Here is a 226,562-nt window from a genome sequence, read left to right on the forward strand (position 1 = left end):
GTGGCCTCTCGGCTCTCGGCCCTGGGCTCAAGGTGGCGACTCCACCGGGGCTCAATGAAACACACGTAGCAGGAACAAGTTTTGCCGCAGCATTAGTATCGCGGCAGGCCGCACGCCTTCACGATGTCGTCGAGGAAATCACGGCGAGAACCCCCCTAACTCGCCGCCAGCGAGCGGCGGCGATAAAGGCATTGCTGGTGCATGGCACTGCGTGGCCGCCCGATCTGGCCTATGACCCTCTATCCCCGGAGATCGCCATCGGAAATGGCGTCGTATCACGGGACTATGCTGACGGATGTGCGAGTAACGAGGCAGTGATCCTCTACCTTGGCTCGATTGGCGCAGCAGAGGAGCAAGAGCTGTTGTTTCCATTGCCTGACGGGCTTAATGTTCGTGAGACAAAACGGATCGATGCGACCCTTGCCTGGCTTACGCCAGTCAACTGGCGCAGCCGCCAGTACCGTTGCGCAAGTTTATCTTTCGTCACACCAGGCGGTGCCATACCGACGCTTGGTAAGCCAGCTGGCCATCCATCGGCAGTTACCACTCGCGGCGCAGCTACCGTACAGCACCAAACGTGGGAACTGGAAAAGACATTCGCTTCGGGGCAAGGAAGCGATATGAACATTCGGGTGAAGTGCTATGAACAAGCTGGCGGACTCGGTGGACGCGCTGTGGACTTCGCCGTAGCAGTCTCACTGTGGGTGGCCCCAACTATCAACGTCGACGTCTACAGCCAAGTCCGCGATCAGGTCGCTGCGCGCGTGGCGGTACGACCTCAATGAAGCGCGCTGACCAGGCGTAAGTCCGCAGTTGCCGCACTCTCGTAGGAAATGAAGCGTTTCGTGAGACAAACGGCGCCGCCTCCGTCGTGAGACAAACTGAATACCTCCAGGTCAGCGGCGTGGGCAGATGCAGCCGAACGTGAGAACCTACACGACCGCGGCGGCAATGACACCCGCAGGTTCCCACTTCTGGTTTCGTCACCACACCTAATTTCCTCGTGCCGATTGGGATCGCGGGAGTGGGTATGGGTCGGGCAAGCCTAACGTTCTCGCGGTCGTGCCCCCGGTGCCGCGGTGACCGGCAGCGTGGTGGGTCCTGTGACGCCGGTGAGTTTCTTCCACGGTGATGCTCCGGTGCGGTGCAGCCGAGGACAGCGCGTGGTGAGGGCGTGGAGGGCTTCGGTGAGTTCCAGGCGGGCCAGATGCGCCCCGAGGCAGTAGTGGGTGCCGCCGCCGAAAGTCAGTATGGGACTGGGGTTGTGGCGGGTGATGTCGAGGCGCTCGGGGTGATCGAAGATGACGGGGTCGCGGTTGGCGGCAGCGGTGTTGGCGAACACCAGGGTGCCGGCGGGGATGGTGACTCCAGCGATGTCTACGTCTTCGGTGGCGTAGCGCATCGCCCCGAACACCGCCGGAGCGTAGCGCACCAATTCCTCAACGGCCCGCCCGGAAAGGTCGGGTCGGCTGGCCAAGAGTTCCCATTGGTCAGGTCGGTCGACTAGGGCTTCGACGGCGGCGGCGAGTTGGTTGCGGGTGGTGTCGGTGCCGGCGGCCAACAACGATCCCGCGAGCATCAACAGTTCGCTGTGGGTGAGGCGATCGCCATCGTCTTCGGCGCGGATCAATTCGGAGATGAGATCGTCGGTCAACGTGGAGCGGCGTTCGCCGACCATGGCGTCGAGGTAGTCGTCGAGTTCTTCCCAAGCAGCTTTGATTACCGGGCCGTCGTGCTCGATATTCCAGTCGAAGATCTTCATGATCGCGTCAGCCCAGCCGGAGAAAAGGTGCCAGTCCCGGGGCGGGGCTCCGAGCAGCGCGCAGATGATCGGGGTGGGGTAGGGATGGGAGAGGTCGGTGACGATGTCCCCGGATCCAGCGGCCGCTAAGGCCTCGACCAGCCCGACGGCGGTCTGCTGAACCAAGCCTTGCATGCGGGCGACCGCTCGGGGAGAAAAGGCCTTGGCGACCAGTCGACGCAACCGGGTATGGGCGGCCCCGTCGATGGCGAGGATGCTGGCCGTGGCGCGCTCCCATAACGGCCCAGACGTCATGCCCTGGGTGTCCAAACCCAAGGCCGGCGGGTTGATGAACCGGGAATCGCGCAAGACGGCGCGGACCTCGGCATAGCGGAGGATCTCCGGGCCGTAGGGGCCCAGCCCGAAAACCGACTGGGTGCGTGCGCTGGCCAGACGGGCATGGGCCTCGGTTGGGTCGCTGAGGTCGCGGTAGTCCAGCACTGGCAGGTCGGCGTCGAACACGCTTGCCGGCCGTGTGGTGGCGGTGGTCATGAGGTCCTCCCTTGAAGTTGGCTGCTTTCGACTCTGCGCCCCGGCAGGCAGGAAGAAGATCCGCCGGACCGCGTAGATCGCCAGCCCGCAAGGTCGTACCTCTGGGCGGCTACGTACCGCTGGCCGACGGATCTACGCGGTTGTGCTGATGTTGTGCCTACTGATGGTCGGAATGCTGGCTAGCATGAACAACCACGCGGAGATTGTGCGCTGAACTGGGGTGATCTGGCCGTGAGCGAGTTGCCGACCGGCACGGTGACGCTGCTGCTGGCTGACGTCGAGGGCTCGACCCGGTTGTGGGAGACTCAGCCGCAGGTGATGGCTGCGTCGCTCGCCCGGCTGAACACGGTGGTTTCGGAGGTCGTGCCTCGCCACGGCGGGGTACGGCCGCTGGAGCAGGGCGAAGGCGACAGCTTCGTGGCGGCCTTCGCCAAAGCCAGTGACGCGGTGGCATGCGCCCTGGCGCTGCAGCGGGCCGATCTGGGCCCGATCAAGCTGCGGATCGGTGTCCACACCGGCGAGATCCAGTTGCGCGACGACGCCAACTACGCCGGACCGACGATCAACCGCACGGCGCGGCTGCGCGATCTGGCCCACGGCGGGCAGACCGTACTGTCGGGGGCGGCCGAAGCGATGGTGCTCGACCGGCTACCCGACGGCGCCTGGCTGGCCGATCTGGGTTCGCATTCGCTACGCGATCTGCCGCGCCCCGAGCGGGTGCTGCAACTCAATCACCCCGATCTGCGTGGCGACTTTCCGCCGTTGCGGGTGGCGACCGCGCCCCGTCAGTCACGGCTTCCGGCCGAGCTGACCAGTTTCGTCGGACGCGCCGAACAGGTCGCCCTTGTCGCAGAGTTGTTGCGGGACAACAGAATGGTGACCTTGACCGGGGCGGGCGGGGCTGGCAAGACCCGGCTGGCGATCCGCGTCGCGGCGGCTACTGAACCCGAGTACGACGGGAACGTGTTCTTCGTCGACCTGGCGCCCATCAACAATCCCGCGCTCGTGCCGGTCACGGTCGCCTGTGCGCTGGAGCTGACCGAACAGCCGGGCCGTACGACGAGGGAGACGATCCAGGAATTTGTGAGGGACCGCAAAGTGCTGGTCCTGCTGGACAATTGCGAGCATCTGCTTGAGGCGTGCAGCCAGCTGGTGATGGACATCCTGCAGGCCGGCCGTCGGGTCACGGTCTTCGCAACGAGCCGCGAGCCCTTGGGTATCGCCGGGGAGCTGACGTGGTCGGTCCCGTCGCTGTCGATCGACGACGATGCCGTCGCATTGTTCGTCGACCGCGCCCAACGTGTGCGGCCGGGCCTTTCCCCAACACCGGAACAGCGCAGGACGGTCATTGAGATCTGCCGGCGCCTGGACGGGATGCCGTTGGCGATCGAGCTCGCTGCCGCGCGCACTCGGACACTGTCGATCAACCAGATTCTCGACAGCCTGCGCAGCAGCTTTCGGCTGCTGACCGGAGGAGCCCGCACCGCGGTGCGTCGCCAGCAGACCCTGTCCGCCTCCATCGACTGGTCGCACTCGTTGCTCACCGAGACCGAGCGAATCCTATTGCGTCGCTTGGCTGTATTCGCCGATGGCTTCGATCTCGATGCTGCTGAGGCGGTATGTGCCGACACCGACGCCGAACGCGCCCAGCTGATTGATGTACTGGGCCTGCTGGTGGAGAAGTCACTGGTCGTGGCCGACGACTCTGGCGAGAGGATGCGCTATCGCCTACTGGAAACCGTGCGCCAATACAGCATGGAAAAGCTCGCCGCCTCCGGCGAAGCCGACACGGTGCGCAACCGCCAACGCGATCACTACGCGACCACGGCGAAGCGCCTGCACGCCGAGATGGATGGCGACGGCTTGCCGTTGGTTCCCTGGGCACAAACAGAGTTGGATAACCTGCGTGCGGCGTTCGCGTGGAGTTGCGAGAACGCCGACTTCGCCACCGCGTTGACGATGGTATCGACGTTGCAGCAATTCTGGGGACGCCGTGGTCGCTCCGGCGAAGGGATCGCAGGGTTTGAGGCTGTCTTCAGCGACCACCGCTTCCAGACCGGGGAGGTGCCGGCGGAGATCTGGATTGAAGCTGTCGTTGACCAGGCTCAGCTGGCGGCGTGGCGGGATGTCCCGGCCAGCGCTTCCCGAGCCGAGGAGGCGCTCGCGGCCGCACGCATCCTCGGTGATGACCGCCTTACTTCGCGGATTCTGTACACCTGCGGAATCACCTTCTCAGCGGACCGTGAGGCCGCGGCGCGATATTTCGAGGAGGCGCTCGCCCTCGCGCGGGACTGCGGAGATCCCGTCTGGCTGATGGAACTGCTGAGCTATCTCAGTTACACCCTGCTCCATTTCACAGGACTTCCCGAGCAGTCACGGGCCGCCGCCGAGGAAGGCTGGCGATTGGCAGATCAACTCGGCGACCGCTTCATGTCACGCTTCTGCCGCGTGTTCCTGGGCGCGGCGATCGCGTGGCTTGGACGGCCGGACGAGACCATCGGCATGGGACAGGATGTGGTCGACGAGGCTCGTGGCGATGATGACTTCGTCATGGAGGCTCTCGGCTGGAGCGACATCTGCATGGGGTGCATTTACACGGGGGATTTCGATGCCGGTCATTCGGCTGCATCCGTCTCGATGGGCGTCGTCTCCGACGTAGCTAGTGTGCAGCCGTTCAGCTGCGCGACATTAGCCCATGCGGCACTCGGGCACGGCGACCCGGCCGCAGCGCGCCGGCACTGCGAAGACGCTGCAACCACCACGAGAAACCATCCGCGCAGCCAGATGCGCAACTCTGCGGTGCTGCGCGCCATCATTCCGATGTCGCAGGCGGCCCTCGGCTGCGGCGACCTGGCCGCTGCGCGGCGCTGGGCCGATCAGACCGTCACCGATACCGTCGGTGCACCCCGAGTGATGGCGTTGGCCACACGCGCGCGGGTGGCGATCGCACAGGGTGAGCCCGCCCAAGCCGAACGCGACGCCCATGAGGCGCTCGCAGTCGCCGCCGCGTGCGGCTCGGTTCTGGCGGTGCCAGAAGCACTGGAATGCCTTGCGGCGACGGCCGACGATGACCCGCAGCGGGCGGCGCGCCTGCTCGGAGCCGCACACGGCATCCGGCGCCAAACCCACGAAGCTCGCTGTCCGGTGTTCAACGACTCCTATGACCAGACCGCCGCGTATCTACGTGACACGTTGGGGGAGAACGTTTTTGATCAAGCATGGTCCGACGGTGAGTCGCTGAGCTCCCATGAGGCGATCGCCTACGCCCAACGCGGCCGCGGCGAGCGTAAGCGTCCCACCTCCGGCTGGGAATCGCTGACCCCCGCCGAACTCGACGTCGTCCGACTCCTCACCGAGGGGCTGTCGAACAAGGAGATCGCCGCGCGGCTCTTCATCTCACCGCGCACCGCGCAAACCCACCTCACCCACGTGTACAGCAAGCTGGGCCTTTCCTCCCGCGTGCAAGTTGTTCAAGCAGCAGCCAGGCACACCAGGGTCGCTAGAAAATGATCGGTTCGTGAGACAGAACCACGTGAGGCAACCGAAGAGGGGTAGGTCAGAGAACCCCCGATACGAGACGGAATTTGAGTACCTACACCGGATGAAGTTTGTAGGTTGCGCTGGTGCGGTGCCCCGATGGCACAGCGGTGCTGGTGCTGATCATCGAGGACGACGACGTACCACCGTTCCAGAGCCGCAGATGGCGGATCGGTGATTCCCCACGCGGACGCAAGCCAGATCGATTGCACCATTTCGCGAATCTTCGCGATCTGCTGCGTGTTTCGCCGCCGCAGGCGGTTCATGTAGAAGATGTGCATGGTCATCTCGAGAAGCGTCGAGATGAGCGCAGGCACATCAGGGGAGACCGGACGGGCCAAGCCCTCATCCTGGTCTTTCAACACCTGCTTGGTCAGGACCTCGGCGAGTCGCAGAATCCATTCCTGCCAAAGATCGGCCAACTGCTCGTCGAGGGGGATGGCCTGTACCGACGCCATCAGCACACCCTCGTGATCGCGCCACAGGTCGAGCGCGATGCCGGCCGTCCTGGCGATGAACTCGGCCGGAGACTCGTCGGCGGCGCGCGCGAAGAAACGCGCGCGGTCCATGAACTCAGACCAGATCTCAGAGGTGACCACCGCCAGTGCCGTGTACTTCGACTCGAAGTAGAAGTAGAAGCCCGAGCGCAGCACACCGGCCGCCGACGCGATCTCACTGACGCTGAGCTCGCTGATGGGACGCTTCGCCAGAAGCTCGGGTAGGCAGTCCAGGATGGCGCGGCGTTGGCGCTCACCCTTACTTGGCTGTCGGCGATCGCCAAGCAGAACAGCATCGCCATCCGCGCCGGGCTTCGGTTCCGGCATGACTCCGATCCTAGTCGGTCTGCCTGCCCAGGTAGCGGCACGACCGAGCCGAGGGCGAGGACAGCGGAGACCAGACACCCTTCCCCACCTCACTATATGGATAGGTGGGGGGCTTGCGGCAAGACCCCCTTGGCGCGGCACAATCTTGCGGCCAACCAACCCGAGGGATGGAGGTCCACGTGTCGAGTCCGCCGACGCCCTTCGAAGTGCACGAGTCCGGCGCATACCTGCACGGCACCAATGCAGACCTCTCCGTGGGCGATCTGCTCGTACCCGGCCGCTTCTCGAACTACGAGGAAGGCCGCGTGATGAACCACGTCTACGTGACGCAGACATTGGACGCGGCTGTGTGGGGAGCCGAGCTGGCCAAGGGCGACGGTCGAGGCCGCGTCTACATCGTCGAACCGCTGGGCGCTCTGGAAGACGATCCGAACGTGACGGACAAGAAGCTGCCGGGCAACCCGACCCGCTCGTACCGCACCCGCGAACCCGTGCGCGTCGTCGGTGAGATCACCGACTGGACCGGACATACCGACGAGCAGATTCAGGCGATGCGTGAAGGCCTTGAGGATCTAAAACGACGAGGGCTGGACGTCATCTACGACTGAGCCCCACCAAAGTTGCCTGCGGCGAAATCCCTGCGGCGCGGTGCCCCTACCAACCGGCGGGTCCCCATGGTCCGTGGCCCATGCCCGGGCCGTGCCCGTGGCCCATGCCGGGGCCGTGATGCCCTTCGCCCATCCACGGCCCATCGGGGTGCATCTGGCCACACGCGGGGTTCCACGTGCTATCGGGCCACCAGCAGTGCGGCCCCCACGGTTGGGCGGTGCTCGCAGGGGCGTCGACCCCGAACCCGCCAAGGGTGACCGCTGAAGCCAAAGCCACCGCCGCCAAACCAGCAAGCAGTGCGCGCCTGGTGAACATGCTCATCACCCTTTACGTATCCAGTCAGCTCCAGAGCTGTGATTGCACTCTCGCATCGAATGGCACCGTCCCACTAGGGTCTTTCGGCCTCACCTGCCTTAGCGGATTAGGCGACTTCGCGCGCCGCCCGAGGACTGCCGGGGGTCGGCCACGGGGAGGGCGTTGGCCGCGCTCGTACTCGATGCGGCCACCAGAACCAGCGCCCGAGCAGTGTCGCGATGGACGGGGTCATGAAGGCGCGCACGACCAACGTGTCGAAAAGCAACCCGAGGCCGATGGTTGTTCCGATCTGGCCCAGCACGCGCAAGTCGCTGAACACAAAGGAAGACATGGTGGCGGCGAACACCAACCCTGCGGCGGTTACCACCGAACCTGAACCGCCCATCGCGCGAATCATGCCGGTGTTCAACCCGGCACCAATTTCTTCTTTGAGCCGCGAGATCAGCAACAGGTTGTAATCGGAGCCCACGCCCAGGAGTACGACGACGGCGATCGCAAGCACGATCCAGTACAACTGGATGCCGAAGATATGTTGCCAGACAAGAACTGACAGGCCGAAGGAGGCGCCAAGGGAAAGCGCTACGGTGCCGACGGTGACCAGTGCGGCGACCAGACTCCGGATGATGAACAGCATGACCAGCAAGACCAGGGTGAGGGCGGCTATTGCGGCGATCATCAAGTCGTATTTGGCGCCCTCCTGGATGTCCCGGTACGTCGAAGCGGTGCCGGCCAGATAAATCTGCGACCCCTGTAACGGGGTGCCCTTCAGAGCGTCGATCGCTGCCTGTCTGATCGGATCGATATTCGAAATGCCTTCAGGCGTGGCGGGATCACGGGTGTGGGTGATGATCATCCGGGCTGCTTTGCCGTCCGCGGACAGAAACATCTTCAGTCCACGCTGGAAGTCGCGGTTGTCGAAAGCCTCCGGCGGCAGGTAGAAGAAGTCGTCGATCTTGGCTGTGTCGAACGCCCGGCCCATGGCAGTGGGGTTCTCGGTCATTGCCGCAAGTTGGTCGTAGATTCCGGACAGGGTGGAGTAATTCGACAGCGCCAGCCCGTAGTTCGCTTCCTGGCCGGCGATCTGGTCGGGAATCAATGCCACCAGCTCCGGCTGGATCGCGGCCAGTCGATCCAAAGTATGACGGACGCTCTCCAACTGTCCGCTGAGTTTGTCGATGCTGTCGAGTGAATCAAACACGGACCTGAACGCAGAGCAGGCCGGAATGTCGTAGCAGTGTTCTTCCCAGTAGAAGTAGTTGCGGATCGGCCTCAAGAAGTCGTCGACGTTTGCGATGTTGTCGCGCAGCTCATTCAACGTGGCGATCGTCTCCTGAAAACTCTCTGCTTGGTCGCGGGTTGTCGCCGCGAGCTCTTGCTGCAACTCGTACTGGCGTTTCAACCTCTCGATTGACTTCGCAAGCTCGTCGGCTTGCGTCAGCATGTCGGCCGCGCGGTCTTGCTGGTACTTCAGGTTCATTACCTGACCGGTGTTCTGCATGCTGATTTGAAAAGGTATCGACGCGTGGTCGATCGGTGCTCCGAGCGGCCGAGTGATGGACTGCACCCCAGCGATGCCCGGCAGATGAAAGATGCTCCGGGCGACCCGATCCAAGATGAGCATGTCCGCTGGATTGCGCATGTCATGGTCGGCTTCGAGCATCAGGAGATCGGGATTCAACCGAGCGGGCGAGAAGTGACGCTCTGCGGCGGCGTGGCCGATATTGGCCGGCGCACTGGCTGGAATGTAGTGCCGCACATCGTAGCTCGTTTCGTAACCGGGAAGGGCAAGCAGACCGACGAGGGCCAGCGCGAGGGCGACTGTCAGGATGGGGCCCGGCCAGCGCACGATCGCGGTACCGATCCGCCGCCATCCGCGAACGCGCATCATCCGCTTGGGTTCGAAACGACCGACACAACTGCCCACGGTGACCACCGCGGGTATCAGGGTGAGAGCTGCGGCCAACGCAACGAGAATGCCGATCGCGACCGGTGCTCCGAGGCTGTGAAAATACGGCAATCGGGTGAAGCTGAGGCAGTACACGGCACCGGCGATGGTCAAGCCGGAGCCCAGGACAACGTGCGCGGTCCGGTGAAACATGGTGTAGTAGGCGGTGTCCCGGTCCTGGCCGGCCAGGCGGGCTTCCTGATAACGGCCGACGAAAAAGATGGCGTAGTCGGTACCGGCTGCGATGATCAGCAACGTGAGCAGGTTCGTCGCGTAGATCGACAGGCCGATGACTCCCGAGTCGGCCAGCAGCGCGATGATTCCGCGGGCGGCAGCGGCCTGAACAAGGACAATGAAAAGCACCAAAAGCACGGTGGTGACCGAGCGGTAGACGAAAAACAGCATCACGGCGATCACGAGAAGCGTGATCAGCGTGACGTGTAGGGCACCTTTGCTGCCCACTCCGAACTGATCGGCCAGCAGGGGCGCTGGACCTGTCACATAGGCCGTGACCCCGTCGGGGGCGGGGGTATGAGCCACGATGTCGCGGACCGCAGCCACCGACTCGTTCGCCAATGCTTCGCCTTGGCTACCGGCAAGGTACACCTGAACGAACGCGGCCTTGCCGTCGGCGCTTTGCACCCCCGCAGCGGTGAGCGGATCCCCCCAGAAGTCCTGGATGTGCTCGACGTGTGTGGTGTCCTTCCACAGTTTCTCGATCAACAAGTCGTAGAAGTGGTGGGCGTCGTCGCCGAGGGGCTCATCGCCCTCCAAGACGATCATGGCCGCACTGTCGGACTCGAACTCGTCGAACACCCGGCCGATGCGCTTCATCGCCTGCAGCGACGGTGCATCTGCTGGACTCAATGCCACATTCCGTTCTTCGGCAACCGCTTCCAACCGTGGAACGGCGATGTTGGTTGTGGCGGCGATGGTCACCCAGAAGAGAAGGATCGGCACCGACAGTCGCCGGATCATTCTCGATGACGTTGTCCGAGAGCGCATTCCGCTGCTCACGAGGATTTGTCCAAGCAGAAGGTGTAAGCGGCCACTCTGTTGACCACTCTTTCGTCGGTGACGACACCGTTGACGTTGATGCGGCAACCGATGAATGCGTTGTCGCCCTGGGCCACCACGTTGGCGATGACCGCGGGCTGCGTCGTCCTGATCGTGTACGACCACGGCAGGGTTGCGTCGACGACTTGGTGGGGCGCGGCGTTGACGTCCAGGTAGTTGATCGTCGCCACGGCTCCGGGTGTGCCGAAAACCTCGAGGACCACTTCCTTCGGGTTGAAAGGGGTGATCTCGCTGGAAATGTCGCTGTCGATCGATTCGTCGTGGTGCGAGCCGAACATCCCGTGCAATCGATACACGCTGAACCCGGCAACCGCTACGACGATCACGGCGACCAGCAGCAGCCATCCGCGCATGATCAGCCCGCGGACCGAAACCTGCGTCACCCGTGTGACTTTCGACAGTCGACGGCCGGCCGGGGCGGCGTCATGGTGCTGGGCACGACGGCTGGATCCTTTCGCGTGAGAGAACTCCAACACCGTGACCCGGGCAAACGTAAAATATCAACTGTGATGAATTATTCGGCCCGGCGGCGCGGGCGCAGGGTGGGAAAGCCCGATACCCGGACGAAGATCCTCGACGTCGCTCGACGACGCTTTCTCGACGGCGGGTATCAGGCCGTGACCCTGCGATCCGTCGCCGCCGATGCGGGCGTCGACATCGCTCTCATCAGCTATTACTTCGGCGCCAAGCGGGGCTTGATCAGTGAAGCCCTCGCCCTGGCCGCCAACCCCGCCGATGTCATCGAGGGCGCCGCCGCCGAGGCCGACCCCGCCACATTTCCGCAGCGTGTCTTGTCAGGGCTGCTTGCGCTGTGGGAGGAGCCGGAAAGTGGCGCACCGCTTCGCGCGCTGATTTCCGGTGCCGCCCACGATGAGGCCCTGGCAAGCCTGGTGAAGGAGATGGTGGATCGAGAGATCGTCGACAAGCTTGCCACCAGGATCGGCGGAGCAGACGCCCGCAAGCGTGCCGGCATGTTCTGCGCACAGATCGTGGGCCTGATCGTGTCGCGCTACATACTGAAGCTCGAACCGGCCTGTTCGATGACCCATGATGAAATAGTCCGGCAGTACGCACCTCCGCTGCACCTCTCATTGCGTCCGCGCGCCGGTGCGCGTTGAGCGTTGCCATCCGGGAACGCGCGCCGATCCGAGAGGGAGGAGTGGACAGGGAGGAGTGGACATCATCAAGACCACTTCGTAACCTGTCCGGGGTCGTAGAAGCTGGACCGGAGTCGGTCCTTGCAGCGAAGGATCGTGGCAATCCAGATGGTCGGGGCGCGGCGTGCACTGCGGCGAGCGGTGTTCGGTTTGGCGACGGCTGTCCTAGTGCTCGCGGTGTCGATGACCCACGTCGCCGCCGACCCGGCGGCTGACGCACTATCCAAGCTCAACGAGTTGTCGCGCCAGGCGATCGAGGCGCGCGAGGCGGTCACGGCCGCACAACGCGACCTCGACGAACGCGTCGCTGCCCAAGAAGCGGCCGAAGACCGCCACCGCGCCGACCTCGAGGCCCTTGCCGCCGCGAACGCCCAGCTCGCCCCCTATCAGGAGGCGGTCGACCGGCTTGCGGCGATGAACTACATGGGTGGCCGCGACGGTGCGATGGCCACGGTGTTGACCGCGGCCTCGCCGCAACAACTGATCGACCGGCTGTCGGTGCAGCGGGTGGTGGCCGCCACGACGGCCGAGCAGATGAAGAACTTCAGGGCAGCATCCGAGCGCGCGGCCGCCGCCGCCCAGGCCTCGGAGAAGTCCGCCGCCGACGCCCGCGCCGCGACCGAGAAGGCTGCCGCGGTGCGCGCGGACGTGCAGGCCAAATGGAAGGAACTGCTGCGCCAGATCGCCGCCGCCGAGGCGCAGTACGCGGCGTTGACACCCCAACAGCAGGCGGCGGTCGACAACGCCGCCCCGCCGCCCCCGAGTGCGCCGCCACCAGCAGACCCCGCGATCGTCGCGATGCCCGGCCCGCCGGCCGCCGACCCGGTCCCCTCGCTGGTCGCCGCCCAGATCGACATCCCCGAGGCGCTGCCCGTCGGCGTCGCGAACGAGGCCGGTCTGCAGCGAAACTCCGTCCTGGTCGCCCGGGCCGTCAGCGCCCGCTTCCCCCAGGTCTCGACCATCGACGGGGTCCGACCGGACTCGAAGCCGTGGCATCCACGCGGCCTGGCGATCGACATCATGATCCCGAACCACAACAGTCCCGAGGGCATCGCGCTGGGCAACGAGATCCTCGCGTTCGCGATGGCCAATGCCGGCCGGTTCGGGTTGCAGGATGTGATCTGGCGCGGCACCTACTACACGCCGGCCGGTCCGCAAGCGTCGGGTTACGGCCATTTCGACCACGTGCACATCACCACGTTGCCGCGCTGATCCCGCCCGTCAGGGATGAAAGTTCCACTGGCCGCAATCCTGGGCCAGCACATCGTTGACGTCGACGCGGATGCCGCCGACCACCGGTCCCGGATTCGACGCCGTGTCGATGATGCGCTGGTAGAGCACCGCGTGCGGAAAGATCTGCCCGTTCGACCAGGACCGGGTCTGCCAGGCCCAGACCCGGCCCGGCGTTTGTGATCTGCCGATGACGCCGTCGGCGGTGGCCCACTGACATGGCCGGATGCCGGCGTAGATGCCGGTGCGCATCACCCCGATGACGGAGTTGATGCCGCGAAACCACGGCAGTGCCAGGTCATTCCAGGTTTGGCGGTCGATGTCGTCGTCGACGCTGAAATAGATCGGGGCGGTGCGGCCACCACCGGCGGCGGTGTGCAGGTGCCAAGCGGCTTTCGCGTCGGCGACGCCGCCGGGATATCCGCGGGTGAAGTCCGACGGGGCCGTCCCGCCCGGCTTGCCGTACTGGTAGTTGCTGACGATCACCAGACCGGCCGCGGTCAGCGACTTGGCGTAGGGCAACGTGATCGGCTTGGCGCCGAACGACGAGCCGGGCCGTGACGTCGAGACGTAGTTGATCACCCCGGCGTGACCCGCGGCCCGGATGGCCTCCGCCGGAATCTGGCGCATCGCGAAGTCGATCAGTGTCGGAGAGGCGGCCGCCGCCGCAGGCGCCTGCTTCCCCGCTGCGGCACCCAGGGCAGCCGAAGCCGACACCGCGGCGGCGCAGCGCAGCACGTCACGCCGGGATACGGGCACCGCGCGAAGTTACCAAAGTGACTGTCGTGACGGGCGTGTCGACGCGCGGACGACGCCGTTTGTATTAGATTCGTTGCATATATCGCGCGGGTGGCTAACGCCGTCGTCGCCAGCGCCGATGACAGGGCATGACCTCGCTCCGTGTTGCCGGGGCCCTCGCGGTCGCCTTGACGGCGCCCTGGGCGTCGGTGGCGACCGCCCGGGCCGACGCGTTCGCGCAGTTCGGCGCGGTTTCGGTGATGGCATCGCCGTCGTGCGCGGGAACCGTCAGCGCCGACGCCCAGGTGACACCGGTGCAGGTCGACGACCGAGTGGAGAACGGCGTCCGCGTCGCGATCCACTACGACGCCGGCGTCTACGACGGTTCGTGTGCACTCACGGTGACCGCCTCATGGGCGAACCTCGACACCGGCGCATCGGGACGCGACGACGTCACCGCGGTCTCGATCATCGACGGCCACTACGGGTTCATCGGCTACGCCAACACCACATTCACCACCGGGACCGGGACGGTCGTCGTCACGCTCAGTACCCACCCCGGTGCGCAGATGCGGATGACCATCTGAGCTTGTCGGTGGCCGCGCGCATGCTGATCGCACCACGACAAAAGGACGCACCATGTGCTGGCGATGCGACAACCCCCACAGCCCCATCGAGGACTATCTGGACGAGCTCAGGGCCATCATCAGAGACCACGGCTGGGCGGTCCAGTGTGTCGAAGACGAGAAACGGCCTTTCGCGTACACGGTCGGCCTGCACGGCCCGGGTGCGCCGGAACTGTTGATCAGCGGCGTGTCACCTCAAGGCGCGAGCCACGTGTTGAACTCCGTGGCGCGCGGGATGATTGGTGAGGGCACCATAGTGGCCCCGGCGATGCGGATCGACTGCCGGGACGGTCCTCTCATCGAAGTCGTCGAGGTCGAGCACCCCGATGTGCACCTGAAGTTCGCGATCAGACTGTTCGGCCCGCGGGTTCGCGCCCTGCAACTGGTGTGGGCCGATGAGCGCGGGCGCTGGCCGTGGGACCCCAGTTGGCGGCACGGTCGTCGCCGCCAACCGGTTCTCGGGCTTCGAGGCCGATGATTTCGCTCTTGCCTAGAGTGATGAGCTCGAACTGCAGAGGGTGAAGGAGGCAGCATGACGCTGGCGGAGCAACTGTGGTCAGAGAACGCTGACGTGGTGGCCGAGGTGCTGGACAACCCGTTCGTGCGCGGCATCGGAGACGGCTCACTGGACCGAAAACTGTTCGCCGGCTACGTCGCTCAGGACGCGTACTTCCTCGAATCGTTCGCCCGTGCCTACGCGTTGGCGCTGGCACGCAGCCCCGACACGGCGACGCTGCTGACCTTCGCCGACCTTCTCGCCGGGGTCCGTGAGGAACTGCGGTTGCACGAGTCGTACGCGTCGTCGTGGGGCATCGACATGGCCAACGTCGAGCCCGCCCCGGCGACCTTGGCCTACACCGAGTTCCTCTTGGCCACCGCCGCGACCGGCAGTGTGGGGGTGGTGTGCGCCGCGATGACGCCGTGTATGCGGCTCTACGCCCACGTCGGCACCGCGCTGGACGCCGACACCGCCGGGCCGTACCGCCAATGGGTGGAAACCTACGCCGACCCTGGCTTCGACGAAGTGGCCGCGCTGCTGGAAAAGCTGCTCGACCAACACGTCGACGACCTCACGGCCGCGCGGATGGCCTACCGCCGGGCAATGCGGCTGGAGCTGGCGTTCTTCGATGCGGCCCTCAAGCCGGGCCCGTGAGACGGGCCGCTGCGCGCCGGAACGGCCATTCACATACGGGCGGCGCTTAAGCTAACGTCGAAATGAGTGCCCTTTACTTCGACGATGGGATTGCCGTATGACTGTCACCGGTGAGCGTCCAGAAATCCTCCTGGAGGATGTCGAGTTCAACCGCCGCGCTCATCCCGACAAGCCGCTGCGCCCCATCCCGCCGGGTCGCGACCATTTCGCCGCCCAGTGGCGGCAGATGCGCGAGTTCATGTTCGGCCAGTGGATCGACATCGACAAAGAGGTCGAACCCAACGCCCTCACCCGGCTGCGCGACGACTACTTCTGGCAGGGCGACGAGTACATCATCGGCGTGGTCGACGCATTCGAGCGCCTCGGCTACGAGAAGGGCCGCGCACTCTACGAACAGGCGCTGACCCAGGGCATCGACTCTCTCGACGATCCGCCCCGTGAGTTCGTCGAGTTCTTCGAACACCTCGATCAGCTACCGAGCCAGTTCGATCTCGAGGCCGCTGAACGCGGCCGCATGCTGGCGATGTCGGCCACCAAGACCGCCACCATGATCATCCAGGGGTGGGCGTTCTACGAGACCGCGATGACCGGAGATATCTCCGCATCCACCGGTGCCACCGGTCGCTTCGCCGACGACGGCCCGCGTCGCTTCATCGAGACCGCACGGGTCTTCGCGGAGTTCACGCTGCCCGACATCTTCGACCGGCATTCGGAAGCCTTCCAGGATGTGATTCGGGTGCGGTTGATGCACGGGCTGGCCAGCCGCGGCTTGCGCCGCAAATGGGGCGACGACGTCTATCTCAAGTTCGGCGAGCCCATCCCGGTCACGTCGCTGCTCGGGTTCGGCAGCGGGATGCTGCTCGGCCGGCTCGTCGACCACGCGTTCGGACGCAAGCTGACCCACCAGGAACTCGAGGACCTCGCCGAGTACTCGTCGTACTCGGGACGGCTGTGGGGCGCGCCCGAGCGGCTCTACTCCCCGACCGGCCTGGAGCTGATCAAGTCGTTGAACTACGTCCTGGCCAGGGGCGGTAACCCGTCGCCGTGGCGCGCCGAACTCGTCGACGCCATCGCCGGTCCCGCGCACCTGACGACCCTGACCGACGCCCTTCCCGGCGTCGTCAAGAAGTTGGTGGCCCGGCACGCCAACCAGCTCACCGCAACCCTCGCGCTCGTCCCGGCGGGCGCGGTGTTCGGATACCAGCAGATCGAGGCGATGGTCGCCGGTAGCTTCTTCGAGCCGCTGGGCTACAACTACGAGCGCCGAATCCGGATCTTCAAGGAGATTGCCAAGCTCAACGTCCGCATCGCGATGGTGGCCGACAAGCTGCCGTGGTCCAACCCGATCCGCGAGCAGAGAAAGAAGACCGGCGCGGCCGCGCGCGAGCGGATCGCGATGCTGGACAAGATCGCCAAGAATCGCCAGATTCCATTGACCTACACCAGCCACGACCGCTCGACAAAAGGTGAGGGGTTCACCGGCTAGGCGACCACCCCGATCGCACTGCCCGCCAACGCCTCTGCGCACTGATCGCAGCCCAACTCGGGAACGAACGGGTGCCCGCACGCGGTGTGGGTGAACAACAACGCCGGTCCGTCCGGGGCGCCGAGATAGGTCTCACCCCAGTGGATCGCGGTCGCGATGACGGGATAGAACGCCAGACCCTTTGGCGTGAGGTGGTATTCGGACCAGTCCGCGCGACCGGGATGCGCGGCGGCCTGTAGGACGCCGATGTCGCAGAACAGTCGTAGGCGGTCGGCGACCACCGCCGCGGGGGCCGACAGCCGGGTCTGGAAGTCGGTGAATCGGCGGGTCCCGAGAAAGGCGGCCCCCATGATCGCCGACGCCCACCGGTTGCCGAAGATCGCCATGGTTTCGGGGAACAAACCCGCGTCGGGCGGCGCGTCAGTGCGGACGCGGCGACGGGTGACGGCGCGTGGGACCGAGCGACGCCAGCCGCCGCTGGGTCCCCAGGAGGCGTCGATGTGAACGACGTGGACCGGTTGCCGGCAGTGCCCGCACCGCAGAACCGGCGAGAAGTCCTGGCCGCATCCCTGGTGGCGCATGGCCGGCAACGACCGGATGTGACCCTCGACCCAGGTGCGTTCCCAATGCCATATCGACACCAGCACCGGCCACAGCGCCCGGCAGGGCTCGGTCGGGTGGTAGTCGGCGCGCGGAGGCTGGTCCTGGTAGACGCGGCGCTCGAGCAGACCGTCATCCACCAGCGACCGCAACCGATTGCTGAGCACGGCGTTGGAGATGGGCAGCGCGGCGAAGTCGGTGAAACGGCGTGCGCCCAGCAGAGATTCGCGCACGATCAACAGGGTCCACTCGTCGCCGAGCAGCGCGAGCATCCGCCCTACGGCATTGGCGTCGTCGGGTCCCGTCACTGGGGCCGGGGCCAGCGGCGCAGCTCCTCGCCGGAGACCCAGGTGGAATGCGTTCCGCTGCAGATCCGTTCGGGCAGGCGCAGTTTGCACACCGGTCCGTCGACGACCCGGGCGGCATCGAACACCAGGCAGTAGGAGGCGTCGTCGTTCATGTCCGTGGTGAGGGTGACGAGATATCCGTCGTCCTCGGCGCTGCCCCCGGGGCGCGGCGCCATCGCGGTTTCACTGCCGAACACGCCGTCGCCGAGCGAGTACCGTTCCTCGATGCCAGTGTGCAGGTCGTGTTTGACCAGACCGTCGAACAAGAACCACCCGGGCTTGCCGGTGGCGGCGTAGACGTAGCGGTAGGGCCGGGTCTGGAAATCCCCGTTGAGCATGCCGAATTCGGTGAAGTCATCACTGAGCCGCTGTTCGGATGCGGCACCGGTGGCGAGGTTGAAACGCCAACGGTGCAGATGGGACTCGAAGCCGTCGAGCGCCAGGTAGCGAAAGGCCGCCTCCTCCAACGACCGAGCGCCCTCCGTCGACGGCGACGGGTTCGCCTGGAAGAACCCGTCGAGGACGATCTCGTCGCCGTCCTCGAACGCGTTGACGAAGTGCAGGGCGTAGGTCGGCGCGGCCTCGAACCACCGCACCTGCGACTGATCGCCCCGCCGGGGCAGTACGGCGAAGCGTGACGGCAGGTCGGGGTGAAAGACCGGCGCGTGAATATCCCGCTTGAGCAACGAGGGTTCCCAGAACAGCGGAAAGTCGTTGAGGATCACGTAATTCTCGGTGAACGCCATGTCGTGGGGCATCCGCGGCCCCGGCAGCGGGACGTCGGTCTGGTGCACCAGGTTGGCGTCCTTGTCGACCACGCCGTAACGCAAGTAGGGCGCTTCCTTGCTGTAGCTGAAGAACAGCAGTTCGCCGGTGACGGGATCGACTTTGGGGTGCGCCGACACACCCCAGGCCGGGAACTGTCCGTGCCAGGTCTCCTTGCCGATCGTGTCGGCGGTGTAGGGGTCGACCTGGTAGAGGTCGCCGCACAGGTAGAAGCTGGTCAGCGCCATCCCGCGGTGCACGATGACGTCGGTGCTCGACGCGTCCTTCATCCGGGTGCGCGCGCCCCAGCCGTCGTCGCGTTTGGCGGTGGCGGGCATCTCGATGAACCCTGCCCACAGCGAACCGCCGGCCTCCTGTTCGGCGAGCAGGCCGTCGGTGCGCACGAACCGGTTGCGGTAGTGGGCTTTTCCGTCGCCGAACTCGACGATGTGGATCATCCCGTCGCCGTCGAACGGGTGGTAGTTCGTGATCGCCGGATGCAGCGGGTTCTCGGTGTTGCGCAGATACATGCCGTCCAGGTCGGCGGGTACCTCACCGTCGACGACGTCGAGGTCGTCGGCACGCCACTCGTTCACCTGGGGCCGCCACGGACCGGTCCGATAGGGATGGTCGTCATCGCTCGGCAGCGTCGATGTCCACGTGTCCAGCAGCCGTACCCGCATACCGCGGAAGCTACAGTTGACAGAGTGACTCTGTCAACTGAACTATACGTCGTATGACGTACGTGTGGATCCTCGGCGGCTACCGGACCGATTTCGCCCGCAATCTCACCCGGGAGGGCGGCGCATTCGCCGACCTGACCGACGAGGTGGTGCACGGCACGCTGACCTCCGCCAGGGTGGACGCGTCCGCTGTCCAGGTCATCCACGTCGGCAACGCCTTCGGTGAATTATTCGCTGCCCAAGGACATCTCGGTGCGATGCCCGCCACCGTCGACAGCGCGCTGTGGGGAGTGCCTGCGGCGCGCCACGAGGCGGCGTGCGCGTCCGGCAGCATCGCGGCGCTGGCCGCCATGGCGGATCTGCGGTCGGGGGCCTACGACGTGGCGTTGGTGGTGGGTCTGGAACTGGAGAAGACCGTGCCCGGCGACGTCGGGGCGGCCCATCTGGCCGCGGCCGGGTGGACCGGGCACGACGACCCCGGCGCCACGAACATGTGGGCGGACACCTTCTCCCGGGTGGCCGACGAGTACGACCGCCGCTACGGCATCGACGACGCGCATCTGCGCGCGATCGCCACGCTCAACTACGCCAACGCCCGTCGCAATCCCCATGCGCAGACCCGCAATTGGCAAATTCCCGACCTCGCCGCCGACGGAGACGACGACGAGGTCAAGCCGCGCGTCGACGGTAAGCTGCGCCGCTACGACTGCAGTCAGCTCACCGACGGAGGGGCCGGCCTGGTGCTGGTCTCCGACCGCTACCTGCGCGATCACCCCGGCGCCCGGCCGATCGGGCGCATCGACGGCTGGGGGCATCGCACCGTCGGTCTGGGGCTAAAGCAGAAACTGGATCGCGACGCCGACTCGCCGTACGTGATGCCCCACGTGCGCGACGCGGTGCACGACGCGTTCCGCCGGGCCGAGGTCACGCTGGACGGCGTCGACGGCTTCGAGGTCCACGACTGCTTCACGCCCAGCGAGTACCTGGCCATCGACCACATCGGGCTGACCGGGCCGGGGGAATCGTGGAAGGCCGTCGAGAACGGCGAGATCGAGATCGACGGCCGGCTGCCGGTGAACCCCAGCGGCGGGCTGATCGGGGGTGGACATCCGGTGGGCGCCACGGGTATTCGCATGCTCGTCGACGCTGCCAGGCAGGTCAGCGGCGCGGCGGGGGACTATCAGGTCGAGGGTGCGCGCCGGTTCGGCACGCTCAACATCGGCGGCAGCACCGCCACCACGGTCAGCTTCGTCGTGTCGGCAGGGGGTTGACAACGTACAACCAATCGGTTGTATGTTGGGCCTGTGGCCGAGCAGGACGAGGACCGAGCGGACGCGTTCTTCCACGCCCTGGCCGACCGGACTCGGCGGGACATCCTGCGCCGGGTGTTGGCCGGAGAGCACTCGGTCACCGCGCTCGCGGCGAAGTACGACATGAGCTTCGCCGCGGTGCAGAAACACGTCGCCGTGCTGGAGAAGGCAGGCCTGATCTCCAAGCGTCGCGAGGGGCGAGAGCAACTGGCGAGCGGCGATGTGGATGCGGTGCGATCAGTCGCCTCCATGCTCACCGAGCTCGAAGACGTCTGGCGTGGCCGCATTGCCCGCATCGACGACCTACTCAGCGAGGAATAACCATGCCTGTCACCGATATCCGCAAGAACATCGACGACCGCACCCTGACGATCACCGCGGAGTTCGCGGCGCCCGTCGAGCGGGTCTGGCAGATCTACGCCGACCCGCGCCAGCTCGAGAAGATCTGGGGTCCGCCGGGCTTTCCGGCGACCGTGGTGGAGCACTCCCTCACCCCGGGCGGCACCGTCACGTACTACATGACCGGGCCCGACGGCGCGAAGTACGGCGGCTACTGGAAGGTCACCGCCGTCGACGAGCCGCGCAGCTTCAGTTTCGAAGACGGCTTCGCCGACGACGAGCTCAAACCGGCGGGCGACATGCCGGTCGCGCACAGCACCTACACGTTCGAGCCGGTCGGCGACGACGCCACCAGGGTCACCTACGTCAGCAAGTACGAGTCGGCCGAAGGCCTGCAGAAGGTCCTCGAGATGGGCGTCGAGGAAGGTTCGAGGGAGGCGATCAACCAGATCGACGCACTGCTCGCGAACTGACACCCGGCGACCGCTGGCGCGCGTGCGATACTCGCGGGCGTGGTGCGCAAGAGGTCGACCGACTCGACAGCGCGGGAGCTAGCGATCATTCAACGCGCCACCAGCGATCTGGTCGGGGTGGCCCTGCGCAGCGTCGAGGGCCTCGAAGTCTCGCTTCCGCAGTTTCGGCTGTTGCGCGTTCTTGACGAGTTGGGTGCGGCCAGCGCCACGCAATGTGCGCAGGTGCTGGGTGTCGGGGGGTCGTCGATCACCCGGTTGGTGGATCGGCTCGACGCGTCGGGACATCTGGTTCGTCGGCCGGATGCCGGTAACCGCAGCGCAGTCGTGCTGGCTTTGACCGACGAGGGCCGGCGGCTGGTCAACAGGGTCGAGGCGCGTCGGCGGCGCGAGCTCGGTAATGCGCTGGCTCGGCTCGAACCCGACGAGCGAGCCCAGTGCATTGCGGCGCTGGAGCGGTTGCACGAGGTGCTGGAAGCACCAGAGGACCCGCGGATCCCGTACTGACACAGGGCCGTCCGAACACCCACCGAATTGCCGAATGCAAGACTTGTCTTGCGCAAGACAATAATCAGCGGTAATCTTGGCGCACTCCAGAAACGAGGAAGCGATGCAGAGCGCCAAGGACAAGCTTCGCGCCGCCGGCCTCCGGGTGACCCGGCCGCGCCTCGCAGTTCTTGCCGAACTCGAGAACCATCCCCACGCCGACGTCGAGACAATCGCCACCGGCGCCCGGGCGCGCCTGGGCGCCGTGTCGACCCAGGCGATCTACGACGTCGTGCACGCGCTCACCAGGGCCGGGCTGTTACGTCGCGTCGAACCGGCGGGCAGCCGGACCCTCTTCGAGATCGAGACCGGCGACAACCACCACCATTTGGTCTGTCGCAGCTGCGGCGTGATCGTCGACGTTGCTTGTGCGACAGGCGAAGCGCCGTGCCTGCAGGCCAGCGACGACCGAAACTTCAGCATCGACGAGGCCGAGGTGACGTATTGGGGCCTCTGCCCGGCATGCCGAGCTGTGTCAACCGAAACCACCAATTGAACGGAGCATCGCAGATGACACAAATTCTCGACCGCACCGCCGTCCGGGGCCCGCAGAAACTCGGGCCGCTGACCCCGCTGGTAGGCGAGTGGGAGGGCAACGGTGGCGTCGACCTGAGCTATCACAACAACGACGACGTCACCGGCGAGACAACCTATTTCGAGACGGCCGTCTTCAAACCGATCCCGATCCAGGAGAACGGCCAACAGGTGCTCTGGGGGCTCAACTACTCGATGACGGCCTGGCGGCACGGCGAGGAGGCCATGGACCCCTTCCACGACGAAATCGGTTTCCTGCTCTGGGACAAGGCCAACGGACAGGTGATTCGCAACGTGGTGTTCGGCCGGGGCATCGCGATCCTGGCCGGCAGCGACGCCGCGGTCGGCGACCGCACCCTGCATTTCAACGCGACACCCGGCGACCCTTGTTACGGGGTGCTACAGAATCGCTACCTGCTCGACCGCGCTGAGATCAAGGGCTTCACCAGCAGTTTCACGTTCAACGACGACGGCACCTTCAGCTACAAGTCCGATCTGCAGTTGCGGCTGAGCGCCATCGGCGGCGAGATGCACCACACCGACGAGAACACCCTGCACCTCGTCAAGCGGTACCACCCGGGTAGCGAGGCCTGAGGCGACGCAAATCGGGCCGACGACAACGCCAGAGACGTTGCCGTCGGCCCGATTGCGTGCGACCTAGACCGTAACCGGTTGTGGGGTACGGGCCTGGTTGGCCGCGTTGCCGATGAAGGTCGGCCCGACGATGAGCGCCTGCGACGGATCCTCGGGATTGGTCGGAATACCATCACCGGGCTTGACGCCGCCCTCTTCACACATCTTCTGCCACATATTCATTCGAGTGGTACGGCTGGGCGTGAACTTGCCGTAGAGGAAGACCCGCCACAGCGTCCAGCGCGGCGCGGGCAGATGGTCGGGTCGCCCGACGAGGCGGTGCAGGACGACCATCCAACCGACCATCATCGCCATCATGATCGTGGTCGCCACCCAGCGCATCCACACGGGCATGGTCGAGTTGAGGGCCAGGATGTGGATGGATCCGACCCCGAAGTAGGCCACCATCATGCCGAACGGTGCGGCCAGCAGCAGGAGCAGCTTGCTCCAGCCGTGCAGACGCGGCACCGCGAACGCCAAGACCGCGCCGACCGTGACGAACGAACCGCCGTTGATGAAGCCCCACCAATACGGGAAGCCGAGGAACTCGTAGGGCTGCACGCCGTAATAGAGGTACACGCCGAGGTTGATGCCGATGGTCTCCATCAACGCGTCGGTGGCGATACCCAGGCCGAGCAGCATGAAGAACACATTGCGGTGAGCGCCGTTGCGGATGACGAAGTAACAGAAGTAGGCCTCCAACCCGAGGAAGGCCACGTAACACAGCGGGATCAGTGCAGGCACCGTGATACCGAAGTTGGTGAACGCGGGCGTGAGGTTGCTGGCCCAGTGCAGATGGCCGAGCAGGTCCAGCATCGGTTCCAGCAGGCTGCAGATCAGGCCGCTGCCGAGCACGATCAGCGGAATGTAGTTCTTGGCGCGCACCGCGGCCCGGATCGCCCACGGGGTGGCGAAGATGACCACCGCGGCGCCGGCTATGAAGAAGAACACGATCTCGGCGGTGAGGCTGGCCTCGAAGTGGCCGGGCGCCGGCTGCATCTGGGGCGGCCACCCCTGCTCGTCGCTGACCAACGGCCACCAACTGGTGGCGAGTATCCGATCCATCGCGTCTGACCTCCTCAGAGAAACAGTGGCCGGGCATCACCTGCGCAAACGCGCGTCGGTGGCGCGATCTGTCAATCACGACCACGTGTGGACTGGCTCACATTAACACAGTGTCCGTACACTGTGTACACCCAATTCGAATTCAGATTAAACGCGGTACCGGCCCGGCGGGTGTGGACCGCCCGGGAAGTATGGTCGGGGACATGACCGAGACCTCTCGCCGCTACGCCAAGCGGTTCAGGTCGGTGGAAACAGAGGGCGTGCGGCCGGTAGATCAGATCCTTACCGCCACGCTGGGGCTGCTCGGCCAGAAGACCTTCGACGAGATCAGCGTGGCCGACATCCTGGCCGAGTCGAAGGTCTCAAGAACGACCTTCTATTTCTATTTCGCCTCCAAGTTCTCGGTCCTGAGCGCATTGCTCGAGCGCGCGATGAGCGACATCTTCGAGACGGTTCAACCCTTTCTCAGCCGCGCGGAGGAGGACTCGCCCGAGGAGGCCCTCGAACGCAGCATCCGGGCAGTCACCTCGGCGTGGCACCGCCATCGCAGCGTCCTGCAGGCCGCGGCTCATCATTGGCACTCGAACCCGGAGCTGAATGCGCTCTGGCTACAGATCGCGGAACGTTTCATCAGTGCCGGCGCCGAGGAGATCGAGCGCGAGCGCGCGGCGGGCAAGATCGCCTCCTCGGAGTCGAGTCGGGCGTTGGCCGCGGTGCTCTTCTGGGGCACCGAGCGGGTCCTGTACGCGGCGGGTCTTGGTGTGGAGCCGTCGCTGGTCGACGAAGAGGGCGCCGTCGGGCCGCTGGTGGCCATGTGGCACGGTACTCTCTACAGGTGAGCAACCGGCTATCGAAAACCGTTGTGGCAACCGCCTATTCGGACCGATCGGCACCGAGGCCGGTCCGTACCAGTATCTGAGCCGTTCTCACGACGCTGTCTACCGTGCCTCGACTCGGATCCCACCACTCGGCGGCCCAGTTGAGGGCGCCGATCACGAGCAGCCGGGTTATCCGAGGATCCACGTCGGCTCGGAGCTCGCCGTCGGCGATCGCATCGGCGAACAGGCGCTGCCAGATACGGCCATAGACCGCTTCCTCCCTCTTCTGCCGGGCGCCCAGGTGTTCGGGAATCTGACCGGAGTTGCGGATCGACGCGGTGGTGTAATCGGACAGCTCCAGTTCGTGCCGCAGATGCGAATCCACCGCGGCCATGATCCTGTCCATGGCCGTGGCATCAGGCGGCAGCTCGTCGAGCTTCTGCTCCAGGCGTCGTCGCATATCGCTGATACCGCTGTACATGACCTCCTCGATGAGGTCTTCCCGCGACGGAAAGTAGTAATAGATCGCCGGTGCCTGTAGTTGCGCGTACTCGGCGACATCCGTCAACCGGGTACCTGCAAAACCCTTGACGCTGAGCACATGTGCGGCGGCGTCCAGGATCCGAACACGGGTGCGGTGTGACTTCGAATCACCGCTCTCGCCGTTCGCGGAGAATGCGCTGAACTTCTTGGCCATCACCCGATCACACGTCGTGGGCGTAAGGGCCGAAGCGACGCTGCGTCACTCTTGGCCCGGGAAAGGATCGTTCGGCCCGGACGAATAGGGGTCGTCGACCAGTGCCGCCCGCCTGCGCTCGCGCCGGAGTCGATCCTTGAGGGCGCCCAGGCGTCCGCCCTTGTCCTCCAGCCGGAATTGCTTGAGCATCGTCCTGGCGGCGTTCTGGCCGGGCATGCCGCTGATGCCCGCGACGGGGTGTGTGCCCGACCCGGTGAGGAACAGTCCCTCGACGGGGGTGCGGTAGCCGGCGAAACCGGCAACGGGTTTGTTCGGCCCGAAGCGGCTGATCGTGGGATCGACGTGGTAGACCGAACCGTCGATGGCCCAGAACCGCTCCTCGATGTCGGGCAGGACCAGCGGCCGCACTGCCACCTGCAGATCCTCCACGCCTTTGTAGTACTCGTCGGCGTCCTTGATGATGCTGTCGGTGATCTGCTTGCGCGCGACGTCCCACCCGTCCTCGGGAAACGAGGGGGTCAGGCCGGTCCAGAACCACCAAAGATCCTTGCCCTGCGGTGACATCGACGGGTCGAACGCGTTCGTCACCTGTGCGAGGCCGGGAATGGCGTCGGGTACCTTCCCCCTGACGCAAGCGCGCGCGGCGGCCTTGGCCTGCTCGTAGGTGTGGTAGCAGTTGCAGGCGATGCGCAGGTCGATCCCGTCGCCGCGCCACTTCTCGTGCTTGGACATGTCGATGCGTCCGGACAGGGCCACGTTGATCTTGGCGTCGGCAATGCCGCGCTTCCGGGTCGGGATATGGTCGGCGGCAACCTGTTTCTTGTGCTCGAGAACGCCGCGGGGCAGCAGGCGGGTCAAGGTGGTTTTCGGGCTGCACGCGGTCAGGACCCCGCGGCGAGCCCGGATCTCCTCGCCACCGCGGACCCGAACGCCCGTGCATCGCGCGTTCTCGATGAGGAGTTGCTCCACGGGGGAACTGGTGATGATGTCGCCCCCGTTGTCCTTGAGCACCGCGATCAACGCATTGGGCAACGACCCGGTGCCGCCGTGGAACATGGCGACGCCGTACTTGGAGAGCACGCCGAGATAGATCAGCGACCACCCCGACAGATCCGCATCGAACGGCATGAACGGCAGCGAGGTCAACAGCGGCGCGCGGATCATGTCGTGCTCGAAGCTCTCCTCGACCGCCTCGACCTGTGAACTCGACATCCAACGCCCAAGTGCGATGAGGTGCCTGCGATTCTTGACCACCCCCTTGGCGGCCGTGAGTATCGCCTTGATGTCGGGCTGCATGACGTTGGTCTGCATCATCGGCAGACCCATCGCGACCGCGGCATCGATCACCTCGTAGAGCTCGAGGAGCGCGCGCGCGTCCTTCTTGGAGAAGTACTCCAGTTCGGCTGCGGTTTTGCGGGGATCTCGCCAGAGACCCAGTGAGCTGCCGTCGGCTGCCAGTTGGAAGTGAGCCGGGTCAATCACGGTCTGCCGCAACCCGTAACGGCTCGACAGCTCGAGGTCTTCGTTGATGGTCGTGGTGCGAAACAGCGACGCCTGAATCGACGCCTCGTTGATGGTGTATTCCGGGGCCTCCGGCGCGAAGGAGCTCGTCGACGTCATGCCGCCGGGGGTGGCGGCCGCCTCGACGACGAGCACGTCGAGCCCGGCCTTCGCCAGATACGCGGCGGCAACCAGTCCGTTGTGGCCGGAGCCGACAACGATGACGTCCGCCTCGCGTGGTGTCTTGGCGGCAATGTTCGAACGGGCCTCTTCCGGCATGGCAACCCTTCGATAGAATTTTTATTCTAGATTAAAGCTCATCCTCGGTGCCCTGTCGCGTCGTGTCAAGAGCCGACAGGGGCGGTGGCCATCGTCAGGGAGGTCATCACGAAACGCTCGATGAGATCTCGCTCCTGCTGCTGAGGGATGTTGTGCCGCAGGATGATGGAGGCGTAAACCGTGTGAAGCCAGTCGGCGAGATCCTGGTTGGACAAGTCGTCACGCAGCAGGCCGTGACTGCGGCCGTAGTCCAGCCACGGGCGCCAGAACTGCAGCGCGCGGTCGGTCAGTTCGGGTGTCCACAGCGCTTCGTGGGCGGTGATCGGGCTGCCCTCTCCCCACAATGCGGTCAGCTCGGCGTCGTTCCGCAGCGCTTCGATGATGGTCACCGACAGTTCGATGAAGGACTCGTGAAACTTTCCGCCCGGTACGGTGGCGTCAGCTGCGGCGTCATCTGCGATCTCGAGGATGCGGTCGTTGACGGCAGCCAGGAGCAGCTCCCGGCGGTCGAAGAACACCTTGTAGACCATCTGCCGGCTACAGCCGGCGACGCGCCCGACCTCCGTCATCGTCACGCTGCGAATTCCCTTGGTGCGCAGAAGGTTGCGTGCCGCATCCAGAATGCGGCGGCGCACTTCCGCGCGGGTCGATCGCGTCACCTCGGCAGATTACCCCGACGTCGGTCGTCTATTGACAAACAACAGCGATGTAGACATTATCCCCCTAGCATATACATCAGAGCTATTTTGTAATCAAAGGGGCACAGATGTCTCTGACCGTGCGACCAGGGGGAAGCCTCCACGAACCGCATCCTCGGTCCGAACCGCCGCCGCTGGGCAGGCAGGGGCCGGCCACTTTCCTGGCGCTGATCGGCGCCGTGTGGTTCGTCTTGTGCGTCTACGTCATCGCACGCTGGGTGACCTCGGAGGACTTCACCCCTGCGCCCCGTATCGGCCCCGATGTCATGGAGGACTGGCGGCTGATCGCCCTGCGGGTGTTCGAGGCGATCAGCCTCGCGGTGATGGCCGCGTTCGTCTGGTACTGCGTCGTCAAACCCCTGCGGGAGACGGGACGGCTGAGCCTCGACGGAAAGTTCGTGATCGGCGGCATCATCTGCTTTGTCGCCGACGCCTTCCTCAACGTGCAGCAGTATCTGTTCGCGTGGAACAGCGCCAACGTCAACCGCGGGGTGTGGGTGCGGTTCCTGCCCTTTCACAATCCCGATGCCCCCACCCGGTATGCGGAGTCCCTCGTCTGGGGCCCGCCGATGTACATCTACTTCTGCGCGGGCGTGGCGATCGTGGCCTGTCATGAGGCCAAGCGGGTACGTCGACGGTGGCCGAACATCACCAAGTTCCGCCTGTTCGTGTTCATCTTCATCTTCGAGTTCCTCTTCGACTTCATCGTCGAGAACATCGTCATCAGGACCACCCATGCCTATGCTTTTGCGAAAACGTATGAGCCGCTGACGCTCTGGGCTGGCGAAGTGCACCAGTTCCCGATCTACGAGTCCGTTCTGGTGGCCTTCGTGGGCTGCGTGTTCACCTGGGCTCGAATCGAGGCCGACGACCGACCCGTCGGGTTCTCACCCATCGAAGTCGGTGTCGAGCGGTGGCGACCGTCGCTGCAGCCGCACGTCCGCAACTTCGCGGTGCTCGGCTTCTGCATGGTGACGCTGGTGTTCGTGTACCACCTCCCGTTCAACTGGTTGGGGATCATCGGTACGTCGTATGCCGACCTACCCACTTATCTGTTGCCGGGCTGACCCGGAGCACCGACGATGCGGTATCCCCAGCAGACATCAAGCACTGCAACACAGTTCGAGCGTCGACTTCCCACCGCGCACCGATCGCCCCGATTCGGCCGGCCCCCGGCGAATGGGTTGACGCACTATGACCGAGGTCATACCATCAACCCCCAACTCAGGCGGGACGTCGCTTACCGGGGGTGCGCTGAGCGTCACAAGGGCTCATGGAACGACAGGGGACCCGCATGGCCGGCGGGGTAGCTGCCAGTGCCTTCGGGTTGACGGGAGCTTTTGGGCTCCGGAAAAAATTTTCGGTGGTAATTTTAATTCTAATTAGAAGTAAGTAGGAGACCGTCGATGGTGTTGGTGCCGGATTCAGGGGGCGATCGTTGACCGATCGCGACCAACCTCCGGTTGACGGCATGGACCGCGCCGGGGCGCATTCGAGGTCCGTCGCCGTCCTCGAGCGTCCAGGCGCCGACGCGAAACCTGGCGAGGGTGGCGCGGCCGGCGGCCGGCTGCACGCCTCGACCCGCGCGGTGCGGGCCGGGCTCGGCAAGGCCGCGGCGAAAGCGGGCTCGATCCCGACGACGAGCGTCGCCACGACGGGACGCGGTGTACTCCTGGCGGCCAAGGTGCTGCGGTACGCCGTCACCGACACGCTCACGCTCAGGTTGCCGTTCGGTGAGCTCATCATCCAGGCCTGGACGCTGTTGAAAGTCACTGCGCTACCGGCGGTTCTGATGGCCATCCCGTTCGGGGCCATGGTGGCGGTACAACTGTCCGGCCTCGTCAACGAGGTCGGTGCCAACTCCTTGGTCGGCTCTGCCACCGGCGTCGCGGTCCTTCGTCAGGGCGCACCGGTGACGGCGGGTCTGTTGATGGGAGGCGCAGCGGCGGCGGCCATCGCGTCCGACTTCGGGGCGCGCGCGATCCGCGAGGAACTCGATGCACTGCGCAGTCTCGGCGTCGATCCGGTGCGGCGACTTGTGGTACCGCGGTTCCTGGCGTTGATGCTCATCACGCCGATCCTGGTCGTGATCGTCATCGCGATGGGGGTCGGAGCCGCGTTCCTCATCGCAACAGTCGTCAACGACGTGACGCCGGGTAGCTTCTGGCTGTCGTTCGGGGCATTCGCGAAGATGGTCGACGTCTGGTTCACCCTGGCCAAGGGGTTCGCGTTCGCGGCCATCGTCGCCGTGATCTCGTCGCAGCGCGGGATGGAGGCCAAGGGCGGGCCGCGTGGCGTGGCCGACGCGGTCAACGCGTCGGTGGTGCTGAACGTCCTCTTGATCGTGATCGTGAACCTCGCCATCACGCAGTTGCAGACGATGTTCTTTCCGATGGCGGTCGCGTGATGGCCACGTCCACCAGTCACGCGGCCGCGGCGCCGTCGAAGCCGCTGCGCCTGCTGCGTGCACCCGTGAACGCGCTGGTGCGGGCCATGGAGAACGCGGGGCAGTGGCTGACGTTCGTGGTCCAGACGTTCTGGTTACTGCCGATCACGGTTCGCAAGTACCGCCGCGAAACGATGGCGGTGATGAACAATCTCGCGTGGGGTCGCGGATCGATCATCGTCGACGGGGGCGTGGTCAGTGTGCTGGCGATTTTGGGGGTCACGGTCGGCGCCATCGTGGCGATCGAGGCCTACGCCACGCTCAACCTGATCGGACTCGGTGCCCTCGCCGGTGTGATCGGCGGTTGGGGCAACGTGCGCGAAATGGCGCCCCTGGTGGCGGGGGTGGCGTTCGCATCGCAGGCCGGATGCCGAATGACCGCAGAGATCGGTTCGATGCGGATCGCCGACGAGATCGATGCCACCGAAGCGATGGGGCTGCGAGCCATCCCGTTCGTCGTCGGCACCCGGGTCGTCGGCGGCCTGTTGTGTGTCATCCCCGGATTCCTGCTCACCCTCGCGATCAGTTTCGTCACCTCGAGCACCATGATCAAGGTCTTCTACGGTCAACCGGGTGGCACGTATGACCACTACTTCGTGCAGTTCCTCACGGTCACCGACTTGGGCTACTCACTGTTGAAGGCCGTCGTGTACTGCACGGCGGTGACCGTCATCCATTGCTACTACGGCTTTTTCGCCGCAGGCGGACCCGTGGGCGTCGGCGAGGCATCCGGTCGCGCGATCCGGACCAGCCTGGTCACCATCATGGTCTTGGATCTCGCGACGACCATCCTGCTGTGGGGCCTGCGCCCGGAATTCGTGTTCAAGGGGTAGAGGGTAGCCACGGTGCTGTTTCGAATGTCCGCGGAGGCCGAGAAGCGGCGGCTGGCCATCATCGGCACGGCACTGACGCTGTGCGTGACGGTGGGGGTCCTGTTCGCCGTGCTCAACCCCTTCGCCGGCCGCCCGGCCGGGCAGATCGATGTGGAGTTGGTGCTGCCGTATGTGGGCCAAGGGGTCTCGCCGGGAACCGCCCTGCTGCTGCACGGCGTCGAAGTAGGACGCGTGACCGGGGTGTCGAACCTGCCCGGCGGCGCCGTTCGCCTGGACACCGCACTGCAGTCGGCACCGACCGCAGGGCTGACGGACTCGCTGGTCGTGGACTTTCGGCCGGCCAACTACTTTGGGGTGACAGGTATCAATCTGTCTGCCGGACAAGGGGGTACACCGCTTCGGGACGCCAGTCGGATCACCACTGCCCCGAAGGGCAACTTCACGTTGCAGACCCTACTGGCCCGTCTTGGGGAGGTCACCGACGGTGTGGTGACACCACAGTTGATCAACGTCATCCACAAGGCCACCCGCTACACCGACGCACTCAACCCGCTCCTGGAGACGATGGTGACCACCGCGGAGGCGGTCACCAAGGTGCAAACGGTGAGCACCGAGCGACTGTTGCGCAACGCGACCGGGATCAGCGTGGTGTTCCCCGGCTTTGTCGACGCCGCGACCGCGGCCGGTTACGGCTTCAACCAGCGCAGCGGGTTCGTGACGTTCAATGTGTCCGGCGCTCCGGCCCTTCCGGGCAACGGGGAGGTCCCGGTTCCCGGACAGCCACAGTCGGAGGAGTTCTGGCAGACACGATCACGCACGACGCTCGACCTGCTGGCCAGTTCGTTCTTCGGTGCGGTGGGCAAGGTCTTGTCCTCACATCCCAACGATCTGTTGCCCGCCGTGGGTTTGGTCAAGACGATCAGCGACACCGTCCCGGGCCTGGTAGCGCCGGCCGGAATCGGCGACGCGATGGTGGAGTTGCGAACGCGGTTCGAAAAGCTCTACGCCGGCTCGCCGGAACAGCGCGCACTGCAGGTGCACATCCTGCTCGACGGCCTTCCAGCGGTACAGGCCCCCGTCAACGCGATGGGAGGACCGTGATGAAACCATGGGGCGCGCTGTGGCGCTTTCTGCTGAGCGCCGCCGTGGCCGGACTCATCTTCATCGTGATAGTGAACGTGCTGCGGCAACCCGTCGCCAGCGAGACCCACTCCTATACCGCGGAATTCACCGACGTATCGGGGCTGCATGTCGACTCTGACGTGCGCGTGCGTGGAGTGCGCGTGGGCAAGGTGCAGGGAATCGACCTCGAACGCAAGGCCGGTCAAAGCATCGCCCTGGTCAAGATCAGCCTCGACAGCAATTACGCCGTGGTGGAATCGACCCGACTGGCCGTGAAGTATCAGGCCTTGACCGGCCTGCGCTACATCGACGTGATCGATCCGGCCGAGGGGGATTCGCCCGCGGGGGCCGTGAGCCACGTGCCGCTGACCCAGACCCAACCGTCGTTCGACATCACCACCCTGTTCAACGGGCTGCAGCCCGCGCTCGCCACCCTGAGCCCGGAGGATATCGACATCTTCACCGAGAATGTCGCGTCCTTCCTGTCCGGTGACGGCAGCGGCCTGGGGCCGATGCTCGACAGCGTCCGGAAGTTGACCCAGTTCGTCTCCAACCGGCAGGAGGTGGTGGCCACGCTGATGCGCAACCTGTCGACCCTGGCTGAAACGTTCGGCGGGCACTCCGCGGATTTCGTTCAGGTGTTGGAGTGGCTCAACCGCCCGATAGACGCGGCGTTGACCGTACTGGACGAGTTCCGCAAATCCGAACTGTACGGACCGCCGTTCACCTCCGCTGCGGTCCGGCTACTGCACAACATGGGATTCCAACCGGGGCAGGCCGACATCGACGAGGGCATTGACCGCGCGATCACCGTCTTCGATGACTACAGCGACGCCTTCAAACGCATCCCGGTGATGTGGGACAACGTGCAACCCGCGGCCGCGCCGGATACGCCGCTGCCATGCTCACGGGGTCAGGCGCAGTTGCCGGAATCGCTCGACATCCTGCTCAACGGACAGCGGGTGATCTTGTGCAATCCCTGAAAATCCTCTCCAGCCAGATGTTCTGGGGCATCACCGCACTGATGACGGTGGCGGCGGTGGCGGTCGCCGCGGCGGTTGTGTACATCAGCCCACCCGGACAACAGACGATAACCTTCTACACCACCGACGCTGCCGCCATCCGCCCCGGCGACGACGTACGCATCGCCGGCATCACTGTCGGCAAAGTCAAGGACCTCGCGATCGAGCCCGAACAGATCAAGGTCCGCGCCTCGGTCGATCGAAATGCGTTCGTGGGGGACCAGTCGCAAGTTCAGGTGCGCATGCTCACGATCGTCGGCGGCTACTACGTCAACCTCATCTCACTCGGCGACCAACCGTTGGGGGACAGGCCAATACCCGCTGAGCGCGCCGCCGCGCCCTACAACCTCATGCAGGCACTGACCGACGCCACGAAGGTCACCGACCGCGTCGACCCGAAGCCCATCAACGAGTCACTGAACCAGATTCAAGCGGGCCTGACCGGAACCAACGTCGACACCCTCTCCGCGATCATCGACGCCGGCAACGCCCTGACGACCACGATCGACAAGCAGCGCGGCCAGATCGCCGAGATCCTCGCCATATCCGACGAGTACATCCGCGAGCTCAGCCAGTTCAAAGGGAGGCTGCAAGAACTCGTGTCCAAGATCGCCATCCTCGAGCAGACCCTGGTGGTCTACGGCAAGGGCTTCGGCGGGGCGCTCAGCGGTATGGGCGACATCGGAGACGCCTTTCTGGAACCGTTCGGGCGCTTCTGGGTGAACCACCGCGAGGAATTCATCGAGAAGGTCCGCGAGTGGCAGGACAGGTTCAGACGATGGGCGGACCACAACAGCCGAATCATTCCGCGGCTGCGGCGCATCAGGGACAAGATCGAGCGGGTCCTCGACGCGCAGAACGCCAGACCGGAACTGCTTGCTACGGATCTGTGCATCCCGATGCCAGGAAGTCCCTGCTGATGGACAGCGCACGGAAACGCCACGGGGCACGCGCCGCGTCGACACTGATCGCGGCCGTGACGCTCGCCGCCGCCGGAACATCATGTGCCGTCGGCGGTCCCGCGCACGTCGCATACTGCGCGATGATGCCGGACAGTATCGGGCTGTATGTCGGCAACCCCGTCACCCAGATGGGCTACCAGATCGGAGAAGTCACCGCCGTGTCGGCCGGGCCGGAAAGTGTTCGCGTCGACTTCTCGGTCACCGAGGAACGGCCGCTGCCCGGCGACGTCAAGGCAGTGATCCGATCCCCGTCGATTCTCGCCGACCGTTCCCTGGAACTGGTCGGCAATTACACCGGCGGCACGCGGCTCGAGCACGGCCACTGTGTGCCGCTGGACCGCTCGATGTCGCCGAAAACGCTTTCGGAGGTCATCGGTTCGGCCGACACGTTCATCGACGCGATCAATCCCGACGGGTCGACGAACATCGCCGACACCGTGCGCGGTCTCGATCAGCTCGCGCACGACAACGGCGCCGACGCGGGCGAGTTGGTCACGAGGACGTCGGCCCTTCTGGACAGCCCGGACCAGTCGATCAGCGACATCGGCTCGATCATCCAGAACCTCGCCGAGTTGACGACGGCGTTGAAGGACATGAGGGGACCGTTGAAGCAGATCCTGCTGGACGCGCGAACCACCACTGGCGACATCGCCACGGCGTTGGACGGAACGGCGCGACTGGCGGGGCTGACCGACATCGGCAACCTGGGACCGTTGATCGAGGCGGTTGCCGTGATCGAGACTCGCCTCGGCGACGAAACGCAGCTGACACTGGACACGCTGAGTGCGACCGTTCGCAAGGCCAGCCCGCACGCCAATGCCTTCGCGGCGCTTCTGGATCCGGTGCCCTGGTGGATCAATTCCGTCGCCAACCATTACAACGACCGCCACCTGAACATCTTCAACATCGCCTATCGGCCACCGATGTTCCGGGTCCGAGCGCACAACGGGTTGGCGCTCTGCGGCTTCTTGAACAGCTCGATGCCGGGGAGTTGTGCCGATGTCAACGGCATACCGTATGCCGTCGATGTCGCACTGCTGCAGTACGTCCTGATGCAGGCGAACCAACGATGACGCAGCGGATGTGGACAACGGTCGTCGCTGCGGCGCTGGCCGTGCTGCTGTCGTCGTGCGCGTCCATCAGCGTGAACTCGTTGCCACAGCCGGGGGCCAAGGGGTCGAACGGCTATGAGGTCGTGATCGAGTTCGACAACGTGTTGAACCTGCCGGACCGGGCCAAGGTGGTGCTCGACGGGACGGTGGTGGGGACCGTCGACCGTGTGCAGCTTGCAGGCAACCGGGTCGACGTCGTCTCACGCATCGACGAGAACGTCGTCGTGCCCGCGGATATTCGTGCGACACTTCAGCAGTCGACGGTGCTTGGCGACACCTATGTGGCTCTCGAGCGCACATCGTCCGGAGACGCTACCGTTGCGGCCCTGCACGCCGGGGAGCGAATTCCGTTGACGCAGACCACTTCACCACCCCAGCTCGAGGACACGATCGCCAACCTGGCCAATTTCGTCGGTAGCGGCTCGATTCAGCGGATTCAGAATTCCATCCTCGAGGTCAACAAGGTGACTCCCGCCCGCACCGAGGAACTGCGCGCGATGGTCGAACGCGTAGCGGTGGACTTGTCCGACCTCTCGAACAACATCGAGACGGTCGATCTCTGGCTCGACGGCGTGGCGGGCACCACAGAGGTCATGCACCGGAACCAGTCGGTGTACGACTATTGGCTGTCTCCATCGGGCATGGTCGGTTTCGACCGGGCCACCCAGACGGCGGGCTACATCGGGACCGTGCTGCCCTCGATCGGCAGCATCTACAGCGGGGGCTACTGGCTGGTTCCGTTGTTGAACTCGCTCGCCGACGCGATGGGCGCGGTTCAGCAGACGAAATGGAACGTCGAATCCGAAGTGCCCGCATGGCGGAAGCTGTTCCTCGAGTACTGGCTTCCCCAGGACAAGAACCCGGCGATCGACATCACCTCGATAAAGACGCCGGATGGTCGCGAACTGATCGGAAACGTCGAAGACGTCCTGCGGATCCTGGGGGCAATGCCATGAGGACGGTGAAAAACGCACTCTCGTTCGCCGCGTTCGCGGTGATCATCGTGGTCACGGTCGGCTACATCGCCAGCTTCAGAGTTCATGCGGCGGCCCCGGACAACCGGCTCGACATCTCCATGGACGTGCCGGACGTCAAGGGACTGGTCGTCGGCTCGCGCGTGCTGTTGCGCGGCGTCCCGGTAGGCAAGGTCACCGCCGTCGAGACCTCCGTCGACGCCGCCACCGTCCACTTCTACGTCGACGGGCGACACCGCGTACCCGTCGACAGCCAAGTCCGGCTGGACAATCTGTCTGCGCTCGGAGAGGCCTACATCGGATTGGTGCCCCGGACCGACGATGGTCCAGTGCTCAAGGACGGACAGCACATCTCCACGGAGTCGGTCGTGGTTCCACCGTCGATCTCCGAGCTGTCCACCAGCGTGGTCCGTGTCCTCAACCAACTCGACCCGGGCAGCCTCAAACGCACTGTGGAGGAGGCCGATGTGGCACTTCCCGATCCGGATCGGGTGCTGCCGAATCTGGTTCGAGCCAGCCAGCTGCTCAGAAACATGACGGTGAGCATGAACGGCAGGGGGCAGGAGGTGCTCGCCAATTTCCAGACCCTGCTTCAGAACGCGGACTGGGTGGGCCCGGCGCTGGCCGACATCGGTCCCGATGTCCGGGCGGCAGGTGACGGTATCGCGGGCACATTCTTCGGGATGATGAACACCATCGCGTGGAACAACCCGGAGAACATGGATCTGTTCGGCAACTTTCTTGCACGGATCCAGGCGTTTCTGGATTCGCGCGGACCCGACGTGAAGGTCCTGGCGCAGGCGTTGACCCCACAGTTCACCGGAATCGGGGGCGCCCTGATGAATATCGACACCGGCCGGCTGTTGGCCAACGCGCTGTCCGGCATACCGGAAGAGGGGGCGATCACGCTCCGCGTCACCATCCCCGACCGCTGAAGCAAACCGACAGACCCACCAGCCCGCAGGAGAGCCAATGTCGAGCAACGAAACTGAGAAGCCCGAGCACACCGCCCCGGCGCCAGCCGAAAGAGTGGAGCCCGAATCCGGGCATGCCCCGGGTGACGCCCCGGACAAGGCGAAGCAAACGCCGCAAATCGCGATTTCGCTGAAAAGCCTCGCCGTCGGGGCGGTGATCGCGGTCCTTGTGGCGGTGGTCGGCGTGCTGACGTGGTTGTACATCGGCGAATCGAACAAGGTGAGCGCCGAGGCCCGCGCGGACGAGAAGCGCACGCAGGCCGAAGATGCGGCGCTGGACTACGCGGTCAACGCCGCACAGATGGACTACCAGGACCTCGAGCAGTGGAAGATCGAGCTGGTCAACGGGACCTCGCCGGAGTTGAACGACAAACTGACCACCGCCGCGGGGTCGATCCAGGAGATCCTCACACCGCTGCAGTGGAAGTCGAGCGCCCGTCCGCTCGCCGCGAAGGTGCGTTCGGAATCCGGGGGTATCTACGTGGTCGACGCGTTCGTCAGCGTGCTGACCAAGACCATGCAGGCACCAGACGGTCTGCAGTCCACTGCCACTTACAGCGTGACGTTGGACAGCAACAACGATTGGCAGATCACCGATGTGGGCGGTGTCGACGCCGCCCTCGGAAAGTAGCTGCGGTGGGTGGGCGTTTCCGGCGCGCGACGGTGGCTTTCGTCCTGACGGGAGCGTTCGTCCCTGCCGTCACGGTCGGGGCCCAGCCGCTTCCGGACCACGACGGCATGCCTCAGCCCCTTCCAGTGGTGGTACCCGCTCCCAGCGAGTGGGAGCCCAAGTACCCATTCCCGTACGACCAGTTTCGGCACTTCGTCACCGAGCGGGACGTCACGGCCGAACGGGAGATGTGCCAGTGGTTCAATGCGCAGTTCTTCGAACTCAAAGACCAGATCGAGGCCCTGAACAACGCCATCATCCGGCACAACGGCAGTTTCGATGCCCCCGAGGTGCGGCAGCGCTTCGACGTCGTCACGGCCAACCTCGACCAGTCGCTGGCATTCCTCGGGCCTCGGGCCCAGGCGCTGACCCAGGCCTACGACTCGGCGGGAGACATGTACTTCCCCATCTACCAGGGCGATGCCTTCTACGCCCTGTGGCAGCAGTTGTCGAACGTGAGCAACGGATTGAAGGCCCGCCAACCGACATGGTTCACGGGGCCGTCGTTTCTGCACGCGCAACGCATGGGTAACAAGATCAGTAGGTCGAATGTCTGCGACTAACGCTCGGTGGCCGGTCGCCATCGCCGTCATGTTGGCCGTCGCGGGTTGGCTGGGAGTGCCGGCTGCGGTGGCCGAGCCACACCCGGCGCTGGCCCAAGCGATCAAGTCGGCGCGGGCCGGTACGGCATGCGACACCCTGCAGTACAGCCCGAAGGCCGAGCTGGCCGCAGAGATTGTCAACCGATCGACGCGCGACTATGTGAATTTCACCGCGGAATACGTGCCCGCGGACGACCCGCATCCGACTGCGATCGCCAAGGACGTGGGAATCGAGGGCACCAAGGTGATGTCGCTTCAGGGTGCGGCCAAGACCGAGATCGACGCCATCAAGGGTCTGCTGCTCCAGGGACATCAGGCGCTGTCCGACTGCGGATATACCGACTACGGGGTCAGCATGCTCCACGAGCCGCAATCGGGTTACAGTCTCGCCGTTGTCGTGATGGTCGGCCCATGAGCCGACCAGGGTTGCGGGCCGTGTCGTGGCTCATGAGCGCACTAGCACTGTGCGCCAGTAGCATCGGCGCATCCGCTACTTGCTGGGCCGACGACACGGCCACTGACGAGTTGATCACCTACGAGGTCGTGTCCGATCGGATCGGCGCGGCGAACATCCAGTGGCAGGACAACACCGGGCGGCGATTCGCGTCATGGGCATCGCTGCCGTGGCGCGCGGACGTGCGGATGCGGGAACCGCTGTCACCGCCGCCGGGCGGTAGCCAGGTGCGCGCCGACTGGCGGCCGAACGCCTATCCCGCCAATTGGGTGACGGTCCGGATCATCTACCGGGGCGAGGTGATCTGCCAGAGCACACTCGATCTCGGCAACGCCGCCTGCTACGGCGCCACGCGGCGGGTCACATGATCACGAACTCGACAGATTGCGGAGGTGTTCAGCTGTGAAGCTGGTATTGGCCATCGCCGGTGCGCTCGCGGCGGCTCTGGTACCGGTGGGCCCTGCGCTGGCCGGGCCGGAAGAACCTGTGCCCCAGGCAGATCCGTGGCCGGACATCCGATACTACGACCGGCTCGAGGCCAACGCGTTCGTGCTCCCCGGCGGGATATGGTTCAGGGCGCCGACGGGGCAGTCGTGCGGCATCTGGGGCCTGGGCAGCTTCGGCTGTGCAGGACCGATTCCCGGCGCCCCGGCCGGGACCACCCACATCGGCTGGATCGACGGGGACCGCGCGGTGCACTACGACTGGTCGATGGCCGTGCGGTTTCCGCCGACACAAGCCCAGCGGCCGTTGCCGCCGCGCAGTTCCGTCACCCATCAGGGGACCACCTGCGCCGTGACGCCCGACAGCTACACCTACTGCGAGCGCGGCCCGCTGCGCTTTCTCATCGAGCCCACCAGAACCTGGCTGTCACCGCCGTGGATGGACCTCAGCTGGCAGGTGCTGGGACCCTCGTCGTGCAGTCCACCCGGTGGCGGACCCTGCTACAGCTGACCGAAAGTACCCGGCGAATTGCGCCATCACACAACGCAACCGACGCTCTTTCACCGGTTGCCCACGAAGCTCTGCGTTTCCCCTTCGGGCGCGGGCAGATCGAGCAACCGCGCCAGGGTCTGGCTCGCGGGGTTGGAAATCCGCATCGGCGCACCCGGTGGAAGAAGGCCGGCCTCCACCATCATGTTGCCGGCCCTGTGCATCAGGATGGACAACCGGGTCGCGGCGAACACTTCGTAGAACGCCACCAGGCCGTGGTCGACGGCGACGCCCGCAAGCTCGCTGTAGCGAGCGAGAGTCTGTTGCGCTGTGGGGAATCCCGGCAGCGGCGGTGCGCCGATCCCCTCCGTGTAGTACCGCTGCAGAAACTGCCACCAGCCCAGGTCGAGTTCACGCGGGCTCACCGAGAGCATCTCCCAGTCCAGCACCGCGGCAGCCCGAAGCTGGTCGTCGAAGATGATGTTGCCGATCCGCGCGTCGCCCCAGTTGAGCACTTCGGACCCGGAACTCGTGGGCCGGTGTTCGCGGATCCAGGCCAGCGCCTGCTCGACAGTCGGATTGGACTCGCCGTTGGCCGCCCATGCAAAGGTGTTTTCCCAGAACCGAAGCTGTCCGTCGAAGCCAGCCTCGGGGTGGTCGCGCAACTTGGCCAGTCCCGCCGCGTCGATATCGACGGCGTGGATGGCCGCGACCTGCGACAGCGCGTTCTCGTACAGTGTCGCCTGCCGTTCGGGTGTCAACCGGAGGACCCAGCCTTCCGTGGTATGCGGCGGATCGTCGGACGGTACCCGGCCGCTGACGCGCTCCATCACGATGAAAGGAGCGCCGAGCAGCGCAGCATCCGGTTCGCTGAACAGCATCCGCGGCACCGGTACGGAGCTGTGCTCGCCGACCGCGCGCATCACGTCGAACTCCAACTGCAGGTCATAGCGCGGGAATACGGCCGGTCCCGATGGCTGGACGCGGGCCACCAGGGCATGTTGGTCACCATCCCACGTCGCGTCGAAAAGCACCGTTTCGCCGGACATCCCGTTAGACCGGGGGATGGTCACACCGGTGACCTCGACCGCAGAGGTGGGGGACACATGTCGAGTGATGGCCTCGGTGAGTTGACCTGCCGCCCACTGCGGGTCGGTCTGATTCTGCAGCGCCATAACGCTCCTCGGACTAGTAGGGCTCGGTTGCGTGTTCGGTTTCGAGGCCGTCACCACCGCGACGGCAGAAGGTAGGACGGAAGTAGGCTGGTGACGTCGGAGTCGACCGACACCGACAGCCAACTCCATGGCAGAAAGTAGGTGACCGCGGCCCAGAAGGCGCAGAAGCCGATGAGGGCAAGCTGTCGAATCAGGAACCGAGCACGTGGACGGACGCGGTGGAGGCCCCGCTCTACGAAGCAAAGACCGTGCGGGTCGTCGTAAGCCGACATGCGCAGCAAGGTGAAGCCCATGGCGTAGGCGGTGACGAACACGCTTTCGTAGATCGGGAACTGGTACTGGCTGCCTGCGAAAAGGGTGAAAGCCTGAATCGTTCGCGGGTAAGCGTATATCTCGGCCAGGATGAACAGGTACTCAATACAGATATCCACCAGGAATGTCAGCGCTCCAGCGATACCGAAGGCTTTGACATTCGAGATTGTCGGAAAGCGTTGGCGCAGGGTAAGGATCACCCCACATTCGATGATCGCGAAACCCAAGCCGAGGTAGACGTATTGGGGGACGAACCACACGAACCCCTCGGCATAGTGGGGTGTACTCGACAGCGGGAACAGATGGCCCCACGACCCCCAATTGACGGCATGGGCGTTCCAGGCGAAGGTCCAATGAAAATAGTTGATCAGCGGGTCGATGGGCGCCGCCAGCGTTGCGGCGATGAAAAGCATGCCGTCGAGGCCAATCCGACGATGCCGTAGCCATGGCCGGACCAGGCAGTACCAGGCCATCGAGACCATGATGGCGATGCTGAGTCCTTCGACCACCCGCATCGCGATCAGCCGCCACAAGTCGTACTCGTCGGGGCCCGGAATCGTTGCGGGACCGAACGATCCATCCGTACTGGTCATCCACCGGACGAACACCTGGCCGATGAAGACCAGCCACAGCACGCCGAGGCAGGCCCATACGGTGACCGCGCCACCGCGGCCGGGGTCAGCGGTCGAGGCGCCGGCTCCAGGCAAGAACTGTGGCCGCGAGATCCCGATAAAGGACTTCGCCACAGCCGTGACAAGGCCGTGTTCGCGACCGTCGTGATCGGCACCGATCACGTCCGTCGCACCCGAAGCCGGTCGCATCTCTCTACTTCCCCTGGTCCCGCAGGGCCGTCTGCGCGGCGAGCTTGCCCGGCAGCCCACACACGCCACCGACCGGATGGGTGCCTGCGCCGCTGAGGTAGAGACCGGCGATCGGCATGCGGTAGGCGCCGAGCCCCGGCGCAGGCTTGAGAGGGCCGAACCGGGTGATCAGCGGATCGACGTGATAGACGTTGCCGGCGGGCGCGTTGAACCGCTCTTCGATATCGGGACCACCGAGCACCGCGCGATCGATCTCCAGGGTGTCGAGCCCCTCGTAGTACTGGGCGCAGTCGCGCAACACCGAATCACCGATCTTGTCTCGGACGTCCTCCCACGGCTCCCTCGGCGTCACCGGAATCACCCCGGACCACAGATAGAACGTGCTGCCGTCCTCGGGCGCTTGGGAGGGGTCGACCGCGGACGGAATCATGGAGCAGCTCACCGGAACCGGGTCCGGCCAGTCGCCGCGGACCACCGCGTTCCAGGCGGCGTCCTGCTCCTCGAGGGTGTGCCACGCGGCGAGATGGCGACGCAGATCGAGATCGTTGCCGCGCCATTTCTCGTGACGTTTCATCGACACGTGACCGTCGAGGGCGACGTTGATCTTCAGCGATGTGGCGTGCGTCTTGCGAAGCGGGATGTCCTTGGCACGCACGGCAAGTTTGCGCTCCAATGCCCCGTCGGGCAGGAGTTCGTTGAGGGTGATGACCGGGTTGCAGGTGCTCAGCACCCCCTTACGCGGACGGATGAGTTGATCGTTGTCCAAACGCACACCGGTGACCCGGTTGCCTGCGACCACGATCTCCTGCACCCGGCAGCTGGTGTGTACCGCGCCGCCGTGGGCGGTCAGGCAGCGGTGCAAAGCGGCTGGGAGAGAGCCGGTTCCACCCACTGGCATCATGTTGGGCACCTGCTGCACGACGCCCAGGTAGATCATCGCCCACGCCGTCATGTCCAACCGCATCTGCGAGAACGCCGCCATCGCGGCCAGCGCGCCTTTGGGCAGCTCCGACTCGAAGGTTTCTTCCAGGAACTCGGTGTGTGACGCGGTGGCTAAGTGCCGCAGCGACCACAACCGCTTGGGATGGCGCGCCGCGCCGGCGATGGCGGCGGACATCTCCTTGGTGAACGGGCGCAGCGGGTGGGTCTTCATGTAGGCCACTACGATTTTCATCGCCGGAGCCAGCGCGTTGGCCAGGTCCAGCCAGGCCCGGGCGTCCTTGGCGGAGAAGCGCCGCAGTTCGTCGGCGGTCTTGCCGGCGTCTTTCCAGATGGCCAACGAGCTGCCGTCGGGCGCGAGTTGGACGTGGGCCGGGTCGACCGAGATCATCCGCAGGTCGTACTTGTGCAGCTGCAGTTCCTCGGCGATACCGGACAGCCCGAAGATTCCCGTCGCTTGGATGGCGCCCTCATTGAACAGGTGGTTGGGCGCCTTCTCGAGGAGGGCGTTGGTGGTCGTCATGCCGCCGATCGACGGCGAGGCTTCGACAACGATCACCTGGTGACCGGCCCGGGCCAGGTAACAGCCGGCGGTCAGCCCGTTGTGACCTGCGCCGATGATGACGAAGTCGACCTCACGGGGCACCGCGGGCGCGGGAGGTGTGGTGGGGGGCATAACGCAATCTGACACCAACACGATTCGAAAATCAATAACGATTGGTAAATCGAGTTTAGGCTCAAGCTCAGTTAAGCGCCGGTCGTCCGCGGGCAGGGGTCAGCCCCGGGGGATGTCGCGGCGCAAACGATCTTGAAGGTGTTACCGGGGGGCGTCGATGTCCGGCAGTTCGTCCCAGGCGATCTCACGTGCGGCCGTGGCGTCGACGCCGAACCCGCGCAGCATCATCTCCGCACCCCGAGATTCCGTCGTCGGGCCCGGTGTGATGAGCCCGGACAGGATGGCGCGGATGGCGGCCAGCGCCGCAGCGCTGATCGACACCAGCGCAAGCTCGACATCCTCGATCTTGAATTGGCCGCTGGCGCAGCCGTGTTCAAGGGTCTCGCGTGCCCATGGTCGGACGGCCTCTTCGAACGCGGCATCGGCGCGATCGAGTTCGACGACCACGCGCGCCAATTCGGGCTCTGCGGTGGCGAACCGGAGGAACCGGCGGTACGCCTCCGCCGCCGCCCGGGCTGCATCCGGGGCCGCCACAGCGGTGGCACCGATAGAGCTGGCGAGTCCGGCCAACGTGTCGGCGACCACGGCCTCCACAAGCGCTTCCTTGGACTCGAAGTACGTGTAGAACGTGCCGAATCCCAGATCGGCACGGTCGGTGACGTCGCCGATGCGCAACCCACTGACCCCGCTCTCGGCGATCAGCTGTCGCCCCGCGGTAAGCAACTTCTCTCGAGCGCGGGCCTTGCGACGCTCGCGTCGGCCGACACCGATTGGTTCCGCAGTCACCCGACCATCGTCGCACGGAGCCATCACACCGTCGGGGCCGGCGCCCGCGTACTGAATTAACATTCATCATTGATAGTTGAATCGAACAGCGATAGTGTGTGCGCGTCACCTTCAGTTCGCGCGCCGGGTAATGCATCCGTGAGCAGGCGCCAGATCAGATAGAGGATCTCCTCGGATGACTTCGCAGACGATCTACGAGACCGTGTTGGCCGCGCCGCCGGTGCCCGCGCACCCCACCACTCAGGTGCCGTTCATGGCCGAGATCCTGTTCACGATCTTCCTGGGGCTTCCGGTGGTGGTCGGCGTCTTCTTCGCGATCAAGCACCTGGTCACCGGGCGCGGACCACTGCTGGCCTTCTGCCTCATCGGTGGCGGGTTCGCGTGCCTGTTCGAGCCGATCGTCGACACCCTGGGCCTGTGCTACATCCGCGAGGGCGCGACGCTCACCACGTTCTCATCGATGGGGCGCGACTTTCCGCTGTACATCAACTTCGTTTACATCTGGTACGTCGGTGGGCTGGCTTACTTGGCCTACCGGGTCTACAGCACCGGCGTGACGAGGAAAGGGTTGTTCCAGCTCTACCTGATCGACGTCTTCATCAATATCTTCCTGGAGAGCCCCGGCGTGCTGATGGGGGCCTACGAGTACTACGGCCCGCAGCCGTTGAACTTCTGGGGGTTGCCGCTTTGGTGGGTGTGCGTGAACCCGATCATGCCGATGACCGCCGGCGCGCTCATCTATCGACTGACGCCATACCTGCCGGGCTGGCGGATGGCACTGGTCATCGCATTCATACCGATGGCCGACGGCATCGCGAACGGTGCGACCGCCTGGCCTATGTGGACCGCACTCAACCTCGACGCGCCGTTGGTCGTGACCCACTTGGCGTGGTTGGTCACGCTGGGACTCGCGTTGACCGCGGTGTGGATCCTGTCGTTCGTGGTAAGCCGGCCCGACGACGAGGTATTCACCACCTCCAAGGCGGCGCTACTGAAGGCGGCGATCTTCGGGGTTCCCGACGACCGTCGACCGGCCACTGCCGGAGTCAATCATGTTGCGGCGCGACATAAACCGGTGGCCGATGTCAGTCGTTGAGTGTTTCGGCCACGCGGGTGACCAGCGTGAGGGCTTCGTCTGGGCGGAGGCCCAGAGAGCACAGCACGTGGCGGGCGAACGCGGCTTCGGCGTACGGGCCGTGGCGGCCGTCGAGGATCTCGCGGATCAGCGCGAACGCCCCGCCGATCACCGCGGTCAGCAGGACCTCGACGTTGGCCACCATGAACCGGCCGGACACGATGCCGCGTTCCACGGCCATCCTGGCCGGGGGGTGCACCGCATCACTGAACAAGGTTTCCGAATGCGCGATGTTGACGATCAACCGGGCCAGGTCGGGCTCGCGACGCGCCAGGCCCACCACCCGCAAGGTGGCGACGGCCACTGTCTCCGCAGGGTCGGCGTCGTCGTCCAGACCGGTTACCGTCTCGGCAGCCAGATCAGACAGTGTCTCGCTGATAACAGCTTCCACCAGAACATCTTTGGAGGAAAAGTAGTTGTAGAAGGACCCGAGCGCGACGTCGGCGCGTTCGGTGACGTCCTGCACACGAAGGCCGACGACACCATTGGCGGCGATCAGGTCCCGGCCTGCGTCGAGCAGTCGCCGACGGGTGCGCTGCTGCTGACGTTGGGTGCGGGTCAGGCCGGAAGGGGACTTCTCGGAGGCCATGGTCACATTCTTGTCGGTTGAGCACCTGTTCAGCACCGATATTACGTTCACGAGCGCTTGCGGCGGGAGAGCGCTCGCGCCGATCGAGCGACCCGCGATCGTGAAACAGCGGATCTTGTTGAAAGGGGCTGTGCGACATGGCTGTTCATACTCATCCCGGTAGCACCGATCTGTTGCTTCCGTTGCCATCCGCCGGCGAGAGCTGGGATCCGCACACGATCCACACGCACTACTTCGGCTTCTCCGTGCCCGAGACCGCCATCGGCGCGTTCATCTATGTGCGGTACATGCCCGCGTTCCCGCTCACACAGGGCGGGGTATGCGTGTTTCAGGGCACCGATAACGTCGAACACGCCGACATGGCCTTCCTCGACTACGAGATGACCATGCCGTGGCCCACGATCGAGGACGGCGCCATCACCACCGCCAACGGGCTCACCATCGACTTCACCGAACCCGGCAAGACCGCCGCCCTGCGCTACCGCGCCTGTGAGAACCGGATGTCGTTCGACCTGGTGGCCGAAGCCGTCACGCCCCTTTTGGCCCGCGGCCACGTAATGCCAGGGGAGGAGGACCATCATCACGCAGGCACTCAGCCCGGCGGCAGTGAACAGTTCGTGCACATGACCGGGCAACTGGTGCTGGACGGCACGACCTACCCCGTCGACTGCTATGCACCGCGCGACAGGTCGTGGCGGCAGGTGCGGGTGGAAAAGCGAGGCGCCGTGCCGGTTCCGCCGGTGGGGTGGTCACCGATGTACTTCGGGCCCGACCTGATCTTCAACCAGATCAGCTTCGAGCCCTTGGATACCGAACCGGCCTGGCGGGGTTTGTACGACGTCGGGGACCGCCCGTCGCACCACTTCGCCTGGGTCCAGCGCGGCGAGGAAACCCGGGGGATCACCAAGGTCCGCCGCAATGTGCTCGAATACCATCCGCGACTGCACATGGCGCTGCGGCAGGAGATCAGCGCGGTGGACGAGACCGGCGAAGAGTACTTCTTCCGAGGCGAAGCTGTTGCCGCGGCTTCGATTCCGGCGTGGCCGAACTGCTCGTTCCGCGACAGCGTGTTCCGGTGGGAGGACCCGCATGGTCGCACCACGTATTCGACCTACCAGGAGATCTGGTTTGATGCGTACCACCACGCGATGCTGCGCCGAGCCGCGCGAACCGCGCACGCATGAAGCGGACGCTCACCCGGACAGCGAAAGTGGCGTATCTTCAAGACCCGAGGAATTTAACTAAGAATAGATTAAGGTGAAGCCATGGCTTGGATGGCACCGGTAGTCACCGAGGGAATCGATTCGCCGGTCAGCGAGATCGGCCAGTGGGTCGCCACCGCGCTGACCTGGGGACTGGCGGCGGTGGTCGCGGTCTGGGTGATCACCGTCGCCCGGCGGGAACGGTCCATCTGGCCGCTGTGTGTGGCGGTCAGTGGCACTTTGGCCTGCCTGATGGAGCCGTTGTTCGACCACGTCTACGGGCTGTGGTTCCTGGAGGAGGGGCAGTGGAATCTGTACACCACCTTCGGTAGCTCACAACCGATTTGGGTTCCGGCCGCCTACCTGACGTTCTACGGTGGGGCCACGGTGTTCATCGCGCGATACCTGCAGCGCCATCCGAGCATGCGCTCCGTCTGGCGGATGTACGCCTTCATCGTGGTGATGGCGATCGCGGCCGAGATGACCTACGTCAGCATCCTCGGCGTCTACACCTATCAGGACAGCCAGCCCTTTGTGGTGTTCGGTTACCCGATCTTTCTCGGCTTCACCAACGCGATGTCGGCACTCGTCAGCGGCATCATCGTGTTCCGCGTGGTGCCGCTGCTGAAGGGCGTCGAATACCTGTCGCTGATCCCGATCGTGCCCATGGCGTTCGCGGCCGGGCTATTCGGCACGGGGATCCTGTACCTGTCGGTGCGACACGGCATCGAGGATCCGCCGATGCTGCTGGTGCATGTCGCCGCGCTGACCGTTGTGGTCGGCATCGCCGGCACAGTCGCGCTGTTGGGCAAGCTCCTCGTGGTGCCCCTGCAGAAATTAGAGGGGCCCAAACCCGGCGGTGCACACCTTCGGCAGCCCGATCACGGCATGGTGTAGCCGCCGCTGACCGAGATCATCTGACCGGTCACCTGCCGTGCCGCCCGCGGCGAGGCGAACCACAATACCGCCCGGCCGATGTCCTCGGCGATGGTGAGCCGGCGCATCGGGGTGTCCTTGAGCATGAAGTCGATCTGCTTCTCGTTGAAGACGTTGTCCTGCCCGACCGACCACAGGCTCTTGGCTCCCACGGCGTCCGGGCCCTCCGGGATCACCAGTCCCGGGCACACGATGTTGGAGCGGATCCCGTGCCGGCCGTGCTCGCGCGCGGTGGTGCGGGCCAGCGCCACCATCGCCGCCTTCGACGCGCCGTACACACCCTGACGGATCTGACCGAACGCGGCATCGCTGGCGATGAAGACCAGCGCGCCCTCGCCGGCGTCCTTCATCGGCCCGATGGCCGCCTGGGTGGCGGCCAGCGCGCTGAAGAAGTTGATCTCGATGGTGCGTTGCCACTTGTCGCGGTCGGTGTCCGACGCGACGAAACCGGGCACGCTCCATCCGGCGTTGTTCACCAGGACGTCGATGCCGCCCCACTCCTCGACCGATGCCTGGACCACCGTTTCGGCGGAACCCGGTACGGTCAGGTCGGCGACGACCACCTGCACGTCGGCCGCACCAAGTTCCAGTGCTTCGCTGCGCACCTTTTCGGCCTGCGGTTCGTCGATGTCGTTGAGGACGATCCGGGCACCTTCGGCGGCGAACTCATGGACGATCCCGCGCCCGATGTTCGATGCCCCGCCGGTTACGACAACGCGTGCGTCCTTCAGTCCCAGGTCCATATCCGCTGCTCCTCACCGGCGTGGTTGAGTGAACCACCATCGTTGGTTTAACCTAGATTAGAAATTTGGATTAAATTTGTCCACTACGGTGCAGGGAGCCCAGATGGCATTGCTCGGCGGCGGGAGGCACAGGTGAATGCCGTTGCGCTCGCGGTCGACGGGCCGATCGGCCGGATCACCCTCAATCGGCCAGAGCGGATGAACTCGGTCACCGTCACGTTGGCCACCGAACTCGAAGACGCTCTGCGTGAGCTGGGCCGTCGTGACGATGTCAACGTCGTGGTGCTCCGCGGTGCCGGTGGAAACTTCTGTGCGGGAGGTGATTTCGACGAGGTTACCCGGCTGCGTGCCGCAGGTGCCGAGGCTCTCGAGGCGCTGTTCGTCGCGTTTCGTCGTGCCTGCGCCACCATCGCCGACATCGCCGTGCCCGTCGTCGCCGCAGTTGAGGGGGTTGCGGCGGCGGGCGGGTTCGAGTTGATGCAGACGGCGGACATCGTGCTGGTGAGCGAAAGCGCGCGGATCAGCGACAACCACATCCGCTTCGGGATGATCCCCGGTGGCGGCAGCACTGCCAGGCTGCCCAGGCTCATCGGTCGCCAACAGGCAATCGCCACCCTGCTGTCCGGAGACCGACTCACCGGCAGCGACGCCGTCACCCATGGCCTGGCCTATCGCGCATACCCGCAGAACGTCTTCGACGAGCGGGTCGAGGCCTTCTTGACAGCGCTCGCCGGCCGCAGTCGGCGCGCCGTCACCACCATCAAACACCTCGTCGACAGCGGACTGCGCGGCACCCTCGAGCAGGCTCTGAACCGCGAATTGGAGGCGGTCGTCGACCACATCATCGACGACGGCGCAACCAGTGCCGCGGCATTCGATTCCAGAAAGGCGAGTTCGTGACCACCAGCGCCGAAACGCACGTTCTGCTCGACGTCGACGACACCGGCATCGCCCGGTTGCGCCTCAACCGGCCCGACATCTCCAACGGGCTCAACGTGGAAGTCCTCAAAGCGCTGCATGATGCCGTGCTGCGGTGCCATGCCGACCCGTCGGTACGCGTGGTCCGGTTCAGCGGCGCCGGCCGGAACTTCTGCGCCGGCGGTGACATTCACACCTTCGAGTCCAAGGGCGCCGCGCTCCCCGACTATCTGCGGGAGGCGACCACGTGGCTGCAACTTGCCACCGCTGCGCTCATTCAACTGCGGGTTCCGGTCGTCACCTCGGTGCAGGGGTTCGCCGCAGGCGGAGGCGGGCTCGGCCTGGTGTGTGCCTCCGACATCGTCGTCGCGGCCCGCTCAGCCAAGTTCTTCTCCGGCGCGGTGCGCGTCGGCATGGCGCCCGACGGCGGCTCCTCGGTGACCCTCACCCAACTTGTCGGGCTGCGCCAGGCGCTTCGCATCCTGCTGACCAACCCGACCCTGGACGCCGAGGAGGCTGCGGCCATCGGGCTCGTCACCGAGGTCGTGGACGACGAACTCTTCGCCGAACGCGCCGACGAACTGGCCACTTCCCTGGCCGGTCAGCCCCCGCTGGCACTTTCGGCGACCAAACGCCTGGTGTGGACGGGCCTTGGCGCGCCGGTGGAAGCGCGGTTGGCCGAGGAGTCCCGCACCGTGTCGGAGCTGTCCGGCACCGCAGACGCATTGGAAGGTCTGCGCGCTGTGATCGAGCGCAGGCAGCCGAGGTACACCGGGAAATGAGCGTGCTCATCGAGGACCGGGGCGCGGTCAGGATCCTCACGATCAACCGCCCCGAGGTTCGCAATGCCATCGACATACCGCTGCGGATCGCACTGCGTGAGGCTCTCCGGGCGGCAGACGCCGACCCATCGGTGCGGGCCATCGTGCTCACCGGCGCGGGGCCGGTGTTCTGTTCCGGCGGGGACATCTCGACCATGGAGCGGATGGGCGTCGAGGCCGCCACCGAGCGCGCCGAGCTCGCACAGGCGGTGATCCGTGCGATCTGGACCACCCCCAAACCGGTCCTGGCCGCCGTTGAAGGTGCGGCCTACGGCGCCGGCGCATCCCTGGCCGCCGCGTGTGATCGCGTCGTCGCCGCCACCGACGCCCGGTTCGCCACCACGTTCACCAACGTCGGCCTGGCCGGCGACATGGGGGTGTTCGCCTCATTGCCCCGGCGCATCGGTATACCGAGGGCGCGTCAAATGCTCACGCTGGGAACGCCTGTCGATGCGCGGCAGGCAATGGACTGGGGTCTGGTCGACGCGGTGGCCGAACCCGGTGGGGTCCTCGACGCGGCGCTGGCCGACGCCCGGCAGCTGGCCGAAAAGCCCGCCGCGGCGCTCGGGGTGATCAAGGCGATGCTCGCCGAGGCCCCCTCCCTGAACCCCCTCGACGTCCTGCCCCGGGAGGTCGAGCACCAGGCGCGGCTGTTCGGCAGCGACGACTTCGCAGAAGGCGTCGCAGCTTTCCGGGAGAAGCGTCGTCCCATCTTCGGGCAAACTCAAGGAGAGGGCTCATGACATCGGTAATCGGGAGCCGGTACGACCAACTGATCCAACGCGACCGGGTACACGGGTCGCTGTACACCGACCCCTCGGTCTTCGCCGAGGAGCTCGAGAAGATCTGGTACCGCAGCTGGGTTTTCGTCGGTCACGAGAGCGAAGTCGCGCAACCCAACGACTACGTGCGCAAGAGGCTCGCGTTGCAGGACGTCATCATGACGCGCGACAAGGAGGGGCAGATCCATCTGCTGCTCAACCGGTGCTCGCATCGGGGCAGTCAGGTGTGCGACGACGCGAAGGGCAACTCCGGAACGTTCCGCTGCCCCTATCACGGCTGGACGTTCCGCAACGACGGGGAGCTCGTCGGATTCCCCTTCTTCAAGGGTTACGGCATACGCAAGCTTGACCTTCCTCTCGGCCGGGTGCCCAGGGTGGACTCCTATGCGGGTTTCGTCTTCGGCAGCTTCGCCGCCGACGGGCCCAGCCTCATCGAGCATCTCGGCGACGCGGCGGGCGAGATCGACCGGTTGACCCGGCTCGCCCCTGAAGGCCGCATCGAGCTGAACGCCGGTTGGTTGCAGCACATCTCACGAGCGAATTGGAAGTTACTGGCCGAGAACGAAACCGACGGCTATCACCCGCAGTTCGTGCACGGCTCCATCTTCGGGGTGACCGGCAGCACCATCGGCCCGCTGTACAGCGACTCGTCGACAGCGGTCACCCGCGATCTCGGAAACGGGCACAGCGAGAACGATCTGCGCCCGGAGTTCCGCAAGTTCGCGCAGCCGATGCGCTGGTTCGGCACCACCGAGGCCCGGGTGCCCGACTATGTCGCCGCCATCCGGGCGAAGCATGGTGCAGACGCCGAGCGGATCCTCATCGAGGGCGCACCGCACGTGATGATCTTCCCGAACCTGTTCATCGCCGAGATTCAGGTGTTCAACATCCAACCGGTTTCGGTGAACGAATGCGTCCAATATTCCACCGCGGTACAACTGGCGGGCGCGCCGGAACTGAACCGGCGCATGGTCTCTCAGTGCATCGGCTCGGTGGGGCCGGCCGGGATGCTGTTGGCCGACGACACCGAGATGTACGAGCGGAACCAGAAGGGCCTCGAGGCGCTTACGCCCGAATGGCTGGACGTCCGGCGGGGACTGAACCGCGAAACCATCGACGAACGGGGGCATCCCGTCGGCGCCGCCACCGATGAGACCGGAATCCGGGGATTCTGGTCGCACTACAAGACCATGATGGAGAAGCCGTGAGTACCGCATTGGTAACCGAATTGGGCGCAGTCCCGGAAGGATTCGACCGCCACGAGGTCGAGCAATTCCTCTACCGCGAGGCCCGCTTCGCGGACGAATGTGACTACGATGCCTGGGAAGCGCTGTGGACCGACGATGCGCTGTACTGGGTCCCGGCGGGTGGCGCGGAGATCGATCCGGCCCGCCAGGTGTCGATCATCTACGACAACCGCAGCCGTATCGCCACGCGGCTGAAGCAGGTACGCACCGGCAGGCGTTACGCGGCGGCTCCGCCGTCCAATCTGCGGCGACTCCTCTCCAATATCGAGTTCCTCGGTGGGCGCCCCAACACCTTCGGCGGGGTCGACCTGGAGGTCGCGGCCAACTTTCTGGTCCTCGAGTCGCGCGCTCGCGGAAATCAGTTGTGGGGCGGACGCACCACCTACCGGCTCCGGCGCGACGGTGCGCACCTGAGGCTGGCGTACAAGAAGGTGGTGCTCGTCGACAACGACAAGCCGATCCCGACCATGGGCTTTTTGATCTGAGGCTCGACATGGGCATTCATCACGATCCGTCACACGGGCCGGTGATCGGCAGCGAGTTCGCCGAGGTCGCGGTGACCTTCGATGTCGCAGGCAACTCGACACGGTTACGCCTGGAGGACCTGCGCACCGGCCGCGTGCGGTTCCTGGACGCGCTCGAGTTGGAGAGCATCATCTGGCTGTCCGACCAGCGGCTGGAAAGTTTGATGGATCCGTCGGCCGAACGTTGGCGAGGAGACGCATGAGACGCGCCGCGATCGTCACGCCGTTACGGACCGCTGTCGGGACCTTCGGTGGCACGCTGCGTCCGCTACGCGCAGAGGACCTGGCTGCCGCGGTCGTCAAAGCCGTTGTCGAGCAGAGCAGTATCGATCCGCAGCGCATCGAGGACGTGGTGTTCGCCCAGTCGTACGCCAACTCCGAGGCGCCGTGCATCGGCCGCTGGGTGGCACTGCACGCCGGACTGCCGGTGAGCGTGCCGGGCCTGCAGATCGACCGGCGCTGCGGAGGCGGCCTCCAGGCCGTCATCACGGCGGCCATGACGGTGCAGACGGGCGCCGCCGACGTGGTGCTTGCGGGCGGTGTCGAATCGATGAGCAATATCGAGCACTACACCACCAGCATGCGGTGGGGCGCCCGGTCCGGCAATCAGATTCTCTTCGATCGGCTCGATCGCGGCCGTGAGATGTCGCAACCGGCATGGCGTTTCGGACCGATCAGCGGAATGATCGAAACCGCGGAGAATCTGGCGAACGATTACCGGATCAGCCGTGACGCGGCCGACGAATTCGCGGTCCGCAGTCATCGGCGCGCCAGTGCCGCGCAACGCTCCGGGGCGTTCGCCGACGAGGTCGTGGCGGTGGAGGTACCCCAGCGGCGCGCAGAGCCGATCATCTTCGGCACCGATGAAGGGATCCGCCCGGACACCGACGTCGAGACGCTGTCGCGGTTGCGCACGGTGGTTCCCGGCGGCACCGTCACGGCGGGCAACTCCAGCCAGCAGAACGACGCGGCCGCGGCCTGCTTGGTGGTCGCCGAAGACCGCCTCACCGAATTGGGGCTGGAGCCGATCGGGTTTCTGGAAGGGTGGGCCGCTACCGGCTGCGAACCTTCCCGCATGGGGATCGGGCCGGTTGGTGCGGTCGAAAAGCTCTTCAGCAGAATCGGGTTCGGGTTCGACGACCTGAACCTGATCGAGATCAACGAAGCCTTCGCCGTGCAGGTGCTGGCCGTGCTGTCCGGGTGGGGCGTCAAACTCGACGAGGTCGACGACCGTCTCAACGTCAACGGGTCCGGGATCTCGCTCGGGCACCCGATCGGCGCCACCGGTGTGCGGATACTCACCACGATGCTGCATGAGCTGCGTCGGCGCGGCGGCGGACTGGCCTTGGAAACGATGTGCATCGGCGGCGGGCAAGGTATCGCGGCACTGTTTCGGGGTGTGGCATGAGCGTCGGGCTGCTGAGCTATGCCAGCTACCTACCCCGCCACCGGCTGGGCCGTCGGGTGGTGGCCGGCTATGACGAGGACTCCACCACGATGGCCGTGGCCGCCGCTTCGACGGCGCTGATGAATCGGACCTCTCCGACGACGGTGCTCTTCGCGACGAGCAGTCCGGCCTACGCGGACAAGACCAACGCCACCGCCATCCACGCCGCGCTCGGACTGCCCGAGCAGGTGCTGGCCGCAGACCTCTGCGGCACCGGCCGCAGCGGTTTCGCCGCGATCCGGTGGGCCGCGGAGGCGGGTGGGTTGGCGCTCTGTGCTGACGTGCGGGTCGGCCGGCCGGGGTCGGCCGACGAGAAGCTCGGCGGCGACGGGGCCGCGGGGTTGCTGTTCGGTGACGGTGAACCCATCGCCGAGGTATTGGGCACCGCATCGCGTACCGAGGAGTTCCTCGACCGTTGGCGCTCACCGCATTCGGTGACGGGACAGCAGTGGGAGGAGCGGTTCGGGGCGCAGCGCTACTCGCGGCTGATTCGGGCGACCGCTTCGGACGCGCTGAATGCCGCCGGGCTCGCCGACGCCGACCACGTTGTGCTGGCCTGCCCGAACACGGCGATCGTGAAGCGCGCCGCCACCTTGGTCAAGGGGCAGAAGTCGGTGGTCACCTCGCCGATCGGCTTCAGCGGCGCGGCCGATGCCGCGATCGCGCTGTGCGCTGTCCTCGACACCGCCGAACCCGGCGACACGATCCTTGTCCTCTCGGCCACCGACGGATGTGACGCCATGACGCTACGGGCTTCCGATCGTCTGCCGGGGGCGCGCCAGCCGGCACCGGTTGCGCAGCAGCGCGACGGCGGGCTGGCGGTATCCGCGCTGACGTACTTGTCCTGGCGCGGCCTCGTCGAACTCGAGCCTCCACGCCGCCCGGAACCCGACCGGGTGGCCGCGCCGCCGTCGTCGCGGTCCGTGTCGTGGAAGTTCGGCCTGACCGGAACACGGTGCGGCCAGTGCGGTTTCGTGCACCTTCCGCCGGCCAGGGTGTGCCGCAGGTGCGCCGTCGTCGACCGGATGAGCCCCACTCCGGTGGCGGGACTGAGCGGAACCGTCGTCACCTATACGGTGGACCGGCTTGCCTACTCGCCGTCGCCGCCGATGGTCCAGGCGGTCATCGATGTTGACGGCGGCGGCCGGTGCACGGTGGAGGTCGCCGACACCGAACCGGACGCGCTGCACGTCGGTGCCCGGGTGAGATTCAGCCTGCGCCGCCTCTACACCGCATGCGACGTCCACGACTACTTCTGGAAGGCGGTACCCGATGGCCAGTAACGGCATCGCCGGGCGGGTCGCGGTAATCGGCATGGGCTGCAGCCGGTTCGGAGAACGGTGGGACGCATCGACCGAGGACCTGATCCTGGAGGCCCACACCGAGTGCCTCACGGCGGCCGGCATCACCCGCGACGACGTGGATGCCTATTGGCTGGGCACACTGAGTTCGGGAATGTCCGGGCTCACCCTGAGCCGTGCGCTCGGCTCCGACGACCGACCGGTCACCCGCGTGGAGAACATGTGCGCCAGCGGTTCGGAGGCATTCCGCAACGCGTGCTACGCGGTGGCGGCCGGGGCGTACGACGTCGCCATGGCGGTGGGCGTGGAGAAACTCAAGGATTCCGGGTTCTCCGGCCTGCTGCGCCAGGATCCGCCCGGCGACGGCACGGCACCGGAGATCTCGATGACCGCCCCCGCGGCGTTCTCGCTGCTGGATCCCGCTTATTGCGCCAAGTACGGAACCCACCCCGACGCGATGCGCGAGGCGATGACCCACGTGGCGTGGAAGAACCACGACAACGGCTCGCGGAACCCGAAGGCGCAGTTTCGCTCACCGGTCGACAAGGACACGATCACCAACGCGCCGAAGGTCGCGGGACGGCTGGGCGTGTTCGACTGCTCGGGTGTGTCCGACGGTGCGGCATGCGCCCTGATCGTGCCGGCCGAACGGGCCCACGAATACACCGATACCCCGGTGTACATCTCGGCACTGTCGTTGATCGCGGCGTCGGGCCTTGGGGCGATGGATCCCGAATACGACTACACCAGCTTTCCTGAAGTGATCCGGTCCGCCAAAGATGCCTACGCCCAGGCCGGTATCGATGATCCCCGCACTCAATTATCGCTGGCCGAGGTGCATGACTGTTTCACCCCGACCGAGATCGTGCTGATGGAGGATCTCGGCTTCACCGATCCCGGCCAAGCCGTCAAGGACGTGCTGGCAGGCGAATTCGACGCCGACGGGCGGCTGCCGGTCAACCCTGACGGCGGGTTGAAGAGCTTCGGCCATCCGGTCGGGGCCAGCGGGCTGCGCATGCTCTACGAGGTCTGGCTGCAGTTCCGCGGGCAGGCCGGGGAACGCCAGCTGCCCGACCCGCACACCGCGTTGACCCACAACCTCGGCGGCCGCCCTGGCGGCTGCGTGTCCTTCGTCTCGATCGTCACCCGCGAACGCAACCACTAGACCCATTCACAGACAAGGGAGTTCAGCAGTGCCCGGAGTAGCAGACAAAGTCGTCATCGTCACGGGAGCCGGTGGTGGACTCGGGCGTTCCTACGCACGGTTCCTTGCCGCCAACGGTGCGCTGGTGGTGGTCAACGATCTCGGCGGTGCCCGGGACGGTACAGGATCGGGCACCAACATGGCGGATTCGGTCGTCGACGAGATCCGCGGTGCCGGTGGGCGCGCCGTAGCGAACTACTCGTCGGTGGCAACCGCTGACGGCGCCGCCGAGATCGTCGACACCGCGCTGGGCGAGTTCGGCGCCGTGCACGCCGTCGTCAGCAACGCTGGAATCCTGCGTGACGGCGCCTTCCACAAAATGTCCGACGAGAACTGGGACGCGGTGCTGAAAGTGCACCTCTACGGCGGATTTCACGTGATCCGCGCCGCGTGGCCGCACATGCGCGAGCAGACGTTCGGCCGGGTGGTGGTGGCCACCTCGACCAGCGGGCTGTACGGCAACTTCGGGCAGGCGAACTACGGCGCCGCGAAAGCCGGACTGGTCGGCCTGATCAACACCCTGGCGATCGAGGGCGCCAAGTACAACATCACCGCGAACGCGATCGCCCCGCTGGCCGCCACCCGGATGACCGCCGACATCGCGCCGCAGGAGATGCTCGACAAGCTCGACCCCGAACACGTCGCACCGGCCGTTGGCCATCTGGTGTCGGAGGAGAACGGCGACACTGGGTCGGTGTTCGTCGTCGGCGGCGGACTGGTGCAACGGCACGCGCTGTTCCAGAACGACGGCGTCACCTTCTCCACACCGCCGACGCTGGAGGAGATCTCCGGCCGGTGGGGTGAGATCAGCGATATGGCCAACGCCAAGCTGGGCCGCAACCCGGTGTAGCGGTGCCCGTCGAGCGTCTAAACCTGTGAGAACCACAGCGGAAATCGACGCCTGCAGGCAGGAACTGCGTGACCGGTTGCCCGTCTGGCAGCCTCGCACCCTCGCCGGTTGGCTCGATGAGTGCGCACAACGGTACGGGGCCCGGCCCTTCGTCGTCACCGACGACGTGACACTCAGCTACGCCGACGTCGCCGATCAGTCGCGGCGCATGGCCGCGGGTCTGGTAGCGCTCGGTGTCGAACCGGGCGACCGGGTCGGAATGGTGATGGCGAACTATTCGGAGTTCGTCACTGTCAAGTTCGCCATCGCCCGCGCGGGGGCGATCGCGGTTCCGTTCAACTACCTGTATCGAGCCAACGAGCTCGGTTTCGTGTTGGCCGACTCCGGCTGCCGCGTCCTGGTGACCATGACCGGCTTCGAGGGCCTGAACTATCAGGACATGTTGGACGAGATTGCACCGCAATGGGATTCGCCGGGCTTCAGCCGGCGCGCACCGGACCCCGATTTCGCATTGCGGTATGTGGTGTTGCTCGACACCGATGGAGCCGCCCGACCGGGCGTGCTCACCGTCGGCGACCTGATGGCGAGTGGCGAGCCGGCGCCCGAACTCGATGTCGCGCCCGCCGGGCCGGGAGACATGCTCTACACCTCGGGGACGACCGGCTCGCCGAAAGGCGTGTTGGTCGCCCACGACAGCGTTCTTCGTACCGCCTACGCATCCGCGCTCACCCGCGGCTATCAGGACGGGCGCCGGATTCTGTTCTCGCTGCCCTGCTACCACATGTTCGGCTACGTCGAGGGCATCCTTTCGGTGATGTTCGTCGGCGGCGCCATCGTCCCGCAGCCGTCGTTCTCCGTCGAGGGCTACTTCGCCGGAATCCAACGACACCGCGCCGACGACATCTTGTGCGTGCCGACCATGGCGGTCGCGATGGTGCAGGCGCCGGTTCGACACGACTACGACCTGAGTTCCCTGACAGCAATCCTCTGTGGTTCGGCACCGGCGCCGGTCTGGTTGTGGCAGCAGGTTGAGCGCGAGTTCGGGGTGGGCGAGATCGTCACCGGCTACGGGATGACCGAATGCGGTGGCGCGATGACGCTGACGCTGCCCGAGGACCCGCTGCTCCTGACGTCGGAGACGGTGGGCCGTCCGAAGCTCGCGGGTGCCGCGTCGGTCCCTGGTACCGACGCGTTGGTCGTCTACAAGACCGTGGACGGCGAACTGGTATCACACGGGCCGGCCACGATGATCGGCTACTGGAAGCGGCCGGCGGAGACAGCTGCGGCGCTGCGGGACGGATGGCTGTTCTCCGGTGACCTCGGCGTGATACGAGAAGACGGCTATCTGGAGTTGACCGGCCGCAGCAAGGAGTTGTACAAGAGCGGCGGTGAGCTGGTGATGCCCAGGGAGATCGAAGAACTCCTCGAGGGCCACCCCGCGATCAGTCAGGCGTTCGCAGTCGGGCTGACCGACGAGCGCTGGGGTGAAATCGGGTGTGTCGTGGTTGTTCCTGCCCCGGGCGCTGCCCTGTCCGAGGCGGAGGTACTGGACCATTGCCGGGCCAACCTCGCGCGGTTCAAGGTTCCCAAGCGGGTGGTGTTCTACGACGCCGATGCGCTACCGACCACGCCGACCGGCAAGGTGCAGAAGTTCCGGCTCGTCGAGCGGCTCAGCCAACTGTGAAGCCGCCGTTTCCCCGCAGTGATCAATTGCGGTGTCGCACCGCTGTTTTGCTGGGATCTGAAGCGCAAAACGCCTGGTGTGTCCCACCAGGTCAGGGCACGCTCACATCAATTTAATGCAGACTAGAAAATGTGCTAGCGTGGTCATTGTCAGCCGCGGTGGCGGCCAAATCTCAAATTCGATAACAAGATCAATCGATGGGAATCTCGTCTTGTGGTCACAGGGGATCACGTCCGCGCGGGAATGGGCACGGCCGCGGTGATGCGCCATGTCGCGTGAGGTGCTCGACGACGCCAGGGCGCTCGCGGCGCGTCGCCTCTATGCGGCGCTTGCCGCGGGTGACCGCGACGCGTTGAGCGCCCTTCTGCATCCCGACTTCATCGGCCATGCCGCCGAGGGGCTGCCGCTCGGCATGGGTGGCGAGCACGTCGGCGCCGAGGCCATGCAGTCCAAGCTGTGGTGGCGCATCGGCGAACACTTCCGGGTGCGTGCGGATGCCCGGCAGTTCGCGTCGCTCGAGGACGGGCGGCTTCTGGTCAGCGGCAGCTACGTCGGGACGTCTCGTCGCACGGGCAACGCCTTGGACGCGGAGTTCGTACACATCATCGGCTTTGCCCCCGATGGCCGCATCACCTCGCTGCGACAGTTCACCGACACAGCCGCCTGGCATGCGGCGCTCGACGGCCCCGAGCGTCTTCAGACGATCGACTACTCGGTCACCGACGGCGTCGCGACGATCTGTCTCAACAGGCCCGACGCGCGCAACGCGATCAATATGACGATGGCGCGGGAGACCTTCGAGGTGGCTCGGCGTATCGCCGCCGACGACAGCGTTCGTTCGGTGCTGATCTGCGGCAACGGCCCGTCGCTGACGGTCGGCGGTGACATCGACTTCTTCCAGGAGGGGCGATCGGAGGCCTTCGGGGATCTCATCCAGTCGATGACCGTGCCGTTCCATCAGGGCTTCGATGTGCTCAGCCGGCTCAACGTCCCCATCGTGACGGCCGCGCACGGCGCCGTCGCCGGCGGTGGGTTGGGCTATGTCTACGCGGCCGACCTTGTGCTCGCAGCCGAAGGCACCCGCTTCCTCACCGCCTTCGCCGGCCTCGGGGTATCCGGTGACGGCGGTGGAACGTGGCATCTGCCGCGGCTCATCGGTGTGCGTCGCGCCGCGCAGGCCTACCTTCGCAACACCCCGATCACCGATACCGAGGCACTGGACTGGGGCCTGATCAACGAGATCGTGCCTGCCGACGAACTGCGGGATCGGGCCCTGGCGGTGGCCACCGAATTGGCCAATGGGCCCACCAAGGCGTACGGCGCCATGCGGCAACTCCTGCGCGAGAGTTGGGGCAACGATCTGCCGAGCCAACTCGCCGCCGAGACGCGCGTCATCAAGTTCACCGCAAACAGTGCCGACGCAGCGGAGGCGATCACCGCGTTTCCGCAGAAGCCCCACTTCACGGGAGGGTAAGCATGGGACTTCTACGAGAATCCGACGAGCACAAGGCAATCCGTGACAGCGTCGCGAAGATCGCCGAACGCTACGGCGTCCAATATTTCGTCGAGCGCGGTCGCAGTGGCCGGGACATCGACGAGCTCTGGAAGGACCTGGGAGCCACCGGCCTGCTGGGCGTGCATCTGCCCGAGGAGTACGGCGGCGGAGGCGGCGGGATGACCGAGGCCGTTGTGGTCGTCGAGGAACTGGCGGCCCACGGCATGCCGCTGCTGATCTGGGTGATCTCGCCGGCGATCTGCGGCAGCATCCTGGCCCGCCACGGTTCGCACGAGATGAAGCAGACCTGGTTGCCCGTGATCGCCGACGGCACCCGCAAGATGGCGTTCGCCATCACCGAACCCGACGCGGGGTCCAACAGCCACAACGTGAAGACGACCGCCACCCGTACCGACACCGGATGGTCGATCTCGGGATCCAAGTACTACATCTCGGCGGTGGACCAGTGTGACGCGATCCTGCTGGTCACCCGCGACGCGGAGCATTCGACGCCGGAGAAATCCAGGCTGTCGCTGTTCGTCGTGCCCACCGATGCGCCGGGGTTGACGTTCCAGCAGATCGACACCTCGATCGTGTCTCCCGACAAGCAGTTCACGGTCTTCCTCGATGACGTCCAGGTCGGCGACGACGCCCTGATCGGCGCGGCGGGAAACGGCCTGCGCCAGGTGTTCGACGGCCTCAACCCCGAACGCATCCTCGTCGGCGCCCTGTGCGGGGGTATCGGGCGGTACGCGATCGCCAAGGCGGCCGCATACGCCAACGAGCGGCAGGTGTGGTCGACGCCGATCGGAGCCCACCAGGGCATTGCGCATCCGCTGGCCGAGTCGCACATCGCCGTGGAGCTGAGCCGAATGGCGACCGCCGAGAGCGCTCGCCAGTTCGACGCGGAAGAGGCCGCCGGCGAGGCCGCCAACATCGCCAAGTTCGCCGCATCCGAGGCTGCGCTCAAGGCACTCGACCAGGCGATCCAAACCCACGGAGGCAACGGGTTGTCCCACGAGTACGGACTGTCCGAACTCTGGTTCGTCACCCGGCTGATGCGCACCGCGCCGGTCAGCAGGGAAATGGTGCTCAACTTCGTTGCTCAGACTTCACTGGGCTTGCCCCGGTCCTACTAGGAGAAGCTATGTCAGACAACAACTTCGATGTGGTGGTAGTCGGTGCGGGCGCCGGCGGGCTGTTCACCGCGGCACGACTGGCACACCAGGGATTGCGCACCCTGGTCGTCGAACGTCTCGACAAGATCGGCGGCCGCGCCTCCACCGACGACATCGACGGCTTCAAGGTCAACAACGGCGCCATCGTGATCGAGGTCGGCGGTATCACCCAGCAGACGTGCGAAGAGGTGGGTGCGGCCTTCGACATTCGCGAACCCAAGCCGCCGATCCTCTACCGCATCGCAGGCAAGGACGTCGACGTCACCGGAGGAGGATGGGGGCTTCTGCTGGGCAAGCTGACGCGGCAGGGGGCGAAGCTGGTCAAGGGCATCGGGGCCGCCCGCAACGATTCCGGACTGCCCGAGGACGAGCTGTCGACCACCGACTGGGTGTCGAAGTACACCAAAAACGAAGGCGTGCACGGCATCTTCCGCAACATGTGCGCGTCGGTCTTCGCGGTCGGATCCGAGGATCTGCCGGCACGGGTGTTCCTCACCTACTTCACCCGCAAGAGCGCGTTCAAGCGCTTCGGATTCCACCCGGACGGCACCATCGGGCTGTGGCGATCTCTCGCGGCCGCGTTCGAGCGGCACGGTGGAACCATCTGGCTCTCCAGCCCGGCCACCGAGATCATCACCGACGCGGGCAGGGTCACCGGCGTCGAGGTGATCCGGGACGGGCAGACCGTACGGGTTGATGCGCCGGTGGTCGTCAGCGATATCGGACCGGCCGCCACGGTCGCGTTGTTGGGTCCCGAGAAGGTGCCGGCCGACTACCTGGACCGGGTGCAGCGCGGGGACCGACCCACCTCGATGATCTCGGTCAACTTCGCCAGCCGGGAGCGACTGGTGGACGTCCCCGGGATGCTGAGCTTCGCCAGATCGCGTCGGCTGGCCTACATCGCGAACTTCACCGATGTCTGCCCGGAGATGGCTCCGGAGGGTTGGAACCTCTACGTCGGAACCGCGGTGCCCGCGAATCCACTGGGGGACTTCGACGAACAGGCCGAGACGGAGACTCTGCTGCAGGACCTTCGGGACAACATCGAGAACTTCGACGCGCGGGCCCGCATTCTCAACGTCGCGGTGACCCGGGACGGCTGGCCACCACAGCGCGCGGTGGCCGGCTTCGACCTACCCCACGACACACCCATCACCGGGCTGTGGAACGTCGGCGACGGCGTCAAGGAATACGCCAACGGCGGGACCACCGCATGCGCTGAGACGGCAAAGCTGGTGGTGGACAAGATCGTCGCGACGTACCAACCGGCGTCATTGCGCTGATCGCCTGCCATCACGGTGCTAGCGTAAGTTGACTTATGGCGGCGTCGGTGTGACCATGGTCATACCTTGTTTTGAATATAGAATAAATTAAGGAGAGTGATGGGGTTCACCAACTCTGCCGAGGTCACCCGGTATATCGGCGGGATCTTCGAGTCGGCGTTCGCTGATCCCGAGATCGGGCCCAAGCTCGTCGACACCGGTCTGGTGATCGCGTTCGACTTCACCGATCCGGAGGCGGTGGTGGTCGTCGACATGGCCGACAAGTCCGTCCGGGAAGGCGTGGAGGGCGGCGCGGCACCGACCGCGACCATGTCCATGGCGGCAGAAACCGGTAACGCTTACTGGCAGGGCAAGGTCAACCTGCCCCTCGCGATGGCGAAGCGGAAGATCAAGGTCGAGGGCGACGTGGGCAGCCTGCTGAAGCTGGCCCCGCTGGGAAAGAAGCTCTATCCGGTCTACATCGAGCGGCTCAAGAGCGACGGTCGCGACGACCTGCTGGTCTGAACCGACGTGTTCCCCGGTACGCACGCGTCCACCAGGCCCGACCACCCGGCGATCGTCATGGCCGGTTCCGGGGCGGTCACCACCTACGCGGAGCTCGACAAGCGGTCAGCCGCGGTGGCATCGGCGTTGTACGACATGGGATTGCGACGCGGCGATGTCATCGCGCTGCTCTCCGACAACGCCGCGCCTGCTCTCGAAATCTACTGGGCCGCGCTTCGCTCGGGCCTTTACATCACCGCGGTCAATTGGCACCTTGCACCCGAGGAAGCCGCGTACATCGTCAACGACAGTGGCGCGCAGGTGTTGTTCGCCTCGGCGGGTATCGGCGATCTCGCCGCCGACCTCGTGGCGCTCACCCCGTCGGTGCGGCGACGTTATGCGTTCGGCGGGTCGATCGTCGGCCACGACGCCTACGCGGGCCTGCTCGACCGGGACTGGCCGCCGCTTCCCGCTCAGCCGCGCGGAGCGGAGATGCTGTACTCGTCGGGGACCACCGGGCGCCCCAAGGGGATCAAACCGCGCCTGTTGGACATTCAGGTCGATGAGCCCGGCGATCCGATCGTCGGCATGCTGGGACATGCGTTCGGGATAACGCCCGGCGACGTCTATTTGTCGCCTGCGCCGATCTATCACACCGCGCCGCTGAAGTGGTGTGGCGGCGTTCTCGCGCTCGGCGGCACGGTCGTGCTGATGGAGCGCTTCGACGCCGGGGCGGCGTTGGCGGCGATCGAGCGGTACCGCGTGACGGTGACCCAGATGGTCCCGACCATGTTCATCCGGATGTTGCAGCTACCCGACGAGGCGCGCGCGGCCTTCGACGTCTCCTCGCTGCGGCTGGCGGTGCACGCCGCGGCGCCCTGCCCGCCCGACGTCAAGGACGCCATGATCGCCTGGTGGGGGCCGATTCTCGTGGAGTACTACGGGGCCACCGAGCAGCACGGCACGACGCTGATCACCACACCGGAGTGGCAGCGCAAACGGGGCTCGGTCGGCAGGGCAGCGCTGGGCGTCATCCACATCTGCGATGACGGCGGCGTCGAGTTGCCCAACGGTGAAGTCGGCACCGTCTACTTCGAACGCGACACCACCCCGTTCGAGTACCACAACGATCCCGCCAAGACGGCCGAGTCGCGGCATCCCCAGCACGACAACTGGTCCACGGTGGGCGATATGGGATACGTCGACGACGAGGGATACCTGTTCCTGACCGACCGCAAGGCGTTCATGATCATCTCCGGCGGCGTCAACATCTACCCGCAGGAGATCGAGAACGTGTTGGCGTTGCACCCGTGCGTCGCCGACGTGGCGGTGATCGGGCTCCCCGACCCCGAGATGGGGGAGCAGGTCAAGGCCGTCGTCCAACTGCGCGAGGGGATCACCGGCTCCGAAGACCTCGCCCAGGAGATCATCGACTATGTGCGCCAACGGATTGCGCACTACAAGGCGCCGCGCTCGGTGGACTTCACGGACGAACTGCCGCGCACACCCACGGGAAAGCTGGCCAAACGGCTCCTCGTCAACAGATATCTGGAGGTCGCACAATGACTGCAGTACAGGCCACGACCGAGCGCCCGCCATACGATCCGGTCAGCATCTCGTCGGTGGAGTTCTGGGCCAAGAGCTTCGACGAACGCGAGAAGGCGTTCAAGATCCTGCGCGACGAGCGCCCGGTCAGCTGGCACGCGCCGCTCGAGGGCTCGATGATGGAGCCCGAGATCGACGGGGTCTGGGTGGTCACCCGCCACGAGGACGTCGCCTACGTCAGCAAGAACCCCGAACTGTTCTGCTCGGGGCAGGGCATCACGTTCGAGGCGGTACCCGAGGAGCTACTGGCCGCAACCCAGTCCTTCCTCGGCATGGACGGTGCCGAACACGCGAGCCTGCGCCGGCTCGTGAGTTCGGTGTTCACGCCTCGGCGGGTCGCCAAGATCAAGGACCAGATCGAGCGTCAGGCTCGCCTCATCATCGACGGCCTGCTGGAGACGAAGGAGGGCGACTTCGTCGAGCAGGTGTCCAAGCGGCTGCCGATGTGGACCATCTACGAAATGCTGGGCCTCCCCGAGGAACAGCGCGACGAAGCCGCGAAGCTGGCCGAGGGCATGGTGGCCTGGGCTGACCCCGACGTCGCCGCCGGCCGTGAACCCAGTCAGGTGCTCACCGATTCCCTCGTCGGCCTGCTCGACATCGGTATCAGCCTCGCCCAGGCCCGGCGGGAGAAACCGGAGAACGACCTGATGACGTCGTTGGTGCAGGCCGAGGTGGAAGGACGCCGGCTCACCGACGACGAACTCGGCCCGTACTTCGTCCTGCTGTCGGTGGCCGGCAACGACACCACCAAGACCACAACCACCTTCACCACGATCGCGCTGGACCGGTTCCCCGAGCAGAAGGCGTTGTTGCAGAAGGACTTCGACAAGCATATCAACGTCGCCATCGAGGAATTCGTTCGGTGGGCCACCCCGGTCATGACGTTCCGGCGCACCGCGACGCAGGACACCGAGTTGCACGGCAGGCACATCCGCGAGGGCGACTGGGTCGCGATGGTCTACTCGTCGGCGAACCGTGACGAACGGGTGTTCCGCAATCCCCACGAGTTCGACATCACCCGCACACCGAACCCGCACGTCGGATTCGGCGGCGGCGGCCCGCACTACTGCATGGGCGCGTTCCTGGCGAAGATCCAGCTGGAAGCCATCTTCCGGGAGCTGATCCTCCGCGCACCGAACCTGCGAGTCGGCGAACCAGAGTACCTGACCGGCAACTTCATCACCGCGGTGAAGTCGCTGCCCTACACCCTCGACTAAGGAGCCGCCCCACATGTCCGAATTCGCCGGAAAGCGTTATGTCGTCACAGGTGCCGCGTCCGGGATCGGCGATGCGACCGCGCGCAAGCTGCTCGACGCGGGGGCGTCGGTGTACTCCCTGGACCGAAACGCGCCCTCGGCGCCGGTCACCGCGCACATCGGTGTCGATCTGGCCAATCCCCGCAACATCGACGCCGCACTCGAACAGCTGGACGGCCAGTTCGACGGCCTGATGAACATCGCGGGCATCCCGGGGACGGCTCCCGCCGATCTCGTGATGGCGGTCAACACGTTCGCGGTGCGACACCTCACCGAGGCCTTCTTCGAGCGCCTGGCACCGGGCGGAACGGTGACGATCGTGTCCTCCACCGCCGGCTTCGGCTGGCCGCTGCGGCTCGAGGCGATCCGTGATCTCTTGGCCACCGACACGTTCGAGGAAGCCCAGGCGTGGTTCAAGGCCAACCCGCAGCAGGGCAACGCCTACAACTTCTCGAAGGAGGTGACCACGGTCTACACCATGACCATGGGACTTGCGTTGGCGCAGATGGGCTTCCGGATCAACGCGGTGCTGCCGGGCCCTGTGGAGACACCCATCCTGGCGGACTTCGAAGCCTCGATGGGCAAAGACACCCTCGACGGTGTGAAAGAACTGCTGGGCAGGCACGCACAACCCGACGACATCGCCGACGGGATTCTCTTTCTGGCCTCCGACGCGGCGCGGTGGATCAACGGCCATCCGCTCATCGTCGACGGCGGGATCAGCGGCGCCGTCGCGTCCGGTGTGGTTCCCGCACCCGAAATCTGAGGAATGCCATGACTGTTCACGCGGCGGCGCAGACGGCCGACACCGTGGTGACGGGGCTGCGCGAGGTGTTCGAAACCGCCAGAACCCGCCCGCTCCGGTGGCGCCTCGACCAGCTGGCGGCCATCGAACGACTTTGTGACGAACAAGAACCGGCGATCGCGGCCGCACTGGCCGAGGACTTGGGCCGGTCGGCGGCAGAGGCGTGGCTCGGCGACATCACGTCGACGAAAGGCGAAGCGGCCTACGCGCGTAGGCACGTTCGTAAGTGGATGCGTCGCCCACGTCAATCCTTGCCACTGGCCCAGCTGCCCGGCCGAGGCTGGGTGCAGTACGACCCGCTCGGGGTGGTCCTGATCATCGGACCGTGGAATTACCCGGTCTATCTGAGCCTGGCTCCCCTTGTGGCTGCTGTCGCGGCGGGCAACTGCGCGGTCATCAAGCCCTCCGAACTGGCGCCGGCGACGTCGGCGCTGCTGGCCCGGCTGGTTCCGCGGTATCTGGACAGTGACGCCATCCGCGTTGTCGAGGGCGATGCGCAGACCACCCAGGATCTGCTGGCTCAGGGGTTCGACCATGCGCTGTTCACCGGCGGTACGGAGGTGGGCCGCAAGATCATGGCTGCCGCGGCCCCGACGCTCACGCCGGTCACGCTCGAGCTGGGGGGCAAGAGTCCGGTGATCGTGACGGCCGATGCCGACCTGGACGTGGCGGCACGCCGGTTGGCGTGGGTCAAGATGCTCAACTCCGGCCAGACATGCATCGCACCGGATTATGTGTTGGCCGACGCGGCGATCGCCGACGAGCTGGTCGCAAAGATCGTCGATGCGATCGGCAGGTTTCGCGCGGGGGAGCCCGACACGTCTTTGCCGATCGTCAACCAACGGCAGTTCGATCGGCTCGTCTCACTGCTCTCGAGCACAACGGGACATGTTGTCGCAGGCGGCAAGTGGGACACCGGCCGACTGCGCATCGAGCCGACGGTCGTCGTCGATCCCGCGCCGACCGACCCGGTGATGGGCGAGGAGATCTTCGGTCCGATCCTGCCGGTGCTGCGGGTGGATTCACCCGAAGCAGCGATTCGCTTCGTGAACTCCCGTCCGAAACCCCTGGCGTTGTACGTGTTCACCGGCTCCCAGCGACGAGGCCGGAAAATCATCGACGCTGCACCGTCTGGCGGTGCGGTGATCAACCACATCGCCATGCACTGTCTGGTCCCCCAGTTGCCGTTCGGCGGAGTCGGGGCCAGCGGGATGGGCGCCTACCACGGCCGGTGGGGATTCGAAACGCTCAGCCACCGCCGCGCGGTGCTCGCCAAACCCGCGAAACCCGACCCGTCGTTGATGTATCCGCCGTACACCGATCGAGCACTGAGCATCATGCGGAGGTTGATGTGATGAAGGTTCGTGTGGACCGCACCAAGTGTCAGGGCATCGGGATGTGCGAGATGACGGCGCCGACGGTCTTCGAGGTCGGCGAGGACGGGGTGTCCGTCGTCATCAACGAGAACCCGCCGGAGTCAGATCGCGATCTCGTCGAGAAGGCGGTCGCCAACTGTCCGACGGGTGCGCTGTACTTCGCCGACTGATCAGGCCACCACGTCGCGGCCGATGATCTCCTTCATGATTTCTGTTGTCCCGCCGTAGATCGTCTGCACGCGGGTATCCAGATACGCTCGGGCCACCGGATACTCGGTCATGTACCCGTAGCCGCCGTGCAGCTGCAAGCACCGGTCGAGAACCCGCTTCTGCAGCTCGCTGACCGACCATTTGCCCTTGGCGGCATCAACCGCGGTGAGCTGGCCCGCGTTGTACGCGAGCACCGACTGATCGACATAGGACTGCGCGATGTCGATCTCGGTCGCCATCTCCGCCAGTTCGAACCGCACGTGCTGCTTGTCCGTCAGCGGCGCACCGAAGGCATGGCGTTGCTTGCAGTACTCGACGGTCTCGTCGAAGATGGCCCGCGCGGTGGCGATCGCCATGGCGGACACCCCGAGACGTTCGCGGGGCAGATGGCTCATCAGATATTGGAGGCCGTAACCCTCCTCACCGATCAGGTTGGCGCCCGGAACCTCGGCGTCACGGAAGTACAGTTCCGCGGTGTCCTGAGCGGGCAGCCCGATCTTGTCCAGCTTTCGTCCGCGCTCGAAGCCTGGCGTGTCACGTTCCACGACAAACAGGCTCAGGTCACGTGACCCGCCGGTGGTGCCGGTCCTGGCGGCGACCACCACCACGTCGGCCATGATCCCGCTGGAGATGAAGGTCTTCTGCCCGTTGAGTATCCAGCGGTCACCGTCGCGTTTCGCAGTGGTGCGGATGCCGCGCAGGTCGCTGCCCGTTCCGGGCTCGGTCATCGCCAGCGCCCCGATGGTCTCCCCGGTCGCGAAGCCGGGTAGCCAGCGTCGGCGCTGTTCGTCATTGGTCAGGTCGAGCAGATAGTGCAGGACCAGATCATCCTGCAAGCTGACCGTCAGACCGAAGGAGAGCGCGTTGATTCGCGCGACCTCCTCGCACACCACCATGCGGTAGCGGTAGTCGGATTCGGCGGAGCCGCCGTACTCCTCGCCGATCTGCAGCCCGTAGATGCCCGCTTTGGCCGCGCGGCCGAACACCGTGCGGTCGATCCACCGCGCCCTGTCCCACTCATCCTGATGCGGCGCGACCTCGCGGGCGAGAAACTCGCGGACGGTTTCCCGGTAGGCCTCGTGATCGGGACCGTACAGACTGCGATGCATCGTGTCAGATCCGTTCGATGATGGTGACGTTCGCCTGACCGCCGCCCTCGCACATGGTCTGCAGGCCGAAGCGGCCATTCGTCCGTTCCAACTCGTACAGCATCGACGTCATCAGCCGGGCGCCGGTGCAGCCGATCGGATGCCCGAGCGCAATGGCGCCGCCGTTGGGATTGACCTTGGCGGGGTCGGCACCGAGCTCGGCGAGCCAGGCCAGGACCACCGGCGCGAACGCCTCGTTGATCTCGATGACGTCGGCGTCGTCGATGGACATGCCGGCACGCTTGAGTGCGTGCTGGGTGGCGGGGATCGGGGCGGTCAGCATCATCACGGGATCCGCACCGCGGACCGACATGTGATGGATCCGGGCGCGGGGAGTGAGGTTGAAGCGTTTCACAGCCCCGGCAGAGGCGATCAGCAATGCCGCTGCGCCGTCCGAGATCTGGCTGGCGACCGCTGCGGTGAGAACTCCGCCGTCGATGAGGGTCGGCAGCGACGCCATCTTCTCCAAGGAGGTGTCGGCGCGGGGGCCCTCATCGACAGTCGCGTCTGCGAATGGGGTGATCTCCCGCTCGAAGCGACCGTCCGCGATGGCCGACACCGCCCGCCGGTGACTCTCCAGCGCGAAACGTTCGTTGTCTTCGCGTGACAGCTTCCATTGTGCAGCAATCATTTCCGCACCTCGGAACTGGGAGATCTCCTGGTCCCCGTACCGGGTCTGCCAACCTTCACACCCGGTCCACGGATCGCTCGCGCCGAACGGCTCTCCGGCCCCGAACGCCGAGAGGATCGGGTACTGGCTCATCTTCTGCACGCCGCCGGCAACGATCAGATCGGCGGTGCCGCTCATCACGCCCTGGGCGGCGAAATGCACTGCCTGCTGGGCTGATCCGCATTGGCGATCGATGGTGACACCAGGAACCGATTCGGGTAGCCCCGCGGCCAACGCCGCGGTACGCGCGATGTCGCCTGCCTGAGAGCCGATGTTGTCCAGACATCCGAGAATGACGTCGTCGATGGCGGCGGGATCGATGGCGTGGCGGCCCACCACCGTTCGAATGACGTGCGCGGCCATATCGGCAGGATGTGCGCCGGACAGCCCCCCGCCGCGCTTACCGACGGGGGTGCGGACAGCGTCGACGATATAAGCTTCGTTCACTCGCTTAATTTAACATAGAATCAAAACTACGAGCTACGGCTGGGGCCGTCAGCGTCGTGAACCGCTGCCGCGCCTACGGCGAGCCGGTGCGCTGGCCGGACTCAGGCCTGCGCGCACAAAGCTTTGGGCGTTGGCGACCACGGTGTCGACCGAGGTGCGTCGGGGATTCCACCACTCCGCGGTCCAGTTGAGCGCGCCGAGAACCAGCCCGAGCGCGACACGGATCTCGAGGTCGGACCTGAGCTGCCCTGCGTCGGCGGCCTCACTGAACAACCGCAACCACAAGGCGTTGTAGGCGTTGGTTTCCTTCTGCTGGCGGGTGCGCAGGCGTTCGGGGATCTGACCGGAGTTGCGGATTGAGGCCGTGGCGTAATCGGACAGCTCGAGTTCGTGGCGAAGATGTGCGTCCACCGCCGCCAGGATCTTGTCGATGGGCTCGGTCCCGTCGGGCAGCTCGTCGAGCGCCTCCTGAAGATGGCGACGCATATCGGCGATGCCCGCGAACATGACCTCCTCGATCAGGTCCTCGCGGGACGGGAAGTAGTAGTAGATCGCGGGGGCCTGCAACCCCGCATAGTCCGCGACGTCAGACAACCTGGTCCCGGCATAGCCCTTGACGCTCAGGACATGTGCGGCGGCGTCGAGAATGCGTGCGCGGGTGCGCTGGGACTTCGAGTCTGCTTCGTCGGGGATCTGAGCGCTGCGGCTGCCACGGGCCATAGTCAGATGCTAGTGCGCGCAGAAGGTCGGGCACGCCAACGCCTGTCCGTTTCGGCGTGGTCTTACGACCGGCATTCGCAGGTTTACTGCGCATTAAATTTCTGCGGCAGCGACAAAAGACGTTGGATCTCTTCCGGAGTCGTCATCGCATCTCAGCCCCCGCGCGACGTCAGCCATTCCCGCACGAGATGGCCGTCGTCCGCCTCGACCGACCGCAGCTCCGTCAGCGTCGGGTGCCCGGCATCGAGCAGGGCGCTGTCGGTGTCGGCCTCCGGCCGGTCGGTGACCTCGACCTCGCTCAGGCGCACGTTGCCGTCGCGGACCTCCTCGACGCGGGTCTGCACGGCTCCGCCGCGGGCCAGCCGCGCATGCCGGAGCGGGCCCACCTCGGTGGCGGGCCGGTCCGGCACGTTGAGGGAGAGGACGGTGCCGTCGGGGGCGGCGAGCAGCAGCTCCAGCACCGGCGTCAGCAGCCCGGCTGCCGTGTTCCAGTGCCGCTCGCCGGTGGGCCGCAGCGCGACGTCCAGCGACACCGCCAGCGCGCGGGTGTCGCTGATCTTCGCGGTGAGCGCCGCGCCGACCGTCCCTGAATGCAGGATGGCCCGCCCGACGTTGGCGCCGTGGTTGATCCCGGACAACACGAGCTCCGGTCGCGGATCGAACCAGCCGTTGAGCGCGGCGGCGACGATGTGTCCGGGTTGGGCGTGCACCGCCCACGCCTCGACACCGTTCAGGCCGGGCAACTCTCGGCGTTCGACGAGGGTGCGGCCATCGCGGCGCACCGCGCTCAGCGCCGCGCTCGCGCCGCTGGCCTGTTCGACCGGGGCCGCCACGACGACGTCCAGTCCCGCCGCCCGCGCCGCGTTCACCAGCGCGTGCAGGCCGGGCGAGTCGATCCCGTCGTCGTTGGTCACCAATGCGCGCCGCATCCTCCCCCTATCCCCACGGCCGCAGTTGCACCCGTTCGGCCAGCGTCTCCACCGCCCTCGCACCGCCGGTGCCCAACCCGTGCCGCACGACGTTGAGCGCCCCGCAGGCCGCGCCGACCTGCAGCGCCTCGCGCAGCGAGCGACCGCTCGCCAGCGCGGCGACGATGCCGGCCGTCATGGAGTCACCGGCGCCCGCGGAATCGGCGGGCTCCAGCGTCGGCATACAGACCTCGATGACGTCGTCCTCGACCAAGGCCAGGGTCGGTGCCGCGCCTGCCCGCGACACCACGATCGTGCAGGCACCCTCGTCACGCATGGCACGCATGGCCTTCACCAGGTCCTCGGCGTCATCGGACTTCGCCCGCCCGTCGTCGAGCAACTCCTCGTGGCTGACCTTGATGAAATCCGGTTCGCCGGCCAGCACCGCCTCCAGCCGCTCACCGGCGAGGTCGGCGGCCACCTTGCATCCGTTGGCGCCGAGGTCGCTGGCCAGCCGCCGGTAGAGGTCGGCGGGCACCACCTGGTCGCCCTGCGGCCCGGACAGCAGCACCCGGCCGTGCGTCAGGCCCTCAGTCAGGGTGAGCTCGTACAGCGAGTCGAGTTCGTGGCGGTCCAGGGGGGTGCCTGCGGTCTCGGCGACGACTTCCCTGCTGCCGCTGCGACGATCGTGCACATACGCACCGTTGCGCGCGTTGATGGGGACGGTCCGCACGGTGACGTCGCGCGCGGGCAGCAGATGGCCGAGGACGTCGCCGGTCTCCCCGCCGAGCGCGGCGCACAGCACCACCGGCACCCCGAGCGAGGACATCATGCGTGACTGCCACACCCCCTGGCCGCCGGCGTGGACGTGGATGTCGGACTCCCCGGAACGGTCCTCGACGGTCACGGTGAGCATGGGCAGCGGGGCGAAGACGACGACGGCCCCGTCGGGGCGGTCCGCTCGGGACTGCGTGTCGGTCATGGCCGACGGATACCCACCGGAGCGGGCTTTGCCACTAGGTCTCTGCGTCGGGTTGTCCCTCCGGCGGCGGGGTCGAGTAAGCGGGGGTCGCAGGCGGGACATCGACGAACGACGAATCCTGCTGTCCTTCAGTGTCTTTCGGTTCTGGTGAAGTCATGGCTCCCCTTCGATGTCAGGTATTCACGCAGGGGTACCCGCATCCGCCACCGCGAATCACCGGGAGTGCCCGGCCGCGGTGCACTACCGTTTCACCAGTCCGATGTCCGATGTCCGATGCGATTGCGGCGGTGCGATGACGACTCTCGACAAGATCCTCGGTGAGGCCAGCAGCTTTATCTGGGGACCGTGGCTGCTGATCCCGTTACTCCTGCTGACCGGCCTGTACCTGACGGTGCTGCTGCGCGGGATCCAGGTGCGTCGGTTCCGGCTCGCGTTCTGGCTGGCGTTCGTCAAACGTAAGGACCTCGGGGCCGACGGCGACATCTCGCACTACCAGGCACTTTCGACCGCGCTAGCCGCCACGGTCGGCGTCGGGAACATCGCCGGTGTCGCGACCGCGATCGCGCTCGGCGGTCCCGGCGCCGTGTTCTGGATGTGGTTCACCGGCATGGTCGGCATGGCGACCAAGTACACCGAAGCGTTCCTCGGCGTGAAGTTCCGCCGCACCGACGCCGCCGGCGAGCAGTCCGGCGGCCCGATGCATTACCTGCGGCGCGGCATCAAAGGTCCACTCGGCGTCTTCCTCGGCGGGTTCTTCGCGGTCGCCGGTGCGATCGCCGCGTTCGGCATCGGCAACATGACCCAGGCCAACACCGTCGCGGCCAACGTCACCGAGGAGTGGGGGGTGGCCGCGCCGATCAGCGGTGTGGTCATGGTGGTGCTGGCGGCCGCGGTCATCCTGGGCGGCATCAAGAGCATCGGCCGGGTCACCAGCCTCTTCGTGCCGGTGATGATCGTCATCTACATCGTCGGGGCGGCGGCCCTGCTCGCCTTCAACATCGGCGAAGTGCCCGCCGCGCTGGGCCTCATCTTCACCGACGCGTTCACCGGCACCTCGGCCACCGGCGGGTTCGCGGGAGCCGCCGTCGCCGCGGCGATCCGGTACGGCGTCGCCCGTGGCATCTTCTCCAACGAGTCCGGTCTGGGCACCGGCGGCATCGCCGCGGCCGCCGCCAAGACCACCCACCCGGTCCGGCAGGCGCTGGTCTCGATGACCCAGACGTTCATCGACACGCTGGTGGTGGTGAGCTTCACCGCGTTGACGATCATCGTCACCGGCGTGTGGAAGGAGGCGGGCCCGGACGAGGCCGCCAGTTTCACCGCACGCGCCTTTGCCGAGGGCCTGCCCGGGTCGTGGGGCAGCGTGATCGTCACGCTCAGCGTGATCTTCTTCGCGTTCTCGACCCTGCTCGGCTGGTCGTACTACGGCGAGCGCTGCGTGGAGTACCTCTTCGGACGAAAGCTCGTGGTCCCCTATCGGATCCTGTTCATCATCGTGATCTACATCGGCGCGACCACCGCGCTACAGACGGTGTGGACCTTCTCGGACGTGATGAACGGCTTGATGGCCCTGCCCAACCTCATCGGCCTGATCATCTTGGCGCCCATGGTCTACCGCGAGACCCGCGCCTACTTCCGCGGCGAGGAGTACGCGGAGGAGATGAAGGCACGCAGCGGATTATGACTCCGGACGACGAGGGCGCCCCGATGGCTCAACCGCCGATGGACTGGGACGACATGTACCGCCAGGACACGCTGCCGCCGTGGAGCATCGGTGCGCCGCAGCCCGAACTGGCCGCGCTGATCGAGCAGGGCAGCAAGCAGGGCAAGGTGCGCGGCGAGGTGCTCGACGCCGGCTGCGGCCATGCCGAGCTGTCGCTGGCGCTGGCGGCGCGGGGTTATCGGGTCGTCGGGCTCGATGCCAGCCCGACGGCGGTGGCCGCCGCCACCGCCGCGGCGAACGACCGCGGCCTGAACTCGGTCACGTTCGCCCAAGCCGACATCACCGAATTCAGCGGCTACGACGGCCGGTTCAACACCGTGATGGACAGCGGCTGCCTACACGCGCTGCCGGTCGAGCGCAGGCAGGCCTACGTCGAGGCGGTCTATCGGGCGGCCGCGCCCGGCGCCTCGCTGTTCATCCTGGCTTTCGCCGAACGGCCGTTCGGCGAGGATGTCCCCGGCCCCAACGGCTTCACCGCCGAGGACCTGCGCGACACCGTCGCGACCCGGTGGACCGTCGACGAGGTGCGGCCGGCGACGTTGTACGGCAGGGACTTTCAGCCTCCCGACGGCACAGCGCTGCCGCGCAACGCCGAGCGCAGCGCCGACGGCCTGCTGATGATGCCGGGATTCCTGCTCAGCGCGCACAAGGACGCGCGGCACAGCTGACCGTCAGATGCCGGTGAGCGCACGGCCTTCGGCCTGCCACGCGCGCATGCCGCCGCGTAGTTCGACGACATCGGTGTAGCCGAGATCGCGGAGCGCTTGGGCCGCAACGGTACTCATCGGCCCGGAGCGGCAGTAGATGGCCAGCGGGGTGTCGCGATCGGCTGGGAGACGGTCGGCCTGCGCCGCGATCTGGTCGAACGGGATCGACAGGTCGGTACCCGGAATGTCCCCCTCGAAAGGCACGTGGACGTTTACGGCCAAGCGATCGGGTTCGGCGATGGCCGCGGCGAACTCGCCGGGGTCGACCAACCGTGCGGCGCTCGCTGGCAGAGCCTCCTTCTGGGCGCACGCACTCGACACGATGACACTCATTGCCAGCAGGAACGCGGCAAGCGGTCGTGCTACCCAACCAGCCATACCCGCAGGCTACCCCCAGGGGTACGCGCTGCCCCGGGCTGACGATCTGGCTGGTTTGCTGAAAGCGGCGCGAGCCGGGGCCCGCGCGCCTACCATCCGGTTCTGGGATGGCGGCTCGGACGTTTGCGTTGAGTCTGGGAGTTGCGACAGCAGCGCTCACGGTTCTCCTTGCGCCTCCTGCCTCAGCCACCGAGGACGAATTCCTCGACGGCCTACGGGATCGGTACACCTTTCTGAGCGACGATCAGCTGCTTTCGGAAGGCCGGCGGGTGTGCTCAGCCACGCGCGGCGGGGTACTCGCCCCCGATGCGGTCGTCATGGTGCGAGACGACCTCGGGGTGTCGACGGACGCGGCGTTGAAGATCGTGACCAGCGCCTTGCTGGACTTGTGCTGACCGGGTGACAGCGCTCAGCGGAACCGGATGTTCATGGTCGCCAGGCCGAAGATCTTCTTGCCGCCGGATTTCGCCGCGACCACGACAACCCCCGAACGCGTCGCCGAATCCAGCGACTTGATCCGGCCGCTGAACTCGATGTCGGCTCCCTCCGCGGCCGAGACGACCGCGGGCGCCGACAAGCGCACCGCGTAGCGGGTGACCGCGCCGGGATCCCCCGACCATGCGGAGACGAACCCGGCGCCCAGCCCCATGGTGAGCATGCCGTGGGCGATCACATCGGGCAGCCCGGCCAGCTTTGCGATGCCCTCGTCCCAGTGGATCGGGTTGGCGTCGCCGGCCACCCCGGCGTAGTTCACCAGGTCGCCGCGGGACAGCCGGGTGTGGCGCACCGGCAGCGCGTCACCCACCGACAGGTCATCGAAGGACGGCGTGCCGGGCACTCGGGTCGAGCCCCCGTCGGCGATCCGGATCTCGCCCTCGGGGCGGACCGTCTTCTGGTACTCGGAATCCAAGGTGCCGACCCCGGAGAAGTCGACGTCGTGCATCATCGCGTTCTGCACGGCGGTCTTCACCGCGGCATCGACGTCCTCGGCGGTGACGCCGACGACGGTGGTGTGCAGGGTGTGCACCCGCTCGCCCGCGGTGTCGGTGAACGTGTTGGTCACGGTGATGAAGTCACGGCCCGCCGTTCTGCGCACCGAGGTGAGCTCCACGTCGATCACCAGTTCGTCGCCTGCCACGATCGGGCGGTGCTGCTCGAAGACCTCCTCGGTCTGCAGATAGGTGTCGTAACCGACGACGATCTCTTCGAACATCCGCCGGTTGCACTGCATGCCCGGGGCCGACGTGAACGTCAGCGGCGCCACCACGTCCGGATAGCCCAGCCCGGCGGCGGCGGCGACGTCCCAGTGTGCGGGGTGATAGTCCTGCACCGCGCGGGCGTACTCGCGTAGCTTCTCGCGGCCGACCAGGTAGGTGCCGTCCATCTGGTACCAGTGGCCGACCCGCGCTTCGAGCGCGGACGTCTCTGCTGATGCGGTCATGTGTTGCCCAACTCTTCTGTCGGCTCGTTGCTGAAGACCGACCCAAGCACACTAACGCGCAACCAGTGCATGAGCGGCGCGGCGGTGGGTACTCGCGATTGCCCCTGCCACCGAGAGCCGAGGACCCACGTGAGCAAGACGAGTCAACGCGAGCTAGGCGAGTCGGACAGTCCCATCGAGGACGAGTTGGAGGGCGCCTTCCAGAGGATGATCGGGGAGGGTACCCAGCGCCTGCACCGCAGCTGGCGAGAAGTGCTGGTCACCGGGTTCTTCGGCGGCACCGAGGTGGCGGTCGGCGTCCTCGCCTATCTCTCGGTGCTGGCGGTCACGCACAACCACTTGATCGCCGGGCTCGCCTTCTCGATCGGCTTCCTGGCGTTGCTGCTCGGCCGCTCCGAACTGTTCACCGAGGGGTTTCTGGTGCCGGTCACCACGGTGGCCGCCAAGCGCGCCAGCGTGGGTCAGCTGCTCAAGCTGTGGAGCGGAACGCTGATCGCCAACCTCGCCGGAGGCTGGGTGATCATGTGGCTGATCATGACGGCCTACCCGAAGCTGCACGCGCAGACGATCGAGTCGGGCACCCACTTCGCCACCGCGCCGCTGTCGGCCGAGACGGTCGCGCTGGCGCTGCTCGGCGGGATGACGATCACGTTGATGACGCGCATGCATCACGGCACCGATTCGACGTTCGGCAAGATCGCCGCGGCCGTCGCGGGCGGGTTCCTGCTCGCCGGGCTGCAGATGTTCCATTCGATCCTCGACTCGCTGCTGATCTTCGGGGCGCTCATCACGGGGCAGGCGCCGTTCGGCTACCTCGACTGGCTCGGCTGGTTCGGCTACACCGCGGTCGGCAATGTGGTCGGCGGGTTGCTGCTCGTGACGCTGCTGCGGGTGTTGCGCAGCAAGGAGCGGATCCGGGAGGAACGGCAGGACGCGAAGGCGTCTTGAGTGGCGGTCAGACGACCGCCCTGCGCGCGGCGGCCGCGGCTGTGAACCGTCGTAGCGGACAGACGTCGAGGCGGGTACAGGCCAGCGTCGCGCCCGCGGCGATCACGGTGAGCACCGCGGCCGCGATTCCCACGCTCAGGTGGATCTCCTGGGCCAGGATGACCGAGGACATCGCGAGCACGAACCAGCCGAAGGCCTGCCTCAGCGACTCGGGGTTGACCATCGCGGTCGCTCGGGCTCCGATCAAGGCGCCCACCACGGCCGCGGCCGTCACCGCCAGCGCCACCGGCCAGTCGATTTGAACGCTGGACAGATAACCGCCCAACCCGGCGAACGACTTCATCGCGATCACGATGAGCGAGGTGGCCACCGCGACCGGCATCGGTAGGCCGCCGAGCAGCGCGAGGGCGGGCACCACGAGGAACCCGCCCCCGGCCCCGACCAGACCGGTGACCAAACCCACCACCAGCCCCTCCGTCACGATCTTCGGTATCGGCAGGGAAAAGTCGCCGTCGCTTGCGGTTTCGACGTTCCTGCGCCCGCGCAGCATGGCGACAGCGGTGCCGATCATCATGACGGCAAAGCCGATGAGCAGTACCGGGCCCGGAATGTACCGGGCCAGCAGTCCGCCCGCGTACGCACCGGCCATACCCGCGCCGCCGAAGATCAGACCGGTGCGCCATTGCACCCGCCCGGCCCGTGCGTGCGAGATCGCGCCTATCGCACTGGTGACGCCGACGACCAAGAGCGACGTCGCGATGGCTTGTTTGGCGTCCATCCCGGCCACGTAGGCCAACAGTGGCACGGTCAGGATGGAACCTCCGCCGCCGAGCAAACCCAGTGCGACACCGACGAATACGGCGAGACCGATCGTGAGCCCGATCATGATCGGCCGTCCGGCTCTTCGGTTGCGGAGGTTGCGTCGACGAGCTGGGCCACGATCGTCTGGGCATCGCAGGTGACGCCGCGGTTGTAGGGCAGCTTCGACAGCATCATGCCCATTGCGCAGGTGTTGGACAGCGCCGCGAATGTCAGGCCGCCGCCGATGGCAGCGGCGACCCACTTGAGCTTGGGCACGGCGATGCTGCCCAAGACGCTGGCGAACACGAGGCCACCGGCGACCAGGCGGACCTGCCGTTCGAGATCCCAGCGTTCGGCCCCGCGCGTCACCGCGAATCCCTTGGCCTCCCAGGCGGTGATCCCGCCGGCGAGGATGTGCACATTGGTCAGCCCCGCGTTGCGCAGTGTCTCCTCCGCCTGGGCGGCGCGCTGACCTGACCGGCAGACAAGGACGACGTCTTGGTCGAGGTGTCGGACGATCTCGTCGCGGTGTTCGCGCAACAGATCCAGCGGCACGTTGTAAGCGCCGGCGATGTGGGCCGTCTCAAACTCGCCCGGTGTCCGGACATCGAGCACCCGCGGCGGGGTGGGCGAGTTGAGCAGGCATTCGAGGTTGTCGCAGTCGATCGTGGCGGGTGCGGTCATGTCGGTGTCCTCTCGCGTTCAGCAGGGTGTTGAGTTTGATACCCCATGGGGTATATTGGTCGCCATCGTACACATACCCCCGGGGGTAAATGCAAGGACGGAATATCCCGACCCGCAGAACCCTTGACATACCCGTAGGGGTATATGTGCCGTCGCATGACCCGAACCGAAGAAAGGACCGCCGCCGTGAAATTCATCCAGTACTACCTGGACTGCCTGTCCCACGCGTCGTACCTGATTGCCGACGAAACCACCGGGCGCGCAGTGGTTGTCGATCCGCAACGGGATGTTTCCGAATACCTCTCCGATGCCGAGGAGCTCGGTTTGACCATCGAGCTCGTCATCGAAACGCACTTCCACGCCGACTTCCTGTCCGGCCACTTGGAGCTGGCCGAGGCCACCGGCGCGAAGATCGTGTACTCGTCGGTCGCCGAGACCGAGTTCGAGTCGATGGGCGTGGCCGACGGGCAGCGCTACTCGCTGGGCGAGGTGAGGCTGGAGTTCCTGCACACCCCCGGCCATACCCCCGAGTCGCTGAGCATCGTCGTCTACGAACAGCCCGACGACGAGGTGCCCTACGGGGTGCTCACCGGCGACGCGCTGTTCATCGGTGACGTGGGCCGCCCGGACCTGTTGGCCTCGATCGGGTTCACCCGCGAAGAGCTGGCCGACAAGCTCTACGACTCGCTGCACACCAAGCTGATGACCCTGCCCGACGCCACCCGGGTGTATCCGGCCCACGGCGCGGGTTCGGCCTGTGGCAAGAACCTGTCGACCGATCTGTGGTCGACCATCGGCGAGCAGAAGGAGACGAACTACGCCCTGCGCGCACCCGACAAGGAGACCTTCATGGCGTTGGTCACCGAAGGGCAACCGCCTGCACCGGGCTACTTCGTCTACGACGCGATCCTCAACCGCAAAGACCGTGAACTGCTGGACGAGACCAAGATGCCGATGGCGATGACCTATGAGCAGGTGCGCGACGCGATGAACGCCGGCGCGATCCTGGTCGACGGGCGTGGACCGGAGGAGTTCGCCTTGGGGCACCTGCGCGGGGCGATCAACATCGGGCTCGACGGCCGCTACGCCGAGTACGCCGGATCGGTGGTGCCCACCGACGTCGACATCGTGTTGTTCACCGAACCCGGACAGGAACTGGAGGCAAAGACCCGGCTGGCGCGCATCGGCTTCGACCGGGTGATCGGCTACCTCGAGCGTCCGTACGAGGCGATGTTCGCACACCGTGACGACGTGCAGGTGGCCTCGCGGCTGACGGCCAAGGCGTTCGACCAGCGTGCCATGGAACTGGCCGACCTGCAGATCGTCGACGTGCGCAACCCGGGTGAGACCGCCGCGGGGACGATCCCGAATGCGGTCGAGATCCCGGTGGCTCAGCTGACGAGCCGTCTCGGCGAGCTCGATCCCGCCAAACCGACCGTCGTTTACTGCGCGGGCGGCTACCGGTCGTCGGTGGCGGCAAGCCTGTTGCGGCAACGCGGGTTCGCTGATGTCAGCGACATCCTGGGTGGCTTCGGCGCCTGGGAAGAAGCCCGGCAGAACGCCTGAGCCGACGAATCAGAAAGGAACAGAACGCTTATGGTTACCGCGAAGCACCGAATCGTGATCGTCGGCGGCGGCACCGCCGGAATCTCGGTGGCAGCCCGCCTTCTTCGGCGTGGCCACTCCGACGTCGCCGTCATCGAACCGTCGGACACGCACTACTACCAACCGCTGTGGACCCTGGTCGGCGGCGGGCACGCCAAGGCGTCGACGACGGCACGGCCCGAGGCGTCGGTGATGCCCAGGGGCGCGACCTGGATCAGGAACGCGGCGGCGGCAGTCGATCCCGACAACAACACGGTCACCTGCGTCGACGGTGCCGTATACGAGTACGACGTGTTGGTGGTCAGCCCGGGCATCCAGCTGGACTGGGACCGTGTCGAGGGGTTGGCGGACGCGCTCGGCTCCGGCGGGGTGTCGTCGAACTACCGTTTCGACCTCGCCCCGCGGACATGGGATTTCATCAAGAATCTGCGTTCGGGCACAGCGGTGTTCACGATGCCCTCGGGACCGATCAAGTGTGCCGGGGCGCCGCAGAAGATCGCCTACCTGGCCAGCGACTACTGGCGGTCACAGGGCGTGCTGTCTGACATCGACGTACATCTGGTGGTGCCGACACCGCGGTTGTTCGGAATCCCGGCGATCGCCGACAGTCTCGACGCGATCGCGGCGGACTACGGCATCACGGTGCACACCAACGCCGAGGTGACCTCCGTCGACGCCGACGCCCACAAAGTGGGCGTGACAGCGACCGGCGGTGGGGGATCCGACACCATGCTGTCCTACGACGTGTTGCACGCCGTACCACACCAGTCGGCACCGGACTGGATCAAGTCCGGCCCGCTGTCAACCGGTGACACGGGCGGTTACGTCGAGATCGACAAGCACACCATGCAGCACGTGCGCTACCCCAACGTGTTCAGCCTCGGAGACGCTGGATCCTCACCGAACTCCAAGACCGGTGCCGCGATCCGCAAGCAGGCCCCGGTCGTCGTCGCCAACGTCGAGGCGTTTCTGGCGGGCCGGCCGCTGCCGGCCTCCTACAACGGGTACGCGTCGTGTCCGATCGTCACGTCCTCGCACGCGATGCTGCTCGCGGAGTTCGACTATGACCTGAACATCACGCCGTCATTTCCGTTGCTCGACCCGACTAAACCGCACCGCAGCTACTGGTACCTCAAGAAATACGGGCTTCCGTTCATGTACTGGAACCTGATGCTCAAGGGCCTTGCATAGGAGAACGAAAGGAAACGATCATGGCAACCAGAAACCTGACCTTCGACGACTTCGAGTCCACCATCGTCGACAATCCGATTGTGCTGGTGGACTTCTGGGCATCGTGGTGCGGCCCGTGCCGTGCCTTCGCTCCGATCTTCGAACGTTCCTCGGCAGCACATCCGGACGTGGTGCACGCCAAGGTTGACACGCAAGCCGAGCGAGATCTGGCCGCCACGTTGGAGATCCGCTCGATTCCGACGGTCATGGCGTTCCGCGACGGTGTCCTGGTGTACAGCCAGCCCGGAGCGATGCATCCGGCGGCGCTCGAGGATCTGATCACCCGGGTGAAGGCGCTCGACATGGCGGAGGTCCACGCCAAGATCGCCGCACGCAAGGCGGCGTCAGCCTCGCACGGTTAGGCCGGGCTCCTACCGCCACCGGCGACGGTCGGCTGGCCGCCGGGAAATGCGCAATTGTTGTGCGGTGGCAAACAATTTAAGCTGTTTAACGGCCGCTCGTTCCGCTGGATCGAGGGAAATCCGGGAACGGAGCGCAAAATCCAGCGAACTTTCGCGGCGGCCTGTTCGGATGACGACCTAGTCGAGCCGGCCCACGGCGACGACGCGCAGCACCGCGGCGCCTACCTCGTCGGAGGCCGCCAGGTCCACCTCGGCGGTGAAACCCCAGTCGTGGTGGGCAGCGGGATCGTCGAAGATCTGCCGCATCCGCCACGTCTCGGCTGCGCGGTCGATGATCAGCAGCGCCGGGCCCCGCGCGTCGGCGCCGGTGCCGACGTCATCGTGCTCGTCGAAGTACTCGTCGCCGACCTGCGCCCAGCGCTGCGCCGTCCAGCCCGAATGGGTATCGAGCGCCCCGAGTTCGTCCCAACGCCGACGGGCGAACAACTCGACCCGACGGAACAACGCGTTGCGCACCATCGCGGTGAACGCGCGGTCGTTTCCGGTCACCGGGCGCGGCCGGGCCGGCACCGCCACAGGCGTGTCGTGCGGCTTGTCCGGGCTGGTCAGCTGTTCCCATTCGTCGAGCAGGCTCGAATCCACCTGGCGGACAAGCTCGCCGAGCCATTCCACGATATCGGTGAGCTCCTCGGTCCTGGCCGGGGCGGGCACCCCGGAACGCAGCGCCTTGTACGCGTCGGACAGGTAGCGCAGCACCGCACCCTCGGCGCGGGTCAGCCCGTAATCGCTGACATACTCGCGGAACGTCATTGCGCGTTCCCACATTTCGCGCACCACCGACTTCGGTGACAGCTGCGCGTCGGCGGCCCACGGGTTGCTCTGCAGATACACCTCGAAGGTGTGCTCGAGCAGTTCTTCCAGCGGTTTGGGGTAGGTGACGTCGTCGAGCAGTTCGATGCGTTCGTCGTACTCGATGCCCTCGGCCTTCATCGCCGCCACCGCCTCACCGCGGGCCTTGTTCAGTTGCGCGGCCAGGATCTGACGCGGGTCCTCCAGCGTCGCCTCGATCACCGAGACCACGTCCAGGGCAAAGGTTTCCGACGCCGGATCGAGCACGTCGACGGCGGCCAGCGCGAATGTCGACAGCGGTTGATACAACGCGAAGTTCGGGGGCAGATCGACGGTCAGCCGGTAGCGGCGCCCGTCGGGATCGGGTTGGTCGAGTCGTTCGATCACCCCGGCCTGCAGCAGCGACCGCGCGATGCCGACGGCTTCGCGGATGTACTGCAGCTGCCGTTTGCGCGGCTCGTGGTTGTCGGTGAGCAGCCGCCGCATCGCCTCGAACGGGTCACCGGGACGGGCCACGACGTCCAGGATCATCGCCGTCGACACCCTCATGTTGCTGGTCAGTGGCTCGGGGGCGGCCCCGATCAGCCGCTTCATGGTCGACTCGCTCCACGGCACCATGCCCTCGGGCACCTTGCGGCGCACCAGCTTCCGCCGCTTCTTCGGGTCATCGGCGACCTTGGCGAACTGCTTGAGGTTCTCCACCTCGTGGTCGGGTGCCTGCACGACGACGGTGCCCGCGGTGTCGAAGCCGGCCCGGCCCGCCCGGCCCGCGATCTGATGAAACTCCCGCGCGTTGAGTAGTCGGGTGCGCACACCGTCGTACTTTGACAACGCCGAGAACACCACGGTGCGGATCGGCACGTTGATGCCGACGCCGAGCGTGTCGGTGCCGCAGATCACCTTGAGCAGCCCGGCCTGCGCCAATTGTTCGACCAGCCGCCGGTACTTGGGCAACATCCCGGCGTGGTGCACCCCGATCCCGTGCCGCACCAGCCGCGACAACGTCGACCCGAAGGCCGTGGAGAACTGGAACGCGCCGATCATCTCCCGGATTTCGGCCTTCTCCTGTTTGGTGCTGACGTTGACGCTCATCAACGCCTGCGCGCGCTCCAGCGCCGATGCCTGGGTGAAGTGCACGACGTAGATCGGGGCCTGGTTGGTGTCCAGCAGGTCGCCGATCGTCTCGTGCATCGGCGTGGTGGCGTACGAAAAGAACAGCGGCACCGGGCGTTCGGCGTTGGCAACCAGTGCGGTGGGCCGCCCGGTGCGCCGGGTGAGGTCGTTCCGCAGGAACGTGACGTCGCCCAGCGTGGCCGACATCAGCAGGAACTGGGCGTTGGGCAACTCCAGCAGCGGCACCTGCCAGGCCCAGCCGCGGTCGGGATCGCCGTAGAAGTGGAACTCGTCCATCACGACCAACCCGATGTCGGCATTCGCGCCCTCGCGCAGTGCGATGTTGGCCAGCACCTCCGCGGTGCAGGTGATGATCGGCGCGTCGGCGTTGACCGCGGCGTCGCCGGTCAGCATGCCGACGTTGACCGCGCCGAAAACTTCGCAAAGCGCGAAGAACTTCTCACTGACCAGCGCCTTGATCGGCGCGGTGTAGTAGCTGCGCCGCCCGCCGGCCAGCGCCGCGTAGAGCGCGCCGGTGGCCACCAACGACTTTCCGGAACCGGTGGGTGTCGCGAGGATGACGTTGGCGCCGCTGACCAACTCGATCAGCGCCTCCTCCTGCGCTGGGTACAGCGCGGTGCCGTTGGCCTCGGCCCAGGCCGCGAACGACGCGAACAGCTCGTCGGGGTCGGCGCCCTTGGCGCGCAGCGCCGACAGATCGTCCGGATCGTCCAGCAGGGGTGCGCTGTCGGTCATGGCGCCGAACGGGGCATGCGGTCAGCTCCGACGGGCCTGTCGGAACGGGATGTCGCGGTCGGTCTCGGGTTCCTTGGGCAGACCGAGGACCCGTTCGCCGATGATGTTGCGCTGAATCTGGTCGGTGCCACCGCCGATCGAGGTGAAGAACGCGTTGAGCGTCAGGAAGTTGACGTCGTCGGCCACCGGGTTCTCGGGGCCGGCCAGCAGCGCCTGCGCGCCGATGATCTGTGTCTTCATCGCGGCCTCGGTGTGCAGGATCTTCGACATCGCGAGCTTGCCGAGCGACATGATCGAACTCGAGGTCCCCTGTGTCGTGGCGGCTTTCGCGCGGGCGTTGTTGAGCCTGTTGAGCTCCCGCAACGCCAGCACCTTCGCCAACCGGTAGCGCACCGCAGGGTCGTCGAGCACGCCGTGTTCGCGGGCGAGGTCGATCAGGCTGTCGGCCTTGCGGCTTCGGGAACCGCGGGCGCTGTCGCCCATGATCGAGCGCTCGTAGGCCAGCGCGGTCTGCAGCGCCCGCCAGCCGTTGCCCGCACCACCCAGCAGGTAGTCGTCGGACACCCGCGCATCGGTGATGAACACCTCGTTGAAGTGCGACTCGCCGGTGATCTGCACCAGCGGACGGACATCGATGCCGGGCTGCTTCATCGGCATGATGAACAGGCTCAGCCCTTTGTGCTTGGGCACATCCCAGTCGGTGCGGGCCAGCAGCAGCGCGTAGTCCGCGCTCAACGCGCCCGACGTCCACACCTTCTGCCCGTTGACCACCCACTGGTCACCGTCTTTGACCGCGGTGGTGCGCACGGCCGCCAGATCCGAGCCCGCGCCCGGTTCGCTGTAGAGCAGGCAGGTGCGGGACCGCTCGACCAGGAAATCGCGCAGCAGGTCGGTCTTGAGCTTCTCGCTGCCGAGTTTGAGCGCGGTGTTGGCCGGGATGTTGTACTTGTCCTGCCGGGAGCCCGGCGCCTTGATCGCCGAGAACTCCTGACCGATGACGGCCGCCAGGTCGCTCGGATATCCGCGACCGAACCACTCGGTCGGATAGGTCGGCACCGCATAGCCGGCGTCGAGCACCCTCTCCAACCACGCGATCCGCTCCGGTGACGACACCCACGGGTCATCGGATTTCGGAAGCGGAGACCAGTTGTCGCGCAACCATTCTCGAACCTCGGCACGCAACTCCTCGGGGCTGGGCAATTTCGTCGCCATGTCAGGCACCTTTCGCGACGAGGTAGCGTTCGCGGTGAAGGCGCGGGTCGCCGAACAACTGCAGCCCGGTGCGCGCCCGCCGCAGATACAGGTGGGCGGGATGTTCCCAGGTGAACGCGATACCGCCGTGCATCTGGATCGCGTTCATCGCGACGGTCTCGTAGGCCTCGGCGCAGGTGAAACCCGCCAACGCGATTGCCCCGCTGACGGTTTCGCTGCCCGCGGCCATCTCCGCGGCGGCGTGCTGGGCGGCCGACGTCGCGTTCTCGAGTTCGAGCAGCAGGTCGGCGGCCATGTGTTTGAGCGCCTGGAAGCTGCCGATCGCGCGGCCGAACTGCACCCGCGTCTTGAGGTAGTCAACGGTCATGTCGAAGATCGCGCGGGCACCGCCGACCTGTTCACCGGCGCAGGCGATCACGGCGTAATCCAGCGCCTGCTGCACGGCGTCCCACCCCGCGGTGCCGAGCCGACGCGCGGGCGTGTCGGCGAACGTGAACGTCGACAGCCGTACGGTCGGGTCGAAAACCGTTACGGCCGTGCGGTCGAACCCCTCGGCGTCGGGTGCGACCTCGAAGACACCGATGCCGTCGTCGCTGCGGGCGACGACGAGCACCACGTCGGCCACCTGGCCCCACGTGACGTAGTGCGCGGCGCCGGTCAACGCGCTGTCGGCACCGACTCGGACGTCGACGCTGTCTGCCGTCCAGGACCCCGACGGGCCGGTGATTGCGACCGTGCCGATCGACGTGCCGTCGGCGAGCCCGGGCAGCAACCGCTGTTTGTCGTCGTCGGAGCCGGCGGCCCGCACGAGCGCGGCGGTCAGCACCGCACTGGCGATGAACGGCGCGGGCAGCAGTGCGGCACCGGTCTCCTCGGCGACCGCCTCCAGCTCCAGGGCACCGAAACCCAGCCCACCGTGCTCGTCGTCGACGAGCATGCCGAGCAGACCCTGCTCGGCGAGCCGGCGCCACAGCTCACGGTCGAAGCCCTCCTCGGTGCCCATCACCCGTCGCACGTCAGCCTCCGTGCACTTCTCGCGCAGCAGCTCGCCGACCGCGGCGCGAAGTTGCGCGCGCTCGGCCACACTGATCGTCATCGCCAACCGCCTCTCTTGGCCCGCTGCGTTCACCACAGAGCATGCCCTGCACGCCGCGGGCGTCCACCGGTGGGTTTGAGAGGCGGCGCGGCTGGAAATGGCTCGATCATGCCCACGCCACGAGTTGCGACGTCGATCCTCGCGGTCAGCGCGCTCGCCCTGACCGGGTGCGCGGCGTTCACGAACAAGGCCGCGACCAGCTCGGAGACGTCGACCACGCAGGGTTCGGCGGCGGCACCGCGCACCGAGGCGGTCACGCCGGCGCCCACCCCGCCGCCGTCGACCACCGGGGTGCCGCCGACCGGCGACGTCTCGCTGGCGATCGACGACCGTGGCGATCTGGGCGAGATCGTCGTCGACAGCTCCGGACGGGCGCTGTACGCCTTCTCAGCTGACCGACCCAACCAGCCCACCTGCTACGACACCTGTGCCGAGACCTTCGTGCCGCTCCTGGCCGACGGCAATCCGGCGAGCGGCACCGGCATCGACGTGGCCGCCGCCCAGACCGTGCCGCGGCGCGACGGCGGAAACCAAGTTACCTACAAGGGGATTCCGCTCTACCGGTACGCCGGCGACAGCGGCGACAAGGTCGCCCATGCCCAGGGCCTGGACATGTTCGGCGGCCAATGGCACGTGCTTGCCAAAAACGGCAGGCCACTGGCCTGAGGAATTTGAGGAATAGCCTCGCATCAAGCGGCGTTACCGCGCCCGGACGGCAGGTAGGGGAGCGCATGGAATTCGGGATCTCCACCTTCGTCAACGACGACACCATCGACCCGGTGTCGCTGGCGCGGGCGATCGAGGAGCGCGGGTTCACCGCGTTGGCGGTCGCCGAACACACCCACATCCCCGCGAGCAGGCAGTCGCCGTATCCGGGCGGTGGGGAGTTGCCCGACGTCTACTACCGCACGCTGGACCCCTTCGTCACGCTCGCGGCCGCGGCGGCCGTGACCTCGAAGATCGAGCTGGTCACCGGCATCGCCCTGCTCATCCAGCGCGATCCGATCATCACCGCCAAGGAGGCCGCCAGCATCGACCTGATCTCGGGCGGGCGGTTCGTGTTCGGCGTCGGCGCGGGCTGGAACCTCGAGGAGATGCGCCACCACGGCACCGACCCGAGGACTCGCGGCGCGCTGCTCGACGAGCGCATCGAGGCCGTCAAGGCGCTGTGGACCACCGAACCCGCCGAGTACCACGGCCGCTACGTGGACTTCGACGCGTCCTACCTGCGGCCCAAGCCGGTGCAGAAACCGCACCCGCCCATCCTGATCGGCGGCGACTCCGACGCCACCGTCAAACGCGTCATCCGCCACCAGGCCGGGTGGATCTCCAACCCGCTACCGGTGCCGCGGCTGACCCGGCGCATCGAGCAGATGCGCGCGGGCGCAGGCCACGATGTGCCGCTGACGACGTTCGGCACCCCGATCGACCCGGACTACTGGCAGGCCATGGAATTGCTGGGGTACCGGCAGGCGAACCTGCTGTTGCCGACGAAGCCGCTGGACGCATCGCTGCGGCTGCTCGACGAGTACGCCGCGGCGGTCGCGAAGTACCGCGGCTAGCCCCGCCGCGTCTCGACACCTGTCGAGTTCCTATTCTGGCTGCATGAGCAATGACGCTGATGCCGAGCGGGTCGCCGAACTGGCGCGCAAAGTTGTCGCCGAGGCCGACCCGAAGAAGGTGCCCATCCCGGAGTTCCTCGGCGCCTGCTACGACGCCGGCCTGTCCTGGGTGCACTTCCCCGAGGGCCTCGGCGGGCTTGGGGTGTCCCGCGGGTTGCAGGCGGTGGCCGACCGGATCCTGCAGGGTGCCGGCGGGCCGGTGCCGCTGGGGCTCAACCCGATGGGCTACGGCATGGCGGCGCCGACGATCCGCGAGCACGCCCAGACCGAGGACGTGAAGCGGCAGTGGCTGCGACCGCTGGCCACCACCGAGGACCTGTGGTGCCAGCTGTTCTCCGAGCCCGGCGCCGGGTCCGATCTGGCCGGGCTGGCCACCTCCGCGGTGCGCGACGGCTCGGGAGAAGGGGAGTGGGTGATCAACGGGCAGAAGGTGTGGACCAGCCTCGCCCACCGCGCGCGCTGGGGCCTGCTGCTCGCGCGCACCAACCCCGACGTGCCCAAGCACAAGGGCCTGACCTACTTCGTCATCGACATGCACGGCGAAGGGGTGGAGACCCGCCCGCTGCGCCAGATGACCGGCCAGGCCGAGTTCAACGAGGTCTATTTCTCCGACGCGCGGATTCCCGACAAGCACCGCCTCGGTGAGGTCGACAACGGCTGGGCCGTCGCGATGACGACGCTGATGAACGAGCGCACCGCGCTGGGCGGCAGCGGCAGCAGGCGCGGCGCGGGCACCATCTCCGATGCCACCGGCCTGTGGGCCTCGCGGCCCGAACGGCACACCCCGGTGCTGCGTGACCGGCTCACACAGCTGTGGTTGCGCTCGGAGGCGCAGCGCCTGACCGCGGAGCGCTCGCGGGCCACCGCCACCGTCGGTGGTCCCGGCCCAGAGGGGTCGATCGGCAAGCTGGTCGGGGCCGAACTCAACCAGGACATCTACCAGTGGTGCATGGATTTCCTTGGGCCCGAGGGGCTTCTGTACCACGGATATCAGCAGGGCCCGCGTACCGGGGACGAAGACTGGCAGGGCCCGATTCAGCAGCGGTACCTGCGCAGCCGCGCCAACACCATCGAAGGCGGCACTTCCGAAGTGATGCGCAACATCCTCGGCGAACGCATCCTCGGGCTGCCCGGTGATCTGCGCGCCGACGCCGGGATGCCGTGGAAGGAGATCCCCCGTGGCTGAGAACGTATCGGGCACCGAGTACAGGTTCACCGACGAACAGAACCAGTTACGCGACGCGGTAAGGAAATTCAGCATCGAGCACTTCTCCGAGGAGAAGGTGCGCGAGGTCATGGAGTCCGACCCGGCCTTCGACCCGAAAACGTGGGCGCGGCTGGGCGGCGAGCTCGGCGTGCTCGGCCTGTCGGTGCCCGAGGCCGACGGCGGAGTCGGCGGCACGCTGGTAGACCAGGCCGTTGCGATCGAAGAGCTCGGCGCGCGGCTGGCGTGCGGGCCGCTGTTCGGCACGGTCTACCTGGCGATCCCGGCGCTGGTGGCCGCCGGTTCCGGCGCCGCACGGGATGAGCTGTTGGGCGACTTGATCGAGGGCACCCGCACCGCCGCGTTCGCCGTCACGGATCGGGCCGGCGTCTTCGATCCGGCCGCTGTGACGGTGGCCGCATCCGGAGATACTTTGTCGGGCAACGTGTCTCAGGTGATCGACGCAGGCATCGCCGATGTGCTGCTGGTCGCCGCGAACGGCGCCGACGGGGTGGGCTTGTACACGGTCGACACCTCCGCGACCGCAGTGCAGCGCACCCCGTTGGCGACCCTGGACCTGACCCGGTCCGCGGCCAACGTCACGCTCACCGACGCGCCCGCGCAAAGAATCGCCGGGCCCGACGAGACCGAGCGGGTGCTGAACCACGCGCTGCAGGTCGGTGCCGCGCTGCTGGCCGTCGAGCAGGTCGGCGCCGCCCAGCACCTGCTCGACCTGTCGGTCGAGTACGCGAAGTCGCGGCTGCAGTTCGGCAGGCCGATCGGGTCGTTCCAGGCGGTCAAGCACCGCCTTGCCAACCTGCTTGTCGATGTCGAGCATGCGAGATCGGCTGCCTATCACGCGGTTTGGGCGTTAACCGACGGGTCCGACGAGCCGGCGCTTGCGACCAGCATCGCGCAGGCGGTGTGTTCGGCGGCACTGACCCACGTCGCCGCCGACACCATCCAGGTGCACGGCGGCATCGGGTTCACCTGGGAGCACCAGGCGCACCTGTATTACAAGCGCGCCACCACCGACGCCGCGCTGCTGGGCAGCGCCGAGCAGCACCGCGACCGGGTCGCGTCGATGGTGCTGGACGGCGCCGAACCGGCCCGGGTGCCGCGGGTCGCCGACGGCCTACCCGTCTGAGACGACCCGTGATCGTCACCGTCGCCAAGGTGGAGGACTTCGACCAGTTCCTGAAGACCTTCGCCACGGCCGGCGTCGAAAAGCGCCGAGAGCACGGCTGCCGGGGCTCACGGGTGTTCCGGGATCCCGACGATCCCGACAAAGTGTGGGTGGTCTTCGATTGGGACATCGAAGATTACGAGGGGTTTCTCGCCGATCCTGACATTCCGGCGATCGCGCGGCAGCTCGCCCTGAAGGAACCTCCGGTGGAGGCGAAACCCGTCGCACAGTACGACGCCTGAGGCGGTCCGCCCCCAGCCCCCGACTGTTCTCAGACGGAGATGATCCGTACGGTCGGGCTCATGGACGTTTACGCCCTCGCTTTCGAATGGACGGACACGAACCGGCACTGGCTCATCGAGGTTCCGGTGCGAATCGCCATCTATCTGGTGGTTGCGCTGCTCGTCCGCTACCTGCTGCATCGGATGATCGACCGGGCCACCACCGGTAGGCGCCGTAACAAGAGTCGTGACGAGGAACGGCCGCAGGAGCAGACACGGCCGCAAGAACAGGCAAAGCCGCCGCTGCTGCGCCACCTGCGCGACAAGGTGCCGAAGGTCGCCAGCAGCCAGCAGATCGCCGAACGGCGACAACAGCGTGCGAAGACCATCGGGTCGGTGCTCAAGTCGATCGTGTCGATCGTCTTGCTCACCTGGGTGATCCTGGCGATCCTGAGTGTGCTCGGGGTGAACATCGCGCCGTTCATCGCTTCCGCCGGTGTGGTGGGTTTGGCGATCGGCTTCGGCGCCCAGAACCTGGTCCGCGACTTCGTCAGCGGCATGTTCATGCTGTTGGAGGACCAGTACGGGGTCGGTGACATCGTCGACGTCGGCGAGGTGATCGGCGAGGTGGAAAGCGTCGGGCTGCGGATCACGAGGCTCCGAGACATCGACGGCACCCTCTGGTACGTGCGCAACGGCGAGATCGTGCGCGTCGGCAACATGAGCCAGGAGTGGGCCTACGCGCGGCTCGAGCTGCCGGTCTCCCTGTCCGCCGATGTCGAAAAGGCCAAAGAGGTCGCCCTCGAGGCCGCGGCGGAGGCGGTCGCCCAGCCGTCGATGGCCGCCAAGGTGCTCGGTGAACCGGAGATGTACGGAGTCCAGGAGGTCGCGCCGGACCTGTACACGCTGCGGATCCTGTTGAAGACGCGCCCGAACGAGCAGTGGAGCGTCCAACGCCAACTGCGCGCCGAGATCCTGCGTGCGTTCGACGAGAACGGCATCGACCTGCCCTACCCGCGCGGGCGCATTCACGCCGTCGTCGGGGGCTGACGGAGCCGTCAGCGCCCGAAGCCGGCCTTGCGTAACGCGTCTGCCATCGAACCGGTGGGCGCATCGGCCGGTGGGCGTCGCTGCGGGCGGCCTTTGCGCCGGAAGCTGCGGTCGGGCCGCTCACCCTTGTCGGCCGGTTCGTCGTCGAGCCGCAGGCTCAACCCGATCCGCTGACGCTCGACGTCGACGTCGATGACCTTCACCCGCACCACCTGCCCGGAGCGCACCACCTCGTGCGGGTCTGACACGAACCGGTCGGCCATCGCCGAGACGTGCACCAAACCGTCCTGGTGCACGCCGACGTCGACGAACGCCCCGAACGCCGCGACGTTGGTGACCACACCCTCGAGCACCATGCCGAGCTTCAGGTCGGCCACCTTCTCGACCCCCGCGGCGAACGTCGCCGTGGAGAACGCCGGCCGCGGGTCGCGCCCCGGCTTCTCCAACTCGGCGAGAATGTCGGTGACGGTGGGGATGCCGAACCGGTCGTCGGCGAAGTCGGCGGGTTTCAGCGACTTCAGCGCCCGCTCGTTGCCGATGAGCTCAGCCAGCGTGATCCCCGAGCGATCCAGGATGCGGCGCACCACCGGATACGACTCGGGGTGTACACCGGAGGCGTCGATGGGATCGTCGCCGCCGCGGATCCGCAGGAAGCCGGCGCACTGCTCGAATGCCTTGGGCCCCAGCCGCGGAACGTCGAGGAGCGCCTTGCGGTCGCGGAACGGCCCGGTCGTGTCGCGGTGGGTGACGATGGCCTCGGCCAGCGACTCCGACACACCCGACACGCGGGCGAGCAGCGGCACCGACGCGGTGTTCAAGTCGACGCCGACCGCGTTGACCGCGTCCTCGACGACTGCGTCGAGGCTGCGGGCCAGCGTGCCGGGCGTCACGTCGTGCTGGTACTGCCCGACGCCGATCGACTTCGGGTCGATCTTCACCAGTTCGGCCAGCGGGTCCTGCAACCGTCGCGCGATCGAGACGGCGCCCCGCAACGTCACGTCGAGCGTGGGCAGTTCGCGCGCGGCATACGCGGATGCCGAGTACACCGAGGCGCCGGCCTCGCTCACCATCGCCTTCGTCGGCGCGTCGGCACCGGCCGCGCGGATGTCGGCGATGAGCTCCGCGGCCAGCGCGTCGGTCTCCCGCGACGCGGTGCCATTGCCGACGGCGATCAGCTCGACACGGTGACGCGCGACGAGCGCGGCCAGAGTGGCCTTGGCCGTATCCCATTGGCGCTGAGGCTGATGCGGAAAGATCGTCGCGGTGTCGATCACCTTGCCGGTGCCGTCGACGACAGCCACCTTGACGCCCGTGCGGTAACCGGGGTCCAGGCCGAGCGTCGTGCGGTTTCCCGCCGGCGCAGCCAGCAGCAGGTCCTTGAGGTTGGTCGCGAACACCGCGACCGCCTGTTCTTCGGCGCGGTTGCGCAGCCGTATGCGGGCGTCGACCTTCGCCGAGATCATCAGCTTGGTCCGCCATGCCCATTCGACGGTGCCGACCAGCCACGTGGTCGCGGCGGCGTTCGCCGTCATGTCGATGCCGAGGGCCTTGGCGATCATGGCGTGGTACTGCGCGTCGTCGCCGCCGTCGAAGCTCAGCGCCAGGATCTCCTCCTTCTCGCCGCGCATCGCGGCGAGCACCCGGTGCGACGGCATGGTCTCCAGCGCCTCGCGGTAGTCGAAGTAGTCCCGATACTTCTGTGCTGCCGCGCTTTTGGCCACCTCGGCGGACCAGGGCGCGGTGTGCAGCGAACCCGCCTTCCAGAACTGCTCCCGCACGGCGCCCACCAGCTCGGCATCCTCGGCGGCGCGTTCGGCGAGGATGTGGCGGGCGCCGTCGAGCGCCGCCGCGGCGTCGGGAACGTCGGCGCCGACGAACTCCGCGGCGGCCTTCTGCGGGTCGAGGGCCGGATCGGCGAGCAGCCGAACGGCCAGCGGCTCCAGGCCCGCCTCACGGGCGATCTGCGCCTTGGTGCGCCGCTTGGGCTTGTACGGCAGGTAGATGTCCTCGACCCGCGATTTGGTCTCGGCCGTCATCAGCGCGGCCTTCAGCTCGTCGGTGAGCTTGCCCTGCTCCTCGATGGAGGCCAGCACGGCGGCGCGACGCTCATCCAGTTCGCGCAGGTACTGCAGGCGTTCCTCGAGCGTGCGCAGCGCGGTGTCGTCCAGGCTGCCGGTCGCCTCCTTGCGGTACCGGGCGATGAACGGCACGGTCGCGCCGTCGTCGAGCAGCCGGACGGCCGCGGCGACCTGCGCCTCGTCGACGGCCAATTCCTCAGCAAGACGGGCATTTACAGACTTCAGGCTAAAGCTCTGTGGCACGCGGCGACTCTACAGGCCGGGCCCGACAGCACCGAAGGTGTGCCGGGGCCGCGTCGCGAGAAGTCAGCGACGCAGGGGTGCGGCGGCCTCGAACGCCGCCGCCTTGCCGTCGGACTGCCACCGCAGCCAGTTCTCCCACCGGCTGAGGTTGGCCTGCTGCCATCGGCGGTCCACCCAACCCGAAGCACGCCGCGCCAGCTCGAGCGCCAGGATGAGCGGAGACCGCAACAGCAGCAACAGGATTCCCGGCACCGCCGACGGCAGGCGGTAGCGGCGCCGGTTCCACGGCAGCATGTACAACCCGAGATAGCCGGCCTGCACCCGGTAGTGGTACTCGGCGCGCAGTCGCGCGAGGCCGCGCTGCGCGGGTGCGGGCGCGAAGGCGGGAACGAATGATTCGACGAGTTCTGTGCCGCTGTCGGCGCTGTCGTAGCTGCGCGCGGCGTCGGCCATGAACAGGATGCGCCACGCGTCGGCGACGGTCTCGGGAAAGTAGCCGTCGCAGCGCACGCCGACCAGATGGCCGCAGTAACGGTTGAAGTGCAGCACCGCGCGCACTTCCCGCGCGGAGGTGAGGTGGCCCAGCAGATACAGGCCCAACGCCGGCGCGACGCTGCCGCCGAGCAGCGTCAGCAGCATGGCGGACTGGCTGATCGGCAGCCCCCAGCGTTCGGCGTCCCACTCGGGGTGCTGCTTGACCCGTTCACGGACGCTGACATGCATGATCCGCACATGCATGGAGATGTTGCGGCCCAGCGAGCCGGGTGTGAGGACGGCGCCCGGTCGGCAGACCTCGATCCACCACCGCGACGTCTCCAGGTAGCGGTGCAGTGCCCGCTGGCCTGCATAGCCGCCCGAGAGCGACAGCGGCACCGCCAACCAGCCCTCGGTGTAGGTGTCGTTGGTGCCGGCGTTGCCCAGCGCTCCGAGCGCGTACGCCCAGCGCCGCCACACCGCGGCGCCTTCCTCGACCAGCTCCGGGTCGACCCACCCGGGTAGTTGCTCGAACTCCGCGAACAGCGCCCGCATCGACTCGGGCGCCTCGGGCACGCTGTCGATGCTGTCGCGCTGCGCCCGCTCGACGAGCTCACGGGCTTTTCTGGCGCCGAGCTCACCGTGGTAGGTCTCGGCGACGAACCGCTCCGCGACGGGATCGCCCTCGGTCAAGCCGGCGATGAAGGCCCGCGCGACGGCGTCGGTGGGAAAGAGGTCGACGCCGGTGAGCCGCTTGACCAGGTTGCGCAGCCCCACGCGCCGGCCGTTGCACTCCGGATAGCGGAAGGCGGTCGGCGCCCCCGGCGGTCGCGGCGAGGGTTCGGGCATGGCTCTGTTGTACCGCCCCTGTGGGTCAGACTGCGTGCCGCCTGGCCGTGACGAGCACCGCCAGCCCCAGCACCGCCGCGGTGACCGAGGCGGCGATTAACACCGACGTGGTCTCGTGCAGCCGCACCGCGATGCCGACCAGCGCCCAGACGATCACCAGCGCGTAGGCGATGTCCCGGTGGCGCAGGCACATCACCAGGCCCAGCGCGCCCGCCACCGCGACCATGATCACGCCCCAGGTCGGCTCGGAAAGACCGAAGCCCGACCAGCCGGCGTCGTCGAGGGTGATCGTCGCGTTGGCGATCGTGGCGACCGAGATCCAGCCCAGGTAGACCCGGAACGGGATGTGCACCGTCCACCGTTCCACGGTCGAGGCCGGTGGATGGGCAGCCTGGATGCGGTAGATGACGATCAGCGCGCCCAGCAGCACGACCATCAGCAGCATGCTCAGCGGGAACCGATTGTGGTGCCACGCGAAAAGCCAGCAGCAGTTCGCCGCCGCGGTCAGCACGTACCAGGGCGCGATGGCCCGCGCGGCGCCACTGTCGGTGCGGCCCTGGGCCAAAGTGAGGCTCAGGTAGACGCTGTAGGCGATCACCCCGAAATAGATGAGGCTCCAGATGGAGAACACGTAGCCGGCCGGCGCGAAGTACACCTCGCTGCGGCGGGTGACGTCGCCGGTGGTCTGGCCGTTGATCGGCAGCGCGTTGGCCAGGTAGTTGACCACGAGGGTGGCCACCGTCGCCAGGGTGACGACGAGCGGCAGGAGCAGCGTCGTGATCGAACGGCTACCGACGGACCTGCTCACCACGGGGGCTCCTTCGTGCCTGATACGCGATACGTGCCCGTTCACCGGGAATTCTAACCCTTCGCGGCGCCGGGCGACGTGAGACCGAGACGCGTCGCGTTGTCGAAGTCGTCGTCGATGAGAACGACCTCGTGACCCGCGCGGTCGAGAAGCGAGGCCGCGATCGACGACCGATAGCCCGACTCGCAGTGCACCCAAACCGTCGAGGCGGGAACCTCGCCGAACCGCTCCGGCAGTTCGTGCAGGGGAATGTTGACCGCCTCGGGGATGTGGTCCTCCTCGTACTCGTTGCGCTGCCGCACGTCGAGCACCGTCACGGCACCGGCGCGGCGCTCGCCGGCCAGCGCCGCGAAGTCGGCCACCGGATAGGAGCCGAGCGGACGCCCGTCCCGCAACTCGTCGATGTCACCGGCGGCTGCCCCCGCCAACCGGTCCACACCGATCCGTACCAGTTGCCGCCTGGCTTCGGCGATCTGCTCGGGAGATTCACCGATCAGCGTCAACGGCGCGCCCCAATCGTAGAGCCAGCCGAAATAGGTGACGAACGAGCCGGACAGCTCGAAACCCAACGCTCCCTGCAGATGTCCGGCCGCGAACGCCGTCCGGTTGCGCAGATCGACCACCCACTCACCGGCCTCGAGCCGACGGCGAAGCTCCTTCGGGTCGACGGGCTCGGGCGGCGTGAGATCCACCGGAGCCGGGCCTTCGCGATTGATGACGCCCATGTGCGCGTAGTAGGCCGGGTACGCCGACAGGCCCGCGATCAGTTCATCGACGAAGCTCTGTTCATCCTGGGTCAGCGCCGGATTACGTTGCCGCTCTTCACCGATCGTCGACGCATCACCGGAGGCCGGGGTGGCCGAACAGAAGCTGCCGAAGCCGTGGGTGGGGTAGATCGGGACATCCGCGGGCAGCCGGTCAGCGAGCTTTCGCACCGAGCGATACTGGGCGCGGGTGAGCTCCTCGGTGTCCTGCGCGCTGATCAGATCGGTGCGTCCGGTGGTGCCGAACAGCATTGAGCCGCCGGTGAACACGCCGTGGATCGCGTCGTTCTCATCGCGCAGCACATAGCTGACGTGGTGGTGGGTGTGGCCGGGGGTGTGCATCACCTCCAGCCGGATGGGTCCCGCGTCGATGACGTCGCCCTCGGTGGCGGGGTGCCGCGGATAGTTCACCTCATCGCCGGCGGGCACCACGTATCGGGCGCCGACGATGCGGGACAGCTCGAGCCCGCCGGTCACATAGTCGTTGTGCAGGTGCGTCTCGAGCACATGGGTGATACGGGCCCCGTGGGCACCGGCCAGCATGAGCACCCGGTCGATGTCGCGCTGCGGATCGATCGCCACGGCGACGCCGCCGTTGGTGACCAGATAGCTGCGGTCACCGAGTCCGGAGGTTTCGATGATCGAGACGTCCATGAGATTCTCCTTCGATCAGCGTAAGACGATCGTGTCGACGAGCACATAGGCGGCGACGGCGAAGACCAGGTAGGCGAACCAGCGCTGCAGGCGTGCGGTGTCGATTTTGGTGCCGAAGTAACCGGCGACCAGCGAGGCGAGCATGGCGGCGCCGACGAATGCTGCGGTGATCGACCAGTCCAGGCTGACGCCGTTGAGATGCGAGAAGAGCCCGGCTATCGAGTTGGCGACGATGATCAGCAGCGAAGTGCCGATCGCCGTGGACATCTCGACGCCGAGCACCACGACGAGCGCCGGAATGATGAGGAACCCGCCGCCGACGCCGAACAGACCGGTCAGCAAGCCGACTGCCAGCCCGGCGCCGAGAGACCGCGGTGCGCAGCGGCGCCAGTTGACCCGGCCCTCCCTGACTTCACAGGCGGTGCCGGTGTTGCTCTGGTCGGCCAGCATGCGGATGCCCGCGACCACCATCACCACCGCGAACCCGATCAGCAGCGCCGAATCGGGCAGGTGCCTGCTGAGCGTGCTGCCGACGATGCTGCCCGGGATGCCCGCCGCCGCGAAGATGGCGGCCATCCGCCAGCGGATCTGTCGCGCGCGGATCTTCGGCAGCGCCCCGACGGCCGAGGCCGTGGCGACGACGACCAACGACATCGGAATCGCCTCTTGCACACCGAGGTTCATCCCGTAGACCAGTGCGGGGACGGCGAGGATCGAGCCGCCGCCGCCGAGCAGGCCCAGCAGCACGCCGATCAGCGCACCGAGCCCCAGGCCCATCGCCACAGTCATGGATCGCCGTCGTTCGGTCTACCGGCGCCAGAACCTGCCGAGAGTGCGCCGCGGCGGCTCGGTCACCTTTTCGCAGCGGCACTGCTGCGCGGCGGGCACCGACGCCATCACCTCGTCCACGTGCTGGCCGCAGCCCTCCCACGTCGTCTTACCGCAGGACGGACATCGAACCGGGTAACACATTGTCACACCTTTCTTTTCGGTTCTCCTCGGCCCGATCGCTCAGACCATGGCGCGGGCGGTTGCCCACTCGTCGTATCCTCCCAGCAGGTCGGTCACCTGTTGGAACCCGTTGGCGCGCAGCAAGGATGCCGCGACACTCGACCGCCAGCCGCCCGCGCAGTGCACGACGATCGGCTTGCCATTCGGCACGTCGCCCATCCGGACACGCAACTGCGCGAGCGGGATGTGCACGGAGCCCGGAATGGCGCCGCTTGCCCGCTCACCGGCGTTGCGGATGTCGATCAGCGTCACCGCATCCCGCGCCAACAGGTCGTCGAGCTCGGCGGCCGTCGTCCGCGGAGCCGACTGCACGAGGTCGGCCAGTTCGGCGGGGAAGTGCCCGTCGCGGCCGACGTTGAGGTAACCGACGGTGTTGTCCGAGCCGATCCGGGCCAGCCGCAGCGCGGCCTGCTGCTCCTCGCCGGGGTAGGTGATCAGGACGATCTGCGCACCGACCTCGGCCACCATCCCGCCCGTCTCGGCGAACCGGCCGTCGAACCCGACGTTGACCGACCCGCGCAAGTGGCCGGCGGCGAAGTCCTCGACGCTGCGGGCGTCCAGCACGCGCACGTCGGCGGCCAGTGCCGCCCGGATCTGCGCCGGCGTCATCTCCGGGACCGTGCGGTCCTGGCGCAGCAGCGGATGCACCCGCTTGTTCATCGCGGCGTCGGACGCGAAGTAGGCGGGCGCGGCGGGCTGGCCATCGGTGATCAGCTCGACGAACGCGTCCTCGCTCATCGGCTGCACCGAGGGGTTGGTCAAACGCTGTTCGCCGATGGTCGAGGTGAGCTCGGCGGACAGGTTCTTGCCGCAGGCCGAACCGGCGCCGTGGGCGGGCAGCACCTTCACATGATCAGGCAACGTCAGCAGCTTGGCGTGGATCGTGCGATACATCGCCCGGGCCAGATCGGTCGTCGAGCTCTCCCCGATGTTGACCAGATCCGGCCGGCCGACGTCACCGATGAACAGTGAGTCGCCGGTCAGCACGGCTACAGGCTCGGCGTCGGCACGTTCACGGACGAGCACGCTGATCGACTCCCAGGTGTGCCCGGGAGTGGACATGATCTCCAGCTCCACGGTGCCGAGCGAGAGGCGTTCACCGTCGGCCAGCCTGCGGATCGGGTAGTCGGTCTCGGCGGCCTCGCCGAAGCCGATCCAAGCGCCGGTCGCGTCGACCAGCTCCAGGTGCCCGGAGACGAAGTCGGCGTGGAAATGCGTGTTGATGACGCCTTCGATCGTGAGGTTGAACTTCCGCGCGTCGGCGAGGTACTCGGTGATGTCGCGGCGCGGATCGACGACGACCGCGCGTCCGGTCGACTCGTCACCGATCAAGTATGACGCGTGCGAGAGGCACTCGATGTAGTACTGCTCGAGGATCATCCCCGGACTCCTTCCCAGTCGTCGGGACATCGATGCTGATACCCCGGCGGGTATGAAAGACAATACCCCAGGGGGTATATAATCCACAAATACCCCGCCGGTATAGTGGGCGGTGAGAGAAAGAAGGACGACCATGGTTGGTGACCAGGAAGCCATCGACGCGGTGCTCAACCGGCTGCGTCGGGCTCAAGGCCAGCTCGCGGGGGTGATCGCGATGATCGAGCAGGGCCGCGAATGCAAGGACGTGGTGACTCAGCTCGCCGCGGTGTCGCGGGCATTGGACCGCGCCGGGTTCAAAATCGTGGCGACCGGGCTTCGGGAATGTATGACCGGCGACCAGAACGGTAACGAGAAGCCGATGACCGAGGCGGAACTCGAGAAGCTCTTCCTCGCACTGGCCTGAGACAAAACGACCGAGGGAAGGAAGTCATCATGGGAATCGCGCTATCCACCAGTTTGAAGGCCCCGTTCGATGAAGCGGTGACGCGGACCCGGGAGGCGCTCGCCGACCAGGGTTTCGGCGTGCTCACCGAGATCGACGTGAAGGCCACGTTGAAGACCAAACTCGACGAGGACATGGAGAACTACCTGATCCTCGGCGCGTGTAACCCGCCGCTGGCGCACCAGGCGCTCGGCGTGCAACGCCAGATCGGGCTGCTGCTGCCGTGCAACGTCGTGGTCCGCAGCGACCCCGACGACCAGGAGACGACGCTCGTCGAGGCGATGAACCCCGAGATCCTCGTCGACGTCACCGGCGAGTCCGGGCTGAAACCGGTCGCCAACGAGGTCACCACCAAGCTGCAGGCGGCGATCGACGCGCTATCGAAGTCCTAGGCCAACGACGCCAGCGCCGTCTGCGGGTCATACCCGCCGAACTTGTGGAGTTCGTTGGCGCGCAGGCGATTCACCCACGCCGGGTCGGCCAGCAGCGCACGTCCGATCGCGACGATGTCGAACTCCCCGGCGTCGAACTGCTCGACGAGGCGGTCGACCGGCGCGGGCTGAATGACCTGCCCGCGCCGTTCACTGCGAAACTGTGTCTCCAACCCGACCGAGCCGACCGCGATGACAGGCACTCCCGCCGCCTTCTTGGTCCACCCGGCGAGGCTGAGTTCGCTGTCGTGGTCGGGAAACGCGGGCAGGTAATGCCTGCGCGTCGAGGGGTGCAGGACGTCGACGCCCGCCTCGACCAGCGGTGTCAGCAGTTGCTGTAACTGCGTCGGGTCCCCGGCGATGGAGGCGGTGTAGTCGGTGCCCTTCCACTGCGAGAACCGGAAGATGATCGGATAGTCGGGGCCGACCGCCCGACGCACCGCGGCCACCACCTCGGCGGGGAACCGGGTCCGCTCGATCAGCGAGCCACCGTAACCGTCGGTTCGCAGATTCGTCCGTTCCCAGAAGAATTGGTCCAACAGATAGCCGTGCGCGCCGTGCAGTTCGACGGCGTCGAAGCCGATCTCGCGCGCGGTGGCCGCGCTTCGCGCGTACAGCTGCGCGAACCGGCTCAGTTCGTCGGCCCGCAGCGCACGCCCCTTCGGCCGGCCGTGCCCGTCCACCCCCGACGGGCTGACCGGCGCCACGCCGTCGGCGTCGCCGCGTTCGGCGCCCTGATGCCACAGCTGTGCGGCGATGGTGGCGCCCTCGGCATGGACCGCCGCGACGACACGTCGCCAGCCGTCGAGCACGTTCTCGCCGGCGAGGGTCGGAATGCTGGACGGGTAACCCGCGGTGGGGTCGGGCAGCCGAATTCCCTCGGTGATGACCAGCCCGACGCCGCCGGCTGCACGCCGGCGGTAGTACTCGGCCACGTCGGCGCCCGGAACGCCGTCAGGGGAGGCCTGCCGGGTCATCGGCGCCATCGCGAAGCGGTTGGGAACTGTCATCGAGCGAACCGCAAGCGGTGTGAACAGATCGTCGAGGGCCATGCACGCCTCAACGCCGCGGCCCCGACGGGCATTCCGGGCACAGATCACCGGCTGGGACAATGCGGACATGGTCGAGCAGAGCATCTGGATGCAGAAGGTCACGGCCGATCCCGGACATTCGCACTGGTATATCGAGCGTTTCCGGTCCATGGCGCGCGCAGGCGAGGACCTGGTCGGCGAAGCGCGGCTGGTGGACGCGATGGCGCCGCGCGGCGCGCGCATCCTCGACGCCGGCTGCGGGCCCGGCCGGTTGTGCGGGTATCTGTCCGCGGCCGGGCACCAGGTGGTCGGGGTCGACGTCGACCCGGTGCTCATCGAGGCCGCCGAGCAGGACTATCCGGGCCCGCGCTACCTTGTCGGCGACCTCGCCGAGCTCGACCTGCCGGCACGCGGCATCCCCGAGCCGTTCGACGTCATCGTCTCGGCGGGCAACGTCATGACGTTCTTGGCACCGAGCACCCGGGTCCTGGTGCTGAGCCGATTGCGCGCCCACCTGGCCGCAGACGGCCGCGCGGTGATCGGGTTCGGCGCGGGCCGCGACTACCCGTTCGACCGGTTCTTCTCCGACGTGGCCGAGGCCGGGCTGGCGCCCGACCTGCTGTTGTCCACCTGGGATCTGCGGCCGTTCACCGAAGACTCCGACTTCCTGGTCGCGCTGCTACGGAGGGCGTAGGCGCAAGCCTCAGCGCGCCAGCGGTTTGTAGAACACCAGCCCGTTGCCCTTGTTGTCGTACACGACCGCGCGGCGTTCGTGCGCGTCGTCGTAGGGGCCCTTGACGATGCCGCCGCCGCTGGCCTCGATCGCCTTCGCGGCGCCGTCGACGTCAGCGGTCTTGATCCCGACGACAACCTGGCCGGGGATCGGGTGGTCGACCGCGGTGGCCAGCGCCAGGGTGACGGAGCCGCCGTCCAGCGCGGCGAAATGCGCACCGTCGCGGAACTTCAACGACATCCCGAGCGTCTCGGTGTAGAACCGAATCGACTCGTCGAGATCGTCGGTCGACAGGATGATCATCCGGACGTCATGGTCGCTCACATTTCCTCCTCGTTGTACTCCATATCACTTGTTCAGTGACGTCGGTGGCGCAGGTCGATCGAGATGTCCGAACCGCCGCTGCCTGCCCACACCCCCATGCCGTGCAGTGCGACCGCGCGGCTGATGTCGGACGGCGAGACGATGCCGACGAGGCGTCCGTGGTCGAACACCAGGGCGCGGCCGTCGGTGCACCCGCTGAGCCGCGGCAGCAGGTCGCTGAGCGGTTCATCTGGTGTGGCCGACGGGATGTCCTGCGGCGGGCAGGCCACATCGCGCAGCCGAACCACAGCGTGGTCGCGGACCGGAACGCCGCGCAACCGGTTGAAGGTGACCAACCCCTCGACCCGGCCGAAACCGTCGACCAACGGAAAGGCGGAGTGGCGGCGCAGCAACACCACGTCGCGCAGAAAGTCGGCGACGGTGCGGTCACCGGAAACCGTCTCGGGGTCGGCGGTCATCACGTCGCGGACCCGCACCCCGGACAGCATCGAGGTGGTGCGGGCCTGGTGCTCTTCCGCGCTGGCCATCGTCACGATGAACAGCCCCAACAGAATCCACCACAATCCGCCCGTGCCGTAGATGACCCGAAGCAGACCCAGGCCGATCATCACGAAGCCGAACAGCCGTCCCGCGCGGGCGGCCCAGACCGTCGCCTCGAACTGGTCGCCGCGCCACGCCCAGATCGCCGCCCGCAGGATGCGGCCACCGTCCAGCGGCGCAGCCGGAATGAGGTTGAACACGCCCAGCACCACGTTGATCAACGCCAGGTAGGACAACACCGCCACGGTCAGCGAACTGAGCCCCGCGCCGTCGGCGAGCATCGCCGCGACGCCGAACACCGCGGCGAGCAGGAAACTGGTGAGCGGGCCCACCACCGCGATACGGAACGCCGCGCCCGGCGTCAACGCGTCGCCGCGCAGCCGCGCCACACCGCCGAGCAGCCACAGCGTGATGTCCTCGACGCCGACGCCGTTGCGTCGCGCCCACACCGCATGCGCCAACTCGTGCGCCAGCAGCGACAACACGAACAGCGTGGCGGTCACGACCGCGGCGAGCACGTACTCCCAGGTCGCATAGCCCTCGGCGAGCACCCGGAACTGTACCGACAGGCCGATGACGAGCAACAGCACAATGCCCAACACGCTCCAGTGCACCCCGACGGACACACCGGCTAGCCGTCCCAGCCGTACCGTTGCCTTCACCATGGCTCCTTTCGTGGTTGACCCGGGATCCGCGGGCGGGATGGAGAAACCGCAGGTCCCATCGCAGTCGAGTATCCGTTACCCCGGCGGGCCGGCAGCCGGAATCGAGGTGACAAGATCGGCCTCCCAGAGCGCCTCGACGATCGCGAGCCGGTTGAGTTGGTTGGTGCCTTCGTAGATCTGGTTCAGCCGCGCGTCACGCAATCGCTTCTCGACGCCGCCGGCGGCATGGGCGCCGTCGTCGCCCAGCAACTCCACGGCGCGCGCACAGACGGCGACCGCCCGGTCACCGCAGTAGGTCTTGGCCGCGCTCGACACCGCCTGCGTCGGCGGGACGTGGCGCACGCCCTGCCAGACCATGGCCCGCATGGCCATCGTTTCCAGCCACAGGTCGGCCAGCGCCAGCTGGACCTCCTGGTAGGAGAGCAGCGGTTTGCCCCCGAGCCGGGTCTGTCGACAGTAGGCGGTCGCCGCTTCGGTTGCGCCGCGGGCGATGCCGACCGCGATCGCCGCGACCGGTAGCCGGGAGTAGTTGAGCACGTTGCGGTTCAGCGCCCAGCCCGACCGCTCGGCGCCGACGCGGTTCTCGGTCGGAACGAACACGTCGTCGAAGAACAACTCCGTCGCGTCCGCGGCGCGCTGGCCGAGTTTGTGTTCGCTGCGGCCGGTGCGAAAGCCTGGGGTGCCGCGTTTCACGACGAAGCAGGTCCAGTCCCGGTCCACCCGGGCGTGCCCGCCGTCCTCGGGTTCCAGCGTCGCGAACACGGTGACCAGGTCCGCGTGCGCGCCACCGGTGATGAACACCTTCTGCCCGTTGAGCACGTAGCCGCCCGCGGCGCGACGCGCGGTGGTGCCGAACCTGGCCGCCGGCGCGCCCGCGGAGTCTTCGACGTCGGACCCGGCCGCGGGTTCGGTGATGGCGAAGGCGGCCAGCCGGGCTCGGCCGGCGCGGTTGTCGCGGGTGATCGGCACCAGCCAGCGACGCACGCTTGCCAGGTCGCCGCTGAGCTGCAGCGGCGCCAGGCCGAGACCGTGTGCCAGCACGCTCAGCCCGAGCCCGGCGCACACGCTGGACAGCTCCTCCGCCTTGAGTACCTCGTGGAACAGCGTCCCGTCACCGAGGAACGCGCCCAACGGCATCGTGCCCCAGGGCGGGGGCAGCTGTTCGGACTGCAACCCGGCCCTGGCCGCGGCGGTGAGCAGCGGGCGCGGGTCGTATCCGGCCGGGTCGGCGTCGGCCCGTTCGAGCAACGGTGTCAGTTCCCGGCGGGCGAAGTCGCGATAGGCCCGGCGGCGGCGCGCCAGCCGGCGCGGCAGCGTCTTGGTCTCACGCTCCCACAGGCTCACGTCGTCAAGGTCGATCAGCACGCGACCGACGGGCTTGAGCAGTGCTGCCGAGCGCCGCAGTTCGGTCGAAGTCATCGGGCACCTCCCAGGCTGTGGCGCAGGAGCAGCAGCTGGTCGGGTCCGCCGTGCATCGCCCGCAGCGCGGTGAGATCGCGCAGCCGCTTCGAAAGGCCGTACTCGTCCATGTAGCCGTAGCCGCCGAGGGTCTGCAGCGCGTCGGTGACGGCCCGCGTCGCGTGCTCGCCCGCCGCCAGCCGCGCATCCGCGGCCCAGCGCAGCAGTTCGGTCGGATCGAGGTCGGTGACCGGCGTGGCGGCGTGGCGGCGCAGCACGTCCGCCAGCACCGCGGTGTCGTGTTCGGCCTTGCCGAGAAGCAGTTTGACCGCGGCGTGTTCGATGATCGGTGCGCCGCCCTGTATCCGGGTGAGGGCGTACTGGGTCGCGTCCGTGACGGCGTGTTCGGCGGCGCCGAGCGCGATCGCCGCCTGACCGAGCCAGTCGCATGCGACGGCGCGCCGTAGTTGTCGTTCGGCTGCTGGGCCCGTGGCGCGCACGTGGGCATCGTCGAGGCGTACCTGCTCGGCGTGCACGTCGGCGACGCCGCAGGCCCGCAACCCGATCCGCGTGCCGGTGGGCAGCAGACGAACACCGCCCAGGTCGGTGGGCACGACGACGACGGCCCAGGTGTCGTCGGTCGCGGGGCCGGTGCGCGCGGCGAGCACCAGCGCGTCGGCCCGCTGGGGTACAAGTGCGAAACGGGCTGTGCCGGAGAGCACTTGATCGCGCAGCATCAGGCCGTCACCGAACGTCCGGGCGTCCAGCGCGATCCCGACGGGCGGGCCGAACGCCGCGGCCAGCCGGGCATCGCCCGCGATGCCAGAGGGCGGCGTGGCGCCGCCGAGCAGCACCACCGCCACGCCCTGTGCGTGGATCGCGGTGGCCAGCCCCGCGCACACGTGGCCGAGGCGGCGCAGCATGTCCAGCGATGTTGCGGCACCGTCGGTTTCGATGTGTTGGCCCCACACTCCCCAGCGGCCGGTGTCCGGTTCGGTGTCGGCGAGAAGCCCGAGCGCTGCGGCATCGGCCAACAGTGGTTCGACGGCGGCTAAGTCGCCGTCGGGCGATTCTTCGGCGAACAACCGCTGCCGCGCTTTCGCGCCGAACCGCTCCACCGTGTCCAGCAGGAGGTCGGTGTCGTCGACGGCGGTCATCGATTCGCCGTTTCGCTCACCACCCGATCCGGGCTCGCCGCGCTGATCAACCGTTCCGTATCGTGGTCGTAACGCACTGTGTGCTCACCGAATTCGCGATCGGCACCCGGATAGCCGGCATACGGGCGATCGGACGGGCCCAGGTCTTCGCCGGCCGGGAGGATGGCGGTGTGGGTCAGGTAGGTCCGAGTGACGAGCGGCGTGGTGTCGAGGTCGAGATCGGCAAGGCCGCGGGCCACCGAATGGGTGCCCAGCGCCAGTTCGCCGCCGCGCAGTCCGGTCGCCACGTATGCCCGGGTGGGCACGATGGTGCGGATCAGCCGGTTGTCCTTCACCGTGAAGGTCGTCAGCGGCGTGCGTTCCAGTGCGACTCGACCGGACCGACGAACCTCGAGGTGCAGGATTTCCTCGCCGCTTTCGCGCAGCGTGACCGATTGACGTTCGGGGAAGCTCTCAAATGCCATGTCGGCCACGAACTTCGGATAACCCCAGATACGTCGCCCGGCTTCGCAAGCGATGGCCGAGGTCACCGGCAGGTGCGCGACGAAGCCGCCGAACCCGTGCAGATAGCCGCTCGCCAGACCCAATACCGGCGGTGCGTCACGGTCCATCGTGCACAGCGGGCTGATCCCGATCTCCCCGTAGGGGCCTACGCTGGTCTCGAGGTAGTTGTACGCCACCACGGCGACCGCGGCGCGGCCGCGAGGGAGTCGCACCGGCCGCAACCGGTCAGACGGCAGAAGCGCGCGAACCGCGTCCTGGTCGGCGGTGAACACCCCCATGAAGCAGTCGGTGCGCCAATACCGAATCGGCAGATCGATGCTGGTGACGCCGATGTCCACGCCACGTTCGCTCGGACCGTCCCAGGCGAGAAACGAAGCCGACGATTGGCGCCGGCGGAACCGTGTTGTCATCGTCGAACCTCCCACAGCCGTGAACAACTGGGACATATGTCGAAATTACGTCGGCACAGCGCGTCGACGTAGGGCCGAAAGACGTCGAAATAGGGCCGAAAGGCCCACGAGAACCTCGGGTGGCCGGGCATGTCGAAAACGACGAGACGGCTCCGTCTCACAGATGAGCGACCAACTAGGGTCGCCACTTGCGAAGGGAGAACCTCATGGCCAAGTACCTGCTGCTCAAGCACTACCGGGGTGCGCCCGCCGCCGTCAACGACCTGCCGATGGATCAGTGGACACCGGCCGAGGTCGAGGCGCATCTGAAGTACATGAACGACTTCGCGGCCCGTTTGGAGGCCAGCGGCGAATACGTCGACAGCCAGGCCCTGGCGCCCGAAGGAACCTGGGTGCGCTACGACGGCGAAGGGAAGCCACCGGTGACCGACGGCCCGTTCGCCGAGACCAAGGACCTGATCGCGGGCTGGATGATCATCGACGTCGACTCCTACCAACGGGCGCTCGAATTGGCAGGTGAGCTGTCGGCGGCGCCGGGCGCGGGCGGCAAGCCGATCCACGAGTGGCTCGAGGTGCGGCCGTTTCTGGGCGCGTCGCCGACGATCACCGAGTAGGTGGCGGTCGCCGGCATGGACTCAGCGGACGAGGCGCAGCTGCGGGACGTGATCCCCGGTGTGCTGGCGACGCTCGTCCGCCGCGGGGCCGACTTCGCCACCGCCGAGGATGCGGTGCAGGAGGCGCTGGTCCGGGCCATCGAGACCTGGCCGGACCAGCGCCCCGACGATCCCAAGGCCTGGCTGATCATCACGGCATGGCGCCGGTTCGTCGACCTGAGCCGGGCCGATGTGGCCCGTCGTCGCCGCGAGGCCCGGGTGTCGGCGGATCCGCCGCCCGGGCCCGCGCCCCGCACCGACGACACCCTGCAGCTGTACTTCCTGTGTGCGCACCCGAGCCTGACCCCGGCGTCGGCGGTGGCGCTCACGCTGCGTGCCGTAGGCGGGCTGACCACCAGGCAGATCGCACAGGCCTGTCTCGTCCCCGAATCGACGATGGCGCAGCGGATCAGCCGGGCCAAGCGCACCGTGAGCCAGGTACGGCTCGATCGTCCGGGGAATTTGAGCACCGTGCTGCGCGTGCTGTACCTGGTGTTCAACGAGGGGTACACCGGCGATGTCGACCTCGCCGCCGAGGCGATCCGGCTGGCCCGTCAGCTCGCCGCGGCCGCCGATGACCCCGAGGTCGCCGGCCTGTTGGCGCTCTTCCTGCTTCACCACGCCAGGCGTCCGGCCCGCACCCGCGCCGACGGCAGCCTGGTGCCCCTGGCCGAACAGGACCGCAGCCTGTGGCGGCGCGACCTGATCGCCGAGGGAGTGGCCGTGCTGCAGGCCGCGCTGGCCCGCGACCGGCTCGGCGAATATCAGGCGCAGGCCGCGATCGCCGCGTTGCACGCCGACGCGCAAACCGCCGATCAGACCGATTGGGTGCAGATTGTCGAGTGGTATGACGAGCTCGTGAAGCTGACCGATAGCCCGGTCGTGCGGCTCAACCGCGCTGTCGCCGTAGGGGAGGCCGACGGACCGCACGCCGGCCTGGCCGCGCTGGCCGGGCTCGACGCGTCGCTTCCGCGCTACACCGCGGCCGTCGCCTATCTCCGGGAGCGCGCAGGCGACCTCGCCGAGGCCGCGCGCCTCTACAGCGAGGCGGCTTCGCAGGCGCAGACTCTCGCCGAGCGCAACCACCTCACATTGCGGGCGGCCACTCTGCGCCAACGTCTTTCGAGCCGGTGATGCGCCGAGCGCTACGGTGCCGCCCGAGCCTTGACGAACGAGCGCACGTCGGCGACGAGGTAGAACGGAAGAGCACTACGAGGCGTGGCTCGACCCTGTCGACGGCGACTACGGCTGCCGGCGCGGTTGACCGTCGCCATGGTCGACCAGGCTGTCCAAGGCGTGCTGCCATTGGGCGGAGCGGATCCGGTTGCACAGCCCCCTTGTGATGACGACAACGGCTGCCATCGCGCTGACGACACCGACCAGCACCGACGCGCAGATGGCCACTGCTTCGACGGCCGCGCTGCCGATCGGCTGCACATGGCCCAGCCGCCGCTGAGCCGCACCATCAGGCAGCTGGAGCATCAGCTGGGCACCCGCCTGTTCGACCGCAACACCCGCACGGTGCGGCTGACCGCCAGCGGCGAAGCCCTTGTGACGCCGGCGCGGGAGGTTCTGGCCGCGGTGCGCCGTGCCGAGATCGCAGTACGCAACGCCGGTGGCGGAGCGGCCGGGGTGGTGCGGATCGCCTTCGCCGGCATGTCGACGCACCCGCACGTCGCCCGGCTGGCACGCGTCGTGCGCTCCCGGCGCCCGGGCATCCGCCTCGAGTTGTCCAGCCAGAACTTCGCGCAGCCGGCGATGCAGAAGCTCGTCCGCAACGAGACCGACATCGCGCTGGGCCGCTGGGATGTGATTCCCGCCGACATCGACTCGAGGGTCGTGATGGCCGACGAGCTGGTCATCGCGCTACCCGACACCCACCCGCTGGCCGGAGTGGACCGGATCTCGGCCCACCAGCTGGCCGACGAGGGTTTCGTGTCGTTGCCCGCATACCAGGGCTCGGTGCTTCCCGACCGGTTACGCCTACTCGCTCAGGCCAGCGGCTTCGTGGCCGACGTGGTCCAGGTCGCGCCGGACACCCAGACCGCGCTGGCGCTGGTCAGCGCCGAGGTGGGGTGCCATCTCACCTTCGCCTCGGTGGCGCGCAACGCCGTCGACCCGCGCGTGGTCTTCGTCCCGATCGACACCACCGCCGTGCCTGACCTCGATGTGGATCTGCGCGCCGCGTGGCGGCGTGCCGATCGGACGCCAGCATTGCGCGAGGTGTTGGACTGCCTGTTCGACCCGCACGACGGCGGCTGAGCACACGTCAGAAGTTTTTCGTCTTGCGTTGCGGGGGATAAGGGGCAAGCTGGCAAGTATCGACGTTGGAGGCCCCCATGCAGCCGATTCTCCCGACCGACGCGTTGTTCCTGCTCGGTGAATCCCGCGAGCACCCAATGCATGTCGGCGGCCTGCAGTTGTTCGAGCCACCCCAGGGCAGCGGGCCGGAGTTTCTGCGCGCGCTCTCCGACGCCCTGCTGACCCAGACCGACCTGACGCCGACGTTCCGTAAGCACCCGGCGTTCTTGGGCGGGCTGACCAACGTGATGTGGTCCTCCGACAAGAACGTCGAACTCGACTACCACCTGCGCCGGTCCGCGCTGCCTGCGCCGGGCCGGGTCCGCGAGCTGTTGGAGCTGACCTCGCGGCTACACGGCACGCTGCTCGACCGGCACCGTCCGCTGTGGGAGGCGCATCTCATCGAGGGGCTCGACGACGGCCGGTTCGCGGTTTACACCAAGTTCCACCACTCGTTGATCGACGGCGTCTCGGCGATGAAGCTGATGCAGCGGGTGCTGTCGACCGATCCCGCCGACAGCGAGGTGCGCGCACCGTGGAGCCTGCCGCCCAGGCGCAAGCCGGCCGACTCCGGGCCGTCGCTGTTGCGCACGCTGGGCCAGGTCGCCAGTTCGGTTGCGGGCCTTGCCCCCAACACGCTCTCGCTGGCGCGGGCGGCACTGCTCGAGCAGGAGCTCACGCTGCCGTTCCGGGCGCCCAAGACGATGCTGAACGTCCGCATCGGCGGGGCCCGGCGCGTCGCCGCACAGTCCTGGGCGCTGGAGCGCATCAGAAACGTCAAGGCCGCGGCCGGGGTGACCGTCAACGACGTCGTGCTCGCGATGTGCGCGGGCGCGCTGCGGGCCTATCTGGCCGAGGAGGACGCGCTTCCCGCTACCCCGCTGGTGGCGATGGTCCCGGTCAACCTGCGCACCGCCAACGATGCCGACGGCGGCGGGAACCTGGTCGGCGCGATCCTGTGCAACCTCGCCACCGACGTCGAGGACCCGGCGCGCCGCGTCGAAGCCATCGCCGCGTCGATGCGCGACAACAAGAGGGTGTACTCGGAGCTGCCGCGCGTGCAACAGCTCGCGGTGTCGGCGTTTCTGATCAGCGGCCTGGCGTTCGCGCTGCTGCCGGGCTTCGTGCAGACTGCGCCGCCGCCGTTCAACATCGTCATCTCCAACGTGCCCGGCGCGCGGGAACCGTTGTACTGGAACGGAGCCCGCCTCGACGGCAACTATCCGCTGTCGATCCCGCTCGACGGCCAGGCGCTCAACATCACGATGGCCACCAACGCCGACCAGCTCGACTTCGGCCTGGTCGGGTGCCGGCGCAGCGTTCCGCACCTGCAGCGGCTGCTCGGTCACCTCGAGACGTCGTTGAAAGACCTCGAGCGCGCCGTGCGCGCATGACGGCGACACCGCCGCTCGCTCAACCGAATTCCAACAGCGTGTAGGCGCCGCGGAAGTTCTTGGTCAGCCGCAGCCGCCAGAGGGCGGGGAACACCTTCTCGAAGAAGAAGCCGCGGCCCCGCGGCATCGGGAGGTCGTGCACGGCGCGAATGCCGGGCACGGTGTCGGCCAGATCGGCCAGCTGTGACGCCGACAGGCTGAACGGCATCGGCGGGACACGGTACCGACGGGAGGACCGCATCCCTTTCGGCGCGAACTTCTTCACCAGCACCGGCGGCAGGTCGAAGATCATCTGCCCACCGGGAAACCGGGTGGGGCACTCGGTGATCAGGTCCATGGCCTCCTCGGGCTGCAGGTACATCAGCAGACCCTCGGCGGTGATGAAGACGCCGGCGCTGGTGTCCACCGCATCCATCCAGCCGTAGTCCAGCGCCGACTGCGCGATGTTGGTGATCCGCGGCGACGACGGTAACAGCTTCTTGCGCAGAGCGATGATCGGCTCGAAATCGACTGTGATCCAGCGGAAGTCCGCGTCGGGTAGCGCCTTGCTCAACCGCCAGAAAGTGGTCTGCAGTCCCTCGGCGAGGGCGACCACGGTGGCCGACGGGTGCGCCGACAGGTATTCGATCGCGGCCCGGTCGAACGCCAACGAGCGCAGCGCCATCTCCTGGCCCTTGCGGCCGAACTTGTCGAAGTCGAAGTCGATGGCCTCGACGAGGCGGATCGCCATGGGGTCGTCGATGATGGCCTTCGGGTGGCGGGCCTGGTGCGCGCGCCCGTTGAGGGTCAGCAGCGCTGTCTCCGAGACCTCGGTCAAGATGCTGGCGTCGGCGTCGACGGGTTCGGCGGGTTCCACCACATCAAACCTACCTGGGCAGGTGCACAGCAGCGGGCGCAGTCAGGCGTATACGGTCCAGATATGAATCGAGTTGCGGTGATCACGGGCGGCGCGGGTGGCATGGGTCGGGCGACGGCGGAGGTCGTCGGACGCGACCACACGGTGGTGCTCTGCGATGTGCGGGCCGACCGCCTCGACAGCGTGGCCGCAGCGCTGGGCGAACTGGGTATCGAGCCGACCACCGTGCACTGCGACGTCACCGACCGGCAGGCGGTCACCCGCCTGTTCGAGACCGCCGGCGGGCTCGGCGTCCTGGCCTCAGTCATCCACACCGCGGGGGTGAGCCCGAGCATGGGCGACGCCGAGTACGTGATGAGGACCAACGCGTTGGGCACGGTCAACGTCAACGAGGTGTTCTACCAGGTGGCCGGCGAGGGTTCGGCGATCGTCAACGTCGCCTCGATGGCCGCCCACATGCTGCCGGACGAGATGATCCCCACCTCGAAGTTTCCGTTGGCGCTCAAGGACGAGGACGCCTTCATGGCGGACATGCTCTCGGCCTGCGAGATCGTTCCGGAGGAGGCACGTTCCGGCATCTCCTACGCGCTGAGCAAGAGCTTCGTCAGGTGGTACTCCACAGCTCAGGCCGAACGGTTCAACGGCCGAGGGTTGCGGGTCGTCTCGGTTTCCCCGGGGTCCATCGACACCGAGATGGGTAGGTTGGAGGAACATGCCGGCGCCGGCGCCATGGTCGCCGACGCCGCGGTGCCCCGCTGGGGCCGACCGGAGGAGATGGCGGCGCTGCTCGCCTTCTGTGCCAGCGACAAAGCCGGCTACCTCACCGGGACGGATATCTTGAACGATGGCGGAGTGATCGCCTCCATGAAGGAGCGCGCGAGGAAGGCCGCCGAGGAAGGGTGAACCCGCGTGACCGACGAACGCCAACCCGGCCGTGACGCCTCGGCGCCGCGTGCGATCCGGCGTCCGACGGTCGATGCGGCCACCGAGCGGGCCTTCGGCCGACCCGACGGTGACGGCGCTGCCGACCCCACTGCCGACCGTGATCAGGGCGCGTACACCCCGACGAACCAGGAACCCGGCCCGGTGCTCGCCGCCGCGTTCGGTGCGCCAGCCGACTCCGACGATTTCGGCGATTCCGGTGACGACGCGATCGACTTCGACGGTGAGGCCGCCCCGGCTCCCGCGCCCGCCCCTGCCGCCCCGCCGCCCACGCCCGCCGAGAAACTCGGTGTTCGCGACGTCCTGTTCGGCACGCGACTGAAGCTGACGGCGCTGGTCACCCTCGCGGTCATCGCGTTGGTTCTCGGCCTGGTCGGCGGCTGGGTGGGCCGCAAGACCGCCGAGGTCATCGAGGCGTTCACCACGTCGAAGGTCACGCTCTCGACCGGTGACAGAGGTGACCTGCCCGAGGGCCGGTTCGCCAAAGTGGCTGCTGCCGTGGCCGATTCCGTTGTCACCGTGGAAGCCGTCAGTGACACGGAGGGCTCCCAGGGCTCGGGGGTGGTGGTCGACGGGCGCGGATACATCGTCACCAACAACCACGTGATCGCCGACGCCGCCTCGGCTCCCGACCGGTACCAGATCTCGGTGATCTTCAACGACGGCAAAGAGGTGGTGGCCAACCTCGTCGGCGCCGACCCGAAGACCGACCTGGCCGTCCTCAAGGTCGACGACGTCGACAACCTGACCGTCGCGCGGCTCGGCGACTCCGACAAGCTGCGGGTGGGCGACGAGGTGATCGCCGCGGGCGCCCCTCTGGGCCTGCGCAGCACCGACACCCAGGGCATCATCAGCGCGCTCGACCGCGCGGTGCGGATCCCGGGTGAGGGCTCCGACGAGATCGTGATCGCGGCCGTGCAGACGGACGCGCCGATCAATCACGGCAACTCCGGCGGTCCGTTGATCAACATGAACGCCGAGGTGATCGGTATCAACACCGCGGGCAAGTCGCTCTCAGACAGCGCCAGCGGCCTGGGCTTCGCGATCCCGGCCAACGAGATGAAGCACGTCGTCGAGAACCTGATCCGCACCGGCGAGATCAGGCACCCGACCCTCGGGCTGACCGCGGAATCGGTCAGTGACCCCGACCCCACCGGGGCGCGGGTGACCCGCGTCGTCTCGGGCGGCCCGGCCGACCGGGCCGGGGTCAAGGAGAACGACGTCGTCGTCAAGATCGGTGACCGTCCGATCGACGGCGTCGACGAGTTCGTGGTGGCGGTTCGGCGCCTGTCGGTCGGTCAGGACGCGCCGATGGAGGTGATCCGCGACGGCCAGCGTGTCACGCTGACCATCAACCCGGAGCCCGACAAGAACCGCTAGCCCGCGTCAGATGCGGGCGGGCAGGTCGCCGGTCAGCTTCGACGGCCGGCAGCACAACGTCACCACGATGCACAGCACCGCCGCGACGGCGAAGGCCGCCTGCACGTTGAACGCGTCGGCGGTTCCGCCGAGCAACGCCGCGGCCAGCGGCCGTGATCCGAGGAACCCGACCAGCCACAGCGCCATGATCCGGCCGCGCAACTCCTCGGGAGCGCGTTCCTGCACGACGGTGCTCAGCCCGGTCATCGCCCAGCCGAAACCGAGGCCGGCCAGCGCGAACCCGATCATCGCCACCGCGGTCACCGGCGTGACGACCAGAATCGCGCATCCGGCGCCGAGCCCGGCCAACCCGATCGCCGAGACCTTCGCCGAGGCCATCCGCCCGCGCATCAGCGCCAACATCGCCATGCCCGCCGCCGCACCGATGCCGAATACCGCCGACAGCGTCCCGACCAATTGAGCGCTGCCGCCGAGTTCGTCGGCCATCGACGGGGCCAGGGTGATCGACGAGTCGGACGCGAAACCAACCGCGCTCACCGCGAGCAACGCCAACAGCAACGGGCGGTCACGCCAGACGTACCGAAGCGCGGCGCGGACCCGGTAGTCGGCGTCTGCCTGGCGCGCCGGCGGCGCGGGGAAGCGCACGGCGATCAGGAAGAACGCGAACACCAGGTGCAGGACGGCGCTGACCGCGAACGCGGCGCCCGAGCCGAAATGCGCGGCCAGGTAGGCGCCGGTGGCCGGCCCGAGTATTCGACCGAGGGTCATCGGAATGCTGTTGAGCGCCATGGCCGTTGACAGCTCACCGTCGCGAATGAGGTTGGGCACGATCGACTGCATCGCCGGTCCGCCGACGACGAACCCGAAGCCCACCAGCAGGGTCCCGATGAGCACCGGACCGGCGACCGCCACGCCCTGCTGGTCCGGATCGAGGATCAGCCACACCGCGGTGAAGCCCGAACCGGCCACGCACAGCACCCGGCCGAGCAGAATCTGGCGAGCCGGATCGCCTGTGTCGGCCCACTTTCCGCTGGTGGGGCTCAAGATGAGCTGCGGCCCGAACTGGACGACGCCGACCAGACCGACCATCAGCGCCGAATGCGTCGCCTCGAACATCACGATCGCCGCGACGATGCCGTGTGTCCACACCGCGACGACCGAGAACATCTTGCCCCAGAACAACGCACCGAACACCGGGTCGAACATCAACCCGAGCGCGCCGCGCGCCTGCGGTCGGGAAACGGGTGCGGTGGTCTCTGCCGTCACCGGGAACCCGCGGTTTCGAAACGTTCGGTGAGCCGGGCCAACAGGGAGACCAGGGTGTCCACGTCGGTGTCGGACCAGTCTTCGACCATCTCGGCGACCAGATCACGGCGCCGCTCGGCCACCGTCGCCAAGGCCTTTCGGCCCTCATCGGTGAGCATGAGCGCGCAGCGCCGCTGATCGTCGGCGGCGAACGTCTTCGTCAGCAGCCCCGCCGCGACGCCCGCGGTGACCGCCCGGCTCGCGGTGGAGTGTTCGACGGCCAGAAAATCGGCGACGTCGCGCACCGACGCGCCGCCGCCGGCCTGCTGGCACTCTTGAACCGCCCGCAGCGTCCGCAGCGTCGAGGGGTTCGTCACCGGGGCGCTGCCGTCGAGCACGCGGCCGCGCCAGCTGGGCCGCTGACGGGCGATCGCGATCCGCGTCAGCAGCTCGTCGAGTTGGTCGTAGCGGGACTGCAGCACGAATATATGCATAGCACATAGATATTTATGGGGCGAATCCGCTGCTGAGGGGCCAGGCCCGCAGGTGCGGGGTTAGGCAGGCTCGGCCCGCAGGCCGTACATGTAGGTGGTGAGGTACTCGTCGATCACCGGGGTCCGAATCTGCTTGGACTCCGGCATCGTGATCAGCAGCGCATAGAGGCCGACCAGAAACGACACCCCGTTGAGCATGACGTCGACCTCGGCGGGTATCTCGCCGCGCTCCTGTGCCCGCTGCAACTCCTCGACGACCGCGACGATGACCGGGTGGTTGGTCCATTCCTCCGATGGTGGTCGTGTCGTCGAAAAGTGCAGGGCCAGAAAATCTTTGAACAGCCGATTGCCGAGGCGACGCTCCAGCGCCTCGAGCACCCGCACCGACTCGGCGAGCGTGTCCCGCACCCCGTGTGGCTTGGCGAAGAACCGGTTCAGCTCGGCGGCCATCCGCTCTTCCTCGCGCCGCTCCAGCTCCACCAGGACGTGCTCTTTGGTCGGGAAGTGAAAGAAGAAGGTGCCGTGCGCCACCCCGGCCGCCGACACGATCGCCCCGATGTCGGCCGCGGCCATGCCGTCTCGCTTGAACTCGGCCACCGCCGCCCCGAGTAGCCGTTCACGCGTCTGGCGGCCCTTGGTCCCGCGCTCCTGAGGCTTGTCGCTGCGCACTGTCATCCGTTCCGCCGCCGTGCACCGGCGCGCCCGAACAGAGCCTACGCCAGAAACCGACTGAAGTCAGAATGGGTCTTCCGTTCGCATCGCTCAGCCGCTACCGTGCTGCAGGAGCGATTTCAGTTGGTATTTCGGTAGAAACACCGCATCACAGGGGCTTATCCACGCCCGCGTGAAATGCCGGCTACCGCTCGTGAAACCTGACTGAAGTCAACTTGGAGGCGCGGTGCAGATCCTCGAGCAGGTGCAAGACCTGCCGAAAGCCGGGAACATCAAGGCCCAGTGGGTGAGCCTGTGGACCGGGCCCGCGGTCGGTTTCGTCCTACTCGTCGCGCTGCTGGCATTCCCCGGTTTCTGGCCGCCGATGTCGCCGACGATGACGGCCGGCCAGGTGGCGTCGTTCTACGCCGAGAACACCGCCTGGATCCGCTTCAGCCAGGTGACGTTCAACCTGTGCGGCATCATGGTCCTTCCGTTCTTCATGGTGATCGTGGTCCAGATGAAGCGGATGAAAACCCAGAGCCACGTCTTGGCGTACTGCTATCTGACGGCGGTGGTCAGCGGCGCGACCATCTTCGCGCTGTCCAACATCTTCTTTCTCGTCGCCGCGTTCCGGCCCGACCGCAGTCCCGAAATCATCCAGGTCCTCAACGATCTCGCGTGGATCGTGTTCATCGCGCCGGTCGGCATGGTGGTGGCGCAGTTCGTGCTTCTGGCCGTCGCGGTCTACTTCGACAACGGACCGCACCCGGTCTTTCCCCGCTGGGTGGGCTACTACTCGGCGGCCACCGCCGTGGCCATGATCCCCGCGGCCGGCGCCGCGGTCTTCCACACCGGGCCGCTGGCCTGGGACGGCTTCCTGTCGTTCTGGGTTCGCAACGGCGCCTTCGCGCTGTTCGTCATCGTCATGTTCTTCGTGCTGCGCCGGGCGGTGTATCGCCAAGCCATCGAGGAAGGCGTGATAGAAGGTGTCGTCGAGGGCGGCCGGCAGGGCGCGCTGCAGTGAGCACCCTGACCCCCGACCGGCCCGCCGAGGCACCGGATCACGCTCCCGGCGGCAAGCCGGATGTGCGGCTGGTGTGCTGGTTCTTCCCGATCTGGTACGCGGTCTTCGGCGTCATCATCTGCGTGCTGGCGCGGGTGACACCACCGCCGCGGCCCGACGTGTCCGCCGCCGACAAGGTGGCGTTCTTCGCCGCCAACGGCACCACCATCCGGATCGGGTTCTGCGTGCTGCTGATCCTGCTCGGCGGCGCGGCGATCACCAACGGGCTGGTGGCCTATCAGATGAAGCGGATGTCGGTCGGCTCGGTCTTCGCCTACGCATACATCGGTGGCATGGGGGTCGGCGCGCTGCCGGGTTTCCTTCTGGTGGCGGTCTGCTTCTTGACCGCCGCGTTTCGCGCCGACCGCGACCCCGAGATGGTCAGCCTGCTCTATGACCTCGGAATGCTGAGCTACAACGGGTCGCTGGGCTGCTTCTCGGTGGCCTACCTGGTGCTGGCGCTGGCGATCCTCTACGACAGAAACGACATCTTCCCGAAATGGTTTGCCTACGTGAGCATCTGGCAGATCATCACCGAGGTCATCGCGACCCAGATGTTCGTCTTCTACTCCGGACCGTTCGCCTGGAACGGGTCGCTTGCGTTCTGGTGGTCGGTCGTCGTCTTCTCGGTCTGGCTGGCGGTGCTGATCATGCTGCTGCGGCGGGCGACCCTGCGTGAACCCCTCGACGCCCCGCCCGTGGACTGAGGAACAACGCCATGACGCAATCGGATTCGCTTCAGACCACACCCGAGACGAGCACCGGGCCACCGGCCCACCTGCCCGGCGACATCCACATGTGGGTGATGGTGCTCGGCGATCTGGTCATCTTCGCCGGATACTTCGTCATCTTCATGGTCTACCGCACCCTGAACCCCGAGGAGTTCCTCCAAGCTCAGCAACACCTCGACATCAACATCGGCGTCGTCAACACGCTGATCTTGTTGACCAGCTCCTGGGTGGTGGCCCGCAGCGTGCTCGCGGCGCGCGAGGGCCGCCACCGCGACGCGATCCGGCTCACCGTCGCCGGCGGCTTCGGCGGGGTGCTTTTCATCGTCTTCAAGACCTATGAGTGGGGCGCCAAGATCAGTGCCGGCCACACCAACTCGGAGATGTTCTACTCGTTCTACTACGTGCTCACCGGCGTCCACCTGGTGCACGTGCTGATCGGCCTCATCGTGCTGGGGGTCGTCGTCCGTGAACTGCGCAATCCCGCCCGCCGCAGGGTTTCGATGGTGGAGTCCGGTGCCGTCTACTGGCACATGGTCGATCTGCTGTGGGTCATCATCTTCGGCCTGCTCTACGTGATGAGGTGACCGTGACCGACACCGCCGACACCCGTTCCCGCACCACCACGGCGCGCGCGATGACGTGGGCCTGGGTGCTGTTGACCGCGATCACCATCGGATCGTGGTGGCTGGCGCCCGCACACTTCACCGAAACCGTGCACGCCAGCACCCCGGTCACCGCGTTGGTGCTCGTCCTCGCCCTGGTCAAGTCGAGGCTGATCATCCGGTACTTCATGGAGGTGCGCACGGCGCCGCGGTGGCTCAAGCGCTCCACCGACGCCTGGCTGGGCGTGCTGTTCGCCGCCGTGTTCGTGATCTACCTGTTCTGAGGCACTCCGTAAGCTCTACGCCGTGGCACGCGTGCTCTCGGTGAACATCGCTCACGGCTACTCGGACGGACCGTCGGGCAAGACCGGCTTCGACAAGCGCCCGACGACCGAACCCGTCGCGGTGCGGGCACCCGGACACCGGCGCACCGGGCTCGGCAGCGGCCTGGCCGGCGACCTGATCGGCAACCGCAGGTATCACGGCGGCGACGACCAAGCCGTGTACGCCTATGCGCGTGAGGATCTGGACGACTGGGAGATCAGCCTGCAGCGACCGTTGACCAACGGCATGTTCGGCGAGAACCTCACCACCGCAGGGGTCGACGTCACCGGCGCGGTGATCGGCGAACGGTGGGCGGTGGGATCGGACGGTCTGGTCCTGGAGGTGTCGCGGCCTCGCACGCCGTGCCGCACCTTCACCCGGTTTCTCGGCATCCGAGGCTGGATGGGCGCGTTCACCCGCGCCGGGAAACCGGGCGCATACCTGCGGGTGATCACGCCCGGTCAGCTGCGCGCCGGAGACGGTGTGACCGTCACCGACCGCCCCGACCACGGCATCACCATCGGCTACGTCTTTCGGGCCATCATGACCGAACCCGAACTGCTGCCCGACATTTTGGTCGCCGACGCCCTGGCCGAGGAGGTCGCCCGCCGCGCACGTCGACGCCTGGCCGGCTGAGCACTCCTGTACGCTCGTATAGCGTCGCGGGTGGGCAGAAGGGTCACGGCATGACGAAATACGACTACATCATCGCGGGTGCGGGCTCGGCAGGGTGTGTGCTGGCCAACCGCTTGTCGGCCGACCCGAAGGTCAACGTCCTGCTGATCGAGGCAGGCGGCGCCGACCGCAATCCCCTCTACCGCATTCCCAAGGGGTCGGGAATGTTGTTCGAGAGCGAAAAGCACATGTGGCATTACGAAACCACGCCGTTCGGACCCAATCCGCACACCGAGCAGTGGCTGCGCGGAAAGGTGCTGGGCGGGTCGAGCTCGATCAACGGCATGATCTACAACCGCGGCAACCGCGCCGACTACGACGGTATCGAGCGGCTCGGCAACAAGGGCTGGGGCTGGGACGACATCCTGCCGATCTTCAAGCAGTTCGAGGACAACGCCTTCGGGCCGTCTCCGACGCGCGGCGTCGGTGGGCCGCTGCACATCTCGGTGCCCCGTGATCCCGATCCGCTCTGCGCCGAGATGCTCGACGCCGCAGCGGCAACCGGGCTGCGGCGGGTGCAGGACATCAACGAATCCGATGACGAGCGGATCGGATACGCCACCGCCACCATCAAGGACGGGCGCCGGGTCAGCGCCGCCACGGCGTTCCTCAAACCCGCACTGCGACGCCCGAACCTCACCGTTCGGACCCGCACGACGGTGCGCAGGCTGCTCTTCGACGGCGGCAGGGCCGTCGGCGTGGAGGTCGACGCCAAGGGCGCCACGGAGCAGATCAAGGTGAGCCGTGAAGTGATCGTGTCGCTGGGCAGCCTCAACAGCCCGAAGTTGCTGCAGCTCTCGGGCGTCGGACCCCGTGACGTGCTCACAGCGGCGAACGTCGCCGTCTACCTCGAGCGCGACAACGTCGGCCGGGGACTTCACGAACACCGCTGCGCCACCCTGCGATACCAGCTCAAGGAAGACCTCGGCTACAACCGTCAGCTTGCCGGCAACCTGGCCCAGGCCGTCACCGGCGTCAAGTACCTCGCCACGCGCAAAGGGCCGCTCGCCGCTCCGTCGTTCGACATCGTCGGGTTCGTCAAGGCCCAACCCGACGCCGAACGCCCGGACGGACAGGTCATGCTCGGGCCGTGGACGATACCGCCGTACAACACCGGTGAACCCGTCGCGATCCCCCGCCAGGCCGGGGTCTCCTGTCTCGGCATGGTGCTCCGTCCGACGGCACAAGGATCGATCGAGATCACCTCCGGCGATCCCGATGCGCCGATACGGATCGATCCGAACTACCTTGGCACCGACTACGACCGGCAGGCGACCGCCAACCTGCTGCGTAAGATGCGCGCCATCTTCGAGCAGTCGCCGATCGCGGAGCGCGTCACCCACGAAACCTTTCCGGGACCGGACGTCCAAAGTGACGATGAGCTGGTGGATTCGGTGCTCGACGGCGGCTACTGCGGTTACCACGCCGCGGGCAGCTGCGCGATGGGTCCCAGCGACGACCACGTGGTGGACCATCAGCTGCGCGTGCGCGGGATCGACGGCCTGCGGGTGGTGGACTGCTCGGTGATGCCCACGATGGTTGCGGGCAATCTCAACGGGCCGATCATGGCGATGGCCTGGCGCGCCGCCGATTTCATCCTGCAGGATCTGTAGCGCCCCCGCGTTCAGGCGACGACGGCGGGCATGGTGTCCCAGCCGCGCACCGTCGATGTCCGCGACCGTCGCGCACCGCTCATGTCGATTTCCCACTTCGGAAACCGCTTGAGCACTTCCTCGAGCGCCACCCGGCCTTCCAGCCGGGCCAGGGGCGCACCGAGGCAGAAGTGTGTGCCACGGCCGAACGTCAAGTGCCCGCCGGGTTTGCGGTGGATGTTGAACGTGTCGGGATCGTCGAAGTGGCGTTCGTCGCGGTTGGCCGACGCGAGCATGAGCAACACCGCCGAACCCGTGGGCAACGTCTGGCCGTGGAATTCGACGTCAGCCTCGGCGACGAACCGGGCGACGTGGGGACCCGGCGGTTCGTAGCGCAGCAATTCCTCGATCGCCGCCGGAATCAACGACGGATCCTCGACGAGTACCTGGCGTTGGTCGGGGTGCTCGGCGAGCACCTTGCCCATCCAGCCGAACAGCCGTCCGGTGGTTTCCACCCCGGCACCGGCGATGACGGCCAGAAAGATCAGCAGCTCCTCGGTTCTCAGATGCCGCGTCGTACCCGTCTCGTCCTCGAACTCGACGTTGAGGAGTTCGGTGATCAAATCGTCGGAGGGGTTGTTCTTTCGCCAGGTGACGTAGTCGCTGAACATGTCGCCGTCGAAGTAGTGGTCCTTTTTCACCGGCAGCGGTTCGCCCGGCTTGTTGCGCAGCACGGCGTGGGCCCGCGCACGCACCGACGGCTGATCGGCGTCGGGTATTCCGACCAGCATTCCGATTGTGCGCATGGGCAGTTCGGCGCCGAGGTCCTGTACGAAGTCGAAGCGGTCACCCCCGATGAGCGGATCCAGGCAGGCCGCGCAGAAGGCACGGACCTTGTCCTCCAGCGCGCGCATCTTCTTCGGCGTGAAAGCGCGCGCCACCAACGCGCGGTGGATGGTATGCAGCGGCGGGTCCTCGTTGATGAAGACCCCGGGCGGCATGACCGGGTCGGTCTTGACCACCTCGAGGATGTCGCCCTTGGCCGAACTCAGGCGCTGCGGGTCACGCAGGGCCGCGTCGACGTCGGCGTAGCGGCTCAACCCCCAGAAGTCGTGGCGTTCGTTGTAATACAGCGGACGCTCGTCGCGCAGTCGGCGGTACGCCGGGTACGGATCGATGTCGATGTCGACATTCCACGGGTCGTAGTACAGGTCGTCCACCGCGCCTCCTTGCCACCGATGCGCACCAGCCTATCGCAGATGCTGTACGCTCGTACAGCGATAGTCGGTTCGAGCGAGGAGACGGTGGTGTGAGCCGAGTAGCGGTGGTGACAGGCGGAGCGTCCGGGCTCGGGCACGCGATCTGCACCGGGTTGAGCAACGACGGTCACCGGGTCGCCGTCCTCGACATCGACGCCGAAGCCGCCGATAAGGCCGCGGCCCAGCTGCAGGCCAACGGGACCGCGGCTGTCGCTGTCGGCGTGGACGTCTCCGACGAGCACGCCGTCCAGGCGGCGTTCGACAGCGTGCGAACCCAATTGGGCGCGGTCGAAATCCTTGTCACCAGCGCCGCGATCGCCGGATTCACCCGGTTCGATCGGATCACGCTGGACGAGTGGAACCGCTACCTCGCCGTCAACCTCACCGGCACTTTCCTGTGCCTCCGCGCCGCACTGCCCGACATGGTGGCCGCGAAATGGGGGCGGATCGTGACGATCTCCTCGGCCGCAGGCCAGCAGGGCGCCCGGCGGCAGGGCCACTACGCGGCGACCAAAGGCGGCGTGATCGCGCTGACCAAGACCGTCGCGCTGGACTATGCGAACAAGGGCATCACGGCCAACACGGTCCCACCGTTCGTCGTCGACTCCCCGATGCTGCGACGGCAACAGGAGGAGGGGAAACTTCCTGCCGCCGAATACCTCACCCAGGTCATTCCGGCCGGACGATTGGGGGCGGGCGAGGACGTCGCCGCGGTGTGCTCGTTTCTGTGTTCGGAGGCCGCAGGCTACGTCACGGGTCAAGTGATCGGCGTCAACGGCGGGGCGGTGATCTAGTGGCCAGACCAGTTGCCGTAGTCACCGGGGCCAGTCGCGGTGCCGGGGCGGGCATCGCACACGCGCTGGGCAGCCACGGCTGCACGGTGTATGTCACGGGCCGCACCGAAAAGGGCGACACGGCCGGGCTTCCCGGAACGATCCACGAAACCGCCGCACGCGTGACAGCGGCCGGAGGCAAGGGCATCGCCGTCCGTGTCGACCATGCCGACGACGATCAGGTCAAGGCCTTGTTCGAGCGGATCGAACGCGAACAAGGGCGGGTGGACATCCTGGTGAACAACGCCGCGATCATCCGCGACGAGATGATGGGCCGGACGAAGTTCTGGGAGGAACCCCTCGCTGTCATGGACACCCTTCGGGTTGCGCAGCAGCTACGTCGCCACGGTGTACGCCACGCCGCTGATGCTGCCCCACCGTGACGGCCTCGTCGTGTTCACCTCGTCGTCGGGCGGGGTGCACTACGCGTTCGGGCCCGCCTACGGCGTGCCCAAGGCCGGTACAGACAAAATGGCCGCCGACATGGCCGTGGACTTCAAAGACGTCGGCATCACCGCGGTCTCGATCTGGATGGGATCGCTGCTCACCGACCGGGTCCGAACGATCATCGCCGGCAATCCGGACAAGTTCGGCCACATCCTCGAAACCGCAGAGACTCCCGAGCTCACCGGTCACGTCGTCTGGGCCCTCTACATGGATCCGCGCCGGATGGACGTCAGTGGGCAGACGCTGATCGGGGCCGAACTGGCGGTCAAGTACGGCATCAAAGACGAGGACGGCCGTCAACCACCCTCGTACCGCCAGCTTTTCGGTGTGCACCCGCACCAGCAGCAGGCGCACGTCATGCGCTAGCGTCCCGGCCGGGCACCACGGCCGTAGGTGATGTCGGCGCGCTCGGGATCCCACCGGTCACGAAAGACGACGTCGACCACCGGCCGTCGTCGCACGGGGCCGTGTTTCCCGCGCGGCCAGCCGACCACGACATGTCCGGCCAGAAACCACTCGTCGGGCACACCGACCGCCTCGCGCAGCACCGTCTCGCCCTCATAGGACGCCCAACTGGTGAAGCAGGCACCCAGACCCTGTGCGCGGGCGGCGAGGTAGAAGTTCTGCATCGCGGGGTAGATCGACCCGCCCTGCAGGTACTCCGATGCGAACTCGTTCTTGAATGCGGTGAACAACACCGACGTGTGTTCACCGGCGCGATCGTGCAATTCGTAGGTGGCGCGGTTGTTCCGGGCGGCGCGGCTGTCGTCGTCGGCCGCGGGTCGGCTCATCCCGTACACGGATTCGATTGTCTCCAGGGCGATTCGGGCCGCCTCGGCGACCGCTGCGCGCTGTGGCGGTGCATCCAGCACGATGAAGCGCCACAGTTGTGCGTTCGCGCCGTTCGGCGCCCACGTCGCCGCCTCCAGGCAGCGGTACAGCGTCTCGTCGTCCACCGGCTCGTCGGTGAACCGGCGGATCGAGCGCGCGGTGGAAAGCACTTCCCAGACGTCGGTGGTCGGATGCGGCATTCCATTGGTGTACTCGACGACCGCGAAGTTGTCGAGTGCCATCCATCATGCTGTACAGTCGTACTGCAACCCGAGCGGGATAGGAAGTGGTGCTGTGAACGACAGGTTCTCGATGGACGGCCGCGTCGCCGTCATCACCGGTGGGGGAACCGGAATCGGACGCGCCTCGGCGCTCGTGCTGGCCGAGCACGGCGCCGACGTCGTGCTCGCCGGTCGTCGCGCCGAGCCGTTGAAATCCACGGCGGCAGAGATCGAAGCCCGCGGGCGACGCGCGTTGGCGGTGCCCACCGACGTCACCGACGCCGAGCAGTGCCGCGCGCTGGTCGACGCGACGGTCGCCGAGTTCGGCCGGCTCGACGTGTTGCTCAACAACGCCGGCGGCGGTGAGACCAAGTCGCTGATGAAGTGGACCGACGACGAGTGGCACCAGGTGCTGAACCTGAACCTGTCCAGTGCCTGGTATCTGTCGCGCGCCGCGGTCAAGCCGATGATCGAGCAGGGCAGGGGCGCGATCGTCAACATCTCGTCCGGCGCGAGCCTGCTGGCGATGCCGCAGGCGGCGGCCTATGGCGCGGCCAAGGCCGGCCTGAACAACCTGACCGGATCGATGGCGGCGGCGTGGACCCGAAAAGGCGTGCGTGTCAACTGCATCGCGTGCGGCGCCATTCGCACACCGGGCTTGGAAGCCGACGCGCAGCGACAGGGGTTCGACATCGACATGATCGGACAGACCAACGCGTCCGGCCGCATCGCCGAGCCCGAGGAGATCGGATACGGCGTGCTGTTCTTCGCCTCTGACGCCTCGAGCTACTGTTCGGGGCAGACTCTCTACATGCACGGCGGCCCCGGCCCGGCGGGGGTCTGACATGGACGTCAGCCACTTCGGTCTACGGGTACGCGATCTCGACAAGTCCAAATCCTTCTACGAGGCACTCGGTTTCGCCGAGGTGAAACGGCTGACTGTGCCCGACGAGATGGCGGCGGGGTTGCTCGGACTGGCGCCGCCGATCGGGTTCGAGGCGGTCTACCTGCAGAACGCCGGTGTCGTGCTGCAGTTGTTGACGTTCTCGGGCTACCCGGCGCCGAACGAAGCCGAGCGCGACATGGTCTCCGCGGGCCTGACGCACGTGTCCATCGCCGTCGACGACATCGCCGAGGCGCAGGCGGCGGTGCAGGGAGCCGGCGGCACCGTCGTCGCCGATCCCGGCGGAGGATATGCGTGCATGGTGCGCGATCCCGACGGTCAACTGCTCGAGCTGGTGCACTCGCGGGTGCGCCCAGTGCCGCGGGGCTGAACTCAGGCTCGGAGTTCGTCGACCATCGCGGCGTAGCGGTCGAGAAACGACACCGTGGCCGACGGGTCGCTGCCGTCGCGGCGTCCACCGCCCAGCACGGCACGGTTGAACCCCATGTCGCGGTACGACAGCAGCTTCTCGAGCTTGGGATCGCCCCACGCCATGATCGTGAGATCGAGCGTGGCGGGGTCACGACCGGCGTCCTCGGCCTTTCGACGGAAGTCGTTCAGGGCGCCCGCCACGTCGGGGAACGCGGCGTCGCCGGGAAGCCAGCCGTCGGCCCACGCGACGCACTCGCTGACCGCCTTGGGGCCGGTGGCGGCGGCCAGCAGGGGCGGTCGCGGTCGCTGATGCGGTTTGGGATACGACCACACCGGGTCGAACTCGAAGAACGGACCGTGGTGCGCGGGCTCGTCGGCGGTCCACAGCGCATCGAGCGCGGCCACCATGTCGGCCAGCGCACGGTACCGGTCCGACCAGGCGATGGGCCGGGAGACCTCGAACTCGGGGCGGGCCCCCACACCGACCCCCAGCAGGAGACGGCCCTGGCTCATCTGGTCCAACGTCGCGACTTGCTTTGCCATCGTGAACAACTCACGCTCGAGCGGAAGGGTGACCGCGGTGCCCAGGCGCAGCGTGGTCGTCGTCGTAGCCGCCGCGAGCAGCGACAGGAACGGGTCCCACATCTGCTTCTGCACGTCGAGAAGGCCGCGGGGGAACCGGTCGGCGGCCGCCACCGGGATCTGCGGATGCTCTCCCACCCAAATCGACTCGAAGCCGCGCGTTTCGAGCTCGACGGCCAGCACGGCCGGTGCGAGGTCCCGCAGGGTGTTGAGCGAGACGAATCCCAGATCCATTGACTCTCCTTCGGCCGAGCACGCGTGCTGTACGATCGTACAGGTGGCTGACCTGTCCTACGACCCCTACGACGTGGCGATCGACGCGGACCCGTATCCGGTGTACAAGCGGCTGCGGGACGAGGCGCCGGTGTATTACGACGAGAAGTTCGACTTCTGGGCGCTGAGCCGGTTCGCCGACGTCGAGTCGACGCTGCGTGACGTCGAGAACCTCAGCTCGGCCAAGGGTGACATTCTCGAGGTGGTGAAGGCCGAACCGGTCATGCCGTTGGGCGTTTTCATCAACGAGGATCCACCGCTGCACACCGTGCACCGGCTGCTCGTTTCCCGCGCGTTCACGCCGCGCAAGATGCAGGCCATCGAGGATCAGGTGCGTGCGTTCTGTGCGGCCTGTCTGGACCCGCTGACCGACGGCGACCGATTCGACTTCACGCTCGACCTGGGGGCCGAGATGCCGATGCGGGTCATCGGGATGCTGGTCGGTATGCCGGACGAACTGCAGCGCAGCGTCCGCAAGGTGGCCGGCCGCAGGTTGCGAAACAAGCCGGGGGAGCCGCTTCCGGTCAGCAAGGACAACTACTTCGACGGCGACATGTTCCGCGACTACGTCCAGTGGCGTGCGCACAACCCGTCCGACGACCTCGTCACCGAACTGCTCAACGTCGAGTTCGAGGACGTCTCCGGAGAAGCGCGGAAGTTGAGCACCGACGAACTCCTGGTCCTGCTCGGGGTGATCGCCAACGCTGGAACCGAGACGGTGGGGCGCCTGTTCGGCTGGCTGGGCAAGGTTCTCGGCGAGCACCCCACGGAGCGACGGGAATTGGTCGAGAAACCGGAATTGATCGCCGGTGCCGTCGAGGAGGTGCTGCGCTACGAACCCCCCGTGCACAACATCGCCCGATATGTCGCCAACGACGTCGAGTATCACGGGCAGGTGATTCCGGCGGGCAGTGCGCTTCTGCTCATGGCGGGATCGGCCAACCGCGACGAGCGGAAGTTCGACACGCCTGACGCCTTCGACATCCACCGCAACGCCAACCATCTGTCGTTCGGCAGGGGAACGCACTTTTGCCTGGGCGCCTCGCTGGCGCGGCTTGAAGGCCGAGTGGCGCTCGAGGAGATCATCAAGCGCTGGCCCGACTGGACCATCGACATCGACAACGCCGTCCGTGCGCCGACCGCGACCGTGCGCGGTTGGGACAGCATGCCCGCGATCGTCGGCTGACCCCCTAGGTCCTGGTCGCCGACACCGGCATGTTGAGCCGGTGGTCGGCGGATGGCACATCGGCAAAAGCCATGGGCCAGGGTGGCTTTGCGTGCTGGACGACCCAGCAGGTCCCGGTGTCGGCCAATGGTGCGGTGGCGGCGGTCAGTACCGCGTCGGCGACGGCGTCGGGCTCCATCACGGGAACCCCGATCCGCTCCACGAGTCGACGCCGGTCGCCGAGCACGCCGGTGTCGGTGATGCCCGGACAGATGGTGTGGACGGCAATGTTCTCCGGCGCGAGGTTGGGGGCGATCGAGCGCATGAAGCCCACCACACCGTGCTTGCCGAGTGCGTAGACCGCGTCGGGATGCCAGGGCACGAGCCCGGCGAGCGACGCGGTGGCCAGGATCGCTCCCTCGGCCGCATCCTTGCGAGCTCGCAGGGTGCGCACGGCCGTGACGGCGCCGAACACCACCCCGTCGAGGTTCACGCCGACCGATCTTCGATACTCGGCCAGATCGAGCGCGCCGATGTCGCCGGACCATCCAATGGTGATGCCCGCGTTGAGGAATGCCAGATCCATGCTGCCGAACTCTGCGACGCACGCCGCGAACGCCGCGTCGACCTGCTCGGGATCAGAGACGTCGCACCGTAGACCCAATCCGCCGAGAGACGCGGCGACGGTCTCGGCGGCGTCGCCGTCGACGTCGACCACACACACCCGCATACCCTCGGCGGCGAACCGCTGCGCGGCGGCGCGGCCGATGCCGGAACCTCCGCCGGTGATCAACGCGACACGGCCGGCCAACTTCACGGGGTCACCACCGCTCGACCGGTTCGCTCTCCAGTGTCAGCGGGCGCAGGTAGGAGGCGTCGGTCTTGTCCCACTTGCCCTTGATAAAGCCTTTTACCGCACCGGAATTCAGCACGGAAGAGTCGCCGCTCATCATCCACTCGATGGTGCATCGCCGCAGCGCGATCTTCCACACACCGTCGCGGCGCTCGAGCCGGTCCAGGTAGCGACCACCCATCAGCGACACCACCTTGCCGCCCTTGGACCGCATGGCGCCCATCACGTAGCTCTCGGCGTGGGCCACATCGCCGTCGATCTCACAGGTGTGGGTGGTGATGTTGTGCAGATGATCCTCGAACACGGCGCTGTGCGCGGCGTTGGCCCATTCGCCGTACTCAGGACCGGGCTTGACGGTCGGGCCGTGCTCATCGACCCCGTCTTCCCAGTACACGCTGCCCATCAGGTCGGCGTCGTGGCGGTCGTGGCCGCGCGCCTGGTTCATCACGCAGTCCAGGATCGCGGCCCGGTCTTCGAGGTACTGCAGGCGCTGCCGCAACTGATCGAGTTCATCGGGCATCGTCATCGGTCCTTCCGAGGTGCATTCGAGGGCGTGTCGTTTGTACGACTGTACAGCACGCTCCCTAGCGGTCGGACGACTTGGTGCGCCTGCGCGATGCCGACGTGCGCTTCGTCTCTGCCGCAGGCGGTTCCACCGAGTCCAGATAGCGTTCGAACGCCTTGGTGACCTCCGCGTGCGCGGTCTTGACGCCGATGCCCTCCTCCAGGTTGAGGAACTTGGGAAGCCCCGAAATCAACAGCAGCAGCGCGGGTAGCGACAGATCACCGCCCAGCCGCGCGTTCTTGCCGAACTTCGCGGTGAGCGCCTTCAGCTGCACCTTGCGGACACTCTCGGTCGCCGCGGCGATCTCGGCCCTGATGGACTTGCGATGGTTGCCCAGCGCCATGAACTCCGTCATCAGTGCGCCGGAGGCCTCGTCCCAGCTGTACTCCCACAGCGCCCGCAGCGGATCGTCGGCGCGCTTCTCCAACGTCTTGTTCAGAAACTCGAGGTTGCGCGCCGAGTAGCGGCGGATCGCGGCGATGAAGATGTCGTCGAGGGTGGGAAAGTAGTACTGCACCAGGCTCGGGGTGACGCCCGCCTTGGCAGCCAGCGCGCGGTATGTGACGCTGGCGTAGCCCTCGTCGAGCATCATCTTCTCGACGCAGTCCAGCAGCGCATCCCGCGTCTTGGACGTCTCGGCACCCACGCGGCGTGCAGATGAGGCCATGGTCTCCTCGTTCGATCGGCTGCGCACATTCTGACACCTCTCGCGCTGTACGTCCGTATGGTGGCGCGGCCGTCCGTGGAGCCGGGATGAGTTCACGAGCTGCCATCCGTTCTGGTCGTCATGAACATCGTCGTCATCGGAGGCACCGGCCGCATCGGAACAGGATTGGTGCAGATGTTGACCGAGCACGGCCACGACGTCGTGGCCGCGGCGCCGTCGACCGGGGTGAACGCCGTCAACGGCGAAGGCGTTACCGACGTGCTGCACGGTGCCCACGTCGTCGTCGACGTGTCCAACTCGCCGTCCTTCGAGGAGGCCGCGGCCACCGAGTTCTTCACCACGTCGACGGCGAACCTGTTGCGCGCGGAGACACCCGCCGGGGTAGGACATCATGTCGTGCTGTCGGTCGTGGGCACCGAACTCCTGGCCCGCCAGAGTGGATACTTCCGCGCGAAGCTCACGCAGGAGAACCTCGTCGCCGCAGGACCGATTCCGTACTCGATTGTGCGCGCAACGCAGTTCTTCGAGTTCCTCGGGTCCATCGCCGATTCGGCGACGGTCGAGGGCACCGTTCGGCTGCCCGACAAGCTCATCCAACCGATGGCAGCGGTCGACGTCGCCGAGGCGGTCGCCATCACCGCGGTCAACGCGCCGCGCAACGGCATCGCCGAAGTGGCCGGCCCCGAGCCGTTCCGGCTACCCGACCTCATCCGCACCGCGCTCACCGCACGCGGTGACGGACGCGAGATCGTCACCGACCCGGCCGCGCGGTACTGGGGCGTCGACCTCGACGAGCGCACCCTGGTGCCCGCGGCCGGTGCGACCCTGTTCGACACCCGTTTCGAGGATTGGCTGTTGCGAACGGCCGCCAAGGCCTGACCTACCCGGCGCCGCTACTATCAAGATCGCACCGGGCCTGTAGACGGACGGCGAGTCGTAGGGTCCACTGAAGACATGTGCGGTGGAGACTATGGCGGACCTGGGTCGGGAACACGGCCTGCTCGGTCGCGCCGCTGAGTGCGCCACGCTACGCAACCTGCTCGCTGACGTCGCCTCCGGCACCAGCCGCGTCCTGCTGCTACGCGGCGAGGCGGGGGTGGGCAAGTCCGCCCTGCTCGAGTACGTGGTTTCGCAGGCGGCGGACCTTCACCGCGTCCAGGTGGCGGGCGTGGAATCCGACATGGAACTCGCGTTCGCCGGCTTGCAGCAGCTGTGCGCACCGCTGATGACCCACGCCGACGAGTTACCGAAGCCCCAGAGCGATGCGCTGGCCGTGGCGTTCGGCCGCGGGGTGGGGCCGACGCCGGACCGCTTCCTGGTAGGGCTGGCGGTGCTGAGCCTGCTCGCGGCCGCCGCGAACGCTCGACCGTTGTTGTGTCTCATCGACGATGCGCAGTGGCTCGACGAAGTCTCGATCCAGACATTGGCTTTTGTTGCGCGACGGCTGATGGCCGAACCGGTCGCGCTGATCTTCGCCGCCCGGCACGGCACCGCCGAAGCGCTGGCCGGACTTGACGAGCTGCCCATCAACGCCCTGTCGAGCAGCGACGCGCATGCCTTGCTCGATTCCGTTCTCAGGGCGCCGATCGACGAACGTGTGCGCGACCGCGTCGTCGCCGAGACCAGAGGCATCCCACTGGCTCTGCTGGAGGTGCCGCGCAACGTTCCCGCAAGCGAACTCGCCGGCGGTTTCTGGAACCCCGGACTGCGCCCGTCGGCCGGACAGATCGAAGAGGGGTTCGTCCGCCGAATCCAGGCGCTGCCGGCGCAGACCCGCCGGCTGCTGTTGGTCGCGGCCGCAGAGCCCGTCGGTGACGCGGCGCTGTTCTTACGAGTGGCCGCGCAACTCGGCATTCCCGTCGACGCATTGGCTCCTGCCGAGGCCGCGGGAGTGATCGAGTTCGGGCCGCGGATGCGGTTCCATCACCCGCTGGTGCGGTCGGCCGCATACCGCGCCGCCGACCTGGCCGACCGCCGCGCCATCCACGCTGCCCTGGCCGAGGCCACGGATCCGCAGCTCGACCCGGACCGGCGGGCCTGGCACGCCGCCAACGCCGCCGCCGGACCCGACGACGCGGTGGCCGCCGAGTTGGAGGCGTCGGCAGGCCGGGCGCAAACCCGTGGCGGCGTCGCAGCGGCCGCGGCGTTTCTCGAGCGTGCAGTGGGGCTGACGTCGGACCCGGCGCGCCGGGCGGGACGGGCGATCGCCGCCGCACGGGCGAAGTGGGATGCGGCAGCGCCGGAGGCCGCTCATGAGCTGCTCGCGGTCGCCGAGCTCGGTTCGCTGTCAGAACTGCAACGGGCGCAGGTAGCCCGGCTGCGGGCACAGATGGAATTCGCCCGCAGTCGCGGAGGCGAGCCAGCAGCCCCGCCCCTGGTTGAGCCCGCCAGGCAGCTGCTCGACGCCGCGCGACGAATCGAAGACCTGGACGACGAACTGGCCCGAGACGCCTATCTCGAGGCGCTCGCCGCCGCCATGTACGCCGCGCGCCTCGGCGAGCCGGACGTGATGACCGCGGTGGCCGACGCGGCATGTGTCGCGCTGCGCCGGGCGCCGAAGCTCGACCGCCCGACCGATCTGCTGCTGAGCGGCATGGCGAATCGGATCGCCGGCGGCGTAGCTGCCGGCACCGACCCGATGCGCGCCGCGCTGGAGCTGATGTGCGCACACGAACAGCAGAACCACGGCCAGTCGTTGCGATGGATGACGTTGGGGCTGGCCATCGTTCAGGAGTCGGCGACCGGCGAACTGTGGGACGACGAGCTCTACCTCCAGCTGGCCAGCGACGTCGTTCGGCAAGCTCGCGACGCAGGCGCGCTGGCGGTTCTTCCGCCGGCCCTTGCCTACCGTGCTGGAGTCCACGTGCTGGCAGGCGAATTCACGACGGCGGCAACGCTTATCGAGGAGGCCGCGTCGATCACCGCGTCGACGGGTTACGCCCCGCTGCGATACCACGCGTTGTCCCTGGTGGCGTGGCGGGGAGATCCGTCGGCTGCCGGTGTGCTCGAGTCGGCCGCCGCGGAAGCGACCGCCAGGGGAGAGGGGCGGGTGCTGGGGCTGACCGGTTACCTCGCCGCGATCCTGTACAACGGTCTGGGCCGGTACGACGAAGCGTTCGCCAGCGCGCAGCGGGCGTGTGAGTTCGAGGATCTCGGGTTCTTCGGCTGGTGTCTGATGGAGCTCATCGAAGCCGCGGTGCACACCGGAGCCCAAGAGGTCGCCACAGCAGCGCTGGACCAAGTGCGTAAGCGCACCGAATCCAGCGGAACCCACTGGGGGTTGGGCGCTTTGGCGAGCGCGCAGGCACTGCTGGCCGACGACGCTTCGGCCGACCGACTGTTCACCGAGGCCATCGAACATCTGGAGTGCACGCACATCGCGGTGTTCCTGGCCCGTGCGCACCTGCGCTACGGCGAATGGCTGCGCCGAATGAACCGCCGCGTCGACGCCCGCATCCATCTCAACGAGGCACATGAGATGTTCACCCGGATGGGCGCCGAGGCCTTCGCCGAACGCGCCCGCAGGGAGCTCACCGCCACCGGCGAGAAGACCCGCAAGAAGGCGGGCAAGACCGGTGACGACCTGACCGCACAAGAAGCCCAGATCGCGCGGCTGGCCAGTGAAGGCCTGACGAACCAGGAGATCGGCGCACAGCTGTTCATCAGCACGCACACCGTCGAATGGCACCTGCGCAAGGTGTTCGTCAAACTCGGCGTCACGTCACGACGACAGCTTCGCAAGATCTCCTGGGCCAGCTAGGGCCCGGGCAGACCACGAGAATTCAAGGGCTCGATTTCGGGCCGCAGTCACCATGCTGAAAAGCATGGACGTTTACCGAGCAGTGCAAAGCAGGCGGGCGGTGCGCGGCTTCCTCGATCGGCCCGTGCCGGCGGAGGTTCTGCAGCGTGTGCTGGCCGCCGCTGCCTGGGCGCCGTCGGGCTCCAACCTTCAGCCGTGGCACATCTACGTGGTCACCGGCGCGCCGTTGCGTCAGCTCAAGAAGCTGGCCACCGAGCGGGTGGCTGCCGGAGACCCTTGGGACGAGCGGGAATTCGAGATGTACCCGCCCGAATTGAAGTCGCCTTACGCAGAGCGGCGATCGGCGTTCGGCCGGGAGCGCTACAGCGCGCTGGGTATCGAGCGCGAGGACTGGGAAGCGCGCCAACGCGCGGCGATCGCCAACTGGGACTGCTTCGGTGCCCCCGCCGCCCTGTTCTGCTACATCGACCGCGACCTCGGCCGGCCCCAGTGGGCCGACGTCGGCATGTACCTCCAGACCGTCATGCTGCTGCTGCGCGCCGAAGGACTGCACAGTTGCCCACAGATGGCCTGGTCGCAGGTCCGCAAGACGGTCGAGGAAATCGTGTCACCCCCGCAGCACCTGATGCTGTTCTGCGGCATGTCGATCGGCTATGAGGATCCCGCCGTCGAATACGTCCGCACCGGTCGGGCGTCGCCGGCCGAGACGGTCACGTTCATCAGCGACTGACTACGGACTTCCAAGGGTTCGGTTCGCCTTCATCAGGACGAGTCTGATCTTGACACACGAGACACGGGAGGCTCCCCATGACGGATCAAGACCTGGGCGCGCGCTTCACCCGGGAAACCGAACCGCTCTACGAGGCGCTGGCGCGAGGCGCGCGGCGGCTGGCCCGCAGCGACGCCGACGCCGACGACCTGCTTCAGGACACCCTGTTGCACGCATACGCCGGGTTTCACACCTTCCGGGAGGGCAGCAACCTCAAGGCGTGGCTGTTTCGCATCCTCTACAACCGATGGGTCAGCGCGCACCGGGCCAAACAGCGTCGCCCCCCAGAGATTTCGGTCGATGCGCTCACCGAGCACGAACTGGCCTACCAGGCCGTTCGGCTGCCCCACAGCCAACGGTCCGCGGAGACCGAAGTCCTCGATGCGTTGCCGGACATCGACATCGAGACCGCCATGGCTGCCTTGCCCGAAGGGTTCCGCGAAGTGGTCTACTACGCCGACATCCAGGGCTACACCTACGCCGAAACCGCCGAGCTGATGAACATCCCGATGGGCACGGTGATGTCGCGGGCCTCGCGGGCCCGCAACCGGCTGCGCACCGCCTTGACCCAACCCGCGTGTATCGCCTGAGGAGGCAATGGAAATGGAACTGACAAACCACACCGTGTTGATCACCGGCGGCACCGGCGGCATCGGCTTTGCCTGCGCACGCTTGTTCGCCGGTGAAGGCGCCTCGGTGATCATCACCGGCCGAGACCACAACCGCGGACAGGCGGCCGCGGAGGCGACCGGAGCGCGCTTCATCCAGGCCGACCTCTCGGATCTGGACTCCGTGAAAAGCCTTGTGCGCCAAGCAGGTGTTGTCGACATCCTGGTCAACAACGCCGCCAGCTTTCCCGGCGCACCGACCCTCGAACAAGATGTCGCCGCATTCCAGAAGACGTTCGACACCAACGTCCGCGGAGCGTACTTTCTCGCCGCCGGTCTGGTGCCGGGCATGCTCGAACGGGGCCACGGCTGCATCGTCAACGTCACCAGCATGGTCGCGTCCAAAGGTGTGCCCGGCGCATCCACCTACAGCGCGTCAAAAGCCGCCGTGGAGTCACTGACCCGCACGTGGGCCGCCGAGTTCGGCAGCCACGGCATCCGCGTCAACAGTGTGGCGCCCGGACCCACCAAAACCGAAGGCGTAGCGGCGGAGTGGGGCGAGACCAACGAGGAACTCGGCCGCGCCCTGCCGTTGGGCCGCACCGCAGATCCGGAGGAGATCGCCGACGCGGTGCTCTTTCTCGCCTCGCCGCGCGCCAGTTTCATCACCGGCTCCACCCTGCACGCCGACGGCGGCGGCAGCGCTATTTGAACCAAGGAGGTAGTACCGATGTCCAAGCAATACGACGCGTCGTGGCAGAACGCGCTGACCGTGGTGCAGGAGGCCACGCCGCCGTTCATCCCACAAGGCGCGCACGCCATGACCGTCGTCGTCGAGTACCCGCCGGGCAGTGCGGGCGCCCCGCCGCACCGCCACCCGGGTGGCCCCGCCTTCGGCTACATGCTCGAAGGCGAGATGCTGTTCGAGCTCGAGGGCGAGCCGCCTCGGGTGATCAAGGCCGGCGAAGCGTTCTGGGAACCCGGTGGCGACGTCATCCACTACTCGGATGCCAACAACCGCGACGACATCGGCAGCCGGTTCGTGGTCACCATGCTGTGCATGCCCGATCAGCCGATGCTGGTTCTCGTCGAGGACGACGAACTCGTGGCCCGCAAGCACCTGCGCATCGGCCGGAACTGATCGCGATGTCGAAAATACTTCTGCAGACCACGATTTCGGACTGCTTCGACGATTGGGGCATCGACCGGTTCGCGCTGTTGGCCGGGAAGTTGCGGACTGCGGGCCATGAGGTCGTGGCGCGCAACCGCTCGGACAAGAGCGGTGACGACCCAATACTGAGCCGTCTCGACGAACTCGGTTTCGACCAGCTGTGGCTGATGGCTGTTGATTCGGGCGACGGCCTGACCGCCGCCGACGCCGAAGCGATCCTGAGGTTTCGGTGCAACGGTGGCGGGGTGCTCACCGCCCGCGACCACCAGGACCTCGGGTGCTGCGTGCTGCGGTTGGGTTCGCTCGGCCGGGTCAACCAGTTCCACGACCCGACCGTCGACCAGCGCCTTCTGTGTGACGACAAGGACACCCCTTCCATCTGCTGGCCCAACTACCACTCGGGCGCCAACGGCGACTACCAACCTGTCTTCGCCGAGGAACCCCCGCACGAACTGCTGCGCACCAGCCGCACGGAAAGCGGGCGCATCGAATGGTTTCCGGCGCACCCGCACGAAGGCGCGGTGTCCGCCACGGTGCCGTTCGCGTCCGTGCTCGCCCAAGGCCGCAGCACCGCGACAGGCCGCCGGTTCAACCTCGCCGTCGCGATGGACGGTGAAACCGGCCCCGACGGGCGTCCGATGGGGCGCGCGCTCGCCGAGTCGACGTTTCACCACTTCGCCGACTACAACTGGGACGTCGACCGCGGTGCGCCGTCGTTCGTGGCCGAGCCCCCCGGCGGCCAGATCAAGGCCGATCCGTCGCGGCTGGCCGTCTTCACCGACTACGTTCGCAACCTCGCGAGTTGGCTGCATCCGGCGGCGGTGGCGGCCGCGGAAGCCGACGATGAGTTTCGGTCGCTGAGCCGGTCATAACCTGCACCCGAAACGCAGGAGGATTCTCAATGAGGTTGTCAAGCCGCTGCGGCAGTAGGCGTGGTGGGTTGATAGGTCGTGTGGTCGCGCAGCATTGCCCACAGAACATTGAGACGCCGACGTGCCAGGGCCAGGACGGCTTGGCTGTGGCGTTTGCCTTCGGCGCGTTTGCGGTTGTAATACGTGCGCGAGACGGGGTCGGATCGAATGCTGGACAGCGCCGACAGGTAGCAGGCGCGCAGCAGGCGCCGGTTGTAGCGGCGGGGTCGTTGAAGGTTGCCGCTGATGCGGCCGGAGTCACGCGGTACCGGAGCCAGGCCGGCGACGCCGGCGAGGCGGTCAACGGAGTCGAAGGCACTCATGTCTCCGCCGGTGGCAGCGAGGAATTCGGCGCCGAGCGTGACGCCGAAGCCCGACATGCTCACGATGATTTCGGCGTGGCGGTGGCGGCGAAATCGCTCCTCGATCATCGCATCGGTGTCGCCGATTTCGGTGTCGAGGGCCATCACCTCCTTGGCCAAGCGGGCAACCATGGCCGCAGCGAGTTGTTGTCCGGGTATGACGGTGTGTTGAGCGTGAGCGGCCTGCAGGGCTTTGGCCGCGACGGCGTCGGCGTTGCGGGCCTTGCGTTTACCCAACCAGGCTGCCAGTCGAGCAGCACCGGCTCGTCGCAGCCCATCGGGAGTTTGATAGCCGGTGAGCAGCAGCAACGCGGCCTTGCTGGTGCTGTAGTCGAACGCGCGTTCCAGGGCTGGGAAGTATTCGAGCAGCTGGGCACGCAGTCGGTTGATCGTGCGGGTGCGATCAGCCACCAGATCGGTGCGCCGGCTGGTGAGAATGCGCAGCTCCACTGCGATGTCATCTCCGGGGCGCAGTGGTTGCAGATCGCGGCGCATCCGGGCCTGATCGGCAATGACGGCGGCATCTTTGGCGTCGGTCTTACCCTCCCGCGGTAGCTGCCCGAGGCGTGGTGCACGGTGCGGCCGGGGATGTAGAGCAGCCGCTGGTCAGCGGCGATCAGCAGCGTGATCAGCAGGGCCGCACCGCCAGCGTTGAGATCGATGGCCCAGGTGACCTCACCGCCGTCAGCCATGGTTGCGACAGTGCTGATCAACTTCAACAGAGTCGCTTCGTCGTTGGCTACCCGCTGCGACAGCAGTCGCTTTCCCTCAGCATCGATGACCACGCAGAAGTGGTCCGATTTCCCAGCATCGATACCCGCCCAAACAGCTTGTGTCACTACCGCCTCCGTGCTCATCACCATTTCCACCAGCCCGGCAGACGACCACGCCGTCGTGTCCTTACACAGCGATCGAATCGCATCTCTCAATTAGCGGTCGAGTCGTCGCGGGACAGCGGGCGGCCAATCCTCCTCGGCCATCAAGGGCTGACCAATGAAAGCCATACCCGCTGTCCCTGGGTGAATCGAAGCCTAACTAAGGCCAGCGGCCCCGAACACCCTCCAAGAAAGGTAAGGAGACCGATGACGACGAACCCCGTCTCGGCGAATGCGCTGCCACCCGTCGTCGACCAGCGGACCTGGCGTGCGGCGCTCGACCAGCTGCGGCAGCGCGAGAAGGCAGCCACCCGCGAGCTGGACGCGATCGCCGCGCAGCGCCGGCGGCTGCCCATGGTGCAGATGCCCGACTACACCTTGATCGGTGAGCACGGACCGGTGCGGCTGGCCGACGTGTTCGAGGGGCGCTCTCAGCTGATCGTGTACCACCACATGTGGACCGACGGCGCCGAGTGGCAGTGCGGCGGCTGCACCGGGTTCACCTCGCAGTTCACCCGGTTGGAGTTCCTCGACAGCTACGACGCCCGCTTCGTCGTCGTCACCAACGGCCCCATCGAGGACGCGCTGGCCTACCGCGCCAAGGTCGGCAACCGGATGGACTGGTACTCGTCGTCGCTGAGTTCGTTCGGCGCCGATGTCGACGCCCCGCCCGGCGGGGGCTTCGCGGTCAACGTGTTTCTGAAAGCGACGGCGCCGTCGGGAGGAGACGCGGTGTACCGCACCTGGCACACCAACGGCCGCGGCACCGAACAACTCAGCCACACGTTCGCGCTCATCGACCTGTTGCCGTGGGGCCGCCAGGAGGAGTGGCAGGACTCGCCGCCCGGCTGGCCGCAGGGCCCGACGTACGCCGGGTGGCTGGACTCACCCGACATCGCCCGGGCGTACGGATCCGGCTGACGGCCCGTCGCGACGGGCGCGAGTGTGCGGTCTCATACGCTCGCCGCGGCGTGTCGCGGATGAAACTGCGCAGTCGGCTCAGGGTGGGCCCGCTGATCCCGAACGCCGCAGAAATTCGACGAGCAGCCGCGCCATGTCCGGGATCGCCTGGCGGGCAATGACTTCGTAGCCGTGGGTGCTCAACGTCGGCAGGCACAGCAACCCGGCCCGTGGGGTGAGCCCGCTGCCCTTGGCGTGTGAGGCGTCGGATTCGAATGCGCCCAGCACCGCGGCCTGAGGCGACATTCCCAGGTCCGCGCCGATCCCCATCAGCGTGTCCGCGACATCCTTGTCGTAGACGCATTCCGCGTCGCTGTAGCCGACGATCGGGCCACCGCCGACCGTGGTGCCGTACTCGGCCTCCGTCGGGCCCACCTCGAGTGCGAGGGTGAGGTCGCCGGGCAGCACCCGGCTGGCATAGGAACCGCCCACCCCGCCGATCTCCTCGCTGGTGGTGCACACCAGATAGACATCGTGGGCGGGTCGCCGCTCGGGCAGCACCCGCGCCGCTTGCAGCAGGGCGGTCACCGGGGCCCGATCGTCCAGAAAGTAGCCGCCGAGGTAGCCGTCGCCGGCATCGACGAGGGTGCGCTTGCTGCGGTCGATGCACACCCGGGTGCCCGCCTGCACGCCGGCGTCGGCCAACTCCTCCGGGGTGTGCCCGGTGAAGACGTAGACGTGCATCCAGTCCAGCGACTTGTCGCCCTGGTCGGGCTTGGTTTCCCAGATCCGCCGGCTTTCCTTGGTGGTGTGCTCGGAGCCCAGCGTCAGCACGGCGCACACCGGCCGGCGGTTCCCGAGCACCGCGACCGGGCCGAGCCCGAAGTTGGCCGGATACATCGTGCCCAACGGCGTCAGGTGCAGGCTGCCGTCGGGTTCGATCCGCTTGACCAGCATCGACAGTTCGTCCATGTGTGCCATCACCCGAATGGCCCGGTCGTCGTCGCGGCTCTGCCCGCGGATCAGGCCGACCAGGTTTCCGGCCGGATCCACCCACGCCTCGTCGACGTGCGGTTCGAGTTCTCGACGGCACACCTCGCGCACCGCCTGTTCCTGGCCGCACGGCCCGTACGCCCACAGCAACTCCTGCAACAGGTCGCGGCGCAACTGATATTGATCGGTCACAGCCGAGGAGTTACCGAAGCAGCCCCGGGGTAACCGCCGGTCCCTACTGGATCGGCGGGTGCGGGAACGGCGGAGGCGCGGGCACACACAACCCGGTGTTGACGTCGAGCGCCTTGCCCGGCACGCAGAACGGCGCGCACCCGTAGATCACGCCGGTCTCACCCGGCGCGCAGCCGACGTTGCCGGGCTGGGCCACCGAGGCGGCCGCAGAGCACGGAGCAGCCGCCAGGGCGACCGCGAAAAGCGCCGCCATCATCGCCCGTCGCAGGGAAACCATGACCGGCAGTCTAGGCCGCCGGTCAGGTCCCGCAGAAGGTCTGATACCGCCCGAAGTCCTCCGGTGCGGGCTCGGCGTAGCGCTCCAGGCCGGGCCGTTGGTCGTACGGCGCGGTCACAGCGACGAGCAGTTGCTCGACGGGGCCCAGATCGCCGTCGGTCGCCGCGGCCAACGCCTCCTCGACGAGGTGGTTGCGCGGGATGTAGACCGGGTTGACGCGGTCCATCAGTTCGGGGTCGGGCTGCAGCGCGCGCCACCGGCTCAGCCACGCGTCGAAGGCCGCGAGATCGAGGAACAGCCCCCGTGCCGGTTCGGTGTCGCCGCGCGCCGCGGCGCCCAGATGCCGGAAGAACGACGTGAAGTCGACGTGGCTGTCGGCAAGCTGCTGGAGCAGCTCGTTCATCAGCGGCGCCTGCTCGGCCGGCTCGCCCGTGAGCCCGAGCTTGGCCTGCATGCCGCCGGTCAACTCCTGCTGGAACCGCACGCTGAAGCCCTCGAGCCGGTCCTGTGCGATCGCGATCGCCTGATCCTGATCGTCGGCGAACAGCGGCAGCAGCGCCTCGGCGAAGCGGGCGAGGTTCCAGCCCGCGATCGACGGCTGGTTGCCGTAGGCGTAGCGACCCCAGGAGTCGATCGAGCTGAACACCGTCTCGGGGTCGTAGGCCTCCATGAACGCGCACGGACCGTAGTCGATGGTTTCGCCGGAGATCGTGGTGTTGTCGGTGTTCATCACCCCGTGCACGAACCCGACCAGCATCCACTTCGCGACCAGCGACGTCTGCACCCTGATCACCGCGTCGAACAGAGCGACGTAGGGGTTGTCGGCCTCCGCCGCGCCGGGATGGTGGCGGGCGATGGCGTGGTCGGCGAGACGGCGCAGCAACGCCGAATCGCCCGTCGTCGCCGCGTACTGAAAGGTGCCCACCCGCAGGTGACTTCGCGCGACCCGGGCCAGCACAGCGCCCGGCAACAACGTCTCCCGGGTGACCGTGCGCCCGGTGCCGACGACGGCCAGCGACCGCGTGGTCGGGATGCCGAGGGCGTGCATGGCCTCGCTGATCACGTATTCCCGCAGCATCGGGCCGACGGCGGCCAGCCCGTCACCGCCGCGGGCGAACGGGGTGGCCCCCGAGCCCTTGAGGTGCAGGTCGCGCAGCTCGCCTTCGGCGGTGGTCAGCTCGCCGACCAGCAGCGCGCGGCCGTCGCCGAGGCGGGGCACGAACCCGCCGAACTGGTGCCCGGCGTAGGCCTGGGCCACCGGCGCCGCGCCGTCGGGCACCAGGGTGCCGGTGAGGAACCGCAGGCCGTCCGGGCCGCGCAGCCAGTCGGCGTCGAGGCCGAGATCGGCCGCCACCGCCTCGTTGAGCACGAGCAGGCGCGGATCGGGTGCCTCCTCGGCCCGCCACCCGACGGCCAGCTCCGGCAGTTCACGGGCGAAGCGGTCCCCGACGGAAATGGTGCTGGGTGCGGCGCTCACTACACCAAGGGTACGGAGACCGCGGGTGTCTGTATGGTGAGGCTTTCTAGATAAGTGCGGACGGTGGTCGTCGCGACCTGCCGCGCAGCGGGAAGTAATCGTCGGATCGAGGAGCAGCCCGGTGACGCTGAACACCATCGCGCTCGAGCTGGTGGCGCCCAATGTGGACCGCGGCGCGGAGCAGGCGCGCGAGGACGCGCAGAAGGTGTTGCGGTACTCGGCGCAGAGCGGTCTGGCCGGGCGCATCGGGCACGTGATGATCCCCGGGATGATCGAAGAGGACGACGACCGGCCCGTCGAGATGAAACCGAAGATGGACGTGCTCGACTTCTGGCAGGTCATCCAGCCCGAGCTGCCCGGTGTCCGGGGGCTGTGCACGCAGGTCACCTCGTTCATGGACGAACCGACGCTGCGTCGCCGCCTGACCGAGCTGTCGGCCGCCGGATTCGAGGGCATCGCGTTCGTGGGGGTGCCGCGCACGATGGCCGACGGCGAAGGCTCCGGCGTCGCACCGACCGACGCGCTGGCGTTGTTCGAGGACCTGGTCCCCAACCGCGGCGCGATCCTGATCCCGACCCGCGAGGGGGAGCAGGGCCGGTTCAAGTTCAAGTGCGACCGCGGCGCCACGTACGGCATGACCCAGCTGCTCTACTCCGACGCGATCGTCGGGTTCCTGCGCGAGTTCGCCGCGACGACCGAGCATCGGCCCGAGATCCTGCTGTCGTTCGGGTTCGTCCCGAAGATCGAGAGCAAGGTCGGGTTGATCCACTGGTTGATCCAGGACCCGGGCAACGCCGCGGTGGCCGAGGAGCAGGAGTTCGTCAAGCGGTTGGCCGCCACCGAGCCGACCGAGAAACGCAAGCTGATGGTCGACCTGTACAAGCGGGTCATCGACGGCGTCGCCGACCTCGGTTTTCCGCTTTCCATCCACCTGGAGGCCACCTACGGGGTGTCCGGCCCGGCGTTCGATACGTTCGCGGAGATGCTCGCGTACTGGTCCCCCGACGCTTAACGCATGTTGTGATTTGTGCCCAAGGGGACACATGGGCGACAAAGTGCGAGTAGATCCCGCCGTTTCGTCGATCTCGGCGGGTGAGCTGCGCAGGCGCCTGGATGGGCTGACCGTTCGCGACGCCGCCCGGTTCGGGCGTCGCCTGCGGCAGCTACGTGGGGCGAGCCCGGAGAAGATCGCCAAACTCGCCGAACAGATCGCCGCCGCCGAAGCGCTGGTGGCCACCCGGGCGGCGGCGGTGCCCGCGATCACCTACCCCGACCTTCCGGTCAGCGAGCGCCGCGCCGAGATCGCCGAGGCCATCACCGCCAACCAGGTGGTCGTCGTCGCGGGGGAGACCGGCTCCGGCAAGACCACCCAGCTGCCCAAGATCTGCCTGGAGCTGGGCCGCGGGGTGCGCGGCACGATCGGGCACACCCAGCCGCGGCGGCTGGCCGCGCGCACCGTCGCCCAGCGCATCGCCGACGAACTGGGCAGCCCGCTCGGCGACGCGATCGGTTACACGGTCCGTTTCACCGACCAGATCAGCGACCGCACGCTGGTGAAGCTGATGACCGACGGCATCCTGCTCGCCGAGATCCAGCGGGACCGCCGCCTGCTGCGCTACGACACGCTCATCCTCGACGAGGCCCACGAGCGCAGCCTCAACATCGACTTCCTGCTCGGCTACCTGCGTGAACTCCTGCCGCGGCGACCGGACCTCAAGGTGATCGTCACCTCCGCGACGATCGAGCCCGAACGCTTCGCTGAGCATTTCGGTGGTGCCCCGATCGTGGAGGTGTCAGGCCGCACCTACCCGGTCGAGATCCGCTTCCGTCCGCTGGAAGTTACAGTGGCGGTTGACGATTCGGATGACCCCGACGATCCAGACCACGAGATCGTGCGCACCGAGATCCGTGACCAGACCGACGCGATCGTCGACGCGATCAAGGAGCTGGAGAGCGAATCGCCGGGCGACGTGCTGGTCTTCCTCTCCGGTGAGCGTGAAATCCGTGACACTGCGGAGGTTCTGCGCGGGGCGTTGAACAACACCGAGGTGCTGCCGCTGTACGCCCGGTTGCCGACGGCCGAACAGCAGCGGGTGTTTCAGCCCAGCCGCGAGCGTCGCCGCGTGGTGCTCGCGACCAACGTCGCCGAAACCTCGCTGACCGTGCCCGGGATCCGCTACGTCGTCGACCCTGGCACGGCGCGGATCTCGCGCTACAGCCGACGCACCAAGGTGCAGCGGTTGCCCATCGAGCCGATCTCACAGGCCTCGGCCGCCCAGCGCGCCGGCCGGTCGGGCCGCACCGCGCCCGGCGTGTGCATCCGGCTGTACTCCGAGCAGGACTTCGCGACGCGGCCGCGCTACACCGATCCGGAGATCCTGCGCACCAACCTCGCCGCGGTGATCCTGCAGATGGCCGCACTGAATCTCGGTGACATCCAGACCTTTCCGTTCCTCGACCCACCCGAGAGCCGCAGCATCCGCGACGGTGTGCTGCTGCTGCAGGAACTCGGCGCCTTCGACAGGGACGGCAGGATCACCGAGATCGGCCGTCGCCTGGCGCAGTTGCCGGTCGATCCGCGGCTGGGCCGGATGATCCTGCAGGCCGACGCCGAGGGTTGCGTGGCCGAGATCCTGGTGCTGGCCGCGGCGCTGTCGATCCCCGACCCGCGCGAGCGCCCGGCCGACCGCGAGGACGCCGCGCGGCAGAAGCACGCCCGCTTCGCCGACGAGCACTCGGATTTCGTGTCCTACCTCAACCTGTGGCGGTATCTGCGCGAGCAGCGACAGGCACTGTCCGGCAACGCGTTTCGCCGGATGTGTCGCGACGAGTTCCTGCACTACCTGCGGATCCGGGAGTGGCAGGACCTGGTGGGGCAGCTGCGCGCCATCGCCCGCGACATGGGAATCAGGGAGTCCGGCGAACCCGCCGACCCCGCGCAGGTGCACGCTGCGCTGCTGGCCGGGTTGTTGTCGCACGTCGGCCTGCGCGACGACACGAAAGGCCGCGAGTCCCGCGAGTTTCAGGGTGCGCGCAACTCGCGGTTCGTGCTCGCACCGGGTTCGGTGCTCACCAAACGCCCGCCGCGCTGGGTCGTCGTCGCCGACCTCGTCGAAACCAGCAGGCTCTTCGGACGTATCGCCGCGCGGATCCAGCCCGAGGTCGTCGAACGGGTCGCCGCGGATCTGGTGCAGCGCAGCTACAGCGAGCCGCACTGGGACACCCAGCGCGGCGCCGTCATGGCCTACGAGCGGGTGACGCTCTACGGCCTGCCACTCGCGGCGCGCAGACGCGTCGGATATTCACAGGTGGAACCGGAACTTTCGCGTGAGCTGTTCATCCGCCACGCGCTGGTCGAAGGGGACTGGCAGACCCGCCACCACTTCTTCCGCGACAACGCGCGGCTGCGAGAAGAGCTCGAGGAACTCGAGGAGAAGGCGCGACGGCGCGACCTGCTGGTCGGCGACGACGAGATCTTCGCCTTCTACGACGCCCGTGTTCCCGCAGACGTGTTGTCGGCGAGGCACTTTGACGCATGGTGGCGAAGACAACGGCACAAGACACCCGACCTGCTCACCTTTACCCGCGACGACCTGCTGCGCACCGACGACACCGACGAGCAACCCGACGCCTGGCGCGCGGGCGACCTGGCGCTGCCGCTGACCTACCGCTTCGAGCCCGGTGCCGAGGACGACGGCGTCACCGTGCACGTTCCGGTCGAGGTGCTGGCCCGTCTCGGCGGCGACGAATTCGCCTGGCAAGTACCGGCATTCCGGGAGGAGCTGGTCACCGCGCTCATCCGCAGCCTGCCGAAACCGCTGCGCCGCAACTTCGTTCCCGCCCCGGACACCGCCCGCGCGGTGCTTGCCGCGATCAGCCCAGACGACGGCGCGCTGCTGGAGTCGGTGCAGCGCGAACTGCACCGCCGCACCGGAGTGCTGGTGCCGATCGACGCGTTCGACCTCGACAAGCTGCCGTCGCACCTGCGGGTGACGTTCGCCGTCGAATCCCCCGACGGCACCGAACTGTCCCGCGGCAAGGACCTCGAAGTGCTGCAGCACGAACTCGCCGGGCCGGCGCGCCGTGCCGTCGCCGACGCGGTCGCCGGGGAACTCGAACGCAGCGGGCTGCGCGGATGGCCCAACGACCTCGACGAGCTGCCCCGAACCGTCGAACGCAGCATCGGCGGCCACACCGTGCGGGGCTACCCCGCGTTGGTGGACGCGGGCGCGGCCGTCGACGTGCACGTGTTCGCATCCCCGGCCGAGCAGGCGAGCGCGATGGGCCCGGGTATTCGTCGGCTGCTGCGGCTCACCGTGCCCACTCCCGTCAAAACTGTGGAGCGCCAACTCGATCCACGCACCCGCTTGGTGCTCAGCACCAATCCCGACGGCTCGCTGCCAGCGCTGCTCGAGGACTGCGCCGACGCCGCGATCGATGTCATCGCACCGGCACCGGTGTGGACCCGCGCGGAGTTCAGCGCCCTGCGTGACCGGGTCGCCCGCGACTTGACGCCCACCACACGCGACATCGTCGCCCGCGTGCACAAGGTGCTCTCCGCCGCGCACGACGTCGAACGGGCACTGCCCACCGCGCCGACGCCCGCGCAGGCCGACGCGATCGCCGACATTCGCACCCAGCTGGACACCCTGCTGCCCGAGCGGTTCGTCACCGCCACCGGCGCCGCCCACCTGGCCGACCTCACCCGCTACCTCACCGCGATCGGCAGGCGGTTGGAGCGGCTGCCGCACGCGATCGGCGCCGACCGGGAAAAGATGGCCCGGGTACACGCCGTGCAGGACGCCTACGACGACCTCGTCGCCGCGCTGTCACCGGCGCGCGCCGCCGCCGACGTCCGCGACATCGGCCGCCAGATCGAGGAACTGCGCGTGAGCCTGTGGGCGCAGCAACTCGGCACCCCGCGCCCGGTGAGCGAGCAGCGCATCTACCGCGCGATCGACGAGGTGCGGCCATGAGACCGACCTTTCCCGTACGCGACAGCCACCGCTGCGGTAGGTATTAGCTCCTATGCGCGCATCCGACACCGCACGCCGGCTCGTCACCCGGCTGGCCACGCTCGTGCTTCTCGTTGCGGCCGGGTGCGGCCCGCTGCCGCACGCCGACAGCCAACCCGCGCCCGACAGCGCCCCCGCCCCGGTGATCACCCCCGTCGTGCTCGCGGAGATACCGCACGATCCCGAGGCGTGGACCCAGGGCCTGGAGTTCGACGGGTCCGCGCTGTGGGAGGGCACCGGGATCGCGGGCAAGTCACAGCTCCGCCAGCTCGACCCCGCCACCGGCGCGCTGCTACGCGCGGCGCCCGCGCCCCACGACTACTACGGCGAGGGCATCACCGTCGTCGGCGACCGCATCTGGGAACTGACCTGGCGTGACGGTGTGGCGGTCGAATGGGACAAGGCCACGCTGACGCCGGTTCGGGAGGCGCCCGTCGACGGCGAAGGGTGGGGGCTGTGCCACGACGGCGAACGCTTCGTCCGCAGCGACGGAACCGACCGGCTGCGGTTTCACGACCCGGTGACGTTCGCCGAAACCGGTTCGGTCACCGTCACGCGCGACGGGATCCCTCAGGCCGCTCTCAACGAGTTGGAGTGCGTCGACGGGCAGGTCTGGGCCAACGTCTGGAAGACCGACACGATCGTGCGCATCGATCCGTCGTCGGGCAAGGTCAACACGGTGGTCGACGCCGCGGGGCTCTGGCCGGGGCAGGCAGGCGACAGCGTCCGGGTGCTCAACGGCATCGCCCACCTGGGCGCCGACGAGTACCTGCTGACCGGCAAGAAATGGCCGTCGATGTACCGGGTGCGCCTCGAGGCACGGTGAGCCTGCCGTGTCAGCGACGCGGGATCTCGGTGGTGATCCGATCCAACAGTGCGCCATAGCGTTTGGCCTCGCGGTGCGGCCCGGGCTTTCCGCTGCTGATCAGCCCCGCGGCCAAGCCGCGCTGCGGATCGGCCCACACCGCGATGTTGGTCAACCCGGTATGGCCGAACGCCGCGGGCGCATTCCGCCCGAACGGTCCGAACCGCTTCGACCCCAGCATGTACCCCGTCCCCCACCGCAGCGGGGCCAGGCCGACCGCGACATCGGGCCGCAATCGCCGGCACTCGGCCGTCGCCGCCCGCAACGTCTCCGGCCGCATCACCCGGACCCCGTCGAGTTCCCCACCGCGCCGCAGTAATTCGGCGAACCGCGACAGCTCGAACGCCGTCGACACCGTGTTCGACGACGGCAGCACGCTGGTCAGATAGCGCGGCGAATTCGAGAACGGGATGATCTTGTCCAGCGAACCGCCGACCGCCCACCGGAACACCGTGGCGCCCGGCTCGGGTAGCGGCTTACCGGTGGCGTGGCTGGGCGCCACCTTCGCCACATCCTCCGGTGCCACACCGTAATTCGTCCACCGGAAGCCGAGCGGCTCGAGAATCTCGGTGGCCAGGATGTCGCGGATGTTTCGGCCCGCCGCGGCGCCGACGATCTCGCGGATCAGCGGACCCCACGTCAGGCCGTGGTACACGTGCACCAGCCCGGGCCGGTACAGCGGCTTGAGCTCGCTGAGCTGGGCGACGGTGTACTCGCTGTCGTCCATGCGGTTCAGGTCCGGCCGCGGCCCCCGATGAATGGGAATACCCGCGCTGTGCGTCATCACGTGCCGGATGGTGGTGCGGTGCTTGCCGTGGCTGGTGTAGCCGGGCAGGTAGTCGCAGACCCGGTCGTCGAGCGAGAAGTAGCCGCGTTCGACGAGCATGTGCACGACCGTGGAGGTGATCGCCTTGGCCGCCGAGTACGCGCAGAACGGCGTTTCCGTTGTGACGGGGATCTTTTCGGTGTCGGGCGGATCGGAGGGACCGTTGCCCCAGCCGTGCCCGATCGCGCGGTTGAGCACCACCCTGCCCTTGTGGCGCAGACACAGTTGGATCGCCGGATGCATGCCGGCCTCATACCAGTGCCGCGCGGTCTGCCAGATCCGTTCGACCGCACCGGGGTCGAGGTCTGAAGGTTCTTCCTCGCCGACGGTCGTGATGGCGTCGAGGTCGGCCGGGATCTGGACCATGCCGTTTGCGGTCATCGGCGGCTCCGGTGCAGGGTGGCGCTCAGATGATGTTGCAGAGGCTGTCCGACCGCGGCCATCTGCAGCGTGTAGGTGAGTTCGTCACCGCGGACGCGCAGGGACCGGGTCAGCGCGGTGACCTCCTTTGCGGTCGAGGTGAGCCCGACAGTCGTCGAGGCAAGCTCGATCTCGAGATCGTCGGCGCCGGACCTGACGATGGTGCCCTCCTGGATCTCGGTGATTCCCGTGGGGTGGGCGAGCACCCATTCGGCGCGCCCGGATGACGGTGCCCGCAGGTACCCGACCTCGGAGTGCAGCGGCCGCCCGTCGGTGTCTGCCGCGGTGCGCTGACGATAAGTGAGAAACGGCTTGCCGACGTGATCGAAGGTGATCTCTTCGGTGTAGCCGAACGGCTCGATGGTGGGATACTCGCCCGCGCCGTGGCCCGCCCAGGTACCCAGCAGCGGGGCGAGCACGACGAGGTCCGGATGCAGGTCGGCCACGTGGCCAGGGTACGGCGACGTCAGGAGGGGGGTGGGCCGCTGAGAATGCCCGAGCCGATGAACGACCCGAGCTGGCCGAGCAGGTCGTGCGGCGCGGGCGTCGGCGGCGGTGCGGCGTCGGTGAGTTGCCAGGTCTGGCAGTCGTTCGTGGTGAACGTGGTGTCCTCGGGCTTGATCTGCACCACCTGCGGCTTCTTGGTCAGCGCGTTGTCGACGAGCTTTCCGTCGCTGGTGCGCTTCCAGTAGCAGACGCCGTCGGTGATGGGGCCGGCCGAGGAGTAGGTGCCCGGCACGATGTCGACGCCGACGGTGTACGTGCCGTCGGCCTCGATGGACGATTGCGGGTCGGCAGGCGCCTCGGCGTCCGACGATTCCTCGGGAGCCTCCGTCGGCGTCGGCGTGGGAGCCGGCTCCGGCTGGGCATGCGCGACGCCGGTGACCACTGAGCCGGCGGCGATGAGGATTGCCGCGGCGAGGGCGGTGAATCGGGTCGGGCTCATGGGTAGCCAGTCTAGGTGTCGGCGGGAGATGGGAAAACCCGCCGCCACAGCGGGGCTGCGACGGCGGGTCTCCAACAAAGCGGACGCTGGCCTCAGCCGGCCATGAACTCGTTGTAGGCCGAGGCCAGGTCCGGCGGCAGCACCGCGACGTTGCACTTGCTCTGCACCTCACCGATCGGCGCGAGGATGCCGCGCAGGTCGTAGTACTCCTGCGGGTTGTCGGTGAAGTATCCGCGCAACGTCGCGGACGCGTCGGGACGCGGCTGGTTGAACGCGGTCGTGACGGCCTGGTTGGCGCCGGGATGGCTGTCCAGGTACGCCCGTGCCGAGCCCGTTACGGAGCTGACCGTGCCGGACACCGCGCTGGCGTTGCATTCCGGCGTGGCCGCCGCCGACGGCGCGGCGATGGTTGCTGCGGCCAGGCCGCCGAGCACGCTTGCTGCGCATGCGCCGGCGATTCCCCGGCGCGTGCTGATACCACTGAACTTCATGTGTTTCTTCCTTTGGATACGTATTCGTCGCTGATTCCCCCGGCCCCGAAAACCAAGGTAGCCGAACGTGAACAGTGCAAATCGGCGTCGTTCGTTCGTTTATCGGACAGCCGTCGGCGTTACACCGAATCGGCGTGATCTATACCGCAAAACGAGCCGATTTCGATAAGTGAGCGACCAGAACAGGCGCGCATTCTCAGAATTTGCCCACGGGTCTTAAATGATCGTGATGTCGACGGTGACCGAATCGTTATCGAACGCGGTCCGTCCTCGGCGCCCCAGGACCTCTTTAAGGTGGGGCCATGTCGATCCCCGCGGAGACGCAGACCTGCTACCGGCACCCCGACCGGGTGACCTATGTCCGCTGCTCTCGGTGCAACCGCTACATCTGCCCGGAGTGCATGCGCAACGCCGCGGTGGGTCATCAGTGCGTGGACTGCGTGAACATCGGCGCCAAGACGGTCCGGCAGCCGCGGACCCAGTTCGGCGGGCGCCCGTCGGCCGGGCCGGTCGTCACGTATGTGTTGATCGCCGTCAACGTGGTGATGTTCGTGCTGCAGAACGTGTCGCCGGACCTGCAGCGGGCGCTGGTGATGCACTCGGGCGCCGTCGCGGGCGGTGACCTGTACCGGTTGTTGACCTCGGCGTTTCTGCACTATGGCCTCACGCACCTGCTGTTCAACATGTGGGCGCTGTATGTGGTGGGCCCGCCGCTGGAAGCCGCGCTCGGCAGGCTGCGGTTCAGCGGGCTCTACTTCCTCAGCGCGCTGGGTGGATCGGTGCTCGTGTATCTGTTGTCCCCGGTGACCGCGGCCACCGCCGGCGCGTCCGGGGCGATATTCGGGCTGTTCGGCGCCACGTTCGTGGTGGGCAAACGGCTCAACCTCGACGTCCGCTGGGTGGTCGCGATCATCGTGCTCAACCTGGTGTTCACGTTCATCATTCCGCTGTTCACCTCGGTCAACATCAGCTGGCAGGGCCACCTGGGCGGGTTGATCACCGGCGCGGTGGTCGCCGGGGCCTACGCCTATGCGCCACCGAAGACGCGCAACGTGGTGCAGGCCTCGGTCACCGCCGCGCTGCTGCTCTTGTTCGCGGCGCTGATCTGGTGGCGCACCGAATCCCTGCTGCAGTTGTTCGGGGTGGCCTGACCGCGGAACCGTCGCCCGGCGTTTCCCGGAGGATCACCGCGTCGTCACCGCGACCTGTCAGCGTTGACCCGTGTGGGCCGAACCGACGCCCCGTGTTCTCGGGGCGGTCGAGCGGTTTCACCGGTTCTGCGTGCGAGTGGTCGCCTGTCTGCCGTTCGGGTTGAATTCTGTTGTCGCGCCGACTTTTCTGGGTTTCTGCCTGATCAACGGCTTCACATTCGGGGTCGATTTGGCGTTGTTGACCGGGCTGCACGGCGGCCTGGGGGTCGCGCTGCCGGTCGCCTACGCCGGCGCCTTCGCGCTGAGCTACGCCCTGAACCGGGTGTTCAACTTCCGGTCGCACGCCCCGGTGGGCCCGCAGTTCGCCGGTTACGTCGTGGTCGTGGTGGTCAACTACCTGGCGTTCATCCTCGGGCTGACCAGCGCCCTGACGGCGCTGGGTGTGGAGTACCACCTGGCGCGGATCGCGGCAGGCGGCGGCGAGGCGGTGTACATGTACAGCGCGATGCGGTGGCTGATCTTCCGGCGGTAACCGGCAAGATGGGCCGGTGATCGCGTACGTGCTGGCGGTGCCGCTGACCGTGGTCGCCGCGCTCGCCGTCGCGGGCACCCTGCTAAGCGACGTCCCGTACGTCGGCTTGGCGACCGCGTACGTGCCCTGGTTCGTCATGTGGTTGATCGTGGCGGCCGCCGTCGGCGCGGTGTTGGCGGGCTACCGCTGGTGGCGCGGGCGCGGCTGGTTCGACGCGGCGCTGACGGTGGCGGCCGTGCTCGCGCTGGCGGGCGCATCGGTCATCACCGCGCGGATGACCGCCGCCGTCGAGGCCGCGGGCGCCGACATCGACCTGGTCGACATGTTCGGCATCGGGTCGGCCAATTCGGCACCACCCGACGACGAGGCGACCTATGCGACGTTCGACGGCGAGCCGCTGCGGGTCAGCATCTACCGTCCGGCCGGGTCGACGCGGACGTCGCGCGCGCCGGTGCTGGTCTACATTCACGGCGGCGGGTGGGTCGCAGGTGACCGGCACTCGCGCGGCACCGATCTGCGGTGGCTCGCCGACCAGGGCTGGCTGACCATCAGCGTCGAATACCCGCTGTCATCCGACGACCGCCACCTCGCCGACGTCACCCAGAGCCGGCTCGGCTGTGCGCTGGCCTGGGTGGCGGCCAACGCGCACAACTACGGCGGCGACCCGGCGCGGCTGTCGCTGTCCGGCCATTCCGCGGGCGGAAACCTGGCGATCAACACCGCCTACCTGGCGGCCGCGGGCACCCTGTCGTCGTCGTGCGGGGGGCGGATACCGGCGGTACACGCGGTGTCGGTGATGTATCCCGCCGTCGACCCGGCCGGCATGTACCACAACCCCGACCCGGTGACGGGCAGCTACGCGCGCGACATGGTGACCGCCTACACCGGAGGGTCACCCGAGCAGTTTCCCGAACGCTACCAACGCATTTTGTCGGCCAGCCACATCACCCCCGCCGCACCGCCGACGCGGATCATCCTGCCCGCCGCCGACCATCTGGTCCCGGTTGCCGGGACCTACCGCTTCGCCGAGCAGGCCACGGCGGCCGGCGTCGACGTCGACCTCGTCACCGTCCCGTACGCCGACCACGTGTTCGACGCCCGGCCCGGCAGCCTCGGCCAACAGGCCTACCGGCAGCTGACCGCGCGCTGGCTGCGCGACCATGGACAGGGGCCCTGACCCGCGAACCGGTAGGGAGGACGCATGGACCCGCTCGACGAGCTCTACGCCGCCCCGCTCGAGGACTTCACCGCCGTGCGTGCCGAACTCGTCGCGGCCGCCAAGAAACGCGGCGCCACCGACGAGGCCAAGCGGATCTCGGCCGCGCGCAAACCCACCACCGCGGCCTGGGTGGTCAACCGGCTCGCACACGCCGACGACGCCGTGCCACGGCGCCTCACCGATCTCGGCGCACGGTTGCGCGAGGCGCACGCAGAGACGGACGGCGCCCGCATCCGCGAACTCACCGCCGAACAACGCCGGCTCATCGACGACCTGACCCGCGCGGCGTTCGAGGAGGCCGAGCTGCCCAAGCCGTCGGCGTCGCTGCGCGACGACGTCACCGCGACCCTGCAGGCCGCCGTCGCCGACCCCGATGTCGCGGCCAGGATCGGCCGACTGACCAAGGCCGAACAGTGGTCGGGCTTCGGCGGGTTCGGCGACAGCGCTGCGGTCTTCACGCCGAAGACCGAACCCAAACCCGCCAAGCGCGACAAGCCCGCCGCCACGGAGGATCGGCGCGAGCGCGACGAGGCCCGCGCCGAGTTGGCGGCCGCCGAACGCGCCAAGGCCGAGGCCGACGAAGCGCTGGCCGAACTGCAGTCCGACCTGGCGACCGCGCGGCTGCGGCACCACGATGCGCGTCGACGGCTGGATGAGGCCGAGGCGGCGCTGGCGGCCGCCGAAGACGCCTACGACAAGGGCAAACAGGCCAGCCGCGAGGCCGCTCAGCGGGTTCGGCGCGCCAATCGGCGCTGAGCGGCGGTTACCGCGCCGAAATCGCGAGACTGCTGCCAGGATGGGGGCAGGGTCATGGCCGGTTTCGACAAGGCGACACAGCGCGTGATCGCGGTCATCGCGCTCATGATCCTTGCCGCGTGGTCGCTGCGCGGATACGTCCCCGGCGCCGCCGAGCGCTCCGTCGAGCGCGGACCACCGGAGAGCAACCCCGCCGCGCTGGCCGCGGTCGTCGCGATGCTGACCGCGGCGGTGGCGATCATCGGTTTCGCGATCATCGTGCGGTTGCGCGACCGGCGACCGAGGCCGCCGTCGGCGGGGGCGCTGCCGCGAAGCCCTGGCACGATGGGTCGGCCGACGTGGCGGTTCTCGTTGATCGCGCTGGCCGCCGTCATCGCGTGGCTGCTGCTGATCGTGGTGTTGAGCCGGGTCGCGGGCCCGGAGCCGATCGAACCGCCACCGCATGCCGGGCCAGACACCGATCCGGCCCCGGGCGTGACCAGCTCACCAGCGCGGCTGCCCGACGAGGTCGACGGCGACGGCTCGGGCGGCTCGGGTGTGGTCGAGTACCTGATCCCGCCGATGCTGATCCTGATGGGCCTGGTGATGCTCGGCACGGCGATCGCGGCGCGGCGCCAACGACGCGGCGGGCAACCCGACGCGTTCGCCGACGAGTACCTTTCGGCTCCCGCCGCGCGGAAAGCCACCGATTCACTCGCCCGCGCCGCCGAGATCGGGCTGGCCGAGATCGGTGACCTCAGCCGCGAGCCGCGCGAGGCGATCATCGCCTGCTACGCCGCGATGGAGCGCGAGCTGACCCGGGTGCCCGGCGCCGTCCCGCAGGACTGCGACACCCCCACCGAGGTGCTGGCCCGCGCGGTCGACCGCCACGCGTTGCCCGCAGACAGCGCAACCGAACTGGTGGAGCTGTTCGAGGAGGCCCGGTTCTCCCCGCATGTGATGACCGAGGCGCACCGGGACGCGGCGGTGCGGGTGCTGCACCGGGTGCTTGCCGAGTTGGCTGAGCGCGTTCCGGAGGTACCGGCATGAAAAAGCTTGCCGCAGCGGGGTTTCTGTTGGTCGTCGGCGCCGAGCTGATGGTGTTGGCCGCGCCCGACCGCAGCATGGCGCTCGTCATCTCGGGAATCGCGTTGGCGGTGGCGCTGCTTGGGTTGCGGTGGTACCTGACCCGTGAAGCGGTCTCCGGCGCGGACGAGGAACCCATCGACGATGCCGCCGAGGCGCTGCGGCGCTGGATGTCTCGTACCGAGACGCTGATCAGCAGGGCGGACTCGACCCGGAGGGACTGGGATCGCCACCTGCGGCCCATGCTTGCACGCCAGTTCGAGATGGCAACGGGGCAAAAGCGACTCAAGGACCGCGCGGCATATCACGCCACCGGGCAGATGCTCTTCGGCGCGCAACTGTGGGCATGGGTGGATCCGGAGAACATCGCGCGCAACGATGCCAACGAACCCGCCCCCGGGCGCGCGGCGCTCGACGAGATCCTGCAACGGCTGGAGCGGATATGACCATGGGCCTCCCGGCGGCGACCACCACAGCCAACTGCGAGACGGTGCTCGACGAGATCGGGCGCGTCGTCGTCGGCAAGCGTGGCGCGCTCACCCTCATCCTCACCACCGTGCTGGCCGGCGGGCACGTGCTCGTCGAGGACCTGCCCGGGCTCGGCAAGACCCTGATCGCGCGGTCGTTCGCCGCCGCGTTGGGCCTGCAGTTCAAGCGCGTTCAGTTCACCCCGGACCTGCTGCCCGCCGACCTGCTCGGCTCCACCGTCTACGACATGCAGTCGGGCCGGTTCGAGTTCCGCCCCGGACCCATCTTCACCAACCTCTTGCTGGCCGACGAGATCAACCGCACCCCACCCAAGACCCAGGCGGCGCTTCTGGAGGCGATGGCCGAACGCCAGGTGAGCATCGACGGCGTCACGCACAAACTTCCCGCCCCGTTCATCGTGCTGGCGACCGACAACCCCATCGAGTACGAGGGCACCTATCCGCTGCCCGAGGCGCAACTCGACCGGTTCACGATTCGCCTCGAGCTGAACTATCTCTCTGAGCCGGAAGAGGTTTCGATGCTGCGCCGCCGCATCGACCGGGGCTCGACGGAGCCGACCGTGCGGCAGGTCGTCGACGCCGACGAACTGATCGCCATGCGCGAGTCGGTCGAAGAGGTGACCGTACACGACGACGTGCTGCGCTACGTGGTGTCGCTGGCCGCCGCCACCCGCCAGCATCCGCAGATCGCCGTCGGCGCCAGCCCCCGCGCCGAACTCGACCTGGTCCAGCTGGCTCGCGCCCGCGCACTGCTGTTCGGCCGTGACTATGTCATCCCCGAAGACGTGAAATCCCTTGCGGTTCCGGCGATCGCGCACCGCATCAGCCTGCGGCCGGAGATGTGGGTGCGCCGGGTGCACGGCAGCGACCTGGTGCAGGAACTGCTGCGACGCCTGCCGGTGCCGCGGGCCGAGGCGTGACGCGCCATGCCCGAATGCCGCAGTACCGAAGCCGAATTGACCTGGCGCGCATCACCTCTCACGCAGGCACTGTTGACGTGCGCGGTGGTGGCATTCGTGGTGGCGGTCCTCGGCGGGTACTGGCAGCTGGTCGCGTTCGCGGCGCCGCTCGTCGGGGTGTTGTGCTCGATCGGCTGGCAGCGCCCGGTACCGTCGGCGCGGGTGCACGGCAGGCCCGGATCCCAGCGGTGTTTTGAGACCGAACGGGCGCGCGTCACGGTGTGGGCCGACGCCGAACCCGACCCGGTGAAGTTCGTGGTATCCGCACCCGACGGAATGCAGTGCGACGTCGTCGAAGTCGGCGCCGGGCAGCGGCAGACCGTCGAGGTGACCGCGGACCGGTGGGGGCGCTACCCGATCCGGGCGCACCTGCGGGTCACCGCCCGCGGGGGCCTGCTCGAGGGCCGCGGCGTCGCTGACGCCGCCCACGTCTACGTCTTCCCCCAGGCCCCGCCGCAGTCGACGGCGATACCGCGCACCGAACTGCTCGACCGGCTGGGCACGCACCTGACCCGCCACATCGGGCCTGGCGTCGAGTACGCCGACGTGCGTCGCTACGTGCCCGGCGACCAGCTGCGCACGGTCAACTGGCCGGTCAGTGCCCGGCGCGGCAGCCTTCATGTCACCCAGCGGCTGACCGACCGCGCCGCCGACGTGGTGGTGCTCATCGACAACTATCCGCAGCCGGCGGGGCCCGCGACCGAAGCCACCGACCGCACCGCGCGGGGCGCGGTCCAGGTGGTGCAGAGCGCGCTGCGCGGCGGGGACCGCGCCGGGGTCGTCGCGTTGGGGGACAAGCAGCCGCGCTGGCTCGGCGCCGACATCGGGCGTCGCCAGTTCTACCGCGTGCTCGACGCCATGCTGGCCGTCGACGACGGTTTCGAGACCACCCCCGGCACGCTGGCACCGCGCGCGGCGGTTCCGCCCGGCGCGATCGTCGTCGCGTTCTCGACGATGCTCGACACCGAATTCGCCTTGGCGCTCATCGACTTACGCAAGCGTGGACACACCGTCGTTGCCGTGGACGTGCTGGAGAGCGCGCCCTTCGCCGACGACACCGACCGTCTGGTCGCGCGAATGTGGGCGCTACAACGTTCGTTCATGTATCGGGACATGGGCACCGTCGGTGTCGACGTGGTCTCCTGGCGCGCGGTCGACACGCTGGACCAGGCGATGCAGCTGGTGCCCGACCATCGACGCCCGGTGCGGGGGCGGTGGTGACATGACCGGGGTCGTGCAGTCCCGCGCCGTCTCGGCGGGGTTCGGGTTGGTGATGGTCGCGGCCTCGGCGGTGCAGGCCGACGACGCCGCGTTGATGGTGGCCGGGATCGCCGTGCTGGCTGTGTTGGTGGGCAGCGTGTTTCGGCCCTGCGCGACACTGGCGGCGCTGTTGGCGGGTGCGGTGCTGGTGCTCTCGGACGCCGCGCCGATGCTGGCGTCGCTGTGCGGATTGGCGGCGGCCGGCTACCTGGTGCTGCGGCACGCGGACAACGTGACAGCACCCACGGTCGTTGGGGCGTTGGGGTTTACCACCGTCGGTTTGGCCGCCGTCTCGATTCCCGTGGAGTTGCCGTGGGTGCCGCTGCTGGCCCCGGTCGCGATGCTGGCGCTGGTGGTGCTGGCCACCCGCCCGTTCTGGGTCGACGGGTTGGCCCGGGTTCGCGGCAGCACACGACGCCCGTGAACCCGCCCGGCCCGCTATCTTTCTAAGGTGCTTACGAGGTGGCAGTGGCGGCCGCGTAAGCGAGATGATCAGCGGGACGCTTAAATTCAGGGAGCAGCGACATGCCGTCCGATGTGCGTAAGGCCATCACCGGGGCGTCGATCGGCAACGCCGTCGAATGGTTCGACTTCGCGATCTACGGCTTCCTGGCGACGTTCATCGCGGCCAACTTCTTTCCCGAAGGCAACGAAACCGCCGCTCTGCTCAACACATTCGCGATCTTCGCCGCCGCCTTCTTCATGCGGCCGCTCGGCGGGTTCGTGTTCGGTCCGCTCGGCGACCGGATCGGGCGCCAGCGCGTGCTGGCCATCGTGATCCTGCTGATGTCGGCCGCCACGGTGACCATCGGGCTGCTGCCGACGTATGCCTCGATCGGTGTCGCGGCCCCGCTGCTGCTGCTGGTGCTGCGCTGCCTGCAGGGGTTCTCGGCCGGCGGCGAGTACGGCGGCGGTGCGGTGTACCTGGCCGAGTTCGCGTCCGAGAAGCGCCGCGGGCTGACGGTCACGTTCATGGCGTGGTCCGGGGTGCTGGGCTTTCTGCTCGGCTCGGCGACCGTGACGCTGCTGCAGGCGCTGCTGCCGACCGCCGCGATGGAGAGCTACGGGTGGCGTATCCCGTTCCTGATCGCCGGGCCGCTCGGCCTGGTCGGTCTGTACATCCGGCTGCGCCTCGACGACACCCCGCAGTTCGCCGAACTGAGCAAGACCGACCGGGTGGCCAAGTCGCCGCTGCGTGAGGCCGTCACCACCGCGTGGCGGCCGATCCTTCAGGTGATCGGGTTGTTCATCGTGTTCAACGTGGGCTATTACGTGGTGTTCACGTTCCTGCCCACCTACTTCATCAAGACGTTGGAGTTCTCCAAGACCAGCGCGTTCGTCTCGATGACGTTGGCCAGCCTGGTGGCGCTGATCCTCATCCTGCCGCTGGCGGCGCTGTCCGACCGGATCGGCCGCAAACCCATGCTCGCCGGCGCCTCGGTGGCCTTCGCGGTGCTGGGCTATCCGCTGTTTCTGCTGCTGAACTCGGGGTCGCTGGTGGCCGCGGTGATCGCGCACTGCTGCCTGGCCGCGATCGAGTCCGTCTACGTGTCGGCCGCGGTCTCGGCCGGTGTCGAACTGTTCGCCACCACCGTGCGCTACAGCGGCTTCTCCATCGGCTACAACATCTGCGTCGCCGCGTTCGGCGGCACCACGCCATACGTGGTCACCTGGTTGACCGCCGAGACCGGCAACGACATCGCACCCGCCTTCTATCTGATCGTCGCGGCGGTCGTGTCGCTGGCCGCGGTGTCCACGATGCGCGAGACGGCCGCTCGCCCGCTCCCGCAGACCACCGATCAGCCGATGCCCGCTGCACTGCCTTAGGGTTGTGGCCATGAAGGTTCGGGTGTTGCCTTACGTCTCGGTGGAGATCGACGACCGTCTCCGCCACCGGCTGCGCGCCGCCGGCGACCGATTCCGGATCAGTATCCGGGCCTACCTGCGCAGCGCGGCCGACGACGTCGATGAGGCCAGCGACCGGGTCCGCGGGTTGTGCGACCGCGCGGTCACCCGGGTGGACACGGTCGTCGCCTCGGTCAACGACAAGATCGCCCCGACACCCGAGTCGCCGCCACACCTGCGCGTGGTCGGCGGTCGGGAAGCCAGTTAGCCGGTTCGCGCGCCGCCGGTGCGGCTGCCGACGAAGAACCCGCCGACGAGGATCACGAGCCCGATGATCGCCACCGGAATGGCCCAGGTTCGCCGCTGGGACACCGCCGCCTCGCACTGCTCGACGTAGTCGGTGTGCGGAACCAGTTCGTTGATCACCGGCAGGTTGACCGGGTTGCGCTCGTCGATGTTGCGGGCCTCGGAGTAGTCCGCGACGATCGCGTTGCCGCAACCGACCTTCTGATTGTCGGGTCCCGCGGTCGATACGGGTACCAGAAGACCGATGACACCCACGACCAACACGATCGCACCTACCAGCAACACCAACCGTCGCATGTTCATGATCGATCAATGCCCACTCGGGCCGCGGCCGAAACTTTCCGGCCGTCGACGCGGTCACACCGCCCGCACGGCCCAGCGGCGAATATGGTCTGCTTGTTCAGTGCGCCGACCGTGGTCTGAAGGGAGTGGAACGCCTTGGTAAGCCATGGTCTGGCCGTGCTCCTGGCCCTGCTGGCCGCGGTGTTCCTCGCGATCGGCATCGTGGTCCGCCAGCGCGCCACCATGGACGTCGCCCCCGAGCACAGCGTGAGCAGCGTGATGGTGCTCACCCTGCTGCGCAGGCCGCTGTGGTGGGCGGGCACCGCAGCGGCGGTCACCGGGTTCTGCTTTCAGGCGTTCGCGCTGGTGTTCGGCTCGTTGTTGCTGGTCCAGCCCATCCTGGTGTCCGCGCTGCTGTTCGCCCTGCCGCTGAGCGCCCGGCTCGCCGATCGCCGCGTCACCCGCAGCGAATGGCTGTGGGCGTCGATGCTGACCGTCTCCCTGGCCGTGTTCGTCGTGCTGGCCAAGACCCGCCCCGGTGACTACGAGGCCTCCGCGCCGCTGACGGCGGTCGTCGCGGTGGTGTGCGTCGCCGCCGTGACGGCATGCGTGGTGGTCGCGGTCCGCAACCCCGGTTGGCGACGCGCGGTGCTGCTGGCCGTCGCGGTCGGCGTGCTGTTCGGCGTCGTCGCGGTGCTCACCAAGGTGGTCATGCACATCCTCACCCACAACGGGCTATGGGCCGTGCTCAGCACGCCGATACCGTATCTGCTTGTGCTGCTGGGGGTTATCGCGGTGTTCCTGCAGCAGTCCGCCTTCCATGCCGGCTCCTTGCAGACCTCGGTGCCGACGATGCTGGTGCTCGAACCCGTCATCGCCGTGGTACTCGGCGCGGTGGTACTCGGTGAGCACATGACCGTGGACGGCGTCAAGGCCGTGGCGATCACCATCGCGGTCGTGGCGATGACGGCGTCGACCATCGCACTCGGCCGCGACGAGGGCGCGATCGAGGAGGAACTCGAGGCCGCCGCAGCGGTCGGCCGCCCGAACTAGTCGTCGCGATCCTGTGGGCGCACGGACTCCGTCATCGCCGACCACAGCAGCCGGGCCGCGGTGCGCGCGGGCTGGTCGGGAGCGATCCGCGTCGGCGTGCGCGGCTGCTCGGCCGGTGCGCCGCTGATGTGCTCGATCAGCGCCACCGCCAGCTCGCGCAGCTTGACGTTGAACTGCTGGCTGGCCCGGCGCAGGATGTTCCACGCCTGTTCGGCGTCGCAGCCGACCCGGCCCATCAGCGCGCCCTTGGCCTGTTCGATCGCGCCGCGCGACTGCAGCACCGACAGCAAATCGGAGAACACGGCGGCGTGCTTGGCGGCGGTCGAGACGAACGCGGCGGACACCAACTGCTCGTAGTTGATCAGCGTCGTCATGGTCGCGGCGGTGGCCGGTTCTGTCAGCGTGCAGGCCACCACGACGGTGGCGTCGTCCTGCCAGACGCCGGGCGCGGCGGCGGCGCCGTGGATGCGCTCCCAGCTGGCTCGAAGTTGCGGCTCGCGGGCGGTCATCGCGTCCAGCGTCAGATCGGGCCACCGCTCGTCGGTCCACAGGTCCAGCGACAGCACCGGAACCTGGTAGGAGAGCGCGTCGGCGACCGGCCCCCCGAGCCCGGACAGCTGGGCGCCCACGAGTTCCTCGCCGACCCCCAGCGCGGTGATCACCGACGGGCCCTCATCGCCGTGTTTGTCGTGCACGCACACGCTGATGCCGAGCGCGTCGGACAGATCCGCCTGCATGCGCTCGAGGATGCGCTGCAGGAGTGCGATCAACTGAGGGTGTTGCCGGGGATGAAATCGTGGTGCGGACAATAGAATTGAGCCGATCAGTCGACAACTTGAACCGTCGCGACCTGATCCAGACCGGAGATCTTGAGCAGCGTTGTGATCGGGCCCTGCGCGGGCACCACCAGCGTGAGTTTGGTGCCGACCGCGACCGAGAACAGTTCCCGCAGAGCCGCACTGTCGCAATAGCTGACCCGCACCAGGTCGACGGTGATCGCGGCCTGGTGGGTGGCCGCGCGCGACAGTGCGGCGCCGAACTCGTCGATGTTGGCCAGATCGATCTCACCGGCTGCCGTGACGACCGGAGCCTGCTCGGCTTCGGCGGCGGTCAGCTGAAACTGCGCTTTGGTCATGGTGTCGGATGCGAGGCGGAACCGCTCAGGTGTTGGCCAGTGCCGAACGCTGGTCGGGTCATCGCACCTCCCGCAGACCGAAGTCACTGATCGCCGAAATGAAGTAATACCACGCCGACGGCGGTGGTGCGCTGGGCATTCTGATTTTCATTCATCCGGGTAGCCGAAACGACATCTCGACCGTCGTGCCCGCCGGTGTGCCTGCCAGATCCACCCCGTCGCTGACCGCGCGCATCAACAGCAAACCCCGGCCCCTGGTGCCTGGATCTTCGGGCGGGGTCTTCCATGAACCCCCGTCGATGACGCTGATATGGACCGCGTTGGCGCGGATGTCGGCTTCCACCCGCATCCGGCCGGGATCGCGGCCGCGGTAGGCGTGTTCGACGCAGTTCGAGCATGCCTCGTTGACCACCAGCACGATGTCGTCGGCGAGCTGGGCGGGCACGCGGTTGCTGCCCAGCCATGCGGCCAGCCGGTGCCGCACCTCGCTGAGCCGGGTCGCCACCGCTTCGATGTCGATGCGTAGCGCTGCGGGGTCGCAGCGGTACAACACCATCGCGACGTCGTCGTCGAAGCCGTTGTCGGGCACCAACTTAGCCAGCAACGTGTCCGCGACGGTTTCGATGGGTTGCTCGGTGGTTTCGGCGAGCACCTGTGCGAGGCGGTCGATCTGGTGGTCGATCGCCTCGTCGCGCCGTTCGACCAGCCCGTCGGTGTAGAGCATCAGCGTTGACCCCGGCGTCAGCGTACGGGTCGCCTGGGGACGCGGCTCGTCGCACTGCACCGCCAGCGGCACCGACCGACCGTCGGTCAGCAGCTCAGGCGACGACGAGCCCGCGACCAGCACCGGCGGCACGTGCCCCGCGCTGCTGTAGTGCACCGACTGGGTTTCGGTGTCGATGACCGCGACGAACACCGTCGTGCAGAACGCATCCGGGATCAGCTCGGCCACCGAGTCGAGGTGTTCGAGCACCGTCGACGGCTCCGCACCGGTCAGCAACAGTGCCCTCGTGGAGGCCCGAAGCTGGCCCATCACCGCCGCGGCCGACAGGCCACGGCCGACGCAGTCGCCGACGACCACGCCGATCCGGTGCTCGGCGACGGGCAGCACGTCGTAGAAGTCGCCGCCGATCTCCAGCGGTGGGACCGCCGGTTCGTAACGCACGGCGAAACCGGCCGGAAGCGCGGTGGGCGCCAGCATAGAACGCTGCAGCGTCAGCGAGGTCTCCCTGGCGCTCTCGAACTGACGGACGTGCTGCATCGCGAGACCGAGGTGGCCGACCAGGGCGCTGACCAGCCGCCGGTCCTCGGTGCTGACGACACGCGGATGTCGGTGCTCGAGGCAGACGACGACGTCACGTGTGCTGGAGAGGACCGCGGCGAAGCCGCGCGTGGTTCCGGCGCTGGGCGCGGCGCCGACGGGGCTGACGGTCAGCGGCACCCAGTTGCGGGCGTCGTCGAACGTGCGGCGCCAGTCGGAATCCAGTTCCTCCCAACTCGACACGGCCGGGTCGCCGGCCACGTGCACCGCCGGGTCGCCTTCGGTCTGGGGCCAGACGACGGCGATCACCCGAGCGACGTCCAGCGCAGAAGCGCACTGCGCCAACGTGATCAGCAGCACTTCGTCGACGTTCTTGGCGACGCTGACCGCGGTGGCCAGCCGGGCCATCGCGGCGTCCCGTTCGGCCGCCGCGCGCGGCGCGGTGATGTCACGGATCGTGCCGACGTAGGCGGTGCGCTCCGATGCGTGCTCGGCGACCATGTTCATGCTGAGCGCCACCCACCGGTGTCGGCCGTCGCGGTGCCGGATCGCGATCTCGGCAGTGCCGGCACCCTGCCGGACCACCTCCATCAGGTGTTCGTTCGCCGTGACCGGGTCCTGCACCCAGGGATGGGGCATCGGGTAGGGCAGGTCTTCGGCGTTGTAACCGGTGATGTCGGCGAACGCGTCGTTGATCTCCACGATGGTGCCGGTGTGGTCGGCGACGAAGAAGCCTTCCTGAAGCGAGTTCACCAGCGCGGTGCGGAACTCGTCACGATCGGCCAGGTCGTCGGCGCGGGCCCGCTGCTGGGCATAACGTCTTGTGCCGTCGAGGAATCCGCGGGTCGCCATGTCGATCGCCGCCAGCGTCTGCAGCAGGAACTGCAGCGCGCGACCGGTGGCCGCGTCGGTGTCACGGCCGATGTCGCTGACCAGTCGCGAGTGGTTCTCGATGATCTCGAGCACGCTCATCCGGTCGCGCAGCGCCTGGCGGCCGAGGTCGTGCCCGAGCGCCAGCGCTGCTTCCTCGCCGGTGCGCAGGTAGGTGTCGAGCGCTTCGGCGTAGCACGCGTAAAAGGTGTCGGGTTCGGTCATGGCGAGCCTCGGTGAGGTGCGTCGGGAACCCACTTCCACATCTCGATCAAGGTTCCCTTGCCGGGCTTGGATTCAACGTGTACGCGGTCCATCAGCCTGCGTGCGCCCGGCAGCCCCAGCCCCAGCCCGCGCCCGGTGGAGTAGCCGTCCTCCATCGCGCGTTCCACATCGGGGATCCCGGGTCCGTTGTCCTCGGCATGCACCACCAGCGCCTGCCTGCCGTCGCGGATCTGCACGCCGATACGGATCTCACCGCGGCCCGTGTAACTGATTATGTTGCGGGCGATCTCGGATATCGCGGTGGCGATCATCGTGACGTCGGTCAGCGAGAACCCGAGTTTCCTGGCCAGCTCGTGCCCCGCCTGGCGGGCAGCGACGATGTCGTCGGGGTCGCCGATGGCAACGACGAAGTCAGCCGCCACTGTCACTCGGTGTCAGCCGGCGGACTCGCCGTCCGCGGAATTCGTCCGGCCCCGCGCGGTCCAGGTCAACGGACGGATCGGGCATCCAACCTCCCAGCTCAGCACTAACGGGCGCGCGCCCTACCGCGACACTAGCCTGCGGCCAGCTGACGCAACCGGTGAAGCATTGATCTACGTTTGGTGGCCAAGCGTTAAGCTCTGCGCACTGCCGTCGCCAGAGGCGGCGCCCACGAGACGAAGGACCGCCGTTGCCAGGTAATGACCCGATCACCACGTCGGTGACCCACCAGGATGGGGTCGCCGTCGTGTCGGTGAGCGGCGATGTCGACGTAGCCACGGTCGCCGCTCTCGAAGCGTCGATCAACGAGGCGTTGGCCGCCAAGCCCACCGCGCTGATCATCGATCTGTCCGACGTCGACTTCCTCGCATCGGCGGGCCTGCAGACCCTGGTGGCCACCAACGAAGCCGTCAACAAAACCACCGCGTTCGCGGTCGTCGCCCACGGTTCCGCCACCAGCAGACCCATCCAGCTGACGGGCCTGGACCAGGTCTTCGCGCTGTATCCGACGCGGGCCGAAGCGCTCGCCGCGGTGGGCGCCGGATCGCAGAACTAGCCGACGCGCGCTCACCAGCACATTCCCGTAAAGTTTCGAACGTCGGGTGGTGATCTTGGTACGCCCCTGGCGCTGGGTCGGGACAGATGGGACGAACTATGAGGCCAGGTCTGCTGAGGCGTCGTGTCGCGGCGTTTGCCGGCGGAACCGCGGTCGCGGCGATGGTGCTGCTGACCGCGTCGTGCGCCGGCGAAGAGGAGTCGACGCCGGACGACACCACCACGACAACCACGACCACCACCACGACACCGCCGGACAGCCCGCCGCCCGCTCCCGGCGAGCCCGGTGAGCCGACGGAGAAGGCGCCGCGCATCGATCCGGGCCCCAACCCGTTCTCGCCGACGGTGAAAGCACCACCCGCGCCGACGGCCATCCCCGGCGATCACTGAGCGCCGGTCTGATCGGCTCGGACCGAGGTCCGTGGGGGTGCGGCGGTTCGGCGTGCTCGCCCTTGTGGCGGCGAGCGTGTTGGTGTTCGCCTCCGACCTGAGTTCGACCGGCCCGCGCGCGGGCACCATCACCGGGCCGTACGCCTACCTGTTGGCGAGCTCGACCGATCTGGGGCCGTCCCGTGACGGCGACGCCCAACTGACCCTGGCCCTGCATCGCCGCGACCGGCCGGCCGCGGTGTTCGACTGGGCCGACCGCCACGACCTGTCCGTCGCGTGGCAGCCGGGGCACAACTGGGCGGTCGTGAAGGGACCGGCACAGCACCTGGCGCACGCGTTCGACGTCGAGGTGCACGACTACCGCGGCAGGCGCGGGCAGGTGTTCTACGCGTCCCCGCAGCAGCCGCGGGTTCCCGACGCGCTGCGCAGCGACGTCGACGGGCTCGGCAGGATTCTCGGCTATATCCCGCACCACACCTCGCACCTGCCGATGGTGCCGTTGGACGTGCCCGACAAGGGGTTGTCACCGGCCGCGCTGAGGCACACCTACAACGTCGACCCGCTGACCGCCGAGGGCTACACCGGCAAGGGCATCACGATCGTGTTCTTCGCGTTCGACGGCTTCGAGCAGGCCGACCTCGACCTCTTCGCCGACACGTTCGGGCTGCCCCGGTTCACCCCGGAGGTAATCGGCGGCGAACTCGACGCCCCGCGCGGGGAGACCACCATGGATCTGCAGGTCGCCCACGCCGTCGCGCCCGACGCGCGCAAGGTCGTCGTCAGCGCCCGCCCGACCGTGGCCGGAGACGGCACGTTCGTCAAGGTCGGGGAGATGTTCGCCGACGCCGACCGGCGATACCCCGGCGCGGTGTGGAGCCTGTCGATCGGCTGGGGTTGCGACAAGCTGATCACCGCCGCCGACCTCGCGCCGGTGCGGTCGGCGTTGGCGGCCGCGCAGGCCAACGGCACCACGGCGTTCAACGCCAGCGGCGACCTCGCCGGGCTGGAGTGCAAGGGCGGCGACGAGTGGTCCGCACCGCCCGGGGAGGACGACATCGGCCTGGACTCGGTGGCGTCGTTGCCGGAGATCACCGATGTCGGCGGCACGACGCTGTCCACCGACGCCGACGGCCGGTGGCTGGCCGAGCAGGCCTGGTTCGACGTGCCGCTGTCGGTGGGCACCGGCGGCGGGGTGTCGGCGTTGTTCGACCGGCCCGAATGGCAGCGCGGTGTGCTGCCCGACGAGAGCCCCGACCGCAGGCTGACACCGGATGTCGCCGCGGTGGCGGACCCGTTCACCGGCGTGCGCATCGTGTTCCAGCAGACCCCGCTCGTCGGCGGCGGCACCTCGCAGTCGGCGCCCATCTGGGCGGGCTTCGCCGCGGTGATGAACCAGTACCTGCTCGCCAACGGCGGGCAGGCCATCGGTGAGCTCAACCCCAAGCTGTATCGCATCGCGGCGGGCGCGGCGCTGCCGGCGTTCCGCGACGTGACGCTCGGCGGCAACGTGGTGGCCGACGCGGCGCCGGGCTACGACCTGGCGACCGGGCTGGGCACCCCCGATATCGCCAACCTGGTGCGTAACCTGTTGGCGTTGCAGGAGTCTGGGGCATGAGCGATCCGGAGCAGGTGCCCACCACGGAGTGTCGGATATGTCAGACCGACGTCCCCGCGGGCCGGTACTGCGGGCTGTGCGGATGTCATCTGACCCCGCGCCGCGCCGAGGGGCCCGACTGGCTGCGGGTGCGCGACTTCGGCGCCGCCAGAGACGAGCATCTGCTCCAGCCGGCGCTGACCAGCTCGCTGTTTCCGCATCTGCCGCAGCGCTCGCGCAGTGCATTCCGGTTGGGCCTCGCGGCGGTGCTGGCCACGTTGGTCGCGTTCACGCTGCTTCGCCTGCCCGCCGCGTTGGTGACCGTCGCGGCGCTGGGCCTTCCGGTGTTGTTCCTGCTCTATCTGCGGGAGTCGGATGCGTTCCGCGACTTCGGTGTTCGTACCCTGGCCGTCACGACGGTGCTGGGGGTCGGGCTGGGTTTGGGATGGGTGCTGCTGACCGAGGCGACCATCGCCCGCTCCTACGAACTGGGGCTGACCGGTGGCCCGGACTGGGACCGCATCCTGCGCGACGGCATCGCGGTACCGCTCGGCGGTGTGCTGCTCATGCTGCTGCCCGCGGTGATCGTGCGGCTGGCGCGGCCGCCGACCCGAGAAGCGTTGGACGGCTTCATCGTCGGTGCGCTCGGCGCGCTCACGTTCACTGCCGCGTCCACGTTGGCGCATCTGGCGCCGCAGTTCGGGACGGGGGTGGTGAGCGGGCAGCCGATGGAGAGCCTGTTGGTGGAGGCCGGGATCCGGGGCGTGGCCGAACCGGTGACGGCGGCCACCGCGGGCGGGTTGATCGGTGCGGCACTGTGGTTTCGGCGTCCCCCGAGCAAGCAGAACCAGCGGCCCGTTCTGGTGCGCGCGGTGCTCGTCGGGTTCGCGGTCGCGGTGCTGACGGTGTGCCTTGCGCTCGGGGTGATCGATGCCGCCGCGCCCACGCAGCTGCTGATGTTGGGGTTGCATCTGCTGTTGGCCGCGGTCGCGTTGCTGTTGCTGCGCATCGGAATTCACCTGGCGTTGCTGCATGAGGCGCACGACGAGATCCAGGCCGATGAGCCGCTGCTGTGCCCACATTGCGGTCATGTGGTGCCCGATATGGCGTTCTGCCCGGCCTGCGGCGTGGCGACCCGCGCGTCGTCACGGTCGTCGCGCCGGTCCCGGCGTGCGGCACGCCCGGTTCGCGCGGCAGAGCCGGACGCCCCGTGAGCGCGCCGACGGATCTCTTTCCCGGATACGCGGTTCCGGCCGGCACCTACGCGGCCCCCGCGCCGCGGCGCACGTCGCGCAGACGGCTGGTGGTGACGTGGTTGCTGGCCATCGTCGTCGTGGCCGCGGGCCTGGTGGCGCTGTCCGCGGCGATCGACAAGCCCGCCGCACGGTATGTGTGCCCGCCGGACTGCGGACGACCGCCCACCGGCACCCCGGTGGAGGTCAACCCGCGCTTCACCGCACCCGACGGCGCGTTCTCGGTGAGCCACCCGGTGGAGAGTTCGGCGTATCGCATCACGACCGAACCCAGTGGGGTGACGGCGGAGTTCTTGGCGGGCGACGGCGGCGTGATGCGGTTGTTCAGCGAGCCGGCGGCCGGCCGATCGGCACAGGAGATCGCGAAAGCATTGGTGAAGGCCACCTTTCCCGACACCCGCACCGCGTACGAGATTCCCAACGCGATGGTGGGCTATCAGCCCGGCTACGGCGAGGTCGCCGACTGTTGGCCGCAGGGCGCCAACACCAGCTACGCGAGGATGCGGGTGATGGTGATGGCCGCGGTGAAGAACGATCTTGCGCTGGTGGCCGCCGCGGTGGGGCCCTATCACGAGTTCGGGCCGGACTTCGGATTCGGCAAACCGTCGGGGGCCAATCTCCAGATCGCTTTGGATATGGGCAAATACGTCAACAGCTTCAGCTGGCGCGGCGACCCGCCACGGTAGATGTCGCCGAAACGGACGAAATGGTCGATTCGTGGGGGAGAGAGAACCGACCAAAACGTCGGTCTCGGCGAGCTTCTAGACGGCGCCGTTGAACAGGCACAGCCAGGTGACCACCAGCGCGAAGAGCCCGAGCAGGATGGTCACGACGAAATGGCGAAGCAGATGAGTCCGGTCTTGCACAGCGCCCGACGGTAGGAACGCCGCCTGAGAATGTCCTGACAGCCGCCGCAGAATCCGCTGTTCTCAGGCCGACGCCAGGACCTTGGCGGCGGCGTGCTCGGGCATCGGCTCATAGCGGGCGAAAGACCTGGTGAACGACCCGGCGCCGTGGGCCATCGAGCGCAGGTCGATGGCGTACCTGGTGAGTTCCACCTCGGGGATCTCGGCCCTGACCAGCGTGCGGTCGTCGTCGACCTTCTCGGTGCCCAGCACCCGGCCGCGACGGCCCGCCAGATCGCCCATCACGGTGCCCACCAGGTCGTCGGGCACCAGCACCGACACCTCGTCGACCGGTTCGAGCAGGTTCACCTTGGTGGCCGCGGCGGCCTCACGCAGCGCCAATGCGCCGGCCGTCTGAAACGCGAAGTCCGACGAGTCCACGCTGTGCGCCTTGCCGTCGAACAGGGTGACCCGGATGTCGACGACCGGATAGCCGGCGCCCACCCCCTTCTCCATCTGCGCCCGGATCCCCTTCTCGACGCTGGGAATGAACTGTCGCGGCACCGCGCCGCCGACCACCTTGTCGACGAACTCGAACCCCGACCCCTCCGGCAGCGGCTCCACCTCGATGTCGCACACCGCGTACTGGCCGTGCCCGCCGGACTGCTTGACATGCCTGCCGTGCCCTTTGACCTTGCCGGCGAACGTTTCTCGCAGCGGCACCCGCAGCTCGACGGTGTCGACGGCGACCCCGTAGCGGCGCTGCAGCCCGTCGAGCACCACGCCGGCGTGGGCCTCACCCATCGTCCACAGCACGATCTGGTGGGTCTCGCGGTTCTGCTCGATGCGCAGCGTGGGATCCTCGGCGGCGAGCCGCTGCAACCCGACCGACAGCTTGTCCTCGTCGGTCTTGGCGCGCGGCTGCACCGCGATCGGCAGCAGCGGCTCGGGCATGATCCACGGCTTGAGCACCAGCGGGTCCGACTTGTCCGACAGCGTGTCACCGGTTTCGGCGCGGCTCAGTCGTCCGATCGCGCAGATGTCGCCCGCGATCACCGACGCCGCGGGACGCTGCTGCTTGCCCAGCGGGAAGGACAGCGTCCCGATGCGCTCGTCCTCGTCGTGATCTTCGTGGCTGACGGCCGAGCCGTTGTGGCCCGGCTCGCCGAAGAACGACGTGAAGTGGCCCGACACGTGCACGGTCGCGTCCGGATTGATGGTGCCCGAGAACACCCGCACCAGGCTGACCCGGCCCACGTACGGGTCCGACGTCGTCTTGACGACCTCGGCCAGCAGCGGGCCCTTCGGGTCACAGGCCAGCCCCTCCCGCGGCTTGCCCTGCGGCGTGAACACCTCGGGCAGTTTGTGTTCGGGCGGCGGCGGGAAGGCGCTGGTGATGATCTCCAGCAGCTCCTGGGTGCCGACGCCGGTGCCGCTGCACGCCGGGATCACGGGGAAGAAGGAGCCGCGCGCGACGGCCTTCTCCAGATCGTCGATCAACACCGACTGGTCAATCTGCTCGCCGCCGAGATAGCGCTCCATGAGCGTCTCGTCCTCGGACTCCTCGATGATCCCCTCGATCAGGGTGCCCCGCATCTCCTCGATCGCGTCGGCGTAAGAGGCGTCGGGCTCGTGGGTATCGGTGCGCTCGCCGTCGGAATACTCGTAGTGCGTCTGCGTCAGCAACCCGATCAGGCCCGTGCACGGCGAATTCGCGGGCAGATACAGCGGCAGCACCTTGTCCCCGAACGCCTGCTGGATGCCGGCCAGCGCGGTGTCGTAGTCGGCGCGGGCGTGATCGAGCTTGGTGATCACCACCGCGCGCGGCATGCCGACCTGGCTGCACTCCTGCCACAGCGCTTTGGTCGGCTCGTCGACGTGTTCGTTGGCCGCGATCACGAACAGCGCACAGTCCGCGGCGCGCAGGCCGGCGCGCAGTTCACCGACGAAGTCGGCGTAGCCGGGGGTGTCGATGAGGTTGACCTTGATGCCGTCGTGCTTCAGCGACGCCAGCGCCAGCCCGACCGAGCGCTGCTGGGCGATCTCGGCCTCGTCGAAGTCGCACACCGTGGTGCCTTCCACGACCGAGCCGGCCCGGTTGAGTACTCCGGAAGCGACGAGCAGGGCTTCGACGAGTGTGGTCTTGCCGCCACCCGATGGGCCCACCAGCACCACGTTTCGGATGGCGGCCGGACTGTCCGCGGTGGGGGCGGCTCCGGCACCACCGGAAGTTGTCGTCTTGTCAGCCATGGCAGTGCCTCCTGACGGTGGTGTGTACCCCACCATTCCCCGAACCGACACCGAGCACAAGGGATCCGGCGACTTTTGCGGCGTGGGGCGTTTACCGCTGTGCCGTCGACAGGTTCAGCGCGTCGATTTCTTCACCAGGGTCGTGCTCAAGGGCCGTCGGGCAGCCCTCACGCAGAAGTCGGCGCCCGAGTGGGCAGGCGTGAGGCTTCAGGCGCGCCAGGACGTCCACCGGTCGACGGCCACGGTCACCACCGGCCCGTCCAACGCAATCCGTTGGTACTGAGGGTATTTGCTGCGCAGCAGCGCATAGCCGACGGCAAGAGCCTCGCCGCTGTAGTGCACCTCGGCCAGTCCGTCGGCGCGCACCCACCACAGCTGCGTCCAGTCCTCGTCGTAATGATCGACCAGCATGCTCACCCGGGGGTTGGCCTCGATGTTGGTCAGTCGCCGCAGCCGTTGGGTGGACTTCCGCTTGGCGTCGACGGCCGTGTAGACGACGCCGTTGTGCACGCCGAACACCACGGGCACCAGGTGTGGCGCGCCGTTGGCCCCGACGGTGGCCAGCATCGCCACCGGCGACTCCCCGAACATGGCCGCGGCGTCCTCGAATTCGGCCATGGGCCCAGCCTATTCCAGGCTGCGCCAAGCGCTAGGGCCGTCGCGGTGCGACGCTGATCGGCCTGCGCGTCTCCTTGGTGCGCGTCACCCCGAACTCGGGTTCCTTGGTGACCCGCGTCGGCGACGCCACCTCGGCGGTGCGCGCCGGCGGCGGTACGACGGGCTGGGCGGTCACCTCGGCGGGCGCAGGGGGCGGCGCGACCGGGGGCGGCGGCGCGGACGGTCCGGCGCTGGTGGCGACGGGCGCCGACGACGGGGCGGGGCGCGGCGCGGACGTCGCGGTCGGACCCTGCTCGACGACGACGTCGGCGTCGGACCCGTCGAACAGCAGCAACGCCCCCGACACGACGATGGCCACCGCCGCGGCGGCCACCGCGAACAGCGCCGCCATCGCCTGCCTGCCTCGATACCACGGCGTGGGAACGGGTTCGAAGCGCCAGGTGCTCGGGTCGAAGGCGTCGAACGACGCGACCTCGCGCTCAGCCATCCACCGATGCTATCGCCGGTATGAGCACCGTCGACGGCCGTCGCGCAGCATCCGCGACCGCGATAGGGTGCGAGCGCGCTCACCCGACTCGGAAGGTTGGCAACGATGAAATCACGCCTGGCGGCCGTCACCGCGTCCGCGCTCCTGCTCGTCGGCTCGGCGGCCTGCGCCCCACCGGAGAAGGACAGCGGAGGGGAGCAGACGCAGTCCGGGGTCAAGGCCGGCGAGGCCACCTCGGCGGCCGATTTCGGCGGCATGGACGGGCTCATCGAGGCGGCCAAGAAGGAAGGTGAGCTCAACGTCATTGCGCTGCCGCCGGATTGGGCTAACTACGGCACCATCATCTCGACCTTCGAGGACAAGTACGGCATCAAGGTGAACTCGTTGCAGCCCAACGCCTCCAGCCAGGAGGAGATCAACGCGGCCACCCAGCAGAAGGGCAGATCGACCGCGCCCGACGTCTTCGACCTCGGTCAGGCGGTCGCGCTGGCCAACACCTCGATGTTCGCGCCCTATCGGGTCACCACCTTCGACGACGTCCCGGCGGCCTTCAAGGACCGCGAGGGCACCTGGGTCAACGACTACGGCGGCTACATGTCGATCGGGTATGACTCGGCCAAGGTGCCCGAGGTGACCAGCGTCGACGACCTGCTCAAGCCGGAGTTCCGGGGCAAGGTCGCGCTCAACGGCGATCCCACCCAGGCCGGCGCGGCCTACTCCGGGGTGCTGATGGTGGCGCTGTCGCAGGGCGGTTCGGTCGACGACATCGCTCCGGGCGTCGAGTTCTTCCGCAAGCTGAACCAGGCGGGCAACTTCCTGCCGGTCGACCCGACGCCGGCCACCATCGAATCGGGCCAGACGCCGGTGGTGATCGACTGGAACTACCTCAACGCCGCGCAGAGCCAGAAGTTGCCGTCCTGGCGGGTGTTCGTGCCGCCGTAGTACCCCGTCGCGGGCTACTACTACCAGGCGATCAACAAGGACGCCCCGCACCCGGCCGCGGCCCGGCTCTGGCAGGAGTTCCTCTTCAGCGACGAGGGCCAGAACCTGTTCGCCGCCGGCGGGGTCCGGCCCGCGCGCGCCGACAACATGATGACCGACGGCACCCTCGATTCGGCCGCGGCCGCGACCCTGCCCATCATCGACGGACCGGTCACGGTGCCCAGCCCGGAGGAGACCGAGAAGGCGACCGCTTATCTGGCCGAGCACTGGGCCGGCGCGGTCGGCTGACCGTCCCATGCCGGGACCAGCGATGCGCAGGCGATTCGGCGAGGCGCTGCCGCTGTTGCCGTTTCTGGCGATCGTGGTGACGTTTCTTCTCGTCCCGACCGTGACGGTGATCGTCAACGCGTTCTTCGCCGACGGGGCGTTCTCGCTTGGCCAGATCCAGGCGCTGTTCTCGGGGGCGGCGCTGGCGGCGCTGTCCAAGAGCCTGCTGCTGTCGGGTAGCACGGCGATCATCGGCGCGGTGTTCGGCACGGTGCTGGCCTGGTTGATCGCCAGCAGCCCACCCACCTCGATGGTGCGTCGCGGTGTGCTCTCGGTGTGCAGTGTGCTGGCTCAATTCGGCGGCGTGGCGCTGGCTTTCGCGTTTCTGGCGACGGTGGGCCTCAACGGTGTGCTGACGCTGTGGCTGCAGCAGGCGTTCGGCTGGAACCTGGCGGGCTCGGGCTGGCTGTACAGCCTGACCGGGCTGATCCTGGTGTACTCCTACTTCCAGATCCCGTTGATGGTGCTGGTTTTCCTGCCTGCGCTCGACGGGCTGCGGGTGCAGTGGCGGGAAGCGGCGGTCAGCCTCGGCGCAACGCGGTGGCAGTACTTCCGTTGGGTCGCGGTGCCGCTGTTGACGCCCGCGTTCCTCGGCGCGACGCTGTTGTTGTTCGCCAACGCCTTTGCCGCGTACGCGACGGCGGCCGCGCTGGTCAGCCAGGGCAGCCCGATCGTGCCGCTGCTGATCCGGGCGGCGCTGACCAGTGAGGTGGTGCTCGGCCAGTCGGGGTTCGCCTACGCGCTGGCGCTCGAGATGGTGGTGGTCGTGGCGGTGGTGATGGTGGCCTACAACATGCTGGTGCGACGCAGCGCGCGGTGGCTGCGATGAGCCGGACGACGCTGGGCCGCAAGCTCATTCGGGCGCTGCTGTGGCTGCTGTTCGGGACGTTCTTCCTGTTCCCGCTCTACGCGATGGCCGACTTCTCCACCCGCGATCTCGTCGCGGGCGGGCGAACCTTGCGCGCATGGGCCAACCTGATCACCGACGACGCGCTGTACTCGGCGATCGTGATATCCCTGCTGCTGGCGGTGTTCACCGTCACGGCGATGCTGGTGCTGCTGGTGCCGACGATGATCTGGGTGCGGCTACGCGCACCGTGGGCCAAGGGCATGGTGGAATTCCTGTGCCTGTTGCCGTTGACCATCCCGGCGCTGGTGATCGTCGTGGGCCTGCGCAACGTGTATCTGTGGGTGACCTATCTTCTCGGCGAATCCGCCCTGACGCTGACGTTCGTCTACGTCGTGCTGGTGTTGCCGTTCGCCTACCGCGCGCTGGACGCGGCGCTGTCGGCGATCGACCTGCAGACGCTCACCGAGGCCGCCCGGTCGCTGGGTGCCGGGTGGACCGCCACGATCCTTCGCGTCGTGGTGCCGAACATCTGGTCGGGGATCCTGTCCGCGGCGTTCATCTCGATCGCGGTGGTGCTGGGCGAGTACACCATCGCGTCGCTGTCCGGCTTTGAGACGTTGCAGGTGCAGATCGTGGCGATCGGCAAGAACGACGGCCCGACCTCGGTGGCCGCGTCACTGGCCGTGCTCTTGTTGGGTTTCGTTCTGCTGCTCGCGCTTTCGCTGCTGACCCGCGGGCGGCGGCGCGTCGAGGGTGTGCTGCCGTGAGCGTCTCGGTCGACTTCACCGACGTCACCCGCAGCTACGGCGCCGTCAAGGCACTCGACGGTTTCACGCTGCACATCGCACCCGGGGAACTCATCGCCCTGCTGGGGCCCTCGGGCTGCGGCAAGACCACCGCGCTCCGCATCCTGGCCGGCCTGGACGACGCCACGTCGGGTTCCGTTGCCGTCGACGGGCGCGACATCAGCGACGTTCCGGCGAACAAGCGCGACATGGGCATGGTGTTTCAGGCCTATAGCCTGTTCCCGCACCTGACCGTGCTCGACAACGTCGCGTTCGGGCTCACGATGCGCGGAAACTCCAAGAGACAACGGCTTTCTCGGGCCGCCGACATGCTCGACATGGTCGGGTTGGCCGAGCACCGCGACAAGTTCACCAGCGAACTGTCGGGCGGTCAGCAGCAGCGGGTCGCGCTGGCCCGCGCGCTGGCGATCGCGCCGCGCGTGCTGTTGCTCGACGAACCGCTCTCGGCGCTGGACGCCAAGGTGCGTGCCGCGCTGCGCGACGAGATCCGGCGAGTGCAACTCGAGGTCGGCACGACGACGGTGTTCGTCACGCACGATCAGGAGGAGGCGCTGGCCGTCGCCGACCGGGTCGGCGTGATGAGCCAGGGCAGGCTCGAACAACTGGCACCGCCTGCCGAGGTGTACGCCCGCCCGGCGACACCGTTCGTCGCCGAGTTCGTCGGGCTCACCAACAAGGTGCCCGCACAGGTGTCGGGCGGACACGCGCACGTGCTCGGCGTCTCGGTGCCCACCCTGCCGGGCTCGGTGACCTCCGGGCCCGGGCTGGCGATGGTGCGTCCCGAGGCGATCACCGTCGTCGCCGACCCCGCGGGCACGGCGACCGTCACCTCGGTGGCCTTCCTCGGGCCGATCTCGCGGGTATATCTCACGCTGCCCGACGGCCTGGTGCTCAGCGCGCAGATGGCCAGCGCGCAGGCGCGGGCGTTGACGCCCGGTGACGCGGTGAGCATCGGCGTCGAATCCGGCGGGGTGCTGGTGGTGCCCGCCTGATCAGGTCGTGCGGGGCCACATCAAGGCGAGAAGCCGGGCCTCGTCCTCGGGTTCGCCTGCCGCCGAGGCGAACGCCCCCATCGCCGCGCCGACCGCGCTGCGTTCGGCGGGCGTCATCGTGCGAAGCACCCGTTCGATCTCCTCGCGCCGCCGCTGGGTCAGCTTGTCGACCAGCCGCTGCCCGGCCGGGGTCAGCGTCAACGTGATGTTGCGCCGGTCGATGGCCGATTCCCGCCGGTTGAGCAGGCCCGCCTGGATGAGCCGTTCACAGGTTCGGCTGGCATTGGACGGGTTGACCGCCAGCCCGGCGGCGACCGCCCCGAGGTTCAACGGGCCCCGGGTGTGCACCATCACCAGCACCCGCAGCTGCGGCACGGTGACGAGTTCCTCGACACCGGCGAGCGAGGCTGCGACCATGCCGACGATCGCCCGAGACGCCCGCAGCACCTCGTCGACCTGGCCGGCCAACGCGTCCTCGCCGCTGTCGGTCGGGGTGTCGGGTACTGAAGTCATACCGAGGATCCTGCCGACAAGGGTTGCGCCGACGCAACTGGAAGTGGGCAAGATGTGCGGGTGACGATGCTGACCCGAACTGGCGGGAAATGACACGGTCGACTGGCACGATCACCGCGGCGGGCGCAGCAGTGCTGCTGCTGGGGCTCGGGGCGTGCGCCGAACCGGCGCCGCCCACCGGCACGCCGCCTGCGACCAGTTCCGCCGACAGCCGGCCGCTGGGCGCGTCCACCAGCGGTCAGGCCCCCGCTCCGACGCTGACCGTCGACGATGTGCTCCGCGCGCTCAGCCGCGCCGGGTTGCCCGCTCCGCATCCGGTGGACACCACCGCGCAGGAGTGCGGCGCCGCGCAGTGTGAACAGTCCGTGGTCACCGACACGCTGCGGGTCAAGTCGTTCGCGTCCCCGGCGTTGGCGGCACAGTTCGCCGTGCCGCGCGGGCTCAAACACATTGGCCCGGTGACGGTTTCGTTCCCACCGCATATGCCGAAACCCGAGCAGCAGCGGTACTGGTCGGTGATTATCGCGCTGGTGCGCTGAGCTAGACGTCCTTGACCGGTTCGATGCCCAGGTCGCGATAGGTGACCAGCGCGACGAACGGCACCCCGCGCTTGGCGAAGCGGGCCGAGGCGACGTCGCCGCGGTCCACCATCGGGATGACCCCGGTGACGACGGCCCCTGCGGCGGTCACCCGGTCGAACGCGATCTCGGTTGAGCCGCCGGTGCTGATCACGTCGTCGACCAGCAGCACCCGGGTGCCCGGCTGTAGCCGGGTCCCTTCGATCCACTGCTCCCGGCCCCGCTTCTTCTGTTCCTTGCGCACCGAGAACCACGCCTTGCCGGTCACCATCGCCACACCGTGTGCGAGCGGGTCGGCGCCCATCGTCAGCCCGCCCACCGCGTCGAACTCGATGCCGTGGCCGGCGGCCAGGTCGGCGACCGCGCGGCTGACGATCGTGAGCCGTTCGCCGGTGTCGATCGCGTACTTGCCGTCGATGTAATCGTGGCTGAGCTGGCCGCTGGCCAGTTTGAACGGCTCGGCGCGGTGCTCGTAGCCGCGGGTGCGGATGAGGTCGAAAGCCGCTTGCCAGGTGTCGGGGCGCCGGGACATGGGGTGATGGTATTTCAGGGCTGCCGGGCCCGGCGGGCCAGCTCGACGGCGGCCGAACGCAATTCGTCGGCCGAATCGATGGGGGCGGCGTAGCCGACCCGGGTGTAGGCGACCCCCCGGTCGGTGGTGACGCGCAGGTCCAACCCGTAGCGGTCGGCGCCGGTGCAGGTCGCGGCGACGGTGTCGGGGTAGCCGCCCAGCACCTTGGCCATCGCGACCAGCGTGTCGGCGTGGTCGGCGTTGAGGTGAGCGACGGCGCCTGCGGCATGGGGTGCGACGGGATCCGGTTCGGCCGCGGCGTAGGCCTCACCCGTCGCCGAGTCCATCCGCCCGTATCCGCCGACCCAGCGGACCCGGTTGACCCGCAGCACCCACAGCGTGAAGTCGCTGTAGTCGATGTAGTACTTGGCCGACGCGACGGCCGACAGGTGCGCCTGGCGGGCCGCGGCCAGTTCGTCGCCCGTGGGGATCTCGGCGACTCCCGCCAGGGTGACCCTGCCGCTGGCCAGCGGGTCGGGTTCGGCGTCGGGTGCGACGATCGCGATGCTGGCCCTCGGGTCGTGGCCCAGGTTGCGGCCGTGCTCGGCGAGGTTGGAGACACACAGCACCGGAGCGCCGCCGAGCAGCCCGTAGGTCACGAACGACGCCCACGGGTCGCCGTCGACTGTCAGGGTCGCCAGCGTGCCGACGTTGGTGGAGGCGGCGATCGTGCGGGCCTCCTCGGCCGCGGACGGGCGAGCGGCGTTCACCACGTCTGTCAGCGGGGGAGGAACCGAGGGCGCGTCGCCCGGGTCGCCGTGATCACGGAGGGCCACGTCGGCACCTTACCGCCCAACAGGTTCAATCCCGGCGGACTGGGTACGTTTGAACTCGGTATGGATCAGCGCAGCGGTGTCAACGAACACGACCCGTCCGAAGGCAGCCATGTCGAGGAGGGTCCGGACGGCAGGACCGTCGAGCACCCCACCGCCGAGGACTTTGGCCACGCCCGGGTGCTGCCCGAGGACCGCACGTGGTTCAAGCGCGCGGTCTTCTACGAGGTGTTGGTGCGTGCCTTCTACGACTCCAACGCCGACGGCATCGGGGATCTTCGCGGGCTGACCGAACAGCTCGACTATGTGAAGTGGCTTGGCGTGGACTGCCTTTGGCTGCCGCCGTTCTACGACTCGCCGCTGCGCGACGGCGGCTACGACATCCGCGACTTCTACAAGGTGCTTCCCGAGTTCGGCACCGTCGACGACTTCGTCGACCTGCTGGACGCCGCGCACCGCCGCGGCATCCGGGTCATCACCGACCTCGTGATGAACCACACCTCGGACTCGCACGCGTGGTTTCAGGAATCGCGCAGGGATCCCGACGGCCCCTACGGCGACTACTACGTGTGGAGCGACACCAGCGAGAAGTACAAGGACGCCCGGATCATCTTCGTCGACACCGAGGAGTCCAACTGGACGTTCGACCCGGTGCGCAGGCAGTTCTACTGGCACCGGTTCTTCTCGCACCAGCCCGACCTGAACTACGACAACCCGGCCGTGCAGGAGGCGATGCTCGACGTCCTGCGGTTCTGGCTCGACCTCGGCATCGACGGTTTCCGGCTGGACGCGGTGCCTTATCTGTTCGAGCGCGAAAACACCAACTGCGAGAACCTCCCCGAGACGCACGCCTTCCTGAAGCGCTGCCGCAAGGTGATCGACGACGAGTATCCCGGCCGGGTGCTGCTGGCCGAGGCCAATCAATGGCCCGCCGACGTGGTCGAGTACTTCGGCGACCCCGCAACCGGCGGCGACGAGTGCCACATGGCGTTCCACTTCCCGCTGATGCCAAGGATTTTCATGGCGGTGCGGCGCGAATCACGCTTTCCGATCAGCGAGATCCTCGCGCAGACACCCGACATCCCGGAGATGGCGCAGTGGGCCATCTTCCTGCGCAACCACGACGAGCTGACGCTGGAGATGGTCACCGACGAAGAACGCGACTACATGTACACCGAGTACGCCAAGGATCCGCGGATGAAAGCCAACGTCGGCATCCGCCGGCGCCTGGCGCCGTTGCTGGAGAACGACCGCAACCAGATCGAGCTGTTCACCGCGCTGCTGTTGAGCCTGCCGGGCTCGCCGATGCTGTATTACGGCGACGAGATCGGCATGGGCGACATCATCTGGCTCGGCGACCGCGACGGGGTGCGCACCCCGATGCAGTGGACACCGGACCGCAACGCCGGTTTCTCCACCGCCACGCCGGGACGGCTGTATCTGCCGCCGAACCAGGACGCGATCTACGGATACCAGGCGGTCAACGTCGAAGCCCAGCGGGATGTCTCGAACTCGCTGCTGAACTGGACGCGCACCATGCTGGCCGTGCGTCGTCGCCACGAGGCGTTCGCCATCGGCACCTTCCACGAACTCGGCGGCTCGAACCCGTCGGTGCTGACCTATGTCCGGGAGATCAACCGCGATGACGGCACCGACACGGTGCTCTGCGTGAACAACCTGTCTCGGTTTCCGCAGCCCATCGAGCTGAATCTGCAGGCCTACAGTGGGTACACCCCCATCGAGATGACCGGATACGTCGAGTTCCCGTCGATCGGTCAGCTGCCATATCTGCTGACCCTGCCCGGCCATGGGTTCTACTGGTTCTCGTTGCGTGCGCCCGAACCCGAACCGAAAGACCAGCCATGACCCTGCCGTTCGACGAGTGGCTACCGCAGCAACGGTGGTACGCCGGACGCAACCGCGAGTTGGCGTCCGCCGAACCCGCCGTGGTGGTGGCACTGCCCAGCCGTGTCGAGTCGGGCTCCCAGCTGGACCTCGAGCTCATGCTGCTCGAGGTCGCCTACACCGACGGCCCGACCGAGCGATACCAGGTGCTGGTCCACTGGAACGCCAACCCGATCGAGGAGTACGCCGATCAGGCGCGGATCGGCCGCGACGGCGAACGCACCGCGTACGACGCGCTGTACGACCCGGTCGCCGCTCGGGCACTGCTGGCGCTCATCGACAGCTCGGCCACGGTGGGCGATGTGCGGTTCAGCAAGGAGCCCGGCGTCGAGCTGCCGCTGGCGGCGGCGCCGCGGCTGTCGAGCGCCGAACAGAGCAACACCAGCGTGGTGTTCGAAGAGCACGCCATCCTCAAGGTGTTTCGGCGCATCACCCCGGGCGTCAACCCCGACATCGAGCTGAACCGGGTGCTGGCCACCGCGGGCAACCCGCACGTGGCCCGGCTGCTCGGCGCGTACGAAACCCGCTGGGACGGCGAACCGTACGCGCTCGGCATGGTCGCCGAGTTCGCGGCCAACTCCGCCGAGGGCTGGGACATGGCGATGACCAGCACCCGCGACCTGTTCGCCGAAGGCGACCTGTACGCCGACGAGGTCGGCGGCGACTTCGCCGCCGAGTCCTACCGGCTCGGCGAGGCGGTGGCGTCGGTGCACGCGACGCTGGCCGCGGAACTGGGCACGTCGACCGTTCCCTTCCCGACGGACACCATGGTCAAGCGGCTGCGCTCGGCGGCGGAGGCGGTTCCCGAGCTGCAGCAGTACGTGTCGTTGATCGAAGAGCGCTACCACAAGCTCACCGACGAACCCGTCACCGTGCAGCGCATCCACGGCGACCTGCATCTCGGTCAGGTGCTGCGCACCCCGGAACGCTGGTTGCTCATCGACTTCGAGGGGGAGCCCGGCCAGCCGCTCGAGGAGCGCCGCCGCGCCGACTCGCCGCTGCGTGACGTCGCCGGAATCCTGCGATCCTTCGAATACGCCGCCTACCACCGGCTGATGGATCAGACGTCGAGCTCAGGCGCCGAGGACCGGGACCGCCAGCTGGCCGCCCGCGCGCGCGAGTGGGTGGACCGCAACGCCGCGTCGTTCTGCGCCGGGTACGCCGAGGTCGCCGGGGCGGATCCGCGCGAATCGGCGGCGCTGCTCGCCGCCTACGAGCTGGACAAGGCCGTCTACGAAGCCACCTACGAGGTGCGGCATCGCCCGAGCTGGCTTCCGATACCGCTCAAGTCGATCGCCCGGATCGTGGGTTAAGCCAGGCTGCGCATCACGTCGGCGGCCGGCTTGGGCGTCCAGTCCGTGCGGTAGACGCCGTAGTTGTCCTGCGGGTTGGGGCTGCCGGTGGCGCGGTCCCTGGTGGTGTAGATGAACGCGGGCCCGGCGCCGTCGAGCGTGCGCCACGTGACGATGAAGTCGCGGATACGCTCGGCCTGGGTGGCCTCGTCGACCTTCGACGTCGCCTCACCGAACTCCGTGGCCCAGATCTGCTTGCCCCCGTCACCGTTGGCGGCCATCTGCTGGCGCAGCGCGTTGTACAGGCCGCGCGGCGAGTTGGCCTGACCGGTCGAGAACCGGGACGCGGCGTTGTTGGTGAACAGGTACGGGTGAAACGCCAGCGCATCGAAGAAGCCCTTCGCCCCCGCGGCGTACATCCGCTCGACGTAGGTCACCGGGTTCATCGTGACCGAGAAGAAGTTGATGGTCGGGCTGAGCCCGCCCGCGACGACGGTGGCGTTGGGGTCGGCCGCCTTGATCGCCGGATAGGCGGCCTTGAGCAGGTCGGCGAACCGGTCGGGCTGCGGGCCCTGCGGACCCGCCCAGAACTGCACGGCGTTCTGCTCGTTCCACAGCTCGTACGCGGCGATCCGCCCGGCGAAGTGCGACGCCATCGCGCCCGCGAAGGCCCCGTACGCCTCGGCCGCCGCCGGCGGCGCGGCGATGGCGGGCCCGCCGCCGGTGGCCCAACCGGGCGTGGAGTTCAGCAGCGCGACGACGGCGATGCCCCGCGCGTTGGCGGCGTTGACGATGAGGTCGGCCTGGCCCCAGTTCCACTCGCCGGGGTTCGGCTCGATGCCCGCCCACGGCATCATGATGCGCGCGCTGCGCACGCCGGTGTCGACCATCAGATCCAGCTGGCGGTTCACGTCGTCGGGCGACAGGAACCACAGCCACGAGTCAGCAAACCCCAGCGAGGATACGGCCGCCGTCTCGGTGACGGGAATGCTGCGGCTGTGGCCCGAGTCGGGACGGAGCATGTGGGTGAGGCTCGCGGACACCAGCACCACGGCCGCCAGCGCGACGACCGCCTTGAAGAGTTTGCGCACGATTCCCCTATCTCCGGCCCGGTCTTGGTGATGTATCGGGATTGCCCAGCAAAAAGTTAACCAAAACCCCGCCGCCGGGATTCGGGCGGACGACGATGCAGATGCGATTGACGGGCCCGCAGATTTCCGGGCGCGGAGGCAAACTCCTATCTGCGGAGCATGAGGTCGAGAACGCGCTCGCCCAGCGGCGCCGGCACGTCCCGCCTGGACCCCGACCCGTGCAGCAGGCCGACACCGGCGGCGAACAACACCGTCGAGCGCAGGTCGGCCTCGTCCGGTTCGAACCCGTAGTCGATGAACGCCTGCCGCACCGCGCACCGCACGCGCCGGTCGCTGTGCTGAACGCTTGCCAGCACGGACTCGTCGGTCAACGCCCAGATCCGCATCGCGCGTTCGAGCGCCCAGTGCTCGGGCCGCATCAGCGTCCGCAACATCGTGGCCAGCCGCTTCCGTGGATCGGGTTCGGCGCTTTCCTCGAACCGGCGTCGTTGTTCGTCGTGCAGGTCCCCCCAGGCCTGCGCGAGCGAGGCCCGATACTCCCGCATATCGGTGAAATGCCAGTAGAAACTGCCCTTGGTGACCGAGAGCCGATCGCACAGCCGGCCGATGCGCAGCGCGGCCGGTCCCCCCTCCGCCAGAACCGCGAATCCGGCCTGAATCCAGTCGTCGGCCGTCACTCGCCGGCCAGCACCGGTCGGCGCCGTCATGGGGGCAGCATACGCCGCTAATTGACACCAGCGATGATTTTGTTTTGAGGCAACCGCGGCCGCCTGGTAGGCGCCGCCGCCCGTCGGCTCCTACTCCGGCCCGCCCGACCGGAGGCACATGTGATCAAGGCCCGTGCCAGCGCGGCGGCCACGGTTGCTATGAGCGCGACCATACCATACAGGCTGGTATGGAAAGTGAAAGTTCGATCCGGAAGTCCGCTGGCGCGCAACGTTTCTGACGCACGCTTCGGATACGGAGTTTAACCGTGGCGGCAGTGGGGCAACCGGAGGGGCGTGGAGCCCGAGAACCCCGAGAACATGGAATTCGACGCGTCACCCAACGACACCGGCGGGGTCGAGGACACTCTGCGCCCGATGGAGGCGACGGATTCAGACGACGTCCGAAACGAGGACGGCGACGAGGTCGTCGATCCACCGGAGCAGTGGGCCGCCGCCGACCACATCGCTGCCGAGCCCGAAGGTGAGTCGCTCGACGAGAAGTTGGCCGCCGAGCGACCCGAGGACGGCAGCTCCGAGGACGACGGCTCGATCTTCCCCGTGGTCGAGTAACGCCCGCGTCATTCCAGCGGTGCGTGCAGCACCAGCACCGAGCGTGCCTCGACGCTGACCTTCTCACCCGCCGCGACTTCTGACTGCTCGACCTCGCCCTCGGCGGCGGTGTCGATGACCCGAAGCCACGCTGGTGCGAAATTGCTTGGCGGCGCCGCGAACTCGATCGGCTCGTAGTGGGCGTTGAAGCACAGCAGAAACGAGTCGTCGATCACCCGCTGACCGCGCATGTCCAGATAAGGGATGCCGTGGCCGTTGAGGAACACCGCGATCGACTTGGCGAACCCGCTGTCCCAATCCTCGTCGCTCATGTCCGAGCCGTCCGGCGCGAACCAGGCGATGTCGGGTAGCCCCTCGCCGCCCCCGCGGCCGCGCACGGTGTCCCCGGAGAAGAACCGTCGGCGCCGAAACACCGGGTGCGCGGCGCGCAGCGCCGAGACCGTGCGGGTGAACTCCAACAGCTCGGTGTCGGCGTTCGGCCAGTCGATCCACGACAGCTCGTTGTCCTGGCAGTACACGTTGTTGTTGCCCTGCTGGGTGCGGCCGAGCTCGTCGCCGTGGCTGATCATCGGCACGCCCTGCGACAGCAGCAGCGTGGTCAGGAAGTTGCGCTGCTGGCGGGCCCGCAGCGCGTTGACCTCCTGGTCGTCGGTCGAACCCTCGACGCCGCAGTTCCAGGACCGGTTGTGGCTCTCGCCGTCGTTGTTGTCCTCGGCGTTGGCCTCGTTGTGCTTTTCGTTGTAGGACACCAGGTCCCGAAGCGTGAAGCCGTCGTGTGCGGTGACGAAGTTGATGGACGCGACGGGCCTGCGTCCGGTGTGCTCGTAGAGGTCGGACGAGCCGGTCAGCCGATAGGCGAACTCGTCGAGCGTGGCCGGTTCACCGCGCCAGTAGTCGCGGACGGTGTCGCGGTACTTGCCGTTCCACTCGGTCCACTGCGGCGGGAAGTTGCCGACCTGATAGCCGCCCGGCCCGACGTCCCAGGGCTCGGCGATCAGCTTGACCTGGCTGACCGTCGGATCCTGTTGCACGAGTTCGAAGAACGTCGACAGCCGATCCACGTCGTAGAACTCGCGCGCCAGCGTCGAGGCCAGGTCGAACCGGAACCCGTCGACGTGCATCTCGGTGACCCAGTACCGCAGCGAATCCATGATCAGCTGCAACGAATGCGGGTGCCCGACGTTGAGGCTGTTGCCGGTGCCGGTGTAGTCCATGTAGTAGCGCTTGTCGTCCTCCACCAGCCGGTAGTAGGCGGGGTTGTCGATGCCGCGGAAACTGGCCGTCGGCCCCAGGTGGTTGCCCTCGGCGGTGTGGTTGTAGACGACGTCGAGCAGCACCTCGATGCCGGCTTCGTGCAGCGCGCGCACCATCGCCTTGAACTCCTGCACCTGCCCGCCCGGGTTGGGGCTGGAGCTGTACTTGGAGTCGGGGGCGAAGAAGCCGATGGTGTTGTAGCCCCAGTAGTTGGTGAGGCCCCGCTCCAGCAGCGTGGAGTCGTTGGCGAAGTGGTGTACCGGCATCAACTCGAGCGCGGTGACCCCCAGCTCGGTCAGGTGTTCGATGATCGCCGGATGCGCGACGGCGGCATACGTGCCGCGAATCTGCTCGGGGATGTCGGGGTGCGTCTGGGTCAGCCCCTTGACGTGGGCTTCGTAGATCACGCTGTCGGCGTACTCGTAGCCCGGCGAGCGGTCGTTACCCCAGTCGAAGAACGGGTTGATGACGACGGACTTGGGCATGCTGGCCGCCGAGTCGTCGTCGTTGCGGCTGTCGGGGTCGCCGAAGGTGTAGCCGAACAGCGACTGGTTCCAGTCGAAGTTGCCGTCGATGGCCTTGGAGTACGGATCCAGCAGCAGCTTGTTCGGGTTGCAGCGCAGCCCCTCGGCCGGGTCGTAGGGGCCGTGCACCCGGTAGCCGTAGCGTTGCCCCGGCTCGATGTTCGGGATGAAGCCGTGCCAGACGAACTCGTCGACCTCGGGCAGCATCACCCGCGACTCTTCGAGCCGTCCGGCTCCATTGTCGCTGAAGAGGCACAGCTCCACCTTGTCGGCGACCTCGCTGAACAGCCCGAAGTTGGTGCCGGTTCCGTCGTAGGTGGCGCCGAAGGGATATGCCTTACCGGGCCAGACTTCCAAAATTGCACGCTCCAGTGATCAGTTGACGAGACGATACGGGGAATGCCCAATCGGGCCGCATCGCAATCGCGAAAGCTCGAACGTGCTCGACCGTGAGGAATGCTGAGACGATGCGCACGTATCGGACGTTGCTGACCGCTGTGGACGGCGGCGTGGCGACCATCACCCTGAACCGGCCGCGGCAGCGGAACGCGGTCGGCGACGGCATGCGGGAGGAACTCGCCGACGCGTATCGCAGCTGCGAGCGTGACGACCGGATCCGGGCGGTGGTGCTGACCGGCACCCCGCCGGCGTTCTGCGCGGGCGCGGACCTGTCGTCGGGCGAAGACACGTTCGCCCGGCCCGGCGAGGGCTTCAGCGCGGCGGGCATCGACGTGCCCGCATGGACGCTGAGCAAGCCGGTGATCGCCGCCGTGAACGGACACGCCATCGGGCTGGGGTTGACCCTGGCGTTGCAGTGCGACATCCGGTTCTTCGCCGCCGACGCCCGTTACGGGGTGGTTCAGGTGCGACGCGGCGTGGTCGGTGACGCCTACTCCCACTGGGTGCTGCCGCGGCTGGTCGGCATCGCCAACGCCGCCGAGATCCTGTTGACCGGAGCCACTTTCGACGGTCGACGCGCGGTCGAGCTGGGGCTGGGCAGCCGGGTCCTGGACGCCGACGACGTCCTCGCCGCCGCGCTCGAAATGGCGCACGACATCGCCGACAACACCGCACCGATGTCGGTGGCCGCCAGCAAGCGGCTGCTGTGGGACTCGTTCGATCTGGACCGCGCCGCCGTCGGTCGCCGCGAAACCGAGATCCACCTGCGGCTGATGGCGCACGACGACGCGCGTGAAGGGGTGCGCGCGCACCTGGCCGGGCGGCCGCCGCGGTGGACGGGAAGGCCGGTGGACCCCACCGTCGGATAGGCTGGACCATGCAGCTGGTCTGCCGACGCCGAGGTTTGGCGGCGGCATCGAGCCACCCGCCTCGACGAGATGGGTGGCGAGAGGGAACCCGGTGGGAATCCGGGACTGTCCCGCAGCGGTGTACAGGAACGACCGCCGTCAACGGCACTGGCCCATCGGGCTGGGAAGCGACGGTCAGTAGGGGCACTTCGGTGCGCGCCTGTGAGTCCGAAGACCTGCCAGCTGTACCGGACGCGCCGCGTCCGGTGGTTCATCGCCTCGCGGAATGGGCAGTGGCCGAAGCGGTGTAGCCGCGTTCGGTACGCGTCCCCCGGCGATGACCATCACGCCGTAAAGAGGACGAAGCATGACCGCAACACCTTTCACCGCCACCATTCTCGGATCGCCCCGCATCGGCCCGAACCGGGAACTCAAGCGTGCCCTGGAGAAATACTGGGCGGGCAGCATCGAGCGGGCCGAACTCGAAGCCGTGGCCGCGACGCTGCGCCGCCAGACCGCCGAATCGCTTGCCGCAGCGGGGTTGGACTCCATTCCGGTGAACACGTTCTCCTACTACGACCACGTGCTCGACACCGCGGCGATGCTGGGTGCGCTTCCGGCACGCGTCGCCGACATCGCCGACGATCTCGACCGCTACTTCGCGGCGGCCCGTGGCACCGACGAGATCGCCCCGCTCGAGATGACCAAGTGGTTCGACACCAACTACCACTACATCGTTCCCGAGCTGGCGCCCGGCACCCGGTTCTCGCTCAACCCCGCCAAAGTGCTGGCCGAGCTGAAAGAAGCCAGCGCGCTTGATGTTCCGGCCCGGCCGGTCGTCGTCGGCCCGATCACGTTCCTGGCATTGTCGAAAGCGGTGGACGGCCCCAGTAACATGATCGCACCTATCGAGCGCCTCGACGAGCTCGTCGCCGTCTACGCCGAACTGCTGCAGCTGCTCGCCGATGAGGGTGTCGGCTGGGTGCAGCTCGACGAGCCCGTGTTGGTGACCGACATTCTGGATAACGTCGCGGAGTTGGCGGACCGCACGTACGCAACGCTCGGCCGCGTGGCCAGGCGGCCGTCGCTGTTCGTGGCGACCTACTTCGGCGAATTCACCGACGCACTGCCCGCGCTGGCCCGCACCCCGGTGGAGGCGATCGGCGTCGACCTGGTAGCCGGGGGAGTGTCCGCGGTGGCCGCGGTTCCCGAGTTGGCAGGCAAGACACTGGTGGCCGGCGTCGTCGACGGCCGCAACGTGTGGCGCACCGATCTGGAGAACGCGCTGGCTGCACTGGCCAAGCTGTCGGGATCGGCTGGCAGCGTGGCGGTTTCGACGTCATGCTCGACGCTGCACGTACCCTACTCGCTGGACGCCGAGGACGACATCGACCCCGCGGTGCGCGGCTGGCTGGCGTTCGGCGCCGAGAAGGTCACCGAGGTGGTGACGCTGGCGCGGGGGCTCCGCGACGGCCGCGACGCGATCGAGGCCGAAGTCGCCGCCTCCAACGCAGCGATCGCATCTCGGCGCTCGGACCCGCGCTTGACCAACAAGCCTGTGCGGTCACGGATCTCGTCGATCACCGCGTCGGGGTCCCAGCGGGGACCCGCCCAGGCGCGGCGGGCCGCGCAGAACGAGCGGCTGAACCTGCCGCTTCTGCCGACGACGACCATCGGGTCCTATCCGCAGACGCCGGCCATCCGCGGGGCCCGTGCCCAGCTGCGCTCCGGCAAGATCGACCGCACCGAATACGAGCGGCGGATGAAGGCCGAGATCGCCGATGTGATCCGGCTTCAGGAAGAACTAGGCATCGATGTGCTGGTGCACGGCGAGCCTGAGCGCAACGACATGGTGCAGTATTTCGCCGAGCAGCTCGACGGCTTCCTGGCGACCCAGAACGGGTGGGTGCAGTCCTACGGCAGCCGGTGCGTGCGCCCGCCGATTCTGTTCGGCGACGTGGCGCGGCCGAAACCGATGACCGTGGACTGGATCATTTACGCGCAGTCGCTGACCGACAAGCCGGTCAAGGGAATGCTCACCGGCCCGGTGACCATCCTCGCGTGGTCGTTCGTGCGGGACGACCAGCCGCTGGCCGACACCGCCGCGCAGGTGGCGCTGGCGATCCGCGACGAGACGGTGGACCTGCAGACCGCGGGCATCACGATCATCCAGGTGGACGAGCCCGCGCTCCGGGAGCTGTTGCCGCTGCGCAGCAAGGACCAGGACGCCTACCTGAAGTGGGCCGTGGACGCGTTCCGGCTCGCCACCTCGGGCGTCAGCGACACCACCCAGATCCACACTCACCTGTGCTACTCGGAGTTCGGCGAGATCATCGGCGCGATAGCCGATCTCGACGCCGATGTCACCTCGATCGAAGCGGCACGGTCGCACATGGAGGTGTTGGACGACCTGAACGCCGCCGGGTTCGCCAACAGCGTCGGGCCCGGCGTATACGACATCCACTCACCGCGGGTGCCCAGCACCGAGGAGATCGCCGACAAGCTGCGCGAGGCGTTGCGTGCGGTTCCCGCAGAACGGCTTTGGGTCAACCCGGATTGTGGGCTCAAGACCCGCCAGCCGGACGAGGTGACCGCGTCGCTGCGCAACATGGTGGCGGCCGCACACCAGGTGCGCGCCGAGATCAGCTGATCTGTACGCCCGCGGCGCGCAGGTCCCCGACGGCTTGTTCGGTCGTTTCCGGTGCCACACCGGCGGTGTAGTCCAGCAGTACCCGCGTGGTGAAACCGGCCTCGGCCGCGTCGGCGGCGGTGGCCCGCACACAGTGGTCGGTGGCGATTCCGACCACGTCGACCTCGTCGACACCGCGTTGCCGGAGCCAGTCGGCGAGCGGAGTGCCGTCGTCGTCGGTCCCCTCGAAGCCGCTGTAGGCCGCCGAGTAGTGGCCCTTGCGGAACACGGCTTCCACGGGGCCGGCGTCGAAGCCCGGATGGAATTGCGCGCCCGGCGTGTCGGCGACGCAGTGGCGCGGCCAGGACACCTTGTAGTCGGGGTTGTCGGAGAAGTGCTCGCCCGGGTCGATGTGAAAGTCCTTGGTGGCCACGATGTGCGCGTAGTCGGACCGGTCGGCAAGCAATTGGGTCACCTTGCGTGCCACCTCGGCACCCCCGGTCACGGCCAGCGAGCCGCCCTCGCAGAAGTCGTTCTGCACATCGACGATGATCAGCGCTTTCATACTTCAACCGTAGCGCCGATTCAGCCGCCGAAGAGCAGATACAGCCCGGTGAAGGTGTAGCCGACCATCACCAGCATCATCGCCAGCTGACCGGTCAGCTGATGGCCCGCGGGCAGCAGGCGCAGCGCGCGGTCGTGGGCGGCGATCACGCCTGCGACGTGGCCGGCCAGCACGCAGCCGACCTTGATGGTGGCCAGCAGCGAAGGATGAAGGGACAGTACGTAGTTGACCTCAGCATCCAGGCCGAACAGCAGGATGATCGTCTGCTGGCCGCGTTCCACCAGATAGGTCAGGTAGTGCGCGAACACGTAGCCGATCACGATCGGGATCAGCGAATGCGCCATCTGCCCGGGCAGCGCACGGCGTTGCGGGCGGTCGACGCCTCCCGTCGCGACGGCCGCCGACCAGAACGTCGCGGCGACCACCCCGATGAACAGCAGCAGGCCCGCAGTCTGGATCGCGGTGGCGGTCAGGGCGGACGTGGCGTACTCGTCGACGAGGTTGCGCCAGCGTGGCTGCGCCGAAAAGCTGTCGAACGCCGTCGATCCCAGCAGCACCGCCAAGATCGCGACGACGCCGGGCCGGATCGGCAGCGACGGCAGATTGTCGAACGGGTTGCCCAGCGCGACCAGGCCGGTGCGGGGATCGCGCCGCCACGGCGACAGCCGCGACACAGTGATGCTGTACACCTCGAACGGGTCGGCGCGGCCGTACCAGCGCGGACCGAACAGCAGCCCACCGGCCAAGGTGACGACCAGATAGATCAGTAGCCAAATCCTGATGGCGCCAAGCGATCCGGGGTCGGGGCTGGCGAGCTCGAGCCACACGAACGCGAACAGGCCCAGCGCTGCAGGCCAGTAGCCCAGCGCCGCCGGATAGGCGCGGCCCAGCGAGCGCCAGCCCAGCAGCCGGTGCACTGCCCGAACCGGTGAGATCGCCCGCCACACCGGCCCGGCCACCAGCGACAGCGCCACCAGACCCACCCACAGCAGCACGTAGAACACACCGGGCAGCGGATTGACCGCGTCCTGCGGCCCGATGATCGACGCCACCGCCACCCATACGGCGAACAGCAGCCCGGCCAGCGCGACGGCCCACCGAGTGACCGGGGCGTCGATCACCGTCGTCACCCAGCGCGGCAACGGACGCGCCGGCTTGTCGGGATCGAATCGGGATCGGCGCCATGCGAACGCGACGACCGCGAACGTGAACGTCAACGTCCACGCCGCACCGATCAGTGCGTAGGTGAACGGGATCGGCAGATCGGTCGAGCCGCCAAGGCCGTGCGCGAGCACGACCAGCGGCGGGCCGGTGCTCACCGCACCTGGATGGTCGCGACGATCTTGTTCGCGTCGTGCAGCTCCACTTCGACCCGGCCGGGAATGTCGACGGTGAACTGGAACTGCTGGCCCGGTTCGGGCTTGATCTGGAAGGTGTGCTCGGGGGTGGAGTGCACGTGCAGTTCGTCGGGGGCGTCGCTGTTGACCCTGACCACGATCGGCTGGCCGACCTTCGCCTCGAGCTGTTCGTTTGTGGGATCGACCTGTCCGCCCTCGATGGTGATGTCCAGGGTGACGCGGTCGGGCGGGCGCTGTTGGTCGGTCATGTCCGACGGGCTGATCGTCGACTCGGGCGGCGACGTGCCCTCCGCGGTGTCGCTGCCTTCGGAACTGCATCCGGCGGCGACGAGAGCGGCGGTGGCCAGGACGAGAAGTGCCTTACGACTGATCACGATCCTCCATCTTCGTTTGCGGCTTGCGGCGGTTCTTCACCGCTATGTAAGCAACGACGGCGGCGACCACGATCGCCGGGGCGAAGGCCGGCACGGCGAGCCAGATCGGGTGATCGGCGAGGATGACGACGTTCGGGTCGTTGGACACCGTCACGCCTGGGCCGTTGGTCGCAACTCCGCCTCGCTGCCGCTCGGTTCGGACTTGTTGAGCCGGCCGGCACCCCAAGTGACCCCGGCGATCATGACCAGCGTGCAGAACAGCACGATCAGGCAGCCGATGAGCCACAGCGCTTCGGGGATGTCGGGGCTGCGCTCGCGCTGCAGGATCGTGATCTCGGCGACGAACGGGCGCGTCGTCGTCGCCTCGGCGGGCACCTCCGGCGCACCGATGCCCGGGTCGGCGGCCAGATAGATCGGCACAGCGGCCAACGTCTTGCCGTCGTGCACGCGCAGCAGCGTCTTCCACGAGCCCGACGCCGGCATCGGCTCGGTCGAGCGGAAGTGACCGGGGCCCACCGTTTCCAGGTGGTCGATGAACAGGCCGCGTTGGTTGGCGATGCCGCCCTGCCAGCCCAGTACAGACACCCAGTTGGGGTTGTCGCTGAGCAGATTCGCGGGCGTGAGCTGAATGTCGGCGGTCACCTGCCGCTGCTCACCCAAGCTCGGTGCCTCGGTGAGAGTGATTGTGGCGGTTGCGCTTTCGGGCACGTCGTAGCGTAGCCCGTTGGCGGTGGCGGCGCCGATGACGACGACTGTGAGCGCGACCAGCCCGACCCCGATTGCGCGTGCAGGCAACGGCTGATCACACAGCACCATGCCGAGCAGCGCGCCGCAGGCGCCGGTGAGCACCGCCACGGGCACCGCCATCACCAGGGCCTCGGGCCACAGGCTCGTCTGCCACGGGTACGGATAGACGGCGTTGATCCACAGCGATTCCAGCCAGAGTCCGACCGTGCCGATCGCCAGACCGCCGACGAGCCCGAAGACGACCGGCCGCTTGAGCAGCGGGGTCAGCGCGATCAACTCCACGAGGACGGCCGCACCGAGGTAGAGCGGGAACCAGCTGTTGGGCGCGTCGAGCACCGGCCCGACCGCAAAGGAGACCAGGCCGCGTAGCCCGATGGCGAGCAGCGCGGCCAGGATGGCCGCCCCGCGCCCCATGAACAGCCGTGCGGCGACCAGCGCGAAGGCGGCGGCCGCGGCGATCAGCATGGGTTGGAACACCTGGCGGAACTGTTGTACGCCGAAGTCGAACTCGATCTGGTACACCGACATGCCGATGAGGACCCCGGCGAAGGCCAGGTACTGCACGAACTTCAGCCCGATGCCGTCGCGGGGCTTTTCGTCGCCCATCGCGTGTCGACCCTCGTGCTCGAGGTACAGGGCCGCAAGGGTGGAGAAGCCGGCACCGCCGATCATCATCAAATGTGTCGGCCCCCAAAGGGTTACGTCCTGACCGAAGATCCGATGCCAGACGTCGTCGAGCGGGAACCCCAGAAGCGCATACAAGCCGCAGCCGGCCATCACGATGCCGCCGACCGGCGCGTACCAGGTATCGGTGATCCGGACCGCCGACGGGCCGGGTTTGTCTTCAGGTCCGCCGAGGGGCAGCACCATCGCCAGGCAGCCGGCGACGAAGATGAAGAACAGGCCGGCCAGGATGAAGTAGTGCGCGGGGTTGGCCAGCGGGCCCTCGTCGCGGCCCGCGCCGATGTGCAGGCTGACGTCCCAGATGAAGCCGAACAGCGCGCAGATGATCGCGGTGATGAACAGCGCGATGGGCAGCGCCACCCACGGCGGGCGTTTGAAGCGGCGTCCCGACCAGTCGGCGAGGCGGGTGAGCCAGGTGATCTTGCGGCTGCGATGCAGCCAGCCGATCCACAGCAGCAATGCCGTCACCACGGCCGCGAAGATCGACAAGCCGATGACTTCGTTGAGTGCGGCACCGCCGCCCTCGTCCTGCGCGACGAGGGAAATTTCCGTCATGTCCGTCATGTGCCCTACCCGGTGGATGTCGGAGGAAACTTCTTACTCCGCAGTAATGTTGCCAGAATTCCGTACGGCCAAACCCGGCTCCATCAGGCCACCACCCGGAAGGTCTGAAGTGACGGATCGGCGGCGTCCGGAAGGTTCATCCCGGCCCGCAGGCCGGTACGCAGGTAGTCGATGACAGCCATGTTGAGCCGCTCACCCGGGACGACGGCGGGTATGCCGGGCGGGTAGGGGGTGATCTGCTCGGCGGCGATGCGGCCCTCTGCCTTGTCGGCGGGTACGGCTTCGGTGCGGCCGAAGAACGCGTCGCGGGGCAACTCGACGGTCTCCAACTCGATCTCCTCGGGCGAGGGCAGGCGCACCTGTGGCGGCTTGTCGAGGTCGTTGGCGGCCTTGCGCCACGCCCACAGCGAGTCCAGCAGCCGTTCGCAGGTTGGTTTGGCGTCGGCGAACGACATGGTGGCCAGGATGCGTCGATGGTCGCTCATGCCGAGGTCGATCTGACGGTGTTCACGTAGCCAGTCGGCGGCCTGGTAGCCCGATGTTCCTGCGCCGGACACGTCGATCAGCACTTGTAGGCGGTCGAGGTCGTGCGAGGCTTCGACGCCGAGAAGTTCGGCGTCGAGGACCTCGATGTCGGGGATGAGTTCGATGTCGTCGCGCAGGCCGCCGACCAATTCGATTGCGGCGCCGAGGAGATCGTGGCCGTGCTCGACCATCTGCCTGCGCCAGCCGTCCATGGCGGCGTAGATCGGCACGCTGGGGCTGGTGGTCATGAGCAGGTCGGCGCATGCGGACAGGCGCGTCTGGTCGATCAGATCGCCCTGCAGGTGGAAGACCGATCCCTGTTCGAACCCGGCACCCATCTTGTGCACGCTCACGACGCAGACGTCGGCGCCGGCGTCCATCGCCCAGGTGGGCAGATCCTCGTGGAACGGCAGGTGAGCGCCCCATGCCTCGTCGACGATGAGCGGCTTACCGCGGTCGTGGCATACGCGGGCGATCGCGGCGATGTCGGCGCAGGTGCCGTAAGGGCTGGGGCTGACGACGAGGGCGCCGGCGGCGTCGGGGTGGGCGTCCCAGGCCCGTTCGAACTCCTCGGGTGACGGCGGATGGGAGATGTGTTGGTGGGCGTCCCAGCGCGGGGTGACCCAGCGTGGTTGCACGCCGGAGAAGATCAGCCCCGCGACGATCGACTTGTGACTGTCACGGGGGACGATCAGGCTTCCGCCGGAAGACCCGGTGGATTGGTCCGGGCCGCCGGCGACGGCCATCATCGCCGCTTTCACCGACAGCGAACTGCCGCAGGTGGAAAACCAGGCCACCTCGGCGCCGACGGCCTCGGCCATCAGTTCCTCGGCGTGCTGGAGGTACTTGTTGCTCGAGCGGCGGTCATCGAGGCCGCCGTTGGCGAGCAAGTCGTCCCGGAAGGCTTCGGGGCCGAGCACGCCGAGCACGCGGTCGTCGACGCCGCGGCCCTGGCGGTGACCGGGTGGGGTGAAGCCGTAGCGGTCGCGCTTGCGGTAGTCGACCAGAGCATCCAAGAGGGGCGCTTCGGATTGGTCCATATCGGCCGGTTACCCAGTTACGGGGTGAGCACCACCTTGACCATGCCGTCCTCCTTCTTCTGGAAGGTTTCGTACGCGCCGGGTGCGGCCTCGAGCGGCAGCCGGTGGGTGGCGAACTGTTCGACGCCGAGCGGATCCTCGGCGGTGAGCAGCGGCATGATGTCGGGCACCCACCGTTTGACGTTGGCCTGGCCCATGCGGAGCTGAATCTGCTTGTCGAACAACGTCATCATGTTGATGGGGTCGGCTGCGCCGCCGTAGACGCCGGACAGTGAGATGGTGCCGCCGCGGCGTACCAGCGAGATCGCGGAGTTGAGTGCGGCGAGGCGGTCGACGCCGGCGTGCTTCATGACGACCCGCCCCACCGGGGACGGCAGGAAACCGCTGGCGGTCTGCGCGGCTTCGGCGATCGGGGAGCCGTGGGCTTCCATCCCGACGGCATCGATGACCGAGTCGGCACCGCGGCCCTGGGTGTGACTCTTGACGATCTCGTCGGCGTCGTCGTGGCGCAGATCGATGATCTCCTCGCAGTAGTCGCGGGCCCGGTCGAGGCGCTCATCGACCAAGTCCACGCCGATCACCTTGCAGCGGTTGCGATGTGAGGCGATGCGGCAAGCCATGGATCCGATCGGGCCGAGGCCGAGGACCACCAGAGTGCCGCCGTCGGGCACCGCGGCGTACTCGACGGCCTGCCAGGCGGTGGGCAGCACATCAGAGAGGTAGACGTAGCGTTCGTCAGGCCCGTCGACGGGCACCTTGATGTGGGTGTACTGGGCTTGCGGAACGCGTAGGTATTCGGCTTGGCCGCCGGCGACCTCGCCGTAGAGCTTGGAGTAGCCGAAGAGGGCGGCGCCGGTGCCCTGGTCGCGGTTCTGGGTGGTCTCGCATTGGCTCTGCAGTCCTTGGTCGCACATGAAGCAGTGGCCGCAGGAGATGTTGAACGGGATGACCACGCGGTCGCCGACTTTCAAGCCGTCGACATCGCGGCCGACCTCCTCGACCACGCCCATCGCCTCGTGCCCGAGGATGTCGCCCTCGCTCATGAACGCGCCGAGCACTTCGTACAGATGCAGGTCCGACCCGCAGATATTGGTGCTGGTGACGCGGATGATCGCGTCGTTGGGTTCCTTGATCGTCGGGTCGGGCACGTTATCGACGGAGACCTTCCGTCGGCCTTGCCAGGTCACTGCGCGCATGGGCGTCCTCCTCGAAGTCGTGCTAGAGGCGTGCCCGTTGAGGCGGAAGCCAAACACCTGACGGCCGGCGAGGCGTTTCGGTTGCCTGTCCGGCGTCGATTTCTACCGCAGGGTTGTGGCGGCGGGGCGATCGCGACCGTGGCGCAGATTTCGCGGCGGGATGTGCGACGCGGTGCGACTGTGGAATCGCCCTCATGGTGAGTGGTGCACTTGCCTCCGCGAACGCGATGCTCGGGGAATCGCCGTCAGGAGAAGGGCATCCGTGGAACTCAGGGGTACGACGGTGGAGTCGCCGCGTTGAGCTTGCGTTCGGTGTTGATGCGTGTGGTGGTGTCGGCGGCGCGGGTGCGTCGTCGGCGGGGCATCTTCAGGTGGCGTTGGGCTGAAGATGGTGGGGGTGGGTGTGCGGGTGGGGGTAGGTCGGCGGTGGTGGTGTCCCAGTGTGGGAACAGCATGCGGCTGAGCGGGCGGGTGGTGTAGGTGTGTCCGCTGGGGGCTCTCCACACGATGGTGCCGTCAGCAAGCTGTGTGTCTTGCCAGCCGCAGAACGTTTTGAGCAAGTGATGTAGGCGGCATAAGCATTTGGTGTTGGAGGGGTGGGTGCGCCCGGTCGGGTAGGGGATGGTGTGGTCGATGTCGCAGTGTTGGGCGGGGCGGTCACAGCCGGGGAAGCGACAGGTCAGATCGCGCATGCGGATGAAGCGTTGGCAGGCCCGCGGGGGTCGATAGCCGGGGTCGGCGATGTCCTCGGGGCGATACACGTTGCGCACGGTGGCGCCGTTGGCGACTAGTTCGGCCAACAATGCTGGGGGGATCACCCCGCCACCGCCGAGGATGATCGCCGCCGCAGCGCCCGGTTCGGGCTCATCGACCGACCCGCCGGCCGGTGGATTTGGTGTCGCCGACGCATCCGCGGTGGGCTCATCATCCACCGGAGGTGGCGGCTCATAGTCCACCGAGGGTGGCGGCTCGTCGTCGACCGGCCGTGGTGGTGGCTCGTCGTTGACCGGCGGCTCGTCGTTGGCCGGTGGTGTGGGTTCGTCGGTGGGGGTGGGTGGATCGGGTCTGCGCGATTCGGGCTTGGCGGTGGTGTTCTCAGACCCATCGACGTCTTCGGTGTTGGTAGCGGTGCGGGAGCTGGCGGTGGTCTTGGTGGGGGTGGTGGTGATGGCGTGGATGACGATGGCGGTGGCGCGGGGGTCGGGGGCCCCGGCGCGTGGGCACTGTGGGCTGTTGCAGTGGCAGGCTAGTTGGTCGGCGCCGGCGGCGATCGCGCCGAGGGCGGCGGCGCGGCGTTGGCCGGCGCTGCGCGGATCCGCCTCGCACACGCTGGTGCTCAGCTCGCGGATGCGTTGTTGTAGCAGCGCGGCGTCGGGGGCGGTCAGCCGGCCGTAGACGGAGGCGGTGCCGGTGGCGTCATCGGGCTTGCCGATCTGCACATCGCAGTTGCGCGCGGCTTCATGAAAGCGTCGCCGGGCATCGGGGTCATGGGTTTCCACGATGGCGTCGATGGCCAAGTCCAGGCGCTGCTGGGATAGCGCGCCCCACCCGCGGGCGTGCTGGGCGATCGCGGCATCGATACGGGCGGCCAACTCGGCGCTGATCACCAGGTGGGTGCGCCAGGTGATGGTGGACACCAACGCCGCGCTGATGGCCCCGGCGCTGAACAGGGCGGCGACCTTGGGTAGCCGGTCGCGCAGGCTCAGCCCGATGGCCAGTTGTTGTTTGGCGCGGTGATGGCTGATGCCCATGGCCGCGGACACTTCGGCGGCCGCGCACGCCCACAGATCCACCAACCACTGTTGGCGTTCGTCGTCTTCGGGTTCGGTGGCACGCGCGGCCAGCTCCCCGACCGCGGCCAGCCGCCGCGCCGCGGCCTGGGCCTCCGCACGGGTGCAGGCCTGGATCTCAGCTACCAGATCGGCCTCCTCGACCGACCGAAACTCCGAACCGAACATACGTTCGATACTGCCAGAGAGGTCCGACAAAATGGGCGCGCCGTCGTACAGGGTTCGTTTCAGACGCTGGCACTTGCAGCGATCGCGTCCGCCGACAGGACGCTCAGGTGTTGCCAATAGATCCAATCGGCGATCGCGGCACGTTGGCTGGCTTCATCGGTTGCGATGTGCGCGTCGTGGAGCGCCAACTCCTGGGCATGCTCCGCGTAGGTGACAAAGGCTGCCAGCTGAACCTGTCCGCGGTCGGGCGCATTGCTAAGGAGCGGTCGAAATACTTCGAACCACAACTCCGCGCGTTGATCTTGGGGCGCTTCGGTGTCTGTGGGCGCTGGAGGCAATACGTCGGACAGGCCACCGCCGCTAATGGCGGCGAGCCTAGTTGCGGCATCGGCGGCGATCACCTGCAAGCGGCGACGGCCTTTCATTTCGCCGCTCTGCGGTATGTCGTCGGGCCGCAGAACAATTTTGGGTGCGCCGGGATCGAAGCCCTTGAACTGGTCCTCGGTGGCGATGACCGCTCGCAGTTCAGTGTTGTGGTGCTGTGCCCAACCATGCAGCGCCAGAATCGGATACGTAGCCCAGGTGCCGCGGATGGTAGCCGGGATGGACTCATCTGCTGACGCCATTTTCACCGGGTCCGGCAGGTTGACGCCCTCGGGTATGTAGCCCAGTCCGTAGTTGTTGGCGACGACGATGGTGCCATCCTTGGCGAGGCCGGTGATCCAAAAGAACCCGATATCGTTGATCCCCAGGTTGAGAGCTGCGGCGATGCGATGGGCGACTTGGACCGGATCAGTTGCCGAGGGTCGCCGTAGTGTCGCGGCAGCGATGGCCTCACGCTGTGCACGTGCCGCCGATACCGGTACCGGTGCGGGCGCACCGACAGTGCTCGAACCCGCTGCGGCCGCAGCCGGAGCGACGCTGGGCCCGGCAGTTGCCGGAGTAGCGGGTGCCGCCGGTGGAGGCGTCGGCGGTGGACCCAACGGGACAGCACCTCCCGGCGCGGCACCGCTGCCGGGCGCGGGTGTGAGGGGCGCCGGGGCGGTGACGCCAGCGCCGGCGCTGGCAGGCGAGGTTGGTGCGGGTGGAGGGGTTGCCGTCGGAGTATCGGCTACCAGGGGTGCATTGAGCGGTTGAGCGGTGGGCGCGGCCCCCATCGGAGCTGCGGCTGGCTGTGGAGGTGGAATCGACGTCTGCGCTGCGGTTTTCGCCGCGGCATCCGCCATCGAGCGTTGAAACTCCACGAGCTGTGTCTGTTGATTAGCCGCTGCTGCAGCAGGATTCGAGGTGATCGGCGGGCTGGAGGTGGACGTCGATGGTGCCGATGTGCTCGACAACGGACTCGCCGATGTGCCGACGCTGGGCGCGGATGGTGCGACGGAAGCGCCTGGGGTGCTGGGGATTACGGGTGCTACAGGGGCCACTTCAATAGGAGCGCCTGGGCCGGCTTCCGGTGGGATGGGCGGCGACGGATCAGCCACAACTTCGTCGCCACCCACACCCGACAAACCACTACGGGAAGGTACGGGGCCAGAGTCTTCGGCCGGCACTTTGGGCGGCAGGTTTGTGTGCACTTCCTTCCCGCCGACGCCCGCCAGGGCGCCATCTGCCGGCAGAGCGTTAGGTGGTGGTGTACGCGTCAATACCGGTGGCGTGGTTTTCAACTCATCTCCGCCGACACCGGACAAATGGCTAACGAGAACGACTCGAGTGCCTGAAGTGTCGGCTGCAGCGCCAAGTTGGGACTCGTTGCCTGCTGTGCCATTTATGCTGTCGATAGATGGCGATGCCTTCCCCGAGACGAGCGAAGCCGCCAAAGCGACGATGTCGAGGTTCTCGTTACGGGTTGATTCCACGACCGCATCGACTGCCGACTTCTTCTCCGACTCCAAGCCATCTCCACGCAGAATGATGTCAATCAATTCGTGTGCGAGATCGACGTTATCGATGATGCCGTTCTTCGCACTCGTCACAGAGATGACGCTGTCACGATAGAGCTGTTCGGAGGCGTCGAGCTTGCCCTTGACCGCCTGTATATCGGCGATCCGCTTATCGAGCGCAGCGTTAGCGGATATCGCCCCTCCCCCTGACCAGAGGCCGACTCCGCCGAACATTGCACTGCGTTCTTGTCTTGCGGCATCAAGCTGTGCGCCAAGAGTATTCGAGACTATGCCGATTGCATCTGCGCATGCGTGCAGTACATCTTCGTCTACGTCAGGCCATGCCGGTGGCGCTGCCATCCCGTACGGATCGTTTGGTCGCGAGATACCCATCGTTAAGTCACGCGCACTCGATGAAGGGATCGTTAAGACTGTGCGGCGACCATCGCGATGTCGTTGTGCGCCATGGCCAGCCAACCAGCCGCCGTGCACGTTTAGGGGCAGTAAGACTGGATGGCTCAACCGTCCTTTGCTCCATTACGCACCCGCCGCCTTGCATGCATCGAATATCGCGTTGGTGAGGTCGACAGCCACTCCAGAGAGGTAAGAATCGGCTGACGTGTAAGTAGGCAGCGCTTCGACAAACGCACGGCGGTACTGCGCAGCGAGGACTGCGAAATCCTCCAGTGTTGCGCTCTCGCTACGGCGACCCAGATCCTCTACGTCATCGGCGAATGTGCTAATCACTGTCTTAAGTGAATCGGCAACCGAGCGCTGCTCCGGATTCCATTCAGCAAAAGGTTTACTCGCGTCGATTGTGCCCCAAGCGGTGGTGTCAGCTTGGAACCGACGTAGTAAGCCTTCCCACTCCCCGCATGTTGGATCCGGCGCTGTTAAGAACTGTTCCGGGTTGTTGGGATTCTGAATCGCTGCAATTCGAGATGGTGGATCGGGAGCTGGAAGCAGAGGCGCCCACGCTTGAGCAGTGCCGTAGGTGATCGCGGCACACAAGTTCGCCAAAGCCGACGATGTGTCAGCAGCGACGATGGCTAGATAATTGTCGACGGGCTCGTAAGTGGGAATGGCGTTTCCGTAAGCGCGCGCATATGCAATGAACTGCTCGTAGAGTTTGCGGATCACGCGATGAGGTGTGATCTCGACCAGCCGTGTCGATTGGTCTGCTGCTGCGATCATGGCCCGCCCCACCGCGTCGTACTGCGTGCGCTGTTCGGTTGTCCATTGCTCGGCGGAGATGGAACGGTCGATGCTGTCCCATCCGTTATGTTGCGCCTGAGCAAGCGTGCTGTTGATCGGTGTCCACGCTGCGCACGTCGGGTCTTCGGTGATGACGTTGGCGGGGCCTTTGTCGTCGGCGCTCGCTAGGCTAAATGTGTTGGCCGACGAATTCGAGTCGTCGCTGCCGTCGTCCTTCGTCACCGAAATCGTCACTGCCACGGTCACTCCGATGACCGCTAGCAATGCTACGGCTCCCAGTGCCCACTTCCAGCCGTTGCCCCGCTTCTTTGGCGGCGGGCCCGGTGCCCATTGCTGCTGCGGTGGCCACGGCGGCTGCTGCGGAGGATACGGCGGACCCCCGGGCGGCGGATGACTCACAGTGCAATCTCCGGCGCCGCCTCAGCCGGGCGCGTCGGCGCTGGCTTCGGTGGCACCTCCGGCGCCTGCGGTTCCACCTCCTGTACCGGCGCCCCCGGCGTCCGCTCACCACCGGTGCCCGGCGCCGCTACCTCGACCCGGGGTTCCTCTGCCTCTGGCAGCTCTTCGTCCGTCGTCGACTCCGAAACCGACTCGCGCCCTTCGTATTTCAGGTCATCCTCCGTGCCCGCCATCTCCGACACCTGACCGACCTGCTGCACGGCACTCTGCAGCCCCTGCATCATCGCCGCCGGAATCGCGCCTGCCATACCGGCCAATTGCATCGGAATCTGAGCCGCCTGCTGCGCCAATTGCATTGGCATCTGCATCATCTGGCCCATCTGGCCCATCTGGCCGGCCTGCTCAGCCGCACCAGCACCTGAGCCGCCGCCCACCCCACCACTCGTGGATCCTGCTTGAGTCTGCGCGCCGTCCAACTCGCCCACGCGCTTCAGAATCTCTTCGGCAAGCTGCCGGTCGGCCGCGTCGTACATACCCGCCGCGGTCAATACATTCTGCGCGTAGCGCATCAGCTCCTCTTTGGTCACCGGCAACTGAGCCAGCACCGGGTCCACCACTTCGGCCACCTTGCCCGCAATCGCGACCGACAGCGCGTCGCCACCCGATGGACTGAACGAGGCCGGCGGAGGCGGGATCGCCGCCGCCAGCGCCTGCAGCCTGTTGCCAGCCTCAAGCACCAGCTGCGCATCGATCCGCAAAGTCTCAGTCATCGATACCCCGCACAGCCGCCATCTCGGCGCCGAGTTGATTGGCAAGCCCGTCAGGCGTCACCTCGGAAATGCTACCGGAACAGCAACCCCTTCAATTGCACGAATTTTGAGGCCCGAAGCGCGGTCCACGCCAACCCACAACACCGTGGTCTACCAGCTAGAACTTGTGAACTGCCACGTAGAAGAGTTACTAGTCCAGCCGTTCCCACGCCCGGACTGTGCCAGTAATAGCGTCCACAGGCCCGCGCACCAGCAAACAATGTGACGGCTTAAAGCGCGATGGGGCAGTAGTGGGCCGCGGCGCGCCGAAGGTGACAAAATCCAACCAACAGGTAGTCACACCAGCCACAACTGCCTCAGAAAAAACATCAGATGATATCTCGGCGCGCCTCGGACCGTTTGCCTGACCTCCGGTATTTAATGGCTTCGTAGAGGGCACTGCGTTATGGTGGAGCCCTGATCAGCAACCTATATCGACACAGGAGTCAGTTCCGTGTACCTCAACCCGCTTTCTCGGTCACGGGTGAGTCGAATCGCCTGGTCACTTTTCCGTCATCCCTTGAAGAGCCGTGGTTTTCCCGCGAAGGCTGAGCGCCTGATCACCCGCGACGAACTCCTTCGGTACGGCTTCTAGCGAACTCGCCAGTCACGGCCCTTTGGTGGCGGCCGGTCGTGAATCGCTCGTTTGCCGGCCGTTACCTGATTGTGATCATTGCCCGTCGAGTAGGCCTGAGGTCCTGATCTCTTGCGCCAACGGCTCCAGAACCCGGGAATCGTGCGGCGGTGGCAGGTAGACGATCGCGAGGTCCAGGCCCTCTTTCCCCAGCTCCGCGGCCTCCTCGATGACCTCGCCGTAGTTGTGGTCCGGGTTCAGCCGGACATGGGCCGACAGCATGATCTCGCTGGGATCGCGACCGATGTCCGCGCAGTGCGCGGCCAACACATCGCGTTTGCGTGCGAACACATCCGGGGGCCCGCCAACGAAATTCCAGTGCTGCGCGTACTTGGCCGTGATCTTGAGCGTGCGCTTCTCCCCGTTGCCGCCGATGCAGATCGGCGGGTGCGGCTGCTGCGGCCCCTTCGGTTCGTTGCGCGCATCTTTGCGTTGGTAGAACTTGCCGTCGAACGTCGTGGTCTCCTGGCTCAGCAGCCCGGGGAGCACCTCGCAGGCTTCCTCGAAACGATCGAAGCGCTCCTTGATGGTGCCCAACTCGATGCCGTAGGCACCGGACTCCTCTTCGTTCCAGCCTGCCCCGATGCCGAGTTCCAGTCGGCCGTTGGAAATGATGTCCAGCGACGCGGCCATATTGGCGAGGACCGCCGGATGGCGGTAGTGAATACCGGTCGCCAGCGTCCCGAGCCGCAGGCGCTTGGTTGCCTGCGCCAGCGCCGTCAGCGTGATCCAGCCTTCCATGCACGGGCCGGTCGAGTCGGAGAAGATCGGGTAGAAGTGGTCGAAAGTCCAACCGGACTCAAAGATCTCGATGTCGTCGGCGGCCTGCCAGACTGCCAGCATGTCCGCCCAAGTGGTGTTCTGCGGGGAGGTTTTGAATGCGAAGCGCACCTCGTCGAGCGTAGTGGCAGTTATCCGGCTTCACCGTACTCGTCGAACCAGTGGGCGAGCTTTCCGCGACGGCTGACTGCCCGCAGCCTCCGTTCGGTGGCCTCCCGTGTCTTGCTCGTGGTGACGATGAGCAGTTCATCGCCGATCGCGAGCCGGGTGTCGGGCTGTGGCACGAACGTGTGTCCGTCGCGGATGATCAACGTGATCACGCTGGGATCGGGTAACCGCAGTTCGCGCACGGTGACATTGTGCAGGCGCGACGGTGCGTGCACCGTCATCGTGAGCAGTTCGGCCTCGAGCACGTCTAGCGGAGCCGATTCCACCTGAATCTCGCGGGTGGCCTCCTTCGAAATCAGCCCCAACCGTCGGGCCACCAGCCCCAGGCTGGGCCCCTGCACCAGGGTGAACACCACGACGAGGATGAACACGATGTTGAGCAGCCGAAGGCTGTCGGGAACTCCGCCGACGATCGGAAACGTCGCCAACACGATGGGTACCGCGCCCCGCAGGCCCGCCCAGGACACGAAAAGCTGTTCGCGCCAAGGTATTCGGAAACCGGCGAGTGAGATCGCGACGGACAACGGCCGCGCGATCAACAACAGGACAAGCCCGATGGCGATCGCGGGCAGCACCTCGGCGGCCAGATCGCCCGGGTCCACCAGCAGACCGAGCAACACGAACAGGCCGATCTGCGCGAGCCAGGCGAGTCCCTCGGCGAACGAACGGGTAGCCGAGCGGTGCGGGAGCCCCGAATTGGCGAGCACCAGTCCAGCCACGTACGCGGCGAGGAACCCGCTGGCGTGTGCCGCGCCCGCCGTCGCAAAGGCCACCATGCCGAGGCCGAACGCCGCGAGCGGATACAACCCGGAAGCGGGAAGCGCGATCCGGCGCAGACCGAAAGCACCCACCACGCCGGCGACCACGCCGATCACGCCCCCTGCGGCCAACTCGTAGGCCACCTCCACGAGCGTGTGCACCGGAGACAGTTCCAGCGGTGCGGCGCTGAACAACAGCACCAGGATGACGGCCGGGGCGTCGTTGAAGCCCGACTCGGCTTCGAGCAATCCCGCGACGCGGCGCGGCAGGGGCACGACCCGCAGGACCGAGAACACCGCGGCCGCATCGGTCGACGAGACGATCGCGCCCAGCAGCAACGCCAGTTGCCAGTCCATGTCCAGCAGGAGATGGGCGCCCGCCGCAGTGACGATCATGGTGACGCCGACGCCGACGGTGGCCAGCACGCCCGCGGGCGCCAAAACCTTGCGGATGTCGGCGAAATGGGTGGTCAGGCCACCCTCGATGAGGATGATCGCCAGCGCCACAGTGCCCAGATGGTCGGCGAGCAGGTAGTTGTCGAACTGCAGTCCCAGCCCGTCCTCGCCGACGATGACGCCGACGGCCAAGAACAGCAGCAGGCTCGGTAAGCCGATGCGGCTGGCCGCCCGCGTGGCGACGATACTGGCCAACAGCACGAGTCCACCCGCGAGCAGCACCAGGTACAGCTGATGCAGCGTCATCTCTTCCCCGTTCGGGACCGGGTGGCTGGTGCGATGTGCAGTCAACACCTACCACGGCAGTTGGATAAGTCAGTATGAACTGGTGTTCCGCCCCTGGAAGCGCGCCGCCGAAGCGTCAAGTGGCGCCGAGGAACGCCGGTCGATGCGCATCGGCATCACGGGTGCGGGAGCGGTCGGCCGCTCCGTCGCCCAGGAGCTGATCGACTACGGGCACAAGGTCTTGCTGATCGAGCACCGAGTCGGGCACTACGAGCCGCACACGGTGCCCGACGCCGACTGGATGCTGGCCGACGCCTGCGAGCTGGCGGTGCTGCAAGAGGCGGGGATCCAGACCTGCGATGTGGTGATCGCCGCGACGGGCGACGACAAAGCGAACCTGACCACGTCGCTGCTGGCCAAGACCGAGTTCGGGGTGGCCCGGGTGATCGCGCGCGTCAACGACATGCGCAACCAGTGGTTGTTTACCGAGGCGTGGGGCGTCGATCTCGCGGTATCCGCACCGGCGGCCCTGGTCGGTGCGATTGAGGGCGCGATCGACATCGGGCATGTGATTCGGTTGATGGAACTGCGGCAGGGTCAGGTCAGCTTGGCCAAACTGACGCTGCCCGAAGGGGATCCGTTGGTGGGTCGGCGGATGGCGGAGTTGCCGATGTTGGAGAACAGCGCGCTGGCGGTCGTCATCCGGGAAAGCGGGATTGTTGTCCCGACGCCCGACGATGTCCTGGAAGCCGGCGACGAGATGCTCTTTGTCGTCGGCGGCGGCCTGGCGAACCAGGTCTCCGCGCTTGTTCAGGGCGCCATCGAACCCCTCGGCGACCAGGCTCACCCCGCCGGCTGATCGATTTTCCGGCCTCCGAACTATCTGATAAAGTTTTCAACTAATAAATTTGTCGAAACGTCATTTTTTCAGGAGTCCAGGGTGGAGCCGCTCTACAAGCTCAAGGGTGATTTTTTCAAGACCCTCGGTCATCCGGCCCGTGTCCTGATTCTGGAGCTGCTGGTCGAAAAGGACCGCTCCGTGGGTGAACTGCAGCCGGAGGTCGGCTTGGAACCCTCGAACCTGTCGCAACAGCTGGGCGTGTTACGTCGGGCCGGGGTCGTGACGGCCCGCAAGGAGGGCAACAGCGTCATCTACTCCATCGCCTCACCGGACATCGCCGAGCTGCTCGCGGTCGCACGCAAGGTGCTGACCACGGTGCTCAGTGACCGTGTCGCCGTCCTGGAGGACCTTCGTGCCGACACCGGGGGTGAGTAATGAGCTGGCTGCGCAAGATATTTCGCATCGGGCGCATCGTCGCGCCGAAACCGCCGGCACCGGAGCAGACGGTCGAACCGCCTGCGGGCGTGCGGGGTTCGGTGCAGATCCGCCACGTCGACGCGGGTTCCTGCAACGGCTGTGAGGTGGAGATCGGCGGAGCGTTCGGCCCGCTCTACGACGCCGAGCAGTACGGGGCACGCCTGGTGGCCTCCCCTCGGCACGCCGACGCCCTGCTGGTCACCGGCGTCGTCACCCGCAACATGGCCGAACCACTTCGCAACACCGTCGAGGCCACCCCCAAACCGCGGGTTGTCATCGCGTGTGGTGACTGCGCCCTGAACCGGGGCGTCTTCGCTGACGCCTACGGGGTGGTCGGTGCGGTCGGCGACGTGGTGCCTGTCGACGTCGAGATACCGGGCTGTCCGCCCACCCCCGATCAGATCGTCGCCGCTCTGCGATCGGTGACCGGCAAGTGACCGCTACGCTGGCGGCTCCATCAGGGAGCATGCGAAAATCGGTGTCCCGCAGCGGCTTCAGTGTCACCACAGGACTGAGCACCTCGGCCGTCGGCGCCATCGGGGTGTGGCTGGGCCTGATCGCCGTGTTCGGCCCCGCCCGTGACGTGCGCATCGGCTGGTTGCTGCCGTTGGCCGGGGTGCAGCTGCACCTTGATCCGCTCGGCGGGTTCTTCATGGCGTTGACCGGCGCGGTCGCGGTGCCGGTCGGAATCTACGCGATCGGATACGCACACGAGCTGAGCCGCACCGCGATGACCGTGCTTCCCCTGTTCGTGGCCGCCATGCTGCTGGTGCCCGCGGCGGGTTCGGTGACGACGTTCTTGTTCGCCTGGGAGCTGATGGCCATCGCCTCGCTGGTCCTGGTGCTCACCGACCACACCCGGCCCCGGGTGCGTTCGGCGGCACTGGTTTACGCGGTGATGACCCAACTCGGGTTCGTCGCGATCCTGGTCGGCCTCATGGTGCTGTCCGCGGCGGGCGGCGCGGACCGCTTCGCGGACCTGGGCGGTATGTCCGAAGGCACGCGGACGACGGTCTTCCTGCTCACGCTCGCCGGCTTCGGCTCGAAGGCCGGTCTGGTACCGCTGCACGCCTGGTTGCCGCGGGCCCACCCCGAAGCGCCGAGCCCGGTGTCGGCGTTGATGAGCGCGGCGATGGTGAGCCTCGGCATTTACGGCATCGTGCGCATCGACCTGCAGCTGCTCGGACCTGGACCCCGCTGGTGGGCGCTGACGCTGCTGGCCGTCGGGGCGGCGTCGGCGCTCTACGGCGTGCTGCAGGCTTCGGTGGCGACGGATCTCAAACGGCTGCTTGCGTATTCGACGACCGAAAACATGGGTCTGATCACCTTGGGGCTGGGTGCGGCGACGTTGTTCGCCGACGCCGGTGCGGGCGCGCCTGCGACGATCGCGATGACCGCGGCCGTGCTGCATCTGCTCGCGCACGCGGCGTTCAAGTGCCTGGCGTTCTTGGCCGCGGGGTCGGTGCTGTCCGTGACCGGGCTGCGTGATCTCGACCGGCTCGGCGGGTTGGCGCGGCGGATGCCTGCGACGACCGCGCTTTTCGGCGTGGCGGCCCTCGGGGCGTCCGGGTTGCCGCTCGGCGCCGGGTTCGTCAGCGAGTGGCTGCTGCTGCAGTCGCTGATCCGCGCACCGGGCAACGACGTGGTGGTCTCGCTGATGGGCCCGCTGGCCATGGGGGCGGTCGCGTTGACGGCGGGCCTCGGGGTGGCCACCATGGTCAAGGCGTTCGGCATCGGCTTCCTGGCCCGGCCGCGTTCCGAACCAGCGTCCGCGGCAAAGGAATCCCCGCGCACGATGGTCGTCGCCATGACCATCGCGGCCGTCGGCTGCGCGATGATCGCCGTACTGCCGGGGTTGGTCGCGCCCGCACTGAGACGTGTGCTCGAGACGCTGCCGGCCGCGAAGAGTGTCGACTTCACCGATTTCGGCATTCTGATCCAACTTCCTGGTGTTCCGGGATCGCTTGCGCCCGCGGTGATCGCCGGCGCGCTCGTGCTCGCAATCCTGGCCGTGGTGGTGGCCAGCCAGTGGCGATCCCGCCGCCGACCCGCCGCCGAACGGCTACCGTTGTGGGCGTGCGGCGCGGGCGATCTGACCGCCCGAATGCAATACACCGCAACGTCGTTCGCCGAACCGCTGCAGCGGGTGTTCGACGACGTCCTTCGGCCCGACACCGCCATCGAGGTCACCCCGACCGCTGAGTCGCGGTACATGGCCGACCGCGTCACGTACCGGAACCGGATCGGCGACGCGATCGAGGAGCGGCTCTACACACCGGTCGTGCGCGCGGTGGCGGCCGTCGCCGCGGTGGTCCGTCGCGCACACACCGGCAGCGTCCACCTCTACCTCGCCTACGGCGCGCTGGGTGTGCTGATAATCCTGGTGGTGGCCAAATGAGCCTGATGTCATATCTTGCGGGCGTCGCCCAACTCGCCACCGTCGCCCTGGGTGCGCCGTTGGTGATCGGGTTGATGCGCCAGGTCCGCGCACGCTGGGAAGGCCGCGCAGGCGCCGGGGTGCTGCAGCCGTGGCGGGATCTGCGCAAACAGCTTGGCAAACAACAGATCACGCCCGAGGGCACCACGCTGATCTTCGCCGCCGCGCCGTTCGTGCTCGCCGGCACCACGCTCCTGATCGCAGCGATCGCCCCGGTGGTGGCCACCGGGTCGCCGCTTGATTCCAGCGCCGATCTGTTCGCCGTCGTCGGGCTGTTGTTCCTGGGCACGGTCGCGCTCACCCTCGCAGGCATCGACACCGGTACCTCGTTCGGCGGCATGGGCGCCAGCCGCGAGACCACCATCGCCGCTCTGGTGGAGCCGACGATCCTGCTGGCGGTCTTCGCATTGTCGATCCCGGCCGGATCGGCGAATCTGGGTGCACTGGTGGCCAATACGTTGGACAACCCGGGCCAGGTGGTGTCGCTGTCCGGTGTGTTGGCGTTCGCCGCGCTGGTGGTGGTGATCATCGCGGAAACGGGCCGGTTGCCGGTGGACAACCCCGCCACCCACCTCGAGCTGACGATGGTGCACGAGGCGATGGTCCTCGAATACGCCGGGCCGAAACTGGCCCTGGTGGAGTGGGCATCGGCGATGCGGCTGACCGTGTTGCTGGCGCTGTTGGCGAACCTGTTCCTGCCGTGGGGAATTGCCGGTGACCAGCCAACCGCACTTGCGGTGGCAGTCGGGGTGGTCGCCGTCGCGGTGAAGGTCGGGGTGCTGGCGCTGCTGCTGGCCAGCGTCGAGGTGTTCATCGCCAAGTTGCGGCTGTTCCGGGTGCCCGAACTGCTGGCCGGCTCTTTCCTGCTTGCGTTGCTCGCGGTGACCGCGGCCAGCTTCTTCATGGTGGGGGCCGCATGATCGACTCGAACTTCATCACGCTCATAGGGTTCGCCGCGGGCGGGCTCACGCTGGCCGCGGTGCTCATCGTGTGGCGGCGTGACCTGCGTGCCATCGTCCGCCTGTTGGCATGGCAGGGCGTGGCGCTGGCCGCGATTCCGGTGGTGCGCGGTCTGCACGACGCCGAGCTCGCGATGGTGGTGGTCGGCGCCGCGGTGCTGGTGCTGCGCGCCGGGGTGCTGCCCTGGCTGCTCGCCCGTGCGCTGGCCGCCGAGCAGGAGGCGCAGCGTGAGGCGACCCCGCTGGTGAACACGGCCACCTCGCTGCTGATCGCGGGGGTGTTGACCATCGTGGCGTTCGCGATCACCCGCCCGCTGGTCGACCTGGCGCCCGACCCCGTAGTCAACGCTGTTCCCGCGGCGTTCGCGGTGATCCTCATCGCGTTGTTCGTGATGGCAACGAGGCGACACGCCGTGTCCCAGGCGGCCGGTTTTCTCATGCTGGACAACGGGATAACTGCTGTGGCCTTCCTGCTGACCGCTGGTGTACCGCTGATCGTGGAACTCGGCGCGTCGCTGGACGTGCTGTTCGTGGTGTTGATCATCGGGGTTCTGACCGGCCGGTTGCGGCGGGCATTCGGCGGTGCCGACCTCGACCGCCTGCAGGAGCTGCGGGACTGATGACCACACTTCTGCTCGCGCCCGTCCTCGTGCCTGCCGCCGCGGCGGTGGTGAATCTCCTTGCCGGATGGCGGCGTTGGACCGCGGCGCTGTCGTTGGTCTCGGCCGCCACGGTGCTGGTCTGCGGCATCGTGCTCGCCACCCGGGTCGGTTCGGCCCCGCACTTGGCGCTGGGCGGCCTGCTGCGCGCCGACGCGCTGTCGGTCACCATGCTGATCGTCATCGGAGTGGTGGCCACCCTGTCGACATGGGCCAGCATCGGCTACATCGGCGCCGAACTCGGACACGGTCACACCGACGCCGGCGGCGCCCGGCTCTACGGCGTGCTCACCCCGGCGTTCATCGCGTCGATGGCACTTGCGGTGAGCGCCAACAACATCGGGGTGATCTGGGTCGCTGTGGAGGCCACCACCGTCGTCACCGCGTTCCTTGTCGGGCACCGCCGCACCCGCGCCGCGCTGGAGGCGACGTGGAAGTACGTGATGATCTGCTCCGTGGGCATCGCGGTGGCGCTGCTGGGCACCGTCCTGATGTACTTCGCCGCTCAGCACGCGGGCGCACCGGAGGCGCAGGCGCTCAACCTAGACGTGCTCGCGGCGTACGCGGCCGGACTCGATCCCGGTGTGGCGCGGCTCGCGGGCGGGCTGCTGCTCATCGGTTACGGTGCCAAAGCCGGCCTGTTCCCGTTCCACACCTGGCTCGCCGACGCGCACAGCCAGGCCCCGGCACCGGTGTCGGCGTTGATGAGCGGTGTGCTTCTGGCCGTGGCGTTCTCGGTGCTGTTGCGCATCAAACCGGTCATCGATGCCGCGACCGGGCCCGGCTTCCTGCGCACCGGGCTGATCGTGCTCGGCCTGATGACGCTGCTCATCTCCGCGCTGATGCTGGTGGTCACCGGCGACGTCAAGCGCATGCTCGCCTACTCGTCGATGGAGAACATGGGGCTGATCGCGATCGCCGCCGCGGCAGGCACACCGCTGGCGATCGCGGGCCTGCTGCTGCACGTTTTCGCCCACGGTGTCGGCAAGACCGTGCTGTTCCTGGCCGGCGGTCAGCTGCAGATGGCGCACGACTCCACCGCGATCCGCGACATCAGCGGTGTGGTGCGCCGCTCCCGGATAATCGGCGGGTCGTTCTCGGTCGGATTGATTGTGCTGCTCGGACTGCCACCGTTCGCGATGTTCGCCAGTGAACTCGCCATCGCGCGCTCGCTCGCCGACGCCGGCTTGGGCTGGGCACTTGCCGCGGCGATGCTCTTGGTCGCGGTCGCGTTCACGGCGCTCGTGCGCAATTCGGGGCGCATGCTGCTCGGGACGGCACCCGCCGGCGCGCCCGCGATCGCCGTGCCCGGCTCGGTGGCGGCGGCGCTGGTGGTGGGCGTGGCGGTATCGATCGTCCTTGGTATCACGGCGGGTCCGCTCACGGAGCTGTTCGCCGACGCCGCAACCCTGCTCGGAGGGTTGCGATGAGAAGCTATGTACGCCATCGCATCTCGCGAGAGCTCCTGCGGGATAGGGCCGAGGAGCTCTTCGGGTCGGGATTCCGGCTCGCGCTGGTGGCCGGCCACGACGACGGCGACGGTGCGCTACGGGCGGTGTACTTGTTCCTCGCCGGTCATCCCGACCGTCGGGTGGAACTCGAATGCGTCCTGCCGCCAGGCGATCCCGAAGTGCCGTCGCTGGCATACCTGTCGTTTCCGGCCAGCCGGTTCGAGCGGGAAATGGCCGACCTGTACGGGATCCGCCCGGTTGGACATCCGCGCCCCCGCCGGTTGGTCCGGCACGCGCACTGGCCGCAGGATTGGCATCCCATGCGCCAAGACGCCGGCCCGCCACCGGAATTCGAGCCGAGGGGGCGTTTTCCGTTCGTCACCGTGGAGGGTACGGGCGTGTACGAGATCCCGGTGGGGCCGGTGCACGCCGGACTGATCGAGCCGGGCCACTTCCGGTTCTCGGTGGTCGGCGAGACGGTGCTGCGGCTCAAGGCCCGGCTGTGGTTCGTGCACCGCGGCGTGGAGAAGCTGTTCGAGGGCACACCCGCCGACGGGGGAGTGGCGCTGGCCGAACGGGTCAGCGGCGACACCTCGGCCGGCCACGCGCTGGCCCACAGCCTCGCCGTCGAGGACGCCCTCGGCATCACGCTTCCCGACGCCGCACACCGGCTTCGAGCCCTCGTCGTCGAACTGGAGCGGCTCTACAACCACGCCACCGACCTCGGCGCGCTGGCCAACGACGTCTCACTCGGGATCGCCAACACCCACGCGCTGCGGATCAAGGAACGCCTGCTGCGCCTCAACGCCGAGGTGACGGGCCACCGTCTGCTGCGGGGCGCCATCCGCCCCGGCGGAGTGGTGTTGCGCACGCTGCCCGACCGCGTCGTGCTGCGGGAAATCGCGGCCGACCTGGCAGAGGTGGCCGAGCTGACCCTGCGCAACAACGTCGTCTACGACCGGTTCGCCGGGACCTCGGTGCTCGCCAAGGACGACGCGCGGGCTCTGGGATGTCTCGGCTACGCCGCCAGGGCCAGCGGGGTCCGCACCGATGCCCGCGTCGACCACCCGACCACCGAACTCCCGGTCACCGAGGCCGGCGCGACCACCGGCGACGTGCTCGCCCGGTACACGGTGCGACGCGACGAGTTCGCCGCATCGGTCGAATTGGCGTGCGCGCTGATCGAGTCACACCGCGGACCGCTCGTACACCAGGAACCGGTCGACGGCCGCGGTGGGTCGTCCAGTGGTGTCGGCATCGTCGAGGGCTGGCGCGGCACCATCGTGCACCGCGTCGAGGTGGACACCGACGGGAAGCTCACCCGCGCCAAGGTCGTCGACCCGTCCTGGTTCAACTGGCCCGCCCTTCCGGTGGCGATGGCCGACACGATCGTTCCCGACTTCCCGTTGACCAACAAGAGCTTCAACCTGTCGTATGCGGGCAACGATCTGTGACGTCGCGATGAGTTAGGGACGCTGCGGTGGTCGGTATCCACATGATCGACTTGACCAGGGCCTGCCGACGCACCGCCGACGTGTTGGCCGCCGTGACCGACGACCAGCTCAGCGCGCCGACCCCGTGCGAGGAGATGCGCCTCGACGAGCTGTTGGTTCACATCGGCGGCCTGTGCCTGGCGTTCACCGCCGCGGCGCGCAAGGAGTTCGGCCCGTTGACCGACACGCCTCCCCAGGTGGGCGTCCAGGCGCTCGACGACGACTGGCGCGCGTCGTATCCGGCCCGGCTCGCCGCACTCGCCGACTCCTACGCTGACCCGTCGGCCTGGCAGGGGATGACGCGGGCGGGCGGCGTCGACTTCCCCGGCGAGGTGGGCGGGCTGATCGCGCTCACCGAGGTCGTCGTGCACGGATGGGACGTGGCGCGCGCCACCGGGCAGCCCTATGACGTCGACGCCGCGACGGCGGCCGCGGTGTTGCCGCACGTCACCCAGAGCGCCGCGGAGGGGCCGGTCGAGGGCCTGTTCGGGCCCGCGGTGCCGGTGAGCGACGACGCGCCGGTGCTGGACCGGATCGTCGGGCTGACCGGACGCGACCCGGGGTGGCCCACCCGCTGAGCGGGCACACTGGAGACATGGACCCCGTCATCGCCCTGCGCCAGATCGCCTACTACAAGGACCGAGCGCGAGAAGATCCCCGCCGGGTGATGGCCTACCGCAACGCCGCCGACATCGTGGAGGGCTTGTCCGAGGCGCAGCGCGAACGCCACGGCGCGGCGAACTCCTGGCAGTCGCTGCCCGGTATCGGGCCCAAGACGGCAAAGGTGATCGCGCAGGCATGGGTCGGGCGTGAACCCGACGTGCTCGTCGAACTGCGTTCCAATGCAGCAGATCTCGGCGGCGGTGACGTGCGCACGGCGCTGCGCGGTGACCTGCACGTGCACTCGAACTGGTCTGACGGCTCCGCGCGGATCGAGGAGATGATGCTGGCGGCAAGGGATTTGGGTCACGAGTACTGTGCCCTGACCGATCACTCGCCGCGGTTGCGGGTGGCCAACGGGCTGTCGGCCGACCGGTTGCGCAAGCAACTCGACGTGATCGACGAACTGCGTGAGGCTGTGTCGCCGATGCGTATCCTCACCGGTATCGAGGTCGACATCCTCGAGGATGGCTCGCTCGACCAGGAGGAGGACCTGCTCGAGCGCCTCGACGTGGTGGTGGCCAGCGTGCATTCCAAGCTGGCGATGGACGAAGCATCGATGACGCGCCGCATGCTTCGGGCCGTGGCCAATCCGCACACCGATGTGCTCGGCCATTGCACCGGCCGCCTGGTCACCGGTGGGCGCGGTGTCCGGCCGGAGTCGAAGTTCGACGCCGAGAAGGTGTTCACTGCATGCCGTGACCACGGCACCGCCGTCGAGATCAACTCCCGGCCCGAGCGCCGCGATCCGCCCACCCGGTTGCTGAGCCTGGCGCTGGACATCGGCTGCGTGTTCTCCATCGATACCGATTCGCATGCCCCGGGACAGCTGGAGTTCCTCGGATACGGTGCCCAGCGCGCGCTCGACGCGGACGTGCCGCTGGAGCGGATCGTCAACACCTGGCCGGCCGAGAAATTGTTGGCCTGGACGGAATCATAAAACGACGCTAACGTAAACCGCGTTCGCGTCGATTCGCTCCGCGGCTATCACAAGCGGCGTCGATAGCTAATCGAAATGTGCGGAAAATACTTTGTCGATAATGGCGTCAGAATATGCTCGGCCGCAGGAATCTGCATGTTCATGGAGCATTTTCACTAATTCCTGAAGCAATTAATCCAAATCGTTATACCTGCTCACAAACCCTTGCTACCGTCGCACGTTGAATGCATCTGAGGATGGGCTGGCGTACCGGTGTAGTGCGCGATCGGGGAAAGGGGTAACTCGATGGTCGCTTCAAGAAACATCGAAGGTGTTCCTAGCAATGTCCAATGGCCAAATTTCCGCGGCCTGGAAGCGGTAAATTCAGCTACCTACGCGCGTTATGTGGGCCGAGTTGGTGCCCTGGCGGTGGCGTTGGGCGTCGGCGTCGCCGTCGCGACGGGTGGCTCGGGATTGGCCCTGGCCGACACGGGTTCAGCGGGCGATTCGCCGAGTTCCGGGACATCGTCGAGTGACGGCACGCAGACGGAGAGCGCGAGCGTCGACGATGAGGCTGATGGTGACGACGACGGCGACGGCGTCGACCCCGATGTCGATGATGTCGCTGACGCCGAGCTGTCCGCCGACGCCGCCGTGGCCATCGACGATGAAGAGTACGAAGACTACGACGATGCCGACAACGTCGACGAACCGGAAACAGACGTCGACGACCAGGAAGATGCGGTTGAAACTGTCGAGCCGGAATCCTTGGTTACTCAACGTGATTCCGGCCTGCAGGTCGATCTTGATGGGGGTTCGGAACGTATCGGCGATACGGTGTCTGTCGCCGAACCCGCCGATGACCGCTACGCCGACGAGCTGACCGAAGAAGTACAACAGCCGGCAGAGTCGTTGACGAGCCGGGTGCGTGTGGACACCCTGCTGGATGAACCTGCTTCTCAGCTGTCGACGGTCTTGGCGGACGACGAGCCCACCCCGACGCCGACGCCGACGACGACCTCGAGCGACGTCTTCGGGATTGCGGGCACATGGGTGGCCGCGCTGCTGGCGCCCTTCGTGGCGCCGGGGCCGAAGGCGCCTGCCGAACCGCCGTTGATATGGGCACTGCTGGGCTGGGTACGTCGCGAATTCCAGCGCACGTTTCTGAACCACACCCCGACCCCGGTGGTCGATGACATCACCACTTCGGAGGACACCCCGATCACCGTCGACGTCGTCAGCGGCACCGATCCCGATGCGGTCGTCGGTGATGTGGTGACCCTGACCAAGGTGACCCCGCCGCAGAACGGGACGGTGACCTACGACGGCGGCGTGCTGACATACACCCCGAATGCCGACTTCCACGGCACCGACACCCTCACCTACACCATCTCCGATGAAGCCAGCCCCTTCCACGTTCATGGGCTGCTGCGGGGTCTGTGGGCCGCCCTGCTCGGCGGCGACGCAGGTCATGCCAGCACCGCCACCGTCACCGTGACGGTCGCCCCGGTCAACGACGCACCCGAGGCGGTCGACGACTTCGTGACCGTCGTCGAGGATTCCGGGGTGACCGCAATCGATGTGTTGGGTAACGACACCGACGTCGACGGTGACGCCCTATCGGTCATCGGCGTCGGGGCTGCGGCGAACGGCATCGCGTCGTTGACCGACGGGGTGGTCACCTATGCCCCGGATGCGGACTTCCACGGCACCGATACGTTCTCCTACACCATCTCCGACGGCATGGGCGCCACCGCCACCGCCACCGTGACCGTCACCGTGACCCCCGAGCAGGATCCGCCGGTCGCGGGAGACGACACCTACACCACCCAAGAGGACACCCCGATTACCATTCCCGCACCTGGGGTGTTGGGCAATGATTTCGACGCCGACGGGGACTTCATGTTGGTGGAACTCGCCGACCCGCCCGGTGAAGGGATCGTCTCACTCGAAGCCGACGGGTCGTTCACCTACAGCCCGAACGCTGACTTCCACGGTATCGATTCGTTCACCTATACCGTTTCTGACGGTAATGGTGGAACGGGCAGTGCCACTGTGTATGTGACCGTCGACTCGGTCAATGACGCCCCGGTGGCGGTTGATGACTTCGTGGCGGTCGACGAGGATTCCGGTGCGACGGTCATCGACGTGTTGGGGAACGATTCCGATGTCGACGGGGACGCGCTCTCGGTGACCGCCGTCGGCACCGCAAGCGGCGGCACGGTCACGTTGGTCGACGGTGTCATCACCTACACGCCGGACGCCGATTTCCACGGTACCGATTCGTTCACCTATACCGTTTCTGACGGTAACGGTGGAACGGCCAGTGCCACTGTGCATGTGACGGTCAATTCCGTCAATGAGGCTCCGGTCGCCAACGACGACGATGTGTCAACGAACGAGAACACGCCAATCGTTATCGATGTGCTGGGCAACGATTACGACGTCGATACGGAAGACGAGCTGGCGGTCTCGCTGCTCTGGCCGCCAGCCCACGGCATCGCTGTGGTCAACGAGAACGGCACGGTCACCTACACGCCGGACACCGGCTACCGTGGTATCGACACGTTCACCTACCAGCTCGACGACGGCACCGATACAAGCAGCATCGCCAGGGTGACGATCACGGTTCATCGGGCGCCCCTTGTCGCCAACGACGACGATATGGTCACCGACGAGGACGCTTCCGTTGTCATCGACATTCTCGCCAACGACTCCGATCCCAGCGGCGAAACCATCACGCATGTCTTCATCAACTCACCGACCAACGGTACTGTCCACGTGCTCGGTACAGTGCGACCCACGCTGAGGTACGTCCCTGGACCGGACTTCTTCGGCGTCGACAGCTTCACGTACACGGTGATGGACGTCTATGGTCGCGACGCCACGGCCACCGTCACCATCACGGTCAATCCCGTCAACGATGCACCCGAGGCCGTCGATGACAACGTCACGGTCAGGACGAATTCCGGACCCACTGTCGTCGACGTGCTGGGCAACGACTCCGATGTCGACGGGGATGATCTTTCGGTGACCGACGTGGGGACCGCGACCAACGGCACCGTCAGCCTGTCCGATGGTGTGATCACCTATACGCCGGACCCGGATTTCGCTGGTGCGGACTCGTTCACGTACACCATCACCGACGGCAACGACGGGGTCGCCACGGCGACGGTGCGTGTGTGGGTGCACAATCCTCCGGTCGCCAACGACGATTTTGCGTCGACAGAGGAGGGCATGCCGGTCGTTATCGACGTGCTGGGCAACGACTTCGACCCCAGTGGGGGAGAACACCTTTCGGTGCGGCTTTTCCAGCAACCCAGTATGGGCACCGCTGAACTGAACGACGATGGCACGATCACCTACACGCCGACCGCCGGCTTCCTCGGCCTCACCCGCATCGGGTACGAGATCGAAGACGGCACCGGTGCCCGCTCCCAGGCATTCGTCAATGTCGAGGTGCGTGAGCGAACGCTTGTCGCCCGTGACGTCGCCGTGGACATCGACGAGAACAGTCCGCAGAATATTCACATCATCTTTCATGACAACCTCCCCGGCGAAGGCACGGACATCTCTATCAGAGTCGACAATCCCGGCAACGGCGTTGTTCGGTTCGTGGAACGCAACGGCGAGGTGTTCAGGCTGGCGTATACCCCGCAACCGCAATTCGTCGGAACCGACAGCTTCACCTACCAATTGGTGGGGGCCGATGGCCGGGTCAGCCACCCCTATACCGTGACCGTCACGGTCAACCCCGTCACCGGCGGTCCGCGGGCGCTCGATGACACCGTCGTCGTTGACCAAGACTCCGATGCCGTTGAGATCGATGTGCTGGCCAACGATTTCGACGTTGACCGGCAAGAACTGACGGTGGTCCACGTGAGCGGCGCCCGAAACGGCACTGTCACGGTGAACGACGGTGTGATCACCTACCGGCCGAACACCGGCTTCGATGGTGTCGACTCGTTCACCTACACCGTCGC

The 226,562-nt window shown here is 67.3% G+C and carries 221 protein-coding genes, 3 pseudogenes and 1 riboswitch (2 of these 225 running past the window's edge); of the genes and pseudogenes, 135 read left to right on the plus strand and 89 right to left on the minus strand.

Going from position 1 to position 226,562, the window contains the following annotated elements; genetic code table 11:
• Positions 1-785, plus strand: partial view of a S8 family peptidase gene (locus tag G6N28_RS11455; protein ID WP_235674540.1) — the end only. 1,069 nt of this gene lie to the left of the window's left edge; the window shows 785 of its 1,854 coding nt (coding positions 1,070-1,854); its start codon lies off the left edge, out of view; it ends in the stop codon at positions 783-785.
• A 260-nt stretch (positions 786-1,045) separates the two neighbouring features.
• On the opposite strand, the gene G6N28_RS11460 is transcribed toward G6N28_RS11455, so the two are convergent.
• Positions 1,046-2,293, minus strand: coding sequence for a cytochrome P450 (locus G6N28_RS11460; RefSeq protein WP_163900354.1), 1,248 nt, complete (start codon positions 2,291-2,293; stop codon positions 1,046-1,048).
• A 231-nt stretch (positions 2,294-2,524) separates the two neighbouring features.
• Here G6N28_RS11460 and G6N28_RS11465 point away from each other — a divergent pair, with 231 nt between their 5' ends.
• Complete coding sequence (locus tag G6N28_RS11465) at positions 2,525-5,803, plus strand: LuxR family transcriptional regulator (protein ID WP_163900356.1); 3,279 nt, start codon at positions 2,525-2,527, stop codon at positions 5,801-5,803.
• Here G6N28_RS11465 and G6N28_RS11470 read toward each other — a convergent pair.
• Entirely contained in the window at positions 5,764-6,654 is an 891-nt protein-coding gene (locus G6N28_RS11470; protein ID WP_163900358.1) for a TetR/AcrR family transcriptional regulator, read from the minus strand. The genes G6N28_RS11465 and G6N28_RS11470 overlap by 40 nt on opposite strands.
• Before the next feature lie 167 nt (positions 6,655-6,821).
• On the opposite strand from G6N28_RS11470, the gene arr reads away from it, so the two are divergent.
• A complete protein-coding gene (arr, locus tag G6N28_RS11475; RefSeq protein WP_179962059.1) occupies positions 6,822-7,262 on the plus strand; it encodes an NAD(+)--rifampin ADP-ribosyltransferase in 441 nt (146 codons plus the stop codon).
• A 46-nt stretch (positions 7,263-7,308) separates the two neighbouring features.
• On the opposite strand, the gene G6N28_RS11480 is transcribed toward arr, so the two are convergent.
• The 3 genes from G6N28_RS11480 to G6N28_RS11490 form a co-directional block, all read right to left on the minus strand.
• Entirely contained in the window at positions 7,309-7,578 is a 270-nt protein-coding gene (locus tag G6N28_RS11480; RefSeq protein WP_163896470.1) for a hypothetical protein, read from the minus strand.
• A 106-nt stretch (positions 7,579-7,684) separates the two neighbouring features.
• Positions 7,685-10,501, minus strand: coding sequence for an MMPL/RND family transporter (locus tag G6N28_RS11485; RefSeq protein WP_276000995.1), 2,817 nt, complete (start codon positions 10,499-10,501; stop codon positions 7,685-7,687).
• Positions 10,502-10,536: 35 nt separating this feature from the next.
• Positions 10,537-10,953, minus strand: coding sequence for an MmpS family transport accessory protein (locus tag G6N28_RS11490; RefSeq protein WP_179962189.1), 417 nt, complete (start codon positions 10,951-10,953; stop codon positions 10,537-10,539).
• A 72-nt stretch (positions 10,954-11,025) separates the two neighbouring features.
• Between G6N28_RS11490 and G6N28_RS11495 the strand changes: the two genes are divergently transcribed.
• On the plus strand, positions 11,026-11,718 hold the full coding sequence (locus tag G6N28_RS11495) for a TetR/AcrR family transcriptional regulator (RefSeq protein ID WP_235674541.1): 693 nt from the start codon (positions 11,026-11,028) through the stop codon (positions 11,716-11,718).
• A 147-nt stretch (positions 11,719-11,865) separates the two neighbouring features.
• A complete protein-coding gene (locus G6N28_RS11500; RefSeq protein ID WP_163906131.1) occupies positions 11,866-12,969 on the plus strand; it encodes a coiled-coil domain-containing protein in 1,104 nt (367 codons plus the stop codon).
• Between the two features lie 9 nt (positions 12,970-12,978).
• Here the strand turns inward: G6N28_RS11500 and G6N28_RS11505 are convergent, their stop codons facing one another.
• Positions 12,979-13,746 carry a DUF1906 domain-containing protein gene (locus G6N28_RS11505; RefSeq protein ID WP_163900362.1) on the minus strand — a complete coding sequence of 256 codons (768 nt, stop codon included), beginning with the start codon at positions 13,744-13,746 and terminating at the stop codon, positions 12,979-12,981.
• A 128-nt stretch (positions 13,747-13,874) separates the two neighbouring features.
• Here G6N28_RS11505 and G6N28_RS11510 point away from each other — a divergent pair, with 128 nt between their 5' ends.
• The 4 genes from G6N28_RS11510 (at position 13,875) to G6N28_RS11525 (ending at position 16,990) form a co-directional block, all read left to right on the plus strand.
• Positions 13,875-14,312 carry a hypothetical protein gene (locus G6N28_RS11510; RefSeq protein ID WP_163900364.1) on the plus strand — a complete coding sequence of 146 codons (438 nt, stop codon included), beginning with the start codon at positions 13,875-13,877 and terminating at the stop codon, positions 14,310-14,312.
• A 52-nt stretch (positions 14,313-14,364) separates the two neighbouring features.
• Positions 14,365-14,829 (plus strand): DUF4262 domain-containing protein, encoded by a 465-nt coding sequence (locus G6N28_RS11515; protein ID WP_163900366.1) that lies wholly within the window; start codon positions 14,365-14,367, stop codon positions 14,827-14,829.
• A 54-nt stretch (positions 14,830-14,883) separates the two neighbouring features.
• Positions 14,884-15,504, plus strand: coding sequence for a TenA family protein (locus G6N28_RS11520; protein WP_163900368.1), 621 nt, complete (start codon positions 14,884-14,886; stop codon positions 15,502-15,504).
• Between the two features lie 97 nt (positions 15,505-15,601).
• On the plus strand, positions 15,602-16,990 hold the full coding sequence (locus G6N28_RS11525; RefSeq protein ID WP_163900370.1) for an oxygenase MpaB family protein: 1,389 nt from the start codon (positions 15,602-15,604) through the stop codon (positions 16,988-16,990).
• Here the strand turns inward: G6N28_RS11525 and G6N28_RS11530 are convergent.
• A complete protein-coding gene (locus G6N28_RS11530; RefSeq protein WP_163906133.1) occupies positions 16,987-17,862 on the minus strand; it encodes a winged helix-turn-helix transcriptional regulator in 876 nt (291 codons plus the stop codon). The genes G6N28_RS11525 and G6N28_RS11530 overlap by 4 nt on opposite strands.
• A 32-nt stretch (positions 17,863-17,894) precedes the next feature.
• Entirely contained in the window at positions 17,895-19,385 is a 1,491-nt protein-coding gene (locus G6N28_RS11535; RefSeq protein WP_163900372.1) for a carotenoid oxygenase family protein, read from the minus strand.
• 53 nt (positions 19,386-19,438) lie between these two features.
• Between G6N28_RS11535 and G6N28_RS11540 the strand changes: the two genes are divergently transcribed.
• The 6 genes from G6N28_RS11540 (at position 19,439) to G6N28_RS11565 (ending at position 23,178) form a co-directional block, all read left to right on the plus strand.
• Positions 19,439-20,656, plus strand: coding sequence for an acetyl-CoA acetyltransferase (locus tag G6N28_RS11540; protein WP_163900374.1), 1,218 nt, complete (start codon positions 19,439-19,441; stop codon positions 20,654-20,656).
• A 33-nt stretch (positions 20,657-20,689) separates the two neighbouring features.
• Positions 20,690-21,016, plus strand: coding sequence for an ArsR/SmtB family transcription factor (locus tag G6N28_RS11545; RefSeq protein ID WP_046754490.1), 327 nt, complete (start codon positions 20,690-20,692; stop codon positions 21,014-21,016).
• Between the two features lie 2 nt (positions 21,017-21,018).
• A complete protein-coding gene (locus tag G6N28_RS11550) occupies positions 21,019-21,507 on the plus strand; it encodes an SRPBCC family protein (protein ID WP_128109403.1) in 489 nt (162 codons plus the stop codon).
• 42 nt (positions 21,508-21,549) lie between these two features.
• A complete protein-coding gene (locus G6N28_RS11555; RefSeq protein WP_179962190.1) occupies positions 21,550-22,011 on the plus strand; it encodes a MarR family winged helix-turn-helix transcriptional regulator in 462 nt (153 codons plus the stop codon).
• Positions 22,012-22,114: 103 nt separating this feature from the next.
• On the plus strand, positions 22,115-22,546 hold the full coding sequence (locus G6N28_RS11560) for a Fur family transcriptional regulator (protein WP_163900376.1): 432 nt from the start codon (positions 22,115-22,117) through the stop codon (positions 22,544-22,546).
• 14 nt (positions 22,547-22,560) lie between these two features.
• Entirely contained in the window at positions 22,561-23,178 is a 618-nt protein-coding gene (locus G6N28_RS11565) for a heme-binding beta-barrel domain-containing protein (protein ID WP_128109405.1), read from the plus strand.
• A 63-nt stretch (positions 23,179-23,241) separates the two neighbouring features.
• Here the strand turns inward: G6N28_RS11565 and G6N28_RS11570 are convergent, their stop codons facing one another.
• Positions 23,242-24,282, minus strand: coding sequence for a hypothetical protein (locus G6N28_RS11570; RefSeq protein WP_163900378.1), 1,041 nt, complete (start codon positions 24,280-24,282; stop codon positions 23,242-23,244).
• A 203-nt stretch (positions 24,283-24,485) separates the two neighbouring features.
• On the opposite strand from G6N28_RS11570, the gene G6N28_RS11575 reads away from it, so the two are divergent.
• On the plus strand, positions 24,486-25,121 hold the full coding sequence (locus tag G6N28_RS11575) for a TetR/AcrR family transcriptional regulator (RefSeq protein ID WP_163900381.1): 636 nt from the start codon (positions 24,486-24,488) through the stop codon (positions 25,119-25,121).
• Between the two features lie 34 nt (positions 25,122-25,155).
• Here G6N28_RS11575 and G6N28_RS11580 read toward each other — a convergent pair whose 3' ends face one another.
• The 3 genes from G6N28_RS11580 to G6N28_RS11590 form a co-directional block, all read right to left on the minus strand.
• On the minus strand, positions 25,156-25,797 hold the full coding sequence (locus G6N28_RS11580; RefSeq protein ID WP_163900383.1) for a TetR/AcrR family transcriptional regulator: 642 nt from the start codon (positions 25,795-25,797) through the stop codon (positions 25,156-25,158).
• A 45-nt stretch (positions 25,798-25,842) separates the two neighbouring features.
• Positions 25,843-27,576: a phytoene desaturase family protein gene (locus G6N28_RS11585; protein WP_163900386.1), complete on the minus strand. Its 1,734-nt coding sequence runs from the start codon at positions 27,574-27,576 to the stop codon at positions 25,843-25,845.
• 65 nt (positions 27,577-27,641) lie between these two features.
• Entirely contained in the window at positions 27,642-28,235 is a 594-nt protein-coding gene (locus G6N28_RS11590) for a TetR/AcrR family transcriptional regulator (RefSeq protein ID WP_163900388.1), read from the minus strand.
• Between the two features lie 107 nt (positions 28,236-28,342).
• On the opposite strand from G6N28_RS11590, the gene G6N28_RS11595 reads away from it, so the two are divergent.
• From G6N28_RS11595 to G6N28_RS11660, 14 genes are all read left to right on the plus strand, one after another.
• Complete coding sequence (locus G6N28_RS11595; RefSeq protein ID WP_163900389.1) at positions 28,343-29,341, plus strand: spirocyclase AveC family protein; 999 nt, start codon at positions 28,343-28,345, stop codon at positions 29,339-29,341.
• Positions 29,342-29,712: 371 nt separating this feature from the next.
• Positions 29,713-30,681, plus strand: a complete 969-nt coding sequence (locus G6N28_RS11600; RefSeq protein ID WP_235674543.1) for an MlaE family ABC transporter permease — start codon at positions 29,713-29,715, stop codon at positions 30,679-30,681.
• Positions 30,681-31,553: an MlaE family ABC transporter permease gene (locus G6N28_RS11605; protein ID WP_163900391.1), complete on the plus strand. Its 873-nt coding sequence runs from the start codon at positions 30,681-30,683 to the stop codon at positions 31,551-31,553. Before G6N28_RS11600 ends, G6N28_RS11605 begins: the two co-directional genes overlap by 1 nt.
• Positions 31,554-31,577: 24 nt before the next feature.
• The gene (locus tag G6N28_RS11610) at positions 31,578-32,654 is read left to right on the plus strand and encodes an MlaD family protein (RefSeq protein ID WP_163906139.1); all 1,077 of its coding nucleotides are present in this window, start codon (positions 31,578-31,580) and stop codon (positions 32,652-32,654) included.
• The gene (locus tag G6N28_RS11615; RefSeq protein WP_163900393.1) at positions 32,651-33,658 is read left to right on the plus strand and encodes an MlaD family protein; all 1,008 of its coding nucleotides are present in this window, start codon (positions 32,651-32,653) and stop codon (positions 33,656-33,658) included. Before G6N28_RS11610 ends, G6N28_RS11615 begins: the two co-directional genes overlap by 4 nt.
• Before the next feature lie 17 nt (positions 33,659-33,675).
• On the plus strand, positions 33,676-34,617 hold the full coding sequence (locus G6N28_RS11620) for an MlaD family protein (protein ID WP_179962191.1): 942 nt from the start codon (positions 33,676-33,678) through the stop codon (positions 34,615-34,617).
• Positions 34,617-35,732, plus strand: a complete 1,116-nt coding sequence (locus G6N28_RS11625) for an MlaD family protein (protein WP_163900396.1) — start codon at positions 34,617-34,619, stop codon at positions 35,730-35,732. Before G6N28_RS11620 ends, G6N28_RS11625 begins: the two co-directional genes overlap by 1 nt.
• Positions 35,729-36,727: an MlaD family protein gene (locus tag G6N28_RS11630; RefSeq protein ID WP_179962060.1), complete on the plus strand. Its 999-nt coding sequence runs from the start codon at positions 35,729-35,731 to the stop codon at positions 36,725-36,727. Before G6N28_RS11625 ends, G6N28_RS11630 begins: the two co-directional genes overlap by 4 nt.
• Positions 36,724-37,680, plus strand: coding sequence for an MlaD family protein (locus G6N28_RS11635; RefSeq protein ID WP_163900398.1), 957 nt, complete (start codon positions 36,724-36,726; stop codon positions 37,678-37,680). Before G6N28_RS11630 ends, G6N28_RS11635 begins: the two co-directional genes overlap by 4 nt.
• 37 nt (positions 37,681-37,717) lie before the next feature.
• Positions 37,718-38,350 carry a hypothetical protein gene (locus G6N28_RS11640; RefSeq protein ID WP_163900401.1) on the plus strand — a complete coding sequence of 211 codons (633 nt, stop codon included), beginning with the start codon at positions 37,718-37,720 and terminating at the stop codon, positions 38,348-38,350.
• Positions 38,351-38,394: 44 nt separating this feature from the next.
• Positions 38,395-38,952: a hypothetical protein gene (locus G6N28_RS11645; protein WP_407665010.1), complete on the plus strand. Its 558-nt coding sequence runs from the start codon at positions 38,395-38,397 to the stop codon at positions 38,950-38,952.
• Complete coding sequence (locus tag G6N28_RS11650) at positions 38,939-39,406, plus strand: hypothetical protein (RefSeq protein WP_235674545.1); 468 nt, start codon at positions 38,939-38,941, stop codon at positions 39,404-39,406. Before G6N28_RS11645 ends, G6N28_RS11650 begins: the two co-directional genes overlap by 14 nt.
• 32 nt (positions 39,407-39,438) lie before the next feature.
• Positions 39,439-39,813, plus strand: a complete 375-nt coding sequence (locus G6N28_RS11655) for a hypothetical protein (protein WP_235674546.1) — start codon at positions 39,439-39,441, stop codon at positions 39,811-39,813.
• Between the two features lie 76 nt (positions 39,814-39,889).
• Positions 39,890-40,399, plus strand: coding sequence for a hypothetical protein (locus tag G6N28_RS11660; protein WP_235674757.1), 510 nt, complete (start codon positions 39,890-39,892; stop codon positions 40,397-40,399).
• A gap of 50 nt (positions 40,400-40,449) precedes the next feature.
• Here G6N28_RS11660 and G6N28_RS11665 read toward each other — a convergent pair whose 3' ends face one another.
• From G6N28_RS11665 to G6N28_RS11680, 4 genes are all read right to left on the minus strand, one after another.
• Positions 40,450-41,553, minus strand: coding sequence for a phosphotransferase family protein (locus G6N28_RS11665; protein ID WP_163900406.1), 1,104 nt, complete (start codon positions 41,551-41,553; stop codon positions 40,450-40,452).
• A gap of 50 nt (positions 41,554-41,603) precedes the next feature.
• Complete coding sequence (locus G6N28_RS11670) at positions 41,604-42,659, minus strand: spirocyclase AveC family protein (protein WP_163900408.1); 1,056 nt, start codon at positions 42,657-42,659, stop codon at positions 41,604-41,606.
• A gap of 31 nt (positions 42,660-42,690) precedes the next feature.
• Complete coding sequence (locus G6N28_RS11675) at positions 42,691-44,301, minus strand: phytoene desaturase family protein (RefSeq protein ID WP_163900410.1); 1,611 nt, start codon at positions 44,299-44,301, stop codon at positions 42,691-42,693.
• 141 nt (positions 44,302-44,442) lie between these two features.
• Positions 44,443-45,087: a TetR/AcrR family transcriptional regulator gene (locus G6N28_RS11680; protein WP_235674547.1), complete on the minus strand. Its 645-nt coding sequence runs from the start codon at positions 45,085-45,087 to the stop codon at positions 44,443-44,445.
• A gap of 175 nt (positions 45,088-45,262) precedes the next feature.
• Between G6N28_RS11680 and G6N28_RS11685 the strand changes: the two genes are divergently transcribed.
• Positions 45,263-46,183, plus strand: a complete 921-nt coding sequence (locus G6N28_RS11685) for a hypothetical protein (protein ID WP_163900412.1) — start codon at positions 45,263-45,265, stop codon at positions 46,181-46,183.
• On the opposite strand, the gene G6N28_RS11690 is transcribed toward G6N28_RS11685, so the two are convergent.
• Entirely contained in the window at positions 46,173-46,811 is a 639-nt protein-coding gene (locus G6N28_RS11690; RefSeq protein ID WP_163900414.1) for a TetR/AcrR family transcriptional regulator, read from the minus strand. The genes G6N28_RS11685 and G6N28_RS11690 overlap by 11 nt on opposite strands.
• 137 nt (positions 46,812-46,948) lie before the next feature.
• Here G6N28_RS11690 and G6N28_RS11695 point away from each other — a divergent pair, with 137 nt between their 5' ends.
• Positions 46,949-47,995, plus strand: coding sequence for a DUF7064 domain-containing protein (locus tag G6N28_RS11695; protein WP_163900416.1), 1,047 nt, complete (start codon positions 46,949-46,951; stop codon positions 47,993-47,995).
• 81 nt (positions 47,996-48,076) lie between these two features.
• Positions 48,077-48,910: a hypothetical protein gene (locus G6N28_RS11700; RefSeq protein ID WP_235674548.1), complete on the plus strand. Its 834-nt coding sequence runs from the start codon at positions 48,077-48,079 to the stop codon at positions 48,908-48,910.
• Here G6N28_RS11700 and G6N28_RS11705 read toward each other — a convergent pair.
• Entirely contained in the window at positions 48,895-49,692 is a 798-nt protein-coding gene (locus G6N28_RS11705) for an SDR family NAD(P)-dependent oxidoreductase (protein WP_163900418.1), read from the minus strand. The two genes, G6N28_RS11700 and G6N28_RS11705, sit on opposite strands and share 16 nt — an antisense overlap.
• A gap of 132 nt (positions 49,693-49,824) precedes the next feature.
• Here G6N28_RS11705 and G6N28_RS11710 point away from each other — a divergent pair, with 132 nt between their 5' ends.
• The 20 genes from G6N28_RS11710 (at position 49,825) to G6N28_RS11805 (ending at position 70,124) form a co-directional block, all read left to right on the plus strand.
• On the plus strand, positions 49,825-50,592 hold the full coding sequence (locus G6N28_RS11710) for an enoyl-CoA hydratase/isomerase family protein (RefSeq protein WP_235674549.1): 768 nt from the start codon (positions 49,825-49,827) through the stop codon (positions 50,590-50,592).
• Positions 50,589-51,392: an enoyl-CoA hydratase/isomerase family protein gene (locus G6N28_RS11715; RefSeq protein WP_163900421.1), complete on the plus strand. Its 804-nt coding sequence runs from the start codon at positions 50,589-50,591 to the stop codon at positions 51,390-51,392. Before G6N28_RS11710 ends, G6N28_RS11715 begins: the two co-directional genes overlap by 4 nt.
• Positions 51,389-52,174 (plus strand): enoyl-CoA hydratase/isomerase family protein, encoded by a 786-nt coding sequence (locus G6N28_RS11720; protein ID WP_163900422.1) that lies wholly within the window; start codon positions 51,389-51,391, stop codon positions 52,172-52,174. Before G6N28_RS11715 ends, G6N28_RS11720 begins: the two co-directional genes overlap by 4 nt.
• Positions 52,171-53,421, plus strand: coding sequence for an aromatic ring-hydroxylating oxygenase subunit alpha (locus G6N28_RS11725; protein ID WP_163900424.1), 1,251 nt, complete (start codon positions 52,171-52,173; stop codon positions 53,419-53,421). Before G6N28_RS11720 ends, G6N28_RS11725 begins: the two co-directional genes overlap by 4 nt.
• Positions 53,418-53,945 carry an aromatic-ring-hydroxylating dioxygenase subunit beta gene (locus G6N28_RS11730; protein WP_163900427.1) on the plus strand — a complete coding sequence of 176 codons (528 nt, stop codon included), beginning with the start codon at positions 53,418-53,420 and terminating at the stop codon, positions 53,943-53,945. The genes G6N28_RS11725 and G6N28_RS11730 overlap by 4 nt, the downstream gene beginning before the upstream one ends.
• Positions 53,946-53,953: 8 nt before the next feature.
• A complete protein-coding gene (locus tag G6N28_RS11735; protein WP_163900429.1) occupies positions 53,954-54,187 on the plus strand; it encodes a hypothetical protein in 234 nt (77 codons plus the stop codon).
• Complete coding sequence (locus G6N28_RS11740) at positions 54,184-55,392, plus strand: acetyl-CoA C-acetyltransferase (protein ID WP_163900431.1); 1,209 nt, start codon at positions 54,184-54,186, stop codon at positions 55,390-55,392. Before G6N28_RS11735 ends, G6N28_RS11740 begins: the two co-directional genes overlap by 4 nt.
• The gene (locus tag G6N28_RS11745; RefSeq protein WP_163900433.1) at positions 55,389-56,714 is read left to right on the plus strand and encodes an OB-fold domain-containing protein; all 1,326 of its coding nucleotides are present in this window, start codon (positions 55,389-55,391) and stop codon (positions 56,712-56,714) included. Before G6N28_RS11740 ends, G6N28_RS11745 begins: the two co-directional genes overlap by 4 nt.
• A complete protein-coding gene (locus tag G6N28_RS11750; protein WP_163900435.1) occupies positions 56,704-57,897 on the plus strand; it encodes an acetyl-CoA acetyltransferase in 1,194 nt (397 codons plus the stop codon). The genes G6N28_RS11745 and G6N28_RS11750 overlap by 11 nt, the downstream gene beginning before the upstream one ends.
• Before the next feature lie 28 nt (positions 57,898-57,925).
• Positions 57,926-58,786 (plus strand): SDR family oxidoreductase, encoded by an 861-nt coding sequence (locus tag G6N28_RS11755; RefSeq protein WP_163900437.1) that lies wholly within the window; start codon positions 57,926-57,928, stop codon positions 58,784-58,786.
• Between the two features lie 25 nt (positions 58,787-58,811).
• Positions 58,812-60,470: a class I adenylate-forming enzyme family protein gene (locus G6N28_RS11760; RefSeq protein WP_163900439.1), complete on the plus strand. Its 1,659-nt coding sequence runs from the start codon at positions 58,812-58,814 to the stop codon at positions 60,468-60,470.
• 268 nt (positions 60,471-60,738) lie between these two features.
• On the plus strand, positions 60,739-61,944 hold the full coding sequence (locus G6N28_RS11765; RefSeq protein WP_163900441.1) for an enoyl-CoA hydratase-related protein: 1,206 nt from the start codon (positions 60,739-60,741) through the stop codon (positions 61,942-61,944).
• Between the two features lie 2 nt (positions 61,945-61,946).
• A complete protein-coding gene (locus tag G6N28_RS11770) occupies positions 61,947-63,104 on the plus strand; it encodes an acyl-CoA dehydrogenase family protein (protein WP_163900443.1) in 1,158 nt (385 codons plus the stop codon).
• 8 nt (positions 63,105-63,112) lie between these two features.
• Positions 63,113-64,426: a phytoene desaturase family protein gene (locus G6N28_RS11775; protein ID WP_163900445.1), complete on the plus strand. Its 1,314-nt coding sequence runs from the start codon at positions 63,113-63,115 to the stop codon at positions 64,424-64,426.
• Between the two features lie 99 nt (positions 64,427-64,525).
• Positions 64,526-64,930 (plus strand): SCP2 sterol-binding domain-containing protein, encoded by a 405-nt coding sequence (locus G6N28_RS11780; RefSeq protein WP_163900446.1) that lies wholly within the window; start codon positions 64,526-64,528, stop codon positions 64,928-64,930.
• Between the two features lie 6 nt (positions 64,931-64,936).
• Positions 64,937-66,475 carry an acyl-CoA synthetase gene (locus G6N28_RS11785; protein ID WP_163900448.1) on the plus strand — a complete coding sequence of 513 codons (1,539 nt, stop codon included), beginning with the start codon at positions 64,937-64,939 and terminating at the stop codon, positions 66,473-66,475.
• Positions 66,472-67,734, plus strand: coding sequence for a cytochrome P450 (locus G6N28_RS11790; RefSeq protein ID WP_163900450.1), 1,263 nt, complete (start codon positions 66,472-66,474; stop codon positions 67,732-67,734). The genes G6N28_RS11785 and G6N28_RS11790 overlap by 4 nt, the downstream gene beginning before the upstream one ends.
• 13 nt (positions 67,735-67,747) lie before the next feature.
• Complete coding sequence (locus G6N28_RS11795; RefSeq protein ID WP_163900452.1) at positions 67,748-68,539, plus strand: coniferyl-alcohol dehydrogenase; 792 nt, start codon at positions 67,748-67,750, stop codon at positions 68,537-68,539.
• Between the two features lie 8 nt (positions 68,540-68,547).
• A complete protein-coding gene (locus tag G6N28_RS11800; protein WP_163900455.1) occupies positions 68,548-69,933 on the plus strand; it encodes an aldehyde dehydrogenase family protein in 1,386 nt (461 codons plus the stop codon).
• Complete coding sequence (locus G6N28_RS11805; protein ID WP_163900457.1) at positions 69,933-70,124, plus strand: ferredoxin; 192 nt, start codon at positions 69,933-69,935, stop codon at positions 70,122-70,124. Before G6N28_RS11800 ends, G6N28_RS11805 begins: the two co-directional genes overlap by 1 nt.
• Here G6N28_RS11805 and G6N28_RS11810 read toward each other — a convergent pair whose 3' ends face one another.
• The 5 genes from G6N28_RS11810 to G6N28_RS11830 all read right to left on the minus strand — a co-directional run bounded on the left by G6N28_RS11810 (position 70,125) and on the right by G6N28_RS11830 (position 75,039).
• On the minus strand, positions 70,125-71,273 hold the full coding sequence (locus tag G6N28_RS11810) for an acyl-CoA dehydrogenase family protein (protein WP_163900459.1): 1,149 nt from the start codon (positions 71,271-71,273) through the stop codon (positions 70,125-70,127).
• 4 nt (positions 71,274-71,277) lie between these two features.
• On the minus strand, positions 71,278-72,429 hold the full coding sequence (locus G6N28_RS11815; protein WP_163900461.1) for an acetyl-CoA C-acetyltransferase: 1,152 nt from the start codon (positions 72,427-72,429) through the stop codon (positions 71,278-71,280).
• Positions 72,430-72,477: 48 nt separating this feature from the next.
• Positions 72,478-73,149, minus strand: a complete 672-nt coding sequence (locus tag G6N28_RS11820; RefSeq protein ID WP_163900463.1) for a TetR/AcrR family transcriptional regulator — start codon at positions 73,147-73,149, stop codon at positions 72,478-72,480.
• 152 nt (positions 73,150-73,301) lie between these two features.
• Entirely contained in the window at positions 73,302-74,078 is a 777-nt protein-coding gene (gene surE / locus G6N28_RS11825) for a 5'/3'-nucleotidase SurE (protein ID WP_163900464.1), read from the minus strand.
• A gap of 7 nt (positions 74,079-74,085) precedes the next feature.
• Positions 74,086-75,039 carry a 1-phosphofructokinase family hexose kinase gene (locus G6N28_RS11830; protein WP_163900466.1) on the minus strand — a complete coding sequence of 318 codons (954 nt, stop codon included), beginning with the start codon at positions 75,037-75,039 and terminating at the stop codon, positions 74,086-74,088.
• A gap of 292 nt (positions 75,040-75,331) precedes the next feature.
• Between G6N28_RS11830 and G6N28_RS11835 the strand changes: the two genes are divergently transcribed.
• Positions 75,332-76,723 carry an alanine/glycine:cation symporter family protein gene (locus G6N28_RS11835; protein ID WP_163900469.1) on the plus strand — a complete coding sequence of 464 codons (1,392 nt, stop codon included), beginning with the start codon at positions 75,332-75,334 and terminating at the stop codon, positions 76,721-76,723.
• A gap of 23 nt (positions 76,724-76,746) precedes the next feature.
• Positions 76,747-77,430, plus strand: a complete 684-nt coding sequence (locus G6N28_RS11840; protein ID WP_163906152.1) for a class I SAM-dependent methyltransferase — start codon at positions 76,747-76,749, stop codon at positions 77,428-77,430.
• Between the two features lie 3 nt (positions 77,431-77,433).
• Here G6N28_RS11840 and G6N28_RS11845 read toward each other — a convergent pair whose 3' ends face one another.
• The gene (locus G6N28_RS11845; protein WP_163900471.1) at positions 77,434-77,847 is read right to left on the minus strand and encodes a rhodanese-like domain-containing protein; all 414 of its coding nucleotides are present in this window, start codon (positions 77,845-77,847) and stop codon (positions 77,434-77,436) included.
• 107 nt (positions 77,848-77,954) lie between these two features.
• Between G6N28_RS11845 and G6N28_RS27430 the strand changes: the two genes are divergently transcribed.
• Positions 77,955-78,242 (plus strand): DUF732 domain-containing protein, encoded by a 288-nt coding sequence (locus G6N28_RS27430; RefSeq protein ID WP_163900473.1) that lies wholly within the window; start codon positions 77,955-77,957, stop codon positions 78,240-78,242.
• A 14-nt stretch (positions 78,243-78,256) separates the two neighbouring features.
• Here G6N28_RS27430 and G6N28_RS11855 read toward each other — a convergent pair whose 3' ends face one another.
• Positions 78,257-79,288 carry a fused (3R)-hydroxyacyl-ACP dehydratase subunits HadA/HadB gene (locus G6N28_RS11855; protein WP_163900475.1) on the minus strand — a complete coding sequence of 344 codons (1,032 nt, stop codon included), beginning with the start codon at positions 79,286-79,288 and terminating at the stop codon, positions 78,257-78,259.
• A 129-nt stretch (positions 79,289-79,417) separates the two neighbouring features.
• On the opposite strand from G6N28_RS11855, the gene G6N28_RS11860 reads away from it, so the two are divergent.
• Positions 79,418-80,236: a formate/nitrite transporter family protein gene (locus tag G6N28_RS11860; RefSeq protein ID WP_163900477.1), complete on the plus strand. Its 819-nt coding sequence runs from the start codon at positions 79,418-79,420 to the stop codon at positions 80,234-80,236.
• A gap of 7 nt (positions 80,237-80,243) precedes the next feature.
• Here the strand turns inward: G6N28_RS11860 and G6N28_RS11865 are convergent, their stop codons facing one another.
• Entirely contained in the window at positions 80,244-81,122 is an 879-nt protein-coding gene (locus G6N28_RS11865; protein WP_163900479.1) for a sulfite exporter TauE/SafE family protein, read from the minus strand.
• Complete coding sequence (locus tag G6N28_RS11870; protein WP_163900481.1) at positions 81,119-81,721, minus strand: rhodanese-like domain-containing protein; 603 nt, start codon at positions 81,719-81,721, stop codon at positions 81,119-81,121. The genes G6N28_RS11865 and G6N28_RS11870 overlap by 4 nt, the downstream gene beginning before the upstream one ends.
• Positions 81,722-81,907: 186 nt before the next feature.
• Here G6N28_RS11870 and G6N28_RS11875 point away from each other — a divergent pair, with 186 nt between their 5' ends.
• From G6N28_RS11875 to trxA, 3 genes are read left to right on the plus strand one after another with little or no spacing between them, the layout of a single operon-like run.
• Positions 81,908-83,287: an MBL fold metallo-hydrolase gene (locus G6N28_RS11875; RefSeq protein ID WP_163900483.1), complete on the plus strand. Its 1,380-nt coding sequence runs from the start codon at positions 81,908-81,910 to the stop codon at positions 83,285-83,287.
• 30 nt (positions 83,288-83,317) lie between these two features.
• Positions 83,318-84,517, plus strand: a complete 1,200-nt coding sequence (locus G6N28_RS11880; RefSeq protein ID WP_128109468.1) for an NAD(P)/FAD-dependent oxidoreductase — start codon at positions 83,318-83,320, stop codon at positions 84,515-84,517.
• Between the two features lie 20 nt (positions 84,518-84,537).
• Positions 84,538-84,918 carry a thioredoxin gene (trxA, locus tag G6N28_RS11885; protein WP_163900485.1) on the plus strand — a complete coding sequence of 127 codons (381 nt, stop codon included), beginning with the start codon at positions 84,538-84,540 and terminating at the stop codon, positions 84,916-84,918.
• Positions 84,919-85,095: 177 nt separating this feature from the next.
• Here the strand turns inward: trxA and G6N28_RS11890 are convergent, their stop codons facing one another.
• From G6N28_RS11890 to G6N28_RS11900, 3 genes are read right to left on the minus strand one after another with little or no spacing between them, the layout of a single operon-like run.
• Entirely contained in the window at positions 85,096-87,636 is a 2,541-nt protein-coding gene (locus G6N28_RS11890) for a DEAD/DEAH box helicase (RefSeq protein WP_163900488.1), read from the minus strand.
• 21 nt (positions 87,637-87,657) lie between these two features.
• Positions 87,658-88,848, minus strand: a complete 1,191-nt coding sequence (locus G6N28_RS11895) for an acyl-CoA dehydrogenase family protein (RefSeq protein ID WP_163900490.1) — start codon at positions 88,846-88,848, stop codon at positions 87,658-87,660.
• A gap of 1 nt (position 88,849) precedes the next feature.
• Complete coding sequence (locus G6N28_RS11900; protein WP_163900492.1) at positions 88,850-89,944, minus strand: acyl-CoA dehydrogenase family protein; 1,095 nt, start codon at positions 89,942-89,944, stop codon at positions 88,850-88,852.
• A 108-nt stretch (positions 89,945-90,052) separates the two neighbouring features.
• On the opposite strand from G6N28_RS11900, the gene G6N28_RS11905 reads away from it, so the two are divergent.
• From G6N28_RS11905 to G6N28_RS11930, 6 genes are all read left to right on the plus strand, one after another.
• Positions 90,053-90,610: a COG4315 family predicted lipoprotein gene (locus tag G6N28_RS11905; protein ID WP_163900494.1), complete on the plus strand. Its 558-nt coding sequence runs from the start codon at positions 90,053-90,055 to the stop codon at positions 90,608-90,610.
• Positions 90,611-90,675: 65 nt separating this feature from the next.
• Positions 90,676-91,506, plus strand: coding sequence for an LLM class F420-dependent oxidoreductase (locus tag G6N28_RS11910; protein WP_163900496.1), 831 nt, complete (start codon positions 90,676-90,678; stop codon positions 91,504-91,506).
• Positions 91,507-91,549: 43 nt separating this feature from the next.
• Complete coding sequence (locus G6N28_RS11915) at positions 91,550-92,752, plus strand: acyl-CoA dehydrogenase family protein (RefSeq protein WP_163900498.1); 1,203 nt, start codon at positions 91,550-91,552, stop codon at positions 92,750-92,752.
• Positions 92,745-93,917, plus strand: a complete 1,173-nt coding sequence (locus G6N28_RS11920; protein ID WP_163900500.1) for an acyl-CoA dehydrogenase family protein — start codon at positions 92,745-92,747, stop codon at positions 93,915-93,917. The genes G6N28_RS11915 and G6N28_RS11920 overlap by 8 nt, the downstream gene beginning before the upstream one ends.
• Positions 93,918-93,925: 8 nt before the next feature.
• Positions 93,926-94,198 (plus strand): antibiotic biosynthesis monooxygenase, encoded by a 273-nt coding sequence (locus G6N28_RS11925; RefSeq protein WP_163900502.1) that lies wholly within the window; start codon positions 93,926-93,928, stop codon positions 94,196-94,198.
• A gap of 60 nt (positions 94,199-94,258) precedes the next feature.
• The gene (locus G6N28_RS11930) at positions 94,259-95,227 is read left to right on the plus strand and encodes a mechanosensitive ion channel family protein (protein WP_163900504.1); all 969 of its coding nucleotides are present in this window, start codon (positions 94,259-94,261) and stop codon (positions 95,225-95,227) included.
• Positions 95,228-95,235: 8 nt separating this feature from the next.
• Here the strand turns inward: G6N28_RS11930 and G6N28_RS11935 are convergent, their stop codons facing one another.
• The 7 genes from G6N28_RS11935 to G6N28_RS11960 form a co-directional block, all read right to left on the minus strand.
• The gene (locus G6N28_RS11935) at positions 95,236-97,548 is read right to left on the minus strand and encodes a Tex family protein (RefSeq protein WP_163900507.1); all 2,313 of its coding nucleotides are present in this window, start codon (positions 97,546-97,548) and stop codon (positions 95,236-95,238) included.
• Between the two features lie 63 nt (positions 97,549-97,611).
• Positions 97,612-98,871, minus strand: coding sequence for an oxygenase MpaB family protein (locus tag G6N28_RS11940; protein WP_163900509.1), 1,260 nt, complete (start codon positions 98,869-98,871; stop codon positions 97,612-97,614).
• Positions 98,872-98,896: 25 nt separating this feature from the next.
• A complete protein-coding gene (locus tag G6N28_RS11945; protein ID WP_163900511.1) occupies positions 98,897-99,682 on the minus strand; it encodes a TspO-related membrane protein in 786 nt (261 codons plus the stop codon).
• A gap of 50 nt (positions 99,683-99,732) precedes the next feature.
• Entirely contained in the window at positions 99,733-101,097 is a 1,365-nt protein-coding gene (locus G6N28_RS11950; RefSeq protein WP_163900513.1) for an MBL fold metallo-hydrolase, read from the minus strand.
• Positions 101,098-101,112: 15 nt separating this feature from the next.
• Entirely contained in the window at positions 101,113-101,886 is a 774-nt protein-coding gene (locus tag G6N28_RS11955) for a sulfite exporter TauE/SafE family protein (protein ID WP_128109481.1), read from the minus strand.
• An 18-nt stretch (positions 101,887-101,904) separates the two neighbouring features.
• Entirely contained in the window at positions 101,905-102,069 is a 165-nt protein-coding gene (locus tag G6N28_RS26735) for a DUF8730 family Cys-rich protein (RefSeq protein WP_165604689.1), read from the minus strand.
• Positions 102,070-102,108: 39 nt separating this feature from the next.
• Positions 102,109-103,488: an MBL fold metallo-hydrolase gene (locus G6N28_RS11960; RefSeq protein ID WP_163900515.1), complete on the minus strand. Its 1,380-nt coding sequence runs from the start codon at positions 103,486-103,488 to the stop codon at positions 102,109-102,111.
• A gap of 133 nt (positions 103,489-103,621) precedes the next feature.
• Between G6N28_RS11960 and G6N28_RS11965 the strand changes: the two genes are divergently transcribed.
• Positions 103,622-103,891 carry a metal-sensitive transcriptional regulator gene (locus G6N28_RS11965; RefSeq protein ID WP_128109483.1) on the plus strand — a complete coding sequence of 90 codons (270 nt, stop codon included), beginning with the start codon at positions 103,622-103,624 and terminating at the stop codon, positions 103,889-103,891.
• Positions 103,892-103,920: 29 nt separating this feature from the next.
• Positions 103,921-104,322: a DUF302 domain-containing protein gene (locus G6N28_RS11970; protein ID WP_163900518.1), complete on the plus strand. Its 402-nt coding sequence runs from the start codon at positions 103,921-103,923 to the stop codon at positions 104,320-104,322.
• On the opposite strand, the gene G6N28_RS11975 is transcribed toward G6N28_RS11970, so the two are convergent.
• The gene (locus G6N28_RS11975) at positions 104,319-105,413 is read right to left on the minus strand and encodes an NADH:flavin oxidoreductase (protein WP_163906154.1); all 1,095 of its coding nucleotides are present in this window, start codon (positions 105,411-105,413) and stop codon (positions 104,319-104,321) included. The two genes, G6N28_RS11970 and G6N28_RS11975, sit on opposite strands and share 4 nt — an antisense overlap.
• A 67-nt stretch (positions 105,414-105,480) precedes the next feature.
• Here G6N28_RS11975 and G6N28_RS11980 point away from each other — a divergent pair, with 67 nt between their 5' ends.
• Complete coding sequence (locus G6N28_RS11980; protein ID WP_163900519.1) at positions 105,481-106,086, plus strand: class I SAM-dependent methyltransferase; 606 nt, start codon at positions 105,481-105,483, stop codon at positions 106,084-106,086.
• Positions 106,087-106,095: 9 nt separating this feature from the next.
• Here G6N28_RS11980 and G6N28_RS11985 read toward each other — a convergent pair whose 3' ends face one another.
• From G6N28_RS11985 to G6N28_RS12005, 5 genes are all read right to left on the minus strand, one after another.
• On the minus strand, positions 106,096-106,428 hold the full coding sequence (locus tag G6N28_RS11985; RefSeq protein ID WP_276001023.1) for a VOC family protein: 333 nt from the start codon (positions 106,426-106,428) through the stop codon (positions 106,096-106,098).
• A 53-nt stretch (positions 106,429-106,481) separates the two neighbouring features.
• Entirely contained in the window at positions 106,482-107,654 is a 1,173-nt protein-coding gene (locus G6N28_RS11990) for a site-2 protease family protein (protein WP_197745783.1), read from the minus strand.
• 75 nt (positions 107,655-107,729) lie between these two features.
• Positions 107,730-109,073 carry an acyl-CoA dehydrogenase family protein gene (locus tag G6N28_RS11995; protein ID WP_163900523.1) on the minus strand — a complete coding sequence of 448 codons (1,344 nt, stop codon included), beginning with the start codon at positions 109,071-109,073 and terminating at the stop codon, positions 107,730-107,732.
• On the minus strand, positions 109,070-110,209 hold the full coding sequence (locus G6N28_RS12000) for an acyl-CoA dehydrogenase family protein (protein WP_163900525.1): 1,140 nt from the start codon (positions 110,207-110,209) through the stop codon (positions 109,070-109,072). Before G6N28_RS12000 ends, G6N28_RS11995 begins: the two co-directional genes overlap by 4 nt.
• Entirely contained in the window at positions 110,206-111,123 is a 918-nt protein-coding gene (locus G6N28_RS12005; RefSeq protein ID WP_163900527.1) for an acetoacetate decarboxylase family protein, read from the minus strand. Before G6N28_RS12005 ends, G6N28_RS12000 begins: the two co-directional genes overlap by 4 nt.
• Before the next feature lie 206 nt (positions 111,124-111,329).
• Between G6N28_RS12005 and G6N28_RS12010 the strand changes: the two genes are divergently transcribed.
• Together G6N28_RS12010 and G6N28_RS12015 are read left to right on the plus strand one after the other, a co-directional pair.
• Positions 111,330-111,737, plus strand: coding sequence for a YciI family protein (locus G6N28_RS12010; protein ID WP_046751935.1), 408 nt, complete (start codon positions 111,330-111,332; stop codon positions 111,735-111,737).
• A 15-nt stretch (positions 111,738-111,752) separates the two neighbouring features.
• Positions 111,753-112,910 (plus strand): RNA polymerase sigma factor, encoded by a 1,158-nt coding sequence (locus G6N28_RS12015; RefSeq protein ID WP_163900529.1) that lies wholly within the window; start codon positions 111,753-111,755, stop codon positions 112,908-112,910.
• Positions 112,911-113,018: 108 nt separating this feature from the next.
• On the opposite strand, the gene G6N28_RS27055 is transcribed toward G6N28_RS12015, so the two are convergent.
• Positions 113,019-113,213 (minus strand): hypothetical protein, encoded by a 195-nt coding sequence (locus G6N28_RS27055; RefSeq protein WP_235674550.1) that lies wholly within the window; start codon positions 113,211-113,213, stop codon positions 113,019-113,021.
• Here G6N28_RS27055 and G6N28_RS12020 point away from each other — a divergent pair, their 5' ends adjacent.
• Positions 113,214-114,038, plus strand: a complete 825-nt coding sequence (locus G6N28_RS12020) for a LysR family transcriptional regulator (protein ID WP_235674551.1) — start codon at positions 113,214-113,216, stop codon at positions 114,036-114,038.
• 77 nt (positions 114,039-114,115) lie between these two features.
• Positions 114,116-115,471, plus strand: coding sequence for a WS/DGAT/MGAT family O-acyltransferase (locus G6N28_RS12025; RefSeq protein WP_163900531.1), 1,356 nt, complete (start codon positions 114,116-114,118; stop codon positions 115,469-115,471).
• 19 nt (positions 115,472-115,490) lie between these two features.
• Here the strand turns inward: G6N28_RS12025 and G6N28_RS12030 are convergent, their stop codons facing one another.
• Complete coding sequence (locus tag G6N28_RS12030; protein ID WP_407664955.1) at positions 115,491-116,327, minus strand: class I SAM-dependent methyltransferase; 837 nt, start codon at positions 116,325-116,327, stop codon at positions 115,491-115,493.
• 63 nt (positions 116,328-116,390) lie between these two features.
• Here G6N28_RS12030 and G6N28_RS12035 point away from each other — a divergent pair, with 63 nt between their 5' ends.
• Both G6N28_RS12035 and G6N28_RS12040 read left to right on the plus strand, forming a co-directional pair.
• Positions 116,391-117,230: an SDR family oxidoreductase gene (locus G6N28_RS12035; RefSeq protein WP_163900534.1), complete on the plus strand. Its 840-nt coding sequence runs from the start codon at positions 116,391-116,393 to the stop codon at positions 117,228-117,230.
• A gap of 6 nt (positions 117,231-117,236) precedes the next feature.
• Positions 117,237-118,649 carry a S1C family serine protease gene (locus tag G6N28_RS12040; protein ID WP_163900536.1) on the plus strand — a complete coding sequence of 471 codons (1,413 nt, stop codon included), beginning with the start codon at positions 117,237-117,239 and terminating at the stop codon, positions 118,647-118,649.
• Between the two features lie 6 nt (positions 118,650-118,655).
• Here the strand turns inward: G6N28_RS12040 and G6N28_RS12045 are convergent, their stop codons facing one another.
• From G6N28_RS12045 to G6N28_RS12055, 3 genes are read right to left on the minus strand one after another with little or no spacing between them, the layout of a single operon-like run.
• Positions 118,656-119,915 (minus strand): MFS transporter, encoded by a 1,260-nt coding sequence (locus tag G6N28_RS12045; RefSeq protein ID WP_179962061.1) that lies wholly within the window; start codon positions 119,913-119,915, stop codon positions 118,656-118,658.
• Positions 119,912-120,388, minus strand: coding sequence for a MarR family winged helix-turn-helix transcriptional regulator (locus tag G6N28_RS12050; RefSeq protein ID WP_170307894.1), 477 nt, complete (start codon positions 120,386-120,388; stop codon positions 119,912-119,914). Before G6N28_RS12050 ends, G6N28_RS12045 begins: the two co-directional genes overlap by 4 nt.
• Before the next feature lie 60 nt (positions 120,389-120,448).
• Positions 120,449-121,063, minus strand: a complete 615-nt coding sequence (locus G6N28_RS12055) for a TetR family transcriptional regulator (protein WP_163900538.1) — start codon at positions 121,061-121,063, stop codon at positions 120,449-120,451.
• Between the two features lie 223 nt (positions 121,064-121,286).
• Between G6N28_RS12055 and G6N28_RS12060 the strand changes: the two genes are divergently transcribed.
• Genes G6N28_RS12060 through G6N28_RS12085 form a run of 6 tightly spaced genes read left to right on the plus strand, consistent with a single transcriptional unit; the run spans position 121,287 to position 126,050 of the window.
• On the plus strand, positions 121,287-122,066 hold the full coding sequence (locus G6N28_RS12060) for a hypothetical protein (protein ID WP_163900540.1): 780 nt from the start codon (positions 121,287-121,289) through the stop codon (positions 122,064-122,066).
• Positions 122,063-122,812 carry a hypothetical protein gene (locus G6N28_RS12065; protein ID WP_163900542.1) on the plus strand — a complete coding sequence of 250 codons (750 nt, stop codon included), beginning with the start codon at positions 122,063-122,065 and terminating at the stop codon, positions 122,810-122,812. Before G6N28_RS12060 ends, G6N28_RS12065 begins: the two co-directional genes overlap by 4 nt.
• 11 nt (positions 122,813-122,823) lie before the next feature.
• Entirely contained in the window at positions 122,824-123,420 is a 597-nt protein-coding gene (locus G6N28_RS12070) for a cytochrome c oxidase subunit 3 family protein (protein WP_163900544.1), read from the plus strand.
• A 50-nt stretch (positions 123,421-123,470) separates the two neighbouring features.
• Positions 123,471-123,722, plus strand: a complete 252-nt coding sequence (locus tag G6N28_RS12075) for a cytochrome C oxidase subunit IV family protein (RefSeq protein WP_128109588.1) — start codon at positions 123,471-123,473, stop codon at positions 123,720-123,722.
• Between the two features lie 22 nt (positions 123,723-123,744).
• Positions 123,745-124,398 carry an MOSC domain-containing protein gene (locus tag G6N28_RS12080; RefSeq protein ID WP_163900547.1) on the plus strand — a complete coding sequence of 218 codons (654 nt, stop codon included), beginning with the start codon at positions 123,745-123,747 and terminating at the stop codon, positions 124,396-124,398.
• Positions 124,399-124,448: 50 nt separating this feature from the next.
• On the plus strand, positions 124,449-126,050 hold the full coding sequence (locus tag G6N28_RS12085; protein ID WP_163900549.1) for a GMC family oxidoreductase: 1,602 nt from the start codon (positions 124,449-124,451) through the stop codon (positions 126,048-126,050).
• An 11-nt stretch (positions 126,051-126,061) separates the two neighbouring features.
• Here G6N28_RS12085 and G6N28_RS12090 read toward each other — a convergent pair whose 3' ends face one another.
• Entirely contained in the window at positions 126,062-127,249 is a 1,188-nt protein-coding gene (locus G6N28_RS12090) for a cytochrome P450 (protein ID WP_163900551.1), read from the minus strand.
• 89 nt (positions 127,250-127,338) lie between these two features.
• Here G6N28_RS12090 and G6N28_RS12095 point away from each other — a divergent pair, with 89 nt between their 5' ends.
• On the plus strand, positions 127,339-128,082 hold the full coding sequence (locus G6N28_RS12095; RefSeq protein WP_163900552.1) for an SDR family NAD(P)-dependent oxidoreductase: 744 nt from the start codon (positions 127,339-127,341) through the stop codon (positions 128,080-128,082).
• Positions 128,082-128,934, plus strand: a pseudogene (locus G6N28_RS12100) (SDR family NAD(P)-dependent oxidoreductase). Before G6N28_RS12095 ends, G6N28_RS12100 begins: the two are co-directional and overlap by 1 nt.
• On the opposite strand, the gene G6N28_RS12105 reads toward G6N28_RS12100, so the two are convergent.
• Positions 128,931-129,599 (minus strand): nitroreductase family protein, encoded by a 669-nt coding sequence (locus tag G6N28_RS12105; RefSeq protein WP_163906164.1) that lies wholly within the window; start codon positions 129,597-129,599, stop codon positions 128,931-128,933. The pseudogene G6N28_RS12100 and the gene G6N28_RS12105 overlap by 4 nt on opposite strands.
• A 94-nt stretch (positions 129,600-129,693) precedes the next feature.
• On the opposite strand from G6N28_RS12105, the gene G6N28_RS12110 reads away from it, so the two are divergent.
• The gene (locus tag G6N28_RS12110) at positions 129,694-130,464 is read left to right on the plus strand and encodes an SDR family NAD(P)-dependent oxidoreductase (RefSeq protein ID WP_163900554.1); all 771 of its coding nucleotides are present in this window, start codon (positions 129,694-129,696) and stop codon (positions 130,462-130,464) included.
• A gap of 1 nt (position 130,465) precedes the next feature.
• Entirely contained in the window at positions 130,466-130,894 is a 429-nt protein-coding gene (locus tag G6N28_RS12115) for a VOC family protein (RefSeq protein WP_163900556.1), read from the plus strand.
• A 2-nt stretch (positions 130,895-130,896) separates the two neighbouring features.
• Here the strand turns inward: G6N28_RS12115 and G6N28_RS12120 are convergent, their stop codons facing one another.
• Positions 130,897-131,751, minus strand: coding sequence for a TIGR03619 family F420-dependent LLM class oxidoreductase (locus tag G6N28_RS12120; protein ID WP_163900558.1), 855 nt, complete (start codon positions 131,749-131,751; stop codon positions 130,897-130,899).
• A gap of 43 nt (positions 131,752-131,794) precedes the next feature.
• On the opposite strand from G6N28_RS12120, the gene G6N28_RS12125 reads away from it, so the two are divergent.
• Complete coding sequence (locus G6N28_RS12125; RefSeq protein WP_163900560.1) at positions 131,795-132,976, plus strand: cytochrome P450; 1,182 nt, start codon at positions 131,795-131,797, stop codon at positions 132,974-132,976.
• A 4-nt stretch (positions 132,977-132,980) separates the two neighbouring features.
• Here the strand turns inward: G6N28_RS12125 and G6N28_RS12130 are convergent, their stop codons facing one another.
• From G6N28_RS12130 to G6N28_RS12140, 3 genes are read right to left on the minus strand one after another with little or no spacing between them, the layout of a single operon-like run.
• Positions 132,981-133,772: an SDR family oxidoreductase gene (locus tag G6N28_RS12130; RefSeq protein ID WP_163900562.1), complete on the minus strand. Its 792-nt coding sequence runs from the start codon at positions 133,770-133,772 to the stop codon at positions 132,981-132,983.
• Positions 133,773-133,776: 4 nt separating this feature from the next.
• The gene (locus tag G6N28_RS12135; protein WP_163900564.1) at positions 133,777-134,334 is read right to left on the minus strand and encodes a nuclear transport factor 2 family protein; all 558 of its coding nucleotides are present in this window, start codon (positions 134,332-134,334) and stop codon (positions 133,777-133,779) included.
• 58 nt (positions 134,335-134,392) lie between these two features.
• Positions 134,393-135,040, minus strand: coding sequence for a TetR/AcrR family transcriptional regulator (locus G6N28_RS12140; protein WP_163900566.1), 648 nt, complete (start codon positions 135,038-135,040; stop codon positions 134,393-134,395).
• A 120-nt stretch (positions 135,041-135,160) separates the two neighbouring features.
• On the opposite strand from G6N28_RS12140, the gene G6N28_RS12145 reads away from it, so the two are divergent.
• The 7 genes from G6N28_RS12145 (at position 135,161) to G6N28_RS12175 (ending at position 142,220) form a co-directional block, all read left to right on the plus strand.
• Entirely contained in the window at positions 135,161-135,919 is a 759-nt protein-coding gene (locus G6N28_RS12145; RefSeq protein ID WP_163900568.1) for an SDR family oxidoreductase, read from the plus strand.
• 91 nt (positions 135,920-136,010) lie between these two features.
• The gene (locus G6N28_RS12150; RefSeq protein WP_163900571.1) at positions 136,011-138,800 is read left to right on the plus strand and encodes an AAA family ATPase; all 2,790 of its coding nucleotides are present in this window, start codon (positions 136,011-136,013) and stop codon (positions 138,798-138,800) included.
• A gap of 64 nt (positions 138,801-138,864) precedes the next feature.
• A complete protein-coding gene (locus tag G6N28_RS12155) occupies positions 138,865-139,530 on the plus strand; it encodes a nitroreductase (RefSeq protein WP_163900573.1) in 666 nt (221 codons plus the stop codon).
• A 77-nt stretch (positions 139,531-139,607) separates the two neighbouring features.
• Positions 139,608-140,159, plus strand: coding sequence for a sigma-70 family RNA polymerase sigma factor (locus G6N28_RS12160; RefSeq protein ID WP_163900575.1), 552 nt, complete (start codon positions 139,608-139,610; stop codon positions 140,157-140,159).
• A gap of 13 nt (positions 140,160-140,172) precedes the next feature.
• The gene (locus G6N28_RS12165; protein ID WP_163900577.1) at positions 140,173-140,889 is read left to right on the plus strand and encodes an SDR family NAD(P)-dependent oxidoreductase; all 717 of its coding nucleotides are present in this window, start codon (positions 140,173-140,175) and stop codon (positions 140,887-140,889) included.
• Positions 140,890-140,907: 18 nt separating this feature from the next.
• A complete protein-coding gene (locus G6N28_RS12170) occupies positions 140,908-141,318 on the plus strand; it encodes a cupin domain-containing protein (RefSeq protein WP_163900579.1) in 411 nt (136 codons plus the stop codon).
• 5 nt (positions 141,319-141,323) lie between these two features.
• Positions 141,324-142,220 (plus strand): hypothetical protein, encoded by an 897-nt coding sequence (locus tag G6N28_RS12175; RefSeq protein WP_179962062.1) that lies wholly within the window; start codon positions 141,324-141,326, stop codon positions 142,218-142,220.
• A 38-nt stretch (positions 142,221-142,258) separates the two neighbouring features.
• Here the strand turns inward: G6N28_RS12175 and G6N28_RS12180 are convergent.
• Positions 142,259-143,478 (minus strand): annotated as a pseudogene (locus G6N28_RS12180) (IS110 family RNA-guided transposase).
• Between the two features lie 225 nt (positions 143,479-143,703).
• Between G6N28_RS12180 and G6N28_RS12185 the strand changes: the two are divergent.
• The gene (locus G6N28_RS12185) at positions 143,704-144,417 is read left to right on the plus strand and encodes a DUF899 domain-containing protein (protein ID WP_163900581.1); all 714 of its coding nucleotides are present in this window, start codon (positions 143,704-143,706) and stop codon (positions 144,415-144,417) included.
• A gap of 78 nt (positions 144,418-144,495) precedes the next feature.
• Here G6N28_RS12185 and G6N28_RS12190 read toward each other — a convergent pair whose 3' ends face one another.
• The 3 genes from G6N28_RS12190 to G6N28_RS12200 are packed head-to-tail and all read right to left on the minus strand — an operon-like array spanning position 144,496 to position 147,314.
• Positions 144,496-145,581: a M42 family metallopeptidase gene (locus G6N28_RS12190; RefSeq protein ID WP_163900583.1), complete on the minus strand. Its 1,086-nt coding sequence runs from the start codon at positions 145,579-145,581 to the stop codon at positions 144,496-144,498.
• 43 nt (positions 145,582-145,624) lie between these two features.
• The gene (locus tag G6N28_RS12195; protein WP_235674552.1) at positions 145,625-145,858 is read right to left on the minus strand and encodes a hypothetical protein; all 234 of its coding nucleotides are present in this window, start codon (positions 145,856-145,858) and stop codon (positions 145,625-145,627) included.
• A 22-nt stretch (positions 145,859-145,880) separates the two neighbouring features.
• Positions 145,881-147,314, minus strand: a complete 1,434-nt coding sequence (locus tag G6N28_RS12200) for a protein adenylyltransferase SelO (protein ID WP_456093982.1) — start codon at positions 147,312-147,314, stop codon at positions 145,881-145,883.
• A 142-nt stretch (positions 147,315-147,456) separates the two neighbouring features.
• Here G6N28_RS12200 and G6N28_RS12205 point away from each other — a divergent pair, with 142 nt between their 5' ends.
• From G6N28_RS12205 to G6N28_RS12215, 3 genes are read left to right on the plus strand one after another with little or no spacing between them, the layout of a single operon-like run.
• Positions 147,457-148,347 (plus strand): mycobacterial-type methylenetetrahydrofolate reductase, encoded by an 891-nt coding sequence (locus tag G6N28_RS12205; RefSeq protein WP_163900587.1) that lies wholly within the window; start codon positions 147,457-147,459, stop codon positions 148,345-148,347.
• A 31-nt stretch (positions 148,348-148,378) separates the two neighbouring features.
• Positions 148,379-152,311 (plus strand): ATP-dependent RNA helicase HrpA, encoded by a 3,933-nt coding sequence (hrpA, locus tag G6N28_RS12210; RefSeq protein ID WP_163900589.1) that lies wholly within the window; start codon positions 148,379-148,381, stop codon positions 152,309-152,311.
• Positions 152,312-152,363: 52 nt separating this feature from the next.
• The gene (locus tag G6N28_RS12215) at positions 152,364-153,176 is read left to right on the plus strand and encodes a glutaminyl-peptide cyclotransferase (RefSeq protein ID WP_163900591.1); all 813 of its coding nucleotides are present in this window, start codon (positions 152,364-152,366) and stop codon (positions 153,174-153,176) included.
• 10 nt (positions 153,177-153,186) lie between these two features.
• Here G6N28_RS12215 and lipE read toward each other — a convergent pair whose 3' ends face one another.
• The 4 genes from lipE to G6N28_RS12235 form a co-directional block, all read right to left on the minus strand.
• Positions 153,187-154,422: a lipase LipE gene (lipE, locus tag G6N28_RS12220; RefSeq protein ID WP_163900593.1), complete on the minus strand. Its 1,236-nt coding sequence runs from the start codon at positions 154,420-154,422 to the stop codon at positions 153,187-153,189.
• Positions 154,419-154,907 (minus strand): peroxynitrite isomerase, encoded by a 489-nt coding sequence (locus G6N28_RS12225; RefSeq protein WP_163900595.1) that lies wholly within the window; start codon positions 154,905-154,907, stop codon positions 154,419-154,421. The genes lipE and G6N28_RS12225 overlap by 4 nt, the downstream gene beginning before the upstream one ends.
• Before the next feature lie 20 nt (positions 154,908-154,927).
• The gene (locus tag G6N28_RS12230) at positions 154,928-155,407 is read right to left on the minus strand and encodes an Rv1352/Rv1906c domain-containing protein (protein WP_163900597.1); all 480 of its coding nucleotides are present in this window, start codon (positions 155,405-155,407) and stop codon (positions 154,928-154,930) included.
• A gap of 92 nt (positions 155,408-155,499) precedes the next feature.
• Positions 155,500-155,898 (minus strand): heme-binding protein, encoded by a 399-nt coding sequence (locus G6N28_RS12235; protein WP_163900599.1) that lies wholly within the window; start codon positions 155,896-155,898, stop codon positions 155,500-155,502.
• Positions 155,899-156,200: 302 nt separating this feature from the next.
• On the opposite strand from G6N28_RS12235, the gene G6N28_RS12240 reads away from it, so the two are divergent.
• The 11 genes from G6N28_RS12240 to G6N28_RS12290 all read left to right on the plus strand — a co-directional run bounded on the left by G6N28_RS12240 (position 156,201) and on the right by G6N28_RS12290 (position 165,441).
• Positions 156,201-157,049: a rhomboid family intramembrane serine protease gene (locus G6N28_RS12240; protein WP_163900601.1), complete on the plus strand. Its 849-nt coding sequence runs from the start codon at positions 156,201-156,203 to the stop codon at positions 157,047-157,049.
• A gap of 70 nt (positions 157,050-157,119) precedes the next feature.
• The gene (locus G6N28_RS12245) at positions 157,120-157,581 is read left to right on the plus strand and encodes a GtrA family protein (RefSeq protein ID WP_163900603.1); all 462 of its coding nucleotides are present in this window, start codon (positions 157,120-157,122) and stop codon (positions 157,579-157,581) included.
• A gap of 16 nt (positions 157,582-157,597) precedes the next feature.
• Positions 157,598-158,758 carry an alpha/beta hydrolase gene (locus G6N28_RS12250; RefSeq protein ID WP_163900604.1) on the plus strand — a complete coding sequence of 387 codons (1,161 nt, stop codon included), beginning with the start codon at positions 157,598-157,600 and terminating at the stop codon, positions 158,756-158,758.
• 24 nt (positions 158,759-158,782) lie between these two features.
• Positions 158,783-159,556 carry a hypothetical protein gene (locus tag G6N28_RS12255; protein ID WP_163900606.1) on the plus strand — a complete coding sequence of 258 codons (774 nt, stop codon included), beginning with the start codon at positions 158,783-158,785 and terminating at the stop codon, positions 159,554-159,556.
• Between the two features lie 54 nt (positions 159,557-159,610).
• The gene (locus tag G6N28_RS12260) at positions 159,611-160,585 is read left to right on the plus strand and encodes a DUF4129 domain-containing protein (protein WP_163900609.1); all 975 of its coding nucleotides are present in this window, start codon (positions 159,611-159,613) and stop codon (positions 160,583-160,585) included.
• The gene (locus tag G6N28_RS12265) at positions 160,582-161,067 is read left to right on the plus strand and encodes a hypothetical protein (RefSeq protein ID WP_163900611.1); all 486 of its coding nucleotides are present in this window, start codon (positions 160,582-160,584) and stop codon (positions 161,065-161,067) included. The genes G6N28_RS12260 and G6N28_RS12265 overlap by 4 nt, the downstream gene beginning before the upstream one ends.
• 2 nt (positions 161,068-161,069) lie before the next feature.
• Positions 161,070-162,029 (plus strand): AAA family ATPase, encoded by a 960-nt coding sequence (locus tag G6N28_RS12270; RefSeq protein WP_163906170.1) that lies wholly within the window; start codon positions 161,070-161,072, stop codon positions 162,027-162,029.
• A 6-nt stretch (positions 162,030-162,035) separates the two neighbouring features.
• Positions 162,036-163,289, plus strand: coding sequence for a DUF58 domain-containing protein (locus G6N28_RS12275; protein ID WP_163900613.1), 1,254 nt, complete (start codon positions 162,036-162,038; stop codon positions 163,287-163,289).
• 1 nt (position 163,290) lies between these two features.
• Entirely contained in the window at positions 163,291-163,752 is a 462-nt protein-coding gene (locus G6N28_RS12280; protein ID WP_163900615.1) for a hypothetical protein, read from the plus strand.
• A gap of 101 nt (positions 163,753-163,853) precedes the next feature.
• A complete protein-coding gene (locus G6N28_RS12285; protein WP_163900617.1) occupies positions 163,854-165,155 on the plus strand; it encodes an MFS transporter in 1,302 nt (433 codons plus the stop codon).
• 10 nt (positions 165,156-165,165) lie between these two features.
• Positions 165,166-165,441, plus strand: coding sequence for a hypothetical protein (locus G6N28_RS12290; protein ID WP_163900619.1), 276 nt, complete (start codon positions 165,166-165,168; stop codon positions 165,439-165,441).
• Here the strand turns inward: G6N28_RS12290 and G6N28_RS12295 are convergent.
• Positions 165,438-165,782: an aminopeptidase gene (locus G6N28_RS12295; RefSeq protein WP_163900621.1), complete on the minus strand. Its 345-nt coding sequence runs from the start codon at positions 165,780-165,782 to the stop codon at positions 165,438-165,440. The two genes, G6N28_RS12290 and G6N28_RS12295, sit on opposite strands and share 4 nt — an antisense overlap.
• 135 nt (positions 165,783-165,917) lie before the next feature.
• On the opposite strand from G6N28_RS12295, the gene G6N28_RS12300 reads away from it, so the two are divergent.
• Positions 165,918-166,814 (plus strand): DMT family transporter, encoded by an 897-nt coding sequence (locus G6N28_RS12300; RefSeq protein ID WP_197745785.1) that lies wholly within the window; start codon positions 165,918-165,920, stop codon positions 166,812-166,814.
• On the opposite strand, the gene G6N28_RS12305 is transcribed toward G6N28_RS12300, so the two are convergent.
• The 4 genes from G6N28_RS12305 to G6N28_RS12320 form a co-directional block, all read right to left on the minus strand.
• Entirely contained in the window at positions 166,811-167,551 is a 741-nt protein-coding gene (locus G6N28_RS12305; RefSeq protein ID WP_235674553.1) for an ANTAR domain-containing protein, read from the minus strand. The two genes, G6N28_RS12300 and G6N28_RS12305, sit on opposite strands and share 4 nt — an antisense overlap.
• An 86-nt stretch (positions 167,552-167,637) precedes the next feature.
• Positions 167,638-167,949 (minus strand): STAS domain-containing protein, encoded by a 312-nt coding sequence (locus G6N28_RS12310; RefSeq protein WP_163900625.1) that lies wholly within the window; start codon positions 167,947-167,949, stop codon positions 167,638-167,640.
• 151 nt (positions 167,950-168,100) lie between these two features.
• Positions 168,101-170,305, minus strand: a complete 2,205-nt coding sequence (locus G6N28_RS12315) for a SpoIIE family protein phosphatase (protein ID WP_163900627.1) — start codon at positions 170,303-170,305, stop codon at positions 168,101-168,103.
• Positions 170,302-170,727, minus strand: coding sequence for an anti-sigma regulatory factor (locus tag G6N28_RS12320; protein ID WP_163900629.1), 426 nt, complete (start codon positions 170,725-170,727; stop codon positions 170,302-170,304). The genes G6N28_RS12315 and G6N28_RS12320 overlap by 4 nt, the downstream gene beginning before the upstream one ends.
• A 248-nt stretch (positions 170,728-170,975) precedes the next feature.
• Between G6N28_RS12320 and G6N28_RS12325 the strand changes: the two genes are divergently transcribed.
• The 5 genes from G6N28_RS12325 (at position 170,976) to G6N28_RS12345 (ending at position 175,263) form a co-directional block, all read left to right on the plus strand.
• Positions 170,976-171,341 carry an STAS domain-containing protein gene (locus G6N28_RS12325; RefSeq protein ID WP_163900631.1) on the plus strand — a complete coding sequence of 122 codons (366 nt, stop codon included), beginning with the start codon at positions 170,976-170,978 and terminating at the stop codon, positions 171,339-171,341.
• Positions 171,342-171,439: 98 nt separating this feature from the next.
• Complete coding sequence (locus tag G6N28_RS12330; RefSeq protein ID WP_163900633.1) at positions 171,440-171,730, plus strand: hypothetical protein; 291 nt, start codon at positions 171,440-171,442, stop codon at positions 171,728-171,730.
• A gap of 31 nt (positions 171,731-171,761) precedes the next feature.
• Positions 171,762-173,345 (plus strand): S53 family peptidase, encoded by a 1,584-nt coding sequence (locus tag G6N28_RS12335; protein WP_163900635.1) that lies wholly within the window; start codon positions 171,762-171,764, stop codon positions 173,343-173,345.
• A complete protein-coding gene (locus G6N28_RS12340) occupies positions 173,342-174,538 on the plus strand; it encodes a zinc ribbon domain-containing protein (RefSeq protein WP_163900637.1) in 1,197 nt (398 codons plus the stop codon). The genes G6N28_RS12335 and G6N28_RS12340 overlap by 4 nt, the downstream gene beginning before the upstream one ends.
• Complete coding sequence (locus G6N28_RS12345) at positions 174,535-175,263, plus strand: hypothetical protein (protein ID WP_163900639.1); 729 nt, start codon at positions 174,535-174,537, stop codon at positions 175,261-175,263. Before G6N28_RS12340 ends, G6N28_RS12345 begins: the two co-directional genes overlap by 4 nt.
• A gap of 243 nt (positions 175,264-175,506) precedes the next feature.
• On the opposite strand, the gene G6N28_RS12350 is transcribed toward G6N28_RS12345, so the two are convergent.
• The 3 genes from G6N28_RS12350 to G6N28_RS26830 all read right to left on the minus strand — a co-directional run bounded on the left by G6N28_RS12350 (position 175,507) and on the right by G6N28_RS26830 (position 178,777).
• Positions 175,507-177,672 (minus strand): elongation factor G-like protein EF-G2, encoded by a 2,166-nt coding sequence (locus G6N28_RS12350; RefSeq protein ID WP_163900641.1) that lies wholly within the window; start codon positions 177,670-177,672, stop codon positions 175,507-175,509.
• A gap of 207 nt (positions 177,673-177,879) precedes the next feature.
• Positions 177,880-178,290: a TIGR03668 family PPOX class F420-dependent oxidoreductase gene (locus tag G6N28_RS12355; RefSeq protein WP_163900642.1), complete on the minus strand. Its 411-nt coding sequence runs from the start codon at positions 178,288-178,290 to the stop codon at positions 177,880-177,882.
• A gap of 31 nt (positions 178,291-178,321) precedes the next feature.
• A complete protein-coding gene (locus G6N28_RS26830; RefSeq protein WP_179962063.1) occupies positions 178,322-178,777 on the minus strand; it encodes a hypothetical protein in 456 nt (151 codons plus the stop codon).
• 105 nt (positions 178,778-178,882) lie between these two features.
• Here G6N28_RS26830 and G6N28_RS12365 point away from each other — a divergent pair.
• The 4 genes and pseudogenes from G6N28_RS12365 to G6N28_RS12380 all read left to right on the plus strand — a co-directional run bounded on the left by G6N28_RS12365 (position 178,883) and on the right by G6N28_RS12380 (position 182,694).
• A pseudogene (locus tag G6N28_RS12365) lies at positions 178,883-180,007 on the plus strand (ABC transporter substrate-binding protein).
• A gap of 22 nt (positions 180,008-180,029) precedes the next feature.
• Complete coding sequence (locus G6N28_RS12370; protein ID WP_163900643.1) at positions 180,030-180,875, plus strand: ABC transporter permease; 846 nt, start codon at positions 180,030-180,032, stop codon at positions 180,873-180,875.
• Entirely contained in the window at positions 180,872-181,663 is a 792-nt protein-coding gene (locus tag G6N28_RS12375) for an ABC transporter permease (protein ID WP_163900644.1), read from the plus strand. The genes G6N28_RS12370 and G6N28_RS12375 overlap by 4 nt, the downstream gene beginning before the upstream one ends.
• Positions 181,660-182,694 (plus strand): ABC transporter ATP-binding protein, encoded by a 1,035-nt coding sequence (locus tag G6N28_RS12380; protein ID WP_163900646.1) that lies wholly within the window; start codon positions 181,660-181,662, stop codon positions 182,692-182,694. The genes G6N28_RS12375 and G6N28_RS12380 overlap by 4 nt, the downstream gene beginning before the upstream one ends.
• Here G6N28_RS12380 and G6N28_RS12385 read toward each other — a convergent pair whose 3' ends face one another.
• On the minus strand, positions 182,695-183,207 hold the full coding sequence (locus tag G6N28_RS12385; RefSeq protein ID WP_163900648.1) for a MarR family winged helix-turn-helix transcriptional regulator: 513 nt from the start codon (positions 183,205-183,207) through the stop codon (positions 182,695-182,697). It abuts the gene before it with no gap.
• An 89-nt stretch (positions 183,208-183,296) separates the two neighbouring features.
• Between G6N28_RS12385 and G6N28_RS12390 the strand changes: the two genes are divergently transcribed.
• Entirely contained in the window at positions 183,297-183,746 is a 450-nt protein-coding gene (locus G6N28_RS12390; protein ID WP_163900650.1) for a hypothetical protein, read from the plus strand.
• Between the two features lies 1 nt (position 183,747).
• Here the strand turns inward: G6N28_RS12390 and pyrE are convergent, their stop codons facing one another.
• On the minus strand, positions 183,748-184,317 hold the full coding sequence (gene pyrE / locus G6N28_RS12395; RefSeq protein ID WP_163900653.1) for an orotate phosphoribosyltransferase: 570 nt from the start codon (positions 184,315-184,317) through the stop codon (positions 183,748-183,750).
• Between the two features lie 14 nt (positions 184,318-184,331).
• Positions 184,332-185,132, minus strand: a complete 801-nt coding sequence (locus G6N28_RS12400) for a HugZ family pyridoxamine 5'-phosphate oxidase (RefSeq protein ID WP_163900654.1) — start codon at positions 185,130-185,132, stop codon at positions 184,332-184,334.
• Positions 185,133-185,192: 60 nt separating this feature from the next.
• On the opposite strand from G6N28_RS12400, the gene treS reads away from it, so the two are divergent.
• Positions 185,193-186,995, plus strand: a complete 1,803-nt coding sequence (gene treS, locus G6N28_RS12405) for a maltose alpha-D-glucosyltransferase (RefSeq protein WP_163900656.1) — start codon at positions 185,193-185,195, stop codon at positions 186,993-186,995.
• Positions 186,992-188,347, plus strand: coding sequence for a maltokinase N-terminal cap-like domain-containing protein (locus G6N28_RS12410; RefSeq protein ID WP_163900659.1), 1,356 nt, complete (start codon positions 186,992-186,994; stop codon positions 188,345-188,347). The genes treS and G6N28_RS12410 overlap by 4 nt, the downstream gene beginning before the upstream one ends.
• Here G6N28_RS12410 and G6N28_RS12415 read toward each other — a convergent pair.
• Both G6N28_RS12415 and G6N28_RS12420 read right to left on the minus strand, forming a co-directional pair.
• Positions 188,344-189,417 carry a cellulase family glycosylhydrolase gene (locus tag G6N28_RS12415; protein WP_163900661.1) on the minus strand — a complete coding sequence of 358 codons (1,074 nt, stop codon included), beginning with the start codon at positions 189,415-189,417 and terminating at the stop codon, positions 188,344-188,346. The two genes, G6N28_RS12410 and G6N28_RS12415, sit on opposite strands and share 4 nt — an antisense overlap.
• Positions 189,418-189,563: 146 nt before the next feature.
• Entirely contained in the window at positions 189,564-190,124 is a 561-nt protein-coding gene (locus G6N28_RS12420; protein ID WP_163900663.1) for a TetR/AcrR family transcriptional regulator, read from the minus strand.
• Positions 190,125-190,442: 318 nt separating this feature from the next.
• Here G6N28_RS12420 and G6N28_RS12425 point away from each other — a divergent pair, with 318 nt between their 5' ends.
• Positions 190,443-190,694, plus strand: coding sequence for a hypothetical protein (locus tag G6N28_RS12425; RefSeq protein ID WP_163906174.1), 252 nt, complete (start codon positions 190,443-190,445; stop codon positions 190,692-190,694).
• 8 nt (positions 190,695-190,702) lie between these two features.
• On the opposite strand, the gene glgX is transcribed toward G6N28_RS12425, so the two are convergent.
• The gene (glgX, locus tag G6N28_RS12430) at positions 190,703-192,829 is read right to left on the minus strand and encodes a glycogen debranching protein GlgX (protein WP_163900665.1); all 2,127 of its coding nucleotides are present in this window, start codon (positions 192,827-192,829) and stop codon (positions 190,703-190,705) included.
• A gap of 110 nt (positions 192,830-192,939) precedes the next feature.
• On the opposite strand from glgX, the gene G6N28_RS12435 reads away from it, so the two are divergent.
• Both G6N28_RS12435 and metE read left to right on the plus strand, forming a co-directional pair.
• Positions 192,940-193,740, plus strand: coding sequence for an enoyl-CoA hydratase/isomerase family protein (locus G6N28_RS12435; protein ID WP_163906176.1), 801 nt, complete (start codon positions 192,940-192,942; stop codon positions 193,738-193,740).
• Between the two features lie 32 nt (positions 193,741-193,772).
• Positions 193,773-193,977, plus strand: a riboswitch (cobalamin riboswitch).
• Between the two features lie 109 nt (positions 193,978-194,086).
• Positions 194,087-196,369: a 5-methyltetrahydropteroyltriglutamate--homocysteine S-methyltransferase gene (gene metE, locus G6N28_RS12440; RefSeq protein WP_163900667.1), complete on the plus strand. Its 2,283-nt coding sequence runs from the start codon at positions 194,087-194,089 to the stop codon at positions 196,367-196,369.
• On the opposite strand, the gene G6N28_RS12445 is transcribed toward metE, so the two are convergent.
• The 13 genes from G6N28_RS12445 to G6N28_RS12505 form a co-directional block, all read right to left on the minus strand.
• Positions 196,362-196,913 carry an isochorismatase family protein gene (locus G6N28_RS12445; protein WP_163900669.1) on the minus strand — a complete coding sequence of 184 codons (552 nt, stop codon included), beginning with the start codon at positions 196,911-196,913 and terminating at the stop codon, positions 196,362-196,364. The two genes, metE and G6N28_RS12445, sit on opposite strands and share 8 nt — an antisense overlap.
• A 20-nt stretch (positions 196,914-196,933) precedes the next feature.
• Positions 196,934-198,232: a hypothetical protein gene (locus tag G6N28_RS12450; RefSeq protein WP_163900671.1), complete on the minus strand. Its 1,299-nt coding sequence runs from the start codon at positions 198,230-198,232 to the stop codon at positions 196,934-196,936.
• A complete protein-coding gene (locus tag G6N28_RS12455) occupies positions 198,229-198,648 on the minus strand; it encodes a hypothetical protein (RefSeq protein WP_163906178.1) in 420 nt (139 codons plus the stop codon). Before G6N28_RS12455 ends, G6N28_RS12450 begins: the two co-directional genes overlap by 4 nt.
• Positions 198,632-198,799, minus strand: coding sequence for a hypothetical protein (locus tag G6N28_RS12460; protein WP_163896471.1), 168 nt, complete (start codon positions 198,797-198,799; stop codon positions 198,632-198,634). Before G6N28_RS12460 ends, G6N28_RS12455 begins: the two co-directional genes overlap by 17 nt.
• A complete protein-coding gene (locus G6N28_RS12465) occupies positions 198,796-200,640 on the minus strand; it encodes a hypothetical protein (RefSeq protein WP_163900673.1) in 1,845 nt (614 codons plus the stop codon). Before G6N28_RS12465 ends, G6N28_RS12460 begins: the two co-directional genes overlap by 4 nt.
• An 83-nt stretch (positions 200,641-200,723) precedes the next feature.
• Positions 200,724-202,205 carry an aminotransferase class I/II-fold pyridoxal phosphate-dependent enzyme gene (locus G6N28_RS12470; protein ID WP_163900675.1) on the minus strand — a complete coding sequence of 494 codons (1,482 nt, stop codon included), beginning with the start codon at positions 202,203-202,205 and terminating at the stop codon, positions 200,724-200,726.
• A 17-nt stretch (positions 202,206-202,222) separates the two neighbouring features.
• Positions 202,223-203,401, minus strand: coding sequence for a zinc-dependent alcohol dehydrogenase (locus tag G6N28_RS12475; RefSeq protein ID WP_163900677.1), 1,179 nt, complete (start codon positions 203,399-203,401; stop codon positions 202,223-202,225).
• Positions 203,402-203,670: 269 nt separating this feature from the next.
• Complete coding sequence (locus G6N28_RS27280) at positions 203,671-205,359, minus strand: HNH endonuclease signature motif containing protein (protein WP_163900680.1); 1,689 nt, start codon at positions 205,357-205,359, stop codon at positions 203,671-203,673.
• A 59-nt stretch (positions 205,360-205,418) separates the two neighbouring features.
• Positions 205,419-207,473 carry an EspK C-terminal domain-containing protein gene (locus G6N28_RS27065; protein ID WP_235674813.1) on the minus strand — a complete coding sequence of 685 codons (2,055 nt, stop codon included), beginning with the start codon at positions 207,471-207,473 and terminating at the stop codon, positions 205,419-205,421.
• A 303-nt stretch (positions 207,474-207,776) separates the two neighbouring features.
• Positions 207,777-208,694 carry an ESX-1 system-associated protein gene (locus G6N28_RS12490; protein ID WP_235674554.1) on the minus strand — a complete coding sequence of 306 codons (918 nt, stop codon included), beginning with the start codon at positions 208,692-208,694 and terminating at the stop codon, positions 207,777-207,779.
• A 155-nt stretch (positions 208,695-208,849) separates the two neighbouring features.
• Positions 208,850-209,623 carry a hypothetical protein gene (locus G6N28_RS12495; protein WP_163900684.1) on the minus strand — a complete coding sequence of 258 codons (774 nt, stop codon included), beginning with the start codon at positions 209,621-209,623 and terminating at the stop codon, positions 208,850-208,852.
• A 709-nt stretch (positions 209,624-210,332) separates the two neighbouring features.
• Positions 210,333-211,187 carry an LLM class F420-dependent oxidoreductase gene (locus tag G6N28_RS12500; RefSeq protein ID WP_163900686.1) on the minus strand — a complete coding sequence of 285 codons (855 nt, stop codon included), beginning with the start codon at positions 211,185-211,187 and terminating at the stop codon, positions 210,333-210,335.
• 20 nt (positions 211,188-211,207) lie between these two features.
• Positions 211,208-212,704: a potassium/proton antiporter gene (locus G6N28_RS12505; protein ID WP_163900688.1), complete on the minus strand. Its 1,497-nt coding sequence runs from the start codon at positions 212,702-212,704 to the stop codon at positions 211,208-211,210.
• A 142-nt stretch (positions 212,705-212,846) separates the two neighbouring features.
• On the opposite strand from G6N28_RS12505, the gene G6N28_RS12510 reads away from it, so the two are divergent.
• The 11 genes from G6N28_RS12510 to G6N28_RS12560 all read left to right on the plus strand — a co-directional run.
• Positions 212,847-213,542, plus strand: a complete 696-nt coding sequence (locus G6N28_RS12510) for a potassium channel family protein (protein ID WP_163906181.1) — start codon at positions 212,847-212,849, stop codon at positions 213,540-213,542.
• Between the two features lie 81 nt (positions 213,543-213,623).
• The gene (locus tag G6N28_RS12515) at positions 213,624-213,959 is read left to right on the plus strand and encodes a lsr2/espR transcriptional regulator (RefSeq protein ID WP_163900690.1); all 336 of its coding nucleotides are present in this window, start codon (positions 213,624-213,626) and stop codon (positions 213,957-213,959) included.
• A complete protein-coding gene (locus G6N28_RS12520) occupies positions 213,959-214,438 on the plus strand; it encodes an NADH-quinone oxidoreductase subunit B family protein (protein WP_163900692.1) in 480 nt (159 codons plus the stop codon). Before G6N28_RS12515 ends, G6N28_RS12520 begins: the two co-directional genes overlap by 1 nt.
• 29 nt (positions 214,439-214,467) lie before the next feature.
• A complete protein-coding gene (locus G6N28_RS12525) occupies positions 214,468-216,399 on the plus strand; it encodes a proton-conducting transporter transmembrane domain-containing protein (protein WP_163900694.1) in 1,932 nt (643 codons plus the stop codon).
• 5 nt (positions 216,400-216,404) lie between these two features.
• Complete coding sequence (locus G6N28_RS12530) at positions 216,405-217,358, plus strand: respiratory chain complex I subunit 1 family protein (RefSeq protein WP_163906183.1); 954 nt, start codon at positions 216,405-216,407, stop codon at positions 217,356-217,358.
• Positions 217,355-218,017 (plus strand): hypothetical protein, encoded by a 663-nt coding sequence (locus tag G6N28_RS12535; protein WP_163900696.1) that lies wholly within the window; start codon positions 217,355-217,357, stop codon positions 218,015-218,017. Before G6N28_RS12530 ends, G6N28_RS12535 begins: the two co-directional genes overlap by 4 nt.
• A complete protein-coding gene (locus G6N28_RS12540) occupies positions 218,017-219,486 on the plus strand; it encodes a proton-conducting transporter transmembrane domain-containing protein (protein ID WP_163900698.1) in 1,470 nt (489 codons plus the stop codon). The genes G6N28_RS12535 and G6N28_RS12540 overlap by 1 nt, the downstream gene beginning before the upstream one ends.
• Positions 219,483-220,961: a hydrogenase large subunit gene (locus tag G6N28_RS12545; RefSeq protein ID WP_163900700.1), complete on the plus strand. Its 1,479-nt coding sequence runs from the start codon at positions 219,483-219,485 to the stop codon at positions 220,959-220,961. Before G6N28_RS12540 ends, G6N28_RS12545 begins: the two co-directional genes overlap by 4 nt.
• A gap of 41 nt (positions 220,962-221,002) precedes the next feature.
• On the plus strand, positions 221,003-221,578 hold the full coding sequence (locus G6N28_RS12550; RefSeq protein WP_163900702.1) for a TIGR03086 family metal-binding protein: 576 nt from the start codon (positions 221,003-221,005) through the stop codon (positions 221,576-221,578).
• Between the two features lie 17 nt (positions 221,579-221,595).
• Positions 221,596-222,600 carry a PHP domain-containing protein gene (locus G6N28_RS12555; protein WP_163900705.1) on the plus strand — a complete coding sequence of 335 codons (1,005 nt, stop codon included), beginning with the start codon at positions 221,596-221,598 and terminating at the stop codon, positions 222,598-222,600.
• 384 nt (positions 222,601-222,984) lie between these two features.
• Positions 222,985-226,562 carry the 5' portion of an Ig-like domain-containing protein gene (locus tag G6N28_RS12560; RefSeq protein ID WP_163900707.1) on the plus strand. Its footprint extends 958 nt past the window's final position, so 3,578 of the gene's 4,536 nt are visible here — the first part of the coding sequence; its start codon is at positions 222,985-222,987; its stop codon lies off the right edge, out of view.

Origin of the sequence: Mycolicibacterium pulveris (assembly GCF_010725725.1) — a bacterium.
Classification (GTDB): Bacteria; Actinomycetota; Actinomycetes; order Mycobacteriales; family Mycobacteriaceae; genus Mycobacterium; species Mycobacterium pulveris.

What these genes read in the sequence shown, in the direction of transcription:
- G6N28_RS11705 (WP_163900418.1), bottom strand. Translation starts at nt 49,692, where the DNA reads ATGGACCTGGGACTGAAGGACGCACGCGTTGTCGTAACCGGCGGGGCA.
- G6N28_RS11525 (WP_163900370.1), top strand. Translation starts at nt 15,602, where the DNA reads ATGACTGTCACCGGTGAGCGTCCAGAAATCCTCCTGGAGGATGTCGAG.
- G6N28_RS11695 (WP_163900416.1), top strand. Translation starts at nt 46,949, where the DNA reads ATGGCTGTTCATACTCATCCCGGTAGCACCGATCTGTTGCTTCCGTTG.
- G6N28_RS11980 (WP_163900519.1), top strand. Translation starts at nt 105,481, where the DNA reads ATGGTCGAGCAGAGCATCTGGATGCAGAAGGTCACGGCCGATCCCGGA.
- G6N28_RS12235 (WP_163900599.1), bottom strand. Translation starts at nt 155,898, where the DNA reads ATGAAGTTCAGTGGTATCAGCACGCGCCGGGGAATCGCCGGCGCATGC.
- G6N28_RS11530 (WP_163906133.1), bottom strand. Translation starts at nt 17,862, where the DNA reads ATGCTCGCGCTGCTCGGCGACGAGTGGACCCTGTTGATCGTGCGCGAA.
- G6N28_RS12470 (WP_163900675.1), bottom strand. Translation starts at nt 202,205, where the DNA reads ATGGACCAATCCGAAGCGCCCCTCTTGGATGCTCTGGTCGACTACCGC.
- G6N28_RS12025 (WP_163900531.1), top strand. Translation starts at nt 114,116, where the DNA reads ATGCAGCCGATTCTCCCGACCGACGCGTTGTTCCTGCTCGGTGAATCC.
- G6N28_RS12465 (WP_163900673.1), bottom strand. Translation starts at nt 200,640, where the DNA reads ATGACGGACATGACGGAAATTTCCCTCGTCGCGCAGGACGAGGGCGGC.
- G6N28_RS11745 (WP_163900433.1), top strand. Translation starts at nt 55,389, where the DNA reads ATGAGCGTCGGGCTGCTGAGCTATGCCAGCTACCTACCCCGCCACCGG.
- G6N28_RS11685 (WP_163900412.1), top strand. Translation starts at nt 45,263, where the DNA reads ATGACTTCGCAGACGATCTACGAGACCGTGTTGGCCGCGCCGCCGGTG.
- G6N28_RS12055 (WP_163900538.1), bottom strand. Translation starts at nt 121,063, where the DNA reads ATGACAGTGCGCAGCGACAAGCCTCAGGAGCGCGGGACCAAGGGCCGC.
- G6N28_RS11535 (WP_163900372.1), bottom strand. Translation starts at nt 19,385, where the DNA reads ATGCGGGTACGGCTGCTGGACACGTGGACATCGACGCTGCCGAGCGAT.
- G6N28_RS12510 (WP_163906181.1), top strand. Translation starts at nt 212,847, where the DNA reads ATGCGCATCGGCATCACGGGTGCGGGAGCGGTCGGCCGCTCCGTCGCC.
- G6N28_RS12270 (WP_163906170.1), top strand. Translation starts at nt 161,070, where the DNA reads ATGGGCCTCCCGGCGGCGACCACCACAGCCAACTGCGAGACGGTGCTC.
- G6N28_RS11630 (WP_179962060.1), top strand. Translation starts at nt 35,729, where the DNA reads ATGACGCAGCGGATGTGGACAACGGTCGTCGCTGCGGCGCTGGCCGTG.
- G6N28_RS11830 (WP_163900466.1), bottom strand. Translation starts at nt 75,039, where the DNA reads ATGACCGACACGCAGTCCCGAGCGGACCGCCCCGACGGGGCCGTCGTC.
- G6N28_RS27065 (WP_235674813.1), bottom strand. Translation starts at nt 207,473, where the DNA reads ATGTTCGGCGGAGTCGGCCTCTGGTCAGGGGGAGGGGCGATATCCGCT.
- G6N28_RS12020 (WP_235674551.1), top strand. Translation starts at nt 113,214, where the DNA reads ATGGCCCAGCCGCCGCTGAGCCGCACCATCAGGCAGCTGGAGCATCAG.
- lipE (WP_163900593.1), bottom strand. Translation starts at nt 154,422, where the DNA reads ATGACCGCAAACGGCATGGTCCAGATCCCGGCCGACCTCGACGCCATC.
- G6N28_RS11940 (WP_163900509.1), bottom strand. Translation starts at nt 98,871, where the DNA reads ATGCCCGAACCCTCGCCGCGACCGCCGGGGGCGCCGACCGCCTTCCGC.
- G6N28_RS12075 (WP_128109588.1), top strand. Translation starts at nt 123,471, where the DNA reads ATGACGTGGGCCTGGGTGCTGTTGACCGCGATCACCATCGGATCGTGG.
- G6N28_RS12340 (WP_163900637.1), top strand. Translation starts at nt 173,342, where the DNA reads ATGAGCGATCCGGAGCAGGTGCCCACCACGGAGTGTCGGATATGTCAG.
- G6N28_RS12170 (WP_163900579.1), top strand. Translation starts at nt 140,908, where the DNA reads ATGTCCAAGCAATACGACGCGTCGTGGCAGAACGCGCTGACCGTGGTG.
- G6N28_RS12290 (WP_163900619.1), top strand. Translation starts at nt 165,166, where the DNA reads ATGAAGGTTCGGGTGTTGCCTTACGTCTCGGTGGAGATCGACGACCGT.
- G6N28_RS11700 (WP_235674548.1), top strand. Translation starts at nt 48,077, where the DNA reads ATGGCTTGGATGGCACCGGTAGTCACCGAGGGAATCGATTCGCCGGTC.
- G6N28_RS11690 (WP_163900414.1), bottom strand. Translation starts at nt 46,811, where the DNA reads ATGGCCTCCGAGAAGTCCCCTTCCGGCCTGACCCGCACCCAACGTCAG.
- G6N28_RS12305 (WP_235674553.1), bottom strand. Translation starts at nt 167,551, where the DNA reads ATGCAGGCGGATCTGTCCGACGCGCTCGGCATCAGCGTGTGCGTGCAC.
- G6N28_RS12535 (WP_163900696.1), top strand. Translation starts at nt 217,355, where the DNA reads ATGATCGACTCGAACTTCATCACGCTCATAGGGTTCGCCGCGGGCGGG.
- G6N28_RS12165 (WP_163900577.1), top strand. Translation starts at nt 140,173, where the DNA reads ATGGAACTGACAAACCACACCGTGTTGATCACCGGCGGCACCGGCGGC.
- G6N28_RS11490 (WP_179962189.1), bottom strand. Translation starts at nt 10,953, where the DNA reads ATGCGCGGATGGCTGCTGCTGGTCGCCGTGATCGTCGTAGCGGTTGCC.
- G6N28_RS11460 (WP_163900354.1), bottom strand. Translation starts at nt 2,293, where the DNA reads ATGACCACCGCCACCACACGGCCGGCAAGCGTGTTCGACGCCGACCTG.
- G6N28_RS11950 (WP_163900513.1), bottom strand. Translation starts at nt 101,097, where the DNA reads ATGGACGTCTCGATCATCGAAACCTCCGGACTCGGTGACCGCAGCTAT.
- G6N28_RS12540 (WP_163900698.1), top strand. Translation starts at nt 218,017, where the DNA reads ATGACCACACTTCTGCTCGCGCCCGTCCTCGTGCCTGCCGCCGCGGCG.
- G6N28_RS12355 (WP_163900642.1), bottom strand. Translation starts at nt 178,290, where the DNA reads ATGGCCGAATTCGAGGACGCCGCGGCCATGTTCGGGGAGTCGCCGGTG.
- G6N28_RS11470 (WP_163900358.1), bottom strand. Translation starts at nt 6,654, where the DNA reads ATGCCGGAACCGAAGCCCGGCGCGGATGGCGATGCTGTTCTGCTTGGC.
- G6N28_RS11770 (WP_163900443.1), top strand. Translation starts at nt 61,947, where the DNA reads ATGGGACTTCTACGAGAATCCGACGAGCACAAGGCAATCCGTGACAGC.
- G6N28_RS11610 (WP_163906139.1), top strand. Translation starts at nt 31,578, where the DNA reads ATGTCCGCGGAGGCCGAGAAGCGGCGGCTGGCCATCATCGGCACGGCA.
- G6N28_RS11970 (WP_163900518.1), top strand. Translation starts at nt 103,921, where the DNA reads ATGGGAATCGCGCTATCCACCAGTTTGAAGGCCCCGTTCGATGAAGCG.
- G6N28_RS11665 (WP_163900406.1), bottom strand. Translation starts at nt 41,553, where the DNA reads ATGGCGCTGCAGAATCAGACCGACCCGCAGTGGGCGGCAGGTCAACTC.
- G6N28_RS26830 (WP_179962063.1), bottom strand. Translation starts at nt 178,777, where the DNA reads ATGGCTGAGCGCGAGGTCGCGTCGTTCGACGCCTTCGACCCGAGCACC.
- G6N28_RS12520 (WP_163900692.1), top strand. Translation starts at nt 213,959, where the DNA reads ATGAGCTGGCTGCGCAAGATATTTCGCATCGGGCGCATCGTCGCGCCG.
- G6N28_RS12545 (WP_163900700.1), top strand. Translation starts at nt 219,483, where the DNA reads ATGAGAAGCTATGTACGCCATCGCATCTCGCGAGAGCTCCTGCGGGAT.
- G6N28_RS11500 (WP_163906131.1), top strand. Translation starts at nt 11,866, where the DNA reads ATGGTCGGGGCGCGGCGTGCACTGCGGCGAGCGGTGTTCGGTTTGGCG.
- G6N28_RS11890 (WP_163900488.1), bottom strand. Translation starts at nt 87,636, where the DNA reads ATGACCGACAGCGCACCCCTGCTGGACGATCCGGACGATCTGTCGGCG.
- G6N28_RS12105 (WP_163906164.1), bottom strand. Translation starts at nt 129,599, where the DNA reads ATGCCGCATCCGACCACCGACGTCTGGGAAGTGCTTTCCACCGCGCGC.
- G6N28_RS11515 (WP_163900366.1), top strand. Translation starts at nt 14,365, where the DNA reads ATGTGCTGGCGATGCGACAACCCCCACAGCCCCATCGAGGACTATCTG.
- G6N28_RS12370 (WP_163900643.1), top strand. Translation starts at nt 180,030, where the DNA reads ATGCGCAGGCGATTCGGCGAGGCGCTGCCGCTGTTGCCGTTTCTGGCG.
- G6N28_RS11915 (WP_163900498.1), top strand. Translation starts at nt 91,550, where the DNA reads ATGAGCAATGACGCTGATGCCGAGCGGGTCGCCGAACTGGCGCGCAAA.
- G6N28_RS12425 (WP_163906174.1), top strand. Translation starts at nt 190,443, where the DNA reads ATGGAATTCGACGCGTCACCCAACGACACCGGCGGGGTCGAGGACACT.
- G6N28_RS11805 (WP_163900457.1), top strand. Translation starts at nt 69,933, where the DNA reads ATGAAGGTTCGTGTGGACCGCACCAAGTGTCAGGGCATCGGGATGTGC.
- G6N28_RS11910 (WP_163900496.1), top strand. Translation starts at nt 90,676, where the DNA reads ATGGAATTCGGGATCTCCACCTTCGTCAACGACGACACCATCGACCCG.
- G6N28_RS12175 (WP_179962062.1), top strand. Translation starts at nt 141,324, where the DNA reads ATGTCGAAAATACTTCTGCAGACCACGATTTCGGACTGCTTCGACGAT.
- trxA (WP_163900485.1), top strand. Translation starts at nt 84,538, where the DNA reads ATGGCAACCAGAAACCTGACCTTCGACGACTTCGAGTCCACCATCGTC.
- G6N28_RS11960 (WP_163900515.1), bottom strand. Translation starts at nt 103,488, where the DNA reads ATGATCCTCGAGCAGTACTACATCGAGTGCCTCTCGCACGCGTCATAC.
- G6N28_RS12295 (WP_163900621.1), bottom strand. Translation starts at nt 165,782, where the DNA reads ATGAACATGCGACGGTTGGTGTTGCTGGTAGGTGCGATCGTGTTGGTC.
- G6N28_RS11725 (WP_163900424.1), top strand. Translation starts at nt 52,171, where the DNA reads ATGACATCGGTAATCGGGAGCCGGTACGACCAACTGATCCAACGCGAC.
- G6N28_RS11800 (WP_163900455.1), top strand. Translation starts at nt 68,548, where the DNA reads ATGACTGTTCACGCGGCGGCGCAGACGGCCGACACCGTGGTGACGGGG.
- G6N28_RS11495 (WP_235674541.1), top strand. Translation starts at nt 11,026, where the DNA reads ATGGTGCTGGGCACGACGGCTGGATCCTTTCGCGTGAGAGAACTCCAA.
- G6N28_RS11595 (WP_163900389.1), top strand. Translation starts at nt 28,343, where the DNA reads ATGTCTCTGACCGTGCGACCAGGGGGAAGCCTCCACGAACCGCATCCT.
- G6N28_RS11845 (WP_163900471.1), bottom strand. Translation starts at nt 77,847, where the DNA reads ATGGCTGGTTGGGTAGCACGACCGCTTGCCGCGTTCCTGCTGGCAATG.
- G6N28_RS12035 (WP_163900534.1), top strand. Translation starts at nt 116,391, where the DNA reads ATGAATCGAGTTGCGGTGATCACGGGCGGCGCGGGTGGCATGGGTCGG.
- treS (WP_163900656.1), top strand. Translation starts at nt 185,193, where the DNA reads ATGGATCAGCGCAGCGGTGTCAACGAACACGACCCGTCCGAAGGCAGC.
- G6N28_RS11735 (WP_163900429.1), top strand. Translation starts at nt 53,954, where the DNA reads ATGGGCATTCATCACGATCCGTCACACGGGCCGGTGATCGGCAGCGAG.
- G6N28_RS12525 (WP_163900694.1), top strand. Translation starts at nt 214,468, where the DNA reads ATGCGAAAATCGGTGTCCCGCAGCGGCTTCAGTGTCACCACAGGACTG.
- G6N28_RS12375 (WP_163900644.1), top strand. Translation starts at nt 180,872, where the DNA reads ATGAGCCGGACGACGCTGGGCCGCAAGCTCATTCGGGCGCTGCTGTGG.
- G6N28_RS11750 (WP_163900435.1), top strand. Translation starts at nt 56,704, where the DNA reads ATGGCCAGTAACGGCATCGCCGGGCGGGTCGCGGTAATCGGCATGGGC.
- G6N28_RS12255 (WP_163900606.1), top strand. Translation starts at nt 158,783, where the DNA reads ATGGACCCGCTCGACGAGCTCTACGCCGCCCCGCTCGAGGACTTCACC.
- G6N28_RS11855 (WP_163900475.1), bottom strand. Translation starts at nt 79,288, where the DNA reads ATGACCGCATCAGCAGAGACGTCCGCGCTCGAAGCGCGGGTCGGCCAC.
- G6N28_RS11995 (WP_163900523.1), bottom strand. Translation starts at nt 109,073, where the DNA reads ATGACTTCGACCGAACTGCGGCGCTCGGCAGCACTGCTCAAGCCCGTC.
- G6N28_RS11640 (WP_163900401.1), top strand. Translation starts at nt 37,718, where the DNA reads ATGTCGAGCAACGAAACTGAGAAGCCCGAGCACACCGCCCCGGCGCCA.
- G6N28_RS12120 (WP_163900558.1), bottom strand. Translation starts at nt 131,751, where the DNA reads ATGGATCTGGGATTCGTCTCGCTCAACACCCTGCGGGACCTCGCACCG.
- G6N28_RS11575 (WP_163900381.1), top strand. Translation starts at nt 24,486, where the DNA reads ATGACCGAGACCTCTCGCCGCTACGCCAAGCGGTTCAGGTCGGTGGAA.
- G6N28_RS12505 (WP_163900688.1), bottom strand. Translation starts at nt 212,704, where the DNA reads ATGACGCTGCATCAGCTGTACCTGGTGCTGCTCGCGGGTGGACTCGTG.
- G6N28_RS12310 (WP_163900625.1), bottom strand. Translation starts at nt 167,949, where the DNA reads ATGACCAAAGCGCAGTTTCAGCTGACCGCCGCCGAAGCCGAGCAGGCT.
- G6N28_RS11790 (WP_163900450.1), top strand. Translation starts at nt 66,472, where the DNA reads ATGACTGCAGTACAGGCCACGACCGAGCGCCCGCCATACGATCCGGTC.
- G6N28_RS11930 (WP_163900504.1), top strand. Translation starts at nt 94,259, where the DNA reads ATGGACGTTTACGCCCTCGCTTTCGAATGGACGGACACGAACCGGCAC.
- G6N28_RS12555 (WP_163900705.1), top strand. Translation starts at nt 221,596, where the DNA reads ATGGACCCCGTCATCGCCCTGCGCCAGATCGCCTACTACAAGGACCGA.
- G6N28_RS12280 (WP_163900615.1), top strand. Translation starts at nt 163,291, where the DNA reads ATGACCGGGGTCGTGCAGTCCCGCGCCGTCTCGGCGGGGTTCGGGTTG.
- G6N28_RS12160 (WP_163900575.1), top strand. Translation starts at nt 139,608, where the DNA reads ATGACGGATCAAGACCTGGGCGCGCGCTTCACCCGGGAAACCGAACCG.
- G6N28_RS11540 (WP_163900374.1), top strand. Translation starts at nt 19,439, where the DNA reads ATGACGTACGTGTGGATCCTCGGCGGCTACCGGACCGATTTCGCCCGC.
- G6N28_RS12265 (WP_163900611.1), top strand. Translation starts at nt 160,582, where the DNA reads ATGAAAAAGCTTGCCGCAGCGGGGTTTCTGTTGGTCGTCGGCGCCGAG.
- surE (WP_163900464.1), bottom strand. Translation starts at nt 74,078, where the DNA reads ATGCGGCGCGCATTGGTGACCAACGACGACGGGATCGACTCGCCCGGC.
- G6N28_RS11605 (WP_163900391.1), top strand. Translation starts at nt 30,681, where the DNA reads ATGGCCACGTCCACCAGTCACGCGGCCGCGGCGCCGTCGAAGCCGCTG.
- G6N28_RS11485 (WP_276000995.1), bottom strand. Translation starts at nt 10,501, where the DNA reads ATGATCCGGCGACTGTCGGTGCCGATCCTTCTCTTCTGGGTGACCATC.
- G6N28_RS11870 (WP_163900481.1), bottom strand. Translation starts at nt 81,721, where the DNA reads ATGACCGCACCCGCCACGATCGACTGCGACAACCTCGAATGCCTGCTC.
- G6N28_RS12530 (WP_163906183.1), top strand. Translation starts at nt 216,405, where the DNA reads ATGTCATATCTTGCGGGCGTCGCCCAACTCGCCACCGTCGCCCTGGGT.
- G6N28_RS11965 (WP_128109483.1), top strand. Translation starts at nt 103,622, where the DNA reads ATGGTTGGTGACCAGGAAGCCATCGACGCGGTGCTCAACCGGCTGCGT.
- G6N28_RS11985 (WP_276001023.1), bottom strand. Translation starts at nt 106,428, where the DNA reads ATGATCATCCTGTCGACCGACGATCTCGACGAGTCGATTCGGTTCTAC.
- G6N28_RS11780 (WP_163900446.1), top strand. Translation starts at nt 64,526, where the DNA reads ATGGGGTTCACCAACTCTGCCGAGGTCACCCGGTATATCGGCGGGATC.
- arr (WP_179962059.1), top strand. Translation starts at nt 6,822, where the DNA reads ATGGAGGTCCACGTGTCGAGTCCGCCGACGCCCTTCGAAGTGCACGAG.
- G6N28_RS12215 (WP_163900591.1), top strand. Translation starts at nt 152,364, where the DNA reads ATGCGCGCATCCGACACCGCACGCCGGCTCGTCACCCGGCTGGCCACG.
- G6N28_RS12145 (WP_163900568.1), top strand. Translation starts at nt 135,161, where the DNA reads ATGAACATCGTCGTCATCGGAGGCACCGGCCGCATCGGAACAGGATTG.
- G6N28_RS11570 (WP_163900378.1), bottom strand. Translation starts at nt 24,282, where the DNA reads ATGGATCGGATACTCGCCACCAGTTGGTGGCCGTTGGTCAGCGACGAG.
- G6N28_RS12005 (WP_163900527.1), bottom strand. Translation starts at nt 111,123, where the DNA reads ATGACAACACGGTTCCGCCGGCGCCAATCGTCGGCTTCGTTTCTCGCC.
- G6N28_RS12155 (WP_163900573.1), top strand. Translation starts at nt 138,865, where the DNA reads ATGGACGTTTACCGAGCAGTGCAAAGCAGGCGGGCGGTGCGCGGCTTC.
- G6N28_RS12385 (WP_163900648.1), bottom strand. Translation starts at nt 183,207, where the DNA reads ATGACTTCAGTACCCGACACCCCGACCGACAGCGGCGAGGACGCGTTG.
- G6N28_RS27430 (WP_163900473.1), top strand. Translation starts at nt 77,955, where the DNA reads ATGGCGGCTCGGACGTTTGCGTTGAGTCTGGGAGTTGCGACAGCAGCG.
- G6N28_RS12000 (WP_163900525.1), bottom strand. Translation starts at nt 110,209, where the DNA reads ATGACCGCCGTCGACGACACCGACCTCCTGCTGGACACGGTGGAGCGG.
- G6N28_RS12475 (WP_163900677.1), bottom strand. Translation starts at nt 203,401, where the DNA reads ATGCGCGCAGTGACCTGGCAAGGCCGACGGAAGGTCTCCGTCGATAAC.
- G6N28_RS11655 (WP_235674546.1), top strand. Translation starts at nt 39,439, where the DNA reads ATGAGCGCACTAGCACTGTGCGCCAGTAGCATCGGCGCATCCGCTACT.
- G6N28_RS11480 (WP_163896470.1), bottom strand. Translation starts at nt 7,578, where the DNA reads ATGTTCACCAGGCGCGCACTGCTTGCTGGTTTGGCGGCGGTGGCTTTG.
- G6N28_RS11795 (WP_163900452.1), top strand. Translation starts at nt 67,748, where the DNA reads ATGTCCGAATTCGCCGGAAAGCGTTATGTCGTCACAGGTGCCGCGTCC.
- G6N28_RS11905 (WP_163900494.1), top strand. Translation starts at nt 90,053, where the DNA reads ATGCCCACGCCACGAGTTGCGACGTCGATCCTCGCGGTCAGCGCGCTC.
- G6N28_RS11635 (WP_163900398.1), top strand. Translation starts at nt 36,724, where the DNA reads ATGAGGACGGTGAAAAACGCACTCTCGTTCGCCGCGTTCGCGGTGATC.
- G6N28_RS12390 (WP_163900650.1), top strand. Translation starts at nt 183,297, where the DNA reads ATGACACGGTCGACTGGCACGATCACCGCGGCGGGCGCAGCAGTGCTG.
- G6N28_RS12240 (WP_163900601.1), top strand. Translation starts at nt 156,201, where the DNA reads ATGTCGATCCCCGCGGAGACGCAGACCTGCTACCGGCACCCCGACCGG.
- G6N28_RS12410 (WP_163900659.1), top strand. Translation starts at nt 186,992, where the DNA reads ATGACCCTGCCGTTCGACGAGTGGCTACCGCAGCAACGGTGGTACGCC.
- G6N28_RS27280 (WP_163900680.1), bottom strand. Translation starts at nt 205,359, where the DNA reads ATGTTCGGTTCGGAGTTTCGGTCGGTCGAGGAGGCCGATCTGGTAGCT.
- G6N28_RS12195 (WP_235674552.1), bottom strand. Translation starts at nt 145,858, where the DNA reads ATGGTTTCCCTGCGACGGGCGATGATGGCGGCGCTTTTCGCGGTCGCC.
- G6N28_RS11550 (WP_128109403.1), top strand. Translation starts at nt 21,019, where the DNA reads ATGCCTGTCACCGATATCCGCAAGAACATCGACGACCGCACCCTGACG.
- G6N28_RS11740 (WP_163900431.1), top strand. Translation starts at nt 54,184, where the DNA reads ATGAGACGCGCCGCGATCGTCACGCCGTTACGGACCGCTGTCGGGACC.
- G6N28_RS12085 (WP_163900549.1), top strand. Translation starts at nt 124,449, where the DNA reads ATGACGAAATACGACTACATCATCGCGGGTGCGGGCTCGGCAGGGTGT.
- G6N28_RS11775 (WP_163900445.1), top strand. Translation starts at nt 63,113, where the DNA reads ATGTCAGACAACAACTTCGATGTGGTGGTAGTCGGTGCGGGCGCCGGC.
- G6N28_RS12330 (WP_163900633.1), top strand. Translation starts at nt 171,440, where the DNA reads ATGAGGCCAGGTCTGCTGAGGCGTCGTGTCGCGGCGTTTGCCGGCGGA.
- G6N28_RS11835 (WP_163900469.1), top strand. Translation starts at nt 75,332, where the DNA reads ATGACGACTCTCGACAAGATCCTCGGTGAGGCCAGCAGCTTTATCTGG.
- G6N28_RS11565 (WP_128109405.1), top strand. Translation starts at nt 22,561, where the DNA reads ATGACACAAATTCTCGACCGCACCGCCGTCCGGGGCCCGCAGAAACTC.
- G6N28_RS11620 (WP_179962191.1), top strand. Translation starts at nt 33,676, where the DNA reads ATGTTCTGGGGCATCACCGCACTGATGACGGTGGCGGCGGTGGCGGTC.
- G6N28_RS11810 (WP_163900459.1), bottom strand. Translation starts at nt 71,273, where the DNA reads ATGCATCGCAGTCTGTACGGTCCCGATCACGAGGCCTACCGGGAAACC.
- G6N28_RS11510 (WP_163900364.1), top strand. Translation starts at nt 13,875, where the DNA reads ATGACCTCGCTCCGTGTTGCCGGGGCCCTCGCGGTCGCCTTGACGGCG.
- G6N28_RS11840 (WP_163906152.1), top strand. Translation starts at nt 76,747, where the DNA reads ATGGCTCAACCGCCGATGGACTGGGACGACATGTACCGCCAGGACACG.
- G6N28_RS12445 (WP_163900669.1), bottom strand. Translation starts at nt 196,913, where the DNA reads ATGAAAGCGCTGATCATCGTCGATGTGCAGAACGACTTCTGCGAGGGC.
- G6N28_RS12550 (WP_163900702.1), top strand. Translation starts at nt 221,003, where the DNA reads ATGATCGACTTGACCAGGGCCTGCCGACGCACCGCCGACGTGTTGGCC.
- G6N28_RS11560 (WP_163900376.1), top strand. Translation starts at nt 22,115, where the DNA reads ATGCAGAGCGCCAAGGACAAGCTTCGCGCCGCCGGCCTCCGGGTGACC.
- G6N28_RS11880 (WP_128109468.1), top strand. Translation starts at nt 83,318, where the DNA reads ATGGTTACCGCGAAGCACCGAATCGTGATCGTCGGCGGCGGCACCGCC.
- G6N28_RS12420 (WP_163900663.1), bottom strand. Translation starts at nt 190,124, where the DNA reads ATGACGGCGCCGACCGGTGCTGGCCGGCGAGTGACGGCCGACGACTGG.
- G6N28_RS11520 (WP_163900368.1), top strand. Translation starts at nt 14,884, where the DNA reads ATGACGCTGGCGGAGCAACTGTGGTCAGAGAACGCTGACGTGGTGGCC.
- G6N28_RS12275 (WP_163900613.1), top strand. Translation starts at nt 162,036, where the DNA reads ATGCCCGAATGCCGCAGTACCGAAGCCGAATTGACCTGGCGCGCATCA.
- G6N28_RS11720 (WP_163900422.1), top strand. Translation starts at nt 51,389, where the DNA reads ATGAGCGTGCTCATCGAGGACCGGGGCGCGGTCAGGATCCTCACGATC.
- G6N28_RS11865 (WP_163900479.1), bottom strand. Translation starts at nt 81,122, where the DNA reads ATGATCGGGCTCACGATCGGTCTCGCCGTATTCGTCGGTGTCGCACTG.
- G6N28_RS12140 (WP_163900566.1), bottom strand. Translation starts at nt 135,040, where the DNA reads ATGGCCTCATCTGCACGCCGCGTGGGTGCCGAGACGTCCAAGACGCGG.
- G6N28_RS11820 (WP_163900463.1), bottom strand. Translation starts at nt 73,149, where the DNA reads ATGGCCCGTGGCAGCCGCAGCGCTCAGATCCCCGACGAAGCAGACTCG.
- pyrE (WP_163900653.1), bottom strand. Translation starts at nt 184,317, where the DNA reads ATGTCCCGGCGCCCCGACACCTGGCAAGCGGCTTTCGACCTCATCCGC.
- G6N28_RS11625 (WP_163900396.1), top strand. Translation starts at nt 34,617, where the DNA reads ATGGACAGCGCACGGAAACGCCACGGGGCACGCGCCGCGTCGACACTG.
- G6N28_RS12135 (WP_163900564.1), bottom strand. Translation starts at nt 134,334, where the DNA reads ATGACGATGCCCGATGAACTCGATCAGTTGCGGCAGCGCCTGCAGTAC.
- G6N28_RS12050 (WP_170307894.1), bottom strand. Translation starts at nt 120,388, where the DNA reads ATGCATATATTCGTGCTGCAGTCCCGCTACGACCAACTCGACGAGCTG.
- G6N28_RS11650 (WP_235674545.1), top strand. Translation starts at nt 38,939, where the DNA reads ATGTCTGCGACTAACGCTCGGTGGCCGGTCGCCATCGCCGTCATGTTG.
- G6N28_RS12495 (WP_163900684.1), bottom strand. Translation starts at nt 209,623, where the DNA reads ATGACTGAGACTTTGCGGATCGATGCGCAGCTGGTGCTTGAGGCTGGC.
- G6N28_RS12185 (WP_163900581.1), top strand. Translation starts at nt 143,704, where the DNA reads ATGACGACGAACCCCGTCTCGGCGAATGCGCTGCCACCCGTCGTCGAC.
- G6N28_RS12150 (WP_163900571.1), top strand. Translation starts at nt 136,011, where the DNA reads ATGGCGGACCTGGGTCGGGAACACGGCCTGCTCGGTCGCGCCGCTGAG.
- metE (WP_163900667.1), top strand. Translation starts at nt 194,087, where the DNA reads ATGACCGCAACACCTTTCACCGCCACCATTCTCGGATCGCCCCGCATC.
- G6N28_RS11990 (WP_197745783.1), bottom strand. Translation starts at nt 107,654, where the DNA reads ATGGTGAAGGCAACGGTACGGCTGGGACGGCTAGCCGGTGTGTCCGTC.
- G6N28_RS12350 (WP_163900641.1), bottom strand. Translation starts at nt 177,672, where the DNA reads ATGGCTGACAAGACGACAACTTCCGGTGGTGCCGGAGCCGCCCCCACC.
- G6N28_RS12010 (WP_046751935.1), top strand. Translation starts at nt 111,330, where the DNA reads ATGGCCAAGTACCTGCTGCTCAAGCACTACCGGGGTGCGCCCGCCGCC.
- hrpA (WP_163900589.1), top strand. Translation starts at nt 148,379, where the DNA reads ATGGGCGACAAAGTGCGAGTAGATCCCGCCGTTTCGTCGATCTCGGCG.
- G6N28_RS12435 (WP_163906176.1), top strand. Translation starts at nt 192,940, where the DNA reads ATGCGCACGTATCGGACGTTGCTGACCGCTGTGGACGGCGGCGTGGCG.
- G6N28_RS11675 (WP_163900410.1), bottom strand. Translation starts at nt 44,301, where the DNA reads ATGCCCCCCACCACACCTCCCGCGCCCGCGGTGCCCCGTGAGGTCGAC.
- G6N28_RS12230 (WP_163900597.1), bottom strand. Translation starts at nt 155,407, where the DNA reads ATGAGCCCGACCCGATTCACCGCCCTCGCCGCGGCAATCCTCATCGCC.
- G6N28_RS11580 (WP_163900383.1), bottom strand. Translation starts at nt 25,797, where the DNA reads ATGGCCAAGAAGTTCAGCGCATTCTCCGCGAACGGCGAGAGCGGTGAT.
- G6N28_RS11765 (WP_163900441.1), top strand. Translation starts at nt 60,739, where the DNA reads ATGTCGCGTGAGGTGCTCGACGACGCCAGGGCGCTCGCGGCGCGTCGC.
- G6N28_RS12015 (WP_163900529.1), top strand. Translation starts at nt 111,753, where the DNA reads ATGGACTCAGCGGACGAGGCGCAGCTGCGGGACGTGATCCCCGGTGTG.
- G6N28_RS11955 (WP_128109481.1), bottom strand. Translation starts at nt 101,886, where the DNA reads ATGACTGTGGCGATGGGCCTGGGGCTCGGTGCGCTGATCGGCGTGCTG.
- G6N28_RS11975 (WP_163906154.1), bottom strand. Translation starts at nt 105,413, where the DNA reads ATGGCCCTCGACGATCTGTTCACACCGCTTGCGGTTCGCTCGATGACA.
- G6N28_RS11585 (WP_163900386.1), bottom strand. Translation starts at nt 27,576, where the DNA reads ATGCCGGAAGAGGCCCGTTCGAACATTGCCGCCAAGACACCACGCGAG.
- G6N28_RS12070 (WP_163900544.1), top strand. Translation starts at nt 122,824, where the DNA reads ATGACGCAATCGGATTCGCTTCAGACCACACCCGAGACGAGCACCGGG.
- G6N28_RS12260 (WP_163900609.1), top strand. Translation starts at nt 159,611, where the DNA reads ATGGCCGGTTTCGACAAGGCGACACAGCGCGTGATCGCGGTCATCGCG.
- G6N28_RS12285 (WP_163900617.1), top strand. Translation starts at nt 163,854, where the DNA reads ATGCCGTCCGATGTGCGTAAGGCCATCACCGGGGCGTCGATCGGCAAC.
- G6N28_RS11900 (WP_163900492.1), bottom strand. Translation starts at nt 89,944, where the DNA reads ATGACGATCAGTGTGGCCGAGCGCGCGCAACTTCGCGCCGCGGTCGGC.
- G6N28_RS26735 (WP_165604689.1), bottom strand. Translation starts at nt 102,069, where the DNA reads ATGTGTTACCCGGTTCGATGTCCGTCCTGCGGTAAGACGACGTGGGAG.
- G6N28_RS12315 (WP_163900627.1), bottom strand. Translation starts at nt 170,305, where the DNA reads ATGACCGAACCCGACACCTTTTACGCGTGCTACGCCGAAGCGCTCGAC.
- G6N28_RS11895 (WP_163900490.1), bottom strand. Translation starts at nt 88,848, where the DNA reads ATGGCGACGAAATTGCCCAGCCCCGAGGAGTTGCGTGCCGAGGTTCGA.
- G6N28_RS12115 (WP_163900556.1), top strand. Translation starts at nt 130,466, where the DNA reads ATGGACGTCAGCCACTTCGGTCTACGGGTACGCGATCTCGACAAGTCC.